Source organism: Fictibacillus sp. b24 (assembly GCF_030348825.1).
Taxonomy (GTDB): Bacteria; Bacillota; Bacilli; order Bacillales; family Fictibacillaceae; genus Fictibacillus.
The window spans coordinates 1-230,686 of record NZ_JAUCES010000005.1 but is presented as its reverse complement, the minus strand read 5'-3'; the positions used below and the strand labels follow the sequence as shown (position 1 = coordinate 230,686).

Here is a 230,686-nt window from a genome sequence, read left to right as displayed (position 1 = left end):
GCGGGAAGCATCCGTGTGGTTGAAGCCATTGAAACAGAAACACTTGTAACACCTGGCAGCCATTCATTTGGTGTATTCTCAAAAACAAAAGGCAAGGAAGTACGCGGTGAACATTTTACAATTAAGAACTTAAGCAATAAAACGAAACAATACACGTTTGATGTTGATCTAGAAGGCGTAAAAGTAACAACGAGCAAGAACGTAAAAATTAACGGAAAAAGCGCTAAAGACGTTAGATTCAATGTTCAAGTAGATGCATCAAAACTAGCGCCTGGCTATCATGAAGGTACGATCCGCATCAGTGACGGAAGCAAACTTGTAGAGGTTCCAACCATTTTATTTGTTCAAGAACCTGACTTCCCTTCTATCACGCATTTTAGCGCGACTGACTTAGGAAACAACAACTTCTCGTTCGCTGCTTACTTGCCTGCTTCTGCAGAAAAAGTAGAGCTTGTCCTGTATGACGCTGATTTATCGCAATCACACGGTGTGATCGGTACTTACGAGAATGTTCCTAAAGAATACAACTACTTTGACTGGAACGGTGAAATCTCAGGTCAGAAAGTCGCGCCTGGAAAATACCGTGTCGTTGCTTTCTCTTACAGAGGAGCAAAGGAAGATTACAGAATTACAGATATCATCACCATTCGTTAACTTATAGAAATGCCCTTGTCAGCTTTGTTGGCAAGGGTGTTTTTTATTGGCTGTTTTCTTATGCTGCTCTGTTATTGAAAGTGGTGATTTCGTTACAGGTCAACTAAAAAGCGATATATAGTGTGCTCCTGCTTGTTTTGTTTATTTCTCTTCTTTGCTAAGTTGATTGGAGTGGAAGGTGCGAGACTCCTGCGGGACAGGCGGGCAGGTGAGACACTTAAAAGTGAAACGTCCGAATGTGGCTCACCGCCTGCCCCGCGGAAAGGGAGCACCTGGAACGGAAATCAACCACTTTCTCGATCTTTAAAGTCTGCTAAAACAGCTTTTATAAAGAAATGTTATGATAAACAAAAGAAACCGAACGGAGGAAAAGCGATGAAATTATGTATCTTAGGAGCCTCAGGGAGAGTCGGAAGTAAACTGGCGGAGCTGGCAGCTGCAGATCATATGGAAATTCATGCATTGGTGCGGAATCCTGCTAAACTGCCTGACAATTTGTTAGAAAAAATTCACGTCGTAGAAGGAAATGCTTTAGTTCAGGAGCATATCGAAAAAGCAATGAATGGCTGTGACATCGTAATCAGCACCCTATCAACTGATGGAGAAAGCGTGCTGTCAGAAAGTATACCTCTCATTATTGAAGCGATGAAAAAGCAAGGAATTAACCATATCATCACAATTGGAACAGCCGGCATTTTGCAGAGCCGAACAGAACCTCACTTGCTTCGTTACCAGTCTTCTGAATCAAAACGCAAACTAACACGAGCAGCTGAAGACCATCATAAAGCGTTTCGTTTTTTACAAGAAAGCGGACTTAACTGGACGATTGTCTGTCCAACATATCTCCCTGATGGTGAAGCAACTGGAACATACCGAGTGGATAAAGACTTTTTGCCTGCAGACGGCAGCCGAATTAGTACAGGTGATACCGCTCATTTTTCGTACTCTTTAATCAAGAACCCACAGCCACAATTTTCTCAGTCACGTGTTGGGATCGCATACTAAGTTGTCGGCGGCATGTCTGAAAAAATATATACACCAAGCGCAATAAAACCTATGCCAATAACGAATAAGAAAGCTTTGATGAGCCATTTAGGAAAAAATCGGACTAACCTGTCGATAACAACGACGAAAATGAACTCAACTAATGCTCCAAAGAACGTGTCCGAAACACTTCCGCCACTATAGCTCGTACCAAAACGCTTTGTATGTTCATAATCTTCTTTATTATAGCGGATGCCATAAACGATTAAAGCGATGCCAAATCCGCACAGAACAACCGGTATGATCCAAAATAAACTCATTTTGTTGTTTCCTCTCCATACAGAAAAGACTTTTGCTGTTTTCTCTCAGCAAAAGTCCCCTGTTTGTTATGAATAATATGGCGCAATCATCAAATATACTAGCACGCCTGTTAAGCTTACATACAACCATAACGGCATCGTCCAGCGTGCAATTTTGCGATGCTTGTCCACTTGCATATTGAGTCCTCGTGTAACAGTTATTAACGCGAGCGGCACAATCACAATCGCAAGCAGGATATGTGTGATCAAAATAAAGAAGTAGATGTACTTAAGCGGTCCCTCGCCGCCATAAGACGTTGACTCTGTTAAGTAATGATACGTCACATATGACAGCAAAAAGAATGTTGTACTCGTAAATGCAGCAAAAATAAAGCGTTTATGAAGGGTTATGTTTTTTTGTTTTACAAAATAAAGAGCAGCAAGTAAAAATACGAATGTAAAGCTGTTAAAGATCGCGTTCAATCGCGGCAGCAAGGTTACATCAAAAGCAATTTCTCCCTCATATTCAGGCAAGAAGAACAATACGGCCACAAGCACGTTGATCGCAATGGATAGTCCGATAATTAGCGGTGTATAGTTACGCTGTTTCGTTTCAGCCATTTTTGTATTACTCCTTTTCAACTAAAAGTCTTTAAAACTTCTACGATTTCTTTATTATTTTACCACTCAAGACCCTATTCACAAACTTATGTGCAGCTGAAAACAGCATTCCCTTTACAAGTGTCAATAATTCTTCAAATATTGTACAGTTTCGAGCAACTCAACGACTTCTATCTATTACCTAGCTGGGTATTTAAGCCATTAATTCGAGAAATTTAAGGAATAATCCCTGAAATTTTGCAGTTAATCCCGCGAGTTTTGGCAATAATCCGGCGAGTTTTGCTCATATATCGGCGAGTCGATATTTAGCGACCAAATTTCAACCACTCTTATACCCCCTGCCTAAAACCTCCAGTCCTTAACAAACAAAAAACCGGCCCACGGCCGGTTTTCTCCTCATCCAATCTCTATTCAATCTTAAGCCTTCGCAAACTGATCTTCATCAACTGTGGCTAGGAACTTCTCTACTTCACCGACAACGGACGCTACACAGCCTTTTTCAAAAGGCGAAATCAGCCCCGCTTCTTCAACCAGCTTTGTAAAAGGCAGACTTCCTCCTTTTTGGCAAAGCGCAAAATAATCTTCCCATGCGCTCTCACGGTTTTCAACAGACCGCTTCCAGAACTGAAGGGCACAAATTTGAGCGAGCGTGTAATCGATATAATAGAACGGCGAACGGAAAATGTGGCCTTGTCTATGCCAGAAGCCACCATTCTCTAGATACTCTAATCCATCATAATCGCGATGTGGCAAGTACACCTTCTCAAGCTCTCTCCACTTCGTACGGCGTTCAGCAAGCGAAGCATCCGGGTTGTCATATACAAAATGCTGAAACTCATCGACTGCAACACCATAAGGAATAAACTCAACCGCACCCGTTAAGTGGGAATATAAGTATTTCTCAGTGTCTGGTCCGAACAGCTTTTCCATCCACGGATACGTCAAAAACTCCATACTCATCGAGTGGATCTCACACGCTTCAAGTGTTGGGAACTGATATTCAGGAACTTCAAAACCACGGCTCGTATACATCTGGAAAGCATGGCCGATCTCATGCAGCAGTACGCGCACATCGTTATCAGATCCGTTAAAGTTCGTAAAGATAAACGGAGCCGTATAGTCTTGAAGATACGTACAATAACCGCCGGGTGCTTTTCCTTTTTTGCTTTCCAAATCCATGAGCTCGTCCTCGGCCATGTAATTAAAGAACGCGCCTGTTTCTTGTGAAAGACCGCTAAAAACTTGTTTTGCCTGATCAACAATCCAGCCTGCATCACCTTGTGGCTTAGGATTTCCAGTTGTAAAGCTGAACGGCTCATCGTAAAACTTGAACTCACCTAAACCGATTCGCTTTTGCTGGCTTTTCTTCAATTTTGTACAAAGTGGAACGATGATTTCTTTGACTTGGTCGCGGAACACTTTTACATCTGCCGCATTATAATCCGTTCTGCCCATTCGGTCATAAGCAAGTTCAGTGAAATTATTGTAGCCTAACTTTTTTGCGATCCCTGTACGAAGTTTTACAAGCTCGTCATAGATCGAATCGAACTTCTCTTGATTTGAACTTAAGAAAGCATTCCCTGCCTTGCTTGCCGCTTTTCTCGTTTCGCGATCTGCCGATTGTGCATATGGAGAAAGCTGCGCAAGGTTTAGCTCTTTTCCGTCAAACTCAATCTTAGCTGACGCCATCACCTTTACATATTCCGAGCTTAATTTATTTTCTTGCTTCAGATCTTCTAACACATCTTCTGAATACGTCTTCACTTTTAATTCCGCTAAACGGAACAGCTGGCTGCCCCACTTCTTTTCTAGTTCATCTTTAAAAGGAGATTGAACGAGCGCTTCATGAAAAGACGTTACCATACCTTGATAGACAGGAAGGTTTTCATCCATAAATGCTTGTTCTTCTTTATAGAACGCGTCTTCCGTATTAATCGTATGGCGAATCTTTGCGAGCCTTGCTTTTGATTCAAAACTATTGCGCAATGCTACAACCTTTTTCATCGCCTCATTTTGTTTCTCAGCTGAAGAAGCATCTTTAAAAACCTGGACTGCTTCCTCAAATTCCATTTTAAGCTTCGCAACATCTGGTCGTTCATATGTAAATTCACTAAACTTCATAATAAAGCCCCCTATCCAATTTAAATCCTTAACCTTATTACCTTTCTACAAAGATTCGTTTTTCTCCTGTAATCACCTTCCCTTTTTCGGTAGAATATAAGCAGAGTAACTAATGGCGGGAGACAAAGTAATGAAGAACTATCAATCTGATCCTTTTAAAGGAACATTCGGCAGTCTTGAAAATTTAGCGGACAAAATTAGTGATGTTTTGTCATGCCCTGTAACGATTGAAGATCAGAACCATCGTCTCCTCGCTTACAGTACACATGAAGACGGAACAGATCCAGCGCGCGTCGCAACCATTATTGGGCGCCGCGTACCTGAAAAAGTGGTGAACAGCCTTTGGAAAGATGGCGTGATTCCAAGACTGCAAGAAAGTGATGACCCTGTTTGGGTTAGTTCTATCCAAAAGGTCGGACTCGGTGACCGCGTCGCCGTTTCCATTCGAAAAAACAAGGAAGTTCTCGGCTATATTTGGGTACTAGAAGTTGAAAAGCAATTAACACAAGATGATATGCAGTTATTAAAGCTAGCGGCCGCTTCAGCAAAAAGTCAGCTTCTTCAAATGCAGATTGGTACAAAAAAGAAAGAAGAAAACCGGCAAGAACTTTTTTGGAAGATGCTTACGGGAAACCTTCCTCAAGAAGAGCGTATCCTGGAAAAGCTGCATGAACTCAACATTTTGCCTGTACTTCCTGCGACCGTTTTTATTTTGCAGCTAGAAGATGAAGTTACACCTGCTCTAGAAAAAGACATCCTTTACTTAGCCGCGGTTAACCAAAAGATCAATGTCCTGTTGTCTGCCGCTGACGCAAACCAAATGCTTCTCCTTGCCTCATTCGCCGGTAAGGAACCACCATTAGATCTGGCAAAATCATTTGTTGAGTCCTTTTTTACTCATATGAAAGAACGATTTTCAGTTTCAGAAATAAAAGCTGCATACGGCAGTCTTGTCTCTTCTTTCTCACAAGTAGAAAAAAGCTATAAAGAAGCATCCAGTGTACTAGCTGTCCAGGAAAAGCTAGGCGGTGAAACACTAAACTTAAACGGCTACCATGAACTCGGCATCTACCAGTTCTTAGATGCAATTTATGATAAACAACAAAGACAGAGCTATTATAACGAGATGATTCAGTCTCTTCAGGAGTATGACCGCCTGCATAAAACAGAGCTCTGTCATACACTAGAGACATATTTAACAATGGATGAAAACCTAAATAAAGCATCAGAAGTCCTTCATATCCATATGAACACACTGCTTTACCGTTTAAAGCGCATTAGTGAGATTACAAATATAGACATGAAAAGTCCCCATCAAAAGATTATGATCTACCTGGATTTTAAGATGAACAGACTTTTTAAACAGGAGCGTTTGTGAATATTCACAAATGCTTTTTTTCATTTTCTAATTTCCTAACAATGCAAAGCTTTTACCTCCGAACTATACTGAAATCACAATTGAAAACGCACTCAACGAATTTATATATATAGGAGGATTCACAAATGATTATTGGAATTCCAGCAGAGATTAAAAATAATGAAAACCGCGTAGCGATTACGCCATCAGGTGTTATTACATTAACAGCTGCAGGCCACAGCGTTCTTGTAGAAAACAACGCAGGTGTTGGCAGCGGATTTACAAACGAAGATTATGCAGCAGCAGGAGCAGAGATCGTTGCTGAAGCAAAAGACGCATGGTCTGCAGAAATGGTTATGAAGGTTAAAGAGCCACTTGCTTCTGAATACAAGTACTTCCGTTCAGATCTTATTCTGTTTACATATCTTCACTTGGCGGCTGAGCCAGCATTGGCAAAAGCACTAACGGAGAGCGGTGTAACAGCGATCGCTTACGAAACAGTTGAATTTAACCGTACGCTTCCTCTATTAACGCCAATGAGTGAAGTTGCAGGACGTATGTCTGCACAAATCGGTGCACAGTTCCTTGAGAAGCCTAAAGGCGGAAAAGGTATCCTTCTTGCAGGCGTACCAGGTGTTCGCCGCGGTAAAGTGACAATCATCGGTGGCGGTGTTGTTGGTACGAACGCAGCTAAAGTTGCTATCGGCCTTGGCGCTGACGTTACAATCATCGACCTTAGCCCAGACCGTCTTCGTCAATTGGACGATATTTTCGGAAACAGCATCCAAACGCTGATGTCTAACCCATTAAACATCGCACAAGCTGTTGCAGAATCTGATCTTGTAATCGGTGCTGTACTAATTCCAGGAGCAAAAGCACCTAAATTGGTAACAGAAGAAATGATCAAATCCATGACTCCAGGATCTGTTGTTGTTGACGTTGCGATCGACCAAGGCGGTATCTTTGAAACGGTTGACCGCATCACAACACATGACAACCCGACATACGACAAGCACGGTGTTGTTCACTATGCAGTAGCAAACATGCCTGGTGCAGTGCCTCGTACTTCTACGATCGCACTAACAAACGTAACCGTTCCTTATGCACTTCAAATCGCTAACAAAGGTGCACAAGCTGCAATCGCTCAAAACGCACCTCTTAAAGCGGGTCTTAACACAGCTGCCGGATATGTAACATACGAAGCTGTTGCGACGGATCTTGGCTACGACTATGTTTCACCAGAAGTAGCTCTTGAAAAAGTGGTTCAAACCGTATAATTGATACAAATAGAAGAGGCTGACTCGAAGTTCTGAGTTACAGCCTCTTTTTTTTGTTTTCTCTGCATACATAAACAGTTAGATAGACATCGCCCTCAATATCCAAGGTAATTCGATTTATATCCGCGTATTAATGAAATATATCCGCACATAAAAATTTTTATCCGATTTTCGACAAACAACACAGCATACTCACCTCAAAGCCCTCTTCAAACAGCATCAACAAACAAATCTCCCTTTTATTTACAAAACCTTTACATTCTCATAACCCAACTGAAATGTTATGCGAGTATAATTTCTTCCTGTAAGACAACTACGAAAACAACAGGAGGCTATTATGGCTATTTCAAAAAAAGTTCTATCCGTTGCAATGGCATCAACACTTGCTATAAGCAGTTTAGCTATAAATCAGGCATCAGCTGATGATAAGAATAAAAATGAAATTCGAAATGTAATCTTCTTGATCGGTGATGGTATGGGGCCAACTTACACGTCGGCTTACCGTGCATATAAAGATGATAAAAAAACTCCTATGATGGAGGACACTGCATTTGATAAGTATTTAGTAGGGATGCAATCCACTTATTCTCACGATAAAAAAGAGAGCGTAACCGATTCTGCCGCAGCAGCTACTTCAATGTCTGCAGGAATCAAAACTTACAACGGTGCAATCGCAGTTGATATGGAAAAACAAGATGTAAAAACAGTCTTAGAACAAGCTAAAGAAAATGGAAAATCAACTGGTTTAGTCGCTACATCTCAAATCAATCACGCTACACCAGCTGCATTCGGTGCGCATGATGAATCTCGTGAAAATTACAACCAAATCGCAGATGATTATTACGATGATATGGTAAATGGCAAGCATAAGGTTGACGTTATTTTAGGTGGCGGTACTAGCTATTTTGAACGTAAAGACCGCAACATTACTAAAGAATTCCAAAAAGATGGATACTCTTACGTTACAGATCGTGACCAAATGCTTAAAGATGACAACGAACAAGTTCTAGGCTTATTTGCTCCAAAAGAGCTTGACAAAAAAATCGACCGTCCAAAAGAGCAGCCATCCCTAAAAGAGATGACAAACTCTGCATTAGACCGTTTAAATAAAAATGATGATGGTTTCTTCCTTATGGTTGAAGGAAGCCAAATTGACTGGGCAGGTCATGACAACGATGTTGTTGCAGGAATGAGTGAAATGGAAGACTTTGAACAAGCTTTCCAATCAGCTATCGAATTTGCTAAAAAGGACAAGCACACACTTGTTATCACAACAGCTGACCATTCAACAGGCGGTATGACAATGGGACGTGACGGTGAATACAAGTGGGATCCTACTGATATTAAGGCAGCAAAGAAAACACCTGACTATATTGCAAAAGAAATCGCAAAAGGTGCACCAGTAGAAGAAACTTTAAAGAAATATATTGACCTTGAATTAACACCTGAAGAAGTTCAATCTGTTAAAGATGCAAAAGAAAAAAGCGGTGATGTTTTAGAAATCGATAACGCCATCGAAAAAATCTTTGATCTTCGTACAGGAACAGGCTGGACAACAGACGGGCATACTGGTGAAGATGTAAACGTCTATGCTTATGGACCTGGAATGGAGAATTTCACTGGAAAGATCGACAACACGGATACAGCAAAAGAAATCTTCGCTATTTTAGAGAAAACCAAGTCTGCCGCAAAGAAATAATCTTCATAACAATAGGATAATCTAACAAAAAAAGCATCCCGTTCTTATAGCGGGGTGCTTATCTTTTAGGAGGTACCTTTATGGCTTTCAAACGCTGGATATTGCTTGGATTAACAGCTGTCATTTTTACGGGCTGTTCAACTGATACAGAAAAACAAGAAAATAAAAATGAAACACAGCAGAATGAACCAAAACAAGAAACACCATCAAAGAATGAAGAAGAACTCTCATTTAACGACAGTTCACAGGCTTCTGACGATACAGAGCTAACAGAGATCAACAAAAAGGTTGAAGACCAAGATGGAACCGTCACACTAAAAAAGTACGCAAAATTGGATGAAGAACAAAAATCAGATTTAATCTCTCTTACGATCGCTGAAGTAAAAGTGCTTGATTACGCACCTTCCGTTGATCTGATTGATTTCTTCCATGGCTATACGGAAAAAGATAAATTCCCGTATGTTCGAGTCAACGTAAGAATTAAAAATAACGGGAAAGAAAACGCTCATTTTAATCCTGTTTCAGAGATTAAAACAGACCAAGGTGAAACAGTAACGTGGGAGGATGACTTTTATTTAGAAAAACTGAACGGCGAGATAAAACCTGGCGAAGAGAAAGTCGGCAGCCTAGGCATTATCCTCGATGAAACCGATCCAGAAAAACTGAAAAACTTAACAATCACATCCAGTGAAGTCATCAATGATAAGAAAAAGAAGATAGCAGATCCACTTACGTTTAAAGTAGATTTCTAAACAAAAACCATCCATGCAGTCCACAACTGCTTTGGATGGTTTATTTTCCGGGAAATTTTTTGTCGAAATTTAGGCTGGCTGTGTTGCTTTCTTGCTCTTGAAAGGATTTATCCGTTCGAGGGTACTTTCTTTTTCCATGAGCTTTAATTAAAGCAGCCCTTCCTTCTCTAAGAAATCTTTAGCCACTTCCTCAGGTGACATTCCTTCAACGTTCACCTTGTAATTCATTTCGCGCATTTCATCGTCTGTAATTTTTCCTGCGAGTTTATTTAAGACTTCCTTTAACTCTGGGTGCTTCTCTACCGTTTCTTTACGCAGCATTGGTGCACCTTGATACGGCGGGAACAGATTTTTATCATCCTCTAAAACAACTAAGTTAAATTGTCGCAGCTCGCTGTCTGTCGAGTATGCATCCACCACATCGATTTCTCCCTTTTTCACCGCGTTGTACCTTAGTTTTGGTTCCATCGTCCTGACATTTGCAAACTGAATATCATATAGCTTTTGGATTCCTTTGTAGCCATCTTCCCGATCGGAAAATTCTAGTGTGAACCCTGCATTCATACTTTGACTAACGCTCTTTAAGTCGGAAATGGTTTTCAAGTTGTATTCCTTTGCTGCTTGCTGTGGAACGGCAAGCGCATACGTATTGTTATATTTCATTGGACTTAGAAGCTGCATATCAAACTTGGCTTCCATTCCTTTTCTGGCTTGTTCATATACTTTTTCGCTGTCTGTACTTGTTGCATTTTCCTTTAAAAATTCGGCGATTGCTGTACCTGTAAATTCTGGATAGATATCAATACTTCCTGATTTTAAAGCATTAAACACAAAGGAAGTTTTACCAAGTCCGGGCTTTAGTTCAACATTTAAATCCGTTTCTTCCTCAATTAAGAGCTTATACATATTGATCAGGATTTCCGGCTCAGATCCTAGCTTACCGCCTATAACGATATCTTCTTGTCCGCCTTTCATGGCAAAAGGAACGATAATAATCAGTATAGCCGCTGCCATAAATACGCCTACCGTTGTTAGTGCTCGCTTAAAAGAAAGAAGCTCAAATCTTCTTAGCAGAAAATCAAATAAAATAGCTAGCAAGGCAGCTGGGACTGCTCCAAGCACGATCAGCATCGTGTTATTACGGTCAATACCAAGCAAGATGATATCACCCAATCCACCTGCTCCGATTAATGCAGCAAGCGTTGCCGTACCAATAATCAGGACCATGGACGTTCGAATTCCTGCCATAATAACAGGCATAGCTAAAGGAAGCTCCACCTTCATCAGCCTTTTCCTAGCGTTCATCCCCATCGCTCGCGCCGCTTCGATTAATGAGGAATCGACTTCTTTGATCCCTGTATACGTATTTCTTAAAATAGGCAGCAATGCGTATACGACAAGTGCAATAATCGCAGGAACCTTACCAATCCCGAACAGTGGTATCAAGAGCCCTAGAAGTGCAAGTGAAGGTATCGTCTGCAACACGGCTGTCACCCCGATGATAGGTTCAGCCACTTTTGGTTTCTTCGTTAAATAGATTCCAAGAGGTATTGAAATAACCACAGCAAATAGAAGAGCGATAAACGAAATTTGAATATGCTCTACTAGCGCACTTGCGAGTTCCCCTTTTCGATCTTGAAAGACTTGCACAAAACTATTCATCTCTGCTACCCCTTTCCTGCAAATGATCTGCAAGATATTGAATAACAGCCTGTCTGTTAAGTGTTCCTATGATCGCACCATGATCTTCAACAGTCACTTCTTCTTCACGTGTTAAGATATCGAGCGCATCTTTAATACTCGTTTTTACTGAGATGCAATGTAATTGATAATCTAAACCAATTTCATCAGCGCTTAATGGTCTCACAAGCTTTGTAAGATCCATTTTTTCCACAGAACTCACACTATCAGTTCCTACAAAATTTCTTACAAATTCATCTGCAGGGTTTTCGAGCAGCTCTTCTGGTGTTCCGACTTGTACGATAGAGCCTTCATTCATTACACAGATCCGATCTCCAAGCTTCATAGCTTCTTTCATATCATGAGTCACGAAAACAATGGTCTTTTTAATATTTCTTTGTAAGTTAAAAAGATCTTCCTGAAGTTTTTCTCTGCTTATTGGATCGAGTGCACTAAAAGGCTCATCCATAAGAATAATGTTAGGATCCGCTGCTAATGCACGTACGACACCCACTCGCTGCTGCTGTCCGCCAGAAAGTTCTTTAGGTTTACGATTTCGATACGTTTTAGGATCTAAGCCCACCATTTCTAGAAGCTCGTCCACTCTTTTACGAATTCTCTCTTTGTCCCATCCTTTTAACTCAGGAACGATACTGATGTTTTCTAAGATCGTCATATGAGGAAATAGAGCGATCTGCTGAAGAACATATCCGATGTTCCAGCGCAGCTCATCAATTTTGTAATCACTGATTCTCTTATTATCGATTGTAATCGTGCCTTTAGTTAGACTAATAAGCCGATTGATCATCTTAAGCATCGTCGTTTTCCCGCATCCGCTCGGACCAATAACTACAAAAAATTCCCCTGGTTGTATCGTAAGGTTCAAATCACGAACGGCAGCCGTTCCATCTGGATATTCTTTAGAAACATTTTCAAAAGTAATCATTCACCTGCTCCTTAGTGTGCTGTATCTTATACGTTTTTTTAAAAAGTGATTGTTGCTTTCAAACCTCTGGATTTATTTCTTCTGTGACAGTTGATTGGAGTGCAAGGTGCGAGACTCCTGCGGGACAGGCGGGTAGGTGAGACACTTATACGTGAAACGTACAAATGTGGCTCACCGCCTGCCCCGCGGAAAGCGAGCACCTGAAACGGAAATCAACCACTTCCAATAACAACAATCCACATACACTATGTATTTCACAAAGAAAGAGAAAGTAAACTATACAGAGATCATATATTTATCCGGTTTATTGATTAATTACAAAAACTGACTTATAATTGGGAACTGTTGTGTTAAATGTTTTTCGCGGTTCGAAAACTCCCGCGTTATCAAAACTAGGAGGAATTTTTATGTTTAATTTTTATTTTGGTGTAGCTTTTGCACTTGTTAATTTTATATTGTTTCTTACGTGCTATAAGTGGTTTGGAAAAGCCGGTTTATTTGCTTGGATCGCTGCAGCTTCGATTCTAGCTAATTTACAAGTCGTTAAAACGATTGAGCTGTTTGGTCTCGTTATGACTCTTGGTAACGTCATATACGGCACCATCTATTTAGCGACAGACTTAATCAATGAAAAGTACGGGGAAAAAGAAGCGAAAAAAGCGGTATGGTTCGGGTTCTTCACCCTTATCATGACTACGATCATCATGCAGATGGTGCTCGTATTTCAACCGCATGAAAGTGATATCTTCCAGCCGCATCTTGAAGCAATCTTTGGTTTTATGCCTCGATTAGTAATCGGCAGTCTAGCTGCATACCTAATCAGTCAATATCTTGACGTAAAACTGTTTGCAAAGTTGAAGGAAAAGTTTTCACGACCTGATCAGCTTTGGATTCGTAACAACGGTAGTACGATGGTAAGTCAGCTGATCGATACGTTCATCTTTTGTACAATAGCTTTTGCTGGCGTGTTTTCATGGGACGTTTGGATGCAAATCTTCTTCACGACATATGTGATTAAATTTGTTGTGTCGGCTGCTTCTACACCATTTATCTATATTGCAAGAGGCTTCAAACATCCAGAAGAAACTCAAAAACCAGGCGTTTAATGCCTGGTTTTTTTGTTTTTTTACAGTACTGACACTTAATTCACACTCTTTTTACAGAAGGGCTGTTTATTAAGATATCCCCTCATATAGACCTTTTTTTCTTTAAAATACTCGGGAACTTCTGACCATTCTTTCCCTATTTCTCTTTGTTAGCATAATGATTGTAAGCTTGCTTGTTGCATGAGGCAAGCAAGTTCACTATCAAACAACGACAGAGGGGATGAATGACATGATTAAGAAAACCGCAGTTGCATCAATACTTTCAATGGGGATAATCAGTTCGATCTATACGACTACAACCCTAGCTTACGAGCCATCTGATCAAGTTCAAACAGTCGCACACCGCGGTGCTGCTGGATATGCACCTGAGAATACGATGGCAGCTTTTCATAAAGGTGTTGAAATGAAAGCTGATTACATTGAAATTGATGTGCAGGAAACAAAAGATGGCGAACTTGTTGTTATTCATGATGTTACGCTAGACCGCACAACGAACGGAACAGGATATGTGAAAAATCATACACTTCAAGAGATTCGTCAACTTGACGCAGGCAGCTATTTTGGAGAAGAATTTGCAGGAGAAAAAGTTCCTACTTTTGAAGAGGTGCTAGATGAATTCCGCGGAAAATCTGGTATTTTAATTGAATTAAAAGCAACGTATTATTATCCTGGTATTGAAGAAAAAGTAGCTGCTGCTCTTAAAGAACGCAACATGCACCTACCTGCTCATGATAAGATTATCATTCAATCCTTTGAGTTTGATTCAATGCAACGAATGGATAAGCTTCTGCCTCAAGTACCTGTAGGTGTTCTAACTTCACGAGCAACAGACTTAAGTGAAGCCAAACTAAGCGAATTTGCTGCATATGCTGAATTTGTGAACCCAAGCAGAACCCTTGTTAACTCCTCTATCGTTGATGAAGTTCACGAGCGCCACATGGGGATCATGGCTTGGACCGTTCGAAAACAAGAAGAAGTTCAACCACTTTTAGATGCAGGTGTAGATGGCATTATTACTGATTATCCAGATTACACGCCTAGACATTAAGCTAATTAATCTTAAAAAGTGTTGAGGCAAACGATTTTGTCTCAACACTTTTAGTTATTACTTATAACTCGCCAAAACCTCATCCAACTTAGCTGATTTTTCACCTAGCTTGCTGTTGATTTTTTCATTGATGCTTAGCCATTGATTCATCTTCTCTAAAGCAAGCTTTTCGTTATCTGATTTCATCGCTTCATGCATTGCTTTTTTCGTTTCGTGCGCTTGCTTTTGTAATGCTCTTAAGTCTTGATGAATTTTTTTCATGTCCTGCCAATTTACTTTGTTACCTGTTCTTTTCTCTTGTGCTCCCTTTTCTCCAGCTTTTACATGCTGTGTAAAAAGTTTATCTTTCTTCTGAAGAATTTCCTTCTGAATCTCTAATCGCTCAATTTTTAGAGCATTTGCTTTATGAACCTGCTCTTCAAAATTTTTCATATGTCTAAAATGGTGACCTTTATGCTGAGCTTCTACTTGTACCTTTTCTTGGTTTGCAGCAGAAACCGTAACAACACCACTTGTTAAAACAGAAAATGCTAGGGCTAACGGGATAAATTTTTTCATGCCTTTCACTCCTTTAGTTTTATACATGTATCTTTTGTTAAAAGAGCAAAAATCTTACGTTCATATGTATGTAAATTCTTTGACATTTCAATTCAGCTTTTTTAAAGCCCGGTTGACAGTCTCTCTTCTCAAACCAACAAACTGTCCGATTTCTTCTTGAGCCAGTATTTTTTCGATGTGAACTTCGGGAAAATAATGGCTGAACCAACTTTTAAGTTTCAGCACTTTTCCTTCTGGAGTCAACGTGGACATTTGATTGATCCGCTGCTGCATCATTCTTAATTTCGTTTCTAACAAAAGTGCAACTTCTTTAAACTTCCAAGGATTTTCCTCTAATGACTGATACCATTGTTTAGGATCAATCACTGTTATCTCAGAAGGTAAAACCGCAAGGGCCGTGCCGTTATACTCTTTTTGACTCGTTAGAGAATGGTGCGGAATGATTTCTCCTGGAACGATTAAGTTCAACAGAACCTGGCTGCCATCTTCATGAACGCGAACAATCTTTAACAATCCTTTATCAAGCTTAAATAATGGCCCCTCTTCACCTTGTCTAAATAAAGTTTCTCCTTTTGCAATCAACATGTAAAACCACCTCTTTCTTTGAAAAAAGCTCTTTTCTAAAGGATTGTTGCTTCGGCTTTTTCTTTCTCATCATTTGCAAGTTGATTGAAGTGCAATGTGCGAGACTCCTGGGCGACGAGCGGGGCAGGTGGAGACTCCTAATGGCGCAAAGCGGCAGGATGCTCACCGCACGCCCCCCGGAAAGCGAGCATCTGGAACGGAAATCAACCTCTTTCAAAACAACAAAGCTTAGCACTAAAAATCACTTTCACCCAATTCACTATTAAACCATACCCTTTTAAGTAAGGAGGGGATGATAGATGAACCATTTTGGTCCCTTTATTCAAGAGTTAACCCTATTGTACAGCATCGCGTTATTAGGTTATATCCTTCGCAAAAAAGAGATCTTACCGCCTGGCAGTGAAAAAACAATAACGGCTATTATCTTGAATGTCACGCTGCCTGCTCTTATTTTATTTGGCATGGACGTTCCTTTTTCCTTTGATAATATTAAACAGTTCGTATGGCTTTCAATGATGTCGGCTTTTGTTTTAATCGTATCGTCAATCGTCTCGTGGTGGACGGTAAAGAAATTGAACACTGAAACAAAGCAAAAAAATGCCTTAGAAGGCATCATGATTTTTGGAAACCAAGGCTTTCTAGGCATTGCTGTCAGTTTTTTATTGTTTGGAAAAGAAGGTGTTTTCATTGCGACTCTTTTTAACTTTGTCTATTTATTAGTCATTTGGACGTACGCAATCTATCTCTTTGCCAGGAACTCGGAAACCGTTCAATGGCGAAAAGTGTTCTTAAACGCTGGCGTAACGTCCACATTAGTCGGCTTTGTTCTCATGCTTCTGCCAGGAACACTGCCCGCGGTATTATCGAGCACACTTGAAATGACAGGAAAGCCTACTGTTCCTCTATCCATGCTGCTGATTGGTATTCTTTTAGGCAGCATGCCGATCCAAAAACTGAGAAGCTATTGCAGCAACATACATTTATGGCTAGCTAGCTTCTATAAGTTGGTTTTCTTTCCGGTTCTGTTATTGCCATTTGCTCTGTTTTCACTGCCTTTTCAACTTTTTGCTGTTGCCGTTTTGACTGCAGGTATGCCTTCAGCTCCAACCATCTCGATGTATGCAGAGAGATATGGTGAAGATGCGTCGTTTGCGGCTGCAGGTGTTGCATTAAGTACGATTCTTTCCTTCCTTACCATTCCAGCACTCTATTGGCTTGTTCTAGTAATCTCTTCCCTTACCTGAATCTGAAATCTCTAGCAGAATCTCGGGATACGGTGCAAAAAAGGTTTGTCCAAGAATTTCGCTGTCTTCAAATCGGATCGCGTGCGACTTCAAGATCGTAGCGACACTAGAGAACGGCTCTTTTTTGTCTGCGTACTTTTGAAGAAGCTGTTCAAAAAATGCGACTTCTCCTTGAGATAGCCTGTCTTCGAACCGCTTAAAGATTTCATACGCGACTTTTCGGTTTGAATCGCTTCTTGCCGCACGGTTAAAAAGTTTATTCATCGCTTTTGCATACAATTGAATCGTTCGTTCTTCCCCATTCTCTTGCTCGTTCTTCAAGATACGGTTCATCACTTTTAGTGTAGGATTGCTATACGCCATAAAGAGGAACTGATTTTTGTTATGAAATGTTTTTATTGCTTCTAGTCCTTGTGGAAGTATGTTTCGAAAAGCGGCTAGCGTAAATAGCTTTGTATAAAAACGGTCTCGAATCGTAAAATTATTTAACCGTCCTTCTTCTTCAATCGCTAAATGTGAAAAGAGCTCGGCCACTTTTCCGCCGAATAAACCGCTCGAATGACCGATCGCCGGCCCTTTTTCTGTAGAAGCATACACTTTCACTTCTTTTAAGCCGCAAGAAGGTGAACGCGTTTTTAAAATAAATCCATCAGTATCAATGATTTTAGATAAATAACCTTCTGAGAACATTTTCATCTCGTTCGTTACATCTCGTTGAGTAGAAGGCTGAAGAAGGAAGTGATCCTCCCCTTTTTTCACGATACGGATGGTTTCTCGCGGTGTTCCGAGTCCGATTTCAACCTCTGGACAAACAGGAACAAAATCAACATAGTCCATTAACTTTTTGATCACATCATTATAAATCACATCACCGTTATAACGGCATGCGTCAAATTCAAGACATTTACTTACAACTACACGAGGTCTAGCAAAGGCTTCCATTCCAAAACTCCCCTCAATCATTCTGTTATCATTGTTCCACTTTTAGATGAATTATTAACATATGTTCTGTAAAATGTTGGTTAGGAAGGAGCGATTTAATGGCTTATTATGAAGATCTGCGCAAATATGTAGGAAGTGCACCGCTCATCTTACCAGGGTCTGTTGTCATTATTAAAAACGATAGAGAAGAAATTCTGCTGCAGCACCGGAAAGATGGTGGCTGGGGGCTGCCTGGCGGTTTGATGGAACTTGGAGAAAGCTTTGAAGAAACGGCTGTTCGTGAAGTGAAAGAAGAAACTGGGCTCGATATAGACGGTTTAACCCAGCTTCACGTTTATTCTGGTAAAGATCACTATCTGCAAACGCCGAATGGTGATGAATTATATGCAGTAACTGCCGTTTATACGGCAAGTTCTGTTTCGGGTGAACTGTGCATCGATGAAGATGAATCGTTCGATTTTCAGTACTTTGCAGCAGATCAGCTGCCCGAAGGCACTTTAGCAGGTGCTAAAAGATACATAAGAGATTATCTTTATCAAAGAGACAGAGTCTGCCGGTAATCAAGCCGGAGATTCTGTTCTTTTTTGATCAAACTTCAGCTCAACATAATCACATACAGGCTGGTATCCGATATTTTGATAGATTTTATTAGAAGTTGGGTTGGCGAGATCGGTATACAGCGTGCAAAATTCAAAACCTTCTTGCAGCAGGAGGTCGCTTAATGACGCGACAAGAGCACTCGCATATCCTCTGCCCCTCAAGTCACGTGGTGTATAAACGAGATTAACAGAAACCCCTTTAATATTCGGCCGTGTCTTCGCTGCCATGGAGACAGGGCGGCCATCTTCTTCCCATATAAAAAGAAATTCATTTTCTAATCGAGCTCTCGCATACTCTTCTGCTTCATCAAATGTCATGAGCTGGTTTGTTTCTTCTGTCATCTCCAAAATCCATTGTGGCAAGAACGTTAAGTCAGCTTGTGTTGCTTTTCGCAACTTCCCGGGACGTGCCGCTTGCTGTATGACGGACTGCAGCGTATACAATCTGAGATCCATCAACACTTTTTCTTCTAATGAATGTGCTTTCGTCCACTCTTCACTGAACGCTTTTCCTACCGCTTTAGGTGACATAATTTTATGAATGGCAAAGTCTTCTCTTATTAAGTATTGAACTAAATGCGGGACAGCTGCCACACCTTCTGCTTCCTCTTTTTCGAGAAGCAACAAGGCATACGGTGGAATGAGCATCGCTGCGAGCATGATTTCCCCGCCTTTTTTTACCGTTGCCAAAAAAGGCTTTTCCTCTTCCCACACTTTATCTTTAAACCGCAAACTGTTGCCAAGCATGATTCCCGCTCGGTCTTCCTGATTCAATAAGAAAGACTCTACATCAGCGTAAAAAGCAGGAATGGACGAGTAGCGCGTTACCTCCATGATCATGACCCTCTCTTTATCTATAAAGTCTATAATCTTACCTATTTCAATTCTGCAGAAAAATATTCCTTCTTTTTTAACAAAATCTTAAAGTCTTTAATTGGTTAAAGGATACCTTTTTCTGATATACTTACTGTAACGTAAAGGAAGGTGAACGGAATGAGTACACATGTATTTTCAAAACGCGAAGAGATAGCAAATGCGATCACACACGGACTCGGTGTCCTTCTGAGTGTTGCCGTTACTTCTATTCTGCTCGTATTTGCAGTATGGAAAGGAACAGCTGTTCATATTGTTAGCTTCGCGGTATTCGGAGGAACGATGCTGGCTCTTTATACAGCTTCTACCCTCGTGCACGCTTTTCCTAAAGGACGGGTTAAAGATTTATTTGAGATTATGGACCACGCAGCCATCTATCTTTTTATCGCGGGAACGTATACCCCGATCGTACTGATCGTTGTAGGCGGGGCGCTCGGCTGGACACTATTCGGCGTCGTTTGGGGACTTGCGATCTCTGGCGTTGTATTTAAAGTCTTTTTCACGAAAAAATTTGTGGTGTTATCAACATTAGGTTATGTAGCGATGGGCTGGCTGATTACGTTTGCTTTTCAAGACATCTCAGCAAACATGCCGCCAGAAGGGATTCAGCTGCTTGTAGCCGGCGGAATCATCTACACGCTCGGCAGTATCTTTTATGTATGGCGCAGCTTTCCATTTCACCACGCAGTTTGGCACCTGTTTGTGCTAGCCGGCAGTGTGATGCATTTTCTTATGATGTTTTATGTGCTTCCACTATAATAAAAAAACTTTTGAAGAGCAGAAACGATGTCTGCTCTTTTTTTGTTACCACAATGTTAAAATTGGTATAAACGGTATTGAGAGGATTTTATGTTAAATCAACTAAAGACAATCGATAATCGCCTTTATACGATGTGCATGGTTCAACACGAAGATAAAGTGCTACTGATAAAGCGGCCTGACAGCCGTGGTTTCCCTGGCTTTTTGGCACCTGGCGGTAAGGTCGATTTCCCTGAAAGCTTAGTAGAGTGCGCTATTAGAGAAGTAAAGGAAGAAACGGGATTAACCGTTTCTAACCTTATATATAAAGGGATCGATGAGTATGTAAATCCACAAGAGAATGTTAGGTACATGGTGTTTAACTATTGGACAGATACGTTTGAAGGTGAGCTTTTGTTGGATCCACCAGAAGGAGAACTGGTTTGGGTTTCGCTGAATGAAGCACTGAATCTCCCAATGCAGGATTGGTTTAAAGAAAGATTTCCGTTGTTCTTTGAAGAAGGTACATTTGAGATTCAACGAGTGTGGGATGCGAAAAGAGAACAACAAGAAGTAGTAAAGATCAGGAACACTTAAATTGCGCATATCGGATGTCGTAATATGTCTGAATTTGTAGACTCGCGGATATATAGCTAAAACTCGCGGGTTTATCTTTAATTCTCGCGGGATTACGGCCGAATCTCGCGGGATTATGAAGCGAATTTCAGGGATTATGAGTTTGGAATAGAGATATTCTTAGCCTTTAGGGTTAAATAATACTTCATGCATAGCAAAAGGATGGCCCAAAAACGTGGACCATCCTTTTTTAACGTTTTTATTTAATAATCTGCAGCTCTTTCGGGTATTTCGTCAATGTTTCATGTCCATCTGCAGTTACATATACGTCGTCTTCAATACGTACGCCGCCAACATCATCAATATAGATGCCTGGTTCGATCGTATACGTCATTCCTTCACGCAACACGCCGTCATTGTTATCGCTCATGGACGGGAACTCGTGAACATCGATTCCAAGACCGTGTCCGATACGATGCGGGAAGTGATCTCCGTAACCCGCTTCCGTAATGTGGTTGCGCGCGATCACATCAAGGTCACCAATGCGCGTTCCCGGCTTAGATGCTTCTAAAGCTTTCAACTGAGCCTGCAGCACAGTATCGTATATCTCATGGCGCTTTTCATCCAGATCGCCAAACGCTACAGTACGCGTGATGTCTGAGCAATAGCCATCAAGGACAACACCTAGATCAAACAATACGAAGTCGCCATGCTGAAGCTTTCTTAATCCAGGCTTACCATGAGGCTGTCCAGCTTTTTCACCGAATAACACCATCGTAGAAAACGACATCGCGCTGATGCCTTTTTGCTTCAGTTCGTATTCGATCTTCGCGAGTACTTCCATCTCAGTTACACCCTCACGAAGTGCTGCAACTCCTACTTCAACCCCATAGTCTGCAAGTCTCGCTGCTTCACGCAACGTCTTTAACTCGCTCTCTTCTTTTATGAGACGAAGCTCGTTCAACAATTCTTCTGCACCGACCAAGCTCGCACTCTCAAACATGCCAAGAAGCTTCTCACCACGAGCATAAGGAAGTGTTTCTTTTTCAACAGCTACTGAAGAAGCAGAGGTAACACCACGGCTCGCCAAAGCTTCTTGAACCTTCGCCCAAGGGTCTTCAGAATCACTGTACCCAACGATCTCATACGTCCAGCCAGCGCCTTTCGCTTGTGAACGCTCCATTCCTGGACAAACCATGAATGGCTCGCCATGTGCTAACACCACAACACCTAACACGCGCTCATGCGGATCTGTGTAAAGTCCTGATAAGTAGAACACGTTTGCTGTCGTGTGAATGAACGCGAAAGTATGCCCCTCTTGCTTTAACCAGTTTTGTACCTTTTGAATACGTCCTTCGTTCATGTATATACCTCCACTAAAAGCCCGAGGGCTATAAATTAATCTCTCATACTCTATTGTAGAATAAACGCCACAGAAAAAACAGAAGCACACATCGCAAGAAGCAAATGTGTGCTTAATATTAAGCTTTTAGATCTTTGAAGCTTCATTGAAAAGTTGATTGGAGTGTAAGGTGGGAGACTCCTGGGGGATCAGCGGGACAGGTGAGACTCCTAAGTGCGCAAAGCGCAGAGGAGGCTCACCGCACGCCCCCCGGAAAGCGAGCACCTGAAACGGAAATCAACCACTCACAAAAGCAACTCTGAATCACAAGTTTTTAATTAAAACTGAACTTTCTCCTCAATAAAGCTCTTCAAATCTGCAATCTTCACTCGCGTTTGTTCCATCGTGTCACGGTCACGTACTGTAACCATGCCATCTTCTTTAGAGTCAAAATCGTATGTGATACAGAACGGTGTACCTACTTCATCTTGACGGCGGTAACGTTTACCGATTGATCCCGTTTCGTCGTAATCTACATTGAAGTCTTTAGCAAGTGAACTAAACACTTCTGTTGCTTCTTCAGAAAGCTTCTTAGATAACGGCAAAATCGCTGCTTTATAAGGCGCAAGTGCCGGATGCAAGTGCATAACTGTTCTTGATGTACCATCTTCCAACTGCTCATCTTCATAAGCATCGATCAAGAACGCAAGTGTTACACGGTCAGCACCTAGAGAAGGCTCGATGCAATACGGAATGTAGCGCTCGTTTGTTTCTTGGTCGATGTAGTTAAAGTCTTCACCTGAGAATTCCATGTGACGCTTCAGATCGAAGTCTGTACGGGATGCAACACCCCAAAGCTCGCCCCAGCCGAAAGGGAATTTGTACTCAAAGTCAGTCGTTGCATTTGAGTAGTGAGAAAGCTCATCTTCGTTATGGTCGCGCAGACGAAGATTTTCTGATGTCATACCTAGTGACTTCAGCCAGTTTTCAGCTGTATCTTTCCAATAGTTAAACCACTCGATCTCGCTACCTGGCTTACAGAAGAACTCGAGCTCCATCTGTTCGAACTCACGTGTACGGAACGTGAAGTTACCAGGCGTGATCTCGTTACGGAAGCTCTTCCCGATCTGTGCGATACCGAACGGCAGCTTTTTACGCATTGTACGCTGAACATTTTTGAAGTTAACGAAAATACCTTGAGCCGTTTCGGGACGCATGTAGATCTCGTTTGAGCTGGATTCAGTTACACCTTGGTGCGTTTTGAACATCAAGTTGAACTGACGGATGCTTGTGAAGTCATGGCTTCCACACTCAGGGCAAGCGATGTTGTACTCTTTTACGAGTTCTTCCATCTTTTCAAAAGGAAGACCGTCAACGATAATCTCTTTTCCTGCTTGATCAGCTGCGTCTTCAATTAATTTATCAGCACGGTGACGCGCTTTACAGTTCTTACAATCCATCATCGGATCGTTGAAGTTGCCGATGTGTCCAGATGCTTCCCACGTACGAGGGTTCATGAGGATCGCTGCATCAAGACCTACGTTGTAAGGTGATTCTTGAACGAATTTTTTCCACCAAGCTTTTTTTACGTTGTTCTTCAGCTCAACACCAAGCGGACCGTAATCCCACGTGTTTGCAAGACCTCCGTATATTTCAGATCCTGGAAAGACAAAGCCGCGATGTTTCGCATGATTTGTGATGGTTTCCATGTTTTTTGACATTTTTATTCCTCCCATTCGGATTTTGCCTTATGGATCAGGTTGGTTTTTTATGAAAAATAAAAAACTCCCGTCCCAAGGCGCTATGCCCAGGGACGAGAGTTGTATCTCCCGCGGTTCCACCCTAGTTGATCCGTATGTAAAAACGAATCCTCTTTTCAAAAGCAACTCCGGATTGCCGTTTCACTAATGTCTTCTACTGGGCTTACACCGTCCCCAGCTCGCTTTAAGAAGTGTTTCACTAGCTACTATACTTCCTTCACCGTTGCGTATCATCTTTTATAATAAAATAATATTACCAAAAAACGAAAACATTAGTCAAAATATTTTCCTATTATATGCGCTTATTGCTTGTTTTGTGCAAGCTCTTTTTCTACCTGCTCCGAAGTAGGCAGAGCTGTCATCGCACCTTTTACCGAAACAGCAAGAGCTCCAGAAACACTTCCGAAGAGCGCCATGTCACTCGCTTCATCAAGTGTAAGTTCTTCAAGCGTGCCATTAAATTCATTCAAGCAATGAAGAATGCCTGATACAAAAGCGTCACCCGCTCCCGTTGTATCAACAGCGGAAACACGTTTAGCTGGAATATACTCTCCGCCTTCTTTCGTCACCACGTAACTGCCGTCATCTCCGAGTGTAATAAACAGAAGCGGAATCTCATACTGCTGAAGCACCTTAATGCCTTCCTCGACCTTTTTTAATCCTGTAATAAATTCGAGCTCCTCTTCTGAGATCTTCACAATGTCCGCGTGCTGCAGCATCGATAGAATCGTCTCACGTGCCTGCGCCGGCGTCTTCCATAGTGAGAGTCTGAGGTTTGGATCGTATGAAACCCACATGCCGTTTTCCTTAGCGAGTCTGACTGCCTTTTCAGTAGCACTCTTAGATGGCTCACCGATTAAAGAGATGGACCCAAAATGAAGGATCTTGTGATCTTTAAACAGGCTAGGCTGAACATCTTTTTCTTCTAAAAAACGGTCTGCGCTAGGATTGATATAAAAGTCAAAAGAACGCTCTCCGTTTTCTCCTAATGTCACAAAAACAGCACCTGTTCTTACCTCTTCTGTTTTGTACACATGAAACGCGTTCACACCATAACTCTTTAATGTATCAATCATGAATGATCCTAGCACATCGTCCCCTACTTTTCCTAAAAAAGTAGATGCAGATCCTAATCGTGCAACACCTACAGCCACATTGGCAGGCGCACCGCCAGGACTTTTCTGGTATGTCGTGTTCGTTTCGTCGGTTGGAATAAAATCAACAAGTGCTTCTCCTAAAGAAATAACTCCTTTTTTCATCATAGCCTCCCCCTTTTCAATATGGAAAAAATCAGGCATGGGTAGCCTGATTTCATCTATTATTTCATTTTAATCTGCAATAATGAGGTTTCACCTTTTGTAGCATCAGATGCTGCACGCTTGTCTAAAGATTCTACCGCATCACCATTTGTGATAACGATTGGCGTAACAGTGCTAGCCGCTTTTTCTTTAATTAAGTCCAGGTCAAAGCTGAGTAGCTTGTCTCCTGCTTTTACTTTATCCCCTACATTCACATGACCTTCAAAGCCTTCTCCGTTCATGCTCACCGTTTCAAGACCAACGTGAATAAGGATTTCTGCTCCAGCTTCAGATTGAATACCGATGGCATGCTTTGTGTGGAAAAACTGAACAATTTCCCCATCTACAGGTGAAACAACGACGCCTTCGGTTGGCTCTATCGCAATACCGTCGCCCATCATCTTTTGAGCGAAAGTCGGGTCTGGAACCTCTTCAATGTTTACAATTTTTCCTGTTAACGGAGCAATAACCGTCTCTTCTTTTTTCACTTCTTTTTTTCCAAATAATTTATTGAACATATCTTTTCACTCACCTTTCAGTTTGCTTTACTTTTATAATTTACACCTGTCCGACCGCTTTAAAACATTTGAGCTTTAATTGGGCATTTTTCGTGTTGCTCTTGAAAGTGGTTGATTTCCGTTCCAGGTTGCTTCGCTTTCCGGGGGGCGTGCGTTGAGCCTCCTCGTCGCTTTGCGACCTTAGGAGTCTCAACTGTCCCGCTAATCCCCCAGGAGTCTCGCACCTTGCACTACAATCAACTTGTCAAGGAAGCAAAAAATGAACCAAAAAGCCATTTAGACACGTACTTTCTGATACAAAGAAAGACCAAAGAGCTAGAAACGAATTCATTTCAATGCTCTTCAGGTCTTTTTTAATTGAATAGGGCAAACTTTCCCTATAAAAGTAATGCAGTGCTTATCTTATTGTCAATTAGAAAGGCTCTTTATTGATAAAGCGCATTGGATAACAAACGGAACAGATAATCTGTGTGATCACGGAACCCAGCTTCAAGTCCAATCAGCGTCACATCTTTGCCAGTTTCTTCTACGATCACCGCTTGCCCTGCAGCTTGTTCGTTACCTTTCCAGTGACCCGCAACAAAGAAGTCGCCAGAAGCTAAAGTCGCTACAGATTTCGCATTGCCTAACTCCGTAAACCATACCGGCCTGTAAACAAAGCCTAGGTCAGCTGTATTGTAACCCGTTGTTACTTCATCTTTTTCGTTATTCACCTTTACGATTCCGTTGCTGTTCGCATTGCCTGTGTTGACTTTCACAGACGTTATTCCGAGCTGACTTGAAGCTTTAGCCCCGCCAGCACCTACAGCAATGTATTTTCCACCGTTATTAATGAATGTTTGTACATTTGTCTTAAAGCTTTCATATGCTGGTTTGCTGCCGACCACGAACGGTTTATTTGCCTCTCTTACATTTTCGTATTGCAGCAATGCATCCGTTCCTGAATAAAGGAACGCATCGAACTGAGATAGTCCTTTCTCCGCAACTTCTGTTGGTGTTACTTCTGTTACAGAAAAGCCTAGACGGTCAAGCGCCAGTTTCGTACCAGCGTGGCTTTGTGCTTTATTCATGCCGCCATCTTTTAAAATGGCAACTTTAAGTGATGATAGTTTTTCTTTTTGAGCTGGCATTTTAGCAGTTTCTAATGAGATGCCAGATTTCTTTACAAGTGTTTTATTCGATGCTGATAAAGTCTCTACATAGAAATGTTCATCATTGCCTTTATAAACACTTTCACCCGCTTTTACTAAATCATTCACCAATTTCACAGCCTGTACAGAGCTGTTTGAAATAACATACGGCCCTTTACCGTTTATAGAACCTGCATAGTCCGCTTCTTTTACAGGAGCTGTTTTCGCTTTTAGTTCTTCCTTTACCTCAATCGCTTCAAAGCCCCAAAGCTCTGGCAGACTCCATGCTGAAATGTCGTACATCGCAGGTGTATCGTTCGTGATATCTTCTCCGTCCCATAACATCGTGTTAGCAAGACCCGCTTTCGCTTGGCTCATATCAACGATGTATGTCCCTGCCGGATAGGTTTGCCCATTTGCTGAAAAAGCTTTCGTTGCTTTTTCTACAGAAATATCGTTTTCAAGAAAGTGGTTCACTGCTTTTTCAGTAACAGTTGGATCCTTTTCATTCACCGGAAGCACATAGGCATTCGGGAAAAATCCTTCTTCATGGTACGGATGGTCAAAGTTTATACCACGTTCGAAAATCTCAATCTGATCCGTCAGCATACCTTGTTTATTATCTGTTGCAAATTTTAACGCACCCATAACCGCGTCATTTGCCCATCTCACACCGTCCCAGCTGTTTGTCGGTGCTTCAAGCGTATATCCGTATGCTCCGTGATACATCGCATACATCGGTGTAAAGATCGGCGGATAGTCGTCCCAACCAGCACTGTCATCACGCTGAGGGATATAGGTTCCTGTCATATTCTTATAATGATCAGATTCATAGTTTGTTTTATTTCCAACAATCTCGCTTTCCATCGCCTCAGCCTGATCTAGAGCCCATTTGGAAAACAAGTCGTACTCATAGTTCGGATTATGTGGCGGTGTACATGGCTCGATAAGGCCAGGTTTGCCGTCAGAACTGTTCACATATCCGTGCAGATCAAGAAAGACCATCGGATTCCATTCAGTAATAAGGTCAACGGTCTGCTTCGTTTCTTCTTGAGACTGTGTAATGAAATCACGGTTCAAGTCGATGCCGTTCCCGTTAAAGCGTGTCCCATCTACACGGCCATCTGGGTTTGCTACTACATTAAAGATAAGAATGTTACTTTTAAGAATATTATTCGTCTCTGCATCATTATCGTTCGCGAAACGATCAATCAACTGAAGAACAGCATCAGATCCTATGTATTCCGTTCCATGAATTGATCCGTTAATCATAACCGGCACCTTAAAGTCAGGGTTCTCAGCAATCCAATCTTGAGCCTTTTGAGGATTTTTGAACATTTGCTTGCGAAGCTTTTTGTTATGTCCGTATTTCCCCTTGTCTTCTGGGTTTGAGATCGTCACGACATACATAGGATAACCATCAGAAGAAGTACCCCTTTGCTCTAAGGTCACACGCTTGCTTTCTTTTTCAAACTTTTGAAGAATCTCACCAATCTTTGAGTATTTTACAAAATCATAATGCTCTGAGTTAAATGGGCTGCCATCAGCCTCTTCATAGGCATTAACATTCGTCCATTGTTTTTGAGGTGCTTCCGCTGTTACCGCGTAAGGCATCGATGCGAGCAAACTTACACTCAACGCACCAGCTATCCAATTTTTCTTTTTCATTTGTTTCTCCCCTTCCTCAACCAGAAAATAATTATACTTATAATTGAATAATTATTCAATAACCTTTCGTTATCTTCCTTCCACACTTCATATTCCACAGTTCATTTGTTATGCCTCTTTCTAATTTGCGCATGTATAAAAATAAGTAATTATTCATAGTTCTTTACTCACATAAAGCGTTTTAAAATAATTTACAAGTAGGAGGATGTGCCACCAGGGTTTACCTCTTTACCATCCGAAAATGCGCTCGTTTCACCTGAGAACCGCACCCCACAGCCTCTGCTAAGACTTTTAGGAGATATAAATGCACTTGAGATCATCAAGGTCAGAGAACCTGCTCCGAGAAATGAGTGTTATCTACTATTCGAGCTTTTTTTGCGGTACGTGTTCTTATATTTGTTACACGTTCGCCGCTAAAGTGGTGTTAACCACCTGAGATGTGCTCCGTTCCACCCGCGATTCCCTCACTACCACCTAAAAATGCGCTCGTTCCACCTGAGAACCTCACCGCACCGCCTCTACCTTATAAAACTCACTCAATGCGAAGCAACTTCCCACACTAGCACCATGAATCCTCCTTTAATACCTCTCACGAAATCACACTGGAAAAACTTTTATATATTTTTTAATCAATATCACTTGTAAATGAAACCGTTTTATTTTACAATCACTAATGCAAACGATTGCACCGACATGCATATACAAATATGTAAGCGATTCATAATTTTTTTGCAATCTATTGAATGCGATTTCAAAAAATCAACAAAAGATATATACTTAAAGGAGGAAATCGTTTTGAAACAACGTGGAAAACTCATTTCATTTGATTTCTGGCAAAAGCTAGGTAAAGCGCTTCTTGTAGTAGTAGCGGTTATGCCAGCTGCCGGTTTGATGATATCACTAGGTAAAGTTATTGCTATGTTTGGTGGCGACATGACTTTAGTGCAAACGATTGCCCGTGTTATGGAAGACATCGGGTGGGCGATCATTACAAATCTGCACATTTTATTCGCCGTAGCTATTGGGGGATCTTGGGCTAAAGAACGTGCTGGCGGTGCTTTTGCGGCTGTCATCGCATTTATCCTGATCAACCGCATCACTGGTGCGATCTTCGGTGTTAATAGCGCTATGATGCTTGAAGAAGGGGCGAAAGTTAAATCCCTTTTTGGCTCTGAACTGATTGTTGGTGACTATTTCACATCAATTCTTGGAGCACCTGCTCTTAATATGGGTGTTTTCGTCGGTATCATTTCCGGTTTCCTGGGTGCGATACTATTCAACAAATATTACAACTACAATAAGCTTCCGAATGCATTAGCATTCTTTAACGGAAAACGTTTTGTACCATTTGCTGTTATTTTATGGTCAGTGGTTACAGCACTCGTTCTTGCATTGGTTTGGCCATTTATTCAGGGACTGTTAAATGACTTTGGTAAATGGATTGCAACATCTCGCAACACGGCTCCTGTTATCGCGCCATTCGTGTTTGGTACACTAGAGCGTCTATTATTGCCGTTCGGTCTTCACCACATGTTAACGGTGCCGATCAACTATACAGAGCTTGGCGGTACGTACCAAATCATGACTGGGTCAGGTGCAGGTTCTTCTGTAGCTGGACAAGATCCACTATGGTTAGCTTGGATCAATGATCTTAACAACTTCTTAGCTGCTGGAGATACAAAAGCGTATCAAGCCCTTCTTAATGATGTTGTACCTGCTCGTTTTAAAATGGGACAAGTAGTTCTTTCAACAGCTTCACTTGTAGCGATCGCTCTTGCGATGTACATGAACGTTGATAAAGACAAGCGTAAAAAGTATAAGTCTATGTTCTTATCTGCAGCACTAGCTGTTTTCTTAACAGGTGTTACAGAGCCGATTGAATTCATGTTCATGTTTGCTGCACCACTGCTTTATGTTGTGTATGCAATTACGACTGGTCTTGCGTTCGCTGTAGCGGATCTGATCCACGTTCGTGTTCACGCATTCGGTTTTATCGAGCTTCTTACTCGTACACCATTGCTTGTAAAAGCAGGATTAACTCGTGACTTAATCAACTTTGCACTAACATGTATCGTATTCTTTGGATTAAACTTCTCGATTTTCTATGTATTGATCAAAAAGTTCAACCTGCCTACTCCAGGTCGTGCGGGTAACTATATTGAAACAACTGAAAACGATGCTGCACCAGCTAAAAAGGAAGCAGCAACAGGCTCAGACAACTCTCAAGCTTCAGCGATCATCACGCTTTTAGGTGGAGCTGACAACATTGAAGACGTTGACGCATGTATGACTCGCCTTCGTGTAACGGTTAAAGACACAACTGGCGTTGGTACAGAAAAAGAGTGGAAAGAAAACGGTGCACTTGGTCTGATCATTAAAGATAAAGGTGTTCAAGCGATTTACGGACCAAAAGCTGACGTATTAAAATCTGATATTCAAGATCGTTTGGGGATGTAATTCATGAAGCTATTAACGTTAAACGTTCATGCTTGGCAGGAAGAGAACCAGATGGAAAAATTAGAGATGCTTGCTCGCGATATCGCGAGTGAGCGTTATGATGTTATCGCACTTCAAGAGGTCATGCAGTCGATTGACGCTCCTGTTGTGAATGGCAACATTAAACAAAACAATTATGCATTGGTGTTAATTCAGCTGTTACAGGAACTTGGCGTTAATGATTATGATTTCGTTTGGGATATGGCTCACTATGGTTTTGAAACGTTTGAAGAAGGTTTAGCCATTTTAAGCCGTCATCCAATTAAGTCAAACGAAAGTTTTTTTGTTACAGAACTTCAGGACATGAACAACTGGAAAACAAGAAAAATCATTTCAGCAGTGGTTTCTTATCATGGAAAAGAACTTAACTTCTTCTCTGGCCACTTTGGCTGGTGGGACGATGAAATAGCACCATTTAAAGAACAAATTGACGCATTTTTTAAGCATATGCCAGAAAGCGGATTATCCTTTTTAATGGGCGATTTAAACAATGATGCTAACGTGAGAGACGAAGGGTTTGATTATGTAAAATCAAACGGCTTTTACGATACGTATGAATTGGCTAAAGAAAAAGATGATGGAATAACCATCAAAGGCGCAATCGCCGGCTGGAATCAAAACGGTAAAAACGACGGACGAAGAATTGATTACATTTTATGCAGCAAACCGCTCAACGTAAAAAGTTCTTATGTTCGATTTAATGGAAAAGAAACGCCGGTGGTCTCCGATCACGCTGGTGTAGCCGTGAATTTAGAATTAGAAAATTAACAGACAATGGGGAGCCGTTTAACGGTATCCCCTGCCCTGTTGTAAAAGAGAAAACATGGAGGTAACATTATGGAAAAAGTTTGGTGGAAAGAAGCCGTTGGCTATCAAATTTACCCTCGCAGCTTCCAAGACTCAAATGGAGATGGAATCGGGGATTTAAAAGGAATCATTCAGCGTCTGGATTACATTAAAGACCTTGGCATCGACGTGATCTGGATCTGCCCGATGTACAAATCTCCAAACGATGATAACGGATATGACATCTCTGATTACCAGGACATCATGGATGACTTCGGAACGATGGAAGACTTTGATCTTTTGATGGAAGAAGTTCATAAGCGTGGTATGAAGCTAATCATCGACCTTGTTCTTAACCATACAAGTGACGAACATCAATGGTTCATCGAGTCTCGTTCTTCTAAAGACAATCCTAAACGTGATTGGTACATTTGGAGAGACGGTAAAGACGGCAAAGAACCGAACAACTGGGAAAGCATCTTCTCAGGATCTGCATGGCAATATGACGAAAAGACAGATCAATATTACCTGCATGTTTTCTCAACAAAACAACCAGACGTAAACTGGGAAAACCCCGAAGTTCGCGAAGCTCTTTATGACACGGTTAACTGGTGGCTTGATAAAGGAATCGATGGTTTCCGTATAGATGCGATCAGCCATATAAAGAAGCGCGAAGGTTTTCCTGACATGCCGAATCCGAAAAACGAAAAGTATGTTTCTTCATTTGACATGCACATGAACCAAAAAGGCATCCACACGTTTTTACAAGAGTTCAAAGACCGCACATATGCGAACTATGATGTAATGACAGTTGGTGAAGCAAACGGAGTTAAGATTGATGAAGCAGACCTTTGGGTAGGTAAAGAAAACGGAAAGATGGACATGATCTTCCAATTCGAACACCTTGGCCTTTGGGATGCAGAAACGAATCCAGAGGTGGATATCGTTGAATTGAAAAAAGTATTGTCTCGCTGGCAGAAAGGCCTTGAAAAAGAAGGCTGGAATGCTCTTTTCATCGAAAACCATGACAAACCACGTGTTGTTTCCACTTGGGGGAATGACGAGGAATATTGGTTTGAAAGTGCAACAAGCTTTGGTGCGATGTATTTCTTGATGCAAGGAACACCTTTCATCTATCAAGGTCAGGAAATCGGTATGACGAACGTTCAGTTTGATTCGATTGAAGACTATGATGATGTGGCTGATAAAAACCGCTATCGCATCAAGCGTGAAGAAGGCGTTTCACACGAAGACATCATGTCTGTTATATGGTCATCATCTCGTGACAACAGCCGTACTCCGATGCAGTGGACCAGCGATGTAAACGCAGGTTTCACTACTGGCACACCGTGGATGAAAGTTAATCCAAACTACACTGAGATTAACGTTGAGAAGCAGGAACAAGACGAAAAATCTGTTCTAAGCTTTTACAAAAAGATGATCTCTTTAAAGAAGAAAAACGAAGTCTTCACGTATGGAACGTATGATTTGATTCTTGAAGAAGACAAGCAAATCTATGCCTATACACGAACTTTAGGAGAAGAAAAAGTAGTTGTGATCACAAACCTTTCCAAGCAAGTTGCAGCTTTTGATTCAACACTTACGTTGAACGCTCAGAATCTGCTATTAGCGAATAAAGAAGTAGCAGCTCATGGAGATCTTACTAGCTTCACGCTTCAGCCATACGAAGCTCGCGTATATCGCGTTCAAGCTTAAATAATAAAAACGTGCTTTCCAAAGATGGAGAGCACGTTTTTTTATTGTGACAGTTGTTTTTCAAAACGAATAAAGGAATACAGTCGCAGAAGTACAATTAACGTCCCGACGATCGTTATAGCGGGCGATATATTCGTGAATAGAGGCAACCACGCTAAAACAAACGCAAAAAGCGCTGTAAAATTCCCCGAAAATCCGTTGATGGGCTGATTACCTACAAGACCTGCCCCTTTTAAGGAGTTTTCATAACACGATCTATGATACGGTCGTAGCTTAAAATATGCCCACACCGTACGCAGCTCTTCTCTTTCTGTTATCGGCATCAAACAGCTATCACAGTTCAATTCTTTTTTCATAGTCCATTCTCCTTTGGCAACAAATCACTCAGCATCTATTCTATCAAGATTATAAATATTAAAGGACTTTTTTCTATAACAAAAAACACCCAAATTAATGGATGCTTTTCGATGTTCGGCTCACTGTCTTTCTTTTCCGCTTCTCTTCCACAGTTTCATTCATCCCATGACCAAGTGAAGGATACAAGTTACCTGGTGCTGGATCAACGAATTGATGCTGATTAAAGTACACATGCGGTGTTTTCCATAACTCCACGAGTGCTTTCCAGTGCGGCATCTCGTGATAACGCTCTGGCCACATTTCTTTAATGTGCTTTTTTACGAGCGGATAATATTTCGGACTCATACCAGGGAACAGATGGTGCTCTGTGTGGTAAGAGAAATTAAAGTGGATCACGTCCACCCATTTTGGAACGGTTACCGTTAAGCTGTTTGCTAACGGATCGTTCACATCAGTCATCGGGTTCAAGCGGTGATTCGTTGAAATATAGCTCATTACGATTGCGTTGGCGATCAATAATGGCATCAATACCGCAAAGAACCATTTAACCGGTCCGAGCCAAGCGAGTAATCCAAGCCATGTCGCCCATGGTAATAACAGCTGAATCCAAACAGAAGGTCGTTTGCTTGGTTTGAACTCCGTAATGAATCGTTTGAACATGAAAAGTCCGTGCATCGTAAATGAAACGGATAGAAAAGCAAAGCTTACGATCGAACGCATCCACATTGGAAGCTTGTACACTTTTTGCAACAATGGTTTGTGTGACAAGTTCTCTAGAGTTGGCCAAGCATCTGGATCTTTTCCATCATGCTGTGTATGAACGTGGTGTGTTGTATTGTGCCACTTGCGCCATAATTTCGGTCCAACACTTAACGGCCAAAAGGCTACTGCTCCTAAAAAGTCACGCAGCCATGGCTTGCGGATTACCGTTCCGTGAAGAATTTCATGTCCTAAAAAGCCCATCCCTGCAAAACATGTTCCTAGGATTACTGCGATTCCAATCCCTAACCAAGGATGTAAATTATTTAATAACCCGATAACTAAAATACCGGCGATTGCGATCAATAGATAGACTAGTCCTCCCCATAACCGGGATGGTACTGGTTTAAAGGCCTCTTTCGGCAGCTTTGGAGCGATTTTTGCTGCATACCAGCCAAACGATTGTAAATCTTTCATTTGCTCAACTCCTTTAAATCTGACTCTTTCGAATTCTCCTACTTTACCATCGTAACAAGGTTTGTTTTATGAAGCAACTATTTTTATTACCTGGTAATAATAGTTGGTATTATATACCCACAAAAAAAAACAGGTCACCTTGAAGGATTACCCGTTTTTGTAAAAATTATTACTCGTTAAATTACATTTTTTTCATTAAAATCTATGGATTGCTGTTCCGATTCTCTTTCCGAAACGCTAATTATATAGTGCAGAATAAATGACCAGATGGTGCTCAATACAATTGCACCCGTCCAAAGTTCAGGATCCCAGCCCATACCTTCAAAAATAGCGATTCCGACATAAAAAACAACCCAGATAAATAGAGGAAGAACAACTGCTAAGGCAGTAAATTTCTTTTGTTGAATGAAAAAATCCGCAAGCAATCCTGCAACTACCCCAATACCTATTACTTCAGCATTCTCAAAACCTCTTATAATTGTCATCAGGACAAAATTCACCGTATACATGAGTGTGATAGAGCCAAACGGCAATGTCCATCTTTTCAGCAAGAAATAAACAGGAACCATTAAAAAAGTTGTCGTAATAATCGTGTTACTTATTCCTATTCTTATGATGTTTTGAAAGACTGCTTCATCTGTTATAAAAAGTGCCGTTGCTTTTGCCGCGACCCAGCCATGGTTAAACGCCCACGTGTACATCATAAAAAAACATAAAACAGCAACTGAAAGCGTGTAAGAGAGCAGCGTTGGAAAGAACTCTTTAAAACTTGGGCTCTTCTTTAATTCTTTTTCACCCATCCTATAAGGACTTGTAATGATTAATAGAACCCCAACTAGTAATAAAAGGTGTGAAGGACTAAGAAGTGCAGCAATATCTTCCTCAATTCCAAAAATGATGTGCCATGTCATATCGCAAACACCGCCAATAAAGAACAGCACAACACCTAAAATACCAAGGCCATAACCAGTTGGAATCCCATTCTTAAAAGGCACACCTAACTTATTGGCATTCTGATATGTAATCCAGATCATCCACAGCGCTGTTGCAAGGAAACCTGAATACAAAATAGCGTGCCAAGGTGAAAAGAACGTCTCCGGCTTATTATGTGTATGAGCAAACCCATCCACGAATATACCGACAATCAGCCAAGCCCCAAGTAAAATCGTCACCAGATTCTTTGCTGTCATACTATCACCCCATTCTTATAGAACATACAGTCACCTATTCCATAATATGGGTTTGTATTCTTTTTATGATCTACAAATATTCGAGTTTCAGAGCCTTCAAACTCTGGTTTGTCTCTCGTTCTATCAACTGAAGCAGTCTGCGATCCTTTTGTGCAACAAACGTTACAGCTAATCCTTTTCCACCTGCACGTCCCGTTCTGCCGATTCTATGAATGTAGCTCTCCGTATCAAGGGCGATATCATAGTTAAAGACATGCGTAACACCTTCTACATCAAGTCCGCGGGCTGCCACGTCTGTCGCAACAAGAAACTGAATCTCGCCTTCACGAAAACGCCTCATCACGTCTTCCCTTTTCGCTTGTGAAAGGTCGCCATGCAGTTCATCGGAATTGTACCCCATAGTTTGCAGCGCTTCATTTAACTTACTGGCTCTTCTTTTCGTCCGGCAAAAAATAATAGCTAAATAAGGCCGCAGCAAACGGATTGTTTGAACGAGATCATTCTGCTTGCCTCGATCCGTTGTTTCCACGATTCGCTGACGGATTTCTTTTAGTGTGATCTGTTTCGTTTTCACGTGAATATCACGAGGGTCGTTTGTATACGTTTCGGCTAGTTTCTTTACTTCATACGGCATCGTCGCTGAAAAAAGCAGCGTTTGGCGATTCTCCGGCACCTCATCCATGATGTCTTCAATATCATCTAAAAATCCGATATGCAGCATCTGATCGGCTTCATCTAGAACAAACGTTGAAACATGAGATAAGTCAATCGTTTCGCGGCGAATGTGATCGAGCAGTCTTCCAGGTGTTGCTACTACAACATGAACTTTACCCTCAAGCTTGTGCATCTGCGCGATCACATCCTGCCCGCCGTACACAGCGAGCACGTTAATTTCATCGTGAGCTTCAGTTAGTTTGCGAACTTCAGCTGTAATCTGAATGGCTAGCTCTCTAGTCGGAGCAACGATTAAGCCTTGAATCGCGTCACGCTCAACATCTATTTTTTGAAGAAGAGGAAGCACGAAAGCAAGCGTCTTTCCAGTTCCCGTTTGCGCTTGTCCAACTACGTCTTTCCCTTCTAAAATCACAGGAATCGTTTCTTTTTGAATCGGCGTCGGTTCGCCTATACCGTTTTGCAGCAATAGATCGATAAATTGCTCGTGAATCCCTAATTCTTTAAAACCCATCTACTTTTTCCCCAATTCTTTGACTTTCTCTGTACAGCTTTCCATCGCCGCTAACACAGCACCGCGGAAACGTTCTTGCTCAAGCACCGAGACCGCCGCAATCGTTGCGCCGCCAGGTGATGTTACTTGATCTTTTAACTCACCTGGATGTTTACCCGTTTCAAGCACCATCTGTGCCGCTCCTAAAACCGCTTGAGCCGCCAAACGGTAGGACTGATCGCGTGAAAGTCCTTGTCGCACACCACCGTCAGCCATCGCTTCGATCATCATGTACACATATGCAGGTGAAGAACCGCTAATTGCAGGAATCGCATCCATCTGAGATTCTATGATTACTTCTACTTTTCCAAAACTGCTTAACAGCTCTTCCACGATTTCCAACTCGTGATCTGTGATTTCAGCGTTTACCGAAACAGCTGTCATGCCGGCTCCGACGAGTGAAGGTGTGTTCGGCATCGTTCGAACGACCTTTACCTTTTTCCCGAAAGCTTGTTCAACATCTATCGTTGTAATCCCCGCTGCAATCGTTACGATGATTACATCAGACTTTACGAATTTCTTTATCTCTCCAATGACTTCAAAATAAGAATAAGGCGCAACAGCAAGGAACAGCACGTCAGCCGCTTTTGCAACATCACTATTAGAAGAGAATGTGCTTATACCATATTGCTTCTCTACATACAGGCGTGTTTTCTCCGTTCGCATGCTCGCTATAATCTGATCTGGGCTGATCAAACCTGAATTGATCATACCTCCTGCCATCGCCTGCGCCATCTTACCAAAGCCGATAAAACCTATTTTCTTCTCCATACTATATGCACTTCTTTCTATCTTTTATAAAGGGAAACGGTCATTCATACAGAATACTCATACCGATAGCTTTACCTTTAGTAAACCACAAATACATAAGGTGTGTGAAATGGATGGACAAGTTTACATTGACAGAATGGCACAGAAAACAGGCGGTCGATAATTTCAACAAAACATGGGACCTCATGGAAAAGAAAGACCGCACACATGAAGAAGACCTGGAAATGATCCACACCGCACATGCTTCCCGCTTTCATTGGGGTATAGCTGGTGAACCTCTTAACTTTGCTCGCGGAGAGTGGCAGATCTCAAGAGTATATTCACTTTTAAAGATGAGTGATTCAGCACTTCTTCACGGAAATGAATCTCTGACTCTTTGCTTAGAAAACAATATAGGGGATTTTGATTTAGCATTTGCCTATGAAGCTGTCGCTCGTGGGTATCTAGTAAAAGGTGATGAAAACAAGATAGAGGAATACTACTCGCTCGCGTTGGAAGCCGCTCAACTCATCACGAAAAAAGAAGATAAAGATTATTTCATTTCCGAGCTGAACTCCATTAAACTAGGAAGTAGAGCATAGCGTACATAAGGAGGATTTTTAGATGACAGACAAAATTGTGAATTATTTAAAAGAAAATCGCGACACACATTTAAAAGAGTTAACCGACTGGCTTGCAGTCCCAAGTGTCAGCGCACTGCCTGAACACAAGGAAGACGTACGAAAAGGTGCTGAATGGATTGCAGATAACCTTAAAAAAGCCGGCATGGACAACGTGGAAATCTATGAAACAGATGGACATCCGGTTGTTTATGGCGACTGGTTAAAAGCTGAAGGCAAGCCGACAGTTCTTGTTTATGGTCACTATGACGTTCAGCCAGTTGACCCTGTTGAGCTTTGGGAATCCCCACCGTACGAAGCTACTATACGTGATAACAAATTGTACGCTCGCGGCGCATCCGATGATAAAGGCCAAACATTCATGCACGTAAAAGTTTTACAAGCGATTCTAGAATCTGAAGGAACGCTTCCCCTCAATTTCAAATTCTGTATTGAAGGAGAAGAAGAAATTGGCAGCCCAAGCCTTCCAAAGTTCATTGAGGAAAATAAAGACTTGCTTGCAGCCGACGTAATCGTCATTTCAGATACAGGAATGCTTGACCGCGGAAAACCGGCAATCTGCTATGGACTGCGCGGCATGTGTGCGATGCAGGTGGATGTAACCGGACCAAACAGTGACCTTCATTCAGGTCTTTATGGTGGAGCGGTTCAAAACCCGCTGCATGCCATCACAGAGCTTCTTCAATCGTTCCGTGACGAAAACGGCCGTATTTTAGTAGATGGCTTTTATGATAATGTACAAGAATTAACGGAAGAAGAAAGAGCTGCGTTCCGTGCTTTGCCGCTAACTGAAGACGCACTTAAAGAGCAGCTCGGTGTATCAGAGCTTACCGGTGAAGAAGGCTATTCTCACATCGAACGCACATGGGCTCGTCCAACGCTAGAATTAAACGGTGTATGGGGCGGCTTCCAAGGCGAAGGCATCAAGACCGTTATCCCTGCAAAAGCTCATGCGAAGATCAGCTGCCGACTCGTACCAAATCAGGAGCCAGATGAAATCATCGAAAAAGTAAAGGAACATATTGAAAAGCATAAGCCTGCAGGCATCGATGTGAAGGTCACTCTTTTTGATAAAGGAGCACCTTATGTCACACCGTTCGATCACCCTGCTATTCAAGCAGCTGCACGTTCCTATGAAAAAGTTTATGGCGTGCCAACAGCGTTCACTCGAGGCGGCGGATCGATTCCGATTGTCGCAACGTTCGATCAAATGCTAAAGATTCCTGTTGTCTTAATGGGCTTCGGTCTTTCAACAGAAAACTTCCACGCGCCGAACGAACATTTCCACCTCGAAAACTTCGACAAAGGGATGGAAACACTCGCTGACTACTGGTTTGAACTAGAAAAGTCGATAAAAAAAGAAGCATCCGCACTATAATTTAAGAAAAAGCTGGCACAAAAGGTCTTAAGCTGACTAAAGTGCCGGCTTTTCGCTTTTTAACGATGTTTTTATGCATGTAATTGAACGTGTAGAGTGAGTACAAGCAGTGACTGCGCGTAACTGCTCGCCAACTGCGCGAACGAGAAATTACTAAAGGCTCCTCTAAGAAAGATCTTGCATTAGATTACTTTTTCTTCATTGCTAAGTTGAATGTAGTGTAAGGTGCGTGCCTACCACCTGAGAAGCTTCTAAGCAAGGCATGCGACGAGGAAGCTCATCTCGAAAGCATTAGCTTGTAGACGCAGGAGCAAGAATACTCTCTTGAGGCGGTCAGGTGGAGACCCTTAACGGCGCAAAGCGGCAAGGGGCTCACCGCCTGCCCCGCGGAAAGCGAAGCACCTGAAACGGAGATCAACTTACTTCCATGAGCTACAAAGAATTATCCCCAAGAGGCATTTTCGTTTTCTTCGTTCAATGTGATATAATCAACCAATCACAATAAAAGAAACGGAGAGTATAAAATATGCTTTCATTTGAAGATAAAATTGCTTTAATTCAAGAAAATTTCCCGGAGCTCGACATTCATGAGGTTTCCTTAGGCCGCTTGAACTTCCACTTTGAAGAAAGTGTACAAGACAAGAAAATTGTCGTGTATCACCTTCACCCGAACGGAAACGGCTTCGTCTATGGTGGACACCTGCCGCAAAGCGTAAAGAACGATAAGGGCTATGTTAATATTCGGGACTATGAAGCAGACGAATTGATTGCTCTTATTCAAGAATCTATGGAGTTCCTTTCTAAAAAACATGGCTGGCAGCAACCAAAGAAAGATCGTTCAGATGAGGACGAGCGTAAAGAAGAACAGTGGTACAGCTACGGTCACGAAAAAATTCGTCTTGTAGGTGAAGACGGCATGTGGTTCATTTTTGATGAAGATGATGCACTAGAAGCAGCATTCGAAACGTATGCAGAAGCAGAAGGCTATTTAAAAGAAGCAGGATTCAAAAAGCAAAAATAAATAGAGGTGATAAAGATGGCTGAGGAGAAAAAGAAATTAAGCTTTCAAGAGATCGCTAAACAGCGCTTAGCTGAAAAGAAAGCACAGCAATCAGGCGGTAAATTCAGCAAAGGCCCTGTAAAAGTGGCAAACCAGCTTAAAAATCAGCAGACAAAAAAGGCAAACAATCAAGCACGGAGAACAGGCGTTTAAATGCATCGCAAGCGTTCTAACATCACCCCTGGCCTCCCTGTGAACGTGATCTTAAAAGCTGATCAGCGTTCTGGCAAGAAAACAAAAGGTATCGTAAAAGATATTTTAACGAACTCACCTAACCATCCACATGGTATTAAGGTGCGCTTAGAAGATGGTCAAGTTGGCCGAGTAATCGACATTCTGAATTAACGACACAAAACGGTCTCTCTTGGGACCGTTTTTCTTTTTATTCATATGAAATAAGATAGTAAAGTTGTTCGTATACTAGGTGGTAGATTTTTCTCTAAAGGAGATCAGCTGATGAACCAAGATCAATTAAAGAAACGAATTGATGTCAGTACAAAAAGAATCCCTGCAGATGTCGTCGTTAAGAATGGAAAAATTATTGATGTGTTTAACCTTGAAATTTTAGAAGCTGACATTGCGATTGTGGATGGCTATATTGCAGGAATTGGTGAGTACGAAGGACATGAGACGATCGATGCTGCCGGTAAATATGTATCTCCTGCGTTCATAGACGGCCATGTGCATATCGAGTCCTCTATGGTGACACCTGCTGAGTTCAGCAAAGTACTGCTCGCTCATGGGGTCACAACCGTCATTACAGACCCGCACGAGATCGGCAACGTATCGGGAGCTACAGGCATCTCCTTCATGCTGGATCAATCGGAAGGACTTCCCCTGGACGTTCGTGTGATGCTGCCGTCCTCTGTTCCAGCAACGCCTTTTGAAAATGCAGGAGCCACCTTAAAAGCTGCAGATCTTGAACCGTTCTATAAACACCCTCGAGTACTTGGGCTTGCGGAAGTGATGGACTTTCCTGCTGTTTTTAAAGGAGATAACGACATGCTCAGTAAAATTGTTTCAGCCGCGAACAACAAAGGCAGAATCGACGGGCATGCGGCTGGTCTCGACGCGAACGGAATCAATGTGTATCGCTCATCCCTGATTACGACAGATCATGAATGTACCACAGCTGAGGAAGCACTGGATCGGATTCGCCGGGGCATGTACGTTTTAATTCGGGAAGGATCTGTTGCAAAGAATCTAAAAGCCCTTATTAAAGCTGTAACGCCTAACAATGCACGTCGCTTTTTATTTTGTACCGACGATAAGCACCTCGATGACCTCGTTGTTGAAGGAAGTGTTGATCATAACGTAAGGCTTGCGATTAAAGAAGGACTATCCCCTCTTCAATCCATTCAACTAGCCACTCTAAATGCAGCTGAATGTTACGGTCTGGATAAAAAAGGCGCCATTTCGCCAGGATGCATAGCAGATTTTATTTTGCTGGATGAGTTAGAAGCGGTATCTATTTCTGAAGTTTTTGTTGGAGGAAAATCAGTTGCTAAGGACGGTACGTTTACAGGTGAAGAGGTTAACACAGAAAAACCTCCAGCTCCTTTAATGCAATCGGTGAATCTTCCGGAGATAGGATCTGAAAAGCTCGCTATCCCCATTAGTGACGGAGATTCCATTCACGTCATTGAGGTCATTCCGAACCAGCTTGTAACAAAAAAGAAGGTGTTGCGTGCTAAAGCAGAAAACGGCCTTTTTACACCTTCAATTTCTGACGATTTATTAAAAATGGCTGTTATCGAACGGCATAAACAAACCGGAAACATCGGTCTTGGCGTTGTTAAGGGACTTTTAATTAAAAACGGTGCGATCGCGTCGACTGTAGCTCACGATTCTCATAACCTTGTCGTTGCAGGCACGAATGATGAAGATATGCTTTTGGCTATCGATGCCATCCAAAAGATGCAGGGCGGCTATGTAATCGTTAAAGATGGAAAGGTTCTCGCATCCGTTCCCCTGCCTATCTCAGGATTAATGTCAGATCAACCTTTTACAAAAGTAAATGAGGAAATTATCTACTTAAAAGCTAAGCTAAACGAGATCGGTTTTACCGGTGACTTCGATCCGTTCTTAACGCTATCTTTTTTAACTCTACCTGTTATTCCGGAAATGAAGCTGACAGATTTAGGACTTTTCGACTTTAAAACGTTTCAGCATATCTCTGTGAAAGTCGAATAAATAAAGACTATCAACAAGGCGGTTATCTAAAAGAATGTTGCTTTTTGCTCATTTGGTTTACTCTCTTCATTGATAAGTTGATTGGAGTGTAAGGCGCGAGACTCCTGCGGGACTGGCGGTCAGGTGAGACACTTAAAAGTGAAACGTCCGAATGTGGCTCACCGCCTGCCCCGCGGAAAGCGAGCACCTGGAACGGAAATCAACCACTTTCAAGAGCAACAATGACTAAACCAACGAATGGTTAAAGGCATAAATAACAGCCTGTGTTCGATCTTGCACATCCAGTTTGCTCAAGATATTGCTCACGTGTACTTTCACTGTTTTTAAAGCGATAAACAGCTCATCCGCGATTTCTTGGTTTGTCTTTCCTTTTGTCATCAGCATTAAGATTTCCATCTCGCGCGCGGTCAGCTCTTCATGTGGCTCGCGCGTTTGCTTTTGTCTCATCTTGCTCATCATCTTCCCCGTTACTTCGGGTTCAAGAACGGACTTTCCGTGGAATGTATCGCGAACGGCTTGAGCAATATCGCTCGCTTTTGATGTTTTTAACATATAGCTTGAAGCTCCTGCCTCTAATGCAGGATACACTTTTTCATCATCAAGAAAACTTGTAACGACAATGATTTTCGCTTCCGGCCAAGCATTTGTAATCTCGCGTGTCGCTTCGATACCGTCCATTTCGTCCATCACAAGGTCCATCAAGATAATGTCTGGTTTAATCGCCAATGCCTTCTCTACAGCTACTTTTCCGTTTTCCGCTTCTGCTGTTACTTCAATATCAGCCTGCGCAGAAAGATAAGCAGAAACGCCGATTCGCACCATCTCGTGATCATCCACTAATAACACTTTAATCATACTTTTTCCTCTCCCGCTGATAAAATTGGAACTTTTACTTCAAGTCGTGTTCCTTCACCTGGCAGACTCACAATCTTAAGCGTACCGCCGATTTCAGCCGCACGTTCATGCATATTCTGAAGTCCATATGAACCTGTTTTGTCCTGATCCATCTTAAAGCCGACTCCATCATCCTCAATACGAAGGATAATAAGATCGTCACGCTGAACAAGCAGAATTTGAGCTTTGTTTGCCTGTGCATGCCGCAAGATATTAGACACCGATTCTTGTAAAATACGAAACAGATGATCCTCTACCCCTTTATCAAGAGGGATCGTTTCAATTTTCCACTTCAATTCGATCGGTACTTTTTGCAGCAGCTCTTGTAAAAGTTCTTCCATCCCTTTTTGCAGCGACTTGCCATTTAATGCTGCTGGACGAAGATGCAAGAGAAGTGCCCTCATCTCAAGCTGTGTTTGATGGATCGTTTCTTCGACAAGTCTTAGCTGCTTCGATTCACGTGTGTCTTCTTCTGACCGCGTTTCGTTGACAGCAGACATGATCATACTTGCTGCAAACAGCTGCTGAGAAACAGAATCATGAAGCTCTCTCGCTAAGCGATTTCTTTCTTGGGAAATAATTTCTTGAATTCGCTTTTCTTGATCGACGGCTTTCTCAGTCGCCATTTTTTGTGACTGGCGAATCTTCTCGCCTAACTGCTTCTGAATGCCTTCCATTCGTTTTGTGATGGCCCTTAACTCAAGACTAGAAACTTCTTTCATGTTTACTTGTCTGCCATCCTCAATCGAAGCTAGCGTACGATTGATAAGATTAAGCTGTTTACGAGACGTAATGCCAGAATTCAAACCAAAGAAAGCTCCCATGATAAACACAAGAAAAGGCAGTACGAATGCCATTGGAATATCAAGCAACCGCTTCTCTAATAAAAAGTTCCAGTCATCGATCGGAAATAAAGAATATACGATTGCCCCCAAGACGGTGGATACGGAAAAAGCTGACGCAATACCGGAAAACATGTGGCGCAAAACGGTACTCATACCCGCTTCACCTCCAAACTTCCAGCGATTAAACTTGTCACGATTTTCACTTTTTTCTCAGCTTCACCGTAACCTTTTGTTCTAAAAAATAACGTCTGGTTAAACATTTTAGGCTCTGGCTGATCAAAGATGCTTGTATTACCTACAAACACAGAATGACTGACTGCCGTTTCCACCTCGTAAGGAATCTGTATCGTGATATTACCGATAAAGCCGCGTATCATAATAACCGCTTCCCCTTTAGGGAGAATCGTCTGACTCAAATCGATAATAGAGTCTCCAGGTCCGCATTGAATGTTGATGTCACTCCATACATACACATGCTCTGGGGTTTGTTGAGTGCCAATGATGATATTTTTTAAAAGCGGCTCTTTTCTGTATATATCTTCATGCTGTGAGGAAGCATGTTGTTCTTCAACGTGCGGCGTGATCACAACCGGATTTTGTTTGGTTTGATAAAATTCATAGATCACATAAATAACGATAGCGACTAACAAAAGCTTAAATGTGTACATGCTTAAAATGTTCATGACCGTAATAAATACACCGACCCAGAACATGATCTTACCCGAACGTCTCGGTAATCGTTTACGTCCAAAAAACATGAGTGCAGCACCCAGTAAAAGAGAGAACAAGATCCCCTCGCCGTTCAGAGTGGCTTCTAACAGCACGAATACACAGGCGATTAAAAGCCCCCAACTGATCAAATCACTTTTTTTCATGTTCAGCATCTGCACTCACTCACTTTCTGTCATAAACGACATAAAAGGCGCAGCACTTTGCGCCTGTTGTCTTTTTTTATCGTATCACATACTGCATTAAACGGTAGTATGTGAGTCTTCTTTTTTCCATTCTTTTTCTAATTTCGCGAGCTTCGCTTCCATCGAACTCGCATGATAATCTGCGTTTACTTTTTGTTCAAGACGATCCATATAGTTTTCAAGCTCATCAAAGCGGAACGTTGATTTTTTCATTGAACTTGATGGGTCGATAACGCGGTCCATCTTCTGGTGCGCACGTGCTACATTTTCACGTCCCATCAGTTCCATACGCTTAATCTGCATATCTTTCAGCTTATGTTTCATGAGGTCATACTTTTGTTCTAACTCTGACAGGTCTTTTTCTGCCTGCTGTGTGGATTCCTTTAGCTTATCAGCTCGTGTTTCATGCTGCTCTTTTTCTTGGATCGCGAATTGATACAACTCTGATTCATTTGCTTGCTGTGCCAGATCAGCTTGATGTGCACGTTTAGCTGCTTTCGACTCTGCTTCTTCTGTTTCTCGAGCAAATTGGTCTCTTAAAAGCTGCTGACGCTCAACTAGCTTTCTTGCTTTATTCACTTCTAGCTCACATTGTCTTAAATATTGATTCAGAAGAGAAAGAGGGTTCTTTTCTTCTTTTTGATCTAAAAGTTCATGAACATCCGCTGAGATCGAGTTTTTAATGCGTTCAAATAAATTCATAGTAATTCGCTCCTTTAATTGATTATCATTTTTTTTAGCTGTTTTTAAGTTTTGCCCATTCTCTTTCAAAGTTAGTGAACGGATCGTTATCAACGTTGTCTTCCACTATTGCTGATTGATTCCACTTCTTATACACGATGTACAGTACATAGATTGCAACTGCTCCTAAGATAGCCGGCAGGTTTGCTACCGATACACAAAGACCTGCAACTGAAAGTGCGCCCCACCAGAACTTCTTTCCTCCTGTTTCTGCAGCTGTCGCTTTCTTAAATGCGTAATACATGACGGCAAGACCAATCGCAAGACCGACCATCGGACCTAGGTTAGCGATCAGCACGATCGCAGCAATTCCTCCAACTACAAGTAAGCCTAATTTTTTCATATTGGCTTCCTCCTTTCGTATCTTTAGCTTACCTTCCTGCGCATTTTCTTAAAACTGGCCGAGGCTGTATTTTGTAATAAGCCTTGAGGCGTAGTGCGGCGTCAGCCTTGGGGTCTGACCCCACACAATTACAAACAACCCCATTTTGTACAAATGGGGTGGACACTCTTAGTAAATTAGTCGAAAATCGGATAAATAAATTTATACACGGAATTATGGACCTTATACGCGGATATATTACGCATTACCGCGGAATTAAAATGAATTACCTTTGAATTTTTTAATGTGTTTTCTTGAAGTAGACATCTTCCTTGTAATGCTCATCCCACATATACAAACAAGTTTCGTCTTCATAACTTTTTCAAAAAAAGTGGAAGGCACCAAGATTTTTAACCTCCTGAGCCTTTCACTTTCTAATTCTTTATTCTCTTTTGGCCTTCTTTAGTTACTGCACTTTTACGAGTCATGGATTTGATGTGCTCTGGCTTTCTGAATCTTAACGCTGACCAGTCTTCATCGATAGCTACCTGCCTAACTGGTTCGAATCCTTCGTCCGATAATAGCGCAGCGACTGATTCTCGCGAGCAATCAGATCCTTTATACGTTTTTGAACTCTTTTTCGGGTAGCATAGCCATAGAAGGCCATCGCTCTCTACCTTTTCGGCTCCCAATTTCGCACCTTTTTGCAGCTGCTCATTTGTTGTACCGAATACCTGAACAAATGAATAAAATTCTTCTTTTGGTTCTTGATGAACTTCTGCTGCAAACGAGTTCACCACTTCACTATATTCAGAAGGGTGATTGATAATCAATACAGGACGATCTAGCGTTTTAACATTTAATTTTTTTATCGTTGGGTGCATGATAATCCTCTTTCTTATACATTTTGCAAGTCGCTGTTTACCAGAAAATAATCCGGCTCGAAGGAACCAGATATCAGCTTGTTCTTCACCACTTCAGGGTACAGCACATACTGGTTCAAATCTTGTAGGGGAACCCATTTGAAGACTAGCCTTTCAGCTTCTAAAACCGTAAATTCTTCACCATTATGAAACGGCAATGGGTTTTCTGCTGTTAGTCTAAAGTATAAGCCAACCTCATGAATTTCTTTCTCCGAATAGGTAAAAAAGTTCTCAACCGTCCATAAAAAGCGATCAACCGTTACCTGCAAATCTAATTCTTCCTTCATTTCACGCTGCAAACTCGCCTTAGCATCTTCACCAAGTTTTACCCTTCCCCCAGGCAAAGACCAATTTGTTTCTTTTTTAGCCCTATGTAGTAAAACACGCCCATCTTCAATCATAACGGCTGCCACACGGTAGTTAAAAACTTGATGTTCCACATGAAACACTGCGTCCATTTTATTCGTCCCCCTTATACCTTCCTCCTTATTTTACCACTGCGAGCATTTTCAGTGAAAGCCGTTTCATTTACCGTTAAACTAATAAAAAATGCTAATAGAGGAGCTTGAGAATATGTCAGTTTATGATTTTTCAGTTGAAACCATCAAAGGTGAAAAAACGAGTCTGGACTCTTACAAAGGAGACGTGCTCTTGATTGTAAACACAGCAAGCAAGTGCGGGTTTACACCTCAATACCAAGGGCTTCAATCACTCTATGAAGGCCATAAAGAACAAGGAGTAACAGTGCTCGGTTTTCCATGTAACCAATTCGGTGCACAAGAGCCTGGCACGAGTGACGAGATCATGGAGTTTTGCGAGTTGAATTACGGCGTTAACTTTCCGATGTTTGCGAAAGTGAACGTTAACGGAGATGATGCACATCCACTTTTTAAATACTTGGCTGCTGAGGCACCAGGAATTTTAGGATCTAAGGGGATTAAGTGGAACTTCACAAAGTTCTTGGTCGACCGTGACGGAAAAGTCGTTAAACGTTTTGCGCCGACAGACAAACCAGAAACGATTGAAAAACACATAAAAGAGTTGTTATAAATAATTGTAAGGGGTCTGTCCCCGGGACAGACCCCTTACAATTTAGAAACAATTTATGCTATAAAATAAAAAAGCTGTTCAGAAGGGTAATAAACCCTCTGAACAGCTTTCTTTGTTAAAACATTAGATGCGCCATTCCCACAACAATTGGGAGTGAAATAAAGGTACGCAGGAAAAAGATGATCACTAAATCTTTAAAGTTAACCGGCACTTTTGATGCTAAAAGCAGTCCGCCAACTTCAGACATATAAATTAATTGAATAACAGACATCGCTGCTATTACAAATCGAGTCAGTTCACTTTCAATGCCCGCTCCGATAATCGATGGCAGGAACATGTCTGCAAACCCGATTACGATTGTCTCTGCTGCATCTGATGCAAATGGAACTTGCAGCAGCTCTAGAATCGGTACGAACGGTGCACCAAGGTACGTGAAGAAAGGTGTGAACTCTGCGACCATCAATGCAGATGTTCCAATCGCCATAACGATCGGCACAACACCCATCCACATATCAAGTACGTTTTGAATACCCTCTTTAACTAAAAGTCCTGGTTTTTTGTTTTGATCAGCGCGGTCAACCGCTTTTTTAAGCCCGAAGCTGAAAGGTGTTTCCCCTTGAGGAATTACTTCATCCGCTACGTTTTCTTTTGCCCCTTCATAATACGTATCCGGCTTTCTGGATAACGGCGGAATGCGCGGGATAATAATCGCACATACTAGCCCTGCCAAAACAACCGTTAAATAATAAGGAACAATCATGTGAGCCAAATCTACTTGAGCAAGTACCACAATTGCGAAAGTTATAGATACAACAGAGAAAGTTGTACCAATTACAGCCGCTTCACGTTTCGTATAATACCCTTCTTCGTACTGCTTGTTCGTTAAAAGAACACCAATCGTCCCATCACCTAGCCAAGAAGCTAGACAGTCAATCGATGAACGTCCTGGCAGTTTGAACACTGGACGCATGATTTTAACGAGCAGCGCTCCACAAAACTCTAATAATCCGAAGTTGAACAATAAAGGTAAAAACAAACCTGCAAACAAGAACACGGAGAACAATACCGGAATCAGATCGTAAAGCAGAAGCTGTCCTGTATTCTCAGACCATACGGCTTCAGGTCCTAGTTTAAACAATGTCATCACTGCAAAAATGAGTCCAAGTAAACGAATCAATTGCCATGCGATATTAACGTTGAACAGCGTGTTCAAAAACGGCTGGTTAACAATGGCTTTAGGCTTGAAAAAATAAGTTCCCAACGATCCAATAACCGTAATTGCAATGATCGCTGTCATAATTTGAGGAATATAATCCCCGATTAAGTCTTGCAGAATCCCCGCTAAAATAGCTACAGGAATCGTTATTTCTCCATTATATGAGATGGGAATCATAAATAAGAAAATACCAATTAATGATGGAATTAAAAATTTAGTAAGACTTTTTTGTCTCATCTGGTTGTCAACATTTTGCTTCGGTAATCCCATGATGTATGCCTCTCTTTCTGTAATGTAAAGCGCTTTCATATACTTTTCATTACCAAGTATATGGCTTTTCTACAATTTTCGCAATATTGTAAGAAATGCTAGTTTTTTATAAAAACCTAGTGTTTCTTTCCTTTTTTATAGAAGTTCTAAACCCTTCTTTAGTTCACTGAGCTCTTCATCCCTTAAGTAACGCCACTTCCCGATCTCTAATGCATGAAGATGTATATTCATAATGCGTATACGCTCTAACTTCTGTACTTCATACCCTAAAGTTTTGCACATTCTTCGGATTTGCCGGTTTAACCCTTGGGTGAGCGTAATTCTGAAAACATACTTACTGACAAACTCTGTTTTTGCTGGTTTTGTTACCGTGTTTAATATCAAAACCCCTTGAGCCATTTTTTGAAGAAACAAGTCTGTTACAGGCTGATCCACTGTAACTTCATATTCTTTCTCATGGCCAAAATCAGCTTGAGAAATCCGATTTGCAAGTTCTCCATCATTTGTTAAAAGAATTAATCCTTGAGAAGCTTTATCTAAGCGCCCGACAGCAAAAACACGCTCTGGAAGATCCACTAGTTCCAGAATGTTTCCTTCAATCTCGGGATTAGATGTACTCGTGATTCCAACTGGTTTGTTAAAAGCCAGATAAGTAGCTGAAGACTTGTGAGGAATACGCTGTCCATCAATTAGAACGATATCTCCTTCATCTACAAATGTATCCTTATTAGCAGTCTCGCCATTTATTGTAATCCGGCCACTCTCAAGAAGCCGTTTCGTCTCTCTTCTCGAACAATAACCCGTTAAACTGATATATTTATGAATTCTCATTCTAATCCTCACTTCAAAGTTGTGGTTATGCACAACAGTTAATAATTATAACTCCAAATGAATATAATTTCGATAGTTTTTATAAATATCCAATATTTTTCACTTCATATGACTATACTATCATTTTTAAAAATACCCATTTTCAGAAAATTAGTAAATCACTTTTCAATTAACATTCCAAACTTGTAGAATGAAGTTGAAAAGGGAGGTCGTTTGTAATGGAGATAAGAAGACTGTCAGAAACAGAATACGAAAAATCACTGCAGCTTTCACAATATGCGTTTCAATACGTAGTAAAAGAGGAAGATGTGCCAAAACGCTATGAAATGATGAAGAAGCATGAGATTTGGGGAGAATTCGAAAAGGAAGATTTAATCTCTAAACTCCATATTCTTTCTTTAGAGATCAGCATTGATAACAAACGTTTTCCTAAGGAAGAACAGGAGTAGCTACATGGCCAGAGCATAGACGGAAAGGATCTGTAACGCGCCTCTTACAAAAAGCACTTCAGTCAATGAAAGAAAAGGGACAAACAATCAGCTTGCTGCACCCGTTTAACATTCAATTTTATCGCCGATTCGGCTGGGAATTAACGGCCTCGGTTAACAAGTATACACTAGAAAAAAGTGACCTTATCCGTTATGAAGAAGTTCCTGGTACAGTGGCTAGACTGTCAAAAGAAGATGGAAACAGCTTATTAAACGCTGTTTATGAAGAGTGGTTTCAAACATACAATCATCTGCTGGTTCGCTCGGATTACTGGTGGAATAACCATGTATTCACTGAAGGTTACAACCGAATTATCTATCGAGATGAAGATGGAAATCCAAAAGGCTATTTGTGCTTTAAAGCAGCAGATAAGTTATTGGATGTTCAGGAATTTGTATATGTAACAGAAGATGCTCGCCGTGCATTATGGAATTTTATCTGCCAGCATGATTCTATGGTAGATAAAGTGAAGATCATTGCACCATCTAATGATCAACTTCCTTTTCTGATTAACAATCCACGAATTCATCAAGAGCATTATCCATACTTCATGGCACGTATTGTGGATGTGGAAGAATTCTTAAAACAATATCCTTTTAAACAAGCTGACCAACCTATAACAATATCCATTACGGATGACAAAGCTGAATGGAACAACGGTACTTTTTCAATAGGTGCAAATGGTATTTCAAGAACTGACTCAAACAATGAAGCAATGCTTTCTATGGATATTCAAACCCTGACCGCTGCACTACTAGGCTCACATAAGCCCACGTTTTTAAAACAAGTTGGAAAAATGACAGGTGGTCAAGATAACATCATACAATTTGAGAAAATGATTACAGAAAAGCCCGCAGCCTTCCTTGATTTCTTTTAAATGACTAAGCCTTATCCTAAAATGGATGAGGCTTTATTTTATTTCGTCATGTTTTAGGGAAATATGATAGGGAAAAGTAAGGTATAACTGGTGCTTTACTTTAATCGTTATATAGGAGGTATTCAATTCATGAGCGATAAACAGAAGCAATCCGAAAAAGTGGCAGAAAAGAATTACGATCCGAATAAGAAAAATAATGATAAAGATTTAGAAAAGGTTCACGAGCAGGTCAACGATACGCTCACTCAAGGAACAGTTGATGAAAAAGAAAAGCAAAAAAACAAAAGTAAGAAGGATTAATAGCAAAAGCCTCCCAATATCAATCTGGGAGGCTTTTATTATTATGAAATTCTGAAAGAGTCTGGAAATTGCTTCATAATTCCGTTTGTAATTTCGTCTGCAAACATCATCATGTGATTCTTGTTCTTATCAAAGATCACAATCTCACCCGCATAGTCTTTCTTAAGTCTTGCTGCAACTTCATCGGATACGAACTTCAAATGAACATAAAGCATATCTCTTACTTCTTTCTCAGACCAGTTTGGATTTGCTTTACTCATGAATTTGGCGATATCATCCGCGTTGCGATACCATTCCTTATTCAATTTCCCTGCGTTTACCGTGTCGCCTTTTTTAATGGCATCTATTAATTGCCCTGCGATTACAATATGTTCAGTCAATAGCTTACCTAGCTCATTACCTGCAGCATCACCGTAATAAGGTTTGATAGAATTCCCGATGTCGGTCTGGTTTTGCAGCAATCGTTTTAAAACCGCGTCCTGATCTTCTGATCCTGAAAGAGCACTAACAATATAGCTTCTTGTCCAATACACATGATCTTTCCACAATCTTCTCTGTTCTGAATACAAATTAATCGCATTTTGGTTATAGCATGGACCTGAAACTCTTGGTTTTGTTTTAGCTTCAGCTGATAACGGCGCTGAAAAAACCGGGATTGCTATAGCGAATGCCATGATTAAACTCATTAATTTTCTGTACATATGATGTCTCCTTTTATGTTGATTTCATATGTAGTTTGTATCGTTCTTCATATTTCATTCTTTGACCATAAAAAAAGGCTGTTTTTATACTTTGCAGCTCTTGAAAGTAGTTGATTTGCGTTTCAGGTTGCTCGCTTTCCGCGGGGCACTCGGTGAGCCCCTTGCCGCTTTGCGTCTTTAAGGGTCTCACCTGACCGCTTGTCCCGCAGGAGTCTCGCACCTTCCACTTCAATCAACTTGCAGAAGAAGAGAGAAAAAGGTTCAAAAGCAAAAATCCAATAGGAAATAGCAAAAAAAGAACAGTGAACATTACATCCACTGTTCTAAAAAAAAATTTTATAATTGACGATCCCAATGACGATGTACGGAAATAGCTTCAGTAAAACTTGGTACGAAATCTTCTTTCCCTTCAACCGTTACCACACCAGGGTTTCCTGCCAGTTCAGCTTCTTTTAACCACTGCAGTCCTTCATGAGTTCCCCCAATAGGTTTGTAATGTGAAAACGCTTCGTTTGCGAAATGTAAAGCTTCCTTCTTAAACATCGCGTTATCACTGCTTCCACCTACAACATAAATCGCATCAAATAATACAGACGAAGCGGTTAAAAATGTATGCATAATCTCCAATTCCGAACCGTTATCCGCTGTTCTTTTTCCTAACTTGTCACTGATACACTCTGCTTGAATGCCGTTGCTGCTTAAAGCCTGAAGTATTTCTGCAACCTCACCACTGACAGTTGAACCGACAATCACGCCAACTTTTCTCGTTTTCGGGCTTTGTTTCGAATTGAGCTGGCTGAGCGCAGGAGATTTTTTTGTCACAGCAGAACCTTCCCCTTCAGGCGGTACCGCATCAATCGCTTCAGCAAAAGCTGTGGCTAGCTCCAGACTCACGTTAGCGAACATATCAACCACTTGCTGCTGTACAGATTTGCTTTTTACTTTACTCAGTTCAAAACTAAAAGCATTTTTAAGGTGCTGTTTTTCCGGATCACTCATGCTGTTCCAAAACAGTGTTGCTTGAGAAAAATGATCTTTAAAACTCTCACTTCTGCTTTGAATTTTTCTGCCTTCCACTTTCTCCTGATAATGTACATAACCTCCTTCTGCTTCTGGAGTAGGTGACGGCGTATTCGCCGCAAGAGAGTTCTTGTGATAACTCACTTGCCCTCTATTTATTGTATGCCTGGAAATTCCATCTCGCTGATTGTTGTGGAATGGGCAGACAGGACGGTTGATCGGCAGTTCGTGAAAGTTAGGGCCACCAAGACGTGATAATTGTGTATCAGTATAAGAAAATAATCGTCCTTGCAGCAATGGATCATTTGAAAAATCAATTCCCGGTACAACATGTCCTGGGTGAAAAGCGACTTGCTCCGTCTCAGCAAACACGTTGTCCACGTTTCTGTTCAGCGTCATCTTGCCGACAATTTTCACAGGTACATCTTCTTCTGGCCACAGTTTAGTCGGATCTAATATGTCAAAATCAAAGTTAAATTCATCTTCTTCAACGATGATTTGCAACCCTAATTCGTATTCCGGGTAATCTCCATTTTCAATCGACTCCCATAAATCTCTGCGATGAAAATCTGGATCCTTACCAGATATCTTTTGTGCTTCATCCCAAACAAGTGAATGAGTTCCGAGTACAGGTTTCCAATGGAACTTCACGAAATGAGCTTTCCCCTCGTCATTTACAAGTCTGAATGTATGAACGCCAAACCCTTCCATCATACGGAAACTGCGTGGTATGGCACGGTCAGACATCGCCCACATGACCATATGAGCGGATTCTTGGTTATTTGCAACAAAGTCCCAAAACGTATCGTGAGCACTTGCTGCTTGAGGCATCTCGTTGTGAGGTTCTGGTTTCAACGCATGTACAAGATCAGGGAACTTAATGGCGTCTTGAATAAAAAAGACCGGAATGTTGTTGCCTACGAGATCGTAGTTTCCTTCTTCAGTGTAAAATTTCGTTGCAAAACCCCGAGCGTCACGCACAGTTTCAGCCGATCCGCGTGAACCCGCTACCGTTGAAAAGCGTACAAAAACGGGTGTTTTTTTAGAAGTATTCCCTAGGAAATCGGCTTTCGTATAGTCACTTAACGATTCATATAATTCAAACTCGCCATGAGCTGCGAATCCACGAGCATGCACAATACGCTCTGGAATTCGTTCATGGTCAAAGTGTGTCATCTTTTCACGAAAATGAAAATCCTCCATGAGTGTTGGGCCACGCTCTCCCGCTTTTAAAGAGAATTCGTCTTCCGCTACTTTTACCCCTTGGTTTGTTGTTAGCTTTTTGCCTTTGTCGTCCGTACGAAATTGTTCCAGCTGCTCATCCTTGCTGTTGCCATTCACTTTATTTTGATCGCTCATTCGATTGTTCCTCTCTATATGTATTTAAACATCATATAGAGACCCTTCCCTACAGTGGATGGAAGCAAACTGAATTCTGATGAAAAGTTATTATCTCAAGCAATGCTGCTCTTGAAAGTAATTGATTTCCACTCCAGATGCTCGCTTTCCGCGGGGCAGTCGGTGAGCCCCTTGCCGCTTTGCGCCTTTAAGTGTCTCACCTGTCTAGTTGCAGTGGCTAGCCCCTCGAGGTCAAAAGTTAAATGGTCCAGAAGGCCAAGTGCGCCTTCCTAGCCCATTCACCTTTTGCTTGTCGGGGCTGAACAAGCCACTTCCACTTTTCAGACTGACCGCTTGTCCCGCAGGAGTCTCGCATCTTGCGCTCCAACCAACTATCAAAGACGAGAATAGAATCAAATGCTTAAAACAACAACCGTTTAGAGAAGAACCTTTCTAAACGCTTGTTGCTATTTTAAATATTATAGAAACTTTGCCTCATTTGGTGTGTTGATGTGTTGAAAGGCGCGTACTTGCCACATGAGTGAAGCACATAAGCGTTTCACACAAAAAAAACGCAGCTGAATAACAGCTGCGCCTCATGTTATTTATTCATATGTGCAAGGAAATCGCCTAGCAGATCTTCCATTTCCTGCTCTGGGCTTTGAGGTTCTTCTTTTTCTTCATCAACATCCCGCTTAGCAGTGTCCCAATCAAATTGACTTAAATCATCATCGTCAAAGTCATTTGTTGAGCTTGCTGGCTCTGCAGGAATGTCATGATAATGGTCTAAAGAAGTCTCGTCATCTGTTTGTTCTTCCTGCAGATAAAGAGCTTGATCAATATCTGTAGAATTGCTGTTTAAAGCCGCCAGTAATGATGCTGTTCGTACTGGATTGGATATGAGCTGATACATAATGTTGCCTAATAAAGCTTCTGAATGTTCATGCTTCAGCCAATCCCGCTGCATCTTACTAAGATTTTTCGGAAGCGGAATCGTAATCGTTTCTCTGTCCTTTTGGATGCTTTGTCCAACACCTTGGAGGACAAACTCAGATATTCTGCTCGAAAAATTGCGTCTCTCCGTCTCTTTTAGCTTTTGAAGCTGTTTTAAGACGTGATCCGGGGTGTCAGAGGGAATGCGAAAAGCGATCGTTTTCCCTCTTGTTATTTCATTGGATGCTTTTTTGTCCATTTCATCACCCTACTTATACTTAAGCTTTAACGGCTTTTTTGTCTTTATCCTCGCTCTTTTTCTCTTTTGGAGCTGTTCTTCTAAGGTGATCAGAAATTAGCTTGTAATAAGCATTTGCCATCATCCAAATGCTTTCTTTTTCGTCTTCAAAGAAGTCGATGTTATAGCCATCTAGATTGTTGTTTAACGTTTTAATGTAATCTTTTAGTACAGCAGAACCTCCGCCAACAAAATAGCAGATTTCTGTTTGAGAATTCTTCTGCCAAACATTACGAAGCAAGCGATATTGTTTTTTCGCCAAATCTACTAAAATGCGGTCTGTAATATCATGTACGCTCGTACGGCTGCCGCGCACCATGATGTGGTTGCGGTTCGTCTTTTTCGTAATGATATCAACAACATCACGACGGCTGTCGAGTTCAACACCGTGCTTTGAGCGGATCTCTTCTCTAATTTGCTCTAGCGCTTCAGAAACACCTAAGTTAAAGCCTTGAGCTTTATCATCATCAACATTTCTGTTCTTAATTACTGCGATATCAGTAGAAAGTCCTCCAATATCTTGAATAAGGATTGGCTTGTCGATTAGATCTTTATTAGTAATGTTTAGATCATTATCCATTACAAGGTTAATAAACGCTGCAAATCCTTCTGGATATACCTTTACTTCTTCAAATTTCAAGTTTACTTTAATTCCTTGGTACTTAGGTGTTACAAGGAATTCTACTTGGTGAACAGATCCTAATAATTTTGAACGGTATCCAGCGTCTTTGCCTTCTTTTACTTCACGAAGAGGCAAACCAGTACCTAAGATGTAGCTCGTGTCGATAACATTATTGTTTTTAGTAAACGTCTTTGCGTTATCTTCATTTACTGCGTCTAATGCTAGAGCAGCAAAAAGCATGATCAATGTTTGATCTTCTTCGGATTTGCTACTTCCTGGATCTAATTCAGTAGAGTTGTCGCTTTTAGCAGCAAGCTGTCCAACGCGGTAAATCACATTATTTTCTTTTAGGGCAGGGGAGTGTACTCTAATATGTATGCCTTCTAACGGATCTTTGCTGTCTAACTCCTCAATCCCAATAACAGGACGATCTTCAATATCTCTCGCAATTACGTTAGGGATGTTTAATTCATGATCTAATGTACCGAAAATTCCTTTTAATGAATCGTTACCTACATCAACAGCAGCAATTCTAGAATTACTCATGTGCGTACATCCTTTCTTTTTCCATCTTTATTTTGTTGCTATATTAATAGATTAGAGGGTTATCTAAAATTAAACAATGCCTATTTTTTCTTTTAACAAATTTGTAAACACGCAAACATTTTCTGTAAACTTGCAAACAATGTTGTAAACATCGACTGACAATTCTCGTAATCCCTTACACAGCAACATGTAAACGTATTTGTAAACTTGCAAACAATTAAGCAAACAATTGCAAACATATTTGTAAACATGTAAACTTTTTTGTTTGCATCGGTGTTTTACCTTTTCAGAATCCCCTCCCCTTCTCGTTATTCATTCTATTGATTACATAATTTGAGATAGGGAAACCATTAATTATAGTTAATCTATTTAAAAGAGGTGATCATTACTTTGCTGCATTTAGATAAAAAACATAGTCCAATGAAAAATAAAGAACTTCTTGAAAAATTACAGCGTGAACATTCCATATCACAACCAGTTGAATTACTCACATCGGAAAACCTATTCAAGAATTCGAGTAAAAAGTGGTCACAACAAAAGGGTTTAACTTTTGAATGGTTAAAATTTTTAACGAAAAGTTTTTTGATTAAAAGAGTGCCTTATAACGATATACAAACAACAGATTGGGAACTTGATGAAAAAGGAAATGCCTTTCCCAGATGGATAAATACGTTAGATCAGCAATATGAAGTGCTATATGGTCAAATAAAAGGGGAAGTAAACGTCATAGATTATGGCGCGGTTGGTGACGGTGTAACAGATAATACAGAAGCATTTCGTAAAGCGATAGGAAAAGGCAGAGTAATCGTGCGCATTCCAGAGGGAATATACGTTACAAAAGGGATCAAATTGCCTTCATGGACGATTCTTTTAGGGGAAGGAAAGGGCAAAACAACCTTAAAACTGCATGATCAGTCCCCAAAAGCAGAGTGGCTCGTCACAAACAAGAATCACCTTAAAGGGAATCGAAATATTGCAGTAAAAGGAATGAGTTTGGACTGGAACATTGAAAGATTAGGGGATGAAGAAAAAACAAGTGCAGGTAACAATCGATCTAGCTGTGTTACTTTTGCTAATGTTACGTATGGCTGGATGATGGACCTCGAGGCCATTAACCCAGGGCTGCATTGCTTTGATGTCTCCTCTTCTGTTTATACCTATCTAGGCGATGGGACGCGCTCAAGAGGAGGCAGCAAGTACATTTGGTTAGATAATCTTAACGGATATGGATTCGGAGATGATGGGATTACAACCCACCACAGTGAATATATCTTTATCTCCAATTCTCATATGTGCGATCCTAGCGGAAGGTCTCATAAAAAGGGGTTTTCTAACTCTAATGGTATTGAGGTAGACGATGGATCACATAACGTATGGCTTTTAAACAACTCCACCACTCGCTGTTTTGGCGGCGTAGAAGTAAAAGCTCATCATAATGCTTCTGCAGCGACCAATGTGCATATTTATGGACATATTTCAGTGAATGACAACCGATCCTACAATTTTCGTCATATTGGCCATCATAAGGACATGGATCCCCCATCAAAAACGGCACACCATATTTCCGCTACAAACATCTTTAGCATCGCACCTATATATACCGATCTATACAATGATTCAACACCACGAGGTCTAGTCGTAGCAGGATATAATCATGTTGTCATTAATGGTTTAACATTTATCGGCGACCCCTCCTACGACTATAAACAAAACCCGGTAATTGCCATCCAATACAGAGCTCGTAATGTCATTCTCAATCAGATTTTCATTAAGAACTTTTCCTCTGCTGGGCCCGCTGTAAAAGTGTACGGCGGACCGAATCGCGCTGATGATATCTCACTTACCGACATTACATGTGATTCTTCTGTTTCAAAGGCAGTTGATGTAGGACGCGATATTGAAAATTCTATAGTCGACCGTGTTGTTATCCTGCCTGCACAAAAAGAGACATCTACCACGTGAGTGAGATGTCTCTTCCTTTTTTATAAAATTTTCTCTAACTGAATGTCTAAAGGCTCTTTTTTTAACACATCAACGTTAATTTCTGAAGCGCGTTTACATCCTACTGCATCATAAAAGGCCTGTGATTCAATAGACGGATGTGCAGCGATGTATAGTTTCTCTGCCCCTAACTTCTTTGATTCTTTACAGCATATTTCAAAAAGCTTTTTGCCGATTCCTAACCCTCTTGCTTCACTTGAAACATGAATGTACGGAAGCTCAACGTATTGATTTTTTGAACCAAAACGTTCGCTCTCTACACTTGCAAAGCCAACTAGCTTCTCCCCGTCAAATGCTCCTGCTACAATGCCATTGTTTGTAACGCATAACCTTAGCTCATCAATTACTAACTTCTTCTTGTCAGCTGACCAGTCATCAATAAAGTAGTCATCCTTCGTTTTTAATTCATCTTCTTCTAAATACCATACATTTTTTGTTTCCTGATACCGTTTAAAGCTGTCTAAAAGGTTATCCCCTAAATCAGTGAGTTCTAAAATTTTATAGACGATCTTACTTTCCATACTTCTCCCCCGATCAAATTTCTTCTCTTTCAATCGAAAGTCCCTCAATGTGCCGCTTTTTCAAGAGTTTATCTTTTTTTCGATTTTCTTTAGACTCAAAAACGATATCCATATCATAGTTTTCAGGATAAAGCATCTTACCTTCAATATGGAGCTTCAGCCGTTTCTTATGGATGTAATGTTTGTTGTTTTCCACCATTACACCAAACTCTCCTTGGTTATTCTCTAGTTCAAATACAATCCCTGCTGTCTTTAGACTTGAAACATAAACGCGGTCACCGATTTGAAAGGATTCACCTTGGAGATCATCGGCTTTCTGTTGTTTTTTAAACTGAGTTTTCACTTTCGAATGAGCTTTATCCCTTAAATGAGCTATCTTTTCAAATTCTTCTGTGGAAAACATTCCTGAATTCTCTTTGTCCACATGTGGATAACTTTCTTTTTGAGTAATACTCTGTGCACGGTGGATAACCTCTTCGTCCATCCCAAGTTTGATAGCGATTGCGAATGCCTGGCTTTTTCCCGCTTTACCGATAACTAATGAATACATAGGCTGAAGTGTCTCTAAATTAAATTCCATTGATCCATTTTCAAAACCTGGAGTGACAGCAGCAAATTCTTTTATCTCACTATAATGCGTGGTTGCTAGAATCATACTTCCCTTGCTGTACAGTTTTTCAAGTATGGCTACCGCAAGGCCCATACCTTCTGATGGATCCGTTCCTGCTCCTAGTTCATCTAAAATAACGAGATCTTGAGGTCCTGCATTTCTTAAAATCGAAATAATATTTGTCATATGCGAAGAAAATGTACTTAAAGACTGCTCGATGCTCTGTCCGTCTCCGATATCAACAAAAAGTTCTCTAAATACTGCAAAACAGCTGCCTTCTCCCACAGGTACATGAAGACCTGACTGAACCATTAACGTCAACAACCCGACGGTTTTAATCGCAACCGTTTTTCCTCCTGTGTTCGGGCCTGTAATAACCAAGGATTGATAATTTTCACCCAACATAAAATTTAATGGAACGCATTTCTCACCAAGAAGCGGATGCTTGCCGTTTTGGATTTTAATAACGTTATCTTGGTTGATTTCAACACCTATCGCATCTATTGATCTGCTATATTTGGCTTTAGCGAAAATAAAATCATAGTGTACCATCGCTTCAATTGTGATGTGCAGCTCTCTCTCAAATCCCGCTACCATTCCTGTCAGTACACCTAGGATCATTGAAATCTCAATCTCTTCTTCTGCTCGTAACATACTTATTTCTGTTTGCAGTTTCCTCACATCGTTTGGTTCCATATAGACAGTTGCTCCGCTAGAAGAACGGTCAAGAATCTGGCCATCGATATTTCGTTTGAATTTACTTTTCACAGGAATTACATAGCGTCCATCTCTCATTGAAACGATTGGATCCTGCAACATATCGCGATAAGCTGCTGACTTCATCATATTATCTAGCTTGGATTTAATTCTTTCTTCTACCACCGCTATTTTTTTCCTTACTTTTAACAAAGCTTTACTGGCATGATCATCAACTCTGCCGTTTCGAATACACCGATAGATTTCATCTTTTAAATCGCTCAGATCAAACATGGAATAGGCATAAGTGGATACTGCAGGTGCTAAAAAATTCTTATCTTTCATAAAACGCTGCATTCTCGTGACATTCTCGAGCAAACCGTAAATCAAAGTGAGCTGCTCAGGTGATAGATTTAAACCTTTTTTTGGTATTTCAAGCACTTGTTCCAATCCATTCAAATTAGCGATCGGAACGCTAGCACTTTTCTCCAGAATCCGTTTAGCTTCAGTCGTATCAAGCATCCACGATTTGATTATAGATACATCTGAAGAAGGCTCCAGTTTTTCAATCATTTCTTTCGTTGCTGCATTCATTGCATATGAACTAAGATTTTCTTTAATTTTGTTAAATTCAAGCATAGTAATGGTTTGTCTATTCAAATGGATCTACCTCCAAAATTTTTTATAGCGACTTTCAATCAAAATTTCTTTTATCCCCTCCTCTTAACAGAGGCCAGGAACGTGCCAATAAAAAAAGACAGAAATGAACATTGTCATTTCTGCCTCATAGATAGACTTCACCCTAAAAAACTGCATAAAAAAATCGGCTCATAAGAAGAGTCCGCAGCATCAAAGGAATGAGTATGATGGCTTGTATCTGACCGCTGTTCTTAACTATTGGCGGCAACAAAAGAGCACGACAAATAAACCGGGCAACCCGTTTCATTTTTTCTTTTGCATACCTGTATCCAAATTGTTTTAGTTAAGAACGACAACGCTCACAAACACACCAACCTTTCCATTGAATTACCATCATCATATGTAATTCTTTTACAGTTGTCAACATAATTGTTTTCGTAAACTTTTTTCTTTGAAGTGGTAGATTTCCGTTCCAGATGCTCGCTTTCCGCGGGGCAGGCGGTGAGCCACATTTGACGTTTCACTTTTAAGTGTCTCACCTGTCTAGTTGCAGTGGCTAGCCCCTCGAGGTCAAAAGTTAAATGGTCCAGAAGGTAAAGTGCGCCTTCCTAGCCCATTCACCTTTTGCTTGTCAGGGCTGAACGAGCCACTTCCACTTTTCGGACTGCCCGCCTGTCCCGCAGGAGTCTCGCATCTTACACTCCAATCAACGGTCACAGAAGAAAATGATATTTGAAAACAACAATCCGCAAGAAAAGAGACCGGTCATATAAACCAGTCTCTTTTTGTTAAGATATGTTTGATTGATCTTTATCCTTTTTAATCTGCTTACTTCTTAACTGGCCACACGCTGCATCAATGTCTGTACCGTGTTCTTGACGAATCTTACAGTTGATACTGTTTTTCTTGAGCGTATCATAAAAAGCTAGAACAGATTCTTGGTCACTTCGCTGATACTGACTATGCTCATCCACTGGGTTATATGGAATTAAGTTAATATACGTTTTCTTCTTTTTGTCTTGAAAAAGAGCCGCGAGTTCGACCGCTTCTTCTACATGATCATTTACATCTTTTAATAGAATATATTCAATTGTAATCCTGCGATTTGTTTTCTCAATATAATAGTTGATTGCATCCATTAGCTTTTCAACGGGAAAAGCTCTGTTGATCTTCATAATTCGTGTACGCAGTTCATTATTTGGTGCGTGAAGGGATAAAGCGAGATTTACAGGGATGTTCACATCTGCAAACTCGTACATCTTATTAACGATTCCACTAGTAGAGACCGTAATATGCCTTGATCCGATCGCAAGCCCCTTCTGATCGATCATGATTTTTAAGAAGTCCACCATGTTCTCAAAGTTATCAAAGGGTTCGCCGATTCCCATTACTACGATATGACTTACTTTTTCTCCCTTACCCACTGCGTCTAAATGATGCTGAACGTTCATGATCTGCTCTACAATTTCCCCACTGGATAGATCCCGTGTTTTTGTTAACAAACCACTCGCACAGAAACTGCACCCGATATTACATCCTACTTGGGTCGTTACACATACAGATAAGCCGTATTTATGTCTCATCAGTACGGTTTCGATCAAGTTGCCGTCATTCAATTTAAATAAAAATTTTACTGTTCCATCTGATGCTTCTTGCTTAACGTGCTCACGAAGCGTTTGAATGGTGAAGTTTTCGGTTAATAATTCGATACAATCGTCTTTGATATCGATCATTTCCGAAAAAGTGGTTACCCGCTCTCTATAGAGATAGTTCCAAACTTGTGAAGCGCGATAGGGTTTATATCCGTGCTGGCCAAGCCATGCTGTAAGCTGTTCAATTGTTAATCCATAAATGGAATTTTTGTTCATTGATAAAGACCTCTTTTCAAACCTTAAACTTATTCTTCTATACTACTGAAATCTTACTCGTATCACAATGTTATAAGTATTTTCCCAACACCTTACAATTATTTTTGATTTTTGAGCATACTACTTTAGAATTTTTTTTACTTTATTTATACATGTTTTATTCTACATTTTGCATAGATATAAGCCATTAGGCCTATATAGGTTGTAATTTCCATTTACGAATGCATAAAAACCTGTAATAATAGACAAGCCGAAAACTTTTGACAATAATAAATATTTCAAAGTATTATATTTAATGAACTAAAGGAGGTTGTCTTATGTCAGACATCAATAGACAGAAAATTGTGGATAGTGTACCTCAAAAAGGCTTCTTTGGACATCCTAAAGGTCTATTTACACTTTTCTTCACTGAGTTTTGGGAGCGCTTTTCTTACTATGGAATGAGAGCAATCCTCATTTATTACATGTACTATGAAGTTTCAAAAGGCGGTTTAGGGCTAGAAGAGTCCTCTGCTTTAGCAATCATGTCCATTTATGGTTCACTTGTATATATGTCAGGTGTAATTGGTGGTTGGTTAGCAGACAGAGTTTTTGGTACATCTAGAGCACTATTCTATGGTGGTATTTTAATTATGATCGGTCATATTGTCTTGTCACTACCGGGCGATCTGACTATGTTATTCATTTCAATGGTCTTTATCGTTATTGGGACAGGCTTACTTAAACCTAACGTATCAAGCGTAGTAGGTGACATGTATGCAACAGATGATAATCGCCGAGATGCTGGTTTCAGTATTTTCTATATGGGTATTAACTTAGGTGCTTTCCTATCTCCATTAATTGTAGGAGAAGTTTCAAAAACGAGCTTCCATCTAGGATTTGGAATTGCAGCACTTGGTATGCTATTAGGACTAATCGTATTTGCTGTTACTAAGAAAAAGAATCTTGGTCTTGCAGGTACTGTTGTTCCTAACCCATTATCTCCAGCTGAGAAGAAAAAAGTATCATTAATCGTTGGTATTAGTGTGGTTGTGTTAGCTGTAATTCTAGGTACAACAATTCCTGTTGGTATCTTTACATTAGACGTATTCATTACATTAGTTGGTATTTTCGGTATCACGATTCCGACTATCTACTTTATTGTTATGTACCGTAGTCCTAAAACGACAGCTACTGAGCGTTCAAGAATTATCGCTTATATCCCGTTATTCATTGCATCTGTAATGTTCTGGGCTATTCAAGAACAAGGTTCTACAATTCTTGCTGTATATGCAGACAAGCGTACGGACCTTGAATTTGCAGGTATTACGATTTCACCTGCTTGGTTCCAATCATTGAACCCGTTATTCATCATTGTTCTAGCTCCATTATTTGCTTGGATCTGGGTAAAGCTTGGTGATCGTCAACCGACAGTACCAAAGAAATTTGCTTTAAGTTTATTATTTGCAGGATTATCATTCCTAGTTATTCTTCTTCCTGCATACTTTGGTGGAGAAGATTCTCTAGTTAATCCATTATGGCTTGTGCTTAGTTACTTTATCGTTGTTCTTGGTGAGCTTCTCTTATCACCAGTTGGTCTTTCAGCAACAACGAAACTTGCACCTGCTGCATTCTCTGCACAAACGATGAGCTTATGGTTCTTATCCAGTGCAGCTGCACAGGCAATTAACGCACAAATCGTTAAATTCTATACAGATAAAACAGAAATGATGTACTTTGGAGTAATTGGTGGAGTAGCCATTCTTCTAAGTATTATCCTATTCATGCTCTCGCCTAAGATTCAAGGGTTCATGAAAGGTGTTCGTTAATATCTACATGCAAAAAACCACTGACGTGATGGAAAGCCCATTATGTCAGTGGTTTTTTTGTTTTGCTGTTATTGTAAACTTAGTTGCTTTTCGTACAAATCATGTGAAAAGTAGTAATTACTTATTCATCCAATCTGGCTTATGAAACTCATTAAAATCACTCTCTATTACTTTCCTAAATTCATCTGATTCTACTGCTGCTTTAAGATCTTTTGCTAGCTTAGAATTCTTATCTTTTTCAAGTACAACAATTCGATTAATGATTTCCTCAGGCAGTTTGTCTTTAACAAGGGCATCCTTCAGGTCCAGACCTGAAGAGATGGCAAAGTTTCCGTTTACTGCTGCCAAATCTACCGAATCTAGTGTTCGAGGAGTTTGTGCAGCCTCTACAGGCTGAAATTTAAGGTTCTTCGGATTTTTGGTAACGTCTTTTTCCGATACTTTTAAAGGATTTGCCGAACCGTCAATCTCAATTAATCCGTTATCTCTTAAAACGGTCAAACCTCTCGCTAAGTTAGTTGGATCATTCGCTAAAGTAACCGTGCTTCCAGGCTTTATTTCATCTAGTGATTTGTATTTCTTAGAATAAATTCCGATCGGTGCAGTCGGCACTGTTATGACAGAAGCGAGTTTCATATTATTCTCTGCTCCAAAAGCGTCCATATAAACTTTATGCTGAAAAAGGTTGGCATCCAATGAACCGCTTTTCAATGAAATATTTGGCTGAACATAATCATTGAACTCTTTTACTTCAACGGTGTAGCCCTTTTTCTCAAGATAAGGTTTTACCCCTTTTTCAAGCATGTCACTGTATGGAACGGTTGCCCCTAATGTAATTTTCTTTGTTGCACCTTCTTCTGATGAACCACAGCTTGTCAACAGTACGATAATAAAGATAGCTGCAATAGTAAATAACGAATATCTTTTCAATTTATCTCTCTCCCCACTTCTTTCATTTTTATCTGCTTTCTGCAAAAACTCGTCTATATTTTGCCCCAGGATGGTCTTTTGGCAATAACGACTCCCCGTTAGGAAATAATTTTTCGCGTAGTGTGCCTTTGTTGTATTCTTTTTTGTAAAGACCTCTCTCTTGAAGAACAGGAACAACTAACTCCACAAAAGACTCTAAATCTCCAGGTGTTACAAGGTGATTTAAGTTGAACCCGTCCACTCCAGACTCTTCAAACTGTGCTTGGATGCCATCTGCTACCTCTTCTGGGTTGCCGATGATAAAACTTCCTCTGTCAGGGGACTCGAAGCGATTCAATACCTCTCCTACTGTCAAAGGTTTCGGAGCATCCGTAGTAAGCGTTGCAGCTTTATAATGTCCGCCTTCTGTTGATTTGTTGTATCCAAAAGGAGTATCTGGATCTAATTCTTCATATTCTGCAATATCATAACCGCTTGCCCCGTATTGTGCTTTTGCAGCATCAGCACTCCATACGCTTGCATATTCTTTAAACTTTTCTTCTGCTTCTTCTGTTGTTTTTCCGACCACCACGTTTAAGAATGAAAAAATTTTGATGTTTTCAGGGTTTCGACCGTGTTTTTCTGCACGCTCTCGAATGTCGTTCGTATAATAGCGAATTCTTTGAGGTGTTGGGCCGCCAACGAAGATACACTCTGCATGCTTTGCTGCAAAATCACGGCCTCGCTCTGACGTTCCAGCTTGATAAATCACAGGTGTTCTTTGTAGCGAAGGCTCACTTAAATGTGGTCCTTCGACATTAAAATATTGTCCTTTATGATTAATCTCATGAACTTTCTCAGGATCTACAAGCGTATTGTTTTCGGGGTCTTCAATAAATGCACCATCTTCCCAGCTGCTTTCCCAAAGCTTGTATGACACTTCTAAATATTCATCAGCGATGTTGTACCTCTCATCATGTTTAATCATATCTTCTAAACCAAAATTCCTTGCAGCGTTCGGCAAGTAAGACGTGACCACATTCCAAGCGATACGACCTTTTGTTAAGTGATCAAGTGTGGAAAAACGTCTCGCGTTGCCAAAGGGCTGTTCATACGTAGTACTAACCGTTACGGCAAACGATAGATTTTCTGTAACACTCGCCATCGCAGATATGAGAAGCGCTGGATCATTCAGCGGCACTTGCAATCCATCACGGATTGACGGATGCTTGCTTTTTTTGTACACGTCATATACGCCGAGCACATCTGCAAAAAACACAGCATCAAACTTTCCTTTTTCTAGAAGTTTTGCGTATTCAATCCAATAATTCAGATTCTTGTAGTTTCTATGTCTCTTGTTCTCCGGGTGCTTCCAAAGGCCATGAGAATTATGCATGGCACTCGTCATCTCAAACGCGTTAAACAAAATTTCTTTACTCAAAATTGTTTCCTCCGTTGCATAGAATTTTTTTGTACCCGTTCCAAGAGAAAATGAAAAAACCTCTTCAAATTAAGAAGAGGTTTAAAAATACGTTAAATAAACATACGTATATAGATCTCCTCTTATCTTTCAAGCTACTAGCTTGCTGGAATTGGCACAGTACTAAAAATAGTTGTTGCCGAGGCTTCAAAGGGCCAGTCCCTCCACCTCTCTCGATAAGGAATCGATAATATTCAATTTAGTAACGAAATATACAGGAATAAAAATAACCTGTCAATGGAATTTAGAGAAATAAATTAATTTTCTTAACAATCAGTTTTTTTGTTGACAGCGGTTTGTTTTATCCTCTATAGTGATGACTAATAATTAAATATTGTATCTTATCAAGAGTCAGGGGAGGAACTGGTCCTACGATCCTGCAGCAACCGCTTTTATTAAAAGAAAGGTGCTAATTCCAGCAGATGTTCTTTGAATGTCTGATAGATGAGAGAGCGTGTTAGCACATGGAATCTACGTCCTCTTTCGTCTTTGAAAGAGGGCTTTTTTGTGCTTGGTTGTACTTCGATGTCATGTGAGCGGTTGATTTCCGTTCCAGGTGCTCGCTTTCCGCGGGGCAGGCGGTGAGCCACATTCGTACGCTTCACTTTTAAGTGTCTCACCTGCCTACCTGTCCCGCAGGAGTCTCCCACCTTACACTCCAATCAACGGGTCAGTGAAGTCCTTTATGTAAGCCAAATACAAAATCCAACTTATTTCCAAAAACTATAGGAGGCAAACATGAGCATACCTTTGAGAAAAACCATCCAAAAAGATACTTTTGAAGAGACTATAAACACCGCCCTATCACTAAAAGAAAACTTTAAGAAACGAGCAGAACATGTAGATCGAGAAGGAATTTTCCCATATGAGAACTTTCAAGACCTGAAGGATCATGATTTCCTTTCACTCACCATCCCAAAAGAATATGGTGGTAAAGGATTAAATCTTCTTGAGTTTTTAACCATTCAAGAGCACTTAGCTGAGGGAGATGCTCCTACTGCCCTCTCTCTTGGGTGGCATCTGGGTACACTTTTAGAGGCGGCAGAAAACCGGCATTGGAAAGGCGACGCGTTCGCTAATCTTAGCCGAAAAGTTGTTGAACAAAAAGCACTCATTAACTTGGCACAAACAGAGCGCGCGACAGGAAGTCCCTCTCGAGGGGGTATACCTACTACAACAGCAGTCAAGAAAGCAGACGGATGGCTGATTAACGGAAGCAAGGCTTTTACTTCTATGGCAGAAGCCCTTGATTACTCGGTCATCACAGCCACAATCTCAGAAACCAATCATAAAGGATTTTTCTTAGTAAATCACAAAGAAAAAGGGGTTTTTGTAAAAGAAACATGGGACAGCATCTCGATGAGAGGAACAAAAAGTGATGATCTCCTATTGAACGACGTTTATGTACCTGAGGAAAATTTACTTGTCGTAGAAGATGGGAAAAACATCGTACCTAAAGGCTGGTATCTGCAAGTGCCTGCAGTTTATCTAGGTATCGCAAGAGCAGCACGGAATTACGCAATTGAATTTGCGTCAGAGTATAGCCCTAACACCTTATCAGGACCTATCTCAGATGTGCCAGAAGTGAGAAGAAAGATTGGCAAGATCGAACTTGAGCTATTTCAAGCAAGAACGATTCTTCACGCCGTTGCTGAAAAATGGGTAAACCACCCTGAACAACGTCAGAATCTAGGTACAGAACTCGCTGCAGTTAAGCATTCTGTAACAAACAGCGCGAACAGAGTGGTTGATCTCGCGATGAGAATCGTTGGGGCTAGAAGTCTTTCTGTACAAAATCCGCTTCAACGGCACTTTCGAGATGTAAGAGCCGGTCTTCATAATCCACCAACAGATGATGCAATAGTTTATTCACTAGCTGATGCAGCACTGACAAAGAGGTAAGCTCTTTTTTACAAGACTAACATGAATCTGTCAACTGACAGATCCCTGTTAAAATAAACAGCTTTTTGTATGATGTGCTTCTGAACACCATAGGTTATTATAGATACAATATATTTCCATTTTAATCTATAAAAAGGTGGTTGGCTCATGAGGGCGCTCGTTCAGTTCACATACTTACAAGCACTTTCTTGTATCTTTCCTGTCGTTATCTTTGGTGCTTTAGCACTTTCAAAGTTTATCAGCATCCCTCTTATACCACGATACGATTTTATCCTAATCGTTTGCTTGCTGACCCAGATCGTTATGATCCTGACAAAACTAGAAACGATGGATGAACTTAAAGTCATTTGTGTCTTTCACTTGATCGGTCTTGCTCTAGAATTGTTTAAGGTTCATATGGGCTCGTGGAGCTATCCAGAAGAAGCATATACAAAGATCTATGGAGTTCCCCTCTACAGCGGCTTTATGTATGCAAGTGTTGCAAGCTATATCTGTCAGAGCTGGAGACGATTAGATCTTCACATTACAGGATGGCCCAAACCCCTGTACGCTTTTGGAATATGTTTTCTGATCTATATGAATTTCTTTACTCATCATTTTTTAATCGATGCAAGATGGATATTGATTACTCTTCTTTTTCCGATTTTCTATCAAACAACTGTTCATTATCGAATTCTCAACAAAGTATATAAAATGCCTATCATTCTTTCGTTTTTATTAATTGGGTTTTTTATATGGATTGCAGAAAACATTACAACCTTTTTAGGAGCATGGCAGTACCCGAATCAACAAACCTCTTGGTCACTTGTTCATCTCGGTAAGATCAGCTCTTGGTTCTTACTCGTCATCATCAGCATCATTATTGTTGCACAGTTAAAACGGATAAAAAGTCATCAAAAAGAAACGTCTTTTCATACTAAAAACCTTTAGCATTGGCTTATAAGCCCGTGCTTTTTTTCATTGTTTCATGTGAAACATTCCTAAAACAAACGCGTACACGAACTGCTTTATAAGGTATAATTTCCCTATTAAACTCTGTATAGGAGAAAAAACATAATGGCTGAGAAAATCGCATCGAATTATATTCTGCACGCACAGAGTGACCAATTCGATTGGCATGGAAACGGGCTTCTCTCCATCAAGACCTTCACGAACGGAAAAGCTCATTACAAAACGAATAAAGGTTATTTTGCCGTTGAAGATGATTTTTATCTGCTGCTAAACGCAGGTCCTTACGCCATCACTATTGATGAACAAACGGAAGTTGAATCCTTTTGTGTTTTTTTTCAAGATAAATTTGCTGATGATATTTTTCGGAACATGTCTGATTCATCCATTAAGCTTCTGGATGAACCTTTCCATAACAAGACACCTGATTCTTTTTTTGAAAAAACTTATCAAAAAAGTTCTGTTCTGAACGATCAATTAAATCAGTTAAAGAAGTCAACCTATCTATATAAAGATGATTCACTCTTACTAGATGAACAATTTCATTTCATCATGCAGTCTATTGTATTTGAGCAAATGAATACGTGGGAAAAAGTGAACAAACTGGATGCTGCAAAGCCATCTACACGTGAGGAAATTTATAAAAGAATCTCCATAGCCCATGAATACATTCGTGCTTTTTTTGATAAAAAGGATATTTCTCTTGATGAAATTGCTGCTGTCTCTTGTTTATCGCCCAATCATCTATTACGAAACTACTTTACCATCTATAAAAGAACACCTTTTCAACACATTGCAGATCTGCGTATTAAAAAATCCATATCTTTGTTACAGAACCTTGACTACTCAATGACCGACATTACGTTTGAAATTGGGCTGAACAATCCTGTTTCATTTAGCAAATTGTTTAAACAGCACGTTGGACTCTCTCCCCTTCAATACCGAAAAAAGGTGATATTGGATAAGAATCAAACGCTAAGTTAGTTTATGATGATGAAGAAAACAATAAGGGAGAGATAACCATGACCATTCAAACGAATGTTATTCAAAAAGTGGGACAGCTTGCCGTACCGGTTCATGACATCACACGCTCGATTCATTTCTATAAGGACATCTTAGGACTAAATCTATTATTTCAGACAGATACGATGGCGTTCTTTGATTGCAACGGACTTAGAATCATGTTAACCCTGCCTGAGAAAGAGGAGTTTGCTCATTCCAGCTCTGTTATTTATTTTAACGTTGAGCACATTAAGCAAGCCTACAAAACGCTTCAGGAAAAAGGAGTAGCGTTCGTCGATTCACCGCACATCGTTGCAAAAATGGGAAATACAGAAACGTGGATGGTATTCTTTAAAGATTCTGAAGGAAATACACACAGTTTGATGAGTGAAGTTGAAGTTTCATAGTTTTTGTAAAGGACCCCCGAGTATGGGGGTCTTTTTATTTGTACAAAAACAAAAATCCCATCGCCGTATGAAAGAGAATTCTTATAAACGGCTTTTGGTAGTAAATATCCAAGTTATGCTATACACTCAATGTAAATAATATGGTGATTTGCGTGGTGATGGATTTGTTTAAAGTTTTATTAATTGAAGATGATTCAACGCTATTTAACGAAATTAAAGAACGTTTATCTCAATGGTCGTATGAGGTTTACGGTATTACTAACTTTGGACGTGTTATTCAGGATTTCATTGATATCAAACCAGACCTAGTCATCATTGATATCCAGCTGCCTAAATTTGATGGCTTTCATTGGTGCAGAAATATTCGGTCTCATTCCAATGTTCCCATTATCTTTTTATCCTCTCGCGACCATCCGAGTGACATGGTGATGTCCATGCAGCTTGGAGCGGATGATTTTGTACAAAAGCCCTTTCATTTTGACGTATTAATCGCTAAGATCCATGCGATCTTACGACGTGTTTATAACTACAACAACGAAGCGGTATCCTTGAAGTCGTGGTGCGGGGCAACCATACACTATGACAAAAATTTAGTAACAAACGATAACGGCTCTGTTGAACTTACAAAGAATGAAATGTTCATTCTTAAGCTTCTGATTGAACAAAAAAATAAAATCGTTAGTCGTGACAATCTTATAAACAGCTTATGGGATGATAAACGTTTTATTAGTGATAACACGTTGACCGTTAACGTAAATCGACTGCGAAAACGTCTAGATGAGATCATGTTAGGTCAATATATTGAAACCAAAGTAGGCCAGGGATATATGGCGATTGAAGAGGACAACGTATGATTAAGCGCTTTTTAACAGAAAGAAGAAGCTGGATCCTGTTCTTCCTTCTCCAACAGGTGATTTTATTATTTGTCGCTTATGTAGATCCAGCCATCTCCCTGTCTGCTGCAAGTTATTTTGTTTTTTTATTCTTTATTCTCTTCTTCTTATTTTTATTTCAACGTTATCAAAAAGAGACAGCTTTCTATAAAACGCTAACCGAAAGAGAAAGCGCCCTTGATGCTTCTACTCTCCTTTCACCTAGGTCTCCTTTTGAAGCGATTATAGAGAAAAGTATCATCGAACAAACACAACATTTAAAGCAAACCGCTTCTTACAATAGAATTGAGATTGAGCAAGAAAAAGATGAGATGCTGTCTTGGATTCATGAAGTGAAAACGCCTTTAACAGCCATGCACTTAATGATTCAGCGGATAGGCGATGACGCATTTAAAGCTGATTTAACGTATGAGTGGCTGCGTATTCATCTTCTGCTCGATCAGCAGCTCCATCAAAAGAGAATTCCTTTTATTAAAAACGATCTTTATATGGAGAACGCTGATTTAGAATCTCTTCTTTTTTCTGAACTAAAAACACTGCAGTCGTGGTGCATTCAAAAAGGGATTGGGTTTGATTTTGATCTGCAGATTACGCATGTTTTAGCTGATACAAAATGGCTTGCATTTATCATTCGTCAAATCCTTACGAACGCCGTAAAGTATAGTGATTCCTCGGATATCTTGATAAAAAGTTATGTGCAAGATGAACGTACATACCTTGAAATTAAAGACTCTGGACGTGGAATTGACGAGCGAGATCTACCCCGTATTTTTGATAAAGGATTCACTTCAACTACACAACACCATGATCAAGCCTCAACCGGTATGGGGTTGTACTTAGCTCGGAAAGCAGCAAATTCTCTTCATATAAACATATCTGCAGATTCAAAGCTACATGATGGAACAACCTTTACCCTTCTGTTCCCAAGCAAAAATGAATTTCAACAGATTATGGGCATGTGACAAAAGTGTCACATGCTTTTGTATTTTGTTCGTTTAATGGAAGGAAATTAGATAACTCCGTTTTTTATAATGAAATTAATCAGAGAGGAGTTAATACCATGAGTATATTAAAAGCAGCTAAGCTTTATAAAAGTTACGGAAATAAATTTAATAAACAACAAGTATTAAAAGGAATAGACCTTTCCGTTGAAAAAGGAGAATTTGTTAGTATTATGGGGGCTTCTGGCTCTGGTAAGACAACTTTATTAAATGTCCTTTCCTCTATCGATCGGGTAAGTGAAGGTACCATTCATATTAATTCTGTAGAAATGACAGCTATGAAAGAAAAGCAGCTTGCCGAATTTCGCAAGAACCATCTCGGTTTTATCTTTCAAGACTACAACTTGTTAGACACGTTAACGGTTAAAGAGAACATTCTATTGCCTTTATCTATAACAAAAACACCAAAAAAAGAGGCAGAACGTAAATTTGAGTTGGTAGCGAATGAGTTAGGAATCTATGATGTTAAAGATAAGTATCCAAATGAAATCTCAGGTGGTCAAAAACAGCGAACATCTGCGGCACGTTCATTTATACATGAGCCTAGTATCATCTTTGCCGATGAACCAACAGGTGCACTTGATTCAAAGTCTGCATCTGATCTATTAAATAAACTCAGTGCGCTCAACGAAAATCGTACGGCCACCATATTAATGGTTACACATGATCCAGTTGCCGCAAGCTATTGCAGCCGCGTTGTTTTCATAAAAGATGGACAGATCTACACCCAATTAATGAAAGGAGATCAAGATCGACAGACCTTCTTTAAAGACATCATGAAAACGCAAGGTGTTTTAGGCGGTGTCCAACATGAACATTAATCAGCTCATTTTCCGTAATATCAAGAAAAACTTGAGAAACTATTACCTGTACGTGTTTGCCTTAATCTTTAGTTCCGCCCTTTATTTCGCTTTTGTAACACTGCAATATGATCCTTCCATGGATTCTGTAGAAGGCTCTGTAAAAGGAGAAGCATCCATACGTGCAGCCTCTATCTTGCTTGTTGTCATTGTTAGCATCTTTCTTTTATACGCCAATACCATCTTTATTAAGAGGCGGAGTAAAGAAATTGGATTGTTTCAGTTAATCGGCATGACGAAAAGTAAAATATTCCGGATTTTATCAATTGAAAACCTCATTCTCTATTTTGGTTCATTATGCATTGGTATTTTCGCTGGATTTTCTTTTTCGAAATTAATCATCTTGGTCTTGTTTAAAACAACAGGTGTTGATGCGATCGCATCTCTACGTTTTTCAACACAAGCTCTTGTTCAGACGGTTATTGTTTTTTCTGCCATCTACCTGTTAATTATGCTAACGAACTACATCTTTATAAAAAAGCAAAGTATTCTCGCTTTGTTCCGTGTCATTTCCTTAACGGAGGGCAAAGTGAAAAAACTTTCTGTCTGGGAAATCACTATGGGTGTCTTAGGATTGATCTTCATCATAACGGGTTATTACATTTCCTCTAAACTTTTTAGCGGGGACTTTACAACGATGCCTGAGTTATTTGGAGCCATGATCGTCATACTAGCATCTGTCATTTTAGGAACCTATCTCTTTTATAAAGGTTCTGTCAGCTTTATTTTTAACGTGATAAGAAAACGAAAAGACGGTTATTTATCTATTAATGAAGTGATGTCACTTGCATCTGTTATGTTTCGCATGAAATCTAACGCGCTGCTATTAACCATTATTACGACGGTATCCGCTCTATCAATCGCATTGCTATGCCTTGCGTATATCTCTTATTATTCAGCAGAGAAAACAGCAAAAGATCATATACCACATGACTTCTCTATCATTCAAAGAGACTCTGCAGATAAGTTTGAGGCAGCTTTAAAGAAAGAAAAGATTACCTATACCGAAACATCTATTGAGGTCATTCAAGCCACGGTAAATGCAGGACAGCTTGTCGATCGACGTTTAGATGAGTTAGTGATCGACCCAAAAGCAATGCCTATTCCTCTTATAAGTGATACGTCTGTAGAATGGATAGATGTTTCACCAGAAGAAACCGTATTTACAGGTTATAACGATCTTCTGCAGAAATTTATGCCGTTAAAGAATTCTGGGACGATTCAAATTAAAGGAAAGACGGAGGTTATTTCTCAAAGGTACGATGGCTTAAGACAAGAACACCCTGTTTCCTGGTTCTTTACAGGAGGTGGTGTACCTGTTGCCATTGTAGATGATATAGTTTTCAAACGTATCAAAAAGGATATGGATCCAAAAGTACAGAAGGAATCCAATCTTTATATCGGCGTTAATATTAAGGATAACGAGAAGCTGGAAAAAGCAAATGAACTTTTCAAAGCAACGGGAACTTACGAAAAACTTTACAATGAATCTCGTTACGAAATTAGCAACAACCAAAAGAAAAACATGGGACTAATGATGTTTATCGTAGGTTTCTTAGGACTTACCTTTCTTATTACATCTGGCTGTATCCTCTACTTTAAACAGATGGATGAGGGTGAAAGTGAAAAGCCAAACTATACGATTCTGCGAAAGTTAGGATATACGCAAGGCGATCTCTTAAAAGGAATTCAGTATAAACAGCTCTTCAATTTTGGGATTCCATTAATGATTGGCTTGCTCCACAGTTATTTCGCCGTACAATCTGGATGGTTCTTATTTGGTGCTGAAGTGTGGACACCGATGTTTATTGTGATGGTCGTCTATACTGTCCTCTATTCTATATTCGGGTTGTTATCTGTTCTATACTATAAGAAAGTCATAAATGAAGCTTTATAAAAAGTCTAAAAACGCTCCTGCTATTGATCTGCAGGAGCGTTTTTGACTTTCTTAAAATGATTTTGACTGAAAAGATCAGAAAGTGTATGTTGAGTAGCCATACCATTAATAGAGACCACTCCATTACTGCCAATACGAATCTCAACTTTATTTTGAATGGATTCCAACTCATTCTCTATATGCTTATATGCTTTCGTTAAAAAATGATACCGCTGATTTGAAGAACCCACCCAAGGACGTGTTAAGTCTAACTTGTCTTTAATAAAAGGACCGTCAATCAGTAAATCTGCTGCATGAAGAAGATTTTGTGCATCATTTCGTTCTTTAAGATTCTCAAAAAGGTATCCAGAAAACACCATTACGGTTAATCCAATCTCCTTAACCATAACAGCAAGTTCTCCTAAAGGTTCTGCTTGGTCAAACGGTTCTCCACCAAGTATGGTAATACCCTCTATCCTGTTATCCTGTTTACTTCTTTTTATTTCCTCAAAGAGATCAGTAACGCTTATTATCTTTCCGTTTTCTTTCGACCATGTCCATGGAACACCACACCCTTCACAACGAATGGAGCACCCTTGTACCCATAGACAAAATCGTTTACCCGGACCTTCAACGGTTGTAAATGGCAAAAAGCGATGTATATTAAGTTCCATCAGAAATCGATGACTCTTCCTTCCGTTTTATTTGTTGATGCTACCACATGCTCTTTCTCTGGAAACAAAAGATATGGTTTTATTTTTTCAGCCAAATGCGGTTTAACAGAAAGTACTTCAACAAAGTGATTAAAAGATTGAAATCCATTTTCCTGACTTCGAGTAGAAATGATCTTCTTAGCGAACAAGCCTCCAATACCTGGGACTTTCGCCAACTCCTCCTCAGTTGTTTCGTTGATAACAACTTGTTCTACCCTCAATTCTTTTACTTCGTTAAATTTTATTTCTTCGTCTACAGGTTGAGATGTAAAAACAGGCTGCTTATACATGACCGGAGCAGCACCATACTCTCTAGCAATGGTCTTTTTCAGATGATCTATTTCTTTTTCTTTATACCCAGAAGAAAGTTTGGCATCAAGTCTTAGCAAATATTCAGGACGTATTTTAATTACATGAATGATCGAAACTATAGATCCAATTATATAACTCATAGTTCCAACATCATCTAGCCAAGTATCACTTAAAGCCGTATCAGCAGTAATCATCATCAATATAAATGGGATTGAATACAGAATCCCTGCCACAAACCATTTTCTTTGTTTTACTTTATAAGAAACATAAAAGAATGAAATATAATTTAAAAAACCAAACGTAAGAAAAACCCAAAGCATCCAAATCGAGTTTTTTATCTCCCAAAACCTTCCTCTGTCAGTAACTGACGCCATTTTATTAGTCCCCCTTCACGGTTTGTTTCTGTTTCTGGATAGTTTGTATTTCTGTTTCGTGGTATTCTTCCGTAAAAGTTGAATCGACCGTTTCTGCATCAAGCAGTTCTTCTAACATTTTTATATATGACAAACAGGAATCCCCTTTAATACCCATTGTTTCCGCGTAAAATTTACCGTCTTCTGCTATGCGAATTTGAATCTTCTTCACCTTTCACCACCTACATTCGCGACATTAAAGGTTAATAAAATGGAACGATCTTGCTGAATTTCTTCAGATTCAAGTATCAGTCCTTTATCTTTCGCTTTGATCAGGAGCGCTTTATACGTTTCTTGTTGAATCAAATACTTATACTCGGTATGTAAATTTTCTATAAACTCTATAGCGTCATTTGCATCTACACTTTCATCAAAAACAGCTTCAAAGACCCCTTGCTCGTCTTGTTGAAAATAAATTTTAATATCTCCTATTTCTGTTTCATAGTTTTGCAGAGTAAGTTCATTAACTTTGCATCCATATTGTTCAATGGCTCTCTGTAATAAGTGATGTCGTTTCATTACTGTTTTTATCGTATACGTTTTTTCCTTAAATTTGTGTTTTTCAATCATAGAGCCCACAGATTGTGCAACAGCGATGCCAACAGGAATTAGTACTAATTCGATACTCATATCTATCACCCTTTCTTATTCATATCTTAGAAATCAATTGTACGTCCGCCTCGAGACGCTTTAATATCAAATTCAGGGTCAGAATCCGCATTTTCAAAATACTCTTTTCGATCTTCACGAGGTGTTGCCGTTACTGCTCTTACATTTGCCCATTCGCGGACCTTTTTGATCTGTTCTGCTTGAGTAACAGATAACGGAATGAATTGCTTACACACTTTTTCGAAATCACTCAGTCTCACACTTCGATCCTCGTAATAAGCTTCAAATAATCCATTAATCACGACCTGTTCAATTTCAGCACCTACAAATCCTTCCGTTAGTTCTGCCAAATATTCTAAGTTATGATCTGAGATATCAAATTCTCCTATAACTTCCTGTGCCTTTAATCTTTTCTTTAAATGGACTCTAAAAATATCAATCCGTTCGCGGTGAGTTGGCAGATCTACAAAAAAGATTTCATCAAACCTTCCTTTGCGCAACATTTCTGGTGGCAGACTGGAAATATTATTAGCTGTAGCTATAACGAAAACTGCCTTTTCCTTTTCTTGCATCCAAGTTAAGAACTGCCCAAAAATTCGGGAGCTTGTCCCGCCGTCTCCGGTAGAATTTATCCCGCTAAAGCCTTTTTCAATCTCATCGATCCAGAGTATAGAGGGGGCTATGGCTTCTGCAGTTTGAATAGCTTTTCTCATGTTCTCTTCACTGCTTCCTACAATGCCGCTAAATATTTTCCCTATATCCAGCCTCAATAATGGCAGCTGCCACATTTCACTAATTGATTTACTTATTAAGCTCTTTCCACAACCAGGCACCCCTGTAATGAGCACCCCTTTTGGAGAAGGCAATCCATATAGTTGAGCCGATTCCAGCCAGGACTTATTTCTTTTTCGAAGCCACCTTTTCAAGTTTTCTAATCCGCCTATGTCTTCCATGTTCAATTCATTATTTACAAACTCTAAAATACCCGTTTTTTTAATGATTTGTTCTTTTTCTTCCAAAATCACTTCTACATCATCGACAGATAATTTCCCATCTTCCACCATAGCACGTGCAAAAGCGTTTTCCGCTTCTGATAATGTTAATCCTAGTGCTGCTTTAACCAGCTTTTCGATTTCTTCATCAGACATATTAATTTCAATACGACCTCTTTGCTTATTAACTGCAATCATCTCTTCTAAACTGTTCTTAATCTCTTTAAACGTTGGCAGATTGAAGTCAAAGATGGTAATATCCTTTTCCAGCTCAAGAGGAAGTTTTAAAATCGGGGATAAAAAAACAACGTTCTTTGGATTTTGACTTTGTTTAAGATTGGATAATAGGTCTCTCAATTTACGGATAATTTGATAATCAGGAAGCTGTCCTTGATTACCGAAATAAACATGAAAATCATGCAAAATAAAAATAGCAGGATCTTGGAACTTTTCGATGTATTCCAAAGCTCTTAAAGGAGATTTAGTATCTGTAATACTCAAATCATCTCCTGATATACCATTGGTGACTTTCCAAGTAATTAATTTCCTTGGCGTTTTGATTAATTCATGATTAGAAGCAATAGAGCGTATAAATTCAAGCGCCCTATCCTCTTCCCAAGTAGACAAATAAAGAAAAGGAAAGCGTGCTTTGAAAAGATCAGCCATTAGTTTTTTTCTATTCAATTTTTTATCCATCGTATCCACCTCAGTGTTATTCAGTTATCTATTTATAACTACTTAGTAATATTTTACATTATAGTCCTATTAAATGGGACATGTTTATACAGACAGAGAGAGTTTGTGAACACAAAAAAACCTCAGCCACTTAAATGACTGAGGTTTTAAAAGTAAATTTATTGAGCTGTATAACCGCCATCGATCACGATTGCTTGTCCTGTTACGCTCTTCGCTTTATCGCTTGATAAGAACATCGCATAGTCAGCAATTTCGCTTACTTCCATAAGACGTTTTTGTGGTACTAGCGGATAGATCACTTCTTCAAGAACTTTATCTAATGATACATTTCTTGTTTTCGCTAAGTCTTCTAATTGACCGCGAACAAGTGGAGTATCTACATATCCTGGGCAAAGTGCGTTAACGGTTACGCCTTCAGCTGCTGATTCTAATGCTGCAACCTTTGTAAGACCGATTACACCATGCTTTGCACTGTTGTAAGCAGCTTTACCAGCAAATCCAATTAAACCATTGATAGAAGAAATGTTGATGATACGTCCAAAGCCTTGTTTCTTCATGATCGGCATCACGTGCTTTGTTGCGATGAATGGTGCAGTCAGCATGATCTTGATCATCAATTCAAACTTATCTGTAGGGAACTCTTCAATCGGTGAAACGTGCTGAAGACCTGCGTTGTTGATTAATACATCTACACGGCCATACTCTTTGTGTGCTGTTTCGATCATGTTCTTGATATCTTCTTCACTTGTAACATCCGCTTTAAGACCGATCGCTTCATGTCCGAGGCTCTTAAGTTCTTCCGCTGCTTTTTTAACTCCTTCAGCATTAAGATCAGTTAAAACCACTTTGCTTCCGTTTTCAGCGAACGTTTTTCCGATTTCAAAACCAATACCACTTGCTGATCCTGTAATAACAACGACTTTATTTTCTACCACACGACTCACTCCTAAAAAGTTTTTATATAATACCCATACTTGCCATGATGATTCCGACAATTACAGCTATTGTAGGTATGATTAAAGCAACGACAAATACATCTTTATATGTTTCCTTGTGCGTTAACTGGGTTACCGCAAGAAGGGTTAATAATGCTCCATTATGAGGAAGGATGGATGCACCTGATGCAATGGATGCCATTCTGTGAAACGCTTCAGGACTCATTCCTGTCGACTGTGATAACTCATAGTACGTACTTCCAAGCGCTTGTAGAGCAATTCCCATACCGCCTGATGCAGAACCTGTGATCATTGCCAGTAGCTGAACCACAAGTGATTCGGACACGAGCGGATTGCTCGAGATGCCTAAAAGCATATCCGTAATGTTGTCAAAGTCAGGCACACTCGTTACGACTGCACCAAAACCAACAGCTGCACTCGTGTTGATAATCGCCATAACAGAGCCTTTCGCTCCTTCGTTCATAGAAGGTATGAAAGTCTTGTATTGCTTAAAATTGATAAGTAATATCGCTAAAATTCCAGCTAATAAAGATGGAATCGGAGCTATTTTTAAGAAATTAAGTAAAATGACAACGACTAATAATGGTACTAATGAAAGAATCCAGTTTGGGAGTTTCCCCTCTTCTTCATCTTCATTTTCTTTGGATTTATCTGGCTCTGTGTACTTTTCTCCTGCTGCTGTTAATCGTTTTTCTCTAAACTTCAGCCAGAAGTAACCGCCTACAGCCATGATGAGCGTTGCGACAATACCAATAATGGTACCCGCCATCGGTGTTGTTTTAAACGTGTTCATCGGGATTAAGTTTTGAATCTGAGGCGTTCCTGGTACAGCAGTCATCGTAAACGTGAAAGCACCAAGGACAATTGTCGGTGCGATCAGCCTTCTAGAGATATCCGCTTTTTTAAATAAAGCCAATGCGATCGGATAGATAGCGAACACCACAACGAACAGACTCACGCCACCATATGTAAGAACGGCTGATGCTACTAAAACACCAAGAATGGCACGTTTCTCACCTATAAACTTTGTAAACTGAATGGCAACCGATTTTGCAGCTCCGGTATCTTCCATCAGTTTTCCGAGTACCGCTCCTAATAAGAAGATCGGAAACCACGCTTTTGCGAAATCCACAAAGCCGGTCATATACGTATTTGTATAGGCGTCCATAAGGTCTAAACCGCTCATTAACGCAACGATTCCCGCTACGATTGGGGCAACCCAAATGATCGACCAGCCGAGGTAAGCAAAAAACATAAGTAGAGCTAGACCTATAATGATACTAATCAAAATCTTTCCTCCTTTTTTATATGAAAAGAGTGCGCTTTCATCATTTGGCGCTTCTTTAAAAATGGTTTCTTTGCACGAAGGACATTTTACTCTTGTGCAATAAATAAGTAAAATGAATTATAACTATTATTAGTATAAGAAAAAGTTATAGATTTGGAGTTAACAAATATGGATATTCGCCAGCTTACTTATTTTCACGCAGTCGCTAAATATAAAAGCTTCACCAAAGCTTCAGGAGTTCTGCATCTATCTCAGCCCGCTCTAAGTAAAATGGTCAAAAGTCTAGAAGACGAGCTCGAAATGGAGCTGATCGACCGATCTTCAAGAAAAATCGAGCTGACTGAAGCAGGTGAGATTGTTTTTGAACAAAGTAAAATGATACTCGATTCTCTGGACAATCTTTCAGCGAATTTGTACGACTTGATGCATTTGAAAAAAGGCAAAATCAAAATAGGAATCCCGCCTCTTATCGGTTTCTTATTTTTCCCAAAAATCATTAAGAAATTCAAAACACGTTACCCAGAGATTAAAATTCAGATGGTAGAACACGGAGCAAACGAAATTCAACAAGAAGTTCATGACGGTCTATTGGATCTCGCCATAGTAGTCTTACCTGCAGACCAAGAAGAATTTGAAGTCGTATCTTTTATAGATGAACAGCTATTGTTATTTGTTCATTCTTCTCACCCACTGGCTAACCGAACAACGGTCGAGATGAAGGAATTAAGCGAAGAATCTTTTATTCTGTTTAAAGAGGGTTTTACGCTTCATGACCGGGTTATTCAAGAGTGCTTGAAGGCAGGATTTCATCCGAAGATTTCTTATGAGAGCTCACAGTGGGATTTTATTAGCGGTATGATCGGAGAAGGTTTAGGGGTTTCTATCTTTCCACAATCGATCTCAGAGAAGGTAGACTCAGATGCGATAAAGGCCATTCCTATTGTTAATCCAACTCTTCCTTATCAATTAGCGATTATAAAAAAGAAGGGCAAATATGTTACGTTTGCTACAAGTGAGTTTATTAATATGCTGCTGGAAGAATAGATGCTAGGATTAAAAAGCATCTTCGTTTCGCAAACTTTGTGGCTCGTGAAAGTGGTTAATTTCCGCTACAGGTGCTTCGCTTTCCGCGGGGCAGGCGGTGAGCCACATTCGAAAGATTCTCTTTTAAGTGTCTCACCTGCCCGCCTGTCCCGCAGGAGTCTCACACCTTGCGCTCCAATTAACTTGTCAAAGAAGAGAACAAAATGCCTCTACTGCAACATAATATTAGAGAAGATCCTTTTTTACACATTCTTAGATGTCATTTCGCCCCAACTACCGGCAGTTTCGCTTTTGTTTCACCCTTACTTGTGCCGGCTTTGCTCAAGAATGCCCTCGTTTCGCGCACACCAACTTTACGAGAGACCTTAGCAGGGTAAGTTCAGTCTAAAAAACATCCTCACAAATGAAAAGCTGAATCAAACTGGCACTTTACGTACCTTTTGATTCAGCTTTTGATTGATTACATAAAACTTTCATCGGATTCCTCAGTATTTTCGCCGTTTCTTTCGTACTTCACTTCGTACTCTTTACTCAACAGTTCTAGTTCGAGATGGTACGCATCAACTAATTGAAAGTACTCATCTAATTTTTGATTTGACTGATTCATTAATTCTTTGCTCTGTTGTTCTAAAGCTTGTTTTTGGAGTAATAAAGCTTCATAAAACGTTCCAGTGGCTTCTAATAGCCGTTTTTTCATTGCCTCCAGCTCTTTTCCTTGTACTTCGATGTTCTTTGCTTCTGCTAATGCTTTTTCATATGCTGGAATGGTGTTTTCGACCAACTCCAAATACATGGTCTCATCATCCGTATAATTTTCACCCGACACTCTAGCTAAAGAATCAAAAGCTTCCATTTCATAGCTAGAAACTCTCGCAACATCTACGTTGATAAATTGTAAGATTGCTTCTTGCTGCTCTTCAAAGGTGGCATCAACAGATGTGTTCGGCTCTTCACTGCTTGTCATATTGACTTGCATTTGATTGGGGTTTGACCCTGTTAGGATTGAACTAACCAAAAGTGATACTAATAATAAAGTATTCAAGTTGTCAGCCCTTTCGTTATCGGAATTTTTTGTAAGTAGTAACCATTACCCGGCTCATTTATTTGTTATTCGCGATAACTGCAGTTACAGAGTGTTTGACGTTTTAGTTAAAAAAACGATTAAAAAACCCCGCTATGCTTATAACGGGGTTAAAAGAATATGATTTTAATTAAAGTATGTTTCGCTCTTGGTGCGCGGCCCATTTAATCTTAGAAAATACAATCAGCCTTCTACTCTTCGCAACCTCTTTACTTCTGAAGAACTCCGCAATAATATCTTTATCGGAATGCGGTATCTTCTCACCTTTAATAATTTGAGCACCATTAATACATCCGCTAGTTAGAAGAACAATATCCCCTTCATTGCTTAAAGAAAGCGCCTTTATAACCGCATCGTGCCGAGTGAGCTCAGAGTGGATATTGGACGCGTGAGGATTTTTGAACCCTTTCATTACAAGTCCGACGATCTCACGCGGATCATGATAACCAGGATGATCAACAGATACGACGATCTCATCTGCTTGATTTTCAATCGTTTCGGCCATTTTCGGCATCTTCTCTTTATCTCTTATACCAATACCCATGACTAAGACAATAAGCCGCTTGTAAGGAAGTTTCTTCACTTCTGTCACAAGATTTTGTAAGGCGACAGGGGTATGTGCGTAATCAAGAATAATTTTTCGGTTTTGCTTATGAATGATCTCAAATCTTCCTTCAGGTCCTGTTATTTCAGGAAGCATACGAAGCATCTCATCAATGGAAATACCTACGTGCATACCTGTACAGATGGCTGACAGCAGGTTAGCTATATTATAGGTTCCGTATAAAGGAACTTTCACGAAATAGTTTATGTTTTTTACAGTCAGGGTGAAAGCCGTCCCATCTGCTAACGGTTGTATATTGCTGGCGAAAACGTCTGCGCCACTATCACTTTCCATACTGTAAGTAAGTAGAGGACCTTTAAAGCAATTCAAAATTTCTTCTGACATGCCTTCATCGTCTATATTGACGACCGCTTTTTTTGCCTGTTTAAACAACTTTAACTTCGCATTTTTATAGTTTTCAAATGTATGATGAAACTCCAAATGTTCTGGTGAAAGATTCGTATGGATGGCTACGTCAAAATCGATGCCTTCTGTTCTTTTTTGTTCAATCCCTACCGATGTAACCTCCATAGCAGCAAGCTGATCTCCAATTTGTACAAATTCCTGAAAGATTTGATGAAGATCAGGTGCTTCCGGGGTTGTAGGGGTTGACTGACTAAAGTTCAATTTCCCTGTAGAAGTAATCATCCCCGTTGTTCCGATTGAACCAGATTGCAGTCCACACAAATTCATCAACGATCGCACGTAGGCTGCAACCGTTGTTTTACCGTTCGTCCCTGTAATTCCAACTGTTATTAATTTTTCATGAATGTTTTCATTAAAGATAATGGATAAATGAGCCAGGAATACACGAGCATCATGTACATGCAGAAAAGTTAGCTTCTCGTATTTTTTGCTTGCCTCTTTTAGTAAAGTTTCATTTTCACCGGCCACCACTACTGCACCGTTTTGAATGGCGCTTTCCATAAAGGTATGGCCGTCAACATTTTCTCCTGTTAAACAGACAAAGGAAGAGTTACGAGTTACGTTTCTGGAATCATAGCAGACGGAAGAAATGGTTTGGTTTTTACTTCCCCAAATTTTCCGAATACCAAACTGCTTATATTGATCAAACTGTATGTTCATTTTTTTCTCCTTTGCTGAAAAAGCTGTTGATCCTAGTATATTGAGGGTTATATTTTTTATATATTTTTACACACATCATTTCTTTAAATACCCTAGTTATTCAATGTTCAATCTTTTTTTGATCTTGTTAGTGAAATTTTTAAGAAAGCCATAAAAAATAACCACCTCATGTTGATAGGCGGTTATTTGCATACTGTTATTAAGTTAGATTGACTAAATCCGCTTTTCTTCTTTCAAAATCTCAATTAAAGCGTCAACAACACTTTTATCATAATGAGATTCTTGCAGCCTTATTAGTTCATTAACAGCAGCTTGTGCATCATAGGCTTTTCGATAGGCTCGATCTTCTGTCATAGCGTCAAATGTATCACTTACCGCTATAATTCGTGCTTCTAAAGAAATCTCATCACCTTTAATTTGTTTCGGATACCCGCTTCCATTCAATCTTTCATGATGTTGCTCAATAATTTGTGCTACACCTTCGTAATAGAGGTTTTTAACCATCTTCGCACCATCTGATGGATGACGTTTTATAACAGAAAATTCTTCCTCTGTTAGTTTTTCAGGCTTTGTTAATATTTCAGTTGGCGTATTGATCTTTCCAATATCATGTAGCAATGCAGCTATGTATAAGGTTTCGAACTTCTCTTTAGGAAGCATTAGTTTTTTTGCAATTTGCATAGCATACAGACTTACCCTTTCACTATGCTTAAAGGTATATCTGTCTTTTACTTCTACTTGGTCTACTATATCTTTCAGCTGTGTAACACTCTCACTTAATTGATAAAAAGTAGGTTCCGTAATAACCCATAAATATTCCACATCAGTAATAGCAGTAAAATATACAGGCTCTTCTAGATCACTCGCATAATAGTAATCTTGAGGACCTAATAGTATTTTATGTCCATTTAACTCGCAACTTAATTCACCTTTAAGGATATAAAAAAATTCCATTACGTTTGGATTATCGCTGGGATATACATAAAAAGGTTCGTTAGCTTCTATTGTCTGCAGCATGATATCTACACCATCTCCACGAGCAAGAAGACCTATATTAAATGTCTCGAAAGACACCTTTTCAATAGTTGAACCTTTTTTGCCTATGTGAAAAGACATTTGAGATACCCCCCTTATAAAACATCAATAAAAGCGAGTCTATTTAATTCAGACTCGCTTTAGCTGTAATTCTATTATAGGGAGGCTAATTCCTTGTTTACTTCAATATTTTTATCCTCCTTTAGTAAATCTAATTACTCTTACAGGATCAATCCAAACCCATTGATCAGCAAAACGCACTAGTTTCCAACTGCATTCAGCGATAACACCTTTTTGAGCAGCCTTTTCAATAGCTACAGCCGACATTTTTAGCGTTTCATTATATACATCATCTATAACTTTTTGAAGATCTTTTGTAAACTTGTCTGTTTTCTCTGCATACTTATCATTTTTTTTATTTAACTTTTCATTGAGTTTCTCTAATTTATCATTTAACTTCTTAGAATCATCATCTGATGAGACTAATTCCGCCGTTACTGCATCTATTTCATTATCAATCTGTTCCATCTTAGTTTGAATACGCAATTTTTCTTCATCTATTTTTGCGATTGTCTGTTCAAGCTTCTCTGTTAACTTAGTCAGCTTGTCTTGTTCATTGCTATTCAATTTATTCATTTCTGAGAGGATTTTTTGCCTCTCTTCATTTAATTTTATTACGTTATCTCCTTCTTCTAACTTTTGAATCTCTAAAAGATAATTTGCATGTAGCGAATCTGCTTCTTGAACCGCTTTTTCAATCTTCTTATCAATGTCTCTGTTGGTCTTTTCAATCATCTCTAACGCTTTAGCGATGTCGTCATCTTCTGCAGCATAAGCAGGTGTGACAATCCCTACTAACAATAAGCATAATAAAGCTAGTGATAAAAACTTTTTCATAAATTTACCCCCCTCATAATCTTTTAATTTTGAACTATGTAGTACAGGTCCCAATTTACTATATACCCTAAGTATACTAGTTCCTAAAACCTATTTATATGTATTTTTTTGTAATATTCAAATCTTTTTCAAATAAAAGACTCTTATATAATCTGATTGCCTTTAAGCTAAGCAAAATAGATCGTGTAAATTACGAGGATTCCCCTTCATCTCTCCCCTGAATAGAATTGGATAAATACAATCAATAAAAATGCATTACGCTTTGAATCCATATGTCTGTCCACTATAATATAACTATCATAATAATCTGAAATTTTTCATCATGGCTTTAAATGTTTGCAATTTTGTGTTCCAAAAAAGGAAGGAGAATTGTAATGGAAAACAACAATAAGCCCGATCAAAAAGAACATACGTCTGCAGGCCAATGTCCTGTAACTCACCACAAAGATAGTGCAATTACAACGTCGACTGCTCCACGTGGTACGACAAATAAAGAATGGTGGCCGAACCAGCTAAATTTAAATGTTCTTCGCCAACATTACAAAAAATCAAATCCTATGGGAGATGACTTTAATTATCGCGAAGAATTCTCTAAGCTGGATTACGACGCGCTGAAAAAGGATCTTCATGCGTTGATGACAGACAGCCAGGAATGGTGGCCAGCGGATTATGGTCACTATGGTCCATTCTTTATCCGAATGTCTTGGCATGCTGCAGGTACATACCGCACGGCTGACGGACGCGGAGGGAGCGCATCCGGATCACAGCGCTTTGCACCACTTAACAGCTGGCCAGATAACGTAAACTTGGATAAAGCGCGCCGTCTTTTATGGCCGATCAAGCAAAAGTACGGCAACAAGATCTCATGGGCAGATCTACTTGTCTTCACCGGTAACGTAGCTATCGAATCCATGGGTTTAAAAACGTTTGGTTTTGCTGGCGGACGTGAAGATATTTGGCATGCAGAAGAAGACGTATACTGGGGTACGGAAAAAGAATGGTTAGCGGACAACCGTTATTCCGGCGATCGTGAACTTGAGGACCCACTTGCAGCTGTTCAGATGGGTCTGATTTATGTGAATCCTGAAGGGCCGAACGGAAAGCCTGATCCACTCGCAAGTGCCCGTGATATTCGGGACACATTCTACCGAATGGCGATGAATGACGAAGAAACGGTTGCCCTTATCGCTGGCGGACATACTTTTGGAAAAGCGCACGGCGCAGGCGACCCTTCCCTTGTTGGGGACGATCCAGAAGCGGCAGACCTTGAGACACAAGGTTTCGGTTGGCTGAGCAAACATGGAAGCGGAAAAGGACGCGACACCATTTCAAGTGGTGTAGAAGGTGCTTGGACATCAAACCCAACTAAATGGGATAACGGCTACTTCGACCTAATGTTCGGCTACGAGTGGGAGTTAACGAAAAGTCCTGCAGGCGCATACCAATGGACGCCTGTCGAAATGACGGAAGAGCACATGGCTCCTGATGCCGAAGATTCATCTATTAAAGTGAAAACAATGATGACAACAGCGGATATGGCCTTACGTATGGATCCAGACTATGAAAAAATTTCTCGTCGCTATTACGAGAACCCAGATGAGTTTGCTGATGCTTTCGCTCGAGCTTGGTTCAAATTGCTTCACCGTGACATGGGTCCAAAAGTTCGTTACTTAGGTCCTGAGGTTCCAGACGAAGAACTCATCTGGCAAGACCCTGTTCCAAGTGTGGATTATGACCTATCACAATCCGACATAACCGAACTAAAACAAAAAATTCTGAGTGCAGGATTATCGGTGAGCGAACTCGTTAAAACCGCCTGGGCTTCAGCAAGCACGTACCGCAATTCTGATATGCGCGGAGGTGCGAACGGTGCACGCATTCGTTTGGCACCTCAAAAAGACTGGGAAGCAAACGAACCCGCACAGCTGGAGAAAGTGCTAGGAATCTATCAAGATCTCCAAAATCAGCTCGACACGAAAGTCAGTCTAGCCGATCTAATCGTTCTCGGTGGAAGTGCAGCCATTGAAAAAGCCGCGAAAGACGCAGGCTTTGAAGTGACGGTTCCATTTACCCCTGGGCGCGGTGATGCAACACAAGAGCAAACAGATGCGGATACATTTGATGTGTTAGAGCCCGTATCTGATGGGTTCCGCAACTATCAGAAGAAAGAATACTCTACGAGTCCTGAAGAGATGCTCGTAGATAAAGCACAGCTACTCGGTCTGACTGCTCCTGAAATGACAGTCCTGCTCGGAGGTATGCGTGTTCTTGGGACAAACCATCAAGGCACGAAACACGGCGTATTCACAGACCGTGTCGGCACGCTAACGAACGACTTTTTCGTGAACCTGCTCGACATGGGTATTGAGTGGAAATCAACAGGCTTCAACCAATATGAAGGCCGCGATCGTAAGACAGGAGAAGTGAAGCGAACAGCTTCCCGCTTTGACCTTGTCTTCGGATCTAACTCAGAGCTTCGCGCTTTAGCTGAAGTGTATGCACAGAATGACAACAAAGAAAAATTCGTACGTGATTTTGTCGCAGCTTGGGTAAAAGTGATGGACGCTGATCGATTTGATATAAAAATAAAACAATAGATAAATGAAAGCACCTAATCAGATGGCTGAAGTAAATTTTTTGCTTCAGAGCAGTCAGAATTAGGTGCTTTTTATAGTTATGGCGTAGTTTTTCTTTTAGTTGGATACAGTACAAATAATAAAATAAACCACAATGGTGTCAGCAATAAAGCCGGACGAGTAGCATCTGCAACGAGCAACACGATTAGAATCAGCCCGAACAGTGCTAGTACCACATAGTTAATGAATGGCGCAAAAGGTGCTTTAAATGCTGACTTTTTGTGGAGATCTGAACGATGTTTTCGATATTTAATATGGCTTATTAAGATGACGCTCCACACCCAGATAAAACAGATCGCACTGATTGTTGTTACAATCCCAAATGCCTGCTCTGGAATCAGCTTACTCAGGAGCGCTCCCGCTGAAACGACAACGGCAGATATCCAAAGCGCGTTTCCAGGCACATGATTTTTAGTCAGTTTTTTAAAAGATTGAGGCGCCTGCTCACTCTTGCTTAACGTAAATAGAATCCGGCTCGTTGAAAACAATCCGCTGTTACACGCAGATGCCGCAGATGTCAGAACAACGAAATTAATTATTCCAGCCGCAAGCGGTATTCCTATTAAGCTGAACGTTTTAACGAAAGGACTTTCCGCTGCGTTTAATTGTGTCCATGGATTGATGCAAAGAAGGACAATCAAAGCGCCGACGTAGAAAAACAAAATTCTAAGTGGAATCTTATTTATGGCAGAAGGAATATTTTTTCTGGGATTAGACGTTTCCGCCGCCGCCACACCGACCAATTCCACTCCAACAAACGCAAACACAACCATCTGAAACGAAAGTAAAAATCCAGTCATTCCATTTGGAAATAGACCTCCATGCTCCCACAGATTGTTCATTGAAACAGCTCCCGCATCGGTTTGGTAACCAATCACGAGCAAAACAACCCCTATTACAATCAATGCGAGAATGGTAACCACCTTGATCAAAGCAAACCAAAACTCCAATTCCCCGAAAAGCTTAACCGTTAAAAGGTTAAGCCCAAGTAAAAGCAACAAACAGACAATCGCCGGAACCCACTGTGGTATGTCAAACCAATATTGCACATAGACACCGACCGCAATCACATCAGCCATTGCTGTCATGATCCAGCAGAACCAATACGTCCATCCTGTGATAAACGCAGCCCGTGGTCCAAGATAGTCCTCCGCAATATCGGTAAACGACTCATACCCTTCCTTAGAAAGCAACAACTCCCCTAGCGCCCTCATCATAAAAAACAAGGCGATCCCAACGATCAAATAAGCAAATATAACAGACGGCCCGGCAAGCTCAATTGCTTTACCTGAACCTAAAAATAATCCCGTACCAATCGTTCCGCCAATGGCAATCAGCTGCACATGACGGTTGGCTAAATCTCTCTTTAACTCATGCTGTGACACGTATGAATCCTCCTTCTAAGATGAAAATAAAACGTAAAAAAGAGACTGGAAGAATCTCCAATCTCTTGTACATTAGAATATTAAAAAAGCATTACTGCGCTATAAATTACAGGCACAACAAAGTCAAACTTCAATACTCTTCTGTCCTTTTGCCTGAGATGGTGAACCCTTCGGCGCCGCTTACCAAGCGGTCTCTCCAGAAGCTGCTCCTGCTGTAGTACGACCCACAGCAATCATAGCTTGCTATCTATATATTTTTAGTAGTTCTGAATATAGTTTTTAATACTATTACGGAGTTGGGGTTTTGTCAAATGTTTGATACTGGGCTAGCCTTTAAAACACCATTTAACAGTCTTAAAGATTGTTGTTGGTTATAGATTAGTTGATTATAAAAAAGAATTCCAGCTAGCAACTGCTTGGCTGGAATTCCTATTTTAGTTATTAATTTTTTGTTACTAAATAAGCTTTATACTCTTTAACACCAGCTTTTTCTACATATACTCCTAATACCCAATCCCCATTAGGTAAGGTTGTTCCCTTTTGCACGGTACCATCCCATGAAAATTCATGATACGGAGCTTGAGCATTTGTAAATAAACCGATTGTATCCACAAACCCACCAATTGAATTATTTGGCCCTAGCATATAAACATCATACCTTAATACCTCGGCCCCGCCAGGTAAATAAGAACCAACATAGTATGAACCTTCTGCTTCTTTTTCCATAAATGCACCAGTTACACGTGGATAATCAGGCTCACCAACAAAAAGAATCGTCGGAACATCAATAGTTTGATTACCGTCACTTACTTTAATTGTTCCTTCATAATAACCTGGCTTTAATTTAGACGTATCAACTTGAACATTGAAGTTCACCTGTTGAGACTTATTTGCGTTCACCTTCAGGTTATTGCTTGTCATTACTTTAATTCCGTCTGGATTATCTGCAAATTCTACTTTAAAGCTATATGTCTTCGTTTTATCTGAAAGATTTTTAATTTCAAAGCTTTGTCTTTCAGTTTGTTTGCCACTGTCTTTTACAAATTTCCCGAAAGAGTGGCTGCCAGGAGCTACAAGAGTCTTAGTATTCAATGCATCAACAACACGGATGCTTCCTGCTCCTTGCGTATTATGCGGGTACACTTCACCTGTTGCTGGATTAATCATATCTTCTGCAGTGTTCATTAATGCAGCTTTTATATCATCCGTTCCCCAGTGAGGGTGCTTCTGTAATAATAATGCTGCAGCACCAGCAACATGAGGTGAAGCCATACTTGTTCCTTGTAACGCTGCATAACTATTTCCAGGGAATGTACTAACGATATTCACTCCAGGTGCAGAAACATCCGGCTTGATCATCCAAGTATGTGTCACTGGTCCACGGGAAGAGAAGTCAGCCATTGTTTCTCCTACAGCACTAGCAAATTCAATTTCAAAACTCACTGTAACATCATCCACTTTTGCAAGGAGTGCCTGTCCATCAGCTTGGTTCAACATTATCGTTGGAACAGCCATTCCTGGGATTAAAGGCATGCTCCCAGCTTGATTATTATAAAGAACCGCACCTTCTGCACCGGCTTTTTTCGCTTCTATTGCTTTATCAACAAATGGAATTCCGGCTCCACGGCTGATTAATGCTATCTTACCTGTTAAATCTTTGCCTGCAAAATCAGCAGGTGTACCAAAACCTACGTCTACCAGTTCAAAATCTTGATCGTTTAAGGCAAGCAAGTCTGCCTCTGAAGGATGCCCTTGTACAGCTGAAGAGGCATAAGAAACACCATCAGATGATGTTGTTTTTGCAGTGAATACATTATACGGTAATTGAGTAGCCCCAACAGAGATCGCATCACGAGAAGTCCCTGGAGATCCTACTGTCCAGTTATTCGGACCAGAATTTCCGTTAGAAGTTACAGCCACTACCCCTTCTGCCATCGCCCAGTCCAGTGCAATAGAAGTCGCCCAGTCAGGGTTGTTCAACGAGTTCCCTAGCGATAGATTCATAACGTCAGCACCGTCTTGCACGGCTAATTCAACACCGGCCACAACATCTTCTGTCGTACCGCCGTTCGGGCCTAATACACGGTAACCTAATAATTTAGCATCTGGTGCAACCCCTTTGATAGCACCATTCGCCGCTACTGTACCAGAAACGTGTGTCCCGTGGTATTGACCTGGGCCTTCTTGTGGATCGTTATCGTTGTTTACAAAGTCATAACCTTTATATTCACCGAACGCTTGATCCAGATCTGGGTGTGTATAATCAACACCTGTGTCAATGACTGCTACTGTCACACCTTTTCCAGTAACACCCGCTTTCCACGCATCATTAGACCCGATAAACGGAGCGCTATCCATCATAGCAGGACTAAATTCTTCTGCAGTGATTTCTTTAGAAGAGATCACATCAGCCGTATAATAAACGTTTGGATATACAGCTTTTACTCCTGGAATAGCTAATAGTTTCACAATTTCATTGCCAGGCAGTTTAACTGAGAATCCTGAGAACACATAGTCATATTCTCTTTTTACATCTGCATTTGTCACAGCTTTTTTCAAAGCGCCAATAACTTTCCCTCTTTCCGCTTTCAAGCCGGCCTTTGTTTGTTTCTTTCCTTTATGTTTTGCTTCAACAATAGACTCTGCTTTTAACTCAACAATGACAGAAGTCGGCCTGCTCGAGGAAAGTTCCATATCTCCAAAAATCGGAGCTAAAGCCAACTCTCTTACTTGGGTTTGTGATTGATTAACTCCATTTGCAGCGGCACTAAAACTAAAGACCGAAAAAACTAATACAAATGCCAGGAAACTAAAAACAACTCTTGAATATGTTCTTTTTATGCCCATGATACATCCCCTCTCATAATACCTATTTAATATTTTTTAACCTCTAAAACTTACTGACTATGTAAAAAGACACCCCCCTTAGAGAAAACAACTATACTGAATTTAAATATTTTTTGGTAATCTCCTCTATTTATCAGGCTGAAATTTCCGACTATTTTCGTCAGATTAATTAATTTTCAACTCCTACCAAATACTCATTTCTACAAAGAATGACTTGATACAAAAAATTTCGCCAAAAACTACAATAAAAATTAGGTGAAAATCACTATATTGCTTTTAAAATTCGACTTGGTTTTATTTTTAAATTAAAAAAAATGTGCAACTTTACCAGCTGCACATACATGGGGTACTACTAATTAAATAAAACACACTATGAATTTCAAGACACAATAAATTCTATATGTAGTTTTTATAAGTTATATAATAAAAAACCGTATCTATTTATGATACGGTTCACCACGATTAATCCGAAAAGCCCGATAAATCTGCTCAACAAGAACGAGTTTCATCAACTGATGCGGATAAGTAATCTTTCCAAATGAAATCTTCTCATTAGCCCGCTTCATAACAGCGTCACTTAAGCCCAACGAACCGCCTATTACAAATGCCACTTTGCTTTTCCCATAAGTCGCAAGCTGATCCAGATTCTTAGCCAAGTCTTCCGATGAAACAGCCTTTCCTTCAATAGCCATTGCAATCACATGCACATCTTGCCCGATCTTTGCTAAGATTCTTTCACCTTCCGCGTTCTTAACCATAATCATCTCTTGATCACTTAGAGTTTCAGGCGCTTTTTCATCTGGAACCTCTATGATTTCAACCTTGGCATATGGACCTAGTCTTTTTAAGTATTCATCTATACCTAACTTCAAGTATTTTTCTTTTAACTTTCCTACCGATACGATTGATATATTCACGTGTTGAAAACTTCCTTTCAAATAAGTTATCCCCAGAACTTATCCACATATGCACATTTGAGGCCATATATTGTAGGCGTTCATATGTTCGATACTTTATATACACCGTCATTGTTGCAGTATTCACAACCTGTTGATAACTCACCGTTTTCTGTTAGTAACTCTACAACTGGTGGTGTTTCAAATTCATCCACAATGATGTCAATCGCAAGCTCTGCATGCTCTTTACAGCAAATAATTATCAAAATCTTCACTCCTTACTTATCCACAATGCTTCTTCTTACACTATCGAATATACGTCTGTGTGTAAACAATCTTCTTCATTTAAGTTGTCCACATGTGGAGGCAAATAAAAACAGTATTCTACAATTTGTAGCTTTCAAGATGATTTAAATCCTTCTTTTCAAACGTATGTGAAATGCAACTACACGTAAACCGCTTCACAGTTGATGAACACGCAGACGCATCCTGTACATCAGAGATACGAAGCACAGCACAGTAAATCTAATTCAGTACAAAGCACCAAAGTGGTAAAACTAAAAGGTCTTCTCTATCAGAATGTAGCATTAAGATCTTTTTATTTATTCTCTCCTTCGCCAAGTTGATTGCAGTGCAAGGTGTGAGACTCCTGCGGGACAGGCGGGCAGGTGAGACACTTATACGTGAAACGTACGAATGTGGCTCACCGCCTGCCCCGCGGAAAGCGAGCACCTGGAACGGAAATCAACCACTCTCAAGAACATCGAAGCCACACAAAACAAAAAAACAAGGAGACCATAAGCCCCCCTGTTTTACATCATTTATTGCGTTTGTCTTCCACCGCTTAGTTCTACTTTGACAGTCTGCTTCTTACCATCACGATAGAACGTCACATCAACTTCATCACCGATCTTTGCTTTCGTGTAAAGGAACTTACGCAGAGCGACCGGATCCTTAATCTTCTCTCCGTCCATCTCCGTAATAACATCCATTTCCTTCATGCCTGCTCGAGCCGCTGGAGATGCAGGAGTGATTTCCATAACAACAACACCTTCTTGAACGCTGTTTGGAATCTTAAGCGTTTGTTCACGCTGATACGTGTTTACTTGAGAAAGAGGAATAATATTAACCCCTAAGAACGGTCTGCGCGTCTCACCATATTTCTCAAGGTCCTCGATAATGGGTTTTGCAACATCTGAAGGAATAGCGAATCCGATTCCTTCTACTTCATTCTGAGCAATCTTAGAAGAGTTAATGCCGATAACCTGACCGGCAATATTGATTAACGCTCCGCCACTGTTCCCTGGGTTGATGGCTGCATCCGTCTGAATGACCTCAGCTTGCCAATCAGGATTGCCGTCTTGATCAAGATCAATTGGAATCGAGCGGTCTGCACTTGAAACGACACCTTGTGTGACTGAGCCAGGGAAGTTCCCTAACGGGTTTCCGATCGCAATTGCAGGCTCGCCTCGCTTCAGGTCACCAGATACCCCAAATTCAGCGATACTGTCCACCTTGCTGCTATCAATTTCAACTACAGCCAAATCCATCAGAGGATCTGAACCGCGCAATGTCCCTTTAAGCTTCGCACCGTTGCTTAGTGTAATCTCAATCTGATTTGCATCTTCAACAACGTGATGGTTTGTTACGACATACGCTTTGTTGCCTTCTTTTTTATAAATAACCCCTGATCCTGTACCCGCTGGCTGTTGGCTCCAGAAATCAGTCTGTTGAATGTTTACAACCTCGACTACTGCATCAGAAGCTTTGTCTACGGCATCTGTTACATTTGTCGTAAGATCAACATCCACGTTTTTCTCTACTGCCTTTTCGTCAGTGCCTAGCCCGTTTTCCTCTTCATTTGGAGGATACAGATTATCCGGCAAAAGCCCAGCTCCTCCTAATGCAGGCACTGTAAATAATACAAGCAAACCACCCAGAATCGCTCCTAGCAAAGCTGGTAGAAACTTTCCTCCGCGGTTTCCTTTTTGTCGAGATGAGGATTCATAATCGTCATCATAATATCCCATTTTACTCATCACCGTTCCTTTCAACAATGAAGTGTACGAATTCATAACCTAGTATAAGCAATTAGTCCTGAAAATATGGACATTTTGGGTTATTTTTCATAATTTCCCACACTTATTGTTATTTCCGGAAACGGTTTACTTTAAACAAGTAAGTATTTAAACCAAGGCCAGCTTTGTTGGCTGACTTGCATCTGTATCGTGCAGAATGATTTGTTCACCAGCCGTGATATCATACGTTTTTAACGTCTGTTCGACCGCTAAGCGAGCAATATCTTTCATGTTGTTATCTTTACTTAGATGAGCAAGATAAATATGCTTCGTGCCATCTCCAATAACATCTGCCAAAGCATGTCCGCAATCCTCATTAGAAATATGACCATGATCCCCTAGAATACGTCGTTTAATATTCCAAGGATATCTTCCCATCATGAGCATATTGATATCGTGATTCGATTCGATTACAAGAGAGTGGCTGTCACGGATAATCCCTTTCATCCGGTCACTCACATAGCCTGTATCTGTCATAAGAGCCAGCTTTCTGCCGTTATGATGAAATACATAGAACATTGGCTCAGCTGCATCATGTGATACGCCAAACGACTCTACGTCAAGGTCGTTGAACGTTTTCACGCTTTCCATCTCAAACTCAAATTTTTGCTCTGTTGCCACTTCACCAATTAAGCCGTTCATGGCATTCCACGTATTTTTGTTCGCGTAGATTGGAAGTTTGAATTTACGAGCAAGCACGCCGAGTCCTTTTATATGATCGCTATGTTCATGAGTGACGAGAATGCCATCAATATCGCCCACTTCACCACAAGCCGCTTTTTCAAAAAGAATCTGAATTTGTTTCGCACTTAAGCCTGCATCAACAAGCAGGCGTGTTTGTTCGGTTTCAACGTAAACGGCATTCCCCGAACTGCCGCTAGCGAGAACGCTAAATTTTAAACTCATAACCGCATGTTCCTTTCTACTCTTCTTCTCCCGATAAAACCTGAACGGAACTGTCAGTTGCATTTACGAGATATTGTCCGTCTTCTGTCTTAATAAACCAGGTAGGAGCATACACTTGAAGTTCTCCTACACCAACAAGACTATAGTACCCAAGGTCAATATCTTGTATCTTATCACCTTTAGTCAGGTGAGCTGTATCTAAGAGTTTTCCTAATGCTTTTTTCGGTGAAATGATCTCCTGAAAAGCTCCTTGCCTCATAATCAGTAAATACGTTTGCGTAAATTCTGTTAAGTTGCCTTTATCATCCAGCTTAAATTTGATCATCCCGTTTGGTGCATCAAAATCTTCTGCATCAGCACGATTGTCAAACTTTTTAGGATTGTAAAAGATGGGCTTTTCTAAATAAACTTGATTAAACCAAACGACATTTGTTTCTTTGTCCCAATGATAAAAGGAGTATTCCTTGCCTCGAGTAACGTTTTCTTCTAGAAATTTACTAAGCTCCGCAATAAGATCTTTTGAATCTTTTTTTGGCAGATCCATAGGTTTATCTAATTTATATTGAAGTGTAATTTCTGTGCTCTTATCTTTATTAAGCGAGATATTTTTTGACTGTATTTTCTTTTCTTCATCCGTAAACTTATACCGCTGAGCACTTATTGAAGTTTGATCTTCTTTGTACTTTGGCAGCTTATCCAGATAGTTAATTTTATTGATCGCAAGTCTTTCTTCTAAAGGCTGTTCTGTAAGGTTCGAAATGTTGTTAATATCGTTCTTTTGGTACAGTTGATAGCCCAAAAATAAATTTAAGACAAGAAAGGTAAGGATAAAAATGCTTTTTGTTCTTTGCCAATTCAATTAGAATCCTTCCTCTCTGTCTTCTTTAAATAAAGGCTGCCAACCTTTAGTATCATAATTTATAAACCATTGTGGTTCTAGTTTATAAACATGTGGTTCATTTTGTTTTTTCATCGTGAACCCTATACGAACATCTTGTACGTAATTTAAATTAAACTCTTTTTCTAGTTCTGTTGTAACGTCTTTGCCTGACTGAATCGTCATCTTTTCTGTTAATAGATCTGGATAGGAAGCTGCACTTAAATCTAACTGTATAAGTGACCGCTGATATTCCTGCAGCTCATTTTCATACCAGATCAGACTCATCTGCATTTCTTGGTTCAATACGGGCAGATTCTCAATAAAAAGCCAAAAGGTAGCCGTGTAATTTGTTAGGTTCGATACGATATAGGGATTTCCCCAACCAGCGTGAGTGTTAATATAATCAATCGATTGAAGGAGCGGTGAAATACTTGATGGCGTATTCCGATTACCGAACCCCGCAAAGTTTGTATATGTGAAACGATTTTGCAATTCATTTATAACCATCGCCGCCGTTCCATCCGCATAGGTGATCTGGTTGGGAGCGGAGGCACTCTTTACAGCCAATGGATCTTTAAAAAGAGCCTTTTTATACATCTCATACGTATCTTCACTTGTTGCTCTTGATATATAAGTATAGCGAGTCAGATCAAGAGGGACTTCAGGGAAATAAAACCTTCTTTTAACCTCAACCTGTCCTTCGTTTCCTCTATCTTCAATATCAAAGTTCAAGTATGGAACGAAGCTGCCATTATCAATCCACTTATCCATATCTTTCATGATCGGATTAAGCTGATTGTTAGAGGCTCTAATTCGTTGCATCTTTTTTTCCTGATAAGAAACTAAATAACCTTCTACACTATCTGTTGACTTGTTTTGATACAAAAATATCCGATCTACATATTTGGGTTTATTACCTGTTATTTCAGACTCAAATGAAAAAATTTCTTTGTAAATATCTTGAGTCATGCCTACTGGAAAGACCACTTCAATGTATTTGTTATCTTTTAAAAACGTTTCATTAGGATCGAATGTTCTAGTGCTTTTGGTGCCTGTATCAAACGTAAACTTTGTTTCGTTTAAACGCATATTAAATTCATGGATTAAATCGTTTGCCTCTACACCGTACAAATTGTCACCTTTATGGTAAATGAGCTGTGTTGGATATACGATTTCTTTTAATTCTGCCTCAACATCAACTTCTTGTTTTTTTACAATACGTGCTCCTTCTAATGAAGGATAGCTTGGCTTAAATGTCCATAAGCTCCACGTCAGAACAAGGCTGAGTACGATTAAGAGCGTTAGTGTAATCGATTTAATATGTTCATAGTTCTTACGGAAAAATGTAATCAGTTTTCGTGCATGAGTAATCCATTTTAACCAGTTCATTTAAGCCCCTCCCTAACTTTTCTTAAAGGAAGAGTAAAGTGGATCGTCGTTCCTTGTCCCCATTCACTTTCTGCCCAAATATCTCCGCCATGAGCAAGCACGATCTCTTTAGCGATCGCAAGGCCAAGACCTGTGCCTCCAAGATCTCTCGAACGAGCACGGTCCACCCTAAAGAATCGATCAAAGATCTTAGAGACGTTGTTCTTCGGAATCCCAACACCCTGATCCGCTATGCTGACTTTCACTTTACGCCCGATAATGGCAGCGGTAAATGTGATCGTACCTCCCTCAGGAGAGTATTTCATCGCATTAGAGATAATGTTATCCAGCACTTGTGTCATCTTGTCTGTATCCATTTGAACAGGAATCTTATCACTTGGCAATGAGCGGGATAGCTCGATGTTTTCCTTCTCCAGCATCTCAAAACGATCAATGATGCCGTTTAAGAAGTTCACCAAGTCGATTTCATGGAAATTAAATCTGTAGTCTTTGCTGTCCATTTTTGAAAGCTGAAGCAAGTCTGTAACAAGCCTGATCATCCGCTCTGTTTCGTTTTGCGTAACTTCTAAGAAACGAGGCGCAATGTTATCGTCCTGCCATGCTCCATCTGCAAGTGCCTCAAGATAGCTTCTCATCGTTGTAAGCGGTGTTCTTAGCTCATGTGACACGTTAAATACAAACTCTCTGCGTTCGTTATCGATCTGTTCTTGTTCTGTTACGTCATGAAGAACACAAATAAGACCATTAATTGGCCCATCATCTTTTTGAATCGTAGAGAAGTTAGCACGTACGACATAATGAATGTCATCTGTACTAAAATCCAGCAGCATGGATTCATATTCGTTATAAAGTTCTTCCCACGTATATTCTGTATTTAATCGCAATAATTCCATGAGTGAAGTACCGAGCGCGTTTTGTCTTGAGATGTTCAGCATCTCTTCCGCACGGTCGTTCATCAGAATGATCGCCCCGTCCCGGTCAGTTGCAATCACACCATCTGTCATATACGTTAGGACAGAACGCAGTTTTCTTCGTTCACTTTCCGTAATAGCTGTAGCTTCTTGCAGTTTGGTTGTAAGGTTGTTAAATGTCATGGCGAGCTGCCCGATCTCATCATCACCATACAGCTGAACTTTACGCGAGAAATCCCCTCGCGCCATAACAAGAGCCTGTTTTCTCATATCTGCCATCGGCCTTGTAATCGTACGCGCCAAAAAGATACCGAGAAGTCCAGTAATAATTAGTGCGATTACCGTCCCGGTTACTAAAATATTGTTGATACGCTGTATTTGTTTGAAGATGCCTTCAATAGAAGCTACTAGATAGATGGCTCCCATCGTTTCGCTCGTGCTGTCATTCTTGATAGGTTTAGCGAGCACCATCACCCGCTCACCTTCATGAAGCATAACCTCATCATCAACCGTACCTTCTAAGGCCAGTTTAATTTTAGGGTTAAAACTGATCTGGCCAACTAGTTTTTGCTTATTGCTCGCAAGAACCATACCTTCTTTATTTAAGACTTGGACTTCTTTCTCTTCAAACTCCTCGTCAATTAACGCTTGAATGTCATCTTCAAGCGTTATAGCTTCTTCACCATCTTCAGCTTTCTTGACCTTATACCGATCTTTATCCTTCATCTTCTGCTCAATATTAAACTCTAGCAAATTTACCCGATCATAGAGTGATTTTGAGAAGTTCTGCCGCAAGTCCGTCTCTAAATTATTAATAAAATAGACACTGATCACTTGCATGGCTATTAAGATGAGCAAAACATAAATCAATACAAACTTAACGTGTATCGATTTAAAAAAATTAACTTTATCCATGATGATTACTCCTGATCAGGATTTCTTAGGTAATACCCCACTCCGCGTCTAGTAATGATCCATAATGGGTGACTCGGATTATCTTCTACTTTCTCACGCAGACGACGAACCGTAACATCAACCGTTCTTACGTCACCAAAGTAGTCATATCCCCACACGGTTTGAAGCAAGTGCTCACGTGTCATTACCTGCCCGATATGTTTCGCTAAATAATGCAGCAGTTCAAATTCTCGATGTGTTAACTCTATCGTTTCACCGCGCTTTGTAACAATATAAGCATCAGGGTGAATCGTTAGAGAACCGATTGTAATCTCATTGTTCTCATCTACTTCACGCTCTGACTCCTGCTGGTGACGGCGAAGGTTGGCTTTTACTCGAGCAATCAGTTCGCGCGTGCTGAACGGCTTTGTTACGTAGTCATCCGCACCTAGCTCTAACCCTAGCACCTTATCGATTTCCGAATCTTTTGCAGTAAGCATAATAATCGGCATATCATACTTTTTGCGAATCTCGCGGCATACTTCCATGCCATCTTTTAAAGGAAGCATAATATCAAGCAGGATCATATCTGGCTTCTCTTTTTCTACTTTTTCAAGGGCATTAATACCGTCATAAGCGCAGCTTACCGTAAATCCCTCTTTTTCGAGATTAAATTGCAGAATATCTGCAATTGGTTTTTCATCATCCACAACGAGAATTTTCTTATCCATGGGAACGCTCCTTCTTCGGAAACTCTATTTAATATATAGCAGATTGTTTGTAGTATCATTTTAAGGTATCTCTACTATTTTATCACAGTTGAAACTTTCTCCATACTACTAGTAAAACCTTCTAATTTTAGACAAGAAAAACCTCCCAGGAAGAAATAATCCTGAGAGGTCTTAGAAGTTATTTTTTTATATAATCTGCAGGGTTTTTTAGTACGCCGTTCTCGTATACTTCAAAATGCAAATGAACGCCTGTCGATTGGCCTGTAGATCCCATAACTCCAATCTTTGATCCCTTTTGCACCACATCTCCTGTTGATACAGAAATGGAATTCAAATGAGCATAGATAGTTTTCATGCCATTGTTATGATTGATGATGATCTTGTTGCCGTAATCCCCATCCCAACCAGCAGAAGCAACCGTACCGTTGTCCGCTGCCAAGATGGATCGTTCTGAAGGCCGTGCAATGTCCATTCCTTTATGCTGTCTTCCCCATCTGGATCCTTTATGGCTCGAGATGTATCCGCCAACTGCTGGCCATGAAAGAGTGCCTGTCCCTTTAGACGGAATCACTTTCGTACCGATCTTCTGAATCTCAGTAACAGGTGCTTTCACTGTCTCTTGTTTTACGGTGTCTTTTTTAAGAACTTTATCGTCTGCTTTTCTAACGGTATAGGTTATGTCTTCTAACCCTTTTTGACCTTTTTGAACCGTTTTCACCTGTCCCTTTTCTAGCGTACTGTCTTCTTGTTTTTCAACTTGAAAAGGAATCTCGTTTTGTACACGAGTTGCTTCATATACCATTACTTCGGTATAAGGCTTCTTTTCTGTAACAGTAACCGCTTGTCCAGGACGAATAACAGGAACGAGCAGCAATTCTTTATTTAATGTGTAAAATTGCTCCATTGTTAAGTGATACTTTTCGGCAATCGACTTAACCGTTTCACCTTTTTGAACAACATGCTCTTTTTCCTGAATTGTCCCTTCTTTTAAAAGGGAGATCGCACCGTCAACAGATACGAGATCCTTGATTGACGTCTGTGCTTTTTGAATAAAAATGGGTGTCGAGAAATCGATATCAACAACCTTACTTTCTCCAGGACTCAATTTTGGAACTTCAAGCTCCTTATTTTCGGCTTTCTTTTTTTGTATCTCATCAAGCTCTGCTTTTGAAACATGTTCAAGCTGCAGCTTTAACAGCGTATCTTCTGCTTCTTTTTCACTTGAAACGTAAGCTACTGTTTGCCCGCCAACTACCAATCGATAAGCTTCAACGGAAACCGATAAGCGGTCTCTTAACGCTTCTCTCGCCGCTTCATTATCAAACTGTGGTCTGAACATTTTTTCCGGCTTTAACTCAATGGATTCATTTATGGTAAAAGCAAAATTACTCTTTCTGCCTTTAGCTTGCTGCAATATCTCTTCTACCGTGTTTTCGACAACACTTTCTTCTCGAACGGTACCGATCTTCTTTCCATCCACATAAACGTTAAAAACGGTTTTGATCAAGTGGTTATCATCATGATGTGCATCTGCAATGGATGGATTCAACGTAAATGTCGAGAGTATCATTAAAACCGCAATAAAAAGCGGAATGATTTTATTTTTAAATACTTCAGTGGTTTTTCGATTTTGCACCTTCTATTTCCCCCTAAAGATCCTCTTCTATATCTCATCTAAGTCTAATGTCCTATGACAAAATTCTCCTAAAGCACCTCTAGTATCCTATCATAAGGAATTTCTATTTGTCAGAATTTCACGTATTTTGTAATGCAAATGTAAAAAAACGACATGGAAAAAGGCTGTTTGGTGGCTGCTCTAGTAATTTTTTGGTTTTCCACTCCAGATTTTCCGCTTTGCAATCTTTTAGGAAAAAAACTCAAAAAAAAAGAGTATAGGATGATCATCTATACTCTTTTTAACACCTATTCTGTTAGTTTAATTCGTTCGATAATATCCTCTTTTTGAACATATACCACGAGCAAGCTGATCGGCAGAAGGATCAACGTTTCTTGCCATTGTCTTTCAATAAGCCAGTAGAAGAAAGGTGCGAGTGAGAAGGCAAAAAGACCCGCTACCGTTAAACTTCTTTTTATCGCATAAAACAATAAAAATGCCGCCCCAACAAGTATGGCTGATGGCTGATGGAAAACAATCAGTCCTCCAATAAAAGAAGCGACTCCTTTTCCACCATGAAACTTCAGGAATATCGGATAAAGGTGACCGAGAATCACCGCAAGAAATCCAAGCAGCTGAATATGAGGAGGATATCCAAATTGAATGGCTGCCCAAACGACTGCTGCCGCTTTTAAAATGTCCCCTGCTAAAGTCAGAACGAAACCCGATGATCCTAAAACCCTGCCTGCATTTCGAGCCCCTATATTACCGCTGCCTAATAATCGTAAGTCAACACCCTTTAAAAGCTTTGCTACAAGAAACCCTGTCATGATTCCGCCTACAAGGTAACTCGCGATCAAATACAGCCCCCATTCAAATTCCATCTGTATGATCACAACCTTCCTCATCCCAATTGATACAATATATTCTAAATAGCGAGGACTTATCCCTCTTAATAGCATTAAAAGTAACAAAAGTAAGTATGATGATGCTGATAGATGCCGCTCATTTCTCTGTTCACGTCATTTTGTTGTAAGAAGGAGGCAGTTTCGGTGTCGTAAAGTCTTTAGCTCGTATACCCACCAGGGTACTTATGATGATAATTAAGTCTAAACTCCATATAATTAAGTCTAAATGAGAAAAATTAAGTCAAAATCGATAGTAATTAAGTCTTTAATGACTAAATATAGGCGATTCGATAATTCTCGACAAAATTGACCTCTATGTATACCCCTGACCGAAGTCTTATTCAAGAGAAAATGAATAAAAAAAGCATGCCCCTTTTTAAAGGAACATGCAGCATGATTTTAGGATTAAAAGTAAAATGGTGGCTCGAGACGGAATCGAACCGCCGACACGAGGATTTTCAGTCCTCTGCTCTACCGACTGAGCTATCGAGCCAAAAATTTTCAAAAACCAAAAATTTTTGGTTTTATTTAATTACTGTGTTGAAAAAAAGTGGCGGACCCGACCGGGGTCGAACCGGCGATCTCCTGCGTGACAGGCAGGCATGTTAACCACTACACCACGAGTCCACTTAAAAGCTTTTATTCAAGTTAAAAAGAAATGGTGACCCGTACGGGATTCGAACCCGTGTTACCGCCGTGAAAGGGCGGTGTCTTAACCGCTTGACCAACGGGCCACTTTTTTAGAAAAAGTGGTGAGCCATGAAGGACTCGAACCTTCGACCCTCTGATTAAAAGTCAGATGCTCTACCGACTGAGCTAATGGCTCGTGCTTGTTTAAAACGTTTGTCGTTTTTTCACGACAAGTGTTACTTTATCACGATATAGAGACTTTGGCAATATGTTTTTAATTTATTTTTCAAAAAAACTTTCAATTGCTCAACAATCTTATCTACATGAAGTGCTTTTCCCTTAAATGGTGTTAAGTTATCCTCAAAAAATTGAAGCCCCTTGTTTCCAAGGGGCCTCGATTATGATTTAAGCAAATACGCCTCTTACCATGTTTGTTTGTGCACGGTCTGGTCCTACTGAGAAGATCGAAAGCGGAATGCCTGTTACTTGTGAGATACGCTCAACATAGTGACGAGCATTTTCCGGAAGCTCTCCAAGATCTTTAACTCCTGTAATGTCCTCAGTCCAGCCTGGCATTTCTTCAAATACAGGCTCACATTGAGCAAGCTCTTTAAGGCTCGCTGGAAATTCATAAGTTAGTTCACCTTTGTATTTGTATGCTACACAGATTTTTAATGTTTCAATACCTGTTAGAACGTCGATTGAGTTCAAAGAAAGATCCGTGATTCCTGAAACACGACGAGCATGACGCACAACCACTGCGTCAAACCAACCTACACGGCGCGGACGTCCCGTCGTTGTACCGTACTCACGGCCAACTTCACGAATTTGGTTACCGATCTCATCATGAAGCTCAGTCGGGAAAGGACCATCACCAACACGAGTTGTATAGGCTTTTGAAACACCTACAACATGATTGATCTTGGACGGACCAACACCAGAACCGATCGTTACTCCCCCTGCGATAGGGTTTGATGAAGTTACGAAAGGATATGTTCCTTGGTCGATATCAAGCATTACACCTTGTGCACCTTCAAAAAGAACACGACGGCCATCGTCTAATGCATCGTTCAGAACAACTGATGTATCTACTACATATTTTTTGATTTGTTGACCGTATTCATAATACTCATCTAGAATCTCTTCTTTTGTGAATCCTTCTGATTCGTAGATGCGTTCGAATAAACGATTTTTTTCCGCTAAGTTGCGCTCAAGTTTTTCTTCAAATTCTTCACGATCTAAAAGGTCTGCGATACGGATTCCGATACGCGCAGCTTTGTCCATGTATGCTGGCCCAATACCTTTTTTCGTCGTACCGATCTTGTTAGCTCCCTTGCTTTCTTCTTCCAAGATATCTTGACGAAGATGATAAGGAAGGATTACATGCGCACGGTTAGAGATACGAAGATTGTCCGTACTTACTCCGTGGCTGTGAAGATATGCAAGCTCTTCAAGAACAGCTTTCGGATCGACAACCATTCCGTTACCGATCACACAAATTTTATCTTTATAAAAGATTCCAGATGGAATAAGGTGAAGCTTATACTTTTTACCTTCAAAAACAATTGTATGACCAGCGTTGTTTCCGCCTTGATATCTAGCTACTACTTCTGCTTTTTCCGAGAGATAATCGGTAATCTTACCTTTTCCTTCATCTCCCCATTGTGTTCCCACTACTACTACTGATGACATGGTTGCACCTCCATGAAATTAACGATTGACGAAATTTATCATCTAATCTTAAAAACCATGCTTAGTTTAGCAATATATTTAAGGAAAGTCAATCAAAAACACGAACATTAAATCATATAAATTCACTTTCGTTCGTAATATATTTACAATTCCATAGTCAAAAGATCAAAAACTCTATCGTATCCTGTAGTATTCACCTTGTTTAGGAGGTATGATTCCTTTGTTTATCGAAAAATTAATGGTTGCTTATATGGACCATAAAGCTAACCACATATATTATTTAGACAGAAGCGAACAAGTTATCCTGCTTGATGCGATCGAGCCTGGCGGTCTACCAAATCTAGAGTTTTTAGACCCAAATGAACCAGAGCGATTCATTGAGATTCCAAAAGTGATGAATGTTGAATCTTTTAGCTGGATGGTTGAGTTTGAAAGTCATCATCAAAACAGCGAGCTATTGCATGCACTGAATGAAGATGAGCCTTTTGAACGTTTTACGGAAAAAGTGAAAAAACTGGACTTGCTTGAAGAGTGGCAGACCTTTCAAAAAGACAAAGTCAAAAGCAGGATCGAAAATTGGTTGACGGAAAAAGAACTTATAGAAATGCAAAAGCAGCCGGATTAATCTCCAGCTGCTTTTTTCTATGCGCCTGGCGGTATGGCACTCTCATCGTGCCGCCGGTCCAGGTTAACGAATTTGTTGTATTCTTTTACAAAGGCAAGCTCTACCGTTCCTGTTGGACCATTACGCTGTTTTGCAATAATGATTTCGATAATATTCTTCGCTTCCGTTTCTTTATCGTAATAATCATCACGGTATAAGAAGGCAACGATATCTGCATCCTGCTCGATGGAACCTGATTCACGGATATCAGACATCATCGGACGCTTGTCCTGACGGGATTCAACACCACGTGATAGCTGTGATAGTGCGATAACTGGCACTTCCAGCTCACGTGCAAGAGCTTTTAATGAACGGGAGATCTCAGAAACCTCCTGCTGACGATTCTCGCCAGATTTCCCGCTACCCATAATAAGCTGCAAATAATCGATCAGAATCATGCCTAGTCCCTTTTCCTGCTTCAGACGACGGCATTTCGCACGGATATCATTGATACGGATACCTGGTGTATCGTCAATGTAAATACCAGCGGCAGACAGACTTCCCATTGCCATCGTTAGCTTCTGCCAGTCTTCAGGAAGCAATGATCCAGTACGCAGACGCTGAGCATCCAGGTTCCCCTCAGCACAGAGCATACGCATAACGAGCTGTTCTGCACCCATCTCGAGACTGAATATGGCCACATTCTCATCTGTCTTTGTTGCGACGTTTTGAGCAATGTTCAGTGCAAATGCTGTTTTACCTACAGATGGCCGGGCTGCTACGATTATCAAGTCATTCCGCTGAAACCCTGCAGTCATCCGGTCCAGATCGTTAAAGCCAGTCGGGATCCCCGTAATGTCGCCCTTACGGTTATGAAGAGCTTCAATGTTGTCATATGCATGCACCAATACATCTTTAATGGCTGTAAAAGCACTCGTGTTCTTACGGTTCGCTACTTCTAAAATCGATTTCTCTGCTTCGTTCAGAATAGCTTCTACTTCTTCTTCACGCGCATAGCTGTTCGCTGTAATGTCAGTCGCAGTACGAATCAAACGGCGCAGAAGGGATTTTTCCTCAACAATCTTGCTGTAATACTCGATGTTCGCAGCTGTCGGCGAACTATCAGCAAGCTCCGATAAAAAAGATAATCCTCCCACTTCATCCAGCTGGTTTTTATCCTGCAGTTCTGAAGTGACAGTAATCAAATCGACCGGCTCGCCTTTTGCGTTAAGATCGAGCATCACACGATAGATTCGTTGGTGAGTCGCTCGGTAAAAATCTTCAGGCAGCAGGATTTCTGAGGCCGTGATAAGAGCTTCGGGCTCTAAAAAGATAGCACCAAGAACAGCCTGCTCAGCTTCAATATTTTGCGGTGGTATACGGTCAGCAAATAAATCACTCATTCTTATTTCCTCCTTTCTTTATTTTTTGAATTTATTCTATAGGTATAGCAAAAAGATTGTTGGTATAAAAAGCATTTTGTTCCTTATCTACTTTGAACAGTTGATCAGAGTGTAAGGTGCGAGACTCCTGCGGGACAGGTGGGCAGGTGAGACACTTAAGAGTGAAACGTTCAAATGTGGCTCACCGCCTGCCCCGCGGAAAGCGAGCATCTGAAACGGAGATCAACCTCTTACAATGCCCGCAAAAAAACCGGGAACTCCCGGCTTTTTATTCTTCTGTTACGTGTACTTTTACTGTAGCCGTTACTTGCGAATGAATTTTAATCGGAACATTCGTGTAACCAAGAGCTTTAATCGGATCAGCCAGCTCGATTTTACGCTTGTCGATCTTGATCCCTTGCTCTTTCAAGCCGTCAGCGATCTGTTTGCTCGTTACAGAGCCAAATACTCTGCCACCCTCGCCTGTTTTTGTTTTGATCGTAATTGTCATCTCAGCAAGTTTTGCTTTTAATGCTTCAGCCTCTTCCAGTTGAGCTTGCTGTTTTTTCTCTTCGCTCTTCTGCTGGCCCTGAAGTGCAGCCATTGCCCCTGAAGTAGCTTCTGAAGCTAAGTTTTTAGGAAATAAGAAATTACGCGCATAACCTTCTGAAACGTTCTTTATTTCCCCTTTTTTGCCCTTACCTTTCACATCTTGAAGAAAAATTACTTTCATTCCTCTTCTCCCCCTTCAATATACTCATCTATTATCCTCTTTAAGTGTTTCTCTGCTTCATCAATCGTGCTGTTTTCAATCTGGCAGGCAGCGTTTGTAAGATGTCCTCCGCCTTCAAGTCCTTCCATGATCATTTGTACGTTGATGTCCCCAAGTGAACGGGCACTGATGCTTACTTTGCCATCAATTCGATTTGAAATAACAAAGGATGCTTGAATGCCGTTCATCGTTAATAAAATATCTGCAGCCTGGGCGATTACTACTTGATTGTAGGCATCCTCAGGAGAACTCTTGGCAATAACGATGCCTTTTCTATAGATCTCAGCGTTCTCAATCAGCTTAGAACGCCTTGTATACGTATTTAAGTCTTCTTTTAAAAACTTTTGAACAAGAATCGTGTCTGCTCCATGCGCTCTTAAATAGGACGCAGCATCAAACGTACGAGATCCCGTTCTGAGGGTAAAGCTTTTCGTATCTACGATAATACCTGCTAGAAGTGCTGTTGCTTCAAGCATACGCATCTTCAGTCGTTTCGGCTGGTATTCTAATAGTTCCGTTACGAGCTCTGCTGTTGAAGACGCATATGGCTCCATGTAGACAAGAACAGGGTCTTTAATAAAATCTTCTCCGCGGCGGTGATGGTCGATTACGACAACATGGTCGAGCTTCGTTAAAAGTTTTTCTTCAATGACCATAGAAGGTTTATGTGTATCAACTATCACTAAAAGCGTGTCACGAGAAGCAATCTCCAGTGCCTCTTCAGGTGAGATAAAATACTTCCAAATGGATTCTGTCTCTTTCAGTTCATCCATTAATCGCTGAACACCAATATCAATATCGGATTGATCGAGAACGATATAACCGTCTTTTCCATTGACTTGAGCGACTTTCAATATTCCGATAGCAGAACCGATTGAGTCCATGTCTGGGTTCTTGTGCCCCATAATGATTACTTTATCGCTGTCTGCCACCAATTCACTCAACGCATGTGAAATAACTCGTGCACGTACGCGTGTACGCTTTTCAACCGGGTTCGTTTTACCTCCGTAGAAGCGGACTTTCCCGTTTGTCTGTTTAATCGCTACTTGGTCGCCACCGCGTCCAAGAGCTAAATCCAGACTCGACTGTGAAAGCTGGCCAAGCTCAGGAAGCGATGAAGTTCCTGCTGCTACACCGATACTTAACGTTAACGAAACGTTCTGTTTAGCAGTCGATTCTCGCACTTCATCTAACACACTGAATTTATTTTTTTCTAACTCATATAGAATGCGCTGGTTAAATACCGCTAAAAACCGCTCTGAAGAAGTTCGTTTTAGAAAGATTCCATGCTCATTCGCCCATCCATTCAGCACTGAAGTTACTTTTGAATTGATCGTTGAACGAAATTGATCGTCTAATCCTTGTGTCACTTCTTCATAGTTGTCGAGATAGATGATTGCCATTACGGTCTGTTCTTCATCATAGAGCCGTTCAAGATCTAACTGCTCGGTAACATCAAAAAAGTAAAGCAGTCTGTCTTCTTTTTTAAAGTTCACTTGAAATCTATGTGTATTGATTTTAATAACTTCTTCCTTAGCGTCAGTTTTAATATAAGGAATCAGTTCTTCTGAAACATGGTTTAAAGAGTGCCCGATAAAGGATTCTTCTTCTATCAGGGAGCCCATGTATGGGTTTGCCCATTCAATCTTAAAATCCTCATCATACAAAATAATCCCAATCGGCATTTCCATCAATGCTTCTTCTCCCACCTTCTTCAAGCGGTGAGAGAGCGTAGAAATATAATCACCCAGTTCCTCCTGAAAACTCGCTTCGGCTTTCATGGCATAATAAAATAAGCCGCCTAATAGCACAAAGCCTGCCATTCCGATCATCCAGTGAAAATACGTGATGATGCTAACCAGCACAACAGAAGTAACAAATAAGGCGATGACGGGATAACCATGCCACCGTTTTAGCAAAAACTTTGGCATACTTTCAGCTCCTACTGTTTTGGTTTCAACCGTTTTTTAATCATAAAACCTAAATCAATTATACCTAAGAATTTAACGACTTCCAGAGGAATCGGCAGGAAAGAATTCAGCAGAAACAAAAGTATAATCAACAATATGATTCTTTTTCTCTTCCAATTCTTTATCCAGGCATAATAAAAAATCACTGTGAAACCTTGAATTATAAGTACAAACGATAATATCATATACAAATTTATCGTTACAATATATAAAGCCGTGCCCTTTTCAGGCGTGCTAAACGTTAAAACAATCGCTATAATATAATACCACAAAAACGATTTTGGCAGGTTCCAATCCCGAAAGTGCGGAAAGGACGGAACATCATACCGCATTCTTTTCATAAGCATTCTAGCAGCTATATGTGTTAAAAAAGCAAGAATGACAGCTCCTCCAATAATATATGTCGGAAGCATCATCGGAATAAGTTCCGCTTGCTCTTTAAACCTTTCAATCTGAGTAGGATCCTGACCGCTTGTTTTATAAAACTCCTCTGCAGTGCCTATCGCACTTTGAAACTGAGTCTCTAGCTCTTTTACAAAGTTGATTCCCATGACCACTTGAGCAATAACAAGCGTTGCCAGCATATTTAGTATGTTCGAGAGACTGGCGCCAAGCAGAACAGCGAAAGCAGATTTTTTCCTTCTATAAAGTTCCCCCATCACAATTCCAGTCAAACCAGAGAACAGGGTAACGATTATACCGTTAAGCCCCGCAAATGCCAGGGACACACCAAATGTGACTGCCCATAGAAGCATTCCCGCTTTAAGATCGTGTCTGTATAAATAGATGATAAACGGAAGCGGCAAAATAAATAACGAAAAAAGACTGAAAAACGGTATGTACATACTGATTAAAAAAAGAAGCGTATAAATGCCTGAAACAACGGCACCTTCCACCAATACTTTAGTATTGCGCATGATTCACCTCATAAAATTCTTCATATGTTTTAATTGTAGTGACATAGCCGCTAATATTCAACTTAAACGATAATTCTAGCATAGACGTACTTGAAGAGAAGTAAACAAATTATGGAAAGTTGGATGTTTGGAAGGATAGAAAAGGGTGGAAACGTACAAAAATAATCCAAATCTAGCTGATTTATCACGGAATGGAGCATAAAATGGTTGCTCGGGGGTGATTTGAAGACCTGTACTGCATTTTAAGAGAAAACAATGATCCAGCTCCAAATTTTAATTGTTATTTCACGAGTTTTGGCTCTTAAAGCTTATCTTTACTTATACTGGATGGGGTATCAATACCCTTAATTCAAGAAATTTTGAAAATAATCCTAGAAATTCAGGATTTTTTACGGCGAGTTTTGGGATTAATCCAGCGAGTTTTGACCATATATCGGCGAGTCGATGTCACTCGACAATTATCAAGCCCCTTATACCCCTCACCTAAGTCATATCACGCATATCATCCAAATAGATTTACACTCTGTTTTCAGACACAAAAAAGCGCAGCCAGGATAACCTAGCTGCGCTCTTTAAACGATCTTATTCAGATACATATGGTAACAATGCCATGTGACGAGAGCGTTTGATCGCACGAGTCAATTGACGTTGATATTTAGCAGATGTACCAGTTACACGACGAGGAAGAATCTTACCGCGCTCAGAAACGAAACGCTTTAAAAGATCAGTGTCCTTGTAGTCGATGTAAGTGATTTTGTTTACAGTGAAGAAACAAACCTTACGACGCTTTTGGCGTCCACCACGACGTCCAGCCATAGTTGGTCCCCTCCTTTAGATTTATTTTATATATTCCGATTCATAGTTTACGTTAGTTTAAAATGGCAAATCGTCATCAGAGATGTCGATCGGCGTGCCATCATTTGCAAACGGGTCATCGTTGAAGTTATTACGTTTTGGATTCTGCTGTTGTTGCTGTCCTCCAAATCCGTTGTCACTTCCATAGCTGCGGTTCTGATTTTGCTGCCCAAATCCGCGGTCATTTGATGGTCCACCAAAGTTGTTGCTGTTGCCTTGATATTGCTGGCCACCAGCATTAGCGTTTTTAGGTTCAAGGAATTGAACACTTTCTGCCATTACTTCAGTAACATACACTCTCTGACCCTGCTGGTTCTCGTAAGAACGAGTTTGCAAACGTCCATCCACTCCTGCAAGCGATCCCTTTTTCAAGAAGTTCGCTACATTTTCAGCGGGCTTACGCCATACGACACAGTTAATGAAATCTGCTTCGCGCTCACCTTGCTGATTCGAAAAAGGTCGATTGACAGCAAGTGTGAAGTTAGCAACAGCCACACCGTTTGGAGTGTACTTTAATTCTGGGTCTTTTGTTAAACGTCCCACCAGTACTACTCGATTTAGCATTCAGAACCACTCCTTAAAGGATTAATTTCTTTCGTCTACGATTGTCATGAAACGAAGAACATCTTCATTGATCTTCATAAGACGGTCGAATTCATTAATCGCTTCGTTTGGAGCGTTAACTTCCAATAGCGTGTAATATCCATCGCGGAAGTCATTGATTTCGTAAGCTAAACGCTTTTTACCCATTTCCTTTTCGTTCGCGATCTCCGCACCGTTGTCAGTTAGGATGCTTTTAGCGCGTTCTTTCGTTGACTTAAGAGCTTCCTCTTCGATATTCGGACGGACGATGTACATAATTTCGTACTTTTTCATTCCGTTCACCTCCTTTTGGTCTAAGCGGCCCAAAACATTTATTCCGGGCAAGGAGAAAATCATCATAACAGTATTTGTTGACAATTAACTCACAATAAAGAATTATATCAAAACATCTTGCATAAAACAAGCTTACTTTGAAATTAAGCATAAAAAAGAGGAAAAGCCTCTGCTTTTCCTCCGTTTTTCTCTATTTTACTTTGGCTATTTCTTTATTGTTTTTGAAATAATGTTGTAAATAACTTCACTGACAAGTTGATTGAAGTGAAAGGTGCGAGACTCCTGCGGGACGAGCGGTCAGGTGAGACCCTTAAAGGCGCAAAGCGGCAAGGGGCTCACCGCCCGCCCCGCGGAAAGCGAGCACCTGAAACGGAAATCAACCTCTTCCCAGTCATTTTTTATTAAACATTAAAACGGAAATGAACTACATCTCCATCTTTCATCTCGTATTCCTTACCTTCTAGACGAACTTTACCTTTTTCTTTGGCAGCTGCCATGTTGCCCGCAGCCATAAGATCATCATAAGCAACGACTTCTGCACGAATAAATCCTCTTTCAAAGTCCGTATGGATGATTCCAGCACATGCAGGAGCCTTCATGCCTCTACGGAACGTCCAAGCACGTACTTCTTGAACACCTGCCGTAAAGTAAGTTGCTAAGCCTAAAAGGGAATAAGATGCACGAATCAGCTTATCAAGCCCCGCTTCCTCGATTCCTAGTTCACCTAAGAAAGCCATCTTTTCGTCGCCATCAAGTTCTGCGATCTCTTCTTCTACTTTTGCACAGATTACGATTACTTCTGCATTTTCACGTGCTGCATACTCTTTAACCGCTTCAACGTGCTCATTTGTTCCTTCTAAAAGCTCATCTTCGCTCACGTTTGCAACATAAAGAATAGGTTTCATCGTTAATAAGTGCATCGCATAAACAATCTTGTTCTCTTCAGGTGTTAAGTCAACACTTCGTGCAGGAAGTTCTTGCATAAGTGCTTCCTTGATTTTTGAAAGAACGGCAAATTCAGCAACCGCTTCTTTGTCTTTTGATTTTGCTAATTTTTCAACACGCGCAATACGCTTGTCGATAGACTCTAAGTCAGCAAAGATAAGCTCAAGGTTGATTACTTCGATATCATCGATCGGATTTACTTTTCCGTGAACGTGCGTGATGTTCTCATCATCAAAACAGCGAACAACCTGTAAGATCGCATCCGTTTGACGAATGTGGGATAAGAATTTGTTACCTAGCCCTTCCCCTTTGCTCGCACCTTTTACGATTCCGGCAATATCCGTAAATTCAAAAGTTGTAGGTACTACTTTTTTCGGCTGTACCAATTCTGTTAACTTTTGAAGACGGTGATCAGGCACTTCTACGATTCCAACGTTCGGGTCGATTGTACAGAACGGATAGTTAGCAGATTCTGCACCTGCTTGTGTAATAGCGTTAAATAATGTAGATTTACCAACGTTCGGCAAACCTACGATTCCAGTTGTAAGAGCCACTGTTCATTCACTCCTCTGTTTTATATAAAGCTCGGATGCCCGAGACTTTTCAGTTAAAAAAATATCCTTCCCAATTATAGGTTTTCTCACCTTAAAAAACAAGAAGAACCGGGTGGTGCTTCCCGGCTCTCATTCTTGACTCTTTTTTCATTATGTTCAATCCAATAATCAAATGACATAACTTATGGATGCATTGTTCCACGTGAAACTTTATTAGATAAGTCCTTCATCACTCCCCAGGTGATAACAAGACTTTCTTTATTTTTTTAGCAAATTCAGCTCTTGGCAGCATCACACTATGCTGACAACCCATGCATTTAATTCGAATATCCGCCCCCATACGAATCACTTTCCATCGGTTTGTTCCACATGGGTGCTGCTTTTTCATTTCCACTTCATCATGAAGGTGAAATTCTTTTTGCTGCATCATCAGCTCTCCTTTATTTTTGTTCTTTTGGCAATGATTCTTTCTGATAAGTGACCATTTTCGGATAAGGAATTTCTATACCTGCTATTTCAAGTTCATGTTTTAGGGTTTTACGAAGCTCTCGTGCAATTTTAAAGTGTGTCATCGGAAGTACCTCTGCGGTAACACGAATCACAACTTCAGAGGCACCTAACATTTGAACACCTAGTACTTCTGGTTCCTTTACCATTTCAGGGTAATTTGGTTTTGCGTTTTTAACGACCTCTTGAATAATGTTTTGTGCTTTATCAATATCCTCTTCATACGCAATGCTTAAGTCAACAACAGCAATACTGTTATGAACGGAAAAATTCGTAACTTCTGTGATAGACGAATTCGGTAGGATATGCAATTCTCCTGTCCAGCTTTTTATTTTTGTTGTTCTCAGACCGATTTCTTCCACTGTTCCTTCAAAACTTGCAATTCGTACCGTGTCGCCTACAGAGAACTGGTTTTCAAATATGATGAAAAATCCAGTAATGATATCCTTCACAAGGCTTTGAGCACCAAAACCGATTGCTAAACCAACAACACCTGCCCCGGCAAGAATTGCTTTTATGTCTACGCCAAACTCGGTTAAGATGGTTAAAATCGCTACGAAATAGATAACATAGGAAGCTACGTTATCTAGGAGCCGAAATAAAGTGTTCTCTCTTCTCTCGCTTAAACGTAAAGGAGATTTCAATCGGACTTTAAAGATATTAGCGATCGCTGCTTTTACAATATATTTGAATATAATGGCCAGTAAGATGATTCCTACGATCTTAAATCCTGTTGTGGCAATGCCTGTCCACCATTCTTTATCGGAAAAGAAGGTTACAGCCTGTTCTGCTGTTTTAGGTAAATCAGTTCCTTCCAATTTAGTCCCCGTCCTCTCATTGATTATGAAATTATTTAATCAGCTTTTACCGAGAATATCAAATATCAGTGCATGAAAAACTTATCGAGTTACGAGTACACATGAAACGGGTATAGACTTTAAACAAAAGTCTGTGATTATTCTATTCTACCATGTATAACAAAAGGATTTCTTCCGTATACTAGTAGAACCATTATAAAGGAGAGGATGTCATGTTCCTCAAACGGAAGCTTGGACTAGGGAAACCCATTCAATATAAATTGCACCACGAAGATAAGGAAGCCATGCTCAGAATTACAGAACAAATTTTACCTATGCTTCCGGAAACAAACCATCAGCCGGTCGTCGTTGTCTGTATAGGGACCGACCGATCAACAGGTGATGCCTTAGGCCCTCTTGTAGGTACAAAATTGCACAATAAAGATACATTTCCGTTTTTTGTTTACGGCACACTTGATGATCCAGTTCATGCCGTGAATCTAGAGGAAAAGCTGAAAATGATTGAAACCGAACATCCGGGTGCTTTTGTTATTGGAATTGATGCCTGTTTAGGCCGGTTAAATCATGTTGGCATGGTCTCTATTAATGATGGACCCGTAAAACCAGGTGCAGGCGTGAACAAACAGCTGCCGCCTGTTGGTGATATGCATATTACAGGTATCGTAAACGTAAGCGGGTTTATGGAATACTTTGTCCTTCAGAATACGAGGCTCAGTATCGTCATGAAAATGGCCGATTTAATTGCAGATTCCCTTCATATGGCTTGCTTACGAAAAAAAATCCAACAAAAAAACATGATTGCAGGAACAGATACACGTTCTCAAGATATTTATAAAATTCAATAGCAAAAAGCCGCTTCTACTGGAATAGAAGCGGCTTTTTTTATAGCAGACCTTGTGAAAAGGAAAGAATGTTATCCCATTTTTCAACGATAAATACAAGCACTGTAGCAACCAGCAACCCCGGAAGAAGGTTCGCCACGCGGATTTTTGCGATGCCTAGCAAATTCAATCCAATCGCTACGATCATGATTCCGCCTGTTCCTGTTATTTCTACGATAAGGGCATCCATTAGTTCTTGCGGAACGAATCGATCGATCTGTGTAGCCAAAAGTGCTATAGCACCTTGATATAAGACGACCGGTATCGCGGAAAACATCACTCCGATACCAAGTGTTGAGGTAAAAAGAATGGCACAAAATCCATCGATCAATGCTTTCGTATAAAGAACATCATGCTGCTGTCTTAACCCGCTGTCTAGCGCTCCAACAATGGACATCGCTCCAACCACAAAAACAAGTGTAGCCGTTACAAAGCCCGTCGCAACCGATCCTTTATCTTGCTTCCCCACCTTCTTTTCAAGCCACTTGCCGATCGCATTCAGCCGATCTTCTAAATTCCACCATTCACCAAGAGCACCACCAATGGCTAGACTCGCAATTACAATTAAAAATTGCTCACTTTTAAGTCCCATACCAATCCCTAAGATTGTTACAGCCAAAGCCATCGCTTGTAAAATCGTATTTTTAAATCGATCAGGGATTCTTGTCCAAAACAAACCTAAAAAGCTTCCTGCAACAATGGCAATACCATTTACTATTGTTCCTAACAGTGACATGTAACGTTCTCCTATCTAAAGCAGGCCATCGATGATTATCTTAATGATTGAATCAAGGTGCTTACTTTCTGTTTGTTTTTATAAAGTTGTTATCTAAAAGATTTATGCTTTTCTTCACTTTGTTCTTCTCTTCATTGAAGAGTTGATTGGAGTGTAAGGTGCGAGACTCCTCGAAAATTGAACTTCAAATTTTCTTCGTGCGATGTGTCGCTGCCGTAGCCTTCCTTGTCCTGCGGGACGAGTGGTCAGGTGGAGACTCCTAATGGCGCAAAGCGGCAGGAGGCTCACCGCATGCCCCGCGGAAAGCGAGCATCCTGAAACGCAGATCAACCACTTTCAAGAGCATCAAAGATTGCTAAAGGAGCCTTGAAAAAATGGTAAAAAAGAAAACCACCTTTTCGATGGTTTTCCTCCTACTTTTCTAACAGATCTAAAATACGCTCTAAATCATCTTGAGAAAAGAATTCAATCTCAATCTTTCCTTTTCGCTTCGATTTTTTTATAGACACTGATGTTCCAAATCGATCACGCAAGGATGATTCTTTTTCTTTAAAAAACACATTGGTTTGTGCTGTATTTTTCTTTGTTCCACGTGGAACATTTTTATTAATATCCGAAATCAGCTTCTCGAGCTGCCTTACATTTAAATTTTCATCCATAATACGCTGAACGATCAGCTGCATCTTCGTTTTTTTCTTAAGTCCGAGTAATGCACGACCATGCCCCATCGATAACAGGCCGTTGGATAAAAGCTCTAACAAGGGTTTTGGAAGCTGAAGCAGCCGAATATGGTTCGCAATATGAGGACGGCTCTTTCCAACTCTAGAAGCTAATTCTTCTTGAGTGATTTCAAGGTGCTCCATCAACTTTTGGTAAGCTTGTGCTTCTTCGACCGGATTCAAATCTTCTCGCTGAAGGTTTTCAATCAAGGCGACTTCCATCATTTTTTGTTCCGTATAGTCTTTTACAATCGCAGGGATGGTTTTTAGCCCTGCCTCAGATGCTGCTCTGAATCTTCGTTCCCCTAAGACGATTTCGTAGCCTTTAATGCTTTTCCGTACAACAATCGGTTGAAGAATGCCATGTTCTAAAATGGATTCTTTTAGTTCGTCAATGGCTTTTTGGTCAAAAACTTTTCGAGGCTGATACGGATTTGGTCTAAGCTCTGATATGCTGACATCTTTGATCTGCTCTTCTTCCCCAGCTTCTGTTGGAGGAAAGAAGGCATGCAGCCCTTTACCTAACCCTTTCACCAATGCCAATCACTTCCTTCGCAAATTCTAAATATACTTCTGCACCACGGGATTTCGGATCATAAATAATAATCGGTTTACCATGACTCGGTGCTTCTGATAATCTAACGTTTCTTGGTATGATCGTTTCATATACCTTATCTTGAAAATACTTCTTAACTTCTTCAATCACTTGAATGCCTAAGTTCGTACGTGCATCAAGCATTGTGAGCAGGACTCCATCAATCATCAAATCTGTATTCAGGTGCTTTTGCACAAGTCGGACCGTATTTAAAAGCTGGCTTAATCCTTCAAGTGCGTAATACTCACATTGAACTGGAATGATAACAGAGTCAGAAGCTGTTAAAGAGTTAATCGTAAGAAGTCCTAATGATGGAGGGCAGTCAATAATAATATAATCATAGACGGAGCTTACCTGATCAAGTGCTCTTTTCAAACGGACTTCGCGCGATATCGTAGGAACTAACTCGATTTCAGCTCCAGCGAGTTGTATCGTCGAAGGGAGGATATGTAAACCTTCACAGATGGTCTCGACAATCACATCTTTTACTTCCACATCTTCAACAAGGACATTATAGATACATTGATCGATATCACCTTTGTCCACGCCTACGCCGCTAGTTGCATTCCCTTGAGGATCTATGTCTACGAGCAAAACTTTTTTACCGAAATATGCTAAGCATGCACCAAGGTTGACGGACGTAGTCGTTTTTCCGACTCCGCCTTTCTGGTTGGCTACTGCAATGATCTTGGCCACGTTGTCACCTACCTCACTTAATAAAACCATTCATTATCTATTATTCTATCACGAAGAAAATAAAATGACGTATGTAATTATAGAAAAAAGTATTTTTAGATGAATTTATTTTTTTATTATTTTTTTCAGTTGAAATTCTAATGAAGACACTAATTCTTACCTAGAAAGACTCTCAACTAAAAGTTTTCACATTAGTTTTTTGGTTACTTCTCTTCATTGCCAGGTTGATTGGAGTGTAAGGTGCGAGACTCCTGCGGGACAGGCTGGCAGGTGAGACACTTAAAAGTGAAACGTTACGAATGTGGCTCACCGCCTGCCCCGCGGAAAGCGAGCAACCTGAAACGGAAATCAACCACTTTCAAGGGCGACATAGATTTCAAAAACAAAAAAACCACCAGCTTTTACTTTCAAGGCTGATGGTCTTCACTTTATTTTTTTGGAATGCGAATCGTGAACTGATAAAACTCCTCATGCTCCTCTTCTTCTGTGTCGATGGACAGTCCGCTTTGTACGACCATGTCAACAGATTGCCTAACCGTATTAATGGCAAGGCGCATATCCTTGCTATACGATTTACGTCTGGATTGAGGTTTCTTTTCCGCTGTCTCAGCTTCAATCATTCGTTTTACACGATCTTCTGTCTGCTTCACATTCAATTGTTTTTCGAGGATCTCTTGCAGAACGGCATCCATTTTTTCAGGAGATTTCAATACAATTAATGCTCTGGCATGACGCTCTGTGATCTTTTTCTGTAAAAGGGCATCTTGAATAGACTGCGGCAGCTTTAATAAACGAAGCTTGTTCGCAATCGTGGATTGGCCTTTCCCAAGTTTTTGTGCCAGTCCCTCTTGAGTAAGTCCATGCAATTCTAAAAGCTTAGCATAAGCCATAGCTTCTTCGATGGCAGTAAGTTCTTCTCGCTGAAGGTTTTCAATAAGAGCTACCGATGCGGTTTGCGAATCGTCCATCTCTTTAAGTATAGCAGGTATCTTTTCCCACCCAAGTTTTTGGACAGCACGCCATCTGCGTTCTCCGGCGATCAGTTCGTATTGATTCTCTCCAATGCCACGAACCACAATAGGCTGAATAATTCCGTGAGCTTCTATCGTTTGTGATAATTCTTCAATTCGTTCATCTATAAAAACCGTACGAGGCTGAAACCGGTTTGGAATGATCTGTTGAACCGGAATTTGAAGTACTTCTTCGTTGTCGTTTTTTTCAGCTGGTTCTGGATCTAAGGTTTGCTGGCTCTTTTCGCCGATGCCGAATAAACGTGAAAAAGGATGCTTCATGCGAATACACCACCTTTTGTAATGTGCCTGTTAACTAATTCTTCTCACTAGTCCTATAATCCTGCAAGTCTGTAAAAATCTTTCTATTATGTAACAGCTGTGTTTCACGTGAAACACAGTCTAAACTTATTGGATGGGCGACTTGTTCGGAGTTCCAGGTTTACGCGGGAATTTTTTAGGCGTATCTTTTACTTTTTCAATGATTACGATATTTCGTTCACTTTCCTCGATCGGCAATACAAACGAATGAACATCTTTTATTTTTCCGCCTAAAAGTTTAACCGCTTTTTCGCCATCTTTCACTTCTTCAGGAAGATTGGCACCTTTCATTCCTAAAAAGTGCCCCCCTATTTTCACTAAAGGTAAACAGAGCTCGGATAGTACAGAAAGCCTCGCAACAGCTCGAGCCATCACAAGATCGAACTTTTGTCTAAACTCAGGACGCTGCGCAAATGTTTCTGCACGGTCATGATGTAAAGATACATGTTCTAAACCTAATTCATCTACAACATGCTGCAAAAATCCAATGCGTTTGTTGAGTGAGTCAACAACAGTCAGCTGGATTTCCGGGTATACGATCTTCAATGGAATCGCGGGAAATCCCGCACCTGCTCCGACGTCACAAACCGTAATATTCTGATTGAAATCAAAATGAAATCCAGCCGTTACAGAATCATAAAAATGTTTAAGATATACTTCTTCTTTTTCTGTGATTGCTGTGAGGTTCATTTTTTCATTCCACTCAACGAGCAGTTCATAATACCTCTCGAATTGGGAAAGCTGTTTATCTGATAACTGTACTCCCTTTTCTTTTAAGGAAGATTGAAACAATTCAACATTCATGGTTTATGCGTTCCCCCTCAACGGGCAATTTTCGCCAGTTTACCTTGTTCAAGGTAGATCAACAGAATAGAAATGTCTGCTGGGTTTACCCCTGATACTCGTGATGCCTGTCCGACTGAAAGCGGCCGTACTTCGTGAAGCTTTTGTTTCGCTTCTGTAGCCAATCCATTGATCGCCATATAATCCAAATCAACAGGCAGTTTTTTATTTTCCATCTTGCGCATTTTCTCAACTTGAGCAAGCTGTTTATCGATGTAGCCCGCATACTTCACTTGAATCTCCACTTGCTCCATTACGGTTTCAGGCAATGGTGTTTCTGCAGGTGCCATCTTGTGGATCACCGGATACGTTACTTCAGGCCGTTTTAGCAGATTGGCTGCAGACATTGGCTCTTTTAGCGGTGTGGATTGTGCTTCAGCAAGGATTTGCTGCACATCTTCAGTCGGCTTAATAGAAACATGTTCTAATCGTTCTATTTCCTGCGCAATTTGTGCTTTCTTCTCTTCAAAGCGTTCGTAACGATCTTTCGGTATCAGTCCGATTTCGTGACCTTTTTTCGTTAATCTGAGATCAGCGTTATCGTGCCTTAACAGCAAACGGTACTCTGCTCTTGATGTTAGAAGGCGGTACGGCTCGTTTGTTCCTTTCGTAATCAGATCATCGATCAGCACTCCGATGTATGCTTCTGAACGATCCAGAACTAAAGGCTCTTTTTTCTGTACTTTTAACGCAGCATTGATTCCCGCCATGAGGCCTTGACCCGCTGCTTCTTCATAACCGCTCGTACCATTCAGCTGACCTGCTGTAAAGAGGCCGTTCACACGCTTCGTTTCAAGAGATGGCCAAAGCTGTGTCGGTACGATCGCATCATATTCTATCGCATAACCAGCACGCATCAGCTCAGCTTTTTCCAGTCCAGGAATCGTAGCTAAAATTCTCTTTTGAACATCTTCAGGAAGGCTCGTCGAAAGACCTTGAACGTACACTTCTTCCGTATTGCGGCCTTCAGGTTCTAAGAAGATCTGATGTCTTGGTTTATCGTTAAAACGTACAATTTTATCCTCAATGGATGGACAATATCTTGGTCCTGTTCCTTCAATCATCCCAGAATACATCGGGGAACGATGCAGGTTACCGTTGATCAGCTGATGTGTCTCATCTCCTGTGTAAGTGAGCCAGCAAGGCAGCTGATCTGTAATATACTCGGTTGTTTCATAGGAAAAAGCACGTGGTACATCATCACCCGGCTGAATTTCCGTTTTAGAATAATCGATCGTTTTGCTGTTCACACGCGGCGGTGTTCCCGTCTTAAAGCGAACCATATCAAAACCAAGCTCCTGCAGGTGGTATGACAAATTGATAGAAGGAGCCATGTTATTCGGGCCGCTTTCATAAGCAAGCTCACCAATAATAATCTTTCCTCTTAAGTATGTCCCAGTCGTTAGAACCACTGCTTCCGCAGCGTATTCAGCTCCTGTTTTTGTAATAACACCCTTACATTCCCCGTCCTCAATGATCAGACGCTCTACCATTCCTTGACGCAATGTGAGGTTCTCGGTGTTTTCCATTGTTTTTTTCATTTCATGCTGATAAAGATATTTATCGGCTTGCGCGCGCAGCGCACGTACCGCAGGACCTTTACCCGTATTCAGCATACGCATTTGGATATGTGTTTTGTCGATGTTACGGGCCATTTCACCGCCTAGCGCATCCACTTCACGCACAACAATCCCTTTAGCTGGTCCGCCAACTGACGGATTACATGGCATGTATGCTACAGTGTCTAGATTCAATGTCAGACATAACGTTTTGGCACCCATACGTGCAGAAGCAAGTGCCGCTTCAACACCAGCATGTCCAGCGCCGACAACAATGACATCGAACGTATCTGCTTTATATCCCATTTTGTTCTACCTCCTTAACAATTATTTTCCAAGACAAAATTGAGAGAACAACTGGTCGATCAGACTCTCAGAAACCGTGTCACCCACTATTTCACCGAGTATCTCCCATGCTCTTGTTATATCGATCTGTACCATATCTATCGGAAGATCCGCTTCAATACCGCCAAGTGCTTCGTCAATGTGATGAATCGTCTGCTGAAGAAGTGCGATATGCCTTGAATTAGAAACGTAAGTTAAATCTTGTGCTTCTATTCCACCTGCAAAAAACAGGTTTGCGATCGCTTGCTCTAGTTCATCTATTCCCTCTTCTTTTACCAAAGATGTTGAAATCAAAGGTGAATGTTCTGCAAGTTCCTTAATACGGTTCATATCCGCTTTCATTTCGAGATCGGTTTTATTGATGATAACAATCTTATCGAGTCCCGCTGCTGCACGGAATAAGTTCTCATCTTCTTGTGACAGTGTTTCGTTTCCGTTAATGACTAACAAAATCAGATCTGCTTCTTTCAATACTTTTCGAGATTTTTCCACACCGATCTTTTCTACGATGTCTTCTGTTTCTCGAATCCCTGCTGTATCTACAAGTCTTAAAGGAACTCCTCTTACGTTTACGTACTCTTCAATAACGTCCCTCGTTGTTCCGGCAATATCTGTTACGATTGCTTTGTTTTCATGGACAAGTGCGTTCATAAGTGAAGATTTCCCTACGTTCGGTCGTCCTATGATTGCCGTCGACAGCCCTTCACGAAGAATCTTTCCTTGGCTTGCCGTTTGCAGGATTGATTCTACTTCTTTTTTGACAGTTAGAAGGTTGTTGTTTAATAAGGAATGCGTCATCTCTTCTGCATCGTATTCAGGATAATCAATGTTCACTTCAACGTGAGCAATCGTCTCTAATAACGTTTGTCTAAGACGTGTTATGAGTGAAGACAAGCGGCCTTCCATCTGGTTCAGTGCAACATTCATGGCACGATCCGTCTTTGCACGAATCAAATCCATCACGGCTTCCGCTTGAGATAAATCAATCCGTCCGTTTAAGAACGCCCGTTTCGTAAATTCTCCCGGTTCAGCTAAGCGTGCTCCCTGCTGCAGAATCAATTGAAGAACACGATTCACAGAAACTAATCCACCGTGACAGTTAATTTCAACAACATCTTCCCGCGTGAACGTTCGGGGTGCGCGCATAACGCTGATCATCACTTCTTCCACGGCCTGATCAACCTTTGGATCAAACAGCTTCCCATAATGAATGGTATGCGTATCTACATCTGAAAGACGTTTTGATCCTTTATACACTTTATCCGCAATCGTTACTGCGTCACTTCCGCTTAACCTTACAATCGCGATTGCACCTTCTCCCATCGGAGTAGAAATAGCAGTAATCGTATCAAATTCCATTGTTGTATCACCTCGGCTTTCCTCTTTTTACGCTCTATATAAATTACCTTTAGTATGGCCTTAATCAGTTGCTGTGATAATGGTTTATCAAAAAAGGACATAAATATCCACAATAAAAAATAGTGTATCGTATTATAAGCCTGCAGTAAACAAAAAGCCCCAGAGGAATAACCTCTGAAGCTTCTTTATCTTTTGCTTGAGGACGTCGGGCGGATCACGACTTTACGGAATGGCTCCACCCCTTCAGACGTAGTCTCAACATCTCTGTTTTCTTTCAGTGCTAAATGAATCACTTTGCGCTCATTGGCAGGCATCGGCTCTAAAGCAAAACTTTTCTTTGTGAAAAATACTTTTTGAGCAGAGTGTTCAGCTAATCTTTCAAGTGATTCTTGTCTTCGGGTACGATAGTTTTCAGCATCAAGCACGATTTTAACGTGCTTGCTTGCAGGATCTGAATTTGCAACCATATTTGTTAAAAGCTGCAGCGCATTAAGTGTTTGTCCGCGTTTTCCAATCAAAATCGCAATTTTGTCACCGGATAAATCCAGCACAAGATGATCATTTTCCTGTCGCTGTGCTATGGTAACGGGTACCCCCATTTTGGATGTTACATCCTGAAGGTATTCGATCGCGGTTTTAACAGGATCAGCTTTGACTGTTACTTCAACTACTGCGGGCTTGCCGCCAAGTCCAAAAAAACCTTTTTTGGAATCTTCAAGAATAGATATATCTACTTGATCTTTTGAAGTCTGAAGTTGTTCTAGTGCTGCTGCTACTGCTTCTTCAACCGTTTTCCCTGTTACCTGTACCTTTTTCACTTTTTAGCTCCCCCATCAACTTGATTTTCTTTCTTTTTCATTGGGGTCGTAATGAAATATGTTTGTGCAATCATGAAGATGTTACCGATCACCCAATATAAAGATAATGCAGCTGGGAAATTAATAGCAAATACAACGATCATGACTGGCATGATGTATAAAAGCATCTTCATTTGCGGATTTGGATTGTCCATTCCGCCCATCATGATTTTTTGCTGCAAGAATGTTGTAAGACCTGCAACTAGCGGCAAAATAAAGAATGGATCTGGATCTCCTAGATCAAACCAAAGGAAATTGTGATTCGCAATTTCTTCAGTACGCATGATTGCATGATAGAAACCTAATAGAATCGGCATTTGAATCAATAATGGTAAACAGCCTGCAAGCGGATTTACACCATTCTTTTGGAATAAAGCCATTGTTTCTTGCTGCAGTTTTTGCTGTGTGTTCGCATCTTTTGATTTGTATTTTTCACGCAGTTTTTGAATTTCTGGCTGAATTTCCTGCATCGCTTTAGAACTCTTCGTTTGCTTAATCATCAATGGAAGAAGCGCAGTACGAATAATTAATGTAACAATTATGATCGATAATCCATAGTTTTCACCCGTTAAGTTCGCAAAATATGTGATCAACCAAGATAACGGATATACAAAATATGTGTCCCAAATTCCCGTTCTGTCTTCTGTGATGGGCTCCATCGTCCCACATCCAGAAAGGACAGCCATGAGTGCGAAAAGGGCAATCAGTAAACCTATTTTCTTACGCACACTCTTATCCTCCTTAAAATCTTAAATCTCATCTCAATTATTTATTGTCTCTTTTTTCAGGCACGAGGTCAACGCCTCCCGGATGAAAAGGATGGCACTTTGCTATTCTGACAAAAGTTAGCCACATTCCTTTAAATACGCCATGACGCCTGAAAGCTTCAATACCGTAATGCGAACAAGTCGGATAAAAGCGGCATGAAGGCGGAGTCATTGGGGAGATCCACAGTTGGTAAAAACGAATAATCCCTATAAATAAGGATCTCATTTTCTTACACCCTCTTTTTAAGTACGTTTGCTCTGTTCAATACGTGAAGCAAGCTTTTCTCCATCTCATGAAAGTCCATGTTAGCAGTAGGTATTCTCGCGATAACCACGTAATCCCTGCCTGGAAGCAGCTGTTCACTGTATTTGTGGAAGATTTCTTTTACAGATCGCTTTATTCTGTTTCGTGTAACGGCTTTTCCTACTTTTTTACTTACAGAAAGTCCGATACGAAACGCAGGCTGATCTTCTTTTTTCAAACTGTATATAACAAATTGGCGATTAGCCGTTGATTTTCCTTTTTTGAAGACTTCTTGAAATTCTTCGTTTTTTTTGATGCGCTGTTCTTTCTTCATTCAATTAACACTCCATCAATTAACCAATCTCATTCCACAATGTCTTTTTGTCTCGAATCTTATCCCAGTATCGGCCTATTTTATTCTAATAAAACCTCTAACTCCGAAAAATCGACAAAAGCGAGTTCAATACGGACTTGGAGTGAGCGAAAATGTCTATAAAAAGTAAAAAAAGACCACTGATGTCAGTGGCCTATGCGGATAACACTTTTCTTCCCTTTTGACGACGGCGAGCTAGAACTTTACGACCGTTCTTAGTAGCCATACGTGCACGGAAACCATGTACCTTCTTACGCTTACGGTTGTTCGGTTGAAATGTAGGTTTCATGTATATTACACCTCCCTGAGGATATCTTTTATAAAAGACAGTCTAACAAATTATAATGACTGACCCCTTCTTTTGTCAAGCTGGATTTAATTTTTAAGCTGTTTTAGGATACTTTGTTGTCTTTGAAAGTATTTAATCTCCGATTTGAAAGGGTTGATCTCCGTTCCAGGTGCTTCGCTTTCCGCGGGGCAGGCGGTGAGCCACATTTGGACGTTTCACTTATAAGTGTCTCACCTGCCCACCTGTCCCGCAGGAGTCTCGCACCTTGCACTACGATCAACTTGCTAATGAAGAAAATGACATTTGAGAGGTTCAGCTAGTAGCAGATCTTCCAAACCAATCAACATTTCGATAAAGGCAAAACAAAAACTAAATTTTTTTAGAAAGTATCTTTTCTTACATATTGTTGCATTTTATTTTTTCATCACTGCAAATTGATTGGAGCGCAAGGTGCGAGACTCCTACGGGACGAGCGGTCAGGTGGAGACTCCTAATGGCGCAAAGCGGCAGGAGGCTCACCGTTCGCCCCGTGGAAAGCGAGCAACCTGGAGCGTAAATCAATTACTAACAAAAGCAACAATGCAGTACCCAAGTACCCAATCTCCGTAAAAGAAGACTTCAAAAGCAATTTAAATCATTCTACAACGTTCTCCAAATTCTTTATCCTCTTGCCTGTGGACATCTTTTTCGACACGTTTTTCATTATCCACACCAATTATCGACACGTTTTACACAAAATCTAGTGTTGTGGACAACTTTTCTACACAAGGTATGGGCGTTGTGGATAAGTAACAATAATCCGTTGCCAAGCTTGATTATTTTTGATATGCTTGTTGTGTTTTAACTCGTTAGCAACATGACTCGCATGTAAAGTTATTCACAAGCTGTGGATAAACTTGTGGACAGGTTTTTCGAGCTGTTAGAAAGGTTGTCCACAGATGCTATTTAACTGTTCATAATCCTATTATCTACTATATTAATTATCATTCACATAAGGTGTGGACTTTTTATTTTTATTCATATGTATTCACTTGCTGTACAAACCTTGTACACCGAGGAAAACAACTGCTGAAATAGGATAATTCAAAGAGATAAGGGGGGTAAATTGGTTGGAAAACATCAATGACCTATGGTCCAAAGCACTTGCTGCTATTGAGACAAAAGTCAGTAAGCCTAGCTTTGAGACTTGGTTAAAATCAACAACAGCGCATGCACTGCAAAATGATACGCTTGTAATCACTGCGCCAAATGAGTTTGCCCGTGACTGGCTGGAATCCAGATATGCAGGCATCATTTCAGAAACATTGCTGGACGTTACAGGTGCAGCGCTTGACGTGAAGTTCATCATTCCACAAAATCAGACAGATGTAGACTTGGATCTGGAACTTTCCATGAAAAAAGCCCCAAAAGCAGCAAATGAACCTCACGAAGAAGTTTCTCAAAGTATGTTGAATCCTAAATATACATTTGACCGATTCGTTATCGGATCAGGAAACCGTTTTGCCCATGCTGCTTCATTAGCTGTTGCCGAAGCACCGGCTAAAGCCTATAACCCGCTGTTTATATATGGTGGAGTTGGACTTGGGAAAACTCACTTAATGCATGCGATTGGCCATTATGTATTGGAACATAATCCTGGAGCTAAGGTAGTTTATTTATCATCCGAAAAATTTACGAACGAATTCATTAACTCGATTCGTGACAATAAAACGGTTGAATTTCGCAACAAATTTCGCAGTGTGGACGTGCTTCTAATAGATGATATTCAATTCCTTGCGGGAAAAGAACAGACTCAAGAGGAATTTTTCCATACATTCAATGCACTTCATGAAGAAAGCAAGCAGATTGTTATCTCGAGTGACCGGCCTCCAAAAGAGATTCCGACACTTGAAGACAGACTTCGCTCGCGATTTGAATGGGGACTTATAACAGATATCACTCCGCCAGACTTGGAAACGCGGATCGCAATTCTCCGCAAAAAGGCGAAAGCTGAAGGTCTGGATATACCAAATGAAGTAATGCTTTATATCGCAAATCAAATTGATACGAACATTAGAGAACTTGAAGGTGCACTTATTCGTGTAGTTGCTTATTCTTCTTTAATTAATCAAGATATGAATGCAGACTTAGCTGCAGAAGCTCTTCGTGATATTATTCCTTCTGCAAAGCCAAGAACACTTACCATCCACCATATCCAAGAAGTTGTTGGTAAGCATTATAACGTTAAGTTAGAAGATTTTACGGCTAAAAAGAGAACAAAATCCGTTGCTTTTCCTAGACAGATCGCCATGTATTTATCTCGTGAGCTTACAGATAACTCTTTGCCTAAAATTGGTGAGGAATTTGGAGGGCGTGATCATACTACCGTACTTCATGCTCATGAAAAGATCTCAACGTTGCTGATTACTGATCATGTATTGCAAAAGAAAGTGCAAGAAATTCACGATCAGCTTAAATCTAATTAAATAAACAACACTGAATACTGTGAATAACTACAGTTACTTTATGCACAGTCTGTCCACATGTGGATAGGCTGTTCTATCTTTGTTTTCTGGAGTTATCCACACATTCACAGCGCCTAGTACTATTACTACTATTTTTTTAAAAGATTTTAATAAATATCAGGGGGGCAAAATAATGAAAGTTAAGATTCAATTAAACCAATTGATCGAAGCTGTTCAAGATGTCATGAAAGCTGTATCATCCCGAACTACTATTCCAATTTTAACGGGAATCAAAATGGAAGTGACATATGATGGTGTACATCTGACTGGTAGTGATTCTGATATTTCTATTGAACGACTGATACCGGTTGAAGAAGGCGATCTTGTACATATCGAAGTGAAACAAGAAGGAAGTGTCGTTCTTCCAGCTCGTTATTTTTCGGAGATCGTTAAAAAGCTTCCGAATGAATCTGTTGAGATTGAAGTTGGAGAACGTTTTGAAACAACGCTTCGTTCTGGTGCCTCTGAATTTAGTCTGTTAGGCCTTGATCCAGAAGAATACCCAAGATTACCGCAGATTGAAGAGGATTTAGTATTTGAAATTCAAAGTGATCTTCTAAAAACAATGATCCGTCAAACTGTCTTTGCGGTGTCCGCCTCAGAAACACGCCCTATCTTAACAGGTGTGAATTGGACGTTAGTTGATGGTGTACTTAACTGTATTGCAACAGATAGCCATAGATTGGCAGAACGCAAGATGCCGATTGATTCACAAGCTGAAGAACTATCTTTTCAAAACGTAGTTATTCCTGGTAAAAGCTTGAACGAACTTTCTAAAATTCTTGATGAGTCTGCAGAAAAAGTACAGATTGTTGTAACGAACAATCAGATTCTATTTAAGGCTAAGAACATTTTGCTGTTCTCAAGACTATTAGATGGCAACTATCCTGATACATCGAAGTTGATTCCTTCAGAGAGCAAGACGACGTTCGTGCTGAAAACAAAAGAATTTTTACAAGCGATCGACCGTGCTTCTCTATTGGCGAGAGAAGGACGAAACAATGTAGTTAAATTAGCTACACTCGATAACCAAACCATCGAACTTTCTTCAAACTCTCCTGAGATCGGTAAAGTTTTTGAACACATGATCGCAGAAGAAATCGAAGGAGAAGAGCTGAAGATTTCGTTTAACGCAAAGTACGTAATGGAAGCTCTTAAAGTAATGGATTGCTCAGAAATCAGCATTCTATTCACAGGTGCGATGAGACCGTTCCTCATCCAGCCCGTATCAGATGATACGATTCGCCAGTTAATCTTACCTGTAAGAACTTACTAATATATAAAGCTGCCGGAATGACCGGTGGCTTTCTTTTCTTTCTAAGTCCATCGTTTTTTGGAGACACTAGGACTATCAGGTTTTTGATTTTTAATAATTGTTATTCATTTTTCTCTTCTATGACTAGTTGATCGGAGTGCAAGGTGCGAGACTCCTGGGGGATCAGCGGGACAGGTGAGACACCTAAGAGCGAAGCGCCGAGGTGGCTCACCGCACGCCCCGCGGAAAGCGAGCACCTGGAACGCAGATCAACCACATTCACAATCAACAAAGAAACAACCAGGAGGTTTTTTTAAAAATGGAAAACGTTAAGATCAACACAGAATTTATAACACTTCAACAACTGTTGAAAACTACCGATGTCATCCAATCGGGAGGAATGGTAAAATGGTATTTAGCAGAACATGAAGTTCTTGTGAACGGAGAGCATGAAACACGCCGAGGGAAAAAATTATATGCGGGTGATGTCGTGTCCATTCCGGACGTAGGAGAGTTTAAGGTAACAACGGAATAGGGGGAATCCCTTTGCATATTGAAAAGCTTCAACTTAGGAATTACCGTAACTATAAAGAACAGTCTCTTGAATTTGAGAATAAGGTCAATGTTTTTCTCGGTGAGAATGCCCAAGGGAAAACAAACGTCATGGAATCCATCTATGTTTTGGCTATGGCGAGATCCTATCGAACGGCAAAAGATAAAGAGTTGATATCTTGGGACGAAGAATATGCTAAAATAGAGGGTAGCATCAAAAAGAGAAACAGTTCTTTTGATTTAAGCCTCGTCATCTCACAAAAAGGAAAAAAAGCGAAAATCAGCCGCATTGAACAGAGACGATTAACAGATTACGTCGGACATCTTAATGTGGTCATGTTTGCACCTGAGGATCTCAATCTTGTAAAAGGCAGTCCGCAGGTGCGTCGTCGTTTTATTGACATGGAAATCGGCCAGGTTAACGCGGTTTACTTAAATGACCTTTCTGTGTACCAAAAGATTTTATCTCAGCGAAACTCTTTATTAAGAGAGATGTATCGCAAAAAAAGTCCGGAAAATATGACGATGCTGGAGATCTTAACCGAACAGCTTATTGATAAAGCGGCCAGAGTGACGCTGAAACGCATGAATTACATGGAAAAGCTCCAAAGTTGGGCAGAGCCTATTCATCATGGAATATCTAGAGGCTTAGAAAGTTTAAAAATTCATTACAAACCGACTATAGAGGTATGTGATGAGCTCGACTTGTCGAAAATGATAGAAGCGTTTCATATAAAGTTTGGTAAAATAAAAGAAAAAGAGATTGAACGGGGAACTTCTTTATTTGGTCCTCATCGGGATGATTTGCTTTTTTCTGTTAACGGAAAAGACGTGCAGACATTCGGATCTCAAGGACAGCAGCGTACGACTGCTCTCTCTTTGAAGCTTGCTGAAATTGATTTGATTCATTCAGAAGTCGGAGAATACCCGATCCTCCTCTTGGACGATGTGTTATCTGAACTAGATGATTTCAGACAATCTCATCTTTTAAATACGATTCAAGGGAAAGTACAAACCTTTGTTACAACGACCAGTGTGGAAGGAATACATCACGAAACACTGGAGAAAGCCGCAACATATAAAGTTCATTCAGGCTCTATAGAACGTTTGAAATGAGGTGAGGACATTGCTTCTGCATTTAGGTGATGAAGAAGTTATTCATTCTAAAGATGTACTTGCAATCTTGGATATCAATGCATTAAAAGCTTCTGAGTTAGCTGGTGAGTTTCTTAAAAAGCATGAAAGCAATCAGACCTTAACTGATCTTAGCGGGAATGCTGCAAAATCTGTAATCATAACAGACAAAACGATCTATCTATCTCCTCTGTCTGCCTCTACGTTAAAAAAGAGAGCCTCTGATCGCCTCGAACTTGAAAATGGCTGGAATATAAAATAAAGGTTTTATAAATAAAGCGTTTTTAAACCGGAATGAAGGTGAACGAATTGACGACTGAACAAAAGTTAGAACATCAACAAAATTATGATGAAAGTAATATCCAGGTACTAGAGGGTCTTGAAGCCGTCCGAAAACGTCCTGGGATGTATATTGGTGCTACAAATGTACGCGGATTGCACCATCTCGTTTGGGAGATCGTGGATAACTCGATCGATGAAGCTTTAGCGGGCTATTGCGACACGATTCGAATTACGATCGAAGAAGATAACAGCATCACTGTAGAAGATAACGGACGTGGTATCCCTGTTGGTATGCATGAAAAGATGGGAAGACCCGCACTAGAAGTTATCATGACGGTTCTCCATGCCGGCGGAAAGTTTGGCGGCGGCGGATACAAAGTGTCAGGCGGACTGCATGGCGTTGGTGCCTCTGTTGTTAATGCGTTGTCAACAATGCTTGAAGTAACGGTTTCCCGTGATGGAAAACTGCACTATCAATCATATGAACGCGGCGTGCCGACTGCAGATCTTAAAGTGATCGGTGAAACAGATAAAACAGGTACACGCACTCACTTCAAACCAGACCCTGAAATTTTCACAGAATCATTAGAATATGATTTCCCGACTTTATCAAACCGTATTCGCGAATTGGCATACTTAAACCGCGGACTTCGCATTATCGCAGAAGATAAGCGCGGCGAAGAGCCTGTTACGAAGGAATACCACTATGAAGGCGGAATTAAATCCTATGTTGAGCACATTAACCGTACACGTGAAGTGCTGCATGAAGAACCAATTTTCGTTGAAGGCGAAAAGGACGGCATCTCTGTTGAGATTGCATTCCAATATAACGACAGTTATGCAAGCAACATCTATTCGTTTGCCAATAACATTAATACACATGAGGGTGGAACGCATGAGTCCGGGTTTAAAACAGCCCTAACACGTGTGATCAATGATTATGGCCGTAAGAATAGTCTGTTTAAAGACAACGATACGAACCTGACGGGTGAAGACGTCCGTGAAGGTTTGACAGCGATCATCTCAATCAAACACCCGGATCCACAGTTCGAAGGTCAAACGAAAACGAAACTCGGAAACTCTGAAGCAAGACAAATAACAGAATCGATCTTCTCTGAGACGTTCTCTTCTTTCATGATGGAGAATCCTGTTGTAGCAAAATCAATCGTTGAAAAAGGAATGATGGCGCTCCGTGCGCGTGTCGCTGCTAAAAAAGCGCGTGAACTCACACGCCGCAAGAGTGCATTAGAAGTATCTTCTTTACCTGGTAAACTGGCAGACTGTTCTTCCAAAGATGCAAGTATCTCTGAAATTTACGTGGTAGAGGGTGACTCTGCCGGTGGATCTGCAAAGCAGGGCCGTGACCGTCACTTCCAAGCGATCTTGCCTCTTCGCGGTAAGATCATTAACGTTGAAAAAGCTAGACTAGACAAGATTCTCTCCAATAATGAAGTTCGTGCCATCATTACAGCACTAGGTACGGGAATCGCTGAAGAGTTTGATATTTCAAAAGCTCGTTATCATAAGATCATCATCATGACAGATGCCGATGTCGATGGCGCGCATATCCGTACGCTGCTTCTGACTTTCTTTTACCGGTACATGCGTCCGATCATTGAACATGGTTATATCTATATTGCCCAGCCGCCGCTATACAAAGTGCAGCAAGGGAAACGTATCGAATACGCCTACAATGATAAAGAGCTCGAAAAATTATTAGCTGAACTTCCGCAAGTTCCTAAGCCGCAGCTTCAGCGCTATAAGGGTCTTGGTGAGATGAATCCTACCCAGCTGTGGGAAACGACAATGGATCCTGAGACACGTACACTGCTTCAAGTAGAAATGAAGGACGCGATGGCTGCTGATGAAACGTTCGAGATCTTAATGGGCGACAAAGTAGAACCGCGCCGTGATTTTATCCAAGAAAATGCGCAGTACGTAAAGAATTTAGATATCTAATTAAGAACGTTTCAGTACTTCCTTTTTGTGCTGAAACTAAAATATAGAAATTGCTGAAGCTGGACAAGGTCCAGTTTCGGTTCGTTTAAGCTCGAATTAGGGGGCTTTAAAAACCTGTTTTTAAGAGGTTATGGAGGTAAAACGAATGTCTGAAATGGAACGTTCCCGGATTAAAGAAATAAATATTAGTACGGAAATGCGTGCATCCTTTATGGATTATGCCATGAGTGTTATTGTCAGCCGAGCATTGCCAGATGTACGTGACGGATTAAAGCCCGTTCACCGACGTATTCTTTATGCCATGAATGATCTTGGCATGACTGCCGACAAGGCATATAAAAAGTCTGCTCGTATCGTTGGTGAAGTAATCGGTAAGTACCATCCTCACGGCGACTCTGCTGTATACGATACGATGGTTCGTATGGCACAGGATTTCAACTTCCGCCACATGCTGATCGATGGCCACGGTAACTTCGGTTCGGTCGACGGCGATGCTGCGGCAGCAATGCGTTATACTGAGGCGCGTATGTCTAAAATCGCCATGGAAATGGTGCGAGACATAAACAAAGACACGATCGGTTACAAAGATAACTATGATGGATCTGAACAAGAGCCCGTTGTACTACCTGCCCGTTTTCCGAACTTACTCGTAAATGGTGCTGCTGGAATCGCGGTTGGTATGGCAACGAACATTCCGCCGCATCACTTAGGTGAGGTAATCGATGGAGTTTTAGCAGTAAGTGAAAATCCGGATATCACAATCCCTGAGCTGATGGAAATTATCCCAGGCCCAGACTTTCCTACCGCCGGTGAAATTTTAGGGCGTGAAGGAATTCGTAAGGCTTACCAAACCGGAAGAGGTTCTATCATTATCCGTGCTAAAGCCGAGATCGAAGAGATGCCTAGCGGAAAACAAGCGATCATCGTGACTGAGCTTCCTTACCAAGTAAACAAAGCTCGTCTTATCGAAAAAATCGCTGAACTCGTTCGCGATAAAAAGATTGAAGGAATCACGGACCTTCGTGATGAGTCTGACCGAAACGGTATGCGTATCGTGATGGAAGTACGCCGTGACGCAAATGCAAATGTTATTTTAAATAATTTATATAAACAAACAGCTCTTCAGACAAGCTTTGGTATCAATATGCTAGCACTTGTTGATGGGCATCCAAAGGTTCTCAACATAAAAGAATTTCTTTATCATTATTTGAAGCATCAGCAAGTTATCATTCGCCGCCGTACGGAATTTGATCTTAAAAAAGCAGAAGCGAGAGCTCATATCTTAGAAGGTCTCCGTATCGCACTTGATCATCTGGATGAAGTAATCGCAATGATCCGTGGTTCAAGAACAACTGACATTGCTCGTGAAGGATTGATGGAGAAGTTTGAATTAAGCTACGAGCAATCTCAAGCTATTTTAGATATGCGATTGCAGCGCTTAACAGGTTTAGAGCGAGACAAGATCGAGAACGAATATAATGATCTAGTTGCTATAATTACTGAATTAAGAGCAATCTTAGCAGATGAAGAGAAAATTCTTGAGATCATTCGTACTGAGCTGACTGAAATCAAGGAAAAATACGATAACCCAAGACGTACAATCATTTCTGTAGGATTTAATAGTATCGAAGACGAAGATCTGATTCCTCGTTCAAACATCGTTATTACATTAACGAACAAAGGCTACATCAAGCGTCTTCCTATTTCCACTTATCGTTCACAGCGCCGTGGAGGAAAAGGGATTCAAGGAATGGGCACGAGTGAAGATGACTTTGTCGAGCAGTTGTTTACGACAAATACGCATAACTATATCCTATTCTTTACGAATAAAGGGAAAGCTTATAGGCTAAAAGGCTACGAGATTCCTGAATACGGAAGAACAGCAAAAGGAATTCCGATCATCAACTTGCTGCAGATCGAACAAGGTGAGACGATTTCAGCTGTAATACCGGTTGAAGATATGGAAAGTGATGAAATCTACCTTAATTTCATGACGAAGCAAGGAATTACGAAACGTTCTCCGTTATCAGCGTACAGCAACATCCGTAAAGGCGGACTTTTTGCGATCAACCTTCGTGAAGAGGACGAACTGATGGGCGTTCGTTTGACAGATGGAACAAAGGATATCATCGTAGGAACGAAGCAAGGTATGTCAATCCGTTATCAAGAAACAGATGTTAGATCTATGGGCAGAACAGCTACTGGTGTTAAAGCGATTACCCTTGGTGACGACGATGCTGTTGTAGGGATGGAAGTCTTGGATGAAACACAAGACATCTTGATAGTAACGGATAGAGGTTATGGAAAACGTACACCTATGAGTGAATACCGACTTCAATCACGTGGTGGTAAGGGGATCAAAACCGTAAACATCACTGAAAAGAACGGTCCAGTTGTTACATTGAAGACCGTAACAGACGAAGAAGATCTCATGATTATTACCGCTAAAGGGATCATTATTCGAATGAACATTTCAGGAATCTCTCAAATGGGACGTAACACGCAAGGTGTTAGACTGATGACCATGAACGATTCGAACCACGTAGCAACCGTAGCTGTTGTCGAACGTGAAGAAGAAACGGATGAGATCTTAGATGAAAATGGTGACCCGATCGTAATTGAAGGTGAAGCACCAACTGCAACTGAAGAAACCGAACAAACAACTGCTGCAGATTCAGAAGAAAACGAAGAGAATAACGAGTAATTTCTTAAAAGAGGAAAATGACTATACATTTTCCTCTTTTTTATATGTAAAATGAAAGTAAGAATTTCCAAATTAAAGGAGTATCATACGTATGAAGATTAAAACGAGTCAAGCAAAGGTCGGTCAGATGATGGTTCAGGATGTATTCTCCATGACTAATCAGCCAATCGTTAACAGAAATACTATTTTGAATTCAGAGCATCTGCGTGTGCTGACTCGTTTTCAAATTGAAGAGATTGATGTTTTAAATGAATCTGGTTTTGGTACAACGCCTTCGAATAGAAAAAAAGAAACCTCTATTAAAGGTGAATCTGCTAAAGGTGAAGCAGCCAAATCGGAAGAAAAAGCACTTAACGTGAAACCAGAAAAAGAAGAAGCATCGTTTGCCGGATTATACCTTCAAACCGTAAAGCGATATAAGCAGCTTTTTACAAATTGGCAATCTGGCAGTCCGGTCGACATGCTCGAAGTGCGACAGAGTGTTCTTCCTGTCCTTGAGGCAGGGGCGAACGTCCCGCGAGAGATTTTACTGCTGCATCATTACGCTACGAGTTCCGACTATATTTATCACCATGCTGTCTCAGTTGGTATTTTAAGCACGTTCTTAGCGAAGAAACTAAATTTTTCAAGCGGGGATTGCATCCAGATCGGTATAGCAGGAGTGCTCTCAGATTGTGGAATGTCAAAAGTTCAGCCAACTTTATTAAAAAAGAGTGGTTCCTTAACAACGCTTGAGTTTGATGAAGTAAAAAAGCATACGATTCATGGTTACAATATGCTTAAAAAGATACCATCTATTAAAGAAGGTGTTCTGCTTGGCGTTCTGCAGCATCACGAAAGAGAAGATGGATCTGGCTATCCGTTAAAAGTGCAAGGAAACAAACTTCATCCTTTCAGTAAGGTCCTTGCAATTGCAGACGTATATCTAGCCATGACAGCCGAGCGGCCATATCGAAGCAAACAGTCTGCATTTAAAGTGATCGAGATGATGATGAAGGATCAGTTTGGGAAGTTTGATCATCAAGTCATTTCCGCTCTGTTATCGGGGCTGTCCACTTTCTCTGTCGGAAGCCGTGTAAGACTAACAAACTATGACGTTGGGGAAATTGTATTTATAGAAGAAAGCCAACCGACAAGACCGATGATAAAACTGGACTCCACCGGTGAGTTCCTTGCACTGAAAAGCAGAAACGACCTCTTTATTGAAGAGCTTTTATCTTAGGATAGAAGCTTTTTTATTTTGGGTATTGCCACGGGTTGGCAACCGTGGTAAACTAATCAAGCTGTCTTAAGAACAGCACTTCATAAATCGCTAGCATGCTTAAATGTTTCACAATGAAATGTTTTTAAAAAAGTTAAAGAAAGTTATTGACTCTAGTGCTTCAGCGTGGTATATTATTAAAGTCGCCAAAACAAAACGGCGAACGAAACACACAGTTCTTTGAAAACTGAACAAAAGAAATAGGTAAGGAATTAAATTAATTCCGTCAGTTTTAAAATCGAGCAAGACAAACACTTTTATGGAGAGTTTGATCCTGGCTCAGGATGAACGCTGGCGGCGTGCCTAATACATGCAAGTCGAGCGAATGAAGAGGAGCTTGCTCCTCTGATTTAGCGGCGGACGGGTGAGTAACACGTGGGTAATCTGCCTGTAAGACGGGGATAACTCCGGGAAACCGGGGCTAATACCGGATAATAAGAGAAGAAGCATTTCTTCTTTTTGAAAGTCGGTTTCGGCTGACACTTACAGATGAGCCCGCGGCGCATTAGCTAGTTGGTGAGGTAACGGCTCACCAAGGCGACGATGCGTAGCCGACCTGAGAGGGTGATCGGCCACACTGGGACTGAGACACGGCCCAGACTCCTACGGGAGGCAGCAGTAGGGAATCTTCGGCAATGGGCGAAAGCCTGACCGAGCAACGCCGCGTGAGCGATGAAGGCCTTCGGGTCGTAAAGCTCTGTTGTTAGAGAAGAACAAGTACGAGAGTAACTGCTCGTACCTTGACGGTACCTAACCAGAAAGCCACGGCTAACTACGTGCCAGCAGCCGCGGTAATACGTAGGTGGCAAGCGTTATCCGGAATTATTGGGCGTAAAGCGCGCGCAGGCGGTCTCTTAAGTCTGATGTGAAAGCCCACGGCTCAACCGTGGAGGGTCATTGGAAACTGGGAGACTTGAGTGCAGGAGAGAAAAGTGGAATTCCACGTGTAGCGGTGAAATGCGTAGAGATGTGGAGGAACACCAGTGGCGAAGGCGGCTTTTTGGCCTGTAACTGACGCTGAGGCGCGAAAGCGTGGGGAGCAAACAGGATTAGATACCCTGGTAGTCCACGCCGTAAACGATGAGTGCTAGGTGTTGGGGGGTTCCACCCTCAGTGCTGAAGTTAACACATTAAGCACTCCGCCTGGGGAGTACGACCGCAAGGTTGAAACTCAAAGGAATTGACGGGGGCCCGCACAAGCAGTGGAGCATGTGGTTTAATTCGAAGCAACGCGAAGAACCTTACCAGGTCTTGACATCCTTTGACCACTCTAGAGATAGAGCTTTCCCCTTCGGGGGACAAAGTGACAGGTGGTGCATGGTTGTCGTCAGCTCGTGTCGTGAGATGTTGGGTTAAGTCCCGCAACGAGCGCAACCCTTGACCTTAGTTGCCAGCATTCAGTTGGGCACTCTAAGGTGACTGCCGGTGACAAACCGGAGGAAGGTGGGGATGACGTCAAATCATCATGCCCCTTATGACCTGGGCTACACACGTGCTACAATGGATGATACAAAGGGTTGCGAAGCCGCGAGGCCAAGCCAATCCCAAAAAGTCATTCTCAGTTCGGATTGTAGGCTGCAACTCGCCTACATGAAGCCGGAATTGCTAGTAATCGCGGATCAGCATGCCGCGGTGAATACGTTCCCGGGCCTTGTACACACCGCCCGTCACACCACGAGAGTTTGTAACACCCGAAGTCGGTGGGGTAACCCTTTTGGGAGCCAGCCGCCGAAGGTGGGACAGATGATTGGGGTGAAGTCGTAACAAGGTAGCCGTATCGGAAGGTGCGGCTGGATCACCTCCTTTCTATGGAGATTATGAAACAGCTTCGACTGTTTCGTAAGTACACCTATTCTTCTTTTGTTCAGTTTTGAAGGAACTTCTGTTCTTTCAAGATGTTCTTTGAAAACTAGATATCGACATCCAAACAATATGCAAGGCAGATAGATTATTTATCTGCGCCAAGCAAGATCTTGATGTGTAAACATCATATAAGGTTAAGCTAGAAAGGGCGCACGGTGGATGCCTTGGCACTAGGAGCCGAAGAAGGACGGGACGAACACCGATATGCCTCGGGGAGCTGTAAGTAAGCATTGATCCGGGGATTTCCGAATGGGGGAACCCACCATCCGTAATGGGATGGTATCCATATCTGAATACATAGGGTATGAGAAGGCAGACCCGGGGAACTGAAACATCTAAGTACCCGGAGGAAGAGAAAGCAAATGCGATTTCCTGAGTAGCGGCGAGCGAAACGGAAACAGCCCAAACCAGAGGGCTTGCCCTCTGGGGTTGTAGGACACTCTACATGGAGTTACAAAGGAACGAAGTAGGTGAAGCGGTCTGGAAAGGCCAGCCAAAGAAGGTAACAGCCCTGTAGCTGAAACTTCGTTCTCTCCTGAGTGGATCCTGAGTACGGCGGGACACGTGAAACCCCGTCGGAATCCGGGAGGACCATCTCCCAAGGCTAAATACTCCCTAGTGACCGATAGTGAACCAGTACCGTGAGGGAAAGGTGAAAAGCACCCCGGAAGGGGAGTGAAATAGATCCTGAAACCGTGTGCCTACAAGTAGTCGGAGCCCATTAACGGGTGACGGCGTGCCTTTTGTAGAATGAACCGGCGAGTTACGATCCCGTGCAAGGTTAAGTTGATAAGACGGAGCCGCAGCGAAAGCGAGTCTGAATAGGGCGACATAGTACGTGGTCGTAGACCCGAAACCGTGTGATCTACCCATGTCCAGGGTGAAGTTCAGGTAACACTGAATGGAGGCCCGAACCCACGCACGTTGAAAAGTGCGGGGATGAGGTGTGGGTAGGGGTGAAATGCCAATCGAACACGGAGATAGCTGGTTCTCCCCGAAATAGCTTTAGGGCTAGCCTCGCGGCAAGATTCCTGGAGGTAGAGCACTGATTGGACTAGGGGCCCCCACAGGGTTACCGAATTCAGTCAAACTCCGAATGCCAGAGAATTATCCGCGGGAGTCAGACTGCGAGTGATAAGATCCGTAGTCAAAAGGGAAACAGCCCAGACCATCAGCTAAGGTCCCAAAGTATACGTTAAGTGGCAAAGGATGTGGAGTTGCCCAGACAACCAGGATGTTGGCTTAGAAGCAGCCACCATTTAAAGAGTGCGTAATAGCTCACTGGTCGAGTGACTCTGCGCCGAAAATGTAACGGGGCTAAACGTATCACCGAAGCTATGGCTTGTACCGTATGGTACAGGGGTAGGGGAGCGTTCGAAGTGCAGCGAAGTCAGACCGGAAGGACTGGTGGAGCGCTTTGAAGTGAGAATGCCGGTATGAGTAGCGAAAGACAAGTGAGAATCTTGTCCATCGAAAGCCTAAGGTTTCCTGAGGAAGGCTCGTCCGCTCAGGGTTAGTCGGGGCCTAAGCCGAGGCTGAAAAGCGTAGGCGATGGATAACAGGTTGATATTCCTGTACCACCTCCTTTCCGTTTGAACAATGGGGGGACGCAGTAAGGTAGGGTGAGCGCACTGATGGAATAGTGCGTCTAAGCAGTTAGGCTGTTGGGTAGGCAAATCCGCCCAACGTGAAGGCTGAGCTGTGATGGCGAGGGAAATTTTAGTACCGAAGTCCCTGATCCTACACTGCCAAGAAAAGCCTCTAGTGAGGAAAGAGGTGCCCGTACCGCAAACCGACACAGGTAGGCGAGGAGAGAATCCTAAGATGATCGGGAGAACTCTCGTTAAGGAACTCGGCAAAATGACCCCGTAACTTCGGGAGAAGGGGTGCTCTGATAGGGTTTATCGCCCGAGAGAGCCGCAGTGAATAGATCCAAGCGACTGTTTAGCAAAAACACAGGTCTCTGCGAAACCGCAAGGTGAAGTATAGGGGCTGACACCTGCCCGGTGCTGGAAGGTTAAGAGGAGGGGTTATCCTTACGGAGAAGCTCTGAATTGAAGCCCCAGTAAACGGCGGCCGTAACTATAACGGTCCTAAGGTAGCGAAATTCCTTGTCGGGTAAGTTCCGACCCGCACGAAAGGTGTAACGACTTGGATACTGTCTCAACGAGAGACCCGGTGAAATTATAGTACCTGTGAAGATGCAGGTTACCCGCGACAGGACGGAAAGACCCCATGGAGCTTTACTGCAGCTTGATATTGGATTTTGGTACAGCTTGTACAGGATAGGTAGGAGCCTGAGAAGCCGGAGCGCCAGCTTCGGTGGAGGCGTCGGTGGGATACTACCCTGGCTGTATTGAAATTCTAACCTTGAACCGTGATCCGGTTCGGAGACAGTGTCAGGCGGGCAGTTTGACTGGGGCGGTCGCCTCCTAAACAGTAACGGAGGCGCCCAAAGGTTCCCTCAGAATGGTTGGAAATCATTCGCAGAGTGTAAAGGCACAAGGGAGCTTGACTGCGAGACCTACAAGTCGAGCAGGGACGAAAGTCGGGCTTAGTGATCCGGTGGTTCCGCATGGAAGGGCCATCGCTCAACGGATAAAAGCTACCCTGGGGATAACAGGCTTATCTCCCCCAAGAGTCCACATCGACGGGGAGGTTTGGCACCTCGATGTCGGCTCATCGCATCCTGGGGCTGAAGTAGGTCCCAAGGGTTGGGCTGTTCGCCCATTAAAGCGGTACGCGAGCTGGGTTCAGAACGTCGTGAGACAGTTCGGTCCCTATCCGTCGCGGGCGCAGGAAATTTGAGAGGAGCTGTCCTTAGTACGAGAGGACCGGGATGGACACACCGCTGGTGTACCAGTTGTTCCGCCAGGGGCATAGCTGGGTAGCTACGTGTGGACGGGATAAGTGCTGAAAGCATCTAAGCATGAAGCCCCCCTCAAGATGAGATTTCCCATCACGTTAAGTGAGTAAGACCCCTTAGAGATGATGAGGTTGATAGGTCTGGTGTGGAAGCGTGGTGACACGTGGAGCTGACAGATACTAATCGGTCGAGGGCTTATCCTTAAAATGCATAACGTTTGGAAACGTCGTATCTAGTTTTGAGAGAACATACTCTCTAAACTTAATAAATCATGGTTAACGTCATGATAAGGTCTAGTGATGATGGCGAAGAGGTCACACCCGTTCCCATACCGAACACGGAAGTTAAGCTCTTCAGCGCCGATGGTAGTTGGGGGTCTCCCCCTGTTAGAGTAGGACGTCGCTAGGCAAATGAGGAAGATGGATGAAAATCCATCTTCTTTTTTTTGTGTTACGAAAAGATTAAGGGATCTAGAAAGAGAAAAAAGGAAGAAGATGGCCTCAACCATCTTCCAGCACGCTATATTCTTCAGCAAAAGCTCCCAAAATCCAACCAAAAGCAACTCGATCAGCTCTTACAACGACCATCCAAGCATAAAACCTAATCAAAACACCCCTGATTTCGCCCTCAAAACCTCTCCACATCAACCCAACTAAACATAATTCCACGGTAATCCTGAATATATCCAAGGTAATTTAAAATATATCCGCGGATAAGGGCCATATATCCGCGGATAAAAAATTTTATCCGATTTTAGTGTTTAATCCGCCCACCTCAACAAGTAAACATCTCACTTTAAGCTCACAATCCATACCTTCAACCTAACTAATTCCTCAACTGCAGCATCTCCCCAAAAAGATACGGCATTTTATGAGCAGTAATGTTTAGGAATTGCTTAATATAGGGTAATTCTTCTGAGGTATACGTATGGAAGAGTTCACTCCACCATTCAGTATCGTATCTGCTAAGCATACTTAAGTTATAAAGGATCACATAGTGAACCATAAATTCGTTTAGTTCTGGCGATTGTAACCTATCTCTGTCGACCGGCAAGTAATAGGTATTTTCAAAAAGATGATAAGATAACGGGAAACAATCAAAAGGTTTTAAAGCTTCGTTTGATCGAAGAAGGAATCCAGAATGGTCTTCCTTCCAATCGATTGAAAACTTGGCTGAGAACAATGAGTTCGTATATTCAAGAAATCTTTCTTCTGACATATGTAGACGATCGTTTGATTTTAATGGGAGAAAAAATGTCTCCTCGTTTTCTTTACGCAGCTTAATGAGATTTACATCACCATTCATTTGTTTAAACAGTGGACTTAATTCAGGCAGCGTTTGAAGCAAATGGATCATCGTGAATTTTTCACCTTCCACATGTTTCATGTGAAACAGTTTTTCACAAAAATGATTAAACAGCCCAGTCTTTTGTACCTTCACTTCATCGTAAAGAAATTCATAACTTCTCTTCTTCCTTTTTCTAGTGGAGAGTCCGTGTGCCAATACGGCACTTGAATCAGGGTATTCGGGATCTGCACACAATATACAAGCCTTCATAAGTTGAGTCATGCCATAAAACAGAAGCACAGGCTTTAATTCCATAGGTGCAAGATCAGCTAATTTATAATATTTTTTTCCGTGTTCAATATAGTAAATAAATCCATATGTGTTATCAAAACTTTTTCCATTGCTGTCTTCCATGTTCAGTTTTTCATATTGCTTACTTAGAAAATGCTGTGTTTTTTGAGAGGAAAAGAACATATCAAACAGAGTCCACGCGTCATGTTGCATCATCATTTGTTAAACAATCCTCTCTTTACAAATTATTTGAAAAATCGAACATATTTTGTATTCCTTGACACTAGTTTACCCAGTTGATAATCTACAAATAATATTTTTCAGGATGATAAATTTGAAGGGGTGGTTATGGTATGTGGCAAGATAAGTTTGCAAAAGAAGGTTTAACTTTTGATGATGTATTATTAATTCCAGCAAAGTCTTCGGTTTTGCCTGGTGATGTGTCAATTAAAACGAGGTTATCTGATTCGGTACAATTGAACATTCCGATTATCAGTGCTGGTATGGACACGGTAACAGAAGCAAACATGGCGATCGCTATGGCACGCCAAGGCGGACTAGGAATCGTTCACAAGAACATGTCTATTGAAGAACAAGCTGAACAGATCGATCGTGTTAAACGTTCTGAAAGTGGCGTAATTACAAACCCGTTCTACCTGACACCCGAACATCAAGTATTTGATGCAGAACACTTAATGGGCAAATATCGTATAAGCGGTGTACCTATCGTGGATGCAGATAAGAAGCTAGTAGGTATTTTAACGAACCGTGACCTGCGTTTTGTTCAAGACTATTCCATTAAGATCTCAGATGTTATGACAAAAGAAAACTTAGTGACCGCGCCAGTAGGCACTACATTAAAAGAAGCTGAAAAAACACTTCAGCAATATAAAATTGAAAAGCTCCCATTAGTTGATGATGAAGGGATCCTTCAAGGCTTAATCACAATTAAGGATATTGAAAAAGTTATCGAGTTCCCTAACTCAGCCAAAGACTCTCAAGGACGTTTACTTGTAGGTGCTGCAGTTGGTGTTACGAAGGATGCGCTTCTTCGCGTAGAGAAGCTTGTAGATGCAGGCGTCGATGCAATTGTTATTGATACGGCGCATGGGCATTCTGAAGGTGTACTTCAAAAAGTTCGTGAAGTAAGACAAGCTTATCCTGACTTAACAATTATTGCTGGTAACGTTGCGACCGCAGAAGCGACTCGTGACTTGATCGAAGCAGGAGCAAGTGTTGTTAAAGTTGGTATCGGACCAGGATCGATCTGTACGACACGTGTTGTAGCAGGGGTAGGTGTACCTCAAGTGACAGCTGTTTACGATTGTGCGACTGAAGCTAAGAAGTATGGAGTGCCGATTATCGCAGATGGCGGTATTAAATACTCTGGAGATATTGTTAAAGCCATTGCAGCAGGCGGAAATGCTGTAATGCTGGGCAGCATGCTTGCAGGCGTATCAGAGAGCCCTGGAGAGCGTGAAATCTTCCAAGGACGTCAGTTTAAAGTGTATCGCGGAATGGGTTCTGTTGGAGCTATGGAACGCGGCAGCAGCGACCGATATTTCCAGGAAAATAATAAAAAGCTTGTTCCAGAAGGCATTGAGGGACGTGTGCCGTACAAAGGACCTCTTGCAGATACAGTTTATCAGCTAATTGGCGGTATTCGCTCTGGTATGGGCTATTGTGGAACGGCGACGATCGACGAACTTCAAAATGATTCCCGTTTTGTAAAAATCACGGGTGCCGGTCTTCGGGAGAGTCACCCTCACCAAGTTCAAATTACTAAAGAAGCACCAAATTATTCAGTCTAAAGACGCATTTTAAGACAGAGGTATAACCTCTGTCTATTTTTTTGAAAAGGTGTATGTTACAATAATTTTTGTGTGTAAATGGGTATGGAGGTGCAGTTTTTTGAACAGCAAGATAAAACAACTATTAGCGTTGACGCTAGTATTTTCATTTGTAGTTGGAAGTTTATTTAGTTTTTCTCAAACAGCAAGTGCAGCGCCGTCTTTAGATATTAAAGCTGAAGGTGCTATTCTTGTTGATGCAGAAACAGGAAAAATATTATATCAGAAAAATGCTGATAAGTTACTTGCCCCTGCAAGTATGAGTAAGATGATGACTGAATACTTATTGCTCGAAGCAATTAATAAAGACAAGATTTCATGGGATCAGAAAACAAGTATTTCTGAATATGCACATAAGATTTCTCAAAACCGTACATTGTCAAACGTGCCATTACGAGTAGATGAAAAATATACAGTACGAGAATTGTATCAATCAATGGCGATTTATTCAGCCAATGGTTCGACGATTGCATTAGCTGAACTTTTAGCTGGTTCAGAGGGTGAATTTGTTAAGAAAATGAATGCCAAAGCTAAAGAGTTTGGCATGAAAGATTATAATTTTGTTAACTCTACAGGTCTTAACAATAAAGATTTGTTCGGTAACCATTCGAGTGGGTCCGAAACAGATGAAAACATGATGAGTGCTCGTGCAACCGCTATTCTTGCTTTCAGACTGCTTCAAGATCATCCCGAAGTATTAGAAACAGCTAGTATTCCAAGAATGACTTTCCGTGAAGGTACAGATGACAAAATTAATATGGAAAACTGGAACTGGATGCTTCCTGAACTAAATAGCGGTTATGCAGGAGTAGACGGACTTAAAACAGGTTCTACTGATCTTGCAGGCAACTGTTTTACAGGTACAGTGAAAAAAGGAGATACTCGCCTAATTTCAGTTGTTATGAAAACAGGTACTCGTTTAGATCGATTTAAAGAAACAAAAAAGTTATTTGATTTTGGATTTGCAAACTTCGAAAAAGAGCAAATTCTACCTAAGAATTATCAAGTAAAAGGCAACAAAACAGTCCCTGTCGTAAAGGGTAAAGAAAAAGAAGTAAAAGTTGCTACGAAAGAACCTCTTTCAATGGTGATTAAAAGAGGAGAAAAAGAAAACTATAAGCCTAAGTTTGTTATGGATAAGAAGAAGATGACAAAGGACGGCGAACTGACTGCCCCAGTTAAAAAAGGGGAAGTAGTTGGCCATATCATTATTGAGTATACGGGCAGCGGAGAAGATTACGGCTATTTACTTAATGGAGACACAAAAGGTAAGACAGAAGTGGTAACAACACAATCTGTTGAAAAAGCAAACTGGTTTGTACTTGCACTTAGAGGTGTTGGCGGTTTCTTTGGAGGACTTTGGTCTGGAACAGTTGACATGGTTAAAGGCTGGTTCTAATTTCATAACAGTTTAAAAGCTCTTTAGCTCATGCTAAAGGGCTTTTTTTTCAGAAAATATAGAGAGCTTGCGCTTTTTATGATTTGCGATAAAATAGATGAGAATACTAGTTTTAATATAAAACGACCGAAATTATCGGTAACACTACATAAAAATCAGGGGGTAGTAAGCATGTTAAAAACAGGTACTGAACGTGTTAAACGAGGGATGGCAGAAATGCAAAAAGGCGGCGTTATTATGGACGTTGTAAACGCTGAGCAGGCTCGTATTGCTGAAGCTGCAGGAGCTGTAGCCGTAATGGCACTTGAGCGCGTTCCTTCAGATATTCGTGCAGCAGGCGGCGTAGCTCGTATGGCAGATCCTACGATTACGGAAGAAGTTCTGAATGCTGTTTCTATTCCTGTTATGGCGAAAGCTCGTATCGGACATATCGTGGAGGCACGCGTGCTTGAAGCAATGGGTGTTGATTACATCGATGAGAGTGAAGTACTAACGCCAGCAGATGAAGTTTTCCACTTATTGAAGAGTGATTACACAGTTCCATTCGTATGCGGTGCTCGTGATCTTGGAGAGGCATCACGCCGTATTGCTGAAGGTGCATCCATGCTTCGTACGAAAGGTGAGCCTGGAACAGGTAACATCGTTGAAGCTGTTCGTCACATGAGAATGATTCAAGGGCAAATCCGTAAAGTTGTTGCCATGAGCGAAGACGAGCTTATGACAGAAGCGAAAAACTTAGGAGCGCCATTTGAAATTCTTCTTCAAATTAAAAAAGCAGGCAAGCTTCCTGTCGTTAACTTTGCAGCAGGCGGCATCGCAACACCAGCAGATGCAGCACTTATGATGGAGCTTGGTGCTGACGGTGTATTTGTAGGATCAGGGATCTTTAAATCTGAGAACCCAGAAAAGTTTGCTCGTGCGATCGTTGAAGCAACAACTCATTACCAAGACTACAAACTGATTGCTGAACTTTCTAAAGGTCTAGGAACTGCTATGAAAGGGATCGACATCTCTACATTAGCTCAAGGTGAGCGCATGCAGGAGCGAGGCTGGTAATTTTATGCTAAAAATCGGAGTCTTAGCACTGCAAGGGGCTGTACGAGAGCATGTGGCAGCGCTCGAAGCAAGTGGTGCAGAAGCAGTTGCGGTAAAACGTGTTGAAGAGCTCAGCAGTCTAGATGGATTGGTGATACCAGGCGGCGAGAGCACAGCGATGAGACGTTTAATCGATAAATACAGTTTTCTTGAGCCTTTAAAGGAGTTTGCACAAAATAAACCTGTCTTCGGAACATGTGCAGGATTGATCTTGATGGCTAAACGCATTCAAGGACAAGACACGGCACACCTTGAATTGATCGATATGACGGTTGAGCGCAATGCGTTCGGGCGACAAGTAGACAGTTTTGAGGCTGACCTCATGATTCACGGTGTTGGAGAAGATTTTGCGGGTGTATTTATCCGAGCTCCGTTTATAGTCGAAGTAGGACCTGAAGTTGAAATTCTTTCTAAACATAACGACCGAATCGTAGCAGCTAAACAAGGACATTTCTTATGTGCAGCGTTTCATCCGGAACTGACGGACGACTACCGTTTACATCAATTTTTTGTAAAAATGGTACAATCCGCAAAAGAAGTAGTTGCATAAAATAGAAAAATACTGTACATTACTATAAAATCATTATAAAAAATCAATGACAGGAACTAGTAGCAAAAATGACTTTGTCTAGAGAGTCGGTGGCTGGTGAAAACCGATCAAAGCGTTTTGTGAATCCATCCTCGAGTGAAGAGCTGAACTCTCAGTAAGCTTTTCCGGTGAAGAACCGTTACATGTAATTGAGCCGGCAATGGGCATTCGTTCATTGCAACTAGGGTGGCAACGCGGGTTAACTCTCGTCCCTATTTCTAATTGATATTAGAAATAGCGGGCGGGAGTTTTTTGGTTTGGCTCTTTTCTAAAGATGGTTGCTTTTGGATATTTGTTCATTATCTTCATTGCAAGTTGATTGGAGTGAAAGGTGCGAGACTCCTGCAGGATCAGCGGGACAGGTGAGACTCCTAAAGGCGCAAAGTGGCAGGAGGCTCACCGCACGCCCTGCGGAAAGCGAGCAACCTGTAGCGGAATTCAACTACTTTCCAGAACAACAAAGTTTCCGAAAACAGCTTTTGATTTTTATAAACTAAAGGAGGAAAAACAAATGTTAGATTTAAAATTTGTTCGTGCTAATTTTGAAGAAGTAAAAGAAAAGTTATCTACTCGTGGTGAAGATCTTTCTGGATTGGATCAGTTTGAGGCACTAGACCAGCGCCGCCGTGAGTTGATCGGTGAAACGGAAGCTCTAAAATCTAAACGTAATGAAGTTTCTAAGCAGGTAGCGGAATTTAAGCGTGAGAAAAAGGACGCTGATCACCTAATTACAGAGATGCGTGAAGTAGGCGACAAGATTAAAACGATGGACGATGAACTGCGTCAAGTAGAAGAAGACCTTCACGGTATCATGCTGACGCTTCCTAACCTGCCGCATGAAAGTGTTCCTGTTGGTGAGACAGAGGATGATAACGTTCCAGTTCGTCACTGGGGTGAAGTACCTGAGTTTGCATTTGAAGCAAAAGCACACTGGGATATCGCAACGGATTTAAACATCGTTGATTTTGAACGCGGAGCGAAAGTGACTGGCAGCCGCTTCGCTTTCTACAAAGGTCTTGGAGCACGATTAGAGCGTGCCTTAATTAACTTTATGATGGACCTTCACGAAGACGAACACGGTTATACAGAGGTTCTTCCTCCGTACATGGTAAATCGTCAAAGCATGACAGGTACAGGACAGCTGCCAAAGTTTGAAGAAGACGCGTTTAAAATTCGCGAAGAAGACTATTTCTTAATTCCAACTTCTGAAGTTCCTGTAACGAACATGCACCGTGAAGAGATTTTAACAGCTGAAGAACTGCCGATCACATATGCAGCGTACAGCGCATGTTTCCGTTCTGAAGCAGGTTCTGCAGGACGCGACACGCGCGGTTTAATTCGTCAGCATCAGTTCAATAAAGTAGAGCTTGTTCGCTTCGTTAAACCAGAAGATTCTTATGACGAGCTTGAAAAGCTTACAGGACACGCTGAAAAAGTACTGCAGCTTCTTAACCTGCCGTACCGTGTACTCAGCATGTGTACAGCTGACCTAGGATTCACAGCTGCTAAAAAATACGATATCGAAGTATACCTGCCGAGCTACAGCGAGTACCGCGAGATTTCTTCTTGTTCTAACTTTGAAGATTTCCAAGCGCGCCGTGCTCAAATTCGTTTCCGCAGAGATGCAAAAGGGAAGCCGGAATTCGTTCACACACTTAACGGATCTGGGTTAGCAATCGGACGCACAGTCGCTGCAATCTTGGAAAACTACCAGCAAGAAGACGGCACGGTTGTGATTCCAGAAGTGCTTCGTCCTTACATGGGTAATAAGGAAGTAATTAAGTAAAATGAAGAGAGGGAAATCCCCTCTCTTTTTTTGAATTTTTTTCTCGAAAAGCGTTGACACTATATTCGTCCTCATGTTAATATAGTTCTTGTCAGTCACACGGAGGTATACCCAAGTCCGGCTGAAGGGATCGGTCTTGAAAACCGACAGGGGTTTAACGACCCGCGGGGGTTCGAATCCCTCTACCTCCTCCATATACATATTCAAACCACTTGATCTTACATCAGGTGGTTTTTTTGTTGTGTTTTTTGATGAAGGAGTGTCGACTTTTGCAGCAAGACTCAATTCTATAATTTTTGACTCAATAAGTTTTTATCAGATTTGATTTTAGTTTAAATGGCTGTTAAATAAAGAATTGATGCTTTTCAATCTTTTTTCATTCGCTTCTATGACAAGTTGGTTGAAGTGGAAGGTGAGAGACTCCTCGAAAATTGAACTTCAAATTTTCTTCGTGCGATGTGTCGCTGCCGTAGCCTTCCTTGTCCTGCGGGACAGGCGGGCAGTCCGAAAAGTGGAAGTGGCTCGTTCAGCCCCGACAAGCAAAAGGTGAAGGGGCTAGCAAGGCGCACTTTACCTTGTAGACCATTTAGCTTTTGACCTCGAGTGGCTTGCCACTGCAACTAGACAGGTGAGACACTTAAGAGTGAAACGTACGAATGTGGCTCACCGCCTGCCCTGCGGAAAGCGAAGCACCTGGAACATAGATCAACCACTTTCAAAAACATCAATGAATACGAAAACAGCCATTAAAAAAGCTTCCTTTACACAACTGCAATGTAAGCGCTAACACTTTAAAGTGATAAAATTTAGTATTGACAGAACTTTTAGACAGGGAGTATGATGACAACTATACTTAATTCAATATGAAATGCTTATTAAGAGAGACCGAGGGATCAGGCCCTATGACGTCCGGCAACCTCCATGATGGAACGGTGCCACTTCCTGCAGAATGATAGGTTCATTCTGGAAGATAAGTCGATGATTGCTTATTCGCCCTCTTCCATAGAATGAAGAGGGCTTTTTTATATGTTGAGGGGGAAGACAGATGATCGAGGTTAGAGAGGTAACCAAAATATATAAAGCAAAAGGAAAAGAAATCGTTGGCGTGAAGAATGTATCGCTATCAATAGACAAAGGGGAGATCTTTGGGATTGTCGGTTACAGCGGTGCCGGAAAAAGTTCACTTCTTCGCTGCCTGAATTTATTGGAAAAACCAACATCAGGGGACATACTCATCGACGGAGTATCGATAACCGCGTTAGGGAAAAAGGAGCTTCGGGAAGAGCGGCTTAAGATCGGCATGATCTTTCAGCACTTTTATCTGATCAGCGCAAAAACCGTTTTTGAAAATATCGCGTTTGCTTTAAAAGCGGCAGGAAAAACAAAAGATGAGATCAATCGCAAAACACAAGAGCTGTTGAAGATGGTCGGATTAGAAAATCAAAAAGATCAATATCCTTCTCAGTTGAGTGGCGGGCAGAAGCAGCGAGTCGGTATCGCGAGAGCTCTCGCCAATGACCCGAAGGTATTACTTTGTGATGAAGCTACATCTGCTCTTGATCCGAATACTACAAAGTCCATCCTTTCACTTTTAAAATCAATTAATAAAAAGTTAGGAATTACGATTGTACTCATCACACATGAGATGGAAGTCGTAAAGGAGATTTGCCACCGTATGGCTGTCATGCAGGATGGGGAGATCATTGAGTCAGGTGATGTTTATAACATTTTTGCAAATCCCGAAAAAGAATTAACGAAAACATTTATCAGTTCCGTTATACAGATGGATTTGCCAGAACCATTACTGAAGAATAGAAAAGGTACCGTGATAAAGATTCAATTTAAGGGAGCGATCGCAGAAGAAGCCGTTGTTTCTGAGCTTTTCCAAAACTTTAAAGTAAAAGGAAATATCCTTCACGGAAAGATTGAATATATCCAGGAAACGCCGCTCGGAATCTTTATTATGGAACTAATTGGTGATGAGACAGAGGTAAAACGAGCGATTACGTATATTGAAAGCCGTATAGAAAATCTTGAGGTGGTGAAGAACGTTGCTTGATTCAATATTTAACATTCTGCCAGATTTAAATAAGGCATTTTTTGAAACGTTGTATATGGTCGCCATATCACTAGGTGTTTCATTAATTGTGGGATTACCCCTTGGAATTATCCTGTTTGTTACTGACAAAGGTTTGTTGTTTGAGAACGTGTGGATCAAGCAGATAGCGGGTATACTTGTGAACTTGATCCGCTCTGTACCATTCATTATTTTATTAGTTGCTTTATTACCATTAACACAATTAATCACCGGAACAACGATTGGACCAACAGCAGCATCTGTCTCTTTATCAGTTGCAGCCATTCCGTTCTTTGCAAGGCTCGTAGAAACTTCTTTACGAGAAATCGATAAAGGAGTGATCGAAGCGGCAGTTGCAGTGGGTGCAACGCCATGGATGATCATTCGGGAAGTTCTCCTTCCAGAAGCGAAGCCAGGAATTGTTCAGGCGATAACGGTCACCGCAATCAGCTTACTTGGCTATTCAGCCATGGCCGGTATCGTCGGCGGCGGAGGGATCGGAGACTTCGCAATCCGCTTTGGTTACTATCGCTACGACAACACGATCATGCTCACAACTGTCGTTTTACTAATCGTCATCGTCCAGCTCATGCAAGTCATCGGAGACGGCGCAGCGAAGGCTGTGAATAAGAGATAATTTTTTTCACTAAAGGTAAGAGGCGATAAAGGCTTATCTTTAATCGGTTTTAACGATACACCATCGATAAGTTGGTTGAAGTGGAAGATGCGAGACTCCTACGGGACGAGCGGTCAGGTGGAGACTCCTAATGGCGCAAAGCGACAGGAGGCTCACCGTACGCCCCGTGGAAAGCGAGCATATGGAACGGAAACCAACAACATACAAGAGCATCTAGGATTTTCAAAAACAATTTTTAAAAGGGGATCAACATGAAAAAAATCATACTTACACTACTAACTGCACTGCTAGCTTTTGGTTTAGCTGGCTGCTCGTCATCATCAGATGCATCTAAAGACAAGGAAGTGACACTTGGAGCAACAGCGGGACCATATACAGACATGGTCAACAAAGCGATCAAGCCCTCCCTTGAGAAAAAAGGATATAAAGTTAAAGTGATCGAATTCAGTGATTACATTCAGCCGAACATGGCACTTTCTAAAGGAGATCTGGACGCTAACCTTTTTCAGCACAAAGTCTATATGGAGAATTTCGCTAAAGAAAAGAACTTAAAGCTTTCAGAAGTAATCATAGTTCCAACAGCACCGATGGGACTATATTCCGATAAGTTTAAATCTGTTGATGAGATTAAAGAAGGCAGTACGTTAGCCATTCCGAACGATCCTGTTAACTTAGCGCGTACCTTGATCATGCTTGAAGATGCAAAGCTGATTACGATCAAAGAAGGTATTAATCAACTGACTGCATCTGAAAAAGATGTTCAAGATAATCCAAAGAACTTAGTATTTAAACCATTAGAAGCAGCCCAGCTTCCACGTGCTGTACAAAGTGCGGATGTTGCAGCAGTTCCTGGTAACTTTGCTCTTGCTGCCAAAATGGACTTGCTTGATGCCATTCAATTAGAAAATATGCCAGATACGTACCGTAACCGTGTTGTTGTAAACACAAAAGACGTAGAATCAACCTTTGCAAAAGATATTAAAGAAGTGGTTGAATCCAAAGAGTTTGAAGAAGTAATTGATAAGGAGTTCAAAGGCTTCGGAAAACCCGAATGGATGAAGAAATAGATAAAACAAAACCCCGGACTCATAGAGTTGAGTTCCGGGGTTTTTATGTTTATATGCGAACTTCTCGTTTCGCTTCGATTTTTTGTGCAATCTTTTCTACGATATGATCAATCGATTCAGGATTTTCTCTTAGGTCGTAGTCGTTGATGTTTACGCGCAGCACAGGACAAGAATTGAAGGACGTAATCCACTTTTCATAGCGATCGTACATTTCTTCCCAATAAGAAACAGGTGTTTCTTGCTCCATCTTGCGGCCGCGTTTTTGAATACGAGCTAGAATATCATCAAGAGAACCTTCTAAATAGATCAAACAATCCGGCTGTGGAAAGTACGGTGTCATGACCATCGCTTCAAAAAGGTGAGTATATGTTTCATAATCCACTTCTGACATATTCCCTTTATCAAAGTGCATACGTGCAAAGATCCCTGTATCTTCATAAATGGAACGGTCTTGCACGAATCCTCCGCCATAATCGAACATTCTTTTTTGCTCTTTAAATCGCTCAGCTAAAAAGAAGATCTGCAGGTGAAAACTCCAGCGTTTAAAATCATGATAAAAGTTTTCTAAGTATGGGTTGTTATCGACTTTTTCCATGGATGTACGAAACTTTAATTTTTCAGCTAGTGCATTTGTAAAGGTCGATTTACCTGCTCCGACCATCCCTGCTACTGTAATGACAGCATCATTTGGAATGCCGTATTGAATTAGTTTGTTCATCGCGCAACTTCTCCTTTTTTCAAAGTTGCATCGATTAAGGAAAAGATTTTCTCTTTATCCGTTTCATACGCAACAAAATCTAATTCGTCTCCACTGAAGGTCAGCACCGGAATCTCAGGGTGCTCTTTCTTAAAGGCAGACATAAATGTATCATAATCAGCTGCAAGTTGTTCTAAATAAGCTGGCTCCATGTTTTGCTCAACAAATCGTCCGCGCTTACGAACACGGTCTAAAAGTGTATCTAGACTCGCATTTAAGTATATGATCATATTTGGTACAGGCATATCTTCTGTTAAGATATCAAAACACTGCATATATTTGTGAAGATGACCGTCTTTTAACGTACGACCAGCAAAAATACGGTTCTTGAAAATATGATAATCAGAAACGACAGGTATCTGCTTTGAAAGGTATTGACCATTAATCTCTTCAAGCTGTTTATACCTGTTGCAAAGAAAAAACATCTCGGTTTGAAAACTCCACTCATCAATGTTGTCGTAAAATTTTCCGAGAAAAGGATTTTCCTCTACAATTTCTTTTAATAATTGAAAGTTATAGTGCTCTGCAATGGCTTTTGCCAGTGATGTTTTCCCTACGCCAATCGGCCCTTCAACTGCGATAAAGGGGGTTGAACTCATCTTCCTTTTCCTCCCTTTCGAATAACAAACGAAAAATTACAGACAAAGAATATTGTAGCATACGTTTGGAAAAGGTGGATAGATTATCGGTTAAAAACTTCAATAAAACAGCTTAATACATTGTTTTTGGTTTATCATTCTCAGCCTGTTCTATGATTGCCTGAAGATCTAACTCACCACTTGCAGCGATATCGGCGTTTAACGTCTTTTCCATAAGCAGCAATGCTCTTTCGTTATCCTCTTCTATATTAGAGGCTGAGCAGTCAGACGGTACATGAAGAGTGAAGCCTCGCATATAAGCGTCATTAGCGGTAAAAAGGACACAGATGTTGCCTGCTACGCCGCATAGGATCAGCGTTTGTATACCCAGCTCATTTAATAAAGTTGATAAAGGTGTCGAAAAAAATCCAGAGTGCTTCGGTTTAATAACAAAATAATCGTCTTCGTCCGGCTGTAATGCTGTCACAAACTCCCCTCCAGCTTGTGCCGAACAGTATTCCACAAGTCTTTGCTTGTCTGACTGCCACTGTCCAAAATTGTCATTCACATAGATGATAGGTATGCCTGCTTCTTTTGACCGTTTCTTTAAATCAACAATCTTATCGGCTATCGGCTCAGAAGTTTTTAACAAAAGCGGCGCTTCAGGAAAATTAAAGTCATTAATCACGTCAATAATAAGCAAAGCGACAGGAATTTTCGTCTCACTATTCTGTTGATGTGCCAAAACATATCCCTCACTTTCTTTTAGTTTCTTTTCTAAGTAATTTTATATAAAGAATGTTGCTTTAATATTTTTCCCTCTTCACAGATAAGTTGGTTGTAGTGTAAGGTGTGAGACTCCTCGAAAATTAAACTCAAATTTTCTTCGTGCGATGTGTCGCTGCCGAAGCCTTCCTTGTCCTGCGGGACAGGCGGGCAGGTGAGACACTTAAAAGTGAAACGATCGAATGTGGCTCACCGCCTGCCCCGCGGAAAGCGAAGCACCTGAAACGGAGATCAACCACTTTCAAAATCAACATTGATTCCCAAAACAGCCTTTTATAAAAATCATTCCTTTCTTTATTATTAGCAAAACCTCTTGTATAATCTCTTACAACTAAAACTTTGGAGCGAATTTATGGAGATCTTAGAAAAAGACGAATATTATATGGAGCTTGCTTTAAAGGAAGCGGAAAAAGCAGCGGATATCGGAGAAGTTCCAATCGGCGCTATTCTAGTAAAAGATGATCATATATTGGCAAGAGCTCATAACCTGCGTGAAACGGAACAAAGAGCGATTGCGCATGCGGAGCTGTTAGCGATCGATCAAGCTTGCAAGGAAACGGATGCCTGGAGACTAGAAGGAACAACACTTTACGTAACACTTGAACCTTGTGCGATGTGCTCAGGAGCCATCGTTCTCTCAAGGGTAAGCCGAGTTGTTTATGGAGCGGCTGATCCTAAAGGAGGATGCGCAGGGACGTTGATGAACCTTTTGCAAGAACATCGCTTTAATCATCAATGTGAAGTGACCTCGGGTGTTAAAGAGGAGGAGTGCGGTCAGATTCTTTCAAGTTTTTTTAAAAACCTTCGTGACAGAAAAAGGAAGGAAAAGGAAGAGAGAAAGAAGGAGCTTTAGAGCTTGTACGGTTGATTTTTTTTTATAGGCATAGTATACTAATTCTTGCACATTCGATTGTGCATCTAACAATGTTATACACTTTGTCGCGCTAGATGGGGAGGTAGCGGTGCCCTGTACTCGCAATCCGCTGTAGCGAGGTTGAATTCCTCTCCTCGGCTAGTTCAACGTATGGTCTGACGGACGTAAGTGGTGTTGATGTCCGGGTCCTGCGCAACGGAGACCCATGAACCCTGTCAGGTCCGGAAGGAAGCAGCAGTAAGTGGACCACTTCGTGTGCCGTGGGGCAACCTGGACTGAGCTAACTGCGTTTGTACGCATAGGTTGACTATTCCAAAGAGAGGTGCGCGGCATTCTTATATATAAAACATCAACTCACCCTTGTCTCAGGGGTGAGTTTTTTGTAATGTTTCAGTATAATAAAGAAAGAATATAGTGTTAAAAGGGAGGCAAAGGGATGAGTTATCAAGCGCTCTACCGCGTATGGAGGCCACAGAGCTTTGAAGATATGGTCGGGCAAGAACATATAACGAAAACGATCCAAAATGCCCTGATGCAGGACAAGCTTTCCCATGCCTACCTGTTTTCAGGCCCACGAGGAACGGGAAAAACAAGTGCGGCAAAAATTATAGCTAAAGCAGTTAACTGTGAGCGTGCCCCGATATCGGAGCCATGTAATGAATGTGATGCTTGCCGAGGGATAACGAACGGAACGATTTCTGATGTTCTGGAGATCGATGCTGCCTCTAATACAGGGGTAGATGACATTCGTGATATCCGGGACAAAGTAAAGTTTGCTCCGTCATCTGTCACGTACAAAGTCTACATCATCGATGAAGTACATATGCTTTCAACTGGAGCATTTAACGCTTTATTAAAAACGCTGGAAGAACCGCCGAGCCACGTTATTTTCATTCTGGCAACCACTGAGCCGCACAAGATTCCAGCAACGATCGTATCACGCTGTCAGCGATTTGATTTCAAACGCATTTCCTCACAGTCCATTATCGGACGCATGAGACAAATCGTAGATGCTAACGGCACAGAAGTTGAAGAAGAAGCGCTGCAATTACTTGCCCGGGCTGCAGAAGGCGGCATGCGTGATGCGTTAAGTTTGCTCGATCAAGCGATTTCTTACAGCGATGATGTGGTTAGGGTGGAAGATGTTTTATCTGTAACAGGTTCAGCTTCACAAAAACACCTGTCTGACATGGCTGAAGCATTTTTAGAAAAAGATGTATCAAAAGCGCTGACGCTATCAACAGAACTTTTGCAAGAAGGAAAAGATCCAGTTCGTTTCTTAGGAGACCTTATTTACTATTACCGTGATATGCTCCTTTATAAAACAGCTCCACAACTAGAAGAGCTGTTAGAGCGGGTTTCTACAGATGAATCATTTGCGCAATTGGCGGAAGCTACAGCTACTGAAAACATCTATACTATCATTGGGCAGTTAAACGCCGCACAACAAGAGATGAAATGGACGAACCATCCTAAAATCTTTTTAGAAACGACGTTTATCAAGATTTGTTATCAAAAACAAGAAGGCGCATCACCTGAGTCGGGTAATACCTCTGTTGAACCTCTCATGCAAAGAATCGATCAGCTCGAGCAAGAGTTGAAGAAAATGAAAGAAAGCGGATGGGTCTCGAACGGGTCATCAGCTCCAGCAGAAACAGAAGCACCGAGAGAAAAAAGAGTGATCCGTGGCCAAGGTGGAGCATCGCATACACAAGTCAAAGAAATGCTTAAGAAAGCGAAGAAGCCAAACCTTGTTCAGCTAAAAGGCATGTGGGGAGAAATTCTTGATAAGATTCGTTCTGAAAAAGTAAGTGCTTATGCTCTTCTATCGGGTGCTGAGCCCGTAGCGTGTTCAGATCAAATCTTCCTGCTCGCTTTTCAGCATGAAATTCACCGTCAGATGGCATCTCAAGAGAACAACAGAAGCTATGTTGAAAGCGCAGTTTATAGTACAATAGGAAAGAACCTGTCCATGCTATCCATACTGGATCCTGAATGGCAGAAATTAAAAGCTGATTTCATTAAAGAACAACAGCAAGGCCAGCCATCTTCTGAAGAGAAAGAAAAAACAGAAGACCCTCTCATATCAGAGGCGATCAAATTGGTTGGCGATGATTTAATTGAGATAAAAGAAGAAGAGAACGAATAAGGAGGAATTGTAAGATGATGAAAGGCAATATGAACAATATGATGAAACAAATGCAAAAAATGCAGCGTGATATGGCAAAGGCGCAAGAGGAACTAAAGGATAAAGTAATTGAAGGAACAGCGGGCGGCGGAATGGTAACTGTAAAAGCTAACGGCCACAAAGAAATCGTGGATATCGTAATTAAAGAGGAAGTTGTAGACCCGGATGATATTGATATGCTTCAAGACCTTGTGTTAGCGGCTACGAACGACGCACTTAAAAAAGTAGACGAAATGGTTTCACAGGACATGGGCAAATTCACTAAAGGGCTAAACATTCCTGGATTATTCTAGGGATCTCCCATGCATTATCCTGAGCCGATTTCAAAACTGATTGAAAGCTTTATGAAATTGCCGGGCATCGGACCGAAAACGGCGGTTCGCCTGGCATTTTTCGTATTGGAAATGAAAGAAGATGACGTGCTGGACTTTGGCCGTGCACTCGTGAACGCGAAACGTCAGCTCATCTATTGTTCCAACTGCTTTCATATTACTGACCGTGATCCTTGCATGATCTGCGACGATTCGAGCAGAGACCGCACAACGATCTGTGTGGTTCATGATTCCAAGGATGTTATTGCGATGGAAAAAATGAAAGAGTACCGCGGTCTCTACCACGTTCTTCAAGGTGCGATCTCTCCTATGGATGGAGTGGGGCCAGAGGATATTAAAGTTGCTGAACTTTTAAAACGGCTAACAGACGAAGGTATTCAAGAAATTATTATGGCAACGGATCCGAATATTGAAGGAGAAGCTACTGCCATGTACATCGCAAGACTTATAAAACCAACGGGTATTAAGATTACTCGTATTGCTCACGGCCTGCCTGTAGGCGGAGACCTGGAATATGCAGATGAAGTAACGCTTTCTAAAGCGCTTGAAGGAAGAAGAGAAATTTAACAAAGGGGTTGCTTGCATGTTTTTTTCCCGTAAAGGGCGCTTGAAGCGATCCGGAGACCAACAGCTGCTTCAAAGTCTTGATGAACTTAAAGTAAACTGGATGCATCAAAAAGAAATGGTCGAACGCAGTGTCGAGCCATCGGAAGAAGTTATCTTCAAACTTCAATTAGCAGAATCTAAATACTTCTTCTTATTAAAAGAAGCGAAAAAAAGAAACGTAACGACCAGCAGGTTAAAATAACTGCTGGTCTTTTTCTTGGACAACTCCCATACAATATCTAATAAATAATATGGATATTGTATAGGAGGTATCATGGATGGAGCCAATCACTGTAATCGCGATACTCGGAACAATCATCTTTGTTCTATTGCTTGTAGGTGCTCCAATGCGGCCAATTCGCTGGATCGGCTTCGGAGTTACACGTTTTTGTATTGGCGCACTATTGTTGTTCTTACTTAATGCGATCGGAAATTCGTATGACATTCATATTCCAATCAATGCGTTTACTGCACTGATTTCTGGAATAGCCGGACTACCTGGGATAGCATCTTTGGTAGCTATTGAATTCTTTATTTTAAACTAAGTCTTTTATAAGTAATCATTATCAGAGTTTAGAGAGCGATTTTAAGCTTTCTAAACTCTTTTTCATTTGTACAAAGTAATTTCAAAATAACTATTGACCTTAAAACACCATCCGTGATATATTATATCTTGTCGCCGCGACAGACGAAACATTGTTGCAGGCGGGAAACATGATAAAAAAACAGGTTGACTTCTTATTCGAAAGATGTTATCCTAATAAAGTCGCCAAAACGAGCGGCTAACAAAAAGTTCTTTGAAAACTGAACAAAAGAAATAGGTAAGGAATTAAATTAATTCCGTCAGTTTTAAAATCGAGCAAGACAAACACTTTTATGGAGAGTTTGATCCTGGCTCAGGATGAACGCTGGCGGCGTGCCTAATACATGCAAGTCGAGCGAATGAAGAGGAGCTTGCTCCTCTGATTTAGCGGCGGACGGGTGAGTAACACGTGGGTAATCTGCCTGTAAGACGGGGATAACTCCGGGAAACCGGGGCTAATACCGGATAACAAGAGAAGAAGCATTTCTTCTTTTTGAAAGTCGGTTTCGGCTGACACTTACAGATGAGCCCGCGGCGCATTAGCTAGTTGGTGAGGTAACGGCTCACCAAGGCGACGATGCGTAGCCGACCTGAGAGGGTGATCGGCCACACTGGGACTGAGACACGGCCCAGACTCCTACGGGAGGCAGCAGTAGGGAATCTTCGGCAATGGGCGAAAGCCTGACCGAGCAACGCCGCGTGAGCGATGAAGGCCTTCGGGTCGTAAAGCTCTGTTGTTAGAGAAGAACAAGTACGAGAGTAACTGCTCGTACCTTGACGGTACCTAACCAGAAAGCCACGGCTAACTACGTGCCAGCAGCCGCGGTAATACGTAGGTGGCAAGCGTTATCCGGAATTATTGGGCGTAAAGCGCGCGCAGGCGGTCTCTTAAGTCTGATGTGAAAGCCCACGGCTCAACCGTGGAGGGTCATTGGAAACTGGGAGACTTGAGTGCAGGAGAGAAAAGTGGAATTCCACGTGTAGCGGTGAAATGCGTAGAGATGTGGAGGAACACCAGTGGCGAAGGCGGCTTTTTGGCCTGTAACTGACGCTGAGGCGCGAAAGCGTGGGGAGCAAACAGGATTAGATACCCTGGTAGTCCACGCCGTAAACGATGAGTGCTAGGTGTTGGGGGGTTCCACCCTCAGTGCTGAAGTTAACACATTAAGCACTCCGCCTGGGGAGTACGACCGCAAGGTTGAAACTCAAAGGAATTGACGGGGGCCCGCACAAGCAGTGGAGCATGTGGTTTAATTCGAAGCAACGCGAAGAACCTTACCAGGTCTTGACATCCTTTGACCACTCTAGAGATAGAGCTTTCCCCTTCGGGGGACAAAGTGACAGGTGGTGCATGGTTGTCGTCAGCTCGTGTCGTGAGATGTTGGGTTAAGTCCCGCAACGAGCGCAACCCTTGACCTTAGTTGCCAGCATTCAGTTGGGCACTCTAAGGTGACTGCCGGTGACAAACCGGAGGAAGGTGGGGATGACGTCAAATCATCATGCCCCTTATGACCTGGGCTACACACGTGCTACAATGGATGATACAAAGGGTTGCGAAGCCGCGAGGCCAAGCCAATCCCAAAAAGTCATTCTCAGTTCGGATTGTAGGCTGCAACTCGCCTACATGAAGCCGGAATTGCTAGTAATCGCGGATCAGCATGCCGCGGTGAATACGTTCCCGGGCCTTGTACACACCGCCCGTCACACCACGAGAGTTTGTAACACCCGAAGTCGGTGGGGTAACCCTTTTGGGAGCCAGCCGCCGAAGGTGGGACAGATGATTGGGGTGAAGTCGTAACAAGGTAGCCGTATCGGAAGGTGCGGCTGGATCACCTCCTTTCTATGGAGATTATGAAACAGCTTCGACTGTTTCGTAAGTACACCTATTCTTCTTTTGTTCAGTTTTGAGAGAACTAACTCTCAACTAAATAACACTTTTTATGATTCATTCTGAAAAGGTTATTTTCTATGTTCTTTGAAAACTAGATATCGACATCCAAACAATATGCAAGGCAGATAGATATTTATCTGCGCCAAGCAAGATCTTTGATGTGTAAACATCATATAAGGTTAAGCTAGAAAGGGCGCACGGTGGATGCCTTGGCACTAGGAGCCGAAGAAGGACGGGACGAACACCGATATGCCTCGGGGAGCTGTAAGTAAGCATTGATCCGGGGATTTCCGAATGGGGGAACCCACCATCCGTAATGGGATGGTATCCATATCTGAATACATAGGGTATGAGAAGGCAGACCCGGGGAACTGAAACATCTAAGTACCCGGAGGAAGAGAAAGCAAATGCGATTTCCTGAGTAGCGGCGAGCGAAACGGAAACAGCCCAAACCAGAGGGCTTGCCCTCTGGGGTTGTAGGACACTCTACATGGAGTTACAAAGGAACGAAGTAGGTGAAGCGGTCTGGAAAGGCCAGCCAAAGAAGGTAACAGCCCTGTAGCTGAAACTTCGTTCTCTCCTGAGTGGATCCTGAGTACGGCGGGACACGTGAAACCCCGTCGGAATCCGGGAGGACCATCTCCCAAGGCTAAATACTCCCTAGTGACCGATAGTGAACCAGTACCGTGAGGGAAAGGTGAAAAGCACCCCGGAAGGGGAGTGAAATAGATCCTGAAACCGTGTGCCTACAAGTAGTCGGAGCCCATTAACGGGTGACGGCGTGCCTTTTGTAGAATGAACCGGCGAGTTACGATCCCGTGCAAGGTTAAGTTGATAAGACGGAGCCGCAGCGAAAGCGAGTCTGAATAGGGCGACATAGTACGTGGTCGTAGACCCGAAACCGTGTGATCTACCCATGTCCAGGGTGAAGTTCAGGTAACACTGAATGGAGGCCCGAACCCACGCACGTTGAAAAGTGCGGGGATGAGGTGTGGGTAGGGGTGAAATGCCAATCGAACACGGAGATAGCTGGTTCTCCCCGAAATAGCTTTAGGGCTAGCCTCGCGGCAAGATTCCTGGAGGTAGAGCACTGATTGGACTAGGGGCCCCCACAGGGTTACCGAATTCAGTCAAACTCCGAATGCCAGAGAATTATCCGCGGGAGTCAGACTGCGAGTGATAAGATCCGTAGTCAAAAGGGAAACAGCCCAGACCATCAGCTAAGGTCCCAAAGTATACGTTAAGTGGCAAAGGATGTGGAGTTGCCCAGACAACCAGGATGTTGGCTTAGAAGCAGCCACCATTTAAAGAGTGCGTAATAGCTCACTGGTCGAGTGACTCTGCGCCGAAAATGTAACGGGGCTAAACGTATCACCGAAGCTATGGCTTGTACCGTATGGTACAGGGGTAGGGGAGCGTTCGAAGTGCAGCGAAGTCAGACCGGAAGGACTGGTGGAGCGCTTTGAAGTGAGAATGCCGGTATGAGTAGCGAAAGACAAGTGAGAATCTTGTCCATCGAAAGCCTAAGGTTTCCTGAGGAAGGCTCGTCCGCTCAGGGTTAGTCGGGGCCTAAGCCGAGGCTGAAAAGCGTAGGCGATGGATAACAGGTTGATATTCCTGTACCACCTCCTTTCCGTTTGAACAATGGGGGGACGCAGTAAGGTAGGGTGAGCGCACTGATGGAATAGTGCGTCTAAGCAGTTAGGCTGTTGGGTAGGCAAATCCGCCCAACGTGAAGGCTGAGCTGTGATGGCGAGGGAAATTTTAGTACCGAAGTCCCTGATCCTACACTGCCAAGAAAAGCCTCTAGTGAGGAAAGAGGTGCCCGTACCGCAAACCGACACAGGTAGGCGAGGAGAGAATCCTAAGATGATCGGGAGAACTCTCGTTAAGGAACTCGGCAAAATGACCCCGTAACTTCGGGAGAAGGGGTGCTCTGATAGGGTTTATCGCCCGAGAGAGCCGCAGTGAATAGATCCAAGCGACTGTTTAGCAAAAACACAGGTCTCTGCGAAACCGCAAGGTGAAGTATAGGGGCTGACACCTGCCCGGTGCTGGAAGGTTAAGAGGAGGGGTTATCCTTACGGAGAAGCTCTGAATTGAAGCCCCAGTAAACGGCGGCCGTAACTATAACGGTCCTAAGGTAGCGAAATTCCTTGTCGGGTAAGTTCCGACCCGCACGAAAGGTGTAACGACTTGGATACTGTCTCAACGAGAGACCCGGTGAAATTATAGTACCTGTGAAGATGCAGGTTACCCGCGACAGGACGGAAAGACCCCATGGAGCTTTACTGCAGCTTGATATTGGATTTTGGTACAGCTTGTACAGGATAGGTAGGAGCCTGAGAAGCCGGAGCGCCAGCTTCGGTGGAGGCGTCGGTGGGATACTACCCTGGCTGTATTGAAATTCTAACCTTGAACCGTGATCCGGTTCGGAGACAGTGTCAGGCGGGCAGTTTGACTGGGGCGGTCGCCTCCTAAACAGTAACGGAGGCGCCCAAAGGTTCCCTCAGAATGGTTGGAAATCATTCGCAGAGTGTAAAGGCACAAGGGAGCTTGACTGCGAGACCTACAAGTCGAGCAGGGACGAAAGTCGGGCTTAGTGATCCGGTGGTTCCGCATGGAAGGGCCATCGCTCAACGGATAAAAGCTACCCTGGGGATAACAGGCTTATCTCCCCCAAGAGTCCACATCGACGGGGAGGTTTGGCACCTCGATGTCGGCTCATCGCATCCTGGGGCTGAAGTAGGTCCCAAGGGTTGGGCTGTTCGCCCATTAAAGCGGTACGCGAGCTGGGTTCAGAACGTCGTGAGACAGTTCGGTCCCTATCCGTCGCGGGCGCAGGAAATTTGAGAGGAGCTGTCCTTAGTACGAGAGGACCGGGATGGACACACCGCTGGTGTACCAGTTGTTCCGCCAGGGGCATAGCTGGGTAGCTACGTGTGGACGGGATAAGTGCTGAAAGCATCTAAGCATGAAGCCCCCCTCAAGATGAGATTTCCCATCACGTTAAGTGAGTAAGACCCCTTAGAGATGATGAGGTTGATAGGTCTGGTGTGGAAGCGTGGTGACACGTGGAGCTGACAGATACTAATCGGTCGAGGGCTTATCCTTAAAATGCATAACGTTTGGAAACGTCGTATCTAGTTTTGAGAGAACATAAAATAATGATGAAAATCATTAAAAAAATCTCTTGCTTTTACGAATTACATAGAGTATAATTTTATCTTGTCGAGATAAAAAATAACTCGCTAATCTGGTCTAGTGATGATGGCGAAGAGGTCACACCCGTTCCCATACCGAACACGGAAGTTAAGCTCTTCAGCGCCGATGGTAGTTGGGGGTCTCCCCCTGTTAGAGTAGGACGTCGCTAGGCAAATGAGGAAGATGGATGAAAATCCATCTTCTTTTTTTGTGTTTGAAAAAGATTGAGGGATCTAGAAAGAGAAAAAAGGAAGAAGATGGCCGCAACCATCTTCCAGCACGCTATATTCTTCAGCAAAAGCCCCAAAAATACAACCAAAGTCAACACGATCAGCTCATACAACGACCATCCAAGCATCAATCTCACGAAAACACCCCTGATCTCGAGCTCCAAACCTCTCCACATCAACCCGACCAAACTTAATTTCATGGTAATCCTATTTTTATTCACGGTAATCATCTATATTTTCATGGATAAGTGTCATAATTTCACAGATAAAATTTTTTATCGAATTTTCGACAGCTTTTCCTAAAAGTGACTCAATCCGTAGATATACATACCTCTCCTCGTATTCACTAAAGAAGCCTTCGTACCTAAAATTGCTCCCTCGCCATTCTCAAATCCCGACCAACTCCAAAACCTCGCTCAAACTCTCTATTCCAGCACATCAACTAGTTTCAAATCCTTGCACATCGGGGATTTAGCAACCATGAAGACGTGAACTCGGTTTATTTTATCGTTTTGTATAGAGACAGACACAACAAAGCCCAGAGTTTCATACATTTTAAAGAACCTAAAATAATCTGAAAAAACGTATATGAATAAACAATTCTGGCAACAATGGCATTATGGAGGTGGAAGAATGAAAGCGACACGACAGTACGGGGAAAATTGTATGGTGTGTGAAGAACAGAAGGATCGGGGATTACACATTCTTCATCAATTTATTTGCCGAGAATGTGAACAGAAAATCCTTACCGCTAAAACAAATGATGAATATTATAAACATTACTTATCGCAATTGAGAAAATTAAAATTAGTAAACGCGTCTTCGTGAAAAACAGGCTGATCGATAGCCTGTTTTTTTGTTGCTGCAAATTCGTAGAACATGAAACTATGATAGAATAAAAGTATATATGGCACGAAAAACGTGTAAAAACAAAGGGAAATAAAAGATGAAGCAAGCACCGCTATACGAAGCGTTAATCAATCATATTCATAAAAATAAATGGTCCTTTCATGTGCCTGGTCATAAAAATGGACTTCTGTTTGAGAAGACGGCAGCACCTTTTTTTCAGTCTGTCTTACCGCTGGATGTAACAGAACTAACAGGACTGGATGATCTGCATCACCCAGAGGGTCCTATTTTAGAAGCACAAAAGTTATTAGCAGCGTTTTACCAAGTCGAGAAAAGTTATTTTCTTGTTGGTGGAAGTACTTCGGGCAATCATGCGATGATTCTCTCTTCCTTTATAGAAGGAGATATCGTTTTGGTTCAACGAAACTGTCATAAATCGGTGCTGAATGGACTGGAACTAGCAGGAGTTACACCTGTCTTTCTGCAGCCTGAGATCGATGAAGATGGCGGATATCCATTAGGAGTGTCACTTCAAACGGTTAGACAAGCTGTTGAAATGTATCACGGTGTAAAAGGAATCATTCTAACAAACCCTACTTATTATGGTATGCAGCAAGACATCACAGAAATTGCTGAACTTATTCATAGAGTCGGGGGTATCGTACTAGTAGATGAGGCGCATGGAGCACACTTTGGATTAAAAGATATGCCGAAAAGCTCGATACATAAAGGAGCAGACATGGTGGTGCAATCTGCGCACAAAACACTTCCAGCTCTAACAATGGGTGCCTATTTACATGTGAACAGCGATCGAGTAGATATCCAGCGCTTATCTCATGCGTTACAGATGGTTCAATCGAGTTCCCCATCCTACCTTATTATGGCTTCACTTGATTTGAGCCGGCTTTTTCTTGAAAATCTCAGTGATATCGAGTTAGATAACATCATTAATCAAACTTTGAACCTAAGAGAATTTATCCATTCACTTCCGCACCTTGAAGTTAAGTCTGTGCCTAATGATTATGTACTTGATCCACTAAAGGTTACTGTCCAGACTAACAGGGAAATATCAGGATATGAGCTGCAGATTTTATTTGAAAAAGAAGGATTATTTACCGAGCTCGCAGATGATCGTAATGTTTTGTTTGTCTTGCCGCTAGGACGGATTCCTCATTTGAAAGATCTAAAAAAAGTATTCGAAAAGATATCCAATCAACTTCAGAGCTATGAAGCAAGTCAGTTGCATGCTGAATCTATACCTGTTTTATCTTCAGTCAGCCGATTAGCACTTTCTTATCGAGAAATGAAACGGATAAAAGCAAAGCCCATTTCGATTGTGGCGGCAGAAGGGCTGATTGCAGCTGATGCCATTATTCCATATCCACCAGGAATTCCATTGATCGCAAAAGGGGAACAAATTACTTCGAAACACATTCATCAGTATTCTTTTTTGAAAAAGAAAGGTGCTCGGTTTCAGGGAACATTCGGGCACGAACAGATGTATGTTTTTGATAGAACATAAGGGGCATTAACAGTGAAAGGTTTATTTATAACATTAGAAGGTCCTGACGGGTCTGGTAAAACAACTCAGATCGCGAAGGTTGCAGAATATTTTAAGAAACAGAAGATCGATTTTATTCAAACACGCGAACCGGGTGGAACACGAATCAGCGATAAAATTCGAGCGCTTATATTGGATCCAGAACATAAAGAAATGCATGACCTTACGGAAGTGCTCCTATATGCGGCATCACGTGCACAGCATGTTCATGAAAAGATTCTCCCAGCACTAGAGGAAGGAAAAGTTGTGCTGTGCGACCGTTTCGTTGATGCATCTATAGCTTACCAAGGGTTTGGTCTTGGTGTAGGGGAAGAATCTGTGCTTAAAGTAAACAACATTGCAACAAGCGGACTTGTACCGGATCGCAGTTATTTTGTAGATGTATCACCTGAAGTAGGCAGAGAACGCATGAAAGCTCGCTACGGAACAGAAAATCTCGACAGAATTGAACAAAAAGATCTTACGTATCATGAACTTGTTAGAGAAGGATTTGAACATATTTTCTCTAAACAGACTGGCCGTATTGTTCGGATAAATGGCGAACAGAATCCTGACGAAGTGTTCAAGGAGATCGCGAAGGATTTGGATCAACTTTTATCGAATCATAAGGAAAAGTAAAAGGAGGCATTTGCCATGAAGATGATTATAGCCGTTGTTCAAGATAAAGACAGCAATAGATTGCAGGATGCGCTTGTTGATAAAAATTACCGTGCCACAAAGCTCGCAACAACAGGCGGTTTTTTAAAAGCTGGAAATACAACGTTTATGATTGGTGTGGAAGATGCTCAAATCGAGGATGTAATGGAAATTATCCGTGAGAACTGCAAAAGCCGTAATCAGATGGTTGCTCCCGTTTCACCGATGGGCGGCAACGCAGATGCTTATGTGCCATACCCAGTAGAAGTTGAAGTAGGCGGCGCAACCGTGTTTGTTCTGCCGGTAGAAAACTTTCAGCAATTTTAAAAACAAATTGAGGGGTAATTATGAAAATCGGCCAAGATATTAGACCAGTTCTTGAAACAAAACAGAACGACGGAAAGACAGGTAAAAAGCCTTCTCTTTCTTTTGGTGAAGCCGTATCCAAACAAAGTGAAAAGTTACAATCCGAACAGTTAACAAGGCTGTTAGGTGATATAGAAAATCAAAGCAAAAGACTGGTGCAATCACAAACAGTACGCGATCTGCAGCTTTATAAAAATTTAGTTCAACGCTTCGTAAAAGAAGCAGTTGATTTCGGTATGCAGCTAAAGCAAAACAAAAGCTGGAACGAGCAAGGCAGATCACGAACGCTGAGCCTTGTAAAAGAAGTAGATGAACAGCTGATTCTTTTGACAGAGGCTGTATTGAGCCAAGAAAAAGAGCCGATTTCGCTGCTCGATAAAATTGGAGAAATAAAAGGATTGTTAGTGAATCTATATACGTAGTAGGTGAGTGGAATATGGTGAGCTGGGAAGAGTGCAGCAAAACACAGCATCGTGTTGTGAAGTTATTAAAAAACAGTATAAAAAAACAGCGCCTTGCTCATGCATATATTTTTGAAGGAGCACATGGAACGGGTAAGATGGCGATTGCAACTGTACTTGCAAAAACGTTTCTTTGCAGAAATGCGGAAGAAGGTAATCCATGCGAGAGCTGTCCGAACTGCAAGAGGATTACGTCAGGAAACCATCCTGATGTTCATATCATCACACCAGACGGGCAGAACATTAAGATCGATCAGATCAGAGGTTTGCAAAAAGAATTTGCCTATAGCGGCATGGAGTCCTCAAAAAAAGTATACATTATTGAGCACGCTGACAAGATGACAGTGCAAGCTGCGAACAGTCTTTTAAAGTTTTTAGAAGAGCCTGGTGCAGATACGATTGCTATTCTTTTAACAGAACAGGTTCATCGTTTGCTCGACACTATTCGTTCTAGAGCTCAGACTTTGTCCTTCTCACCCCTTCCGCCACAAGGGATTTTAGAAAAATTACTTCAGGAAGATATACCGAAGCCGATTGCTCTATTAGCGTCTTCCTTAACATCAGATTATGCAGAAGCGCTCGAAATTTGTAGGGAAGAGTGGTTTGCACAAGCGAGAGCCAAAGTGATACAATTAACGGAGGACTTGCGGCTCCGGCCGGATTACTGTCTTGTTGTACTGCAAGATCAGTATTTAAGTTTTTTCAAAGAAAAAGATCAGTTGCGATTAGCATTAAACTTACTTTTGATCTGGTATCGAGATCTTTTATCTATACATTTATCAAACTCGGAAAACGTTGTGTTTTTCGATCAGCTTCAAGCATTAGAGCAGCAGGCTCTTCACACTTCGCAAAAAAAGACGGGTGAAGCTCTGCAAGCTATACTGACTGCTCAAGCCCGACTCAGGAGCAACGTCAGCCCCCTGATGGCGATGGAGCAGTTGGTTTTACGATTACGGGAGGGATAAAACCTTGTATGAGGTAGTGGGAATCCGCTTTAAAAAGGCGGGTAAAGTTTATTATTTCGACCCCGGCGACCTTGAAGTGAAAAAAGACGCGTTTGTCATTGTGGAAACAGCGCGTGGAATAGAATATGGCAAGGTAGTTATCGATAAGAAACTAGTCGGGGAGAATGATGTTGTTCTTCCTTTAAAGAAAGTCGTTCGGCTCGCGACACAGAAAGACATTTTGTCTGTAGATGAAAATAAAGCAGCTGCTAAGGAAGCGTTTCAAAGTTGTGAGGAAAAAATCATCGAACATAAGCTGGATATGAAGCTTGTCGATGTGGAATATACGTTTGATCGTAACAAAATCATTTTTTATTTTACAGCAGACGGAAGAATTGATTTCCGTGAACTGGTAAAAGACCTGGCTTCTATCTTCCGAACAAGAATTGAACTCAGGCAGATTGGTGTTAGGGATGAAGCGAAAATGCTTGGCGGAATAGGTCCATGCGGCCGAATGCTTTGCTGCTCTACATTCCTGGGAGATTTTGAGCCAGTATCGATTAAGATGGCAAAAGATCAGAACCTTTCATTAAATCCTGCTAAAATTTCAGGTCTATGCGGCCGTTTGATGTGCTGTTTGAAGTACGAAAACGACTATTATGAAGAAGCAAAAGAAGAAATGCCTGATGTTGGAGAAGAAATTATGACCCCTCATGGTGTTGGTCGCGTTGTCGGCTTGAATTTGCTTGAGAAGATCATTCAAGTGAACATTCCTGCAATGGAAAGAACAACCGAGTTCACTTTGGACGAGCTTGCAGGTAAGAGAGAGGAACTATTCAGTCAGGCAACAGAGTAAAAGAGGTGGAATTCGTGGAAAAGAAAACAATATTTTCCCGCGTAGTACAGATGGAAGAGCAAATCACGGTGCTGTCACAGCAACTGGAAGATTTCAAGACCCATTTGGCTGCACTCATTGAAGAAAACCACCATCTCGTGATGGAAAATGATAATCTGCGAAACAAGCTGAATGCTGACCAAAAGCGGAATTCGGTTAAAAAGTCTTCAGCCTCTAAAGCCAAAAAAGAGCCTACTGATATCGGTGAGGGCTATGATAACCTGGCACGTCTCTACCAAGAAGGATTCCACATTTGCAACCTTCATTATGGCAGTGTACGTTCAGAGGGAGATTGTTTGTTTTGTCTTTCATTTTTAAATAAGAAATAAACGCCTTTCCAAATGGGAAGGCTTCTTTTTATATGGCTGAGTTTAAAGTTTGGAGTTTTCTTTGTAGATCTTGATAGTGTTGATTTCCGCTCCAGGTGCTTCGCTTTCCGCGGGCAGGCGGTGAGCCCCTTGCCGCTTTGGGCCTTTAAGGGTCTCACCTGACCGCTTCAAGGAAGTATTTTTGCTCCTGCGTCTACAAGTTAATGCTGCCGCAGTGAGTTTCCTCGTCGCATGCCTTGCGAGGAAGCTTTTCAGGTGGTAGGCACGCACCTTGCGCTCCAATCAACTTTTCAATGAAGATAATGAACTCTTACAATGCTTTGTAAGCAGCAATCTATAGAAAAAACCTTCCTTCTAAAAAGAAAAACAGAGGTATATTTGGAAATTGCGCTTCATTAACAATTTAATAAAACTAAAAACCTATTATATAGAAGAAAGGGGGAATTACCGTGGAAAAACAACTCCTGCCAGATGAGCGGATTGATTTTTTAGTGCATGAAGATTTAAAGATTATACAAAGTCCCTCTGTTTTTTCGTTTTCACTTGATGCCGTTTTACTTAGCAGATTTGCTTGGGTACCTATTCAAAAAGGGAGAATCGTCGACCTATGCAGTGGAAACGGCGCCGTTGCTCTTTTGTTAAGCAAACGCTCAAAAGCAAACATTACGGGAGTCGAAATTCAGGATAGATTGCACAGTATGGCAACGAGAAGTGTAGAGCTAAACAACTTAGAGAAACAGATACAAATGGACTTGGGAGACATCAAAACCGCTCCAGCTACATATGGCCATGGTACATTCGATGCGCTCACATGCAATCCGCCATATTTTGCGTCTTTGCATGAAGAAGATTTTAATCAAAATGAACACCTCGCCATTGCTCGTCATGAAATTCATTGTTCGCTAGAAGATGTCATACGCGTCAGCAGCCAGCTCGTGAAACAAGGCGGAAAGGTTGCGATGGTCCATCGGCCGAACAGATTGATGGAAATCTTAGCATATATGAGACAGTACAAACTCGAACCAAAGAAATTACAGCTCATATATCCGAAAGCGGGCAGTGAAGCTAACATGCTTTTAATAGAAGGAATGAAGAACGGCAAACCAGATCTGCATATTTTACCCCCGATAACGGTATATGGTGAAGACGGCCAATACACGGATTATTTAAAGAGGATGTTCTATGGCGAAGAAGGAAGATAATCACTTTTTGTATATTTTAGAATGTGGAGACGGAACTTATTATACAGGCTATACAAATGATTTGGCTAAACGTCTAGAGAAGCATAAAGAAGGAAAAGGTGCTAAGTATACGAGGGGAAGAGGTCCTCTAAAGCTTGTTTTCCAAAAATCCTTTTCAACGAAACAGGAAGCGATGCGTATGGAGTTTGCAGTTAAGAAACTCAATCGAGCTGAAAAAGAAAGAATGATAAAAGAGGGAAGTGTTTCATATGTGGCAGCAAAAGAGCTACGGAAATGATAACGATGGCGGCATGCTGTACTTGGTTCCAACACCGATCGGTAATTTAGAAGATATGACTTACCGGGCGATTCGTATCTTAAAAGAATCGGATCTCATTGCAGCAGAAGATACAAGACAAACAAAAAAACTGTGCAACCACTTTGAGATCAACACTCCTTTAACGAGCTATCACGATCACAATAAACAGCAAAGCGGCAAAAAGCTTTTAGAAGAGTTAAAAGACGGTAAACAAATTGCACTCGTGACAGATGCAGGAATGCCAGGTGTTTCTGATCCAGGCTACGAGCTCGTTGTTCAATGCGTAGAAGAAAAGATTGCCGTTATTCCGCTTCCAGGAGCAAATGCAGCACTTCCTGCACTTGTTGCATCAGGACTAAATACAGAGCTTTTTACCTTCTATGGTTTCCTGCCAAGAGGGAAAAAGGAAAAGAAGGCAGAGCTAGAAAACTTAAAACGATTTCCTTCCACCCTTTTGTTTTACGAAGCTCCACATCGCTTAAAAGAAACACTTCAAGCGATGAGCGCAGTTTTAGAAAACCGAAACATTGCAGTCGTTCGAGAACTTACAAAAAAATATGAAGAAATAACTCGCGGAACCTTACAAGAAGTATCTGAGTTCTTCAGCCAAGGAGATACAGAAATTCGAGGTGAGTTCTGTTTAGTAGTAGAAGGCAGCGGAAATAAAGAATTTGAAGCAGAAGAGCAAGAACAATGGTGGGAACCTTTATCAGTAAAAGATCACGTAGAACATTACGTAGAAAAAGGCGAAAAACCAAAAGAAGCAATAAAATTAGCGGCAGTAGACCGAAACGTACCAAAACGGGAAGTCTATCAGGAGTATCACGGGTTATAAGTTATAAGCCCCCTAGCAGAAAGTCATAAGAAGCAGGTCTTACAATCATTAATTACAGCTTAAAAATCATTAATCTTTTTTAGGATTGTTATTTTAAATCTTTTACTTCTTCATTGAATAGTTGATTGGAGTGCAAGGTGCGAGACTCCTGCGGGACAGGCGGGCAGGTGAGACACTTAAAAGTGAAACGTTATGAATGTGGCTCACCGCCTGCCCCGCGGAAAGCGAGCACCTGAAACGGAAATCAACCACTTCCAAAAGCACCGAAGAACACAACGAAGATAATACGTAGACAAAGGAAAAGAGCCTTCTAAATCGAAGGCTCTTGTTTTTTATGCTTATTTTGATGTTTGTAATTGCTTTTGAAGCTCATCCATTACTTCTTTAGCACCTTCACGGCTAAGGATGATCTTTCCGCCAGCAACAGTGTAGTTGTCATCAGAAACTTCCCCAGTTACTGCACAAGTCATGTTCGGCTTGTATTTCTTAAGGATGATGCGGTCATCATCAACGTAAATTTCTAAAGCGTCTTTCTCTGCAATTCCTAAAGTACGGCGCAATTCGATCGGAATAACGACACGTCCTAGTTCGTCCACCTTACGTACAATTCCTGTAGATTTCATAATAAAATCTCTCCTCCCAGATATATAAAAAGATTTCCCTATCTATTTAAATCGTCAGAATTCGACAAAATCCTACGAGAACATCTTACCAAGATTTCCAATTGTCGTCAATAGTTTTGACTTAAACATTTTTTCAACTTTTACCAATGAATTTACTAGACTATACCCATATTATAATACTTCCAAAACCCTTAATTGGAAGATATATTCATATATTGTCATAAAAAATTCAAGAATGTGTAAAAGATGAAAAAAATTAACTGGAAATGCCGATAAAATAAAACGTCAAATTTCGACAAAACTAACAACGAAAAAATACTATCAAAATTTCCCTTTCCGACCATTGGCTTCTATGCCTTGACACACTTTCTATGCTTTAGGTATATTTTGAAGGAAGAAAAGAGAATAATGAAAGTATTTACATAGAAATCTTTCGCTTACTTTTTTACTTTTATGTCCTAATGCAAACAGTTTTTTATAGTTTTTGTAAAAAGATACATTTTCCGTTAAAGTAATTTTTTTCCTAAATGTAAAGAAAAAATGGTCCCTAAATCGAGGGGCTTTTTTTCCACTATTAGAAAGTATAACTTGTTAGCACGATGTTTTTCGAAGTGGCACAAGTTTAGGTTAATAGTATAAGCGCAACTAAGGCTGACGCGAAAGATTGGCGTCAGCCAAGTTTTCTTTACTATAAGGTAACTATTTTGAGGAGGCGGCACGATTGGCGAAACCAACATTCTACATTACAACACCTATTTATTATCCAAGCGGCAAACTTCATATCGGTCATGCATATACAACAACTGCAGGGGATGCAATGGCTCGATACAAACGATTAAAAGGTTTTGACGTTATGTATCTGACAGGAACGGATGAGCATGGAGAAAAGATTCAAAAGAAAGCAAACGAACAAGGTCTTCATCCGCAAAAATACGTAGACGGCATCGTTGAAGATATTAAAGCTCTTTGGAAAAAGATGGACATCTCCTATGATGATTATATTCGTACTACCGATGAGCGACACAAAAAATCTGTCGAAAAGATCTTTCAACAGCTTCTTGATCAGGATGATATCTACTTAAGTGAGTATGAGGGCTGGTATTGTACAGATTGTGAGTCCTTCTTTACAGAACGTCAGCTTGAAGACGGTAAATGTCCTGACTGCGGACGTGAAGTGAAAAAGGTTAAAGAAGAAAGCTACTTTTTCCGTATGAGCAAGTATGCGGATCGGTTGTTGGCTTATTACGAAGAAAACCCGGCATTTATCTTCCCGGAATCGAGAAAACGCGAAATGATAAACAACTTTATCAAACCGGGGTTAGAAGATCTTGCAGTATCACGTACTTCTTTTGACTGGGGTGTAAAAGTACCGGGAAATCCAAAACATGTTATTTATGTTTGGATCGATGCATTATCTAACTATATTACCGCTCTAGGGTATGGCAGTGAGAACGATGAAAAATATCAAAAATACTGGCCGGCTGATGTTCATTTAATGAGTAAAGAAATAGTCCGTTTCCATACGATCTATTGGCCGATCATGTTGATGGCGCTAGATCTTCCGCTTCCAAAGCAAGTTATTGCACATGGCTGGTTATTGATGAAAGACGGTAAAATGTCTAAATCAAAAGGAAACGTAGTGGACCCCAATGTTCTAATCGACCGTTACGGATTAGATCCGCTTCGCTATTACTTGCTTCGTGAGGTGCCATTTGGCTCTGATGGCGTGTTTACACCGGAGAGTTTTGTTGACAGAGTAAATGCTGATTTAGCAAACGATCTCGGAAACCTGCTGAACCGAACGATTGCCATGATCGGAAAATACTTTGACGGCAAGATTCCTTCATATGAAGGGAAAGTTACCGAGTTTGACGGAACACTTCAAGACTTTGCTTTAGAAACAGTAAGGAAAACAGAAGAAGCGATGGAAAAGCTTGAGTTCTCAATCGCGCTTTCAACGATATGGCAATTAGTAAGCCGCACAAACAAGTACATTGATGAGACACAGCCTTGGGTTTTAGCAAAAGATGAAGCAAAACAAGGTGAACTTGCAAGCGTTATGTATCATTTAGCAGAATCAATCCGTATCGTTTCTGTTCTCATTCAGCCGTTTATGACTGAAACACCAGCAAAGATCTGGAGCCAGTTAGGTTTGAAAGACAAGAGCATTACAGATTGGGATACACTGAAAGAATTTGGTGCGATTCCTGCGGGTACTGCGGTGGAAAAAGGAGACCCGATCTTCCCTCGCTTAGAAACGGAAGCAGAAGTTGAGTTTATTAAAAATTCAATGGGCGGTACTTCAACTCCAGCGGTTGAAGAGCCGAAAAAAGAAGAAGCACCTGCTGCTGAAGAAAAGCCTGAGATCACGATTGATGATTTTATGAAGGTTGATCTTCGCGTAGCTACCGTAATTGAAGCAGAACCTGTAAAAAAAGCAGATAAATTACTAAAGCTTCAATTGGATCTTGGATATGAAAAGCGCCAAGTAGTCTCTGGAATCGCTCAGTTCTATAAACCGGATGAGCTGGTAGGTCAAAAAGTGATTTGCGTGACGAACTTAAAACCTGTTAAATTACGTGGTGAACTATCGCAAGGAATGATTTTAGCCGGTTCTTCTGATGGCCAATTAACATTGGCTACAGTAGACCCTTCACTTCCAAACGGTGCAAAAGTAAAATAACAACAAAAAGCGGGGAGTTTATCCCTGCTTTTTGCTTTTTTAAGGCGGAAGATAGTGAATAAACACGATTTTTACCGCGAAAAATAGGACTTAATACCCACGATGTAACTAACTTGTAATGCTACTGTTACCCGAATGAATGGAAAATGTGATAAGATTTGTAAAGTTGAAAGGATTGTACACTATGTTTGATACACACGCACATTTAAATGCAACACAGTTTGAAGAGGATCGCGAGGCGGTTATTCAACGGGCGTTAGATGAAGGCGTAACACATATTGTGGTTGTCGGCTTTGACCGCGAAACCATAAAAGGTGCGATGCAACTTGCTGAAGAATACGACTTTATTTATGCTTGCGTAGGCTGGCATCCCGTAGACGCGATTGATATGACAGACGAAGATTTGGCTTGGATCGAAGAACTTGCAGCGCACCCAAAAGTTGTCGCTCTTGGCGAGATGGGATTAGATTACCATTGGGACAAGTCGCCTGCAGATGTTCAAAAAGAGGTATTCAGACGCCAAATTCGACTCGCCAAAAAGGTGAAGCTTCCGATTGTGATCCATAATCGTGAAGCAACGCAAGATGTAGTTGACATATTGAAAGAGGAAGAAGCCCATGAGGTTGGCGGTATCATGCACTGCTACAGCGGAAGCATCGAAGTTGCCCGTCAATGCATGGATATGAATTTCTACATAAGTTTTGGTGGACCAGTAACGTTCAAGAATGCAAAGAAGGTAAAGGAAGTTGCTACAGAGATTCCGATGGACCGGCTTTTAATTGAAACGGATTGTCCTTATCTAAGTCCTCATCCATTAAGAGGAAAAAGAAATGAACCATCTTATGTAAAGTATGTCGCTGAAACACTTTCTGAACTAAAAGATCTTCCGCTTGAAGACATCATAAAGAAAACTTCCGACAACGCGTTTCAAATTTTTAACATTTCTAAATAGGGGATGTTGTCGGAAACTAGCAAAGCATAAGAAATATCGCGTTAATCTTTCAAGAATTGACAAAAGGGACAGGAAATTTGTCAAACGGTTTTTCTTCCCTTTTTCCTTCTTTTCCGTTCATAATTGCCTTGGGTCAATTCAGGACGAAAAGGAGGGTGATTTGACAGAGAGAAAAAAGATATTTATAATGCAGTCCTTGTAGGGGAGGAAATTGAATGTATAGGAATATTACAGCTTTATTCTCAAGTATCACAAGAAAGAAAGTTTATCTTTCGATCGTTGCTCTTCTCGTTTTAGCGGTAACTACCGGATTCGTAGGTTATGAAACTACGAAAGCTGAAGTAACGCTTATGAAAGACGGAAAGAAAACGGAAGTGAAGACACATGCCAATACGGTTAGAGAATTTTTAAGCGAACAAAACATAAAACCTAACCAGCATGATTTAGTAAAACCAGGTCTTAATGCCAAGGTTACAGATAACATGAAGGTTGATTATACAGAAGCGAAGCAAGTTAGCCTTACCGTTAATGGCAAGGATAAAACGATTTGGACGACAGCAAAGACTGTTGAACAATTCGTGAAGGAACAGCAGCTAACGCTTAATGAGCATGATTCTATCAAGCCAAATCTCACTGCTGACATAAAGGATCAAGGGAAGATCCAAATTGAATCAGCATTCCCGGTTAAGCTTGTTGTGGGCGGAAAAGCTCAGCAAGTTTGGACCACTTCGACTACCGTCGCTGACCTTTTGAAACAACAAAAGGTATCATTAGGTGAAATTGATCGAGTAACACCTGCTAAAACAGCTAAAATTTCTGGCAAAACGCAGGTTGAAGTCATCCGAGTAGAAAAGGTCACCGATGTAGTGGAAGAAGAAACACCGTTTGCTGTTGTTAACCGCAAAGACAGTGGTCTAACAAAAGGCAAAGAGCGTGTTGTGCAAGAAGGCAAAAAAGGCAAACTTGAAAAACGCTTTGAGGTTGTTGTGGAAAACGGTAAAGAGGTTTCCAGAAAACTGATCAGCGAAAAAACGTTAACAGATAGCTCTGACAAAATTGTTGCTGTTGGGACAAAGGCACCACCAGCTCCAAAACCTCAGCCAGTTGTATCTCGTAGTAAATCACCTTCAGCAAGCAGTTCAGGCGGAAGAGAAATTACGGTTACAAGTACTGCTTACACTGCTAACTGTGCAGGATGTTCTGGTATTACAGCTACTGGATTCAACCTGAAAACTAACCCGAATGCGAAAGTTATCGCAGTCGACCCTAATGTGATTCCGCTTGGTTCGAAAGTATATGTTGAAGGATATGGTTATGCTATTGCTTCAGATACTGGAGGGGCGATCAAGGGTAACAAGATTGACGTATTCTTTGCTTCACAATCACGTGCAGAGTCTTGGGGAAGAAAATCAGTTAAAATTCGTATCATTAATTAATTTTGAAAGCATGGGGAAAAATCCCTGTGCTTTTTTATTTGCGCGTCATTTTAAACAATCTTTCAGAAAAGAGCATAAAAGAAGTACCCGATATACTGGGCATTACTTTGTAAACCTAGACTTTCTTGACGCCTGGGGTATACTAGTAAAAGATGTTTTTTTCGTTCAAATAATTAGACGTTGCAATGCCTAAAAAGGTTTCACCGTTTTGGAGGAAATCATGAAAAAAATAAAAGAAATAATTGTTGTTGAAGGAAAGAGCGATACGCTTGCCATCAAACGATCTGTTTTAGCAGATACAATAGAAACAAATGGTTCAGAAATTAGTATAGATACATTGAATCGTATAAAAAGAGCCCACGAGACAAGAGGAATAATCGTTTTCACAGACCCAGACTTCCCAGGAAAAAGAATTCGAGAAATCATTTCAGAGCATGTCCCTGGCTGTAAGCATGCCTATCTAGCGAAGGCTGATGCACTCGCTAAAGGTGACAAAGGTGTTGGAGTCGAGCACGCTTCAAGAGAGGCGATTGTTGAAGCGCTTGAGCATGTTCGAGAAGAAATGGCAGAGACTGAAAACGAGAGCATTTTATGGGAAGACCTAATAGCTGCTGGTCTAACGGGCGGCCCGGATTCAAAACATAGACGCGAAGTGATTGGAAGAGAGCTGCGCATAGGATATATGAACGCCAAGCAATTACATAAACGTCTAAATATGTTCAGAGTTACACCAGAAGAATTTGAACAGGCCCTAAAGGCGCTTTATAGCAATGAGGAGGAATAGAAACAAATGAGAAAAGATATATCCACTCCCCAATCCACAAAAGCCATACTGGAGAAGCATGGTTTTACTTTTAAAAAGAGTTTAGGACAAAACTTTCTGATTGACCGCAATATCTTAAATAATATTGTAAATGCAGCAGATCTGACAGAGGAATCCGGAGTAATTGAAATTGGTCCTGGAATCGGAGCGTTAACTGAATTCATCGCGAGGTCTTCCAAAAAAGCAGTTGCTTTTGAAATTGATCAGCGTCTTCTTCCTATATTAGAAGAAACACTCGCACCATACCCACATGTAGAGGTCATTCATTCAGATGTTTTAAAAGCGGATATACACGCTGTGATAAAAGAGCATTTTGAAGAAGGTCAGGATCTGATGGTTGTGGCGAACTTGCCGTATTACGTTACGACACCGATCATTATGAAACTTCTTCAAGATAAGCTTCCTATTCGAGGCATTGTCTGTATGATTCAAAAAGAGGTAGCGGACCGTCTTGCCGCATCACCAGGTACGAAAGATTACAACTCTCTTTCCATTGCCATCCAATATTATGCGACAGCTGAGACGATGATCAAAGTGCCTAAAACGGTTTTTGTTCCAGCTCCTAATGTAGATTCATCCGTCATTAAGCTAACGCTTCGAAAAGAGCCTGCTGTTGCAGTAAAAGATGAAGACTTTTTCTTTAATGTAGTAAGATCATCGTTTGCTCAAAGACGTAAGACGCTTTGGAACAACCTGACGAGCCAGCTTGTACCTAAAGACAAGAAGGAAGAGCTTCAAACGATTTTGGATTCCATTGATATCGATCCAAAACGCAGAGGTGAAACGTTATCCATACAGGAATTTGGCAAGTTGGCTGATGCTCTTTTGCCTCTTGTAAAATAAACCTCATTTTTCCCCCGGTTTCCACATACTCTTATAAAAGGAATAATGTGAGCTAAGGAGCTTATTACTCCAAATAGGGGGAGTAAAATGAAACTAGAGATTGGATCAATTGTAAGCAGAAACTCTTACAAGCGGGATCTTCTTTTTCGAGTAATAGGGTTTAGTGAAGATCGTACTATTGCTGAACTTGCTGGAGAAGAGCTCAGGCTATGGGCAGATGCACCAGTTGATGACTTATTCGTTGTTGATGACAAACATATGTCTGAACATAGGCAAGTTGAAAAAGAAAAAGAAGAGTCATCCTTAAAATTATTCAGACAAGATTATTATTTGCTGCGGCAAAAAAGAGAGTATCTATCGACAAACGGCTATCAATACGATCAGTCTTATTTTGAGCTGCCAGGAAGAGTGCTTCATATCGACGGAGACCCGTTATATTTAAATAAATGTCTGGAGTTATACAAAAAGCTTGGAGTACCCGTGTACGGCATTCATATGAAGGAATCGGAAATGCCAGAAAAAGTACCGGCATTAGTTGATGAAATCAGACCAGACATACTCGTCATAACGGGGCATGACGCCTATATGAAATCAAAAGGCGATGTTTCTGATGTGAATGCATATCGGCATACAAAATATTTCATTAGAACGGTACGAGAGGTGAGAAGGAAATATACACACCTTGACCATTTAATGATCTTTGCAGGAGCCTGCCAATCGCATTTTGAATCGTTAATAAAAGTAGGTTCAAATTTCGCGAGCTCACCTGCTCGAATTAATATACATGCCTTAGACCCCGTCTATATCGTTTCAAAAATCAGTCTGACATCCTTTATGGATCGCGTGAACGTAATGGATGTTTTACGCAACACACTTACTGGTAAAGAGGGATTAGGCGGTGTAGAGACTAGAGGGTTCCTAAGAACAGGAATGCCGATTAAATCAAAGCCATAGAAACGTAAAACTCCGGAATTCGGAGTTTTTTTATTGTTTGAATGTAAAGGTATTTGAGTAGGATGATACACATAACATGGCGAAATATGTCGAGGATTGTAGACTCGTGGATAAAAGCGCAAAACTTTTGGATTGAAGGTTAAAACTCGAGGATAAACAGCCAAAACTTCTGGATTGAGTGCACGAATTTCAGGATCCCACCAGCTGGATACCCCCTTTAGAAAAGCGTCTTTTAAAATGTTGAAAAATTAATAAAACATATCAAAAGGGCATAAATTTAAGAATTATTTGTAAAAAATATTCATTTTATACATATTCACCAGGTATATTGACATACTAAAAAAAGCAAAAAAAGGATATTTAGTCATTGACATGAAAATGCTTTGCTTGCTATAATGAAAATTTTAATTTGACAAAAAAACACGATTTGTGTTATAATTTGTCTAAGTGAGGTGGAGCCTAAAATGGGTAAAACAATAGTGGACATTAGACGCTCTTTAGAGTCCAACGTGGGTAGAAGACTTTCTTTACGTGCAAATGGCGGTCGACGTAAAACAATCGAACGACTAGGCACATTAGAAGAAACATACCCAGCAGTTTTTATTATCAAATTAGATCAGGACACCAACGCTTTCGAACGTGTTTCTTATAGTTACGCGGATGTACTCACAGAAACAGTAGAACTTACATTCTTAGAAGATACACAAGCAGCAATCGGGCAGTAAGAAACCTTTACTGCTATTTTTTTTACCTTGCTGGTTGTGGTCTAAAACAAAAAATACATATAATCAGCACATTAATGAGAAAGATAAAACCCCTTTTGGAGATACTATGATGTATCGCATATGAAAGGGGTTTTCATCATGGGACGAAGAAAAAACGGCATGATGTCTGAAGGCTTAAAAACAGAGATCGCAAAAGAGCTGGGGTTTTATGATACGGTCCAACGCGAAGGATGGGGCGGTATCCGTTCTAAAGACGCAGGAAATATGGTGAAACGAGCATTAGAGATCGCTGGACAGCGCTATAACAATGAAAATAGATAATATGCGGTAATAACAACCGGAGGCCCTAGTGTCTCCGGTTTTCCTCTATATCTATAGATTGATTTTTTCTATATTTCATTCCTCATACTGTGTTACTATTAAAAATATCAAAATTGTGCAAGATGGTAGGCAGGGATAATGATGACAATTAATAAAGTATCCATTAAAGCTCCAGCTAAAATTAATCTTTCTCTCGATGCGTTGCGAAAAAGAGAAGATGGATTTCATGAAGTGGCTATGGTTATGACTACGGTAGATCTAGCTGACCGGATCGAACTAACTTTATTAGAGACAGACGAAATCAAAATTGAAAGTTCAGGCGGATTTGTCCCTCTTGATGAGCGCAATCTAGCCTTTCAAGCAGCTCTGCTGTTAAAGAAAATATTTAACATAAAAAAGGGTGTCTATATACATATTTCTAAGCACATACCTGTTGCAGCGGGCTTGGCTGGAGGAAGCAGTGATGCAGCCGCAACTCTTAAAGGACTCAATGAGCTTTGGGGGTTAGGTCTGTCACTTGATGAGCTAGCTGAACTCGGCGCGAAAATAGGCTCAGATGTTTCTTTTTGTGTGTATGGAGGAACCGCATTGGCGACGGGCAGAGGAGAGAAAATTCACCACATCTCATCTCCTCCTCCTTGCTGGGTGCTTTTAGCTAAGCCCCCGATCGGAGTTTCTACCGGAGAAGTGTACCGTAATTTAAAACTTCAAGGACTACAACATCCTGATGTTGAAGGTATGGTCAAGGCGATTGAAGAGAAAGATTACGATCAAATCTGTAATCTTCTCGGAAATGTTTTAGAATCTGTTACGTTAAAGATGTATCCAGAAGTAAAACACATTAAAGAACAGATGATGAGACTTGGAGCAGATGCCGTATTAATGAGCGGAAGCGGACCTACCGTTTTTGGTCTTTTTCAACACGAGTCACGGCTTCAAAGAGTTTATAACGGATTAAGAGGTTTCTGCCACGAAGTTTATGCGGTTCGTTTATTAGGGGAATGATTGATAAAATCCGTATAAAAATGGTATATTATCTTCAAACATTCGGTTTTGGAGGATAATATGAAATTAAAAAGAAGCGGAAGAATGGTAGATTTAACAGCTTACCTTCTTCATCATCCCCACCAACTCATCCCTTTATCTTATTTTGTAGAACGGTACGAATCAGCTAAATCTTCAATAAGTGAAGATCTTGCTATCATTAAAGAGCATTTCGAACAGCACGGGTTAGGTCACGTTCAAACGGTTCCTGGCGCAGCGGGCGGCGTTAAATACATTCCAGGTATCGATCATGCTGAAGCTGAAACAACAGTTGAAGAACTTGTTCAGCTTCTTGAAGATCCGAGCCGTATCTTACCTGGAGGTTATTTGTACGTAACAGATATCATTGGAAACCCAAGACTCGTCAACCAGATCGGAAGACTGTTTGCGTCCATCTTCTCTTCTCGAAAAATTGATGTTGTGATGACGATAGCAACGAAAGGAATTCCGCTTGCTTACGCAGTAGCAACGCACTTAAATGTTCCTGTAGTCGTTGTGAGAAGCAATAGCAGGGTAACGGAAGGGTCAACAGTAAGTATTAACTATGTTTCAGGTTCGACAAAACGCATTCAAACGATGGCCCTTGCTCGACGAAGCATTAAACAAGGTTCTCGTGTACTTGTAATCGATGACTTTATGAAAGCGGGCGGTACGATTAAAGGCATGATCAGCTTGATTGAAGAGTTTCAGGCGCATATCGAAGGAATCGGTGTTTTAGTCGAGGCGCAAGAAGTTTCCGAACGTCTTGTTGATGACTATGTGTCAATCGCGCGCCTAGCTCAAGTGAACGAAAAAGAAAACCGTATTGAAGTTGAAAAAGGCAATTATTTTCTAAATGGAGGTAGTGCGTGATGAAAAAAGTTCATACAGAAGAAGCACCTGCAGCAATCGGTCCATATTCTCAAGGTATCGTAATCGACCAATTATTTTTTAGTTCAGGACAGATTCCTCTTACAAAAGAAGGAGTTATGGTTGAAGGTGATGTAAAAGAACAGACACATCAAGTTTTTCGCAACCTGCAAGCGGTCCTTAAGGAAGCGGGATCATCACTTGACCAAGTCGTTAAAGCTACGGTTTTTATAAGTGATATGAACGAGTTCGCAGAGATTAATGAAGTGTATGGCCAATACTTTAACGATCATAAACCAGCAAGATCTTGTGTAGAAGTCGCACGTCTTCCAAAAGATGCAAAAGTTGAAATAGAAGTGATTGCACTTACAAAATAAGTCCCTTTATGGGGCTTTTTTTGTTTTGCTCTTTTAAAAATCATATTGATTAGCAACAATTTTTGGTTGTATGAGAAGTGTCGGCTGAGAGTTATTGTTTAATCTTGAGGGTATAGGACTGGTTAATAGTTGTCGAATATGTAAACTCGCCGATATATGAGGAAAACTCGCTGGATTATTGCCAAAACTCGCGGGATTATCTCCGAAATTTCTAGGATTATTTTTTATATTTCTTGAATTAAGGTCTTAAATACCCCGACAGGTATAACTAAAATCCGTTCAGAGCACCGATAATGAGCTGAAATACACCCGATTCTACAATAGAACTGTTTTCGCCACCTATTTTAGTCATAGATTTAGTTGATTTTCGTTTAAGAATGCTAGCTTCACCTAGAATTACGCTGATTATTGATAAAAAAGCTAACCAGAGTAAATCATCTGTAACTAATGTCAAACGAAACAAATTTCTTCTTGAGTTACTTGAGCGATGCACTCAAAAAGGAACTTATAAGACTATGCTGGGAGCGGCGTCACAAATTTTTTAAAAATTTTTATTATTCAAAGAAGGATTTTGTAAAATGCTGAAGAATTGTAGTATTACGTTCTTATTTTGGAAAAAGGTGGTGTTTGTGAATGGAAGTGACTGACGTAAGATTACGCCGTGTAAATACAGAAGGCCGTATGAAAGCGATTGCCTCCATTACAATCGATCATGAATTTGTTATTCATGATATTAGGGTAATTGATGGCAATAATGGAATGTTCGTAGCTATGCCAAGCAAACGAACACCAGATGGAGAGTTCCGTGATATCGCGCATCCGATCACGTCAAGTACTCGTGAGAAGATCCAAAACGCGGTATTAACAGAATATCACCGTATGGGAGAAATGGAGTCTGCTTTAGAGGAAGCAGGGGCTTCTTAATATCTCAATAAGAATTTAGAGCCTGGTCAAAACGATTAGGTTCTTTTTATTTGCTCATTTTTTCCTCAATAGATAGAACCTTCCTATATGTACCCCATAATTACTAGAATTTCTTCTGTTTTCCGGCCAAAATTTATCAAACCGTTGACAATCCCTATCCACTTCTTGAAATGACTACGCGTTTAAGATATATTCGTAATGGTATATAAAGATTTAGGAAATGGATGGAGGTTCACTATGACAAATCGCTATGCGGTCATTCTTGCTGCGGGTCAAGGAACAAGGATGAAATCCAAATTATATAAAGTATTACATCCTGTTTGTGGTAAGCCGATGGTTCAACATGTTGTTGATCAGATCAGCTCTCTTCAAATGAAACAAATGGTGGCTGTTGTGGGCCATGGTGCTGAGAAAGTTCAGGATCAATTAGGCTCCGATATTCAGTATGTGCTTCAAGAAGAGCAGCTTGGTACAGCACATGCTGTTATGCAGGCTGAAAACGCGCTAGCTAATGAAGAAGGAATCACACTTGTTGTTTGTGGTGATACACCTCTTATTACTTCGGAAACGATGGAAAAGCTTATTGCTGAACATGAGTCACTAGGTGCAAAAGCTACCATTCTAACAGCCAAGGCTGAAGATCCTACAGGTTACGGCCGAATTATTCGTAACAGTGAAGGAACTGTTGAAAGAAATGTTGAGCATAAAGATGCATCAGAGGAAGAACGAAAAGTGACTGAGATCAATACAGGAACTTACTGTTTTGATAATAAAGCACTATTTGAAGCATTAAAGCAAGTAAACAATGACAACGTACAAGGTGAGTACTACTTGCCTGATGTTATAGAAATTCTCAAAAAAGCAGGCGAAGTTGTAGCTGCTTATCAAACACCAGATTTTAATGAAACACTTGGGGTAAACGATCGAGTGGCGCTTTCACAAGCTGAACGCTACATGAAAAAGCGCATCAATGAGCGTCACATGAGAAATGGTGTTACGTTGATCGACCCAGAACAAACGTATATTTCAGATGATGCTGAAATTGGAAGTGACACGGTGATCTACCCTGGCACTGTAATTTTAGGTCAAACAAAAATTGGTGAAGAAAACATCATCGGTCCTCAATCCGAAATTAAAGATAGCGTGATCGGAAGTGGAAACACGATTCGTCAGTCCGTGATTCATGACAGTGAAGTGGGAGATCTGACGGCAATCGGTCCATTTGCTCACATCCGTCCGAAGTCCGTTCTTGAGAACAAAGTAAAGATCGGAAACTTTGTAGAAATAAAAAAATCCGTGATGAGTACAGGAAGTAAAGCATCTCATCTTAGCTACATCGGTGATGCTGAGATCGGAAAAGATGTAAACTTAGGCTGCGGGTCTATCACAGTGAATTATGATGGCAAGAACAAATTCCTAACCAAGGTAGAAGATGGGGCATTTATTGGTTGCAACTCGAACTTAGTTGCTCCTGTTACTGTTGGGAAAAATGCTTATGTTGCCGCAGGTTCGACGATTACGAACGATGTACCTGCTGATTCACTATCCATTGCAAGATCGCGTCAAACGGTAAAAGAAAATTACGTTCAAAAGTTAAACGAAAAGCAAAACCAATAATTTTAAGAGTGGGGAAGGATGGAGCCATCAATGAGTACGTATGTAGATCCTACATTGAAAGTTTTCACGTTAAATTCTAATAAAGAATTATCAAAGGAGATTGCTCAGCACATTGGAATTGAACTTGGAGAAAGTTCAGTAACAAAGTTTAGCGACGGGGAAATTCAAATTAATATTGAAGAGAGTATTCGCGGTTGTGAAGTATACGTTATTCAATCCACAAGCGACCCTGTTAACCAGCACTTGATGGAACTATTAATCATGATCGATGCACTTAAACGTGCATCTGCAAAAACAATTAACGTTGTAATGCCTTATTATGGCTATGCTCGTCAAGACCGTAAAGCTCGTGCCCGTGAACCGATCACAGCTAAACTTGTAGCTAACTTGCTTGAAACTGCTGGAGCAACACGTGTAATTGCTATCGATCTTCATGCAACTCAAATTCAAGGCTTCTTCGACATCCCAGTTGACCAATTGCTTGGTGTGCCGATTTTGGCAAATTATTTTGCAAATAAAGAACTAGATGATATCGTAATTGTCTCGCCAGATCATGGCGGTGTTACGAGAGCACGTAAGATGGCAGATCGTCTAAAAGCACCAATTGCTATTATCGATAAACGCCGTCCGCGCCCGAACGTATCTGAAGTTATGAATATCGTTGGTAACATTGAAGGAAAAACAGCAATCTTGATCGATGATATTATCGATACTGCTGGTACGATTACATTAGCGGCTAATGCATTGATTGAGAACGGTGCTAAAGAAGTGTATGCATGCTGTACGCACCCAGTACTTTCAGGCCCTGCGATGGACCGCATCCAAAACTCTTCAATAAAAGAGCTTGTAGTTACAAATACAATCGTTCTTCCTGAAGAAAAGAAGATTGATAAAGTGACTCAGCTTTCTGTAGCTCCTTTATTAGGAGAAGCGATCATTCGCGTACACGAACAGTTATCAGTTTCAAAATTGTTTGATTAAGATTTTAAAAAACTGTTTGCTCTTGTGCTCTTGAAAGTGTTGATATCCGCTCCAGATGCTCGCTTTCCGCGGGGCAGGCGGTGAGCCACATTCGTACGTTTCACGTATAAGTGTCTCACCTGCCCGCCTGTCCCGCAGGAGTCTCGCATCTTCCGCTCCTATCAACTTTTTCACGGAAGCAAAACAGAAAAACATCTCTTTAAGCAACAATTAAATTTCGGAACATTTCGCTTTAAGAAATGCTTGCTAAAACGATTTCTAACTTCGCGTTTTAAAATCTTTCAGTTCGGGTAATGCTTTAAAGAGACTCGAAATAGGAAAGGTGGATCTCATTATGGCAACGAATCTAACAGTCGAAAAAAGAAATACTGACAAACGTTCAACGTTAAGTGAATTAAGAAACAAAGGACATTTTCCAGCGAACCTTTATGGATATGGAACAAAGTCTGTAGCTCTATCTGTTGATGAGCCAGAATTTATTAAAGCCTACAGAGAAGTAGGAAAGAACGGTGTACTTAAACTGAAAGTGGATGGAAAAGACTATTCTGTTATGGTGCAGGATATGCAGGTTCATCCTTTGAAGAATTCTGTTACACACGTAGATTTCCTAGCTATTGACTTAAATAAAGAAACAGAAGCTGAGGTACCAGTTGTACTTACAGGTGAATCTGTTGGGGTTAAAGAAGGCGGAGTACTGCAGCGTGTGCTGGCAACAGTAAACGTTAAAGCTCTTCCTGCCGATTTCCCAGAGCAGCTGGAAGCTTCTGTTGAAGACTTAAATATAGGTGACTCTTTATCAGTTAAGGATTTACCGACAGGAAAAAAATACGAAATTCTTCATGAAGAAGATGAAGTGGTTGCGAGTGTAACCCCTCCAAAACTTCAAGATGAAGAAACAGATCCTGAAACAGAAGAAGCGGACGCTGAAGGAGATGCTCCAGAGTCCTCTGAATCTGTAGCTGATGACAGTCAGGAAGAAGAGAAGAAAGACGAATAGAATAATGAATACGAAACGCAGCAGCCGCTGCGTTTTTATTCTGTTATCCTAATTGTTGTATAATGTTCGTAAGACAATTAAAGGCTAGGTGAACGTAAAGTGAAACTGTTTATCGGGCTCGGGAACCCTGGATCTCGTTTTGATGGAACCCGGCATAATATAGGATTTGAAGTGATTGACAAACTTTCCGATTCCTTAAACATCCCTATGCAGCAAACAAAATTTAAAGGGTTATACGGAACAGGTTTTGTTGGCGGAGAAAAAGTATTTCTTTTAAAACCGCTGACGTATATGAACTTATCAGGTGAGTGCATCGGACCGTTTATGGATTATTTTCAAATTCCATTAGAAGACATGGTTGTTGTTTATGATGACCTTGATACCATTCCGGGGAAGCTGCGACTCCGAACTAAAGGAAGCGCTGGCGGACACAATGGGATTAAATCGATGATTGCTCATCTCGGCACACAAGAATTTAAGAGAATTCGATTTGGTATCGGCCGTCCTACAAATCAACAGCCCGTGCCTGACTTTGTACTGAACCGTTTTTCTAAAGATGAGCAGATTGATGTTGAAAGCGGAATTGACCGATCAGTTAAAGCGTGTGCTGCTTTTATAGAAACATCGTTTGATAAAGTCATGAATAAGTTTAACGGGTAAAGAATAGATTACACATGTTCCGCTCATAATGGTTAGTATAATGCTAACCGAAAGGGGACCGTACATGGCTATTCATTACAGGTGCAGGCATTGTAAAACACATGTTGGCACGATTGATCACCATACTGTGAATGCGGCACATCTTGGGTTTGAAACATTAAGTAGCGAAGAACGGCAGGAATTACTCTCCTATAAAGAGAATGGAGATATAGAGGTTACGACTACATGTGAGGATTGTCAGGATTCTTTAGAACGCTATCCTGAGTATCATACGTTGAAATCCTTTATTCAATAAAATAAGGTAATGCTTTGGCCATAGCCTACTACGCGGGCCAAAGCCTTTTTCTGTTTAAAATGGGGTGTTTATGTAACCCTTTGTTGTTCTTGAGAGTAGTTGATTTCCGTTTCAGATGCTCGCTTTCCGGGGGGCGTGCGGTGAGCCTCCTCTGCGCTTTGCGCCGTTAGGAGTCTCACCTGGCACACTGATCCCCCAGGAGTCTCGCATCTTACACTTCAATCAACTTGTCAATGAAGAGTTTCCAAAACATAACCCACAAGCTACAATCTTTTCGGTAACTGACCCAAATTACTATTATAGAAATATTGACTAGTTCTTGTGAGAGGGGGAGTAAGAAATGCTTGGATTGAAGAAATATTTTAGCCAGGGAGAAGACTTTAAATCTATTTTGGATGGCATAAACGGCGGACTCAAAGAACAATTAGTAGCGGGGCTTTCAGGTTCTGCTCGAACCATGCTCATTAGCAGTCTTCACGAGAATACGGGTAAACCACAGCTAGTTGTAACCCATAATCTATTTCAAGCACAAAAACTATATGAAGATCTAACTTCTCTTTTATCTGAAGATGAAGTTTATTTATATCCCGTTAATGATCTAATATCCTCGGAGATGGCCATTTCGAGTCCTGAGCTGAAAAGCCAAAGAATTGAAGCGCTAAACTATTTAAGCCAATCTTCTAAAGGTGTTATTATCACACCTGTTGCAGGATTAAGAAGATATCTTCCACCGGTAGACGTTTGGAAACAATCCGGACTTTCTTTTAAAATGGGTGAAGATATTGATCCGGATCAAATTTTAAATAAGCTTGTTGCGATGGGATATGAACGTACGTCAATGGTACAAACACCAGGTGAATTCAGTGTTCGTGGAGGGATTATCGATATTTACCCACTTACGGAAAAAAATCCTCTTCGCATTGAGCTTTTTGATACGGAAATCGATTCTATTCGTTACTTTGAAGCAGAAACACAGCGTTCACAAGATAAAGTAGAGCAGATTTCCATTGCTCCAGCTGAAGAGCTTATCCTGTTTGAAGAACACTATAACAAGGCTGCAGAGCGTATTGATGCAAAGCTAGCAACCACTTTAAAAAATATTAAAGATAATTCTTTAAAAGAAACACTCGTTGAAAATATTAGTTATGAAACGGGCCGATTGCGTGAACAACAGCAGTTTCAAAGCATGTATAAGTACGCTTCGCTCTTTTATGAACAGCCCGCAAGTCTTTTGAATTACATATCGTCTGACAGCTTGATCATTATGGATGAGATCGGGCGCATTCAGGAAACGAGCCAGCAGCTGGATAAAGAGGAAGCGGAGTGGCAGACCGCTTTGCTCGAGCATGGAGAGCTTGTTCAAGATCTGACCATATCGCCTGACACCAACCAGCTTCTTGGTGATAAAAAGGCGTTTCCGATCATTTATTTATCTTTATTCTTAAGACACGTACCGCACACTCAGCCTCAAAACATTCTCAATGTAGAATGCAAGAGCATGCAGAACTTTCACGGTCAGATGAACGTTTTGAAAGGTGAGATGGACCGCTGGAAAAAGCTTGGATTTGCGATCGTTTTTGTTGCGATGAACAAGGAACGTGCACAGCGGCTGGAACGAGTGCTTGCCGATTATGAAATGGATGCAGGCATTATTGACAAAGATCAGGATATTCAGCCGAAAACGAGTCAGATCTTGCTCGGAGATCTTGCTAGCGGATTTGAATCTGTTAAGCAAAAGCTTGTTGTCATAACAGAAGAAGAAGTATTTACGAAGAAGGCTAAACGTCCTGCTAGAAAACAGAAGATGACTAATGCTGAACGGATCAAGAGTTACTCCGAATTAAAAGTAGGCGATTATGTCGTTCACGTCAATCACGGGATTGGGAGATACTTAGGAATCGAAACGCTCGAGATCAAAGGTGTTCATAAAGATTACCTGCATATCAAATATTCCGGAAACGATAAGCTTTACGTACCTGTAGAACAGATCGATCAAGTACAGAAGTATGTGGGATCTGAGGGGAAAGAGCCTAAGATCTATACGCTAGGCGGAAGCGACTGGAAAAAAGTTAAAAGCAGAGTTAAATCTTCTGTTCAGGATATAGCGGATGATCTTATTAAGCTTTATGCAGAACGTGAAGCGAGCAGGGGTTATGCATTCGCTGAAGATGGAGCAGAACAGAGTGAGTTTGAGGGAAGTTTTCCATACCAAGAAACGGATGACCAGCTTCGTGCGATCGACGAAATCAAGAAAGACATGGAAAGTATTCGTCCGATGGACCGCCTTCTTTGTGGAGATGTGGGTTACGGAAAAACCGAAGTGGCGATTCGTGCAGCGTTTAAGGCAATTATGGATGGAAAGCAAGTGGCTTTCCTTGTTCCGACTACGATCCTTGCACAGCAGCATTTTGAAACCTTCCGAGAACGCTTTTCAGAGTTTCCAATTACTATCGGCAGTTTAAGCCGTTTTCGTTCCAAAAAGGAACAAAACGAAGTGCTTAAGGGATTGAAAGCAGGTACGGTCGATATTGCGATCGGAACACATCGTTTGCTATCAAAAGATGTTCAGTATAAAGATCTAGGTTTGCTTATTATTGATGAAGAGCAGCGATTTGGTGTTACGCACAAAGAAAAGATCAAAACGCTAAAATCAAATGTGGATGTGCTCACATTAACTGCTACACCTATTCCACGTACACTTCACATGTCTATGCTAGGTGTTCGTGATCTTTCGGTTATTGAGACACCGCCAGAAAATAGATTCCCAGTTCAGACATACGTCATGGATTACAACGGTTCTTTCGTACGAGAAGCGATCGAGCGGGAAATGGGCCGCGGCGGGCAAGTATATTTTCTGTACAACCGTGTTGATTCGATTGAAAGAATGGCCGAGCAGATATCGATGCTCGTACCTGATTGCCGTGTCGCCTATGCGCATGGACAAATGTCTGAGAACGAGCTTGAAAGCGTCATGCTCGAATTTTTAGAAGGAAATTATGATGTGTTGGTTTCAACAACGATTATTGAGACAGGCGTAGACATTCCGAACGTGAATACGCTCATCGTTTATGACGCGGATAAAATGGGGCTCTCACAGCTTTATCAGCTTAGAGGACGTGTTGGTCGTTCTAATCGTGTGGCTTATGCGTATTTCACGTATCAGCGTGATAAAGTTTTAACAGAAGTGGCTGAGAAACGTCTTCAGGCTATAAAGGAATTTACTGAATTAGGATCAGGATTTAAAATTGCCATGCGAGATTTGTCTATTCGCGGTGCAGGTAATCTCCTTGGTGCTCAGCAGCACGGATTCATCGATTCAGTAGGTTTTGATCTGTATTCTCAAATGCTTGAAGAAGCGATTCAAGAACGAAAAGGTACAAAACCAAAAGAAGTAGAAGAAGAGGTCGATCTTAATCTTGAGGTTGATGCGTATATCCCGACACACTATATCGGTGACGAAAAGCAAAAGATCGAGATGTACAAACATGTTCGTGCAGCGAAAGCCCTAAAAGACATATCAGACCTGCAAGAGGAATTTATTGACCGTTTCGGTGATTATCCAGTAGAAGTGGAATGTCTCCTGCTAGTAGCAGGAATTAAACTTCGTGCGAAGCGTGAAGGCGTTAAGTCGATTGAACAGAAGCAGGATACGGTCAACATGCTGTTAAATGAAAAAACAACAGCATCCGTAGATGGCGGGAAGATGTTTGAGATCGCGAATAAGATAGGCAGACACGTAAACCTGGGTATGCAGAACAACTTAATGAAAGTGGTCATCAATAGGAAACGGGTAAAAGATTTAGACCTGTTGAAACAGATTGATCTTTTCCTAAAAGAGATTAAGCATGCTAGGAAAGAAAAGACAACAAATACACCATAAAATATAATTACCCTCTCAATCGTGAATAGAACAGCAGATGTAACAAATAATAAACCTAGAAAATGGAACATTCTTTCAGAGAAGGAACCATTTTGTTGTTACATCAGTGAATCATCATCATCCGAAAGAGAGGGCATTATCTATATGAAAGCCACAGGTATCGTTCGACGTATTGATGACCTTGGGCGCGTAGTTATTCCAAAGGAAATCCGCAGAACACTTCGGATTCGTGAGGGAGACCCGCTTGAGATTTTTGTAGACAGAGATGGAGAGGTTATTTTAAAGAAATACTCTCCGATTAATGAGCTAGGCGATTTTGCAAAAGAATACGCAGAAAGCCTTGCAGATAGTACAGGTCATGTTGTGTTAATTGCTGACCGTGATACATATATTGCGGTAGCTGGCGGATCCAAGAAAGATTATCACAATAAAAGCATCGGTAAAGTAGTGGAATCGTCCATGAGTGACCGGAAGACGCTGGTTGAATCCAACGGAGCCGAAGCCGAGCTGATTGATGGGATTAAAGAAAATACATCTCATGTTATAGCACCTATCATCGCAGGCGGAGATCCGATCGGAGCCGTTGTCATGGTTGGAAAAGAAGGAAAAAAGCTGACAGAACTTGAGCAAAAACTTGCTGAAACTGCTGCTGGATTTTTAGCTAGACAGATGGAGCAGTAGAAAAGGAAGGGCTATTATGCTCTTTCTTTTTTTGTTGTTTAAATAAGATTTTTTTAAGAAAATCCTGATGACTTTGAAAGTGGTTGATTTCCGTTACAGGTGCTTCGCTTTCCGCGGGGCAGGCGGGTGAGCCACATTCTTAACGTTTCACTCTTAAGTGTCTCACCTGCCAGCCTGTCCCGCAGGACAAGGAATGCTGCAGCAGCGACGCATCGCACGAAGAAAATTTGAAGTTTAATTTTCGAGGAGTCTCACACCTTACACTACAATCAACTTGTCAATGAAGGAAATGAAAAAAGTCAAAAACAACTAGCACCTTATTATTGCTACTGAAAAAGCTTCCTATTTCCGCTACAGATTATATATATTCCTGTATCTGCAAATATGGCAAAAGCGATATGGGGGTGGTGGTAGTCTCACTGTTTCTAGCAGTAGTTCGCACCTTACATTCAGGACGATCAATTTATCAATGCAGCGAATGAACCACTAACAACAATCTTTTAGAGCAGAACCTATGGTCAAATGCTTAATATAAGTCGCGTATCGCAGGGCGATACAGCCTGACTATGGTATAATACCTTGAATTATGTTGATGAATTAAATAACGTGTCGACATGTGTCGTCCCGGGAAATAAATATTTGCAGTATCGAGGTATATACTATGAACTCTAAGAAGTATTCCGTATGGGAAGGTGCATTGCTACTGACTGCAGCAGCAATCATCGTAAAATTACTAAGTGTCGTATATCGCATTCCCTACCAGAACATGACGGGTGATTTCGGCTTTTATGTCTTTCAGCAGGCATATCCGTTTTACGCTATAGCAGCAGCTGTTGCATTTACGGGGTTTCCGATGGCATTGTCAAAAATGATCGTTTCCGAGAAAAACAACAATGATCATCTGATTAAAACATCTGTATGGATCTCTTTTACGTTAGGTGTGCTTTCATTTGTTTTTCTATTTTTCACAGCACCATTTATCGCACGGTGGATGGGAGATTACAATCTTCAATTACCTATAAAAGTAATCTCGGTTCTATTTTTGTTTATCCCGCTTGCCGCATTTTTAAGAGGTACGTATCAAGGGTACGGCGATATGCAGCTAACGGCGGTTTCGCAATTGATCGAGCAGACAATTAGAGTATCAGGTATTTTACTATTATCTTATTATTTCGTTTCAAAAGGCTACACCAGTTATGAAACGGGTGCAGCGGCACTGTCAGGTTCAGTGATTGGAGCTCTTGCATCAGGCTTGTTTCTTTTATTCTTTTGGAAAAAGGGTTTTGCGAAAGCTTACAATCCTCGAGCGGAATTCCGGTTTCTTTATGCGGCAGAACTGCTCAAAACGAGCATCTATCTGTCTCTAAGTGCTCTCATATTAGCTATGATGCAGCTTGTGGATTCCTTCCTTTTTGTGAATGTATGGGTAGGAAGCGGCATGGAGGCATATGATGCCAAAATATTGAAAGGTGTTTTCGACCGTGGACAACCACTTCTTCAATTAGGTACCGTAGCCGCAGCTTCAATAGCACTTGCAGTTGTCCCAGAAATGGCGTCGTTAGTCACGGAAAAGAAAAAAGCAGAAATTCAATCCCTTTCTAAACTCTCTGTTAAATTATCTATCGTTTTCGGTGGAGCGGCAGCGGTGGGGCTAATCTGTATTATAAAGCATCTTAATGTTATGCTTTTTAAAAACGGGGATGGCTCGCGTGCTCTCGCTATACTTTGTATATCCATTATTTTCGTATCTATCATTTATACGACAACAGGACTCTTGCAAGGAATCGGTCATGGGCGATTTACAGTGTTTACCGTACTTTTAGCAGTGGCTGTAAAAGTAGCGGGGAACTTTATTTTCATTCCGTATATTGGCATGGAAGGTGCTGCACTATCAACGGTGTTAGCCACCTTTGCAGCAGCGGTTGGTCAACTCGTTAAGCTTCAGTCTGCAACAAAATTCCTAAGTGGCAGTCAAAAAGCAAAACTGCTCTCTTACATAGTCTCCTTAAGTTTCATGGCCATTGGAGTTTTGGCTTGGGTTTTTGTTGCTGAACACTTTTTAATGATAGCGAATACGCGATTCCATTCGATGATGATCAGTATCAGTTCCTCCTTAATTGGGGCAACCATCTACTTTATTTGCATCTTTAAGCTTAAGATTTTTTCTCAAGCAGAATGGGACTCCGTGTTTCATTCCGTTAGTATATTTAGAAAACTGTTTAAACGTCTTAAAAAAAGGAGACCATGATGACGAAGAAGATTACAATCATTGGCTTAGGTGCTGGAGATCTGGATCAGATGACCCTTGGCATCTACAGGATGCTTGAGTCATCTGAAAAGGTCTATGTGCGTACGATCCATCACCCTGCTGTAGAAGACCTTATGAAACAAGGAAAGACATTTATTGCATTTGATGAGATCTATGAAAAGCACGATCGGTTTGAGCCTGTGTATGAGGAGATTGCCGAAACTTTGTTTAAAGCAGCTGAAACAGAGGGTCATGTAATCTATGCTGTTCCTGGCCATCCTCTCGTTGCAGAACAAGCTGTTCAGATTCTTTTGCACCAGGCACAAAGTAAAGAAGTTGAGGTAACGGTTGCAGGCGGCAAAAGTTTTCTCGATGAAATGTACACTGCTCTAAAAATCGATCCGATAGAAGGATGCCAGATTCTTGATGGTACTTCATTAAAGAAAGATGAGATCCAGATCCGTCACCATCTTGTGATCGTCCAAGTGTATGATAGCTTCATCGCATCAGAGGTGAAGCTGACCTTAATGGAAAAATATCCGGATGATTATGAAGTCGTTGTCGTAACAGCAGCAGGCAGCTCAGATGAGTCCATTAAGAGAGTTCCGCTGTATGAGCTGGACCAGTCTGTGACATTGAACAATCTAACAGCCGTTTATGTTCCTCCTGTAAAAGAAGATGAGCTTTTGTACAGAGACTTTTCGTTCTTAAAAAACGTTATTGCTCGCCTGCGCGGACCCGGTGGTTGTCCGTGGGATCAAAAGCAAACGCATGTTACACTGAAAAAGTATTTGATCGAAGAAGCTTATGAAGTGCTGGATGCCATTGACGAAGAAGACGATGAGGCACTTGCGGAAGAACTAGGGGATGTATTGCTTCAAGTGCTGCTTCACGCACAAATTGGTGAAGATGAAGGATTCTTTGCCATAGACGATGTTATTGCTGTTTTAACCGAGAAGATGATCCGCCGCCATCCACATGTGTTTAGTGATGTTTCTGCAGAGAATGCAGACGAAGTAGTGGCAAACTGGGACGCGATTAAAGCGCAAGAAGCAGGGAAAGAAGACAGAGAGTCACTGCTCGATGGAGTGCCAAAAGGAATTCCTGGTATTCAAAAAGCGTTTCTTTATCAAAAAAAGGCTGCTAAAGTCGGTTTCGATTGGAAAGAAGCTGGACCTGTCTACGATAAGATTTTAGAAGAATTAAAAGAGTTTCAGGAAGCTGAGGGTGATGAACAACAAAAAGAGCTTGGTGACTTGTTGTTTTCAGTGGTGAACTTAGCGCGTTTTTACAAAATAGATCCTGAAGAGGCACTGAATGAGACCAATCGAAAGTTTAGAAAGCGATTCAACTATATCGAGCATGCGTTAAAGGAACAATCTCTATCGTTCGACGACGTAACGCTTGAGGAAATGGACCGTCTTTGGAACGAAGCAAAATAATTTTTTTTTCTACAAAGAAGGATTATAGTGAAAAATAGAGAATATTTTCTCGAGAAATATTAAGAAACCCTTAATTATAAGGGTTTTCTACCGAATTATGTGATAGATAAACAAGGAGGTAATTAAAAATGAACAAAAATGAATTGGTAACAAATATCTCAGAAAAGTCAGGACTTACAAAGAAAGATGTAGAAACAGTCGTTAATGGCGTAATCGATGAAATCACTTCTGCTCTAAAAGACGGAGACAAAGTACAGTTTGTTGGATTTGGAACTTTTGAAACTCGCGAGCGTTCTAGCCGTACTGGCCGCAACCCTCAAACAGGGAAAGAAATTCAAATCCCAGCTGCTACAGTTCCAGCGTTTAAAGCAGGAAACAAGCTGAAAGAAGCTGTTAAGTAAGCATGCGCTTAGACAAGTTTCTGAAAGTCTCCCGCCTGATTAAACGGAGAACCGTGGCGAAGGAGATTTCAGATCAGGGCCGTATCTCCATTAACGGATTGCAGGCTAAAGCGTCTTCTGATGTAAAAGTTGGGGACGAGCTTACGATTCGTTTTGGTCAAAAGCTTGTAAAGGTGAAAATCAACGAGCTTAAAGATACGACCAAAAAAGAGGACGCAGACAACATGTACACCGTCCTCGAAGAAAACCGCATCGAAACGACTGAGTAAAGAACCTGAATTTTTCAGGTTCTTTTTCTATAATTATGAAACATTATATCGGCGTGAACGACAGCTATATCATCAATAAAACTATATATATCAACACTTATGGTGTTTATATCAACAATAATTTATCAAATATCAACAAACCACATTCGATCGGGTTTGAGCGGTCTACTCAGAAAAGACGCTCTCACTTACAGTTTCTTTTCTATACAGCTTGTTCTATTCCACCTCTTCCCTTCATAAATTTGTATGGAATAGAGGAGGGGATTGTATGGATCAACGATATGATTTAAATGGATATAATCAAAAAGTGAGCACACCAAACCACGATGTAAGAATGATAGGCAGAAAGAATTTAGAGATTACAGGGGTTAAACAAGTAGAAAGTTTTGATAATGAAGAGTTTTTGCTTGAGACAACGATGGGCTTTTTAGCGATACGCGGAACTAACTTGAAGATGAAGAATCTTGATGTTGAATCAGGTGTCGTAAATATTGAAGGCAAAGTGTTCGATCTTGTGTACCTTGACCAGCAGACCGGCGAAAAGAATAAAGGCTTCTTTGGCAAACTGTTCAAATGACCTTAACTGTTCAGTTTCAAACCATGCTTTCTATGGTTTTCATGGGAATCTGGATCGGTATGGCTGTCGATACGTACAGCCGGTTCATCCATGAAAAGAGAAAGTGGCACTGGCTTCACTTTTTGAATGATCTGCTGTTTTGGCTGGTACAGGCTTTGCTCGTCTTTTATGTCCTTTTGCATGTGAATCATGCTGAAATTCGATTCTATATTTTTATTGCTCTCATTTGTGGTTATGCGGCGTACCGAGCACTTTTTGAACGAATCTATAAGAAGATACTCGAGTGGATCGTTTCGGCTGTCGTATCCCTTTTTCGCTTTTTTTATCGACTGCTTAACTCTTTAATCGTTATGCCGATAAAATGGTTAATTATGCTCATATCCGCTATTCTATTATATGTATTTAACATCTTGCGGAAAATTGCAATGGTAGTTTTCATGATTCTTTTTTCTCCTTTTAAGTGGGTGGGACGACTCATATGGCGTTTCATTCCAAAGCAAAAATGGTATAATTTAAAGGAGAAATATTTAAAATTAGCAGGGTTTTTGATTTCAGCGAAGAATAAAGTCAGCAATTGGAAGGGAAAAAAGAAGTAAAGGAGGGGAACAGCGAACTAATGCGCCAAAAAAAAATAACAGAGATTCACTCACAATACATCCAGAATAAAGAGCGTCATGAGCAGGTGATCGCAAAACGTAAGCGTGGTTTGTACCGTCGCTTAACGGGGGCCTTTATCGTATTTTCCTTTTTTGCTTTTTTAATTATTACGGGTATTGCAGAACAGCTTTCCCTTTTAAATGAAAAACAGATGGAACAACAAGAGTTAAGTGATGAATACAAAGCTCTTTTGGAAGAAAAGGCACAACTTAAAGATGAAGTGAATAAACTAAAAGACGAAGAATACATTGGAGAAATCGCTAGACGCGACTTTTTTATGTCAAAGCCTGGTGAAACGATTTTTAAACTTCCAGAATAAAGCAATAAGCGTAGATTGACACGCAGATTTTTTCGATTGTATAATAAGTATTGATATCTTTTGAGATTTTTTAAGGAGGAGCATTTTTTGCATGTCAATTGAAGTAGGCAGCAAGTTGCAAGGTAAAGTTACTGGGATTACTCATTTTGGAGCGTTTGTAGAGCTGCCAGGGGGTACAACAGGACTCGTGCATATTAGCGAAGTTGCGGATAATTACGTGAAGGACATCAACGAATTTCTTAAAGTTGGTGATCAAGTCGAAGTTAAGGTTATGAGCGTCGAAAAGGACGGAAAGATTGGTTTGTCTATTAAAAAAGCAAAGGAAAATGCTGCTTCTGTTAGTAGACCAGCCCCTTCAAGAGGCGGCGGCGGATTCAACAAATCCCGCAAAGGTCCGAACCGAGGCGGAAACAACCATTCTACTGCATTATCTTTTGAGGATAAGATGAATAAATTCCTTAAAGATAGTGAAGATCGACTCACTACTTTAAAGCGTAGTACTGAATCAAAAAGAGGTGGCCGCGGCGGCCGAAGAGGATAATTGTTGCATTTTTAATGCTCATTCATCTATATATGGCAAGCATCCTATACATTAGGGTGCTTTTTGTTTTTTAGATGTTGATTTTTCTGTCAGGCTGGCTCGACTTCTTTTGCGTGGATACATACTAAAAAGCTCTATTCTACAAGATTGTTGCTTTCAAACCTCATTTTTATATTCTTCTGTGACAGTTGATTGGAGTGCAGGGTGCGAGACTCCTGCGGGACAGGCGGGCAGGTGAGACACTTAAGAGTGAAACGTACGAATGTGGCTCACCGCCTGCCCCGCGGAAAGCGAGCATCTGGAACGGAAATCAACCACTTTCTATAACAACAAAGTTTACGCTAACAGTCTTTTTAAAAAAACTGCAAAAAACTTTTTCGACAAATTTCTAAAGAAGCGTTGACAGGATGGCAGGATAGATGTAATATACTACTTGTGTCTTTTACAAATGGCGGTGTAGCTCAGCTGGCTAGAGCGTACGGTTCATACCCGTGAGGTCGTGGGTTCGACTCCCTCCGCCGCTACCATTTTTAATTTTGACATATACATACAAACGTTCAAGAGCATCCGTAGCATAGGGTGCTCTTTTTTATTGTTTATTTCATAGTTATTCAAGTTCGCATGATGATTGTCTCGCAAAGCTAAACAGTGTGATTGTATTGCAGGATTAAGCAAGATATTATTAAAATCCCTCTGAAATTTTCGTATTAGCTCATAAGATTTCTGATATTAATAGCTGGAACTCCCTTACTTTCGTGCGTAAAATCCTAATTTGATACAGAAAATCTCCTATATAGTCTGTGGTGCGCGCAAATCCCCGAGAAGCGCGGGCGAATCGTTCGTTTGTGCGTGAGAATGAAGCTCAGCTGCGCGTAAACCTCATTCGACTGCGCGTAGATGAAGGGTAGCCGCGCGAACGTGTAAGAAATAAAAGAATACGTACCTTAACAACACCAAGACCGTGCTTAATGGGAACAACCTGAAACTCGAAAACTAACTTCCCCAATGAATCACTTTTATTTTTCTTCATAATTCTCCCTAATACTTTTAAAAATGAAAATTCCTTTTTCTTTTTTGTACGAATGGTGTCCGCTTTTGCTTTACTTTCGTGAAATAGTGGTGAAGTCCGTCGAGAAGTTTTTTGGACCAACATTGTTCTTTTGACAAAATCTTTGTTCTAAACCTGTTTATAATGGTTACACAAATTGGAAACGGGTGGTGTATGGGATGTGGCAGAAGGTTGAACAAGAAGTACTCGAACCGATCAGGGGAATGGTGTGGGTAGAAAAAGGCCAGCAAGCGGTTTATAAAACGAGTAAGAGATGGCTTCAGCTTTTGAACCAGAGCATTTTTAATTGGAGAATGCTGTTGTTTGGAATTGGCTTTTTGTTAGGACGAGCTATGATTTTGGCTGAGATGTCTCCATTCGCTTTACCTTTTGCGGCCAGTGTCTTTGTTTTAAGAAAAGAGCGGACAGGCATTGCCGTATTTGCTGTATTGGCAGGAGCGATGTCACTTCAGCCGATGAATGCTTTATTCTTTATAAGTGCCTTGCTCGTTTATGCATGTCTCCAAAAAGGGACAGATCTTTTCATAAAGAACCGTATACAAACTTTGCCTCTTTTAGTTTTTGGCTCCTCTTTAATCACACGAACTTTATTTTCTATGTTTGGCGAGGGTGGATTAGAGCGGGTCGATACAATGCTGGCGCTTGTAGAAGGGGGATTAAGCTTAGTCCTCACGTTAATCTTTCTTCAAAGCATACCGCTTTTAACGAATAAAAAAATTCCTCAATCTTTAAAAAATGAAGAAATCGTATGCTTAATGATTCTGCTCGCATCTGTGATGACTGGAACAATCGGCTGGCAGATCAATGATGTTTCAGTAGAACATGTTGTTTCCCGTTATTTAGTATTGCTGTTTGCGTTTGTAGGAGGAGCAGCGATCGGATCGACCGTTGGGGTTGTGACAGGTCTTATCCTTAGTCTCGCCCAAGTGGCTAGTTTGTCTCAGATGAGTCTCTTAGCGTTCTCTGGTTTGCTCGGGGGTCTTTTGAAAGAAGGGAAGCGGTTTGGTGTGAGCTTAGGGCTGATCATCGGTACCGTGCTGATTGGTCTGTATGGTGAGGGTCGGGCTGAGATCACATCAACACTGATGGAGTCTGGCTTTGCTGTTCTGCTCTTCCTATTAACACCGAAAACGGCGATCAGCAACATCTCGAAATATGTGCCTGGTACAAGGGAGCATTCGATGCAGCAGCAGCAATATTTGAAAAAGATCCGGGATGTAACGGCAAGCCGTGTAGAACGATTTTCGAGTCTTTTTCAAGCGTTGTCACACTCGTTTCAATCGGTAGGTTCTTCGCTAAATGAAGAAGAAAGCTCACGTGAAGTAGATCTTTTCTTAAGCAATATTACAGAAAAGACGTGCCAGACGTGTTTTAAAAAGGAACAGTGCTGGGCTCAAAATTTTACAACGACATACGATCTTATGACTAAACTAATGGTGGAGCAAGAGGATTACAGTGATATCAAGGACAGAAAATTAAAGCGTGACTGGGAAAGGCACTGCATCAAGCCTGAAAAGATAACAGACTTGATGAAACAAGAGCTGACTCAATACAGAGCTTCCCAAAAATTAAAGATACAAGTGCAAGAAAGCCGCCGTTTAGTAGCTGATCAGCTGATGGGCGTTTCACAGGTTATGGGTGACTTTGCAAAAGAGATTCAGCGTGAACAAGAGAACCATCAGATTCAAGAAGAGCAGATTAAAGATTCTCTGTCTCAAGCAGGAATCGATGTAGGTCACGTAGATATTTACAGCTTAGAAACATCAAATGTTGATATTGAAATGACCATTCCTTATTGTGGCGGTTCAGGGATCGCTGAAAAGCTGATTGCGCCAATCCTTTCTGATATTTTAGAAGAAACGATTCTTGTTACACATGAGGAGTGTGCGAACTACGCAACAGGCTACTGTCATCTATCGTTTCATTCGGCTAGAGAATTTGTGGTTGAAACCGGAATTGCTTCCGCTGCGAAAGGGGGAGCGTGGCTTTCTGGAGATAGTCATTCGACGATAGAGATCGGTGCTGGGAAATTTGCGGTTGCGATCGCAGATGGAATGGGTAACGGAGAACGAGCTTTCATCGAAAGCAACGAAACGCTGCAGCTGCTTCAAAAGATTCTTCAATCCGGAATTGAAGAAGAAGTAGCCATTAAGTCAGTCAACTCGGTTCTCTCTTTGCGTACGACAGACGAAATTTTCTCAACGCTGGATCTTGCAATGATCGATCTGCAAGATGCATCTGCTAAGTTTTTAAAAATCGGATCCACGCCGAGTTTTATTAAACGTGGTGATCAGATTAAGACGGTTGAAGCGAGCAACCTCCCTATGGGGATCATACAGGATTTTGATGTGGACGTTGTTGATGAGCAGTTAAAAGCAGGGGATATTTTAATCATGATGAGTGACGGTATCTATGAAGCCCCTCGTCATATCGAGAACATTGATGCGTGGCTGAAGCGCAAGATCAGAGAGATCGATACCGATGATCCTCAGGAAATAGCAGATCTGATTATGGAAGAAGTCATCCGTACTGGAAATAACGGAATAGAGGACGACATGACGGTTGCAGTGACAAAGATTGAAAAGAACATTCCAAAGTGGGCAACGGTACCTCATTATCCGAAAGTGAACATCAGCCGCAAAAAAGCTCAATAGATTAAGATAATAGGAGATCCCTCTTTTTAGAGGGGTCTTTTTGTATGCTCGTCCATAAACTTGCTGCAGAAATTAAAAAGCGGACAGTATTTTCTCAAAAGTGGACAGTAAAACTCAAGAAGTGGACAGTATTTTGATGAAAGTGGACAGTAAATTTTAAAAAGTCGACAGTAAATAGCTGAGACTCGACAGTATTTTAAGTCAGCACCCCGAACGCAGATTAACCGGTCTCGTTTACGCGTATAAACCATAACTTTCTTGACGATGATGGTAATAGTTAAAATTCGTACGCGAGAGGGGTTAGAGTAATGCGGAACAAAGGGACGTTGCGTCAAATATTGCTTATTACAGATGGGTGTTCAAACCAAGGTGAAGATCCAGTAGCGATGGCTGCACTTGCTCACGAACAAGGAATTGCTGTTAATGTCATCGGTGTACTTAACGAAAATGCTCCTGAGTATCATAGACAAGGTTTAAAAGAAGTTGAGGAAATTGCAATGGCTGGCGGTGGAATCAGTCAGGTGGTGTACACAAAGCAGCTAGCACAAACCGTTAAGATGGTCACACAAAAAGCTATGGCTCAAACGATAAAAGGAGTCGTTAACGCTGAATTGCAGCAAATACTAGGAAGTCAGTCGACGATGGAAGACCTTCCTCCCGATAAACGAGGGGAAGTCATTGAAGTTGTAGATGAGATGGGAGAAACAATGAATCTCGAAATCTTGGTTCTAATCGATGCTTCAGGCTCGATGGAAGACAAGATGCTTACGGTTCAAGAATCTCTGCTTGATCTATCTATCTCGTTAAATTCCAGAATCGGTGATAATGAGTTTTCGATCTATGTCTTCCCAGGGAAAAGATCAGAAGCGGAAGAGTTATTAAGCTGGTCATCCAAACTAGACTCGATCGGTAAAATCTTCTCTAAAATTACACTTGGTGGAATCACACCAACGGGACCTGCTATAAAAGAAGGAATTGCCGCTTTTGGTCGCAAACGTTCGTCGAAAAGGAGATTCTCGTCCGATGATGCCCCAGGATATACGAACGAGTCCGGTATGTAACTTAGTTGTTGGTGAGGAAATCCGCGGAAAGTGGAATCACTCTAAGTATCGAATCCGACGCCGTCTAGGATATGGAGCGACAGGCGCAGTCTATCTGGCTGATTCAGATCGTGGAGTGGTCGCCCTTAAAATCGGACATGATCAGATGTCAATCACATCTGAAGTGAATGTACTGAAGCGTTTTTCTAAGGTCCAGGGGAAAGTCCTTGGACCTTCTTTAATCGATGTGGATGACTGGGTGGCACGTAATAGCACGTATCCTTTTTATGCGATGGAGTACTTAAAAGGAGAAACGCTGTTTGATTTTATGAAAACAAAATCTTCAGAGTGGGCCGGCATTTTGCTCGTGCAGCTTCTGACAGATCTTCATACACTGCATCAGGCTGGATGGGCATTTGGTGATTTAAAGCCTGATAATCTACTCGTAACAGGACCTCCCTATCGCATCAGATGGATAGACGTTGGAGGAACAACTGTGATGGACAGATCGATCAAGGAATATACCGAATTCTATGATAGGGGATACTGGGGGAAGGGATCCCGAAAAGCAGAGCCCTCATATGATCTGTTCTCAGCAGGGATGGTAATGGTGAACTTGGCTTACCCTTCACGATTTTCGAAAAGTGCTGATCCTGAAAAACAAATGAAAGCGAAAATAGCAGGAAGTCCGATGCTGAAGCCATACGCTTCTATATTGGAAAAAGCGTGGAACGGAAAATACCGTTATGCAGAAGAGATGAGAAATGAACTCGTTCTTTTGTTAAATGACAGGGATAAAGCCAGATCACCCAAAAAGCAGAGCCAGCAAGCTCCTCAACAGACTGCAACGAGACAAGGTCAAAAGAAAAAGAAAAGCAGTTTTATCGCAGAAACTTTTTTAGTGTTTACCTTTGTTTTTGTTGTGTACTTGTTTTACATGCTCGGTCAGACGATGTAAATGGTGTTAGTTCCTGCATTTCTTTGTTATGATTTTTAAAAGGCATTTTCGTAAGACTAAGTTGCTCTTGTGTGTAGTTGACTTGCGTTCCAGGTGCTTCGCTTTCCGCGGGGCGACCGGTGAGCCCCTTGCCGCCTTGCGCCTTTAAGGGTCTCACCTGACCGCTCGTCCCGCAGGAGTCTCGCACCTTCCACTCCAATCAACTTGTCAATGGAGAGAAGGAACAAGATTGCCAAAAAGCAGTACGCTAACTAAGAACAGCCTTTTAAAAAGATTTTGAAAGTGAAGGAGCGGTTCGCTTTGCAGGAAGTGGAGAACTTTATTAGAAAACACCAGCTTCTTTCATCGGTCTCAAAAGTAGTGATAGGTGTTTCTGGCGGACCTGATTCGTTAGCTTTATTGCATTATTTGTGGAAAAGGTCCTCTTTTTATAAAATCAAAGTAATTGCAGCTTCATTCGACCACCAGCTTCGGGGTGAAGAATCTGCTAAAGAGCTTGCTTTTGTTAAAAGCTTTTGTGATGAACGAAATATTGTATTTGAAGGCGGCAATGGGGATGTTGCAAGTTATCAAAGAGAACATGGCTTATCGCTTCAAACAGCTGCAAGAACTTGCAGATATAAGTTCTTTGAAGAAGTGATGAACAAACATCAAGCAGATGCACTCGCACTTGCGCACCACGGTGATGACCAAGTAGAAACGATCCTCATGAGAATGACAAGAGGCAGTGAAGGCTTAAGCTTAGGAGGAATTCCTGTAAGGCGGCCGTTTGCAAATGGAGAAATAATTCGTCCCTTTTTAGGAATAACAAAGAAGCAAATCGAGCATTATTGTAAAGTAGAAAACCTATTTCCCGTTTATGATTCAAGCAATGAGAGTGACAAATATGTACGAAACAGATTCAGAAAAAATGTTCTTCCTTTTTTAAAAAAGGAAAACCCTAGTGTACATGAAAGATTTCAGCATTTAAGTGAAACTATTTCTGAAGATGAAGCGTATATATTGAAACTGGCTGAAATAGAGTTAGAAAAGGTTTTAATCAGTCAAACAGAGGGGAAAATAGAGTTATCTGTATCCGCTTTTAACAAGATGCCTATTCCTTTACAAAAAAGAGGGATTACACTAATATTGAACTATCTGTATAAAATTAATCCTTCATCTCTTTCCTCTGTACATAAGGAAAACTTTCTTAGTTTGCTCGGAAGTGAGCATCCATCTGGGTCTTTGCATTTTCCGTCAGGTTTAGTTGTCAGCCGAACTTATGACAGATGTTTATTAAGTTTTGAGCAGGACGTAAAAAATGAGGAATGGTCATATGACTATTCACTAAAGCTGCCAGGCAGTGTGGAATTGCCAAATGGAATGGTTATTGCTGAAATAACAGATCGTGAGCCCGCTTTACTAAGAGGAAAAGATGTTTTTGTGTTTTCAATGAAAGATGTAAGTCTCCCGTTGCGTGTTCGCAGCCGAAAACCAGGTGACCGGATGGCGATTGCCGGCGTCGGTTCTCGGAAATTAAAAGATATATTTATTGATGCTAAAGTGCCGCATGAAGAACGGAAAGTTTGGCCGATTGTAGTTGATGCAAACGGCGAGATCGTTTGGCTTCCCGGACTGAAACACACTCGACGCTATTCTTTAGATCAATCTGAACATTGGGTTATTTTACGCTTTCAAAAAAATCGCCATGACGTCTAGGAGGCTTGTTGAACATGCATGATGAAATTTTAGAAACACTTATATCCGAAGAAGCTATTCAAAACAAGATCAAAGAACTTGGAAAAGAGCTTTCTGAGGAATATAAGGATAGTTTTCCATTAGTAATTGGGGTTCTAAAAGGTGCTCTACCTTTTATGGCAGACCTGATTAAACGAATGGATATCCATCTCGAGATCGACTTAATGGCAGTTTCCAGCTATGGTGCATCTACCGTTTCTTCCGGTCAAGTAAAAATTGTTAAAGATTTAGATACTTCCTTAGAAGGTCGAGACGTTATCATTGTAGAAGATATTATTGACAGTGGATTAACGCTTAGCTATCTCGTACAACTATTTAAGGCACGCAAAGCGAAATCGGTTAAGATTGTAACTTTGCTGGATAAGCCAACAGGACGAAAAGTTGATATCGCACCAGATCTTGCTGGCTTTATCGTTCCTGATGCTTTTGTTGTTGGTTATGGATTAGACTACATCGAGAAGTACCGCAACTTGCCTTACATTGGCGTGTTAAAGCCAGAGATCTACGAAAAGTAAGAATAAAAAACCGCATAAGATTTGATTGTTCGCCTAAGGAGGTAAGGAATGAATCGCATCTTCCGTAATACTATATTTTATTTATTAATCTTTTTAGTTGTAGTTGGAGTAGTTAGCTTTTTCAACGGCAACAACAATGAAGTCAAAGAAATTCGTTATGACCAGCTGACTAAGTACATTGAATCAGGCAAAGTAGAAAGCATCGTTTACCAGCCTGAGGGCGGCGTATATGTTGTCCGCGGCCAGCTAGAGGGAGCTAAAGAAGGAGAAGTATTCCAGACAAACGCTCCATTAACAGGTAACACACTTGCTGAGGTTGAAAAGCTTGCTGATTCTGCAAATGTAGAATTTAAACAGCAGGAACAGACAAGTGGCTGGGTGACATTCTTCACCTCAATTATTCCGTTTGTTATTATCTTTATCTTATTCTTCTTCTTGTTGAACCAGGCCCAAGGTGGCGGAAGCCGTGTTATGAACTTTGGGAAAAGCAAAGCGAAACTGTATAACGAAGAAAAGAAAAAGGTTACGTTTAAAGACGTAGCTGGTGCAGATGAAGAGAAACAAGAGCTAGTTGAAGTTGTTGAATTTTTGAAAGACCCGCGTAAATTCTCTGCTTTAGGTGCCCGTATTCCAAAGGGTGTTCTTTTAGTGGGACCTCCGGGTACTGGTAAAACACTTCTTGCACGTGCAGTAGCAGGAGAAGCTGGCGTTCCATTCTTCTCGATCTCAGGTTCTGATTTCGTTGAGATGTTCGTTGGTGTCGGTGCATCACGTGTTCGTGACTTGTTTGAAAATGCAAAGAAAAATGCGCCTTGTATCATTTTTATCGATGAAATTGACGCAGTTGGACGTCAGCGTGGAGCTGGTCTTGGCGGCGGCCATGACGAGCGTGAACAAACGCTTAACCAATTGTTAGTTGAAATGGACGGTTTCGGTGCAAACGAAGGTATCATCATCATCGCTGCAACTAACCGTGCCGATATTCTAGATCCTGCCCTTCTTCGTCCAGGACGTTTTGACCGTCAGATTCCGGTTAACCGTCCAGATGTAAAAGGACGTGAAGAGGTACTTCAAGTGCACGCACGTAACAAGCCGCTTGCAGAAGACGTTAACTTAAAAACGATTGCAATGCGTACGCCAGGTTTCTCTGGTGCGGATCTTGAAAACTTATTGAACGAAGCGGCGTTAGTAGCTGCCCGTTCTGATAAGAAAAAGATTGATATGGATGACGTTGATGAAGCGATCGACCGTGTTATTGCAGGACCTGCGAAAAAGAGCCGTGTGATTTCTGAAAAAGAAAAGAACATTGTAGCTTACCATGAAGCGGGCCACACTGTTATTGGTTTAGTTCTTGAAGGTGCAGATACTGTTCATAAAGTTACCGTTGTCCCTCGTGGCCAAGCTGGTGGTTACACAGTAATGCTTCCTAAAGAGGACCGTTACTTCATGACAAAACCTGAATTAGAAGATAAAATCGTTGGACTTCTTGGAGGCCGTGTTGCCGAAGAGATTACGTTCAAAGAAGTAAGTACTGGTGCTCATAATGACTTCCAGCGTGCGACTGGAATTGCTCGCCGCATGGTTACTGAGTTTGGTATGAGTGAACGTCTAGGACCGATGCAGTTCGGTTCATCGCAAGGCGGTCAAGTCTTCTTAGGAAGAGACTTCAATAACGAGCAAAACTATAGTGACGCAATCGCGCATGAGATCGACTTAGAAGTTCAGCGCATCATCAAAGAATCTTACGAGCGCTGCCGTCAGATCCTTACTGAACACAATTCTAAGTTAGAGATCATCGCTCAAACATTGCTAACTGTAGAAACGCTTGATGAAGAGCAAATCAAAGAACTCGTTAAGACAGGTCAGCTTCCTGACAGAAAAACGATTTCAAATCCATCTGATGATGTTAAAGTAACACTTAACAAAAAAGATGAAGAGCCAAAACAAGATTAATTTTTAAAAAGGATGCCTCAGATGTCGAGGTGTCCTTTTTCTATGTACTTTGCAGTTTTGGAAGAGGCTAATTTCCGCTGCAGGACTCGCTTTCCGCAGGGTGTGCGGTTAGCCCATTCGCCGCGTTGCGTCATTGAATGGTCTCACCTGTCCCACTCATCCTGCAGGAGTCTCGCCCTTCCGCTCCAATTAGCTATTCAAAGAAGTATTTTTGAAAGCTTCTCTGGCGATAATCCTTTAGAATCTGTTTTTTGACAGGGATTAACTCTTATGATTTTCGTCTTTTTGTTCTTTCTCTTCACTGACAGGTGGATTGGAGTGAAAGGTGCGAGACTCCTGCGGGACAGGCGGGCAGGTGAGACACTTAAGAGTGAAACGTACAAATGTGGCTCACCGCCTGCCCCGCGGAAAGCGAGTACCTGTAACGGAAATCAACCACTTCCAAGAGCACCGAAGATTTTCCAACCATACTACAATAAGCCGGGTTACTTTACACCTATACGTTTTATGTTATAACTATTATAGAAACTTAAGATAAGAAGCGGGGACAAATTCCATGATTTTTGTGTTTGATGTCGGAAATACGAATATTGTTTTAGGACTCTATGAGAATGATGAATTAAAGCATCATTGGAGAATTCATACATCACGTGAAAAAACAGAAGACGAATATGGCATGCTCATACTCGATTTGTTCCGTCACGTTAATATTCATAAAGAGCAAATTGAAGGAATCATTATTTCTTCTGTAGTACCTCCGATCATGTTCGCTTTAGAGCGCATGTGTGTAAAATACTTTAACCAACGTCCGTTAGTTGTAGGGCCTGGTATTAAAACGGGATTAAATATTAAGTACGAAAACCCCAGAGAAGTTGGGGCTGACCGAATCGTTAATGCGGTTGCTGCGATTCATGAATATGACGCACCGCTTATTATTGTCGATTTTGGCACGGCTACGACGTACTGTTATATCAACGAACATAAACAGTACATGGGAGGCGCAATCGCACCTGGAATCAATATTTCCACAGAAGCGCTCTATACAAAGGCGGCTAAACTGCCTCGTATTGAGATTGCAAAGCCTGAAGGCGTAATCGGAAAGAACACCGTTAACGCGATGCAAGCAGGTATCCTTTATGGATATGTAGGACAAGTAGAGGGTATCGTAAAAAGGATGAAGGAACAAACTTCGATTGAGCCAAAAGTTATTGCAACTGGCGGGCTTGCGAATTTAATTGCAGCGGAAAGCAGCGTGATCGATCACGTTGATCCATTTTTGACATTAAAAGGTCTTTTACTTATTTACGATAAAAATAAGAACGGTTAAAGGATGAGTTCGATGAATGATTATTTAATAAAAGCCCTGGCTTTTGACGGGCAGATTCGTGCTTATGCGATCTCCTCAACAGAGATGGTAAGTGAAGCGCAAAGAAGACATGACACATGGCCAACAGCATCGGCAGCACTAGGACGAGCGATGACGGCGTCAACGATGATGGGCATGATGCTAAAAGGCGAAGACAACAACATCACAGTTAAGATCGAAGGCGGCGGGCCGATCGGCGTAATCATCGTAGACAGCAATACAAAAGGTGAGACACGAGGCTATGTTACAAATCCGCACACACACTTTGAACTGAACAGCAAAGGGAAACTGGATGTAGCAAGAGCGGTCGGTAAGGACGGATATTTATCTGTTCTTAAAGACATCGGCATGCGCGAGAAGTTTACGGGACAAGTGCCGATGGTTTCAGGTGAGCTTGGAGAAGACTTTACGTATTACTTTGCTTCATCTGAACAGGTTCCTTCTGCAGTAGGTGTAGGAGTTCTCGTGAATCCGGATAATTCGATCAAAGCATCTGGTGGGTTTATTGTTCAAGTCATGCCGAATGCGTCAGATACAATCGTTGATCTTCTAGAAGAGAGAATCAACGCGATCCCACCGATCTCACGTTTGATTGAAAAAGGAATGACACCAGAGGAAATCTTATTTGAACTTTTAGGAGAAGATCAAGTTCAAATTTTAGAAAAATCTCCAGTACGTTTTCAATGTACGTGCTCGCATGAGCGTTTTGGGCAGGCAATCGTCAGTCTTGGTGAGCAAGAGATCACTGATATAATAGAAGAAGACGGCCAAGCGGAAACAAATTGTCAGTTCTGTAATGCGACTTATATCTTTTCAAAAGAAGAACTTCAAAGCTTGCTGGATCAAGCAAAATCCTAAACCCGGAATTTTTCCGGGTTTTGTTTTATACATGAAAAGAAGAATTCTGCGTACCATTGTAATAGATAACTTACGTGTGCAATAAAATTGACAGGGTATTTCCAGGGTTGCTACAATTAATCCAATAAAAATACTCGGTTTTAGGAGTGATGGCAAATGGCAAGAGTGGCGCAATCCGTAACAGAATTGATTGGTCAGACACCTGTTGTTAAATTGAATCGTATTACAACAGAGGATATGGCAGATGTGTATCTAAAATTAGAGTTTATGAATCCGGGAAGCAGTGTAAAAGACCGTATCGCATTAGCGATGATTGAAGATGCGGAAAAGAACGGAAAATTAAAAGCGGAAGATACGATTGTAGAGCCTACAAGCGGAAACACAGGAATCGGTTTGGCGATGGTTGCTGCTGCAAAGGGTTATAAAACGGTCCTCGTAATGCCTGAAACAATGAGTTTAGAAAGAAGAAACCTGCTTAGAGCGTATGGAGCGGACCTTGTTTTAACGCCAGGTCCTGAAGGAATGGGCGGAGCGATCAGAAAAGCAGAAGAGTTAGCGAAAGAAAAAGGCTACTTCATGCCGCAGCAGTTTAAGAATGAAGCGAACCCTGCTATTCATAGAGATACGACAGGGCAAGAGATATTATCTCAATTTCCGGATGGGCTAGACGCATTTGTATCTGGAATCGGAACGGGTGGTACGATTACGGGTGCAGGGCAGGTATTAAAAGAGAAATATCCAGATTTAAAGATTTACGCAGTAGAACCAACAGATTCTCCTGTATTATCTGGAGGTAAACCAGGGCCGCACAAAATTCAAGGAATCGGTGCAGGTTTTGTTCCTGATATCTTAAAAATTGACATTTACGATGAAGTGTTAACGATCTCAAATGACGAAGCGTTTGAATGGGCAAGAAAAGCAGCACGTGAAGAAGGTCTGTTAGGCGGTATCTCATCAGGTGCAGCAATCTCAGCAGCGCTAAAAGTCGCTAAGAAGCTAGGCAAAGGCAAAAAGGTATTAGCCATTATTCCAAGTAACGGCGAGCGTTACTTAAGTACACCGTTGTACCAGTTTGAAGATTAATCATTTTTCGGGCTCCCTATTCTGGGGGCTTTTTTTGATGAGTTATTTCTCTAAGATTATTTATTTTGTTCTCTCATCATTGCAAGGTGATTGTAGTGAAAGGTGCGAGACTCCTGCGGGACAGGTGGGCAGGTGAGACACTTAAAAGTGAAACGTCCAAATGTGGCTCACCGCCTGCCCCGCGGAAAGCGAGCACCTGTAACGGAAATCGCCCTCTTTCAAAACAACAAGGCTTAACTAAGACATCCTTTCTTTTTAAATGGAGATAAAACCCATGTAAATGCAGGAAATTGGGAGAAAGATGTGCCAAACTTAAACACCTCATGTACAATGTAAGCAGAAGATTTTTGGGAGAGTGACCGTATGGGGATGAACAACAAATGGCATATCATGCATTCATGTATACACCTTTCTAAAGAAGAGTGGTTTTATAAATATAAATTCTTAGCAGCGACTGAACCTCGCCACGTTTTGTTGGAGAGCGGAAGAACAGGAAAGTACAGCATCATCGGACTTTCTCCTTTCGCTGAAGTCACTGGTAAACATAATGAATTAACCATACAAACGGATGAAGGCTCGACGGTTTTAAACGGTCCGGTATATGAGAAGTTTCAAAACTGGTTTAAAGATTTTGAAGTAGAACGAGTAGAAGGATTTCCTGACTTTACAGGCGGGGCGATCGGATATTTAAGCTATGACCTTACACGTGAATTTGAGAAACTGCCTGTTACTTCAGAAGATGATCTGCAGTTACCTGACTTGTATTTTCTGTTGTTTAAAGATGTTTTCGTCTACGATCATGAAACTAACAAACTTTGGATCTTTGTTCTAGGGAAAGAGAAGAATGACCCTTATCATCTGGACAAGCTTCGTGCTTTTAAAGAAATGTGGGAAGCTCCGCTGTCTGCTCGGGATATACAACAAGATAGTCAGAGCTTTCCTATAGATGATTTTAAGCACGTATCAATGACAGAAGATGTTTTTGTAGAGGCGGTTAAAAAGATTCAAGATTACATTTCTGAAGGCGACGTGTTCCAAGTGAACTTGTCTGTTCGTCAGTCAAAAGCGCTGCGAACATCACCGATTCACATATATGAAGAATTAAGAAGAATTAACCCGTCACCGTATATGGGATATCTGCATACCCCTGACTTTCAGCTTGTTAGTGCTTCGCCTGAACTTTTAGTGAAGAAAAAAGGGGATCGTGTGAGTACCCGGCCGATTGCAGGCACACGTCCGCGCGGGAGAACAGAAGAAGAAGATCTGGAGCTTGCGAACACGTTGATTCAAAATGAAAAGGAACGTGCTGAACATGTGATGCTCGTCGATCTTGAACGAAACGACCTTGGTAAGGTTTCTGTTTATGGCAGCGTAAATGTGGACGAGTTTATGGTGATCGAGAGGTATTCGCACGTGATGCATATCGTCTCTAATGTGGTTGGAACATTAAGACCAGAGTGTGATGCGTTTGATTGTATAAAAGCGACCTTCCCAGGTGGTACAATTACTGGCGCTCCAAAAGTGAGAACGATGGAAATCATTGAGGAGTTGGAACCTGTACGAAGAGGTGTTTACACAGGAAGCATGGGCTGGATCGGTTTTAACGGTGATACCGAAATGAATATCGCAATTCGAACGATGGTATGTCAAAATGAAACTGCACACGTTCAAGCGGGTGCCGGGATTGTGATTGACTCCATACCTGAAAGTGAATACAAAGAGAGTTTAAAAAAAGCAGAGGCGTTGTGGCGTGCCAAAGAGCAAAGTGAGCTCGGGTCAATTTTGGTTTAACACACAGCACATGAGAGGAGAAGAGACGAGATGATTTTAATGATTGATAACTACGATTCTTTTACGTACAACCTCGTTCAATATTTAGGAGAGATGGGTGAGGAGCTTGTCGTAAAACGAAACGATGAGATAACGATAGAAGAAATTGAGCAACTGGATCCTGAATTCTTAATGATTTCTCCAGGACCTTGTTCACCAAATGAAGCGGGTATAAGCTTAGAAGCTATTTCATACTTTGCAGGAAAAATCCCGATTTTTGGTGTTTGTTTAGGTCACCAGTCGATCGCTCAAGTATTCGGAGGAGACGTGGTACGTGCAGAACGATTGATGCACGGAAAAGTATCCCCGGTTCTTCATGACGGCAAAACGGTTTATGAAGGATTAGCACAAGAGTTTCCCGCGACACGCTATCATTCTCTAATCGTTAAAAGAGAAACGCTGCCTGATTGCTTTGAGATTTCTTCTTGGACGAAAGAAGGAGAAATCATGGGAATCCGTCATAAAGAACTTCCGATTGAAGGCGTACAATATCATCCGGAGTCCATTTTAACGGAAGACGGCAAGAAACTTTTACGAAACTTTATCGATTTTTATAAAGGTAAAAAAGCATCATGTACATCTATTTAAATGGAAAAGTAGTTTCTAAAGAAGAAGCAGTCATCTCGCCGTACGATCACGGATTCATGTACGGCATGGGTGCGTTCGAAACGTTCAGAACGTATGGCGGCTTCCCTTTTTTGATTAATGAACACTTGACTAGGCTGCATGAAGCTCTAAACGAGCTGAATATTTACTTAGAGCTTGATACGGATACCGTATTAAAAATGGTAAAAACGCTGTTGCGCAAAAATGAGATGGATGATGCTTACTTTAGATTGAATGTTTCAGCGGGTGTGGGGGATATCGGGCTGCAGACTCTTCCTTACGAAAAACCTGCCGTAATTCTATATACTAAACCTCTCATTGAAAGCAGCACCATTTCTGAAAAAGAACTGATTCCGTTAAAAACGGTGCGCAATACACCAGAGGGTGAGAAGAGGCTTAAATCACATCATTACTTGAACAGCATTCTTGGCAAGAGAGAACTTTCCGCTGTGAATCAAGAAGGTGTTTTTTTAACACAAGAAGGATACATCAGCGAAGGAACGGTGTCGAACTTATTTTGGTACAGTGATAACAAGCTGTATACCCCAGGGACTTCTACAGGCATTTTAGAAGGCATCACTCGAAAATGGGTAATGAAAGCATCACATATTCTGAACATTCCTCTTGAAACAGGGAATTATAAAATAGAGATGTTAGTTGAAGCGGATGAAATTTTCCTTACGAACTCCATCCAAGAACTCGTACCAGTGAACAAGTTTCAAGATAAAGAGTTCCCTGGTGTTGAAGGTGAAATTTTCGATCTGTACAGAAGACTTTATAACGAACATACAAAAAAACAACTCCGAAGTATTTGATGTATTTTTGAAAGGATAGATTCTCCATGCATGAAATGTTATTAAAACAGGCTAGGCTTAATTGTGGCGAATACGTACTGGATTTTTCAAAAAAGACATATGTGATGGGGATTCTAAATGTCACACCTGATTCGTTCTCAGATGGCGGACATCACAATCGGATTGAACAAGCCGTTGCCCACGCGAAGCAAATGGTGATGGATGGTGCTGATATGATTGATATTGGCGGCGAATCCACAAGACCTGGAGCTCAAAAGGTACCGCTCGATCAAGAGCTGGAGCGCGTTATTCCAGTGATTGAAGCATTAAAAAATGAGGTGGATGTTCCTTTATCCATCGACACATATAAAGCAGAGACCGCCTATCAAGCGGTAAAAGCAGGTGCTCATATCATTAATGACGTCTGGGGAGCAAAATTTGACCCTGACATGCCGAAAGTAATGGCCGATACGAATGTACCGGTAATCTTGATGCATAACCGGTTCGATACGAACTACCAAGAATTCATGCCGGATGTCATTGCAGACTTAGAGCACAGCATTGCTATCACCGTTAAGGCGGGAGTCAATCCTGAGAATATCATTTTGGACCCGGGTGTTGGTTTTGTTAAAACGTTTAAGCAAAACCTTGAAACGATAAGAAGATTGAATGAAATCGCAGAGATGGGCTATCCTGTTTTATTAGGAACTTCACGAAAATCAATGATCGGCAAGGCACTGGATCTTCCAGTAGAAGAACGAGTGGAAGGAACAGGCGCAACAGTTTGCCTTGGAATCGAGAGAGGCTGTTCAATCGTACGTGTTCATGATGTAAAGGAAATAAGCAGAATGGCAAAGATGATGGATATCATGCTCGGTAAAGGAGCGCTATCTCATGGATAAAATATATGTGAACGGTATGAAATTTTACGGCTACCACGGAGTCTTTGCAGAAGAGCAAAAGCTCGGACAGCGTTTTAACGTTGACGCAGTTTTGTCTATGGACTTATCAAAAGCGGGACTTTCAGATGAACTGGACTATACGGTCAACTACGGTGAGGTATACGGAGCTGTTAAAGAAATCGTGGAAGGTGACTCTGTAAAGCTTTTGGAGACATTAGCTGAATCGATCTGTGCAGCATTGCTTGCAAAGTTTCCTTTAATTGATGAGGCAACGATTAAAGTTATAAAGCCAGACCCCCCAATTCCTGGTCACTATGAATCGGTGGCGGTCGAAATCACAAGAGGGCGCGCATAAATGGCGAACAACCATATCGCTTATTTGTCAGTTGGCTCCAACATGGGGGATCGAGAGCAATTGCTTCTAAAAGCAATCTCACTTATAGAGGAGTACTCTGAGATATCTATCGAATCCGTTTCATCTATCTACGAAACAGACCCTGTTGGTGTTACAGATCAGCCGTTGTTCCTAAATTTGGCATTAAAACTCAAAACCAGTCTTTCTCCACAGGAGCTTTTGAGCAAACTGCAAGAGGTGGAGATGAAACTGGACCGTAAACGAGTTCAAAAGTGGGGACCAAGAACAATAGACCTTGACATTTTATTGTATAATAGTGTAAGTATACAGACGGAAGTGTTAACGATTCCGCATCCACGTATGCTTGAAAGGGCATTTGTTCTCATACCTCTAAGAGAAATTGCTCCTGATGATGTTTATCCGGAGAAAACAATTTCATTACATCAAGTCCTTTGCGAACAAAGAGATAAAGAAGGTGTACGCATATGGAAGAAGACAGACTCGGAAGACGCATCCGTGCGTTCAGAAAATTAAAAGGCTATACCCAAGAACAGCTCGCAAAAGACATAGGAATCTCAGTATCCGTTTTAGGCGAGGTAGAAAGGGGCAGCCGAAAGCCCAAAGTAGATTTGCTTCATAAAATAGCGAATCAGTTCAGCATTAACGTTGAAGAGTTACAGTAAGCAGATAGATAGCAAATCCAACAAGTGAAACGAGGTGATATGGATGTTGAAAATCGGTGATATTATGCTGAAAAACCAAGTAGTTCTAGCGCCGATGGCTGGTGTATGTAACCCTGCATTCCGTTTAATCGCCAAAGAGTTCGGAGCGGGACTCGTATGTGCAGAGATGGTAAGTGACAAAGGAATTTTACATGAGAATGAAAGATCCCTAAAGATGCTTTATGTAGATGAACGCGAAAAACCGCTTAGTCTGCAGATCTTTGGCGGAGAACGTGAATCTCTAGTTGCTGCTGCTAAATACGTTGATAAACATACAAACGCAGACATTATCGATATAAACATGGGATGCCCGGTTCCGAAGATCACAAAATGTGATGCAGGAGCAAAATGGCTGCTAGACCCAGACAAGATTTATGAGATGGTAGCTGCGACTGTTGATGCCGTTCAAAAACCAGTCACTGTAAAAATGCGGATCGGCTGGGATGAAGACCATATTTTTGCTGTGAAGAACGCTCAAGCCGTCGAACGTGCAGGTGGTGCGGCAGTAGCTGTGCACGGGCGTACACGTGTTCAAATGTACGAAGGAACAGCAGACTGGGACATCATCGGTGAAGTGAAGAAGAACGTATCGATTCCTGTAATCGGTAATGGTGATATTTCTACACCTCAAGAAGCGAAAGAGCATTTGGACAAATACGGAGTAGATGGTGTGATGATCGGAAGAGCGGCTCTAGGCAACCCTTGGATGCTTTATCGTACCGTTCAATATCTGCAAAACGGAGAAATCGCTCCAGAACCTACTGCTCGCGAAAAAATGGAAATCTGCATGCTTCATATGGACCGTTTGATCGAACTAAAAGGTGAAGATGTTGCTGCAAGAGAGATGAGAAAACACGCAGCATGGTATCTAAAAGGTTTGCCGCAAACAGGTTCTGTCCGAAATGAGATCAACCAGATGACTACTCGTGATGGCATGAGTAAACTATTGTTTGGTTATGTAGAGCAAATTGAAGAACTGCAAAAAATCAGCTAAAGCTAGCAAAATACAGCCAGATCATCAGATGACTGGCTGTTGTTTGCTTAATTAACAAACATCTGGTGTTTTCTTTTATAATGATTGAGGAGGAATGGCATATGGCTATGCTTAAACTCACCCAAGAAGGCACCAGGAATCTAGAACAAGAATTACAATACCTATTAAAACGCAAAAAGGAATGCAGGCAATCTCCAGAAAGAGAATTCATTCAGTCACGAATGGCCGAGATAACGGATATCTTAGCTCGATCCGTCACATGGCCGATTGTAAGAGAAGCGGGAGACTTTGTAGAACCAGGCTCTGTTCTTACAATAGAGGACACTGTTTATAAGGAAAGGTATACGTACACAATCGTTCATCCTTTTGAAGCGGATCCTCGTGAAAATCTCATATCTGTCCAGTCCCCGATCGCAAAAGCTGCAATAGGGAAAGCCGTTCATTCAACATTTACTGTTGTTGTTCCTTTAGGCGAGAACTTAACTTATACCATAATAGATATTCAAAACTGCTAAAGCTAGGAGTGTTCCCATGAGTCAGGAATTAGAATTAAATGATTTGCTGCGCGTACGAAGAGAAAAGTTAGCTGCTCTAACAGAAAAAGGAGTAGACCCTTTTGGTACAAAGTATAACCGTACACATACAGCAAGTGACCTTGTATCTGAATACGGAGAAAAAGAAAAAGAAGATTTAGATAGCGAAGAAATCTCAGTTACCCTTGCTGGCCGTATTATGACCAAACGCGGAAAAGGTAAAGCAGGATTCGCTCATATTCAAGATTTAACAGGCAAGATTCAAATCTATGTAAGATTAGATGCAGTCGGTGAAGAGCAATACGAACTATTTAATACGATTGATATCGGTGACTGGGTAGGAGTAACAGGATTAGTTTTCAAAACGAAAGTAGGAGAACTTTCGATTAAAGCGAAAGATTTTCAGCTGCTGACAAAATCCTTGCGCCCGCTTCCGGATAAGTTCCACGGTTTAAAAGACGTTGAACAGCGTTATCGTCAACGTTATGTGGATTTGATTATGAATCCAGAAGTTAAGGATACTTTTATTTCTCGTTCTAAGATCATTCGTTCTATGCGACGCTATTTAGATGATAATGGTTATTTAGAAGTAGAAACACCTACAATGCACTCTATTCCAGGTGGAGCATCTGCACGTCCGTTTATCACGCATCATAATGCGCTTGATATGGAGCTTTATATGCGTATCGCAATCGAGCTTCACTTAAAGCGTCTAATTGTAGGCGGACTTGAAAAGGTTTATGAAATCGGCCGTGTATTCCGTAACGAAGGGGTATCGACTCGTCATAATCCTGAGTTTACGATGATCGAGCTATATGAAGCATATGCGGATTACCTTGATATCATGGAGTTAACCGAGAACTTGATCGCCCATATCGCAGAGGATGTTCTAGGTTCAACTACTGTAACGTATGGCGACTACGAAGTAGATCTTAAGCCGCGCTGGAAAAGAGTACACATGGTTGATGCGATTAAAGAAGCCGCTGGTGTAGACTTCTGGCCAGTAATGACAGACGAAGAAGCACGTGCTTTAGCAAAAGAACATAAAGTACCTGTAAAAGACAACATGTCTTATGGCCATGTTGTAAATGAATTCTTCGAGCACTTTGTTGAGGAAAAACTGATTCAGCCTACATTCGTGTACGGTCACCCAGTTGAAATCTCACCTCTAGCTAAGAAGAATCCTGAAGATCCGCGTTTCACAGATCGTTTTGAGTTATTTATTGTCGGACGTGAGCATGCAAATGCATTCTCAGAGCTTAATGATCCGATCGATCAGCGTGAACGTTTTGAAGAGCAGTTAAAAGAACGTGCTGAAGGAAACGACGAAGCACATATGATGGATGAAGACTTTGTAGAGGCGCTTGAGTACGGAATGCCTCCAACAGGCGGACTAGGGATCGGAATCGATCGTCTTGTTATGCTGTTAACAAACTCACCTTCTATCCGTGATGTCCTTTTATTCCCGCAAATGCGTCATTCAGAAAAGTAATTGATTCGCAAAAAGCCAGCACATTGCTGGCTTTTTGTTTTGTCTGGCGTTTTGAGTATAGGATTTTAGAAAATGAGAAATATAATGAAGGTGTATTTGATGAAATATCATTTCACTATATCTTGTATGGCTGCAACTTATTGATACGCTTATCTAGTAGAATGCGTTATGACTGTATAATGGCTTAAATAAAAGTTAACTTTTTTTCGTTAAAACTATTGTACAAGAGCGAAAATGGTGGTATATTATTCTTCGTCGCAAGGAATACTGACATGTTGAAAGCTTTACTTAAACGATTAAAAGTTTTTGAAAAAAGCTGTTGACAATGAGGGTTGCGACATGGTAATCTAATAAAGTCGCCAAAACGAGCGGCAAGCTAGAAACACACAGTTCTTTGAAAACTGAACAAAAGAAATAGGTAAGGAATTAAA

General features: G+C 41.2%; 229 protein-coding genes, 6 tRNA genes, 6 rRNA genes, 1 other RNA gene, 1 pseudogene, 4 riboswitches and 1 other annotated feature (1 of these 248 cut by a window edge). Of the genes and pseudogenes, 144 read left to right on the top strand and 99 right to left on the bottom strand.

Translation table 11 applies throughout. The features are described 5' to 3' along the window. The 3 genes from QUF49_RS01275 to QUF49_RS01265 all read left to right on the top strand — a co-directional run. Positions 1-654, top strand: the 3' end of a protein-coding gene (locus QUF49_RS01275) for a S8 family serine peptidase (RefSeq protein ID WP_289493951.1). The gene continues 1,746 nt to the left of window position 1, outside the view; 654 of the gene's 2,400 nt are visible here — the last part of the coding sequence; its start codon lies beyond the left edge, outside the window; the stop codon is at positions 652-654. 178 nt (positions 655-832) lie between these two features. Next, on the top strand, positions 833-961 hold the full coding sequence (locus QUF49_RS01270) for a hypothetical protein (RefSeq protein WP_289493950.1): 129 nt from the start codon (positions 833-835) through the stop codon (positions 959-961). A gap of 68 nt (positions 962-1,029) precedes the next feature. Continuing rightward, positions 1,030-1,659 (top strand): NAD(P)-dependent oxidoreductase, encoded by a 630-nt coding sequence (locus QUF49_RS01265; RefSeq protein WP_289493949.1) that lies wholly within the window; start codon positions 1,030-1,032, stop codon positions 1,657-1,659. On the opposite strand, the gene QUF49_RS01260 is transcribed toward QUF49_RS01265, so the two are convergent. From QUF49_RS01260 to QUF49_RS01250, 3 genes are all read right to left on the bottom strand, one after another. Continuing rightward, on the bottom strand, positions 1,656-1,958 hold the full coding sequence (locus QUF49_RS01260) for a hypothetical protein (protein ID WP_289493948.1): 303 nt from the start codon (positions 1,956-1,958) through the stop codon (positions 1,656-1,658). The genes QUF49_RS01265 and QUF49_RS01260 overlap by 4 nt on opposite strands. Before the next feature lie 66 nt (positions 1,959-2,024). Beyond that, positions 2,025-2,558, bottom strand: a complete 534-nt coding sequence (locus tag QUF49_RS01255; RefSeq protein WP_066244499.1) for a DUF420 domain-containing protein — start codon at positions 2,556-2,558, stop codon at positions 2,025-2,027. A gap of 417 nt (positions 2,559-2,975) precedes the next feature. Next, complete coding sequence (locus tag QUF49_RS01250; protein ID WP_289493947.1) at positions 2,976-4,679, bottom strand: M3 family oligoendopeptidase; 1,704 nt, start codon at positions 4,677-4,679, stop codon at positions 2,976-2,978. A 130-nt stretch (positions 4,680-4,809) separates the two neighbouring features. Between QUF49_RS01250 and QUF49_RS01245 the strand changes: the two genes are divergently transcribed. The 4 genes from QUF49_RS01245 to QUF49_RS01230 all read left to right on the top strand — a co-directional run bounded on the left by QUF49_RS01245 (position 4,810) and on the right by QUF49_RS01230 (position 9,764). Then, positions 4,810-6,057 (top strand): PucR family transcriptional regulator, encoded by a 1,248-nt coding sequence (locus tag QUF49_RS01245; protein WP_289493946.1) that lies wholly within the window; start codon positions 4,810-4,812, stop codon positions 6,055-6,057. A gap of 125 nt (positions 6,058-6,182) precedes the next feature. Continuing rightward, on the top strand, positions 6,183-7,313 hold the full coding sequence (gene ald, locus QUF49_RS01240; protein ID WP_289493945.1) for an alanine dehydrogenase: 1,131 nt from the start codon (positions 6,183-6,185) through the stop codon (positions 7,311-7,313). Positions 7,314-7,650: 337 nt separating this feature from the next. Continuing rightward, positions 7,651-9,012: an alkaline phosphatase gene (locus QUF49_RS01235; RefSeq protein WP_289493944.1), complete on the top strand. Its 1,362-nt coding sequence runs from the start codon at positions 7,651-7,653 to the stop codon at positions 9,010-9,012. An 80-nt stretch (positions 9,013-9,092) separates the two neighbouring features. After that, complete coding sequence (locus QUF49_RS01230; protein ID WP_289493943.1) at positions 9,093-9,764, top strand: DUF4352 domain-containing protein; 672 nt, start codon at positions 9,093-9,095, stop codon at positions 9,762-9,764. 147 nt (positions 9,765-9,911) lie between these two features. On the opposite strand, the gene opuFB is transcribed toward QUF49_RS01230, so the two are convergent. Then, entirely contained in the window at positions 9,912-11,426 is a 1,515-nt protein-coding gene (opuFB, locus tag QUF49_RS01225; protein WP_289493942.1) for an osmoprotectant update ABC transporter permease/substrate-binding subunit OpuFB, read from the bottom strand. Then, on the bottom strand, positions 11,419-12,390 hold the full coding sequence (locus QUF49_RS01220; RefSeq protein WP_289493941.1) for an ABC transporter ATP-binding protein: 972 nt from the start codon (positions 12,388-12,390) through the stop codon (positions 11,419-11,421). The genes opuFB and QUF49_RS01220 overlap by 8 nt, the downstream gene beginning before the upstream one ends. 407 nt (positions 12,391-12,797) lie before the next feature. Between QUF49_RS01220 and QUF49_RS01215 the strand changes: the two genes are divergently transcribed. Continuing rightward, on the top strand, positions 12,798-13,496 hold the full coding sequence (locus tag QUF49_RS01215; protein ID WP_289493940.1) for a queuosine precursor transporter: 699 nt from the start codon (positions 12,798-12,800) through the stop codon (positions 13,494-13,496). A gap of 220 nt (positions 13,497-13,716) precedes the next feature. Continuing rightward, the gene (locus QUF49_RS01210; protein ID WP_289493939.1) at positions 13,717-14,544 is read left to right on the top strand and encodes a glycerophosphodiester phosphodiesterase; all 828 of its coding nucleotides are present in this window, start codon (positions 13,717-13,719) and stop codon (positions 14,542-14,544) included. 57 nt (positions 14,545-14,601) lie between these two features. Here the strand turns inward: QUF49_RS01210 and QUF49_RS01205 are convergent, their stop codons facing one another. Both QUF49_RS01205 and QUF49_RS01200 read right to left on the bottom strand, forming a co-directional pair. Then, a complete protein-coding gene (locus tag QUF49_RS01205) occupies positions 14,602-15,102 on the bottom strand; it encodes a hypothetical protein (protein ID WP_289493938.1) in 501 nt (166 codons plus the stop codon). A gap of 87 nt (positions 15,103-15,189) precedes the next feature. After that, entirely contained in the window at positions 15,190-15,687 is a 498-nt protein-coding gene (locus QUF49_RS01200; RefSeq protein WP_289493937.1) for a Crp/Fnr family transcriptional regulator, read from the bottom strand. Positions 15,688-15,781: 94 nt separating this feature from the next. Here QUF49_RS01200 and QUF49_RS01195 point away from each other — a divergent pair, with 94 nt between their 5' ends. Next, positions 15,782-15,919 (top strand): hypothetical protein, encoded by a 138-nt coding sequence (locus tag QUF49_RS01195; RefSeq protein ID WP_289493936.1) that lies wholly within the window; start codon positions 15,782-15,784, stop codon positions 15,917-15,919. A gap of 67 nt (positions 15,920-15,986) precedes the next feature. Then, positions 15,987-16,931, top strand: a complete 945-nt coding sequence (locus QUF49_RS01190) for an AEC family transporter (RefSeq protein WP_289493935.1) — start codon at positions 15,987-15,989, stop codon at positions 16,929-16,931. On the opposite strand, the gene QUF49_RS01185 is transcribed toward QUF49_RS01190, so the two are convergent. Further along, positions 16,908-17,873, bottom strand: coding sequence for a YbgA family protein (locus QUF49_RS01185; RefSeq protein WP_289493934.1), 966 nt, complete (start codon positions 17,871-17,873; stop codon positions 16,908-16,910). The genes QUF49_RS01190 and QUF49_RS01185 overlap by 24 nt on opposite strands. A gap of 98 nt (positions 17,874-17,971) precedes the next feature. Here QUF49_RS01185 and QUF49_RS01180 point away from each other — a divergent pair, with 98 nt between their 5' ends. Next, a complete protein-coding gene (locus tag QUF49_RS01180; RefSeq protein WP_289493933.1) occupies positions 17,972-18,433 on the top strand; it encodes an NUDIX hydrolase in 462 nt (153 codons plus the stop codon). Here QUF49_RS01180 and QUF49_RS01175 read toward each other — a convergent pair whose 3' ends face one another. Further along, positions 18,434-19,306 carry a GNAT family N-acetyltransferase gene (locus QUF49_RS01175; protein ID WP_289493932.1) on the bottom strand — a complete coding sequence of 291 codons (873 nt, stop codon included), beginning with the start codon at positions 19,304-19,306 and terminating at the stop codon, positions 18,434-18,436. A gap of 159 nt (positions 19,307-19,465) precedes the next feature. Here QUF49_RS01175 and trhA point away from each other — a divergent pair, with 159 nt between their 5' ends. Both trhA and QUF49_RS01165 read left to right on the top strand, forming a co-directional pair. Next, positions 19,466-20,104 (top strand): PAQR family membrane homeostasis protein TrhA, encoded by a 639-nt coding sequence (gene trhA / locus QUF49_RS01170; RefSeq protein ID WP_289493931.1) that lies wholly within the window; start codon positions 19,466-19,468, stop codon positions 20,102-20,104. 90 nt (positions 20,105-20,194) lie between these two features. Continuing rightward, positions 20,195-20,680, top strand: a complete 486-nt coding sequence (locus QUF49_RS01165; RefSeq protein WP_289493930.1) for an 8-oxo-dGTP diphosphatase — start codon at positions 20,195-20,197, stop codon at positions 20,678-20,680. A gap of 238 nt (positions 20,681-20,918) precedes the next feature. On the opposite strand, the gene QUF49_RS01160 is transcribed toward QUF49_RS01165, so the two are convergent. The 6 genes from QUF49_RS01160 to QUF49_RS01135 form a co-directional block, all read right to left on the bottom strand. Then, positions 20,919-22,022: a M24 family metallopeptidase gene (locus QUF49_RS01160; protein ID WP_289493929.1), complete on the bottom strand. Its 1,104-nt coding sequence runs from the start codon at positions 22,020-22,022 to the stop codon at positions 20,919-20,921. 317 nt (positions 22,023-22,339) lie between these two features. Next, a complete protein-coding gene (locus QUF49_RS01155) occupies positions 22,340-23,722 on the bottom strand; it encodes a glycine--tRNA ligase (RefSeq protein ID WP_289493928.1) in 1,383 nt (460 codons plus the stop codon). A 341-nt stretch (positions 23,723-24,063) separates the two neighbouring features. Next, positions 24,064-25,020, bottom strand: coding sequence for an aminoimidazole riboside kinase (locus tag QUF49_RS01150; protein ID WP_289497558.1), 957 nt, complete (start codon positions 25,018-25,020; stop codon positions 24,064-24,066). Positions 25,021-25,079: 59 nt separating this feature from the next. Then, entirely contained in the window at positions 25,080-25,577 is a 498-nt protein-coding gene (locus QUF49_RS01145) for a PTS sugar transporter subunit IIA (protein ID WP_289493927.1), read from the bottom strand. A 59-nt stretch (positions 25,578-25,636) separates the two neighbouring features. Further along, the gene (locus QUF49_RS01140) at positions 25,637-25,801 is read right to left on the bottom strand and encodes a hypothetical protein (protein WP_289493926.1); all 165 of its coding nucleotides are present in this window, start codon (positions 25,799-25,801) and stop codon (positions 25,637-25,639) included. Positions 25,802-26,002: 201 nt separating this feature from the next. Beyond that, positions 26,003-28,375: a M14 family zinc carboxypeptidase gene (locus QUF49_RS01135; RefSeq protein WP_289493925.1), complete on the bottom strand. Its 2,373-nt coding sequence runs from the start codon at positions 28,373-28,375 to the stop codon at positions 26,003-26,005. Positions 28,376-29,170: 795 nt separating this feature from the next. On the opposite strand from QUF49_RS01135, the gene QUF49_RS01130 reads away from it, so the two are divergent. The 3 genes from QUF49_RS01130 (at position 29,171) to QUF49_RS01120 (ending at position 33,373) form a co-directional block, all read left to right on the top strand. Further along, a complete protein-coding gene (locus tag QUF49_RS01130; RefSeq protein WP_289493924.1) occupies positions 29,171-30,832 on the top strand; it encodes a PTS transporter subunit IIBC in 1,662 nt (553 codons plus the stop codon). Positions 30,833-30,835: 3 nt separating this feature from the next. Next, entirely contained in the window at positions 30,836-31,639 is an 804-nt protein-coding gene (locus QUF49_RS01125) for an endonuclease/exonuclease/phosphatase family protein (RefSeq protein ID WP_289493923.1), read from the top strand. Positions 31,640-31,708: 69 nt separating this feature from the next. Further along, positions 31,709-33,373: a glycoside hydrolase family 13 protein gene (locus tag QUF49_RS01120; protein WP_289493922.1), complete on the top strand. Its 1,665-nt coding sequence runs from the start codon at positions 31,709-31,711 to the stop codon at positions 33,371-33,373. 41 nt (positions 33,374-33,414) lie between these two features. Here QUF49_RS01120 and QUF49_RS01115 read toward each other — a convergent pair whose 3' ends face one another. The 5 genes from QUF49_RS01115 to proC all read right to left on the bottom strand — a co-directional run bounded on the left by QUF49_RS01115 (position 33,415) and on the right by proC (position 38,092). Continuing rightward, complete coding sequence (locus QUF49_RS01115) at positions 33,415-33,729, bottom strand: hypothetical protein (protein WP_289493921.1); 315 nt, start codon at positions 33,727-33,729, stop codon at positions 33,415-33,417. A 94-nt stretch (positions 33,730-33,823) separates the two neighbouring features. Next, positions 33,824-34,906: a fatty acid desaturase family protein gene (locus QUF49_RS01110; protein ID WP_289493920.1), complete on the bottom strand. Its 1,083-nt coding sequence runs from the start codon at positions 34,904-34,906 to the stop codon at positions 33,824-33,826. Between the two features lie 176 nt (positions 34,907-35,082). Beyond that, positions 35,083-36,096 (bottom strand): hypothetical protein, encoded by a 1,014-nt coding sequence (locus tag QUF49_RS01105; protein WP_289493919.1) that lies wholly within the window; start codon positions 36,094-36,096, stop codon positions 35,083-35,085. 70 nt (positions 36,097-36,166) lie between these two features. Next, positions 36,167-37,282 carry a DEAD/DEAH box helicase gene (locus QUF49_RS01100; RefSeq protein ID WP_289493918.1) on the bottom strand — a complete coding sequence of 372 codons (1,116 nt, stop codon included), beginning with the start codon at positions 37,280-37,282 and terminating at the stop codon, positions 36,167-36,169. After that, on the bottom strand, positions 37,283-38,092 hold the full coding sequence (gene proC, locus QUF49_RS01095) for a pyrroline-5-carboxylate reductase (protein ID WP_289493917.1): 810 nt from the start codon (positions 38,090-38,092) through the stop codon (positions 37,283-37,285). 113 nt (positions 38,093-38,205) lie between these two features. Here proC and QUF49_RS01090 point away from each other — a divergent pair, with 113 nt between their 5' ends. The 7 genes from QUF49_RS01090 to QUF49_RS01060 all read left to right on the top strand — a co-directional run bounded on the left by QUF49_RS01090 (position 38,206) and on the right by QUF49_RS01060 (position 43,568). Then, positions 38,206-38,673 (top strand): hypothetical protein, encoded by a 468-nt coding sequence (locus QUF49_RS01090; RefSeq protein ID WP_289493916.1) that lies wholly within the window; start codon positions 38,206-38,208, stop codon positions 38,671-38,673. A gap of 22 nt (positions 38,674-38,695) precedes the next feature. Then, a complete protein-coding gene (locus QUF49_RS01085) occupies positions 38,696-40,090 on the top strand; it encodes a dipeptidase (protein WP_289493915.1) in 1,395 nt (464 codons plus the stop codon). A gap of 526 nt (positions 40,091-40,616) precedes the next feature. After that, a complete protein-coding gene (locus QUF49_RS01080) occupies positions 40,617-41,111 on the top strand; it encodes a hypothetical protein (protein ID WP_289493914.1) in 495 nt (164 codons plus the stop codon). A 15-nt stretch (positions 41,112-41,126) separates the two neighbouring features. Further along, positions 41,127-41,303: a hypothetical protein gene (locus tag QUF49_RS01075; protein WP_197468195.1), complete on the top strand. Its 177-nt coding sequence runs from the start codon at positions 41,127-41,129 to the stop codon at positions 41,301-41,303. Then, positions 41,304-41,495: a YwbE family protein gene (locus QUF49_RS01070; RefSeq protein WP_289493913.1), complete on the top strand. Its 192-nt coding sequence runs from the start codon at positions 41,304-41,306 to the stop codon at positions 41,493-41,495. A 111-nt stretch (positions 41,496-41,606) separates the two neighbouring features. After that, positions 41,607-43,343: an adenine deaminase gene (ade, locus tag QUF49_RS01065; RefSeq protein ID WP_289493912.1), complete on the top strand. Its 1,737-nt coding sequence runs from the start codon at positions 41,607-41,609 to the stop codon at positions 43,341-43,343. Positions 43,344-43,424: 81 nt separating this feature from the next. After that, positions 43,425-43,568, top strand: a complete 144-nt coding sequence (locus tag QUF49_RS01060; RefSeq protein ID WP_289493911.1) for a hypothetical protein — start codon at positions 43,425-43,427, stop codon at positions 43,566-43,568. Here the strand turns inward: QUF49_RS01060 and QUF49_RS01055 are convergent, their stop codons facing one another. From QUF49_RS01055 to QUF49_RS01025, 7 genes are all read right to left on the bottom strand, one after another. Further along, positions 43,569-44,198, bottom strand: a complete 630-nt coding sequence (locus QUF49_RS01055) for a response regulator (protein ID WP_289493910.1) — start codon at positions 44,196-44,198, stop codon at positions 43,569-43,571. Continuing rightward, entirely contained in the window at positions 44,195-45,235 is a 1,041-nt protein-coding gene (locus QUF49_RS01050) for a sensor histidine kinase (protein WP_289493909.1), read from the bottom strand. Before QUF49_RS01050 ends, QUF49_RS01055 begins: the two co-directional genes overlap by 4 nt. Further along, positions 45,232-45,966, bottom strand: a complete 735-nt coding sequence (gene liaF / locus QUF49_RS01045) for a cell wall-active antibiotics response protein LiaF (protein WP_289493908.1) — start codon at positions 45,964-45,966, stop codon at positions 45,232-45,234. The genes QUF49_RS01050 and liaF overlap by 4 nt, the downstream gene beginning before the upstream one ends. A gap of 87 nt (positions 45,967-46,053) precedes the next feature. After that, positions 46,054-46,698: a PspA/IM30 family protein gene (locus QUF49_RS01040; protein WP_289493907.1), complete on the bottom strand. Its 645-nt coding sequence runs from the start codon at positions 46,696-46,698 to the stop codon at positions 46,054-46,056. 34 nt (positions 46,699-46,732) lie between these two features. Next, positions 46,733-47,080, bottom strand: coding sequence for a flagellar basal body rod protein (locus QUF49_RS01035; RefSeq protein WP_289493906.1), 348 nt, complete (start codon positions 47,078-47,080; stop codon positions 46,733-46,735). Between the two features lie 413 nt (positions 47,081-47,493). Beyond that, entirely contained in the window at positions 47,494-47,943 is a 450-nt protein-coding gene (locus QUF49_RS01030; protein ID WP_289493905.1) for a DUF3052 domain-containing protein, read from the bottom strand. Positions 47,944-47,957: 14 nt separating this feature from the next. Then, positions 47,958-48,440 (bottom strand): NUDIX hydrolase, encoded by a 483-nt coding sequence (locus QUF49_RS01025; protein ID WP_289493904.1) that lies wholly within the window; start codon positions 48,438-48,440, stop codon positions 47,958-47,960. A 115-nt stretch (positions 48,441-48,555) separates the two neighbouring features. Between QUF49_RS01025 and QUF49_RS01020 the strand changes: the two genes are divergently transcribed. Further along, positions 48,556-49,032 (top strand): glutathione peroxidase, encoded by a 477-nt coding sequence (locus tag QUF49_RS01020; RefSeq protein ID WP_289493903.1) that lies wholly within the window; start codon positions 48,556-48,558, stop codon positions 49,030-49,032. A 115-nt stretch (positions 49,033-49,147) separates the two neighbouring features. Here the strand turns inward: QUF49_RS01020 and QUF49_RS01015 are convergent, their stop codons facing one another. After that, positions 49,148-50,518: a YjiH family protein gene (locus QUF49_RS01015; protein WP_289493902.1), complete on the bottom strand. Its 1,371-nt coding sequence runs from the start codon at positions 50,516-50,518 to the stop codon at positions 49,148-49,150. Positions 50,519-50,653: 135 nt separating this feature from the next. Then, entirely contained in the window at positions 50,654-51,349 is a 696-nt protein-coding gene (locus QUF49_RS01010) for a pseudouridine synthase (protein ID WP_289493901.1), read from the bottom strand. Positions 51,350-51,567: 218 nt separating this feature from the next. Here QUF49_RS01010 and QUF49_RS01005 point away from each other — a divergent pair, with 218 nt between their 5' ends. From QUF49_RS01005 to QUF49_RS00990, 4 genes and pseudogenes are all read left to right on the top strand, one after another. Continuing rightward, entirely contained in the window at positions 51,568-51,798 is a 231-nt protein-coding gene (locus QUF49_RS01005; RefSeq protein WP_289493900.1) for a GNAT family N-acetyltransferase, read from the top strand. Positions 51,799-51,848: 50 nt separating this feature from the next. Further along, positions 51,849-52,388, top strand: a pseudogene (locus QUF49_RS01000) (GNAT family N-acetyltransferase); the annotation flags it as partial. Then, entirely contained in the window at positions 52,389-52,715 is a 327-nt protein-coding gene (locus QUF49_RS00995; protein ID WP_289497557.1) for a sterol carrier protein domain-containing protein, read from the top strand. A 129-nt stretch (positions 52,716-52,844) separates the two neighbouring features. After that, positions 52,845-53,015 carry a DUF4025 domain-containing protein gene (locus tag QUF49_RS00990; protein ID WP_289493899.1) on the top strand — a complete coding sequence of 57 codons (171 nt, stop codon included), beginning with the start codon at positions 52,845-52,847 and terminating at the stop codon, positions 53,013-53,015. 41 nt (positions 53,016-53,056) lie between these two features. Here the strand turns inward: QUF49_RS00990 and QUF49_RS00985 are convergent, their stop codons facing one another. The 4 genes from QUF49_RS00985 to QUF49_RS00970 all read right to left on the bottom strand — a co-directional run bounded on the left by QUF49_RS00985 (position 53,057) and on the right by QUF49_RS00970 (position 58,473). Next, positions 53,057-53,716: a glycosyltransferase gene (locus QUF49_RS00985; protein WP_289493898.1), complete on the bottom strand. Its 660-nt coding sequence runs from the start codon at positions 53,714-53,716 to the stop codon at positions 53,057-53,059. 336 nt (positions 53,717-54,052) lie between these two features. After that, positions 54,053-56,095, bottom strand: a complete 2,043-nt coding sequence (locus QUF49_RS00980; RefSeq protein WP_289493897.1) for a catalase — start codon at positions 56,093-56,095, stop codon at positions 54,053-54,055. A gap of 580 nt (positions 56,096-56,675) precedes the next feature. Continuing rightward, positions 56,676-57,266 (bottom strand): hypothetical protein, encoded by a 591-nt coding sequence (locus QUF49_RS00975; RefSeq protein ID WP_289493896.1) that lies wholly within the window; start codon positions 57,264-57,266, stop codon positions 56,676-56,678. Positions 57,267-57,285: 19 nt separating this feature from the next. After that, positions 57,286-58,473 (bottom strand): ParM/StbA family protein, encoded by a 1,188-nt coding sequence (locus QUF49_RS00970; RefSeq protein WP_289493895.1) that lies wholly within the window; start codon positions 58,471-58,473, stop codon positions 57,286-57,288. Positions 58,474-58,893: 420 nt separating this feature from the next. Between QUF49_RS00970 and QUF49_RS00965 the strand changes: the two genes are divergently transcribed. Then, on the top strand, positions 58,894-60,435 hold the full coding sequence (locus QUF49_RS00965; RefSeq protein ID WP_289493894.1) for a glycosyl hydrolase family 28-related protein: 1,542 nt from the start codon (positions 58,894-58,896) through the stop codon (positions 60,433-60,435). Positions 60,436-60,455: 20 nt separating this feature from the next. Here QUF49_RS00965 and QUF49_RS00960 read toward each other — a convergent pair whose 3' ends face one another. The 4 genes from QUF49_RS00960 to rlmN all read right to left on the bottom strand — a co-directional run bounded on the left by QUF49_RS00960 (position 60,456) and on the right by rlmN (position 64,808). After that, on the bottom strand, positions 60,456-60,995 hold the full coding sequence (locus QUF49_RS00960) for a GNAT family N-acetyltransferase (protein WP_289493893.1): 540 nt from the start codon (positions 60,993-60,995) through the stop codon (positions 60,456-60,458). A gap of 13 nt (positions 60,996-61,008) precedes the next feature. Then, positions 61,009-62,961, bottom strand: coding sequence for an endonuclease MutS2 (locus tag QUF49_RS00955; protein ID WP_289493892.1), 1,953 nt, complete (start codon positions 62,959-62,961; stop codon positions 61,009-61,011). Positions 62,962-63,299: 338 nt separating this feature from the next. Continuing rightward, positions 63,300-63,479: a hypothetical protein gene (locus tag QUF49_RS00950; protein ID WP_289493891.1), complete on the bottom strand. Its 180-nt coding sequence runs from the start codon at positions 63,477-63,479 to the stop codon at positions 63,300-63,302. Between the two features lie 249 nt (positions 63,480-63,728). Continuing rightward, positions 63,729-64,808 (bottom strand): 23S rRNA (adenine(2503)-C(2))-methyltransferase RlmN, encoded by a 1,080-nt coding sequence (gene rlmN, locus QUF49_RS00945; RefSeq protein ID WP_289493890.1) that lies wholly within the window; start codon positions 64,806-64,808, stop codon positions 63,729-63,731. A gap of 317 nt (positions 64,809-65,125) precedes the next feature. Between rlmN and QUF49_RS00940 the strand changes: the two genes are divergently transcribed. Continuing rightward, positions 65,126-66,616 carry a peptide MFS transporter gene (locus tag QUF49_RS00940; protein ID WP_289493889.1) on the top strand — a complete coding sequence of 497 codons (1,491 nt, stop codon included), beginning with the start codon at positions 65,126-65,128 and terminating at the stop codon, positions 66,614-66,616. A gap of 117 nt (positions 66,617-66,733) precedes the next feature. On the opposite strand, the gene QUF49_RS00935 is transcribed toward QUF49_RS00940, so the two are convergent. Continuing rightward, positions 66,734-67,546 carry a MetQ/NlpA family ABC transporter substrate-binding protein gene (locus QUF49_RS00935; protein WP_289493888.1) on the bottom strand — a complete coding sequence of 271 codons (813 nt, stop codon included), beginning with the start codon at positions 67,544-67,546 and terminating at the stop codon, positions 66,734-66,736. Between the two features lie 28 nt (positions 67,547-67,574). Next, complete coding sequence (locus QUF49_RS00930; protein ID WP_289493887.1) at positions 67,575-68,966, bottom strand: LLM class flavin-dependent oxidoreductase; 1,392 nt, start codon at positions 68,964-68,966, stop codon at positions 67,575-67,577. 119 nt (positions 68,967-69,085) lie between these two features. Continuing rightward, a riboswitch (SAM riboswitch) is annotated at positions 69,086-69,188 on the bottom strand. Between the two features lie 155 nt (positions 69,189-69,343). Continuing rightward, a riboswitch (SAM riboswitch) is annotated at positions 69,344-69,456 on the top strand. A gap of 287 nt (positions 69,457-69,743) precedes the next feature. On the opposite strand from QUF49_RS00930, the gene QUF49_RS00925 reads away from it, so the two are divergent. From QUF49_RS00925 to QUF49_RS00890, 8 genes are all read left to right on the top strand, one after another. Further along, positions 69,744-70,907, top strand: a complete 1,164-nt coding sequence (locus tag QUF49_RS00925; protein ID WP_289493886.1) for an acyl-CoA dehydrogenase family protein — start codon at positions 69,744-69,746, stop codon at positions 70,905-70,907. A 147-nt stretch (positions 70,908-71,054) separates the two neighbouring features. After that, positions 71,055-71,837 carry a DUF817 domain-containing protein gene (locus QUF49_RS00920; protein ID WP_289493885.1) on the top strand — a complete coding sequence of 261 codons (783 nt, stop codon included), beginning with the start codon at positions 71,055-71,057 and terminating at the stop codon, positions 71,835-71,837. Between the two features lie 126 nt (positions 71,838-71,963). Then, entirely contained in the window at positions 71,964-72,839 is an 876-nt protein-coding gene (locus QUF49_RS00915; RefSeq protein WP_289493884.1) for a helix-turn-helix domain-containing protein, read from the top strand. Positions 72,840-72,883: 44 nt separating this feature from the next. Beyond that, the gene (locus tag QUF49_RS00910; protein ID WP_289497556.1) at positions 72,884-73,264 is read left to right on the top strand and encodes a VOC family protein; all 381 of its coding nucleotides are present in this window, start codon (positions 72,884-72,886) and stop codon (positions 73,262-73,264) included. A 164-nt stretch (positions 73,265-73,428) separates the two neighbouring features. Then, entirely contained in the window at positions 73,429-74,118 is a 690-nt protein-coding gene (locus QUF49_RS00905; RefSeq protein WP_289497555.1) for a response regulator transcription factor, read from the top strand. Then, positions 74,115-75,119, top strand: coding sequence for a sensor histidine kinase (locus tag QUF49_RS00900; protein WP_289493883.1), 1,005 nt, complete (start codon positions 74,115-74,117; stop codon positions 75,117-75,119). The genes QUF49_RS00905 and QUF49_RS00900 overlap by 4 nt, the downstream gene beginning before the upstream one ends. Before the next feature lie 98 nt (positions 75,120-75,217). After that, positions 75,218-75,979, top strand: a complete 762-nt coding sequence (locus QUF49_RS00895) for an ABC transporter ATP-binding protein (protein ID WP_289493882.1) — start codon at positions 75,218-75,220, stop codon at positions 75,977-75,979. Further along, positions 75,969-77,915, top strand: coding sequence for an ABC transporter permease (locus QUF49_RS00890; RefSeq protein WP_289493881.1), 1,947 nt, complete (start codon positions 75,969-75,971; stop codon positions 77,913-77,915). The genes QUF49_RS00895 and QUF49_RS00890 overlap by 11 nt, the downstream gene beginning before the upstream one ends. 20 nt (positions 77,916-77,935) lie before the next feature. Here the strand turns inward: QUF49_RS00890 and QUF49_RS00885 are convergent, their stop codons facing one another. From QUF49_RS00885 to QUF49_RS00855, 7 genes are all read right to left on the bottom strand, one after another. Then, on the bottom strand, positions 77,936-78,568 hold the full coding sequence (locus QUF49_RS00885; RefSeq protein WP_289493880.1) for a 4Fe-4S single cluster domain-containing protein: 633 nt from the start codon (positions 78,566-78,568) through the stop codon (positions 77,936-77,938). Next, positions 78,568-79,293 (bottom strand): ComEA family DNA-binding protein, encoded by a 726-nt coding sequence (locus tag QUF49_RS00880; protein WP_289493879.1) that lies wholly within the window; start codon positions 79,291-79,293, stop codon positions 78,568-78,570. Before QUF49_RS00880 ends, QUF49_RS00885 begins: the two co-directional genes overlap by 1 nt. Before the next feature lie 4 nt (positions 79,294-79,297). Beyond that, the gene (locus QUF49_RS00875) at positions 79,298-79,504 is read right to left on the bottom strand and encodes a DUF2997 domain-containing protein (protein WP_289493877.1); all 207 of its coding nucleotides are present in this window, start codon (positions 79,502-79,504) and stop codon (positions 79,298-79,300) included. Further along, on the bottom strand, positions 79,501-79,962 hold the full coding sequence (locus tag QUF49_RS00870) for a hypothetical protein (RefSeq protein ID WP_289493876.1): 462 nt from the start codon (positions 79,960-79,962) through the stop codon (positions 79,501-79,503). Before QUF49_RS00870 ends, QUF49_RS00875 begins: the two co-directional genes overlap by 4 nt. Before the next feature lie 26 nt (positions 79,963-79,988). Continuing rightward, positions 79,989-81,629 carry an AAA family ATPase gene (locus QUF49_RS00865; RefSeq protein ID WP_289493874.1) on the bottom strand — a complete coding sequence of 547 codons (1,641 nt, stop codon included), beginning with the start codon at positions 81,627-81,629 and terminating at the stop codon, positions 79,989-79,991. A gap of 158 nt (positions 81,630-81,787) precedes the next feature. Then, entirely contained in the window at positions 81,788-82,564 is a 777-nt protein-coding gene (locus QUF49_RS00860) for a 3-hydroxybutyrate dehydrogenase (protein ID WP_289493872.1), read from the bottom strand. Between the two features lie 22 nt (positions 82,565-82,586). Next, positions 82,587-83,873 (bottom strand): GntP family permease, encoded by a 1,287-nt coding sequence (locus tag QUF49_RS00855; RefSeq protein WP_289493871.1) that lies wholly within the window; start codon positions 83,871-83,873, stop codon positions 82,587-82,589. A 168-nt stretch (positions 83,874-84,041) separates the two neighbouring features. Between QUF49_RS00855 and QUF49_RS00850 the strand changes: the two genes are divergently transcribed. Next, positions 84,042-84,917 (top strand): LysR family transcriptional regulator, encoded by an 876-nt coding sequence (locus tag QUF49_RS00850; RefSeq protein WP_289493870.1) that lies wholly within the window; start codon positions 84,042-84,044, stop codon positions 84,915-84,917. Positions 84,918-85,377: 460 nt separating this feature from the next. Here the strand turns inward: QUF49_RS00850 and QUF49_RS00845 are convergent, their stop codons facing one another. The 4 genes from QUF49_RS00845 to QUF49_RS00830 all read right to left on the bottom strand — a co-directional run bounded on the left by QUF49_RS00845 (position 85,378) and on the right by QUF49_RS00830 (position 89,620). After that, the gene (locus QUF49_RS00845; RefSeq protein WP_289493869.1) at positions 85,378-85,959 is read right to left on the bottom strand and encodes a hypothetical protein; all 582 of its coding nucleotides are present in this window, start codon (positions 85,957-85,959) and stop codon (positions 85,378-85,380) included. Positions 85,960-86,128: 169 nt separating this feature from the next. After that, positions 86,129-87,688, bottom strand: coding sequence for a UDP-N-acetylmuramoyl-L-alanyl-D-glutamate--2,6-diaminopimelate ligase (locus tag QUF49_RS00840; protein ID WP_289493867.1), 1,560 nt, complete (start codon positions 87,686-87,688; stop codon positions 86,129-86,131). A gap of 213 nt (positions 87,689-87,901) precedes the next feature. Beyond that, positions 87,902-88,804 (bottom strand): HD domain-containing phosphohydrolase, encoded by a 903-nt coding sequence (locus tag QUF49_RS00835; RefSeq protein WP_289493866.1) that lies wholly within the window; start codon positions 88,802-88,804, stop codon positions 87,902-87,904. Between the two features lie 111 nt (positions 88,805-88,915). Continuing rightward, on the bottom strand, positions 88,916-89,620 hold the full coding sequence (locus QUF49_RS00830) for a hypothetical protein (RefSeq protein WP_289493865.1): 705 nt from the start codon (positions 89,618-89,620) through the stop codon (positions 88,916-88,918). 374 nt (positions 89,621-89,994) lie between these two features. Here QUF49_RS00830 and katG point away from each other — a divergent pair, with 374 nt between their 5' ends. Beyond that, complete coding sequence (gene katG / locus QUF49_RS00825; protein ID WP_289493864.1) at positions 89,995-92,217, top strand: catalase/peroxidase HPI; 2,223 nt, start codon at positions 89,995-89,997, stop codon at positions 92,215-92,217. A 77-nt stretch (positions 92,218-92,294) separates the two neighbouring features. Here the strand turns inward: katG and QUF49_RS00820 are convergent, their stop codons facing one another. The 4 genes from QUF49_RS00820 to QUF49_RS00805 form a co-directional block, all read right to left on the bottom strand. Beyond that, positions 92,295-93,641, bottom strand: a complete 1,347-nt coding sequence (locus tag QUF49_RS00820; protein ID WP_289493862.1) for an amino acid permease — start codon at positions 93,639-93,641, stop codon at positions 92,295-92,297. 131 nt (positions 93,642-93,772) lie between these two features. Next, positions 93,773-93,851, bottom strand: a riboswitch (glycine riboswitch). A 231-nt stretch (positions 93,852-94,082) separates the two neighbouring features. Beyond that, positions 94,083-96,488, bottom strand: a complete 2,406-nt coding sequence (locus tag QUF49_RS00815) for a S8 family peptidase (RefSeq protein WP_289493860.1) — start codon at positions 96,486-96,488, stop codon at positions 94,083-94,085. 437 nt (positions 96,489-96,925) lie between these two features. Beyond that, positions 96,926-97,405, bottom strand: a complete 480-nt coding sequence (rlmH, locus tag QUF49_RS00810) for a 23S rRNA (pseudouridine(1915)-N(3))-methyltransferase RlmH (RefSeq protein WP_197190387.1) — start codon at positions 97,403-97,405, stop codon at positions 96,926-96,928. An 80-nt stretch (positions 97,406-97,485) separates the two neighbouring features. Then, positions 97,486-97,650, bottom strand: coding sequence for a CxxH/CxxC protein (locus tag QUF49_RS00805; RefSeq protein ID WP_353958293.1), 165 nt, complete (start codon positions 97,648-97,650; stop codon positions 97,486-97,488). Positions 97,651-98,052: 402 nt separating this feature from the next. On the opposite strand from QUF49_RS00805, the gene QUF49_RS00800 reads away from it, so the two are divergent. Continuing rightward, on the top strand, positions 98,053-98,232 hold the full coding sequence (locus QUF49_RS00800; RefSeq protein ID WP_289493859.1) for a hypothetical protein: 180 nt from the start codon (positions 98,053-98,055) through the stop codon (positions 98,230-98,232). Here QUF49_RS00800 and QUF49_RS00795 read toward each other — a convergent pair. The 13 genes from QUF49_RS00795 to QUF49_RS00735 form a co-directional block, all read right to left on the bottom strand. Then, a complete protein-coding gene (locus QUF49_RS00795) occupies positions 98,206-99,414 on the bottom strand; it encodes a S1C family serine protease (RefSeq protein ID WP_289497553.1) in 1,209 nt (402 codons plus the stop codon). The genes QUF49_RS00800 and QUF49_RS00795 overlap by 27 nt on opposite strands. Positions 99,415-99,570: 156 nt before the next feature. Next, positions 99,571-100,368, bottom strand: a complete 798-nt coding sequence (locus tag QUF49_RS00790) for an MBL fold metallo-hydrolase (RefSeq protein WP_289493858.1) — start codon at positions 100,366-100,368, stop codon at positions 99,571-99,573. A gap of 16 nt (positions 100,369-100,384) precedes the next feature. Further along, a complete protein-coding gene (locus QUF49_RS00785) occupies positions 100,385-101,227 on the bottom strand; it encodes a two-component system regulatory protein YycI (protein WP_289493856.1) in 843 nt (280 codons plus the stop codon). Then, positions 101,228-102,637 carry a YycH family regulatory protein gene (locus QUF49_RS00780; RefSeq protein ID WP_289493855.1) on the bottom strand — a complete coding sequence of 470 codons (1,410 nt, stop codon included), beginning with the start codon at positions 102,635-102,637 and terminating at the stop codon, positions 101,228-101,230. Next, the gene (gene walK / locus QUF49_RS00775) at positions 102,634-104,463 is read right to left on the bottom strand and encodes a cell wall metabolism sensor histidine kinase WalK (RefSeq protein ID WP_289493854.1); all 1,830 of its coding nucleotides are present in this window, start codon (positions 104,461-104,463) and stop codon (positions 102,634-102,636) included. The genes QUF49_RS00780 and walK overlap by 4 nt, the downstream gene beginning before the upstream one ends. Positions 104,464-104,468: 5 nt before the next feature. Continuing rightward, on the bottom strand, positions 104,469-105,173 hold the full coding sequence (gene yycF, locus QUF49_RS00770) for a response regulator YycF (protein ID WP_066244253.1): 705 nt from the start codon (positions 105,171-105,173) through the stop codon (positions 104,469-104,471). Between the two features lie 178 nt (positions 105,174-105,351). Then, complete coding sequence (locus QUF49_RS00765) at positions 105,352-106,809, bottom strand: peptidoglycan DD-metalloendopeptidase family protein (RefSeq protein ID WP_289493852.1); 1,458 nt, start codon at positions 106,807-106,809, stop codon at positions 105,352-105,354. A gap of 287 nt (positions 106,810-107,096) precedes the next feature. Continuing rightward, positions 107,097-107,696 carry a glycerol-3-phosphate acyltransferase gene (locus QUF49_RS00760; RefSeq protein ID WP_289493851.1) on the bottom strand — a complete coding sequence of 200 codons (600 nt, stop codon included), beginning with the start codon at positions 107,694-107,696 and terminating at the stop codon, positions 107,097-107,099. A gap of 417 nt (positions 107,697-108,113) precedes the next feature. Then, positions 108,114-108,189: transfer RNA gene (locus QUF49_RS00755), tRNA-Phe, on the bottom strand. Positions 108,190-108,247: 58 nt separating this feature from the next. Next, positions 108,248-108,323 (bottom strand) — tRNA-Asp (locus QUF49_RS00750). Between the two features lie 32 nt (positions 108,324-108,355). Continuing rightward, positions 108,356-108,430, bottom strand: a tRNA-Glu gene (locus QUF49_RS00745). A gap of 16 nt (positions 108,431-108,446) precedes the next feature. Further along, a tRNA-Lys gene (locus tag QUF49_RS00740) sits at positions 108,447-108,522 on the bottom strand. A 209-nt stretch (positions 108,523-108,731) separates the two neighbouring features. After that, a complete protein-coding gene (locus tag QUF49_RS00735) occupies positions 108,732-110,018 on the bottom strand; it encodes an adenylosuccinate synthase (RefSeq protein WP_137791304.1) in 1,287 nt (428 codons plus the stop codon). A gap of 220 nt (positions 110,019-110,238) precedes the next feature. Here QUF49_RS00735 and QUF49_RS00730 point away from each other — a divergent pair, with 220 nt between their 5' ends. Then, the gene (locus QUF49_RS00730; protein ID WP_289493849.1) at positions 110,239-110,643 is read left to right on the top strand and encodes a UPF0158 family protein; all 405 of its coding nucleotides are present in this window, start codon (positions 110,239-110,241) and stop codon (positions 110,641-110,643) included. Between the two features lie 17 nt (positions 110,644-110,660). Here the strand turns inward: QUF49_RS00730 and dnaB are convergent, their stop codons facing one another. After that, a complete protein-coding gene (dnaB, locus tag QUF49_RS00725; protein WP_289493847.1) occupies positions 110,661-112,025 on the bottom strand; it encodes a replicative DNA helicase in 1,365 nt (454 codons plus the stop codon). A gap of 116 nt (positions 112,026-112,141) precedes the next feature. Between dnaB and QUF49_RS00720 the strand changes: the two genes are divergently transcribed. Continuing rightward, positions 112,142-112,342 (top strand): hypothetical protein, encoded by a 201-nt coding sequence (locus QUF49_RS00720; protein WP_289493846.1) that lies wholly within the window; start codon positions 112,142-112,144, stop codon positions 112,340-112,342. Here the strand turns inward: QUF49_RS00720 and rplI are convergent. The 6 genes from rplI to rpsF form a co-directional block, all read right to left on the bottom strand. Continuing rightward, the gene (gene rplI / locus QUF49_RS00715; RefSeq protein WP_289493844.1) at positions 112,294-112,737 is read right to left on the bottom strand and encodes a 50S ribosomal protein L9; all 444 of its coding nucleotides are present in this window, start codon (positions 112,735-112,737) and stop codon (positions 112,294-112,296) included. The genes QUF49_RS00720 and rplI overlap by 49 nt on opposite strands. Continuing rightward, on the bottom strand, positions 112,734-114,707 hold the full coding sequence (locus tag QUF49_RS00710; protein WP_289493842.1) for a DHH family phosphoesterase: 1,974 nt from the start codon (positions 114,705-114,707) through the stop codon (positions 112,734-112,736). Before QUF49_RS00710 ends, rplI begins: the two co-directional genes overlap by 4 nt. Before the next feature lie 11 nt (positions 114,708-114,718). Beyond that, complete coding sequence (locus QUF49_RS00705) at positions 114,719-115,663, bottom strand: YybS family protein (RefSeq protein ID WP_289493841.1); 945 nt, start codon at positions 115,661-115,663, stop codon at positions 114,719-114,721. 582 nt (positions 115,664-116,245) lie between these two features. Continuing rightward, a complete protein-coding gene (gene rpsR, locus QUF49_RS00700) occupies positions 116,246-116,479 on the bottom strand; it encodes a 30S ribosomal protein S18 (protein ID WP_066399523.1) in 234 nt (77 codons plus the stop codon). Positions 116,480-116,536: 57 nt separating this feature from the next. After that, positions 116,537-117,082 carry a single-stranded DNA-binding protein gene (ssb, locus tag QUF49_RS00695; RefSeq protein WP_066399530.1) on the bottom strand — a complete coding sequence of 182 codons (546 nt, stop codon included), beginning with the start codon at positions 117,080-117,082 and terminating at the stop codon, positions 116,537-116,539. Between the two features lie 21 nt (positions 117,083-117,103). Further along, positions 117,104-117,394 carry a 30S ribosomal protein S6 gene (rpsF, locus tag QUF49_RS00690; RefSeq protein ID WP_251322128.1) on the bottom strand — a complete coding sequence of 97 codons (291 nt, stop codon included), beginning with the start codon at positions 117,392-117,394 and terminating at the stop codon, positions 117,104-117,106. A 255-nt stretch (positions 117,395-117,649) separates the two neighbouring features. Here rpsF and QUF49_RS00685 point away from each other — a divergent pair, with 255 nt between their 5' ends. Beyond that, positions 117,650-117,799, top strand: coding sequence for a hypothetical protein (locus tag QUF49_RS00685; RefSeq protein ID WP_289493838.1), 150 nt, complete (start codon positions 117,650-117,652; stop codon positions 117,797-117,799). Here QUF49_RS00685 and ychF read toward each other — a convergent pair. From ychF to QUF49_RS00670, 3 genes are all read right to left on the bottom strand, one after another. Continuing rightward, complete coding sequence (gene ychF, locus QUF49_RS00680; RefSeq protein ID WP_289493836.1) at positions 117,796-118,893, bottom strand: redox-regulated ATPase YchF; 1,098 nt, start codon at positions 118,891-118,893, stop codon at positions 117,796-117,798. The two genes, QUF49_RS00685 and ychF, sit on opposite strands and share 4 nt — an antisense overlap. A gap of 229 nt (positions 118,894-119,122) precedes the next feature. Then, positions 119,123-119,320, bottom strand: a complete 198-nt coding sequence (locus QUF49_RS00675) for a DUF951 domain-containing protein (protein ID WP_289497552.1) — start codon at positions 119,318-119,320, stop codon at positions 119,123-119,125. A 13-nt stretch (positions 119,321-119,333) separates the two neighbouring features. Further along, on the bottom strand, positions 119,334-120,218 hold the full coding sequence (locus QUF49_RS00670) for a mechanosensitive ion channel family protein (protein WP_394605890.1): 885 nt from the start codon (positions 120,216-120,218) through the stop codon (positions 119,334-119,336). A gap of 212 nt (positions 120,219-120,430) precedes the next feature. Here QUF49_RS00670 and yyaC point away from each other — a divergent pair, with 212 nt between their 5' ends. After that, positions 120,431-121,063 (top strand): spore protease YyaC, encoded by a 633-nt coding sequence (gene yyaC / locus QUF49_RS00665; RefSeq protein WP_289493834.1) that lies wholly within the window; start codon positions 120,431-120,433, stop codon positions 121,061-121,063. 37 nt (positions 121,064-121,100) lie between these two features. On the opposite strand, the gene QUF49_RS00660 is transcribed toward yyaC, so the two are convergent. From QUF49_RS00660 to QUF49_RS00650, 3 genes are all read right to left on the bottom strand, one after another. Beyond that, the gene (locus QUF49_RS00660; protein ID WP_289493832.1) at positions 121,101-121,835 is read right to left on the bottom strand and encodes a DUF554 domain-containing protein; all 735 of its coding nucleotides are present in this window, start codon (positions 121,833-121,835) and stop codon (positions 121,101-121,103) included. A 413-nt stretch (positions 121,836-122,248) separates the two neighbouring features. Further along, positions 122,249-123,091 carry a ParB/RepB/Spo0J family partition protein gene (locus tag QUF49_RS00655; RefSeq protein ID WP_289497550.1) on the bottom strand — a complete coding sequence of 281 codons (843 nt, stop codon included), beginning with the start codon at positions 123,089-123,091 and terminating at the stop codon, positions 122,249-122,251. After that, positions 123,072-123,845 (bottom strand): ParA family protein, encoded by a 774-nt coding sequence (locus QUF49_RS00650; protein ID WP_289497549.1) that lies wholly within the window; start codon positions 123,843-123,845, stop codon positions 123,072-123,074. The genes QUF49_RS00655 and QUF49_RS00650 overlap by 20 nt, the downstream gene beginning before the upstream one ends. 240 nt (positions 123,846-124,085) lie before the next feature. Between QUF49_RS00650 and QUF49_RS00645 the strand changes: the two genes are divergently transcribed. Further along, a complete protein-coding gene (locus tag QUF49_RS00645; protein WP_289493830.1) occupies positions 124,086-124,262 on the top strand; it encodes a hypothetical protein in 177 nt (58 codons plus the stop codon). 11 nt (positions 124,263-124,273) lie between these two features. Here QUF49_RS00645 and noc read toward each other — a convergent pair whose 3' ends face one another. The 10 genes from noc to QUF49_RS00595 form a co-directional block, all read right to left on the bottom strand. Then, positions 124,274-125,137, bottom strand: coding sequence for a nucleoid occlusion protein (noc, locus tag QUF49_RS00640; protein WP_289493829.1), 864 nt, complete (start codon positions 125,135-125,137; stop codon positions 124,274-124,276). Positions 125,138-125,263: 126 nt separating this feature from the next. Next, entirely contained in the window at positions 125,264-125,980 is a 717-nt protein-coding gene (rsmG, locus tag QUF49_RS00635; RefSeq protein WP_289493827.1) for a 16S rRNA (guanine(527)-N(7))-methyltransferase RsmG, read from the bottom strand. Positions 125,981-125,997: 17 nt separating this feature from the next. After that, a complete protein-coding gene (mnmG, locus tag QUF49_RS00630) occupies positions 125,998-127,884 on the bottom strand; it encodes a tRNA uridine-5-carboxymethylaminomethyl(34) synthesis enzyme MnmG (protein ID WP_289493826.1) in 1,887 nt (628 codons plus the stop codon). A gap of 21 nt (positions 127,885-127,905) precedes the next feature. Beyond that, entirely contained in the window at positions 127,906-129,282 is a 1,377-nt protein-coding gene (gene mnmE / locus QUF49_RS00625) for a tRNA uridine-5-carboxymethylaminomethyl(34) synthesis GTPase MnmE (RefSeq protein WP_289493825.1), read from the bottom strand. 185 nt (positions 129,283-129,467) lie between these two features. Beyond that, on the bottom strand, positions 129,468-130,100 hold the full coding sequence (gene jag, locus QUF49_RS00620; protein WP_289493824.1) for an RNA-binding cell elongation regulator Jag/EloR: 633 nt from the start codon (positions 130,098-130,100) through the stop codon (positions 129,468-129,470). Then, entirely contained in the window at positions 130,097-130,867 is a 771-nt protein-coding gene (gene spoIIIJ / locus QUF49_RS00615) for a YidC family membrane integrase SpoIIIJ (RefSeq protein WP_289493822.1), read from the bottom strand. The genes jag and spoIIIJ overlap by 4 nt, the downstream gene beginning before the upstream one ends. 37 nt (positions 130,868-130,904) lie before the next feature. Then, a complete protein-coding gene (gene yidD, locus QUF49_RS00610) occupies positions 130,905-131,132 on the bottom strand; it encodes a membrane protein insertion efficiency factor YidD (protein ID WP_289493820.1) in 228 nt (75 codons plus the stop codon). 4 nt (positions 131,133-131,136) lie between these two features. Continuing rightward, positions 131,137-131,484, bottom strand: a complete 348-nt coding sequence (rnpA, locus tag QUF49_RS00605) for a ribonuclease P protein component (protein WP_066244177.1) — start codon at positions 131,482-131,484, stop codon at positions 131,137-131,139. A gap of 193 nt (positions 131,485-131,677) precedes the next feature. Further along, a complete protein-coding gene (gene rpmH, locus QUF49_RS00600; protein ID WP_007201576.1) occupies positions 131,678-131,812 on the bottom strand; it encodes a 50S ribosomal protein L34 in 135 nt (44 codons plus the stop codon). Positions 131,813-131,915: 103 nt separating this feature from the next. After that, positions 131,916-132,092, bottom strand: a complete 177-nt coding sequence (locus QUF49_RS00595) for a hypothetical protein (RefSeq protein WP_289493819.1) — start codon at positions 132,090-132,092, stop codon at positions 131,916-131,918. A gap of 170 nt (positions 132,093-132,262) precedes the next feature. Here QUF49_RS00595 and QUF49_RS00590 point away from each other — a divergent pair, with 170 nt between their 5' ends. The 13 genes from QUF49_RS00590 (at position 132,263) to rrf (QUF49_RS00530) (ending at position 148,600) form a co-directional block, all read left to right on the top strand. After that, positions 132,263-132,421 carry a hypothetical protein gene (locus QUF49_RS00590; protein ID WP_289493818.1) on the top strand — a complete coding sequence of 53 codons (159 nt, stop codon included), beginning with the start codon at positions 132,263-132,265 and terminating at the stop codon, positions 132,419-132,421. Between the two features lie 500 nt (positions 132,422-132,921). Further along, positions 132,922-134,277 (top strand): chromosomal replication initiator protein DnaA, encoded by a 1,356-nt coding sequence (gene dnaA, locus QUF49_RS00585; RefSeq protein WP_289493817.1) that lies wholly within the window; start codon positions 132,922-132,924, stop codon positions 134,275-134,277. A gap of 172 nt (positions 134,278-134,449) precedes the next feature. Continuing rightward, positions 134,450-135,592: a DNA polymerase III subunit beta gene (gene dnaN, locus QUF49_RS00580; protein WP_289493816.1), complete on the top strand. Its 1,143-nt coding sequence runs from the start codon at positions 134,450-134,452 to the stop codon at positions 135,590-135,592. Positions 135,593-135,735: 143 nt separating this feature from the next. Further along, a complete protein-coding gene (locus QUF49_RS00575) occupies positions 135,736-135,888 on the top strand; it encodes a hypothetical protein (protein WP_289493815.1) in 153 nt (50 codons plus the stop codon). Positions 135,889-135,890: 2 nt separating this feature from the next. Further along, positions 135,891-136,106, top strand: a complete 216-nt coding sequence (yaaA, locus tag QUF49_RS00570) for a S4 domain-containing protein YaaA (RefSeq protein WP_066244167.1) — start codon at positions 135,891-135,893, stop codon at positions 136,104-136,106. Between the two features lie 11 nt (positions 136,107-136,117). Next, entirely contained in the window at positions 136,118-137,239 is a 1,122-nt protein-coding gene (gene recF / locus QUF49_RS00565) for a DNA replication/repair protein RecF (protein ID WP_289493812.1), read from the top strand. Between the two features lie 10 nt (positions 137,240-137,249). Next, positions 137,250-137,519: an extracellular matrix regulator RemB gene (gene remB, locus QUF49_RS00560; RefSeq protein WP_289493810.1), complete on the top strand. Its 270-nt coding sequence runs from the start codon at positions 137,250-137,252 to the stop codon at positions 137,517-137,519. 32 nt (positions 137,520-137,551) lie between these two features. Next, on the top strand, positions 137,552-139,498 hold the full coding sequence (gene gyrB / locus QUF49_RS00555) for a DNA topoisomerase (ATP-hydrolyzing) subunit B (RefSeq protein WP_425590449.1): 1,947 nt from the start codon (positions 137,552-137,554) through the stop codon (positions 139,496-139,498). Positions 139,499-139,643: 145 nt separating this feature from the next. Continuing rightward, positions 139,644-142,202: a DNA gyrase subunit A gene (gene gyrA, locus QUF49_RS00550; protein WP_289493807.1), complete on the top strand. Its 2,559-nt coding sequence runs from the start codon at positions 139,644-139,646 to the stop codon at positions 142,200-142,202. Between the two features lie 91 nt (positions 142,203-142,293). Beyond that, positions 142,294-143,424: an HD-GYP domain-containing protein gene (locus tag QUF49_RS00545; protein ID WP_289493805.1), complete on the top strand. Its 1,131-nt coding sequence runs from the start codon at positions 142,294-142,296 to the stop codon at positions 143,422-143,424. Between the two features lie 295 nt (positions 143,425-143,719). Further along, positions 143,720-145,269: ribosomal RNA gene (locus QUF49_RS00540) — 16S ribosomal RNA — on the top strand. 189 nt (positions 145,270-145,458) lie between these two features. Beyond that, positions 145,459-148,395, top strand: a 23S ribosomal RNA gene (locus QUF49_RS00535). Between the two features lie 89 nt (positions 148,396-148,484). Then, a 5S ribosomal RNA gene (gene rrf, locus QUF49_RS00530) occupies positions 148,485-148,600 on the top strand. Together the 16S, 23S and 5S rRNA genes form the textbook arrangement of a ribosomal RNA operon. 417 nt (positions 148,601-149,017) lie before the next feature. Here the strand turns inward: rrf (QUF49_RS00530) and QUF49_RS00525 are convergent. After that, positions 149,018-149,989, bottom strand: a complete 972-nt coding sequence (locus QUF49_RS00525) for a YaaC family protein (RefSeq protein ID WP_289493803.1) — start codon at positions 149,987-149,989, stop codon at positions 149,018-149,020. A gap of 134 nt (positions 149,990-150,123) precedes the next feature. Between QUF49_RS00525 and guaB the strand changes: the two genes are divergently transcribed. The 12 genes from guaB (at position 150,124) to QUF49_RS00465 (ending at position 160,270) form a co-directional block, all read left to right on the top strand. After that, a complete protein-coding gene (guaB, locus tag QUF49_RS00520; protein ID WP_289493801.1) occupies positions 150,124-151,581 on the top strand; it encodes an IMP dehydrogenase in 1,458 nt (485 codons plus the stop codon). Positions 151,582-151,681: 100 nt separating this feature from the next. Then, positions 151,682-153,019: a D-alanyl-D-alanine carboxypeptidase family protein gene (locus QUF49_RS00515; protein ID WP_425590448.1), complete on the top strand. Its 1,338-nt coding sequence runs from the start codon at positions 151,682-151,684 to the stop codon at positions 153,017-153,019. A 171-nt stretch (positions 153,020-153,190) separates the two neighbouring features. After that, complete coding sequence (gene pdxS, locus QUF49_RS00510; RefSeq protein WP_289493799.1) at positions 153,191-154,075, top strand: pyridoxal 5'-phosphate synthase lyase subunit PdxS; 885 nt, start codon at positions 153,191-153,193, stop codon at positions 154,073-154,075. Positions 154,076-154,079: 4 nt separating this feature from the next. Continuing rightward, the gene (pdxT, locus tag QUF49_RS00505) at positions 154,080-154,664 is read left to right on the top strand and encodes a pyridoxal 5'-phosphate synthase glutaminase subunit PdxT (protein WP_289493798.1); all 585 of its coding nucleotides are present in this window, start codon (positions 154,080-154,082) and stop codon (positions 154,662-154,664) included. A gap of 37 nt (positions 154,665-154,701) precedes the next feature. After that, positions 154,702-154,920: a binding site (T-box leader), on the top strand. Positions 154,921-155,214: 294 nt separating this feature from the next. Further along, entirely contained in the window at positions 155,215-156,489 is a 1,275-nt protein-coding gene (serS, locus tag QUF49_RS00500) for a serine--tRNA ligase (protein WP_289497547.1), read from the top strand. Between the two features lie 101 nt (positions 156,490-156,590). Continuing rightward, a tRNA-Ser gene (locus QUF49_RS00495) sits at positions 156,591-156,683 on the top strand. 218 nt (positions 156,684-156,901) lie between these two features. After that, positions 156,902-157,039 (top strand): hypothetical protein, encoded by a 138-nt coding sequence (locus QUF49_RS00490; RefSeq protein WP_289493797.1) that lies wholly within the window; start codon positions 156,902-156,904, stop codon positions 157,037-157,039. A gap of 78 nt (positions 157,040-157,117) precedes the next feature. Beyond that, the gene (locus QUF49_RS00485; RefSeq protein ID WP_289493795.1) at positions 157,118-157,276 is read left to right on the top strand and encodes a hypothetical protein; all 159 of its coding nucleotides are present in this window, start codon (positions 157,118-157,120) and stop codon (positions 157,274-157,276) included. A gap of 82 nt (positions 157,277-157,358) precedes the next feature. Then, positions 157,359-157,466, top strand: a riboswitch (SAM riboswitch). Positions 157,467-157,534: 68 nt separating this feature from the next. Continuing rightward, positions 157,535-158,548, top strand: coding sequence for a methionine ABC transporter ATP-binding protein (locus QUF49_RS00480; protein WP_289493794.1), 1,014 nt, complete (start codon positions 157,535-157,537; stop codon positions 158,546-158,548). Further along, on the top strand, positions 158,541-159,203 hold the full coding sequence (locus QUF49_RS00475; RefSeq protein ID WP_289493793.1) for a methionine ABC transporter permease: 663 nt from the start codon (positions 158,541-158,543) through the stop codon (positions 159,201-159,203). The genes QUF49_RS00480 and QUF49_RS00475 overlap by 8 nt, the downstream gene beginning before the upstream one ends. An 87-nt stretch (positions 159,204-159,290) precedes the next feature. Beyond that, a complete protein-coding gene (locus tag QUF49_RS00470) occupies positions 159,291-159,458 on the top strand; it encodes a hypothetical protein (protein ID WP_289493791.1) in 168 nt (55 codons plus the stop codon). Continuing rightward, complete coding sequence (locus tag QUF49_RS00465; protein ID WP_289493789.1) at positions 159,455-160,270, top strand: MetQ/NlpA family ABC transporter substrate-binding protein; 816 nt, start codon at positions 159,455-159,457, stop codon at positions 160,268-160,270. Before QUF49_RS00470 ends, QUF49_RS00465 begins: the two co-directional genes overlap by 4 nt. A 49-nt stretch (positions 160,271-160,319) precedes the next feature. On the opposite strand, the gene QUF49_RS00460 is transcribed toward QUF49_RS00465, so the two are convergent. The 3 genes from QUF49_RS00460 to QUF49_RS00450 form a co-directional block, all read right to left on the bottom strand. Next, entirely contained in the window at positions 160,320-160,988 is a 669-nt protein-coding gene (locus QUF49_RS00460) for a deoxynucleoside kinase (protein ID WP_289493787.1), read from the bottom strand. Continuing rightward, the gene (locus QUF49_RS00455; RefSeq protein ID WP_289493785.1) at positions 160,985-161,626 is read right to left on the bottom strand and encodes a deoxynucleoside kinase; all 642 of its coding nucleotides are present in this window, start codon (positions 161,624-161,626) and stop codon (positions 160,985-160,987) included. The genes QUF49_RS00460 and QUF49_RS00455 overlap by 4 nt, the downstream gene beginning before the upstream one ends. Positions 161,627-161,738: 112 nt before the next feature. Next, entirely contained in the window at positions 161,739-162,350 is a 612-nt protein-coding gene (locus QUF49_RS00450) for a cysteine hydrolase family protein (protein ID WP_289493783.1), read from the bottom strand. A gap of 393 nt (positions 162,351-162,743) precedes the next feature. Between QUF49_RS00450 and tadA the strand changes: the two genes are divergently transcribed. The 19 genes from tadA (at position 162,744) to yabA (ending at position 178,340) form a co-directional block, all read left to right on the top strand. Further along, a complete protein-coding gene (gene tadA / locus QUF49_RS00445) occupies positions 162,744-163,244 on the top strand; it encodes a tRNA adenosine(34) deaminase TadA (RefSeq protein WP_289493781.1) in 501 nt (166 codons plus the stop codon). A gap of 86 nt (positions 163,245-163,330) precedes the next feature. Next, an RNA gene (ffs, locus tag QUF49_RS00440) (signal recognition particle sRNA large type) lies at positions 163,331-163,595 on the top strand. Positions 163,596-163,701: 106 nt separating this feature from the next. After that, the gene (gene dnaX / locus QUF49_RS00435) at positions 163,702-165,414 is read left to right on the top strand and encodes a DNA polymerase III subunit gamma/tau (RefSeq protein WP_289493779.1); all 1,713 of its coding nucleotides are present in this window, start codon (positions 163,702-163,704) and stop codon (positions 165,412-165,414) included. Positions 165,415-165,428: 14 nt separating this feature from the next. Next, positions 165,429-165,746 carry a YbaB/EbfC family nucleoid-associated protein gene (locus QUF49_RS00430; protein ID WP_289493778.1) on the top strand — a complete coding sequence of 106 codons (318 nt, stop codon included), beginning with the start codon at positions 165,429-165,431 and terminating at the stop codon, positions 165,744-165,746. A 9-nt stretch (positions 165,747-165,755) separates the two neighbouring features. Then, positions 165,756-166,352, top strand: a complete 597-nt coding sequence (recR, locus tag QUF49_RS00425) for a recombination mediator RecR (protein WP_289493777.1) — start codon at positions 165,756-165,758, stop codon at positions 166,350-166,352. A gap of 16 nt (positions 166,353-166,368) precedes the next feature. Then, a complete protein-coding gene (locus QUF49_RS00420) occupies positions 166,369-166,593 on the top strand; it encodes a YaaL family protein (RefSeq protein ID WP_289493775.1) in 225 nt (74 codons plus the stop codon). A gap of 76 nt (positions 166,594-166,669) precedes the next feature. Further along, positions 166,670-166,936, top strand: a complete 267-nt coding sequence (locus tag QUF49_RS00415; RefSeq protein ID WP_066242582.1) for a pro-sigmaK processing inhibitor BofA family protein — start codon at positions 166,670-166,672, stop codon at positions 166,934-166,936. Positions 166,937-167,264: 328 nt separating this feature from the next. After that, positions 167,265-168,814: ribosomal RNA gene (locus QUF49_RS00410) — 16S ribosomal RNA — on the top strand. Positions 168,815-169,042: 228 nt separating this feature from the next. Continuing rightward, positions 169,043-171,979, top strand: a 23S ribosomal RNA gene (locus tag QUF49_RS00405). Positions 171,980-172,125: 146 nt separating this feature from the next. Then, positions 172,126-172,241: ribosomal RNA gene (gene rrf, locus QUF49_RS00400) — 5S ribosomal RNA — on the top strand. 15 nt (positions 172,242-172,256) lie between these two features. After that, positions 172,257-172,493: a hypothetical protein gene (locus QUF49_RS00395; protein WP_289493773.1), complete on the top strand. Its 237-nt coding sequence runs from the start codon at positions 172,257-172,259 to the stop codon at positions 172,491-172,493. 439 nt (positions 172,494-172,932) lie between these two features. Beyond that, the gene (locus QUF49_RS00390; protein WP_289493771.1) at positions 172,933-173,127 is read left to right on the top strand and encodes a sigma factor G inhibitor Gin; all 195 of its coding nucleotides are present in this window, start codon (positions 172,933-172,935) and stop codon (positions 173,125-173,127) included. Positions 173,128-173,245: 118 nt separating this feature from the next. Next, positions 173,246-174,670, top strand: a complete 1,425-nt coding sequence (locus QUF49_RS00385) for an aminotransferase class I/II-fold pyridoxal phosphate-dependent enzyme (RefSeq protein ID WP_289493770.1) — start codon at positions 173,246-173,248, stop codon at positions 174,668-174,670. Positions 174,671-174,682: 12 nt separating this feature from the next. After that, entirely contained in the window at positions 174,683-175,327 is a 645-nt protein-coding gene (tmk, locus tag QUF49_RS00380) for a dTMP kinase (RefSeq protein ID WP_289493769.1), read from the top strand. A 15-nt stretch (positions 175,328-175,342) separates the two neighbouring features. Next, positions 175,343-175,672, top strand: a complete 330-nt coding sequence (locus QUF49_RS00375) for a cyclic-di-AMP receptor (protein WP_289493767.1) — start codon at positions 175,343-175,345, stop codon at positions 175,670-175,672. Between the two features lie 20 nt (positions 175,673-175,692). Continuing rightward, on the top strand, positions 175,693-176,133 hold the full coding sequence (locus QUF49_RS00370) for a YaaR family protein (RefSeq protein ID WP_289493766.1): 441 nt from the start codon (positions 175,693-175,695) through the stop codon (positions 176,131-176,133). Between the two features lie 14 nt (positions 176,134-176,147). Further along, on the top strand, positions 176,148-177,137 hold the full coding sequence (holB, locus tag QUF49_RS00365; protein ID WP_289493765.1) for a DNA polymerase III subunit delta': 990 nt from the start codon (positions 176,148-176,150) through the stop codon (positions 177,135-177,137). Positions 177,138-177,141: 4 nt separating this feature from the next. Further along, entirely contained in the window at positions 177,142-177,972 is an 831-nt protein-coding gene (locus tag QUF49_RS00360) for a PSP1 domain-containing protein (protein WP_137792182.1), read from the top strand. Between the two features lie 14 nt (positions 177,973-177,986). Beyond that, on the top strand, positions 177,987-178,340 hold the full coding sequence (yabA, locus tag QUF49_RS00355; protein ID WP_289493760.1) for a DNA replication initiation control protein YabA: 354 nt from the start codon (positions 177,987-177,989) through the stop codon (positions 178,338-178,340). Positions 178,341-178,382: 42 nt separating this feature from the next. On the opposite strand, the gene QUF49_RS00350 is transcribed toward yabA, so the two are convergent. Next, positions 178,383-178,622 carry a hypothetical protein gene (locus QUF49_RS00350; RefSeq protein WP_289493758.1) on the bottom strand — a complete coding sequence of 80 codons (240 nt, stop codon included), beginning with the start codon at positions 178,620-178,622 and terminating at the stop codon, positions 178,383-178,385. Positions 178,623-178,789: 167 nt separating this feature from the next. Here QUF49_RS00350 and QUF49_RS00345 point away from each other — a divergent pair, with 167 nt between their 5' ends. Genes QUF49_RS00345 through rsmI form a run of 3 tightly spaced genes read left to right on the top strand, consistent with a single transcriptional unit; the run spans position 178,790 to position 180,675 of the window. Beyond that, the gene (locus QUF49_RS00345; RefSeq protein WP_289493756.1) at positions 178,790-179,542 is read left to right on the top strand and encodes a tRNA1(Val) (adenine(37)-N6)-methyltransferase; all 753 of its coding nucleotides are present in this window, start codon (positions 178,790-178,792) and stop codon (positions 179,540-179,542) included. Continuing rightward, a complete protein-coding gene (locus QUF49_RS00340) occupies positions 179,523-179,819 on the top strand; it encodes a GIY-YIG nuclease family protein (RefSeq protein WP_289493754.1) in 297 nt (98 codons plus the stop codon). The genes QUF49_RS00345 and QUF49_RS00340 overlap by 20 nt, the downstream gene beginning before the upstream one ends. Beyond that, positions 179,791-180,675: a 16S rRNA (cytidine(1402)-2'-O)-methyltransferase gene (gene rsmI, locus QUF49_RS00335; protein WP_289493752.1), complete on the top strand. Its 885-nt coding sequence runs from the start codon at positions 179,791-179,793 to the stop codon at positions 180,673-180,675. The genes QUF49_RS00340 and rsmI overlap by 29 nt, the downstream gene beginning before the upstream one ends. Before the next feature lie 338 nt (positions 180,676-181,013). Here rsmI and QUF49_RS00330 read toward each other — a convergent pair whose 3' ends face one another. Then, on the bottom strand, positions 181,014-181,298 hold the full coding sequence (locus tag QUF49_RS00330; protein ID WP_066285380.1) for an AbrB/MazE/SpoVT family DNA-binding domain-containing protein: 285 nt from the start codon (positions 181,296-181,298) through the stop codon (positions 181,014-181,016). Positions 181,299-182,019: 721 nt separating this feature from the next. On the opposite strand from QUF49_RS00330, the gene metG reads away from it, so the two are divergent. From metG to QUF49_RS00260, 14 genes are all read left to right on the top strand, one after another. Beyond that, positions 182,020-183,981 carry a methionine--tRNA ligase gene (gene metG / locus QUF49_RS00325; protein ID WP_425590447.1) on the top strand — a complete coding sequence of 654 codons (1,962 nt, stop codon included), beginning with the start codon at positions 182,020-182,022 and terminating at the stop codon, positions 183,979-183,981. A 184-nt stretch (positions 183,982-184,165) separates the two neighbouring features. Continuing rightward, complete coding sequence (locus tag QUF49_RS00320) at positions 184,166-184,933, top strand: TatD family hydrolase (protein ID WP_289493748.1); 768 nt, start codon at positions 184,166-184,168, stop codon at positions 184,931-184,933. Positions 184,934-185,148: 215 nt separating this feature from the next. Beyond that, positions 185,149-186,369, top strand: coding sequence for a G5 and 3D domain-containing protein (locus QUF49_RS00315; protein ID WP_289493747.1), 1,221 nt, complete (start codon positions 185,149-185,151; stop codon positions 186,367-186,369). Between the two features lie 220 nt (positions 186,370-186,589). Then, a complete protein-coding gene (gene rnmV, locus QUF49_RS00310) occupies positions 186,590-187,153 on the top strand; it encodes a ribonuclease M5 (protein WP_289493746.1) in 564 nt (187 codons plus the stop codon). A gap of 6 nt (positions 187,154-187,159) precedes the next feature. Then, positions 187,160-188,035 carry a 16S rRNA (adenine(1518)-N(6)/adenine(1519)-N(6))-dimethyltransferase RsmA gene (gene rsmA / locus QUF49_RS00305; protein ID WP_289493745.1) on the top strand — a complete coding sequence of 292 codons (876 nt, stop codon included), beginning with the start codon at positions 187,160-187,162 and terminating at the stop codon, positions 188,033-188,035. Between the two features lie 87 nt (positions 188,036-188,122). Further along, entirely contained in the window at positions 188,123-188,989 is an 867-nt protein-coding gene (yabG, locus tag QUF49_RS00300; protein ID WP_289493744.1) for a sporulation peptidase YabG, read from the top strand. Between the two features lie 464 nt (positions 188,990-189,453). Then, positions 189,454-189,714 (top strand): biofilm formation stimulator Veg, encoded by a 261-nt coding sequence (gene veg, locus QUF49_RS00295; protein WP_066238125.1) that lies wholly within the window; start codon positions 189,454-189,456, stop codon positions 189,712-189,714. A gap of 138 nt (positions 189,715-189,852) precedes the next feature. Next, complete coding sequence (locus tag QUF49_RS00290; protein ID WP_289493743.1) at positions 189,853-190,035, top strand: protein sspF; 183 nt, start codon at positions 189,853-189,855, stop codon at positions 190,033-190,035. Between the two features lie 141 nt (positions 190,036-190,176). Next, entirely contained in the window at positions 190,177-191,040 is an 864-nt protein-coding gene (gene ispE / locus QUF49_RS00285; RefSeq protein ID WP_289497546.1) for a 4-(cytidine 5'-diphospho)-2-C-methyl-D-erythritol kinase, read from the top strand. 60 nt (positions 191,041-191,100) lie between these two features. Then, positions 191,101-191,931: a pur operon repressor gene (purR, locus tag QUF49_RS00280; protein WP_289493742.1), complete on the top strand. Its 831-nt coding sequence runs from the start codon at positions 191,101-191,103 to the stop codon at positions 191,929-191,931. Next, complete coding sequence (locus QUF49_RS00275; protein WP_289493741.1) at positions 191,928-192,305, top strand: RidA family protein; 378 nt, start codon at positions 191,928-191,930, stop codon at positions 192,303-192,305. The genes purR and QUF49_RS00275 overlap by 4 nt, the downstream gene beginning before the upstream one ends. Before the next feature lie 633 nt (positions 192,306-192,938). Continuing rightward, positions 192,939-193,229, top strand: a complete 291-nt coding sequence (gene spoVG / locus QUF49_RS00270) for a septation regulator SpoVG (RefSeq protein ID WP_066238133.1) — start codon at positions 192,939-192,941, stop codon at positions 193,227-193,229. A 237-nt stretch (positions 193,230-193,466) separates the two neighbouring features. After that, positions 193,467-194,846, top strand: coding sequence for a bifunctional UDP-N-acetylglucosamine diphosphorylase/glucosamine-1-phosphate N-acetyltransferase GlmU (glmU, locus tag QUF49_RS00265; RefSeq protein ID WP_289493739.1), 1,380 nt, complete (start codon positions 193,467-193,469; stop codon positions 194,844-194,846). A 30-nt stretch (positions 194,847-194,876) separates the two neighbouring features. Next, the gene (locus tag QUF49_RS00260; RefSeq protein WP_066238138.1) at positions 194,877-195,827 is read left to right on the top strand and encodes a ribose-phosphate diphosphokinase; all 951 of its coding nucleotides are present in this window, start codon (positions 194,877-194,879) and stop codon (positions 195,825-195,827) included. Here the strand turns inward: QUF49_RS00260 and QUF49_RS00255 are convergent. Next, positions 195,824-195,976, bottom strand: a complete 153-nt coding sequence (locus QUF49_RS00255; protein WP_289493737.1) for a hypothetical protein — start codon at positions 195,974-195,976, stop codon at positions 195,824-195,826. The two genes, QUF49_RS00260 and QUF49_RS00255, sit on opposite strands and share 4 nt — an antisense overlap. 185 nt (positions 195,977-196,161) lie before the next feature. On the opposite strand from QUF49_RS00255, the gene QUF49_RS00250 reads away from it, so the two are divergent. The 5 genes from QUF49_RS00250 to spoVT all read left to right on the top strand — a co-directional run bounded on the left by QUF49_RS00250 (position 196,162) and on the right by spoVT (position 202,340). Next, a complete protein-coding gene (locus QUF49_RS00250; protein ID WP_289493736.1) occupies positions 196,162-196,824 on the top strand; it encodes a 50S ribosomal protein L25/general stress protein Ctc in 663 nt (220 codons plus the stop codon). A gap of 99 nt (positions 196,825-196,923) precedes the next feature. Continuing rightward, positions 196,924-197,484: an aminoacyl-tRNA hydrolase gene (gene pth / locus QUF49_RS00245; protein WP_289493734.1), complete on the top strand. Its 561-nt coding sequence runs from the start codon at positions 196,924-196,926 to the stop codon at positions 197,482-197,484. A gap of 64 nt (positions 197,485-197,548) precedes the next feature. Then, complete coding sequence (locus tag QUF49_RS00240; RefSeq protein WP_289493732.1) at positions 197,549-197,779, top strand: anti-sigma-F factor Fin family protein; 231 nt, start codon at positions 197,549-197,551, stop codon at positions 197,777-197,779. A gap of 340 nt (positions 197,780-198,119) precedes the next feature. Then, positions 198,120-201,659 carry a transcription-repair coupling factor gene (gene mfd / locus QUF49_RS00235; protein WP_289493730.1) on the top strand — a complete coding sequence of 1,180 codons (3,540 nt, stop codon included), beginning with the start codon at positions 198,120-198,122 and terminating at the stop codon, positions 201,657-201,659. Positions 201,660-201,803: 144 nt separating this feature from the next. Then, positions 201,804-202,340, top strand: coding sequence for a stage V sporulation protein T (gene spoVT, locus QUF49_RS00230; RefSeq protein ID WP_289497545.1), 537 nt, complete (start codon positions 201,804-201,806; stop codon positions 202,338-202,340). A 53-nt stretch (positions 202,341-202,393) separates the two neighbouring features. Here the strand turns inward: spoVT and QUF49_RS00225 are convergent, their stop codons facing one another. Further along, positions 202,394-202,558 (bottom strand): hypothetical protein, encoded by a 165-nt coding sequence (locus QUF49_RS00225; RefSeq protein ID WP_289493728.1) that lies wholly within the window; start codon positions 202,556-202,558, stop codon positions 202,394-202,396. 443 nt (positions 202,559-203,001) lie between these two features. On the opposite strand from QUF49_RS00225, the gene QUF49_RS00220 reads away from it, so the two are divergent. The 13 genes from QUF49_RS00220 to QUF49_RS00160 all read left to right on the top strand — a co-directional run bounded on the left by QUF49_RS00220 (position 203,002) and on the right by QUF49_RS00160 (position 214,515). Then, entirely contained in the window at positions 203,002-204,588 is a 1,587-nt protein-coding gene (locus tag QUF49_RS00220; protein ID WP_289493727.1) for a putative polysaccharide biosynthesis protein, read from the top strand. Continuing rightward, positions 204,588-206,030: a nucleoside triphosphate pyrophosphohydrolase gene (gene mazG / locus QUF49_RS00215; protein WP_289493725.1), complete on the top strand. Its 1,443-nt coding sequence runs from the start codon at positions 204,588-204,590 to the stop codon at positions 206,028-206,030. The genes QUF49_RS00220 and mazG overlap by 1 nt, the downstream gene beginning before the upstream one ends. 128 nt (positions 206,031-206,158) lie before the next feature. Continuing rightward, positions 206,159-206,431 carry an HU family DNA-binding protein gene (locus tag QUF49_RS00210; protein ID WP_066238167.1) on the top strand — a complete coding sequence of 91 codons (273 nt, stop codon included), beginning with the start codon at positions 206,159-206,161 and terminating at the stop codon, positions 206,429-206,431. Between the two features lie 2 nt (positions 206,432-206,433). Next, the gene (locus tag QUF49_RS00205; protein ID WP_066238169.1) at positions 206,434-206,700 is read left to right on the top strand and encodes an RNA-binding S4 domain-containing protein; all 267 of its coding nucleotides are present in this window, start codon (positions 206,434-206,436) and stop codon (positions 206,698-206,700) included. A gap of 268 nt (positions 206,701-206,968) precedes the next feature. After that, the gene (gene yabP / locus QUF49_RS00200) at positions 206,969-207,277 is read left to right on the top strand and encodes a sporulation protein YabP (RefSeq protein WP_289493722.1); all 309 of its coding nucleotides are present in this window, start codon (positions 206,969-206,971) and stop codon (positions 207,275-207,277) included. After that, positions 207,274-207,873, top strand: coding sequence for a spore cortex biosynthesis protein YabQ (gene yabQ, locus QUF49_RS00195; protein WP_289493720.1), 600 nt, complete (start codon positions 207,274-207,276; stop codon positions 207,871-207,873). Before yabP ends, yabQ begins: the two co-directional genes overlap by 4 nt. A gap of 20 nt (positions 207,874-207,893) precedes the next feature. Beyond that, on the top strand, positions 207,894-208,253 hold the full coding sequence (locus tag QUF49_RS00190) for an FtsB family cell division protein (protein WP_289493719.1): 360 nt from the start codon (positions 207,894-207,896) through the stop codon (positions 208,251-208,253). A 91-nt stretch (positions 208,254-208,344) separates the two neighbouring features. Beyond that, on the top strand, positions 208,345-208,794 hold the full coding sequence (locus tag QUF49_RS00185; protein ID WP_289493718.1) for a S1 domain-containing RNA-binding protein: 450 nt from the start codon (positions 208,345-208,347) through the stop codon (positions 208,792-208,794). A gap of 204 nt (positions 208,795-208,998) precedes the next feature. Continuing rightward, a complete protein-coding gene (locus tag QUF49_RS00180) occupies positions 208,999-209,121 on the top strand; it encodes a hypothetical protein (protein ID WP_289493717.1) in 123 nt (40 codons plus the stop codon). Positions 209,122-209,244: 123 nt separating this feature from the next. Next, positions 209,245-209,321: transfer RNA gene (locus QUF49_RS00175), tRNA-Met, on the top strand. Between the two features lie 700 nt (positions 209,322-210,021). Continuing rightward, positions 210,022-212,517, top strand: coding sequence for a stage II sporulation protein E (spoIIE, locus tag QUF49_RS00170; protein WP_289493716.1), 2,496 nt, complete (start codon positions 210,022-210,024; stop codon positions 212,515-212,517). A gap of 308 nt (positions 212,518-212,825) precedes the next feature. After that, positions 212,826-213,578: a hypothetical protein gene (locus QUF49_RS00165; protein ID WP_289493715.1), complete on the top strand. Its 753-nt coding sequence runs from the start codon at positions 212,826-212,828 to the stop codon at positions 213,576-213,578. Continuing rightward, the gene (locus QUF49_RS00160; RefSeq protein ID WP_289493714.1) at positions 213,541-214,515 is read left to right on the top strand and encodes a serine/threonine protein kinase; all 975 of its coding nucleotides are present in this window, start codon (positions 213,541-213,543) and stop codon (positions 214,513-214,515) included. Before QUF49_RS00165 ends, QUF49_RS00160 begins: the two co-directional genes overlap by 38 nt. Before the next feature lie 56 nt (positions 214,516-214,571). Here the strand turns inward: QUF49_RS00160 and QUF49_RS00155 are convergent, their stop codons facing one another. Then, the gene (locus QUF49_RS00155; protein WP_289493713.1) at positions 214,572-214,718 is read right to left on the bottom strand and encodes a hypothetical protein; all 147 of its coding nucleotides are present in this window, start codon (positions 214,716-214,718) and stop codon (positions 214,572-214,574) included. 106 nt (positions 214,719-214,824) lie between these two features. Between QUF49_RS00155 and tilS the strand changes: the two genes are divergently transcribed. The 18 genes from tilS (at position 214,825) to lysS (ending at position 230,255) form a co-directional block, all read left to right on the top strand. Then, the gene (gene tilS, locus QUF49_RS00150) at positions 214,825-216,213 is read left to right on the top strand and encodes a tRNA lysidine(34) synthetase TilS (protein WP_289497544.1); all 1,389 of its coding nucleotides are present in this window, start codon (positions 214,825-214,827) and stop codon (positions 216,211-216,213) included. 14 nt (positions 216,214-216,227) lie between these two features. Next, entirely contained in the window at positions 216,228-216,767 is a 540-nt protein-coding gene (gene hpt / locus QUF49_RS00145) for a hypoxanthine phosphoribosyltransferase (RefSeq protein WP_289493711.1), read from the top strand. 48 nt (positions 216,768-216,815) lie between these two features. Then, the gene (ftsH, locus tag QUF49_RS00140) at positions 216,816-218,720 is read left to right on the top strand and encodes an ATP-dependent zinc metalloprotease FtsH (RefSeq protein WP_289493710.1); all 1,905 of its coding nucleotides are present in this window, start codon (positions 216,816-216,818) and stop codon (positions 218,718-218,720) included. A gap of 325 nt (positions 218,721-219,045) precedes the next feature. Next, positions 219,046-219,258: a hypothetical protein gene (locus QUF49_RS00135; RefSeq protein WP_289493709.1), complete on the top strand. Its 213-nt coding sequence runs from the start codon at positions 219,046-219,048 to the stop codon at positions 219,256-219,258. Between the two features lie 18 nt (positions 219,259-219,276). Beyond that, positions 219,277-220,047: a type III pantothenate kinase gene (locus QUF49_RS00130; RefSeq protein WP_289493708.1), complete on the top strand. Its 771-nt coding sequence runs from the start codon at positions 219,277-219,279 to the stop codon at positions 220,045-220,047. A gap of 12 nt (positions 220,048-220,059) precedes the next feature. Next, entirely contained in the window at positions 220,060-220,944 is an 885-nt protein-coding gene (gene hslO, locus QUF49_RS00125) for an Hsp33 family molecular chaperone HslO (RefSeq protein WP_289493706.1), read from the top strand. A 156-nt stretch (positions 220,945-221,100) separates the two neighbouring features. Beyond that, positions 221,101-222,027: a cysteine synthase A gene (gene cysK / locus QUF49_RS00120; RefSeq protein ID WP_289493704.1), complete on the top strand. Its 927-nt coding sequence runs from the start codon at positions 221,101-221,103 to the stop codon at positions 222,025-222,027. Between the two features lie 102 nt (positions 222,028-222,129). Beyond that, the gene (locus QUF49_RS00115) at positions 222,130-222,264 is read left to right on the top strand and encodes a hypothetical protein (RefSeq protein ID WP_289493702.1); all 135 of its coding nucleotides are present in this window, start codon (positions 222,130-222,132) and stop codon (positions 222,262-222,264) included. A 132-nt stretch (positions 222,265-222,396) separates the two neighbouring features. Next, positions 222,397-223,818 carry an anthranilate synthase component I family protein gene (locus QUF49_RS00110; RefSeq protein WP_289497543.1) on the top strand — a complete coding sequence of 474 codons (1,422 nt, stop codon included), beginning with the start codon at positions 222,397-222,399 and terminating at the stop codon, positions 223,816-223,818. A 30-nt stretch (positions 223,819-223,848) separates the two neighbouring features. Continuing rightward, on the top strand, positions 223,849-224,445 hold the full coding sequence (gene pabA / locus QUF49_RS00105; protein WP_289493700.1) for an aminodeoxychorismate/anthranilate synthase component II: 597 nt from the start codon (positions 223,849-223,851) through the stop codon (positions 224,443-224,445). Then, positions 224,430-225,278 (top strand): aminodeoxychorismate lyase, encoded by an 849-nt coding sequence (gene pabC, locus QUF49_RS00100; RefSeq protein ID WP_289493698.1) that lies wholly within the window; start codon positions 224,430-224,432, stop codon positions 225,276-225,278. The genes pabA and pabC overlap by 16 nt, the downstream gene beginning before the upstream one ends. Positions 225,279-225,313: 35 nt before the next feature. Next, complete coding sequence (gene folP / locus QUF49_RS00095; RefSeq protein ID WP_289497542.1) at positions 225,314-226,159, top strand: dihydropteroate synthase; 846 nt, start codon at positions 225,314-225,316, stop codon at positions 226,157-226,159. Further along, positions 226,152-226,514 carry a dihydroneopterin aldolase gene (gene folB / locus QUF49_RS00090; protein ID WP_289493696.1) on the top strand — a complete coding sequence of 121 codons (363 nt, stop codon included), beginning with the start codon at positions 226,152-226,154 and terminating at the stop codon, positions 226,512-226,514. The genes folP and folB overlap by 8 nt, the downstream gene beginning before the upstream one ends. Next, the gene (gene folK / locus QUF49_RS00085; protein WP_289493695.1) at positions 226,515-227,048 is read left to right on the top strand and encodes a 2-amino-4-hydroxy-6-hydroxymethyldihydropteridine diphosphokinase; all 534 of its coding nucleotides are present in this window, start codon (positions 226,515-226,517) and stop codon (positions 227,046-227,048) included. Next, complete coding sequence (locus tag QUF49_RS00080; protein WP_066238222.1) at positions 227,000-227,197, top strand: helix-turn-helix domain-containing protein; 198 nt, start codon at positions 227,000-227,002, stop codon at positions 227,195-227,197. Before folK ends, QUF49_RS00080 begins: the two co-directional genes overlap by 49 nt. Positions 227,198-227,240: 43 nt before the next feature. Then, positions 227,241-228,230 carry a tRNA dihydrouridine synthase DusB gene (gene dusB, locus QUF49_RS00075; protein ID WP_289493691.1) on the top strand — a complete coding sequence of 330 codons (990 nt, stop codon included), beginning with the start codon at positions 227,241-227,243 and terminating at the stop codon, positions 228,228-228,230. 101 nt (positions 228,231-228,331) lie between these two features. Then, positions 228,332-228,745, top strand: a complete 414-nt coding sequence (locus QUF49_RS00070) for a GreA/GreB family elongation factor (RefSeq protein WP_289493690.1) — start codon at positions 228,332-228,334, stop codon at positions 228,743-228,745. Positions 228,746-228,761: 16 nt separating this feature from the next. After that, positions 228,762-230,255: a lysine--tRNA ligase gene (gene lysS, locus QUF49_RS00065; RefSeq protein WP_289493689.1), complete on the top strand. Its 1,494-nt coding sequence runs from the start codon at positions 228,762-228,764 to the stop codon at positions 230,253-230,255. Positions 230,256-230,686: the final 431 nt, after the last annotated feature.

Coding starts and splice junctions, on each gene's coding strand:
- QUF49_RS01265 (WP_289493949.1), top strand. CDS start 1,030: ATGAAATTATGTATCTTAGGAGCCTCAGGGAGAGTCGGAAGTAAACTG.
- QUF49_RS01260 (WP_289493948.1), bottom strand. CDS start 1,958: ATGAGTTTATTTTGGATCATACCGGTTGTTCTGTGCGGATTTGGCATC.
- QUF49_RS01255 (WP_066244499.1), bottom strand. CDS start 2,558: ATGGCTGAAACGAAACAGCGTAACTATACACCGCTAATTATCGGACTA.
- QUF49_RS01250 (WP_289493947.1), bottom strand. CDS start 4,679: ATGAAGTTTAGTGAATTTACATATGAACGACCAGATGTTGCGAAGCTT.
- QUF49_RS01245 (WP_289493946.1), top strand. CDS start 4,810: ATGAAGAACTATCAATCTGATCCTTTTAAAGGAACATTCGGCAGTCTT.
- ald (WP_289493945.1), top strand. CDS start 6,183: ATGATTATTGGAATTCCAGCAGAGATTAAAAATAATGAAAACCGCGTA.
- QUF49_RS01235 (WP_289493944.1), top strand. CDS start 7,651: ATGGCTATTTCAAAAAAAGTTCTATCCGTTGCAATGGCATCAACACTT.
- QUF49_RS01230 (WP_289493943.1), top strand. CDS start 9,093: ATGGCTTTCAAACGCTGGATATTGCTTGGATTAACAGCTGTCATTTTT.
- opuFB (WP_289493942.1), bottom strand. CDS start 11,426: ATGAATAGTTTTGTGCAAGTCTTTCAAGATCGAAAAGGGGAACTCGCA.
- QUF49_RS01220 (WP_289493941.1), bottom strand. CDS start 12,390: ATGATTACTTTTGAAAATGTTTCTAAAGAATATCCAGATGGAACGGCT.
- QUF49_RS01215 (WP_289493940.1), top strand. CDS start 12,798: ATGTTTAATTTTTATTTTGGTGTAGCTTTTGCACTTGTTAATTTTATA.
- QUF49_RS01210 (WP_289493939.1), top strand. CDS start 13,717: ATGAATGACATGATTAAGAAAACCGCAGTTGCATCAATACTTTCAATG.
- QUF49_RS01205 (WP_289493938.1), bottom strand. CDS start 15,102: ATGAAAAAATTTATCCCGTTAGCCCTAGCATTTTCTGTTTTAACAAGT.
- QUF49_RS01200 (WP_289493937.1), bottom strand. CDS start 15,687: ATGTTGATTGCAAAAGGAGAAACTTTATTTAGACAAGGTGAAGAGGGG.
- QUF49_RS01195 (WP_289493936.1), top strand. CDS start 15,782: ATGTGCGAGACTCCTGGGCGACGAGCGGGGCAGGTGGAGACTCCTAAT.
- QUF49_RS01190 (WP_289493935.1), top strand. CDS start 15,987: ATGAACCATTTTGGTCCCTTTATTCAAGAGTTAACCCTATTGTACAGC.
- QUF49_RS01185 (WP_289493934.1), bottom strand. CDS start 17,873: ATGGAAGCCTTTGCTAGACCTCGTGTAGTTGTAAGTAAATGTCTTGAA.
- QUF49_RS01180 (WP_289493933.1), top strand. CDS start 17,972: ATGGCTTATTATGAAGATCTGCGCAAATATGTAGGAAGTGCACCGCTC.
- QUF49_RS01175 (WP_289493932.1), bottom strand. CDS start 19,306: ATGGAGGTAACGCGCTACTCGTCCATTCCTGCTTTTTACGCTGATGTA.
- trhA (WP_289493931.1), top strand. CDS start 19,466: ATGAGTACACATGTATTTTCAAAACGCGAAGAGATAGCAAATGCGATC.
- QUF49_RS01165 (WP_289493930.1), top strand. CDS start 20,195: ATGTTAAATCAACTAAAGACAATCGATAATCGCCTTTATACGATGTGC.
- QUF49_RS01160 (WP_289493929.1), bottom strand. CDS start 22,022: ATGAACGAAGGACGTATTCAAAAGGTACAAAACTGGTTAAAGCAAGAG.
- QUF49_RS01155 (WP_289493928.1), bottom strand. CDS start 23,722: ATGTCAAAAAACATGGAAACCATCACAAATCATGCGAAACATCGCGGC.
- QUF49_RS01150 (WP_289497558.1), bottom strand. CDS start 25,020: ATGAAAAAAGGAGTTATTTCTTTAGGAGAAGCACTTGTTGATTTTATT.
- QUF49_RS01145 (WP_289493927.1), bottom strand. CDS start 25,577: ATGTTCAATAAATTATTTGGAAAAAAAGAAGTGAAAAAAGAAGAGACG.
- QUF49_RS01135 (WP_289493925.1), bottom strand. CDS start 28,375: ATGAAAAAGAAAAATTGGATAGCTGGTGCGTTGAGTGTAAGTTTGCTC.
- QUF49_RS01125 (WP_289493923.1), top strand. CDS start 30,836: ATGAAGCTATTAACGTTAAACGTTCATGCTTGGCAGGAAGAGAACCAG.
- QUF49_RS01120 (WP_289493922.1), top strand. CDS start 31,709: ATGGAAAAAGTTTGGTGGAAAGAAGCCGTTGGCTATCAAATTTACCCT.
- QUF49_RS01115 (WP_289493921.1), bottom strand. CDS start 33,729: ATGAAAAAAGAATTGAACTGTGATAGCTGTTTGATGCCGATAACAGAA.
- QUF49_RS01110 (WP_289493920.1), bottom strand. CDS start 34,906: ATGAAAGATTTACAATCGTTTGGCTGGTATGCAGCAAAAATCGCTCCA.
- QUF49_RS01105 (WP_289493919.1), bottom strand. CDS start 36,096: ATGACAGCAAAGAATCTGGTGACGATTTTACTTGGGGCTTGGCTGATT.
- QUF49_RS01100 (WP_289493918.1), bottom strand. CDS start 37,282: ATGGGTTTTAAAGAATTAGGGATTCACGAGCAATTTATCGATCTATTG.
- proC (WP_289493917.1), bottom strand. CDS start 38,092: ATGGAGAAGAAAATAGGTTTTATCGGCTTTGGTAAGATGGCGCAGGCG.
- QUF49_RS01090 (WP_289493916.1), top strand. CDS start 38,206: ATGGACAAGTTTACATTGACAGAATGGCACAGAAAACAGGCGGTCGAT.
- QUF49_RS01085 (WP_289493915.1), top strand. CDS start 38,696: ATGACAGACAAAATTGTGAATTATTTAAAAGAAAATCGCGACACACAT.
- QUF49_RS01080 (WP_289493914.1), top strand. CDS start 40,617: ATGCTTTCATTTGAAGATAAAATTGCTTTAATTCAAGAAAATTTCCCG.
- QUF49_RS01075 (WP_197468195.1), top strand. CDS start 41,127: ATGGCTGAGGAGAAAAAGAAATTAAGCTTTCAAGAGATCGCTAAACAG.
- QUF49_RS01070 (WP_289493913.1), top strand. CDS start 41,304: ATGCATCGCAAGCGTTCTAACATCACCCCTGGCCTCCCTGTGAACGTG.
- ade (WP_289493912.1), top strand. CDS start 41,607: ATGAACCAAGATCAATTAAAGAAACGAATTGATGTCAGTACAAAAAGA.
- QUF49_RS01055 (WP_289493910.1), bottom strand. CDS start 44,198: ATGATTAAAGTGTTATTAGTGGATGATCACGAGATGGTGCGAATCGGC.
- QUF49_RS01050 (WP_289493909.1), bottom strand. CDS start 45,235: ATGAGTACCGTTTTGCGCCACATGTTTTCCGGTATTGCGTCAGCTTTT.
- liaF (WP_289493908.1), bottom strand. CDS start 45,966: ATGCTGAACATGAAAAAAAGTGATTTGATCAGTTGGGGGCTTTTAATC.
- QUF49_RS01040 (WP_289493907.1), bottom strand. CDS start 46,698: ATGAATTTATTTGAACGCATTAAAAACTCGATCTCAGCGGATGTTCAT.
- QUF49_RS01035 (WP_289493906.1), bottom strand. CDS start 47,080: ATGAAAAAATTAGGCTTACTTGTAGTTGGAGGAATTGCTGCGATCGTG.
- QUF49_RS01030 (WP_289493905.1), bottom strand. CDS start 47,943: ATGCACCCAACGATAAAAAAATTAAATGTTAAAACGCTAGATCGTCCT.
- QUF49_RS01025 (WP_289493904.1), bottom strand. CDS start 48,440: ATGGACGCAGTGTTTCATGTGGAACATCAAGTTTTTAACTACCGTGTG.
- QUF49_RS01020 (WP_289493903.1), top strand. CDS start 48,556: ATGTCAGTTTATGATTTTTCAGTTGAAACCATCAAAGGTGAAAAAACG.
- QUF49_RS01015 (WP_289493902.1), bottom strand. CDS start 50,518: ATGGGATTACCGAAGCAAAATGTTGACAACCAGATGAGACAAAAAAGT.
- QUF49_RS01010 (WP_289493901.1), bottom strand. CDS start 51,349: ATGAGAATTCATAAATATATCAGTTTAACGGGTTATTGTTCGAGAAGA.
- QUF49_RS01005 (WP_289493900.1), top strand. CDS start 51,568: ATGGAGATAAGAAGACTGTCAGAAACAGAATACGAAAAATCACTGCAG.
- QUF49_RS00995 (WP_289497557.1), top strand. CDS start 52,389: ATGGCACGTATTGTGGATGTGGAAGAATTCTTAAAACAATATCCTTTT.
- QUF49_RS00990 (WP_289493899.1), top strand. CDS start 52,845: ATGAGCGATAAACAGAAGCAATCCGAAAAAGTGGCAGAAAAGAATTAC.
- QUF49_RS00985 (WP_289493898.1), bottom strand. CDS start 53,716: ATGTACAGAAAATTAATGAGTTTAATCATGGCATTCGCTATAGCAATC.
- QUF49_RS00980 (WP_289493897.1), bottom strand. CDS start 56,095: ATGAGCGATCAAAATAAAGTGAATGGCAACAGCAAGGATGAGCAGCTG.
- QUF49_RS00975 (WP_289493896.1), bottom strand. CDS start 57,266: ATGGACAAAAAAGCATCCAATGAAATAACAAGAGGGAAAACGATCGCT.
- QUF49_RS00970 (WP_289493895.1), bottom strand. CDS start 58,473: ATGAGTAATTCTAGAATTGCTGCTGTTGATGTAGGTAACGATTCATTA.
- QUF49_RS00965 (WP_289493894.1), top strand. CDS start 58,894: ATGAAAAATAAAGAACTTCTTGAAAAATTACAGCGTGAACATTCCATA.
- QUF49_RS00960 (WP_289493893.1), bottom strand. CDS start 60,995: ATGGAAAGTAAGATCGTCTATAAAATTTTAGAACTCACTGATTTAGGG.
- rlmN (WP_289493890.1), bottom strand. CDS start 64,808: ATGAACAAAAATTCCATTTATGGATTAACAATTGAACAGCTTACAGCA.
- QUF49_RS00940 (WP_289493889.1), top strand. CDS start 65,126: ATGTCAGACATCAATAGACAGAAAATTGTGGATAGTGTACCTCAAAAA.
- QUF49_RS00925 (WP_289493886.1), top strand. CDS start 69,744: ATGAGCATACCTTTGAGAAAAACCATCCAAAAAGATACTTTTGAAGAG.
- QUF49_RS00920 (WP_289493885.1), top strand. CDS start 71,055: ATGAGGGCGCTCGTTCAGTTCACATACTTACAAGCACTTTCTTGTATC.
- QUF49_RS00915 (WP_289493884.1), top strand. CDS start 71,964: ATGGCTGAGAAAATCGCATCGAATTATATTCTGCACGCACAGAGTGAC.
- QUF49_RS00900 (WP_289493883.1), top strand. CDS start 74,115: ATGATTAAGCGCTTTTTAACAGAAAGAAGAAGCTGGATCCTGTTCTTC.
- QUF49_RS00895 (WP_289493882.1), top strand. CDS start 75,218: ATGAGTATATTAAAAGCAGCTAAGCTTTATAAAAGTTACGGAAATAAA.
- QUF49_RS00890 (WP_289493881.1), top strand. CDS start 75,969: ATGAACATTAATCAGCTCATTTTCCGTAATATCAAGAAAAACTTGAGA.
- QUF49_RS00885 (WP_289493880.1), bottom strand. CDS start 78,568: ATGGAACTTAATATACATCGCTTTTTGCCATTTACAACCGTTGAAGGT.
- QUF49_RS00880 (WP_289493879.1), bottom strand. CDS start 79,293: ATGGCGTCAGTTACTGACAGAGGAAGGTTTTGGGAGATAAAAAACTCG.
- QUF49_RS00870 (WP_289493876.1), bottom strand. CDS start 79,962: ATGAGTATCGAATTAGTACTAATTCCTGTTGGCATCGCTGTTGCACAA.
- QUF49_RS00865 (WP_289493874.1), bottom strand. CDS start 81,629: ATGGATAAAAAATTGAATAGAAAAAAACTAATGGCTGATCTTTTCAAA.
- QUF49_RS00850 (WP_289493870.1), top strand. CDS start 84,042: ATGGATATTCGCCAGCTTACTTATTTTCACGCAGTCGCTAAATATAAA.
- QUF49_RS00840 (WP_289493867.1), bottom strand. CDS start 87,688: ATGAACATACAGTTTGATCAATATAAGCAGTTTGGTATTCGGAAAATT.
- QUF49_RS00835 (WP_289493866.1), bottom strand. CDS start 88,804: ATGTCTTTTCACATAGGCAAAAAAGGTTCAACTATTGAAAAGGTGTCT.
- QUF49_RS00830 (WP_289493865.1), bottom strand. CDS start 89,620: ATGAAAAAGTTTTTATCACTAGCTTTATTATGCTTATTGTTAGTAGGG.
- katG (WP_289493864.1), top strand. CDS start 89,995: ATGGAAAACAACAATAAGCCCGATCAAAAAGAACATACGTCTGCAGGC.
- QUF49_RS00815 (WP_289493860.1), bottom strand. CDS start 96,488: ATGGGCATAAAAAGAACATATTCAAGAGTTGTTTTTAGTTTCCTGGCA.
- QUF49_RS00795 (WP_289497553.1), bottom strand. CDS start 99,414: ATGGGATATTATGATGACGATTATGAATCCTCATCTCGACAAAAAGGA.
- QUF49_RS00790 (WP_289493858.1), bottom strand. CDS start 100,368: ATGAGTTTAAAATTTAGCGTTCTCGCTAGCGGCAGTTCGGGGAATGCC.
- QUF49_RS00780 (WP_289493855.1), bottom strand. CDS start 102,637: ATGAACTGGTTAAAATGGATTACTCATGCACGAAAACTGATTACATTT.
- walK (WP_289493854.1), bottom strand. CDS start 104,463: ATGGATAAAGTTAATTTTTTTAAATCGATACACGTTAAGTTTGTATTG.
- yycF (WP_066244253.1), bottom strand. CDS start 105,173: ATGGATAAGAAAATTCTCGTTGTGGATGATGAAAAACCAATTGCAGAT.
- QUF49_RS00760 (WP_289493851.1), bottom strand. CDS start 107,696: ATGAGGAAGGTTGTGATCATACAGATGGAATTTGAATGGGGGCTGTAT.
- QUF49_RS00735 (WP_137791304.1), bottom strand. CDS start 110,018: ATGTCATCAGTAGTAGTAGTGGGAACACAATGGGGAGATGAAGGAAAA.
- dnaB (WP_289493847.1), bottom strand. CDS start 112,025: ATGAGTGATTTATTTGCTGACCGTATACCACCGCAAAATATTGAAGCT.
- rplI (WP_289493844.1), bottom strand. CDS start 112,737: ATGAAAGTAATTTTTCTTCAAGATGTGAAAGGTAAGGGCAAAAAAGGG.
- QUF49_RS00710 (WP_289493842.1), bottom strand. CDS start 114,707: ATGCCAAAGTTTTTGCTAAAACGGTGGCATGGTTATCCCGTCATCGCC.
- QUF49_RS00705 (WP_289493841.1), bottom strand. CDS start 115,663: ATGCGCAATACTAAAGTATTGGTGGAAGGTGCCGTTGTTTCAGGCATT.
- rpsR (WP_066399523.1), bottom strand. CDS start 116,479: ATGGCTGGACGTCGTGGTGGACGCCAAAAGCGTCGTAAGGTTTGTTTC.
- ssb (WP_066399530.1), bottom strand. CDS start 117,082: ATGCTAAATCGAGTAGTACTGGTGGGACGTTTAACAAAAGACCCAGAA.
- rpsF (WP_251322128.1), bottom strand. CDS start 117,394: ATGAAAAAGTACGAAATTATGTACATCGTCCGTCCGAATATCGAAGAG.
- QUF49_RS00675 (WP_289497552.1), bottom strand. CDS start 119,320: ATGCAGCAAAAAGAATTTCACCTTCATGATGAAGTGGAAATGAAAAAG.
- yyaC (WP_289493834.1), top strand. CDS start 120,431: ATGTTCCTCAAACGGAAGCTTGGACTAGGGAAACCCATTCAATATAAA.
- QUF49_RS00660 (WP_289493832.1), bottom strand. CDS start 121,835: ATGTCACTGTTAGGAACAATAGTAAATGGTATTGCCATTGTTGCAGGA.
- noc (WP_289493829.1), bottom strand. CDS start 125,137: ATGAAGCATCCTTTTTCACGTTTATTCGGCATCGGCGAAAAGAGCCAG.
- rsmG (WP_289493827.1), bottom strand. CDS start 125,980: ATGAATGTTGAATTGTTTCAATCTTCCTTAAAAGAAAAGGGAGTACAG.
- mnmG (WP_289493826.1), bottom strand. CDS start 127,884: ATGGGATATAAAGCAGATACGTTCGATGTCATTGTTGTCGGCGCTGGA.
- mnmE (WP_289493825.1), bottom strand. CDS start 129,282: ATGGAATTTGATACGATTACTGCTATTTCTACTCCGATGGGAGAAGGT.
- yidD (WP_289493820.1), bottom strand. CDS start 131,132: ATGAGATCCTTATTTATAGGGATTATTCGTTTTTACCAACTGTGGATC.
- rnpA (WP_066244177.1), bottom strand. CDS start 131,484: ATGAAGAAAGAACAGCGCATCAAAAAAAACGAAGAATTTCAAGAAGTC.
- rpmH (WP_007201576.1), bottom strand. CDS start 131,812: ATGAAACCTACATTTCAACCGAACAACCGTAAGCGTAAGAAGGTACAT.
- dnaN (WP_289493816.1), top strand. CDS start 134,450: ATGAAAGTTAAGATTCAATTAAACCAATTGATCGAAGCTGTTCAAGAT.
- yaaA (WP_066244167.1), top strand. CDS start 135,891: ATGGAAAACGTTAAGATCAACACAGAATTTATAACACTTCAACAACTG.
- gyrB (WP_425590449.1), top strand. CDS start 137,552: ATGAAGGTGAACGAATTGACGACTGAACAAAAGTTAGAACATCAACAA.
- gyrA (WP_289493807.1), top strand. CDS start 139,644: ATGTCTGAAATGGAACGTTCCCGGATTAAAGAAATAAATATTAGTACG.
- QUF49_RS00545 (WP_289493805.1), top strand. CDS start 142,294: ATGAAGATTAAAACGAGTCAAGCAAAGGTCGGTCAGATGATGGTTCAG.
- QUF49_RS00525 (WP_289493803.1), bottom strand. CDS start 149,989: ATGATGATGCAACATGACGCGTGGACTCTGTTTGATATGTTCTTTTCC.
- guaB (WP_289493801.1), top strand. CDS start 150,124: ATGTGGCAAGATAAGTTTGCAAAAGAAGGTTTAACTTTTGATGATGTA.
- pdxS (WP_289493799.1), top strand. CDS start 153,191: ATGTTAAAAACAGGTACTGAACGTGTTAAACGAGGGATGGCAGAAATG.
- pdxT (WP_289493798.1), top strand. CDS start 154,080: ATGCTAAAAATCGGAGTCTTAGCACTGCAAGGGGCTGTACGAGAGCAT.
- serS (WP_289497547.1), top strand. CDS start 155,215: ATGTTAGATTTAAAATTTGTTCGTGCTAATTTTGAAGAAGTAAAAGAA.
- QUF49_RS00480 (WP_289493794.1), top strand. CDS start 157,535: ATGATCGAGGTTAGAGAGGTAACCAAAATATATAAAGCAAAAGGAAAA.
- QUF49_RS00470 (WP_289493791.1), top strand. CDS start 159,291: ATGCGAGACTCCTACGGGACGAGCGGTCAGGTGGAGACTCCTAATGGC.
- QUF49_RS00465 (WP_289493789.1), top strand. CDS start 159,455: ATGAAAAAAATCATACTTACACTACTAACTGCACTGCTAGCTTTTGGT.
- QUF49_RS00460 (WP_289493787.1), bottom strand. CDS start 160,988: ATGAACAAACTAATTCAATACGGCATTCCAAATGATGCTGTCATTACA.
- QUF49_RS00455 (WP_289493785.1), bottom strand. CDS start 161,626: ATGAGTTCAACCCCCTTTATCGCAGTTGAAGGGCCGATTGGCGTAGGG.
- tadA (WP_289493781.1), top strand. CDS start 162,744: ATGGAGATCTTAGAAAAAGACGAATATTATATGGAGCTTGCTTTAAAG.
- dnaX (WP_289493779.1), top strand. CDS start 163,702: ATGAGTTATCAAGCGCTCTACCGCGTATGGAGGCCACAGAGCTTTGAA.
- QUF49_RS00430 (WP_289493778.1), top strand. CDS start 165,429: ATGATGAAAGGCAATATGAACAATATGATGAAACAAATGCAAAAAATG.
- recR (WP_289493777.1), top strand. CDS start 165,756: ATGCATTATCCTGAGCCGATTTCAAAACTGATTGAAAGCTTTATGAAA.
- QUF49_RS00420 (WP_289493775.1), top strand. CDS start 166,369: ATGTTTTTTTCCCGTAAAGGGCGCTTGAAGCGATCCGGAGACCAACAG.
- QUF49_RS00415 (WP_066242582.1), top strand. CDS start 166,670: ATGGAGCCAATCACTGTAATCGCGATACTCGGAACAATCATCTTTGTT.
- QUF49_RS00395 (WP_289493773.1), top strand. CDS start 172,257: ATGAAAATCCATCTTCTTTTTTTGTGTTTGAAAAAGATTGAGGGATCT.
- QUF49_RS00390 (WP_289493771.1), top strand. CDS start 172,933: ATGAAAGCGACACGACAGTACGGGGAAAATTGTATGGTGTGTGAAGAA.
- QUF49_RS00385 (WP_289493770.1), top strand. CDS start 173,246: ATGAAGCAAGCACCGCTATACGAAGCGTTAATCAATCATATTCATAAA.
- QUF49_RS00375 (WP_289493767.1), top strand. CDS start 175,343: ATGAAGATGATTATAGCCGTTGTTCAAGATAAAGACAGCAATAGATTG.
- QUF49_RS00370 (WP_289493766.1), top strand. CDS start 175,693: ATGAAAATCGGCCAAGATATTAGACCAGTTCTTGAAACAAAACAGAAC.
- holB (WP_289493765.1), top strand. CDS start 176,148: ATGGTGAGCTGGGAAGAGTGCAGCAAAACACAGCATCGTGTTGTGAAG.
- QUF49_RS00340 (WP_289493754.1), top strand. CDS start 179,523: ATGGCGAAGAAGGAAGATAATCACTTTTTGTATATTTTAGAATGTGGA.
- rsmI (WP_289493752.1), top strand. CDS start 179,791: ATGTGGCAGCAAAAGAGCTACGGAAATGATAACGATGGCGGCATGCTG.
- QUF49_RS00330 (WP_066285380.1), bottom strand. CDS start 181,298: ATGAAATCTACAGGAATTGTACGTAAGGTGGACGAACTAGGACGTGTC.
- QUF49_RS00320 (WP_289493748.1), top strand. CDS start 184,166: ATGTTTGATACACACGCACATTTAAATGCAACACAGTTTGAAGAGGAT.
- QUF49_RS00315 (WP_289493747.1), top strand. CDS start 185,149: ATGTATAGGAATATTACAGCTTTATTCTCAAGTATCACAAGAAAGAAA.
- rnmV (WP_289493746.1), top strand. CDS start 186,590: ATGAAAAAAATAAAAGAAATAATTGTTGTTGAAGGAAAGAGCGATACG.
- rsmA (WP_289493745.1), top strand. CDS start 187,160: ATGAGAAAAGATATATCCACTCCCCAATCCACAAAAGCCATACTGGAG.
- yabG (WP_289493744.1), top strand. CDS start 188,123: ATGAAACTAGAGATTGGATCAATTGTAAGCAGAAACTCTTACAAGCGG.
- veg (WP_066238125.1), top strand. CDS start 189,454: ATGGGTAAAACAATAGTGGACATTAGACGCTCTTTAGAGTCCAACGTG.
- QUF49_RS00290 (WP_289493743.1), top strand. CDS start 189,853: ATGGGACGAAGAAAAAACGGCATGATGTCTGAAGGCTTAAAAACAGAG.
- ispE (WP_289497546.1), top strand. CDS start 190,177: ATGACAATTAATAAAGTATCCATTAAAGCTCCAGCTAAAATTAATCTT.
- purR (WP_289493742.1), top strand. CDS start 191,101: ATGAAATTAAAAAGAAGCGGAAGAATGGTAGATTTAACAGCTTACCTT.
- spoVG (WP_066238133.1), top strand. CDS start 192,939: ATGGAAGTGACTGACGTAAGATTACGCCGTGTAAATACAGAAGGCCGT.
- glmU (WP_289493739.1), top strand. CDS start 193,467: ATGACAAATCGCTATGCGGTCATTCTTGCTGCGGGTCAAGGAACAAGG.
- QUF49_RS00260 (WP_066238138.1), top strand. CDS start 194,877: ATGAGTACGTATGTAGATCCTACATTGAAAGTTTTCACGTTAAATTCT.
- QUF49_RS00255 (WP_289493737.1), bottom strand. CDS start 195,976: ATGCGAGACTCCTGCGGGACAGGCGGGCAGGTGAGACACTTATACGTG.
- QUF49_RS00250 (WP_289493736.1), top strand. CDS start 196,162: ATGGCAACGAATCTAACAGTCGAAAAAAGAAATACTGACAAACGTTCA.
- QUF49_RS00240 (WP_289493732.1), top strand. CDS start 197,549: ATGGCTATTCATTACAGGTGCAGGCATTGTAAAACACATGTTGGCACG.
- mfd (WP_289493730.1), top strand. CDS start 198,120: ATGCTTGGATTGAAGAAATATTTTAGCCAGGGAGAAGACTTTAAATCT.
- spoVT (WP_289497545.1), top strand. CDS start 201,804: ATGAAAGCCACAGGTATCGTTCGACGTATTGATGACCTTGGGCGCGTA.
- QUF49_RS00220 (WP_289493727.1), top strand. CDS start 203,002: ATGAACTCTAAGAAGTATTCCGTATGGGAAGGTGCATTGCTACTGACT.
- mazG (WP_289493725.1), top strand. CDS start 204,588: ATGACGAAGAAGATTACAATCATTGGCTTAGGTGCTGGAGATCTGGAT.
- QUF49_RS00210 (WP_066238167.1), top strand. CDS start 206,159: ATGAACAAAAATGAATTGGTAACAAATATCTCAGAAAAGTCAGGACTT.
- QUF49_RS00205 (WP_066238169.1), top strand. CDS start 206,434: ATGCGCTTAGACAAGTTTCTGAAAGTCTCCCGCCTGATTAAACGGAGA.
- yabP (WP_289493722.1), top strand. CDS start 206,969: ATGGATCAACGATATGATTTAAATGGATATAATCAAAAAGTGAGCACA.
- yabQ (WP_289493720.1), top strand. CDS start 207,274: ATGACCTTAACTGTTCAGTTTCAAACCATGCTTTCTATGGTTTTCATG.
- QUF49_RS00190 (WP_289493719.1), top strand. CDS start 207,894: ATGCGCCAAAAAAAAATAACAGAGATTCACTCACAATACATCCAGAAT.
- QUF49_RS00185 (WP_289493718.1), top strand. CDS start 208,345: ATGTCAATTGAAGTAGGCAGCAAGTTGCAAGGTAAAGTTACTGGGATT.
- spoIIE (WP_289493716.1), top strand. CDS start 210,022: ATGTGGCAGAAGGTTGAACAAGAAGTACTCGAACCGATCAGGGGAATG.
- QUF49_RS00165 (WP_289493715.1), top strand. CDS start 212,826: ATGCGGAACAAAGGGACGTTGCGTCAAATATTGCTTATTACAGATGGG.
- QUF49_RS00160 (WP_289493714.1), top strand. CDS start 213,541: ATGATGCCCCAGGATATACGAACGAGTCCGGTATGTAACTTAGTTGTT.
- hpt (WP_289493711.1), top strand. CDS start 216,228: ATGCATGATGAAATTTTAGAAACACTTATATCCGAAGAAGCTATTCAA.
- ftsH (WP_289493710.1), top strand. CDS start 216,816: ATGAATCGCATCTTCCGTAATACTATATTTTATTTATTAATCTTTTTA.
- QUF49_RS00130 (WP_289493708.1), top strand. CDS start 219,277: ATGATTTTTGTGTTTGATGTCGGAAATACGAATATTGTTTTAGGACTC.
- hslO (WP_289493706.1), top strand. CDS start 220,060: ATGAATGATTATTTAATAAAAGCCCTGGCTTTTGACGGGCAGATTCGT.
- cysK (WP_289493704.1), top strand. CDS start 221,101: ATGGCAAGAGTGGCGCAATCCGTAACAGAATTGATTGGTCAGACACCT.
- QUF49_RS00110 (WP_289497543.1), top strand. CDS start 222,397: ATGAACAACAAATGGCATATCATGCATTCATGTATACACCTTTCTAAA.
- pabA (WP_289493700.1), top strand. CDS start 223,849: ATGATTTTAATGATTGATAACTACGATTCTTTTACGTACAACCTCGTT.
- pabC (WP_289493698.1), top strand. CDS start 224,430: ATGTACATCTATTTAAATGGAAAAGTAGTTTCTAAAGAAGAAGCAGTC.
- folP (WP_289497542.1), top strand. CDS start 225,314: ATGTTATTAAAACAGGCTAGGCTTAATTGTGGCGAATACGTACTGGAT.
- folB (WP_289493696.1), top strand. CDS start 226,152: ATGGATAAAATATATGTGAACGGTATGAAATTTTACGGCTACCACGGA.
- folK (WP_289493695.1), top strand. CDS start 226,515: ATGGCGAACAACCATATCGCTTATTTGTCAGTTGGCTCCAACATGGGG.
- QUF49_RS00080 (WP_066238222.1), top strand. CDS start 227,000: ATGGAAGAAGACAGACTCGGAAGACGCATCCGTGCGTTCAGAAAATTA.
- dusB (WP_289493691.1), top strand. CDS start 227,241: ATGTTGAAAATCGGTGATATTATGCTGAAAAACCAAGTAGTTCTAGCG.
- QUF49_RS00070 (WP_289493690.1), top strand. CDS start 228,332: ATGGCTATGCTTAAACTCACCCAAGAAGGCACCAGGAATCTAGAACAA.
- lysS (WP_289493689.1), top strand. CDS start 228,762: ATGAGTCAGGAATTAGAATTAAATGATTTGCTGCGCGTACGAAGAGAA.